This window comes from Nostocoides sp. F2B08, assembly GCF_009184895.1.
Taxonomy (GTDB): domain Bacteria; phylum Actinomycetota; class Actinomycetes; order Actinomycetales; family Dermatophilaceae; genus F2B08.
The window spans coordinates 1-230,686 of record NZ_WESE01000003.1 but is presented as its reverse complement, the minus strand read 5'-3'; the positions used below and the strand labels follow the sequence as shown (position 1 = coordinate 230,686).

205 protein-coding genes, 2 tRNA genes and 5 pseudogenes (1 of these 212 cut by a window edge) are annotated in these 230,686 nt (G+C 69.4%); 134 read left to right on the top strand and 78 right to left on the bottom strand.

The annotated features are described in order from the left end of the window. The 9 genes in view from GA707_RS08485 to GA707_RS08445 are tightly spaced (at most 50 nt apart) and all read left to right on the top strand, a layout consistent with a single transcriptional unit that may run on beyond the window. Positions 1–737 carry the 3' portion of an NAD kinase gene (locus tag GA707_RS08485; protein ID WP_226963641.1) on the top strand. It extends 187 nt beyond the left edge of the window, so the window shows 737 of its 924 coding nt (coding positions 188–924); the start codon falls outside the window, past its left edge; it ends in the stop codon at positions 735–737. Next, positions 727–2,415 carry a DNA repair protein RecN gene (gene recN, locus GA707_RS08480; RefSeq protein ID WP_152177996.1) on the top strand — a complete coding sequence of 563 codons (1,689 nt, stop codon included), beginning with the start codon at positions 727–729 and terminating at the stop codon, positions 2,413–2,415. Before GA707_RS08485 ends, recN begins: the two co-directional genes overlap by 11 nt. A 50-nt stretch (positions 2,416–2,465) precedes the next feature. Beyond that, positions 2,466–3,662 carry a putative cytokinetic ring protein SteA gene (gene steA / locus GA707_RS08475; RefSeq protein ID WP_370460020.1) on the top strand — a complete coding sequence of 399 codons (1,197 nt, stop codon included), beginning with the start codon at positions 2,466–2,468 and terminating at the stop codon, positions 3,660–3,662. Beyond that, a complete protein-coding gene (locus GA707_RS08470; protein WP_193315243.1) occupies positions 3,659–4,681 on the top strand; it encodes a copper transporter in 1,023 nt (340 codons plus the stop codon). The genes steA and GA707_RS08470 overlap by 4 nt, the downstream gene beginning before the upstream one ends. Beyond that, positions 4,678–5,487 (top strand): hypothetical protein, encoded by an 810-nt coding sequence (locus tag GA707_RS08465; RefSeq protein ID WP_152177994.1) that lies wholly within the window; start codon positions 4,678–4,680, stop codon positions 5,485–5,487. Before GA707_RS08470 ends, GA707_RS08465 begins: the two co-directional genes overlap by 4 nt. Continuing rightward, positions 5,484–6,971: a murein biosynthesis integral membrane protein MurJ gene (gene murJ, locus GA707_RS08460; RefSeq protein ID WP_152177993.1), complete on the top strand. Its 1,488-nt coding sequence runs from the start codon at positions 5,484–5,486 to the stop codon at positions 6,969–6,971. The genes GA707_RS08465 and murJ overlap by 4 nt, the downstream gene beginning before the upstream one ends. Positions 6,972–6,979: 8 nt before the next feature. Then, positions 6,980–8,098, top strand: coding sequence for a glycosyltransferase family 4 protein (locus tag GA707_RS08455; protein WP_152177992.1), 1,119 nt, complete (start codon positions 6,980–6,982; stop codon positions 8,096–8,098). 11 nt (positions 8,099–8,109) lie between these two features. Beyond that, entirely contained in the window at positions 8,110–9,807 is a 1,698-nt protein-coding gene (locus tag GA707_RS08450) for a CTP synthase (RefSeq protein ID WP_152177991.1), read from the top strand. Between the two features lie 10 nt (positions 9,808–9,817). Then, entirely contained in the window at positions 9,818–10,426 is a 609-nt protein-coding gene (locus GA707_RS08445; protein ID WP_152177990.1) for an NUDIX hydrolase, read from the top strand. 86 nt (positions 10,427–10,512) lie between these two features. Here the strand turns inward: GA707_RS08445 and GA707_RS08440 are convergent, their stop codons facing one another. Next, positions 10,513–12,063 (bottom strand): hypothetical protein, encoded by a 1,551-nt coding sequence (locus GA707_RS08440; RefSeq protein ID WP_152177989.1) that lies wholly within the window; start codon positions 12,061–12,063, stop codon positions 10,513–10,515. Positions 12,064–12,206: 143 nt separating this feature from the next. Between GA707_RS08440 and aspS the strand changes: the two genes are divergently transcribed. Continuing rightward, positions 12,207–14,051: an aspartate--tRNA ligase gene (aspS, locus tag GA707_RS08435; protein WP_152177988.1), complete on the top strand. Its 1,845-nt coding sequence runs from the start codon at positions 12,207–12,209 to the stop codon at positions 14,049–14,051. Further along, positions 14,048–14,548, top strand: a pseudogene (locus GA707_RS21200) (glycosyltransferase family 2 protein); the annotation flags it as partial. The gene aspS and the pseudogene GA707_RS21200, both read left to right, overlap by 4 nt. Positions 14,549–14,939: 391 nt before the next feature. Here the strand turns inward: GA707_RS21200 and GA707_RS21195 are convergent. Beyond that, a complete protein-coding gene (locus GA707_RS21195; RefSeq protein ID WP_152177986.1) occupies positions 14,940–15,785 on the bottom strand; it encodes a GNAT family N-acetyltransferase in 846 nt (281 codons plus the stop codon). Positions 15,786–15,871: 86 nt separating this feature from the next. On the opposite strand from GA707_RS21195, the gene GA707_RS08420 reads away from it, so the two are divergent. The 10 genes from GA707_RS08420 (at position 15,872) to aroB (ending at position 27,084) form a co-directional block, all read left to right on the top strand. Then, positions 15,872–16,639 (top strand): type 1 glutamine amidotransferase, encoded by a 768-nt coding sequence (locus tag GA707_RS08420; RefSeq protein WP_152177985.1) that lies wholly within the window; start codon positions 15,872–15,874, stop codon positions 16,637–16,639. Between the two features lie 88 nt (positions 16,640–16,727). Beyond that, positions 16,728–18,017 carry a replication-associated recombination protein A gene (locus GA707_RS08415; protein WP_152178255.1) on the top strand — a complete coding sequence of 430 codons (1,290 nt, stop codon included), beginning with the start codon at positions 16,728–16,730 and terminating at the stop codon, positions 18,015–18,017. Positions 18,018–18,144: 127 nt separating this feature from the next. Next, a complete protein-coding gene (gene alaS / locus GA707_RS08410) occupies positions 18,145–20,844 on the top strand; it encodes an alanine--tRNA ligase (protein WP_152177984.1) in 2,700 nt (899 codons plus the stop codon). A gap of 31 nt (positions 20,845–20,875) precedes the next feature. Beyond that, positions 20,876–21,346, top strand: a complete 471-nt coding sequence (gene ruvX / locus GA707_RS08405; protein WP_152178254.1) for a Holliday junction resolvase RuvX — start codon at positions 20,876–20,878, stop codon at positions 21,344–21,346. Next, positions 21,343–22,590: an endolytic transglycosylase MltG gene (mltG, locus tag GA707_RS08400; RefSeq protein ID WP_152177983.1), complete on the top strand. Its 1,248-nt coding sequence runs from the start codon at positions 21,343–21,345 to the stop codon at positions 22,588–22,590. Before ruvX ends, mltG begins: the two co-directional genes overlap by 4 nt. After that, the gene (locus tag GA707_RS08395; RefSeq protein WP_193315267.1) at positions 22,583–23,398 is read left to right on the top strand and encodes a shikimate dehydrogenase; all 816 of its coding nucleotides are present in this window, start codon (positions 22,583–22,585) and stop codon (positions 23,396–23,398) included. The genes mltG and GA707_RS08395 overlap by 8 nt, the downstream gene beginning before the upstream one ends. After that, on the top strand, positions 23,395–24,075 hold the full coding sequence (locus GA707_RS08390; RefSeq protein ID WP_152177981.1) for an A24 family peptidase: 681 nt from the start codon (positions 23,395–23,397) through the stop codon (positions 24,073–24,075). The genes GA707_RS08395 and GA707_RS08390 overlap by 4 nt, the downstream gene beginning before the upstream one ends. A 149-nt stretch (positions 24,076–24,224) precedes the next feature. Beyond that, a complete protein-coding gene (gene aroC / locus GA707_RS08385; protein ID WP_152177980.1) occupies positions 24,225–25,460 on the top strand; it encodes a chorismate synthase in 1,236 nt (411 codons plus the stop codon). Next, complete coding sequence (locus GA707_RS08380; protein ID WP_152177979.1) at positions 25,457–25,993, top strand: shikimate kinase; 537 nt, start codon at positions 25,457–25,459, stop codon at positions 25,991–25,993. The genes aroC and GA707_RS08380 overlap by 4 nt, the downstream gene beginning before the upstream one ends. Beyond that, positions 25,990–27,084, top strand: a complete 1,095-nt coding sequence (aroB, locus tag GA707_RS08375; protein WP_152177978.1) for a 3-dehydroquinate synthase — start codon at positions 25,990–25,992, stop codon at positions 27,082–27,084. The genes GA707_RS08380 and aroB overlap by 4 nt, the downstream gene beginning before the upstream one ends. 32 nt (positions 27,085–27,116) lie before the next feature. Here the strand turns inward: aroB and GA707_RS08370 are convergent, their stop codons facing one another. Next, positions 27,117–28,862: a phospholipase D family protein gene (locus GA707_RS08370; RefSeq protein WP_152177977.1), complete on the bottom strand. Its 1,746-nt coding sequence runs from the start codon at positions 28,860–28,862 to the stop codon at positions 27,117–27,119. A gap of 174 nt (positions 28,863–29,036) precedes the next feature. On the opposite strand from GA707_RS08370, the gene efp reads away from it, so the two are divergent. The 3 genes from efp to GA707_RS08355 are packed head-to-tail and all read left to right on the top strand — an operon-like array spanning position 29,037 to position 31,145. After that, positions 29,037–29,597 carry an elongation factor P gene (gene efp, locus GA707_RS08365; RefSeq protein WP_152177976.1) on the top strand — a complete coding sequence of 187 codons (561 nt, stop codon included), beginning with the start codon at positions 29,037–29,039 and terminating at the stop codon, positions 29,595–29,597. Further along, entirely contained in the window at positions 29,597–30,010 is a 414-nt protein-coding gene (gene nusB / locus GA707_RS08360) for a transcription antitermination factor NusB (RefSeq protein ID WP_152177975.1), read from the top strand. Before efp ends, nusB begins: the two co-directional genes overlap by 1 nt. Positions 30,011–30,020: 10 nt before the next feature. Further along, a complete protein-coding gene (locus GA707_RS08355; protein ID WP_152177974.1) occupies positions 30,021–31,145 on the top strand; it encodes a GNAT family N-acetyltransferase in 1,125 nt (374 codons plus the stop codon). Positions 31,146–31,172: 27 nt separating this feature from the next. Here the strand turns inward: GA707_RS08355 and GA707_RS08350 are convergent, their stop codons facing one another. Continuing rightward, complete coding sequence (locus tag GA707_RS08350; protein WP_152177973.1) at positions 31,173–31,433, bottom strand: hypothetical protein; 261 nt, start codon at positions 31,431–31,433, stop codon at positions 31,173–31,175. Positions 31,434–31,855: 422 nt separating this feature from the next. Here GA707_RS08350 and pyrR point away from each other — a divergent pair, with 422 nt between their 5' ends. The 20 genes from pyrR (at position 31,856) to GA707_RS08250 (ending at position 53,234) form a co-directional block, all read left to right on the top strand. Further along, positions 31,856–32,458, top strand: a complete 603-nt coding sequence (pyrR, locus tag GA707_RS08345) for a bifunctional pyr operon transcriptional regulator/uracil phosphoribosyltransferase PyrR (protein ID WP_152177972.1) — start codon at positions 31,856–31,858, stop codon at positions 32,456–32,458. A gap of 1 nt (position 32,459) precedes the next feature. Continuing rightward, on the top strand, positions 32,460–33,443 hold the full coding sequence (locus GA707_RS08340; RefSeq protein ID WP_152177971.1) for an aspartate carbamoyltransferase catalytic subunit: 984 nt from the start codon (positions 32,460–32,462) through the stop codon (positions 33,441–33,443). Next, positions 33,440–34,762 carry a dihydroorotase gene (locus GA707_RS08335; RefSeq protein WP_152177970.1) on the top strand — a complete coding sequence of 441 codons (1,323 nt, stop codon included), beginning with the start codon at positions 33,440–33,442 and terminating at the stop codon, positions 34,760–34,762. Before GA707_RS08340 ends, GA707_RS08335 begins: the two co-directional genes overlap by 4 nt. Beyond that, positions 34,759–35,937, top strand: coding sequence for a glutamine-hydrolyzing carbamoyl-phosphate synthase small subunit (gene carA / locus GA707_RS08330; RefSeq protein ID WP_152177969.1), 1,179 nt, complete (start codon positions 34,759–34,761; stop codon positions 35,935–35,937). Before GA707_RS08335 ends, carA begins: the two co-directional genes overlap by 4 nt. Beyond that, entirely contained in the window at positions 35,937–39,293 is a 3,357-nt protein-coding gene (gene carB / locus GA707_RS08325; protein WP_152177968.1) for a carbamoyl-phosphate synthase large subunit, read from the top strand. Before carA ends, carB begins: the two co-directional genes overlap by 1 nt. Beyond that, positions 39,290–40,177 carry a dihydroorotate dehydrogenase electron transfer subunit gene (locus GA707_RS08320; protein WP_152177967.1) on the top strand — a complete coding sequence of 296 codons (888 nt, stop codon included), beginning with the start codon at positions 39,290–39,292 and terminating at the stop codon, positions 40,175–40,177. The genes carB and GA707_RS08320 overlap by 4 nt, the downstream gene beginning before the upstream one ends. Further along, on the top strand, positions 40,177–41,169 hold the full coding sequence (locus GA707_RS08315; RefSeq protein WP_152177966.1) for a dihydroorotate dehydrogenase: 993 nt from the start codon (positions 40,177–40,179) through the stop codon (positions 41,167–41,169). The genes GA707_RS08320 and GA707_RS08315 overlap by 1 nt, the downstream gene beginning before the upstream one ends. A 74-nt stretch (positions 41,170–41,243) precedes the next feature. Further along, positions 41,244–42,119 carry an orotidine-5'-phosphate decarboxylase gene (pyrF, locus tag GA707_RS08310; RefSeq protein WP_226963639.1) on the top strand — a complete coding sequence of 292 codons (876 nt, stop codon included), beginning with the start codon at positions 41,244–41,246 and terminating at the stop codon, positions 42,117–42,119. A gap of 99 nt (positions 42,120–42,218) precedes the next feature. Beyond that, the gene (gene mihF / locus GA707_RS08305; RefSeq protein WP_152177965.1) at positions 42,219–42,536 is read left to right on the top strand and encodes an integration host factor, actinobacterial type; all 318 of its coding nucleotides are present in this window, start codon (positions 42,219–42,221) and stop codon (positions 42,534–42,536) included. Between the two features lie 73 nt (positions 42,537–42,609). Next, the gene (gene gmk / locus GA707_RS08300; RefSeq protein WP_152177964.1) at positions 42,610–43,176 is read left to right on the top strand and encodes a guanylate kinase; all 567 of its coding nucleotides are present in this window, start codon (positions 42,610–42,612) and stop codon (positions 43,174–43,176) included. A gap of 66 nt (positions 43,177–43,242) precedes the next feature. Further along, the gene (gene rpoZ / locus GA707_RS08295) at positions 43,243–43,500 is read left to right on the top strand and encodes a DNA-directed RNA polymerase subunit omega (RefSeq protein WP_304650372.1); all 258 of its coding nucleotides are present in this window, start codon (positions 43,243–43,245) and stop codon (positions 43,498–43,500) included. A gap of 40 nt (positions 43,501–43,540) precedes the next feature. Then, positions 43,541–44,797: a bifunctional phosphopantothenoylcysteine decarboxylase/phosphopantothenate--cysteine ligase CoaBC gene (gene coaBC, locus GA707_RS08290; RefSeq protein WP_152177963.1), complete on the top strand. Its 1,257-nt coding sequence runs from the start codon at positions 43,541–43,543 to the stop codon at positions 44,795–44,797. Positions 44,798–44,888: 91 nt separating this feature from the next. Continuing rightward, positions 44,889–46,115 carry a methionine adenosyltransferase gene (gene metK / locus GA707_RS08285; protein ID WP_152177962.1) on the top strand — a complete coding sequence of 409 codons (1,227 nt, stop codon included), beginning with the start codon at positions 44,889–44,891 and terminating at the stop codon, positions 46,113–46,115. Between the two features lie 9 nt (positions 46,116–46,124). Continuing rightward, the gene (locus GA707_RS08280) at positions 46,125–48,089 is read left to right on the top strand and encodes a primosome assembly protein PriA (RefSeq protein ID WP_152177961.1); all 1,965 of its coding nucleotides are present in this window, start codon (positions 46,125–46,127) and stop codon (positions 48,087–48,089) included. Between the two features lie 46 nt (positions 48,090–48,135). Continuing rightward, positions 48,136–48,681 carry a peptide deformylase gene (gene def / locus GA707_RS08275; RefSeq protein WP_152177960.1) on the top strand — a complete coding sequence of 182 codons (546 nt, stop codon included), beginning with the start codon at positions 48,136–48,138 and terminating at the stop codon, positions 48,679–48,681. Positions 48,682–48,686: 5 nt separating this feature from the next. Then, the gene (gene fmt, locus GA707_RS08270) at positions 48,687–49,613 is read left to right on the top strand and encodes a methionyl-tRNA formyltransferase (protein ID WP_152177959.1); all 927 of its coding nucleotides are present in this window, start codon (positions 48,687–48,689) and stop codon (positions 49,611–49,613) included. Continuing rightward, complete coding sequence (locus GA707_RS08265) at positions 49,610–51,190, top strand: RsmB/NOP family class I SAM-dependent RNA methyltransferase (RefSeq protein WP_152177958.1); 1,581 nt, start codon at positions 49,610–49,612, stop codon at positions 51,188–51,190. Before fmt ends, GA707_RS08265 begins: the two co-directional genes overlap by 4 nt. 57 nt (positions 51,191–51,247) lie before the next feature. Next, positions 51,248–51,898, top strand: a complete 651-nt coding sequence (locus GA707_RS08260) for a peroxiredoxin (protein ID WP_226963638.1) — start codon at positions 51,248–51,250, stop codon at positions 51,896–51,898. 9 nt (positions 51,899–51,907) lie between these two features. Then, entirely contained in the window at positions 51,908–52,564 is a 657-nt protein-coding gene (gene rpe, locus GA707_RS08255) for a ribulose-phosphate 3-epimerase (RefSeq protein ID WP_152177957.1), read from the top strand. Positions 52,565–52,586: 22 nt separating this feature from the next. After that, the gene (locus GA707_RS08250; RefSeq protein WP_193315242.1) at positions 52,587–53,234 is read left to right on the top strand and encodes a pentapeptide repeat-containing protein; all 648 of its coding nucleotides are present in this window, start codon (positions 52,587–52,589) and stop codon (positions 53,232–53,234) included. Here GA707_RS08250 and GA707_RS08245 read toward each other — a convergent pair. Beyond that, entirely contained in the window at positions 53,211–53,954 is a 744-nt protein-coding gene (locus tag GA707_RS08245; RefSeq protein ID WP_152177955.1) for a phosphatidylcholine/phosphatidylserine synthase, read from the bottom strand. The two genes, GA707_RS08250 and GA707_RS08245, sit on opposite strands and share 24 nt — an antisense overlap. 69 nt (positions 53,955–54,023) lie before the next feature. Between GA707_RS08245 and GA707_RS08240 the strand changes: the two genes are divergently transcribed. Genes GA707_RS08240 through GA707_RS08230 form a run of 3 tightly spaced genes read left to right on the top strand, consistent with a single transcriptional unit; the run spans position 54,024 to position 55,605 of the window. After that, entirely contained in the window at positions 54,024–54,287 is a 264-nt protein-coding gene (locus tag GA707_RS08240) for a phosphoribosyl-ATP diphosphatase (protein WP_152177954.1), read from the top strand. Positions 54,288–54,301: 14 nt separating this feature from the next. After that, positions 54,302–55,147: an ATP phosphoribosyltransferase gene (gene hisG / locus GA707_RS08235; protein ID WP_152177953.1), complete on the top strand. Its 846-nt coding sequence runs from the start codon at positions 54,302–54,304 to the stop codon at positions 55,145–55,147. Positions 55,148–55,149: 2 nt separating this feature from the next. Continuing rightward, the gene (locus tag GA707_RS08230; protein ID WP_152177952.1) at positions 55,150–55,605 is read left to right on the top strand and encodes a PH domain-containing protein; all 456 of its coding nucleotides are present in this window, start codon (positions 55,150–55,152) and stop codon (positions 55,603–55,605) included. Here the strand turns inward: GA707_RS08230 and GA707_RS08225 are convergent. Continuing rightward, positions 55,589–56,158 (bottom strand): (d)CMP kinase, encoded by a 570-nt coding sequence (locus GA707_RS08225; protein ID WP_152177951.1) that lies wholly within the window; start codon positions 56,156–56,158, stop codon positions 55,589–55,591. The genes GA707_RS08230 and GA707_RS08225 overlap by 17 nt on opposite strands. Positions 56,159–56,194: 36 nt before the next feature. Here GA707_RS08225 and hisF point away from each other — a divergent pair, with 36 nt between their 5' ends. The 15 genes from hisF to GA707_RS08155 all read left to right on the top strand — a co-directional run bounded on the left by hisF (position 56,195) and on the right by GA707_RS08155 (position 73,458). Beyond that, positions 56,195–56,986 carry an imidazole glycerol phosphate synthase subunit HisF gene (gene hisF / locus GA707_RS08220; RefSeq protein ID WP_152177950.1) on the top strand — a complete coding sequence of 264 codons (792 nt, stop codon included), beginning with the start codon at positions 56,195–56,197 and terminating at the stop codon, positions 56,984–56,986. 65 nt (positions 56,987–57,051) lie between these two features. Continuing rightward, on the top strand, positions 57,052–57,414 hold the full coding sequence (gene hisI / locus GA707_RS08215) for a phosphoribosyl-AMP cyclohydrolase (protein ID WP_152177949.1): 363 nt from the start codon (positions 57,052–57,054) through the stop codon (positions 57,412–57,414). Next, complete coding sequence (locus GA707_RS08210; protein WP_226963636.1) at positions 57,411–59,015, top strand: anthranilate synthase component I; 1,605 nt, start codon at positions 57,411–57,413, stop codon at positions 59,013–59,015. Before hisI ends, GA707_RS08210 begins: the two co-directional genes overlap by 4 nt. Beyond that, complete coding sequence (locus tag GA707_RS08205; RefSeq protein ID WP_152177947.1) at positions 59,012–59,605, top strand: Trp biosynthesis-associated membrane protein; 594 nt, start codon at positions 59,012–59,014, stop codon at positions 59,603–59,605. The genes GA707_RS08210 and GA707_RS08205 overlap by 4 nt, the downstream gene beginning before the upstream one ends. Before the next feature lie 26 nt (positions 59,606–59,631). Continuing rightward, on the top strand, positions 59,632–60,423 hold the full coding sequence (gene trpC / locus GA707_RS08200; RefSeq protein WP_152177946.1) for an indole-3-glycerol phosphate synthase TrpC: 792 nt from the start codon (positions 59,632–59,634) through the stop codon (positions 60,421–60,423). Between the two features lie 62 nt (positions 60,424–60,485). Then, complete coding sequence (trpB, locus tag GA707_RS08195) at positions 60,486–61,742, top strand: tryptophan synthase subunit beta (protein ID WP_152178250.1); 1,257 nt, start codon at positions 60,486–60,488, stop codon at positions 61,740–61,742. Then, a complete protein-coding gene (trpA, locus tag GA707_RS08190; protein ID WP_152177945.1) occupies positions 61,739–62,578 on the top strand; it encodes a tryptophan synthase subunit alpha in 840 nt (279 codons plus the stop codon). The genes trpB and trpA overlap by 4 nt, the downstream gene beginning before the upstream one ends. After that, positions 62,575–63,084, top strand: coding sequence for a MauE/DoxX family redox-associated membrane protein (locus GA707_RS08185; protein WP_152177944.1), 510 nt, complete (start codon positions 62,575–62,577; stop codon positions 63,082–63,084). The genes trpA and GA707_RS08185 overlap by 4 nt, the downstream gene beginning before the upstream one ends. A gap of 95 nt (positions 63,085–63,179) precedes the next feature. Then, positions 63,180–63,962, top strand: coding sequence for a thioredoxin domain-containing protein (locus GA707_RS20805; RefSeq protein ID WP_193315241.1), 783 nt, complete (start codon positions 63,180–63,182; stop codon positions 63,960–63,962). After that, positions 63,963–64,820 carry a prolipoprotein diacylglyceryl transferase gene (gene lgt / locus GA707_RS20800; RefSeq protein ID WP_193315240.1) on the top strand — a complete coding sequence of 286 codons (858 nt, stop codon included), beginning with the start codon at positions 63,963–63,965 and terminating at the stop codon, positions 64,818–64,820. A 184-nt stretch (positions 64,821–65,004) separates the two neighbouring features. Further along, a complete protein-coding gene (gltB, locus tag GA707_RS08175; protein ID WP_152177943.1) occupies positions 65,005–69,567 on the top strand; it encodes a glutamate synthase large subunit in 4,563 nt (1,520 codons plus the stop codon). Continuing rightward, positions 69,560–71,017, top strand: a complete 1,458-nt coding sequence (locus tag GA707_RS08170) for a glutamate synthase subunit beta (protein WP_152177942.1) — start codon at positions 69,560–69,562, stop codon at positions 71,015–71,017. The genes gltB and GA707_RS08170 overlap by 8 nt, the downstream gene beginning before the upstream one ends. A 145-nt stretch (positions 71,018–71,162) precedes the next feature. After that, positions 71,163–72,605, top strand: a complete 1,443-nt coding sequence (gene pyk / locus GA707_RS08165; protein ID WP_152177941.1) for a pyruvate kinase — start codon at positions 71,163–71,165, stop codon at positions 72,603–72,605. Between the two features lie 64 nt (positions 72,606–72,669). Further along, positions 72,670–72,755: transfer RNA gene (locus GA707_RS08160), tRNA-Leu, on the top strand. 40 nt (positions 72,756–72,795) lie between these two features. Next, on the top strand, positions 72,796–73,458 hold the full coding sequence (locus tag GA707_RS08155; protein WP_152177940.1) for an ANTAR domain-containing response regulator: 663 nt from the start codon (positions 72,796–72,798) through the stop codon (positions 73,456–73,458). Positions 73,459–73,535: 77 nt separating this feature from the next. Here GA707_RS08155 and GA707_RS08150 read toward each other — a convergent pair whose 3' ends face one another. Then, positions 73,536–74,393 carry a DUF554 domain-containing protein gene (locus tag GA707_RS08150; RefSeq protein WP_226963635.1) on the bottom strand — a complete coding sequence of 286 codons (858 nt, stop codon included), beginning with the start codon at positions 74,391–74,393 and terminating at the stop codon, positions 73,536–73,538. Between the two features lie 160 nt (positions 74,394–74,553). On the opposite strand from GA707_RS08150, the gene GA707_RS08145 reads away from it, so the two are divergent. After that, the gene (locus GA707_RS08145) at positions 74,554–75,144 is read left to right on the top strand and encodes a GNAT family N-acetyltransferase (RefSeq protein WP_152177938.1); all 591 of its coding nucleotides are present in this window, start codon (positions 74,554–74,556) and stop codon (positions 75,142–75,144) included. A gap of 70 nt (positions 75,145–75,214) precedes the next feature. Here the strand turns inward: GA707_RS08145 and GA707_RS08140 are convergent, their stop codons facing one another. Beyond that, the gene (locus tag GA707_RS08140) at positions 75,215–75,640 is read right to left on the bottom strand and encodes a hotdog fold thioesterase (protein ID WP_152177937.1); all 426 of its coding nucleotides are present in this window, start codon (positions 75,638–75,640) and stop codon (positions 75,215–75,217) included. A 59-nt stretch (positions 75,641–75,699) separates the two neighbouring features. Here GA707_RS08140 and polA point away from each other — a divergent pair, with 59 nt between their 5' ends. From polA to GA707_RS08125, 3 genes are read left to right on the top strand one after another with little or no spacing between them, the layout of a single operon-like run. Beyond that, entirely contained in the window at positions 75,700–78,375 is a 2,676-nt protein-coding gene (gene polA / locus GA707_RS08135; RefSeq protein ID WP_152177936.1) for a DNA polymerase I, read from the top strand. Continuing rightward, positions 78,359–80,005 (top strand): hypothetical protein, encoded by a 1,647-nt coding sequence (locus tag GA707_RS08130; RefSeq protein ID WP_152177935.1) that lies wholly within the window; start codon positions 78,359–78,361, stop codon positions 80,003–80,005. Before polA ends, GA707_RS08130 begins: the two co-directional genes overlap by 17 nt. Positions 80,006–80,055: 50 nt before the next feature. Beyond that, entirely contained in the window at positions 80,056–80,256 is a 201-nt protein-coding gene (locus GA707_RS08125; RefSeq protein ID WP_152177934.1) for a hypothetical protein, read from the top strand. Here GA707_RS08125 and GA707_RS08120 read toward each other — a convergent pair. Further along, positions 80,240–81,352 (bottom strand): glycosyltransferase family 4 protein, encoded by a 1,113-nt coding sequence (locus tag GA707_RS08120; RefSeq protein WP_152177933.1) that lies wholly within the window; start codon positions 81,350–81,352, stop codon positions 80,240–80,242. The genes GA707_RS08125 and GA707_RS08120 overlap by 17 nt on opposite strands. 49 nt (positions 81,353–81,401) lie before the next feature. On the opposite strand from GA707_RS08120, the gene GA707_RS08115 reads away from it, so the two are divergent. Together GA707_RS08115 and GA707_RS21190 are read left to right on the top strand one after the other, a co-directional pair. Continuing rightward, positions 81,402–82,178, top strand: coding sequence for a bifunctional 2-polyprenyl-6-hydroxyphenol methylase/3-demethylubiquinol 3-O-methyltransferase UbiG (locus GA707_RS08115; protein ID WP_152177932.1), 777 nt, complete (start codon positions 81,402–81,404; stop codon positions 82,176–82,178). After that, a pseudogene (locus GA707_RS21190) lies at positions 82,171–84,162 on the top strand (alpha-(1->3)-arabinofuranosyltransferase family protein); the annotation flags it as partial. The gene GA707_RS08115 and the pseudogene GA707_RS21190, both read left to right, overlap by 8 nt. Positions 84,163–86,259: 2,097 nt before the next feature. On the opposite strand, the gene GA707_RS21185 reads toward GA707_RS21190, so the two are convergent. Next, positions 86,260–87,420, bottom strand: coding sequence for an acyltransferase (locus tag GA707_RS21185; protein WP_152177930.1), 1,161 nt, complete (start codon positions 87,418–87,420; stop codon positions 86,260–86,262). A gap of 62 nt (positions 87,421–87,482) precedes the next feature. Beyond that, positions 87,483–89,300: a hypothetical protein gene (locus GA707_RS08100; protein WP_152177929.1), complete on the bottom strand. Its 1,818-nt coding sequence runs from the start codon at positions 89,298–89,300 to the stop codon at positions 87,483–87,485. Positions 89,301–89,424: 124 nt separating this feature from the next. On the opposite strand from GA707_RS08100, the gene GA707_RS08095 reads away from it, so the two are divergent. After that, positions 89,425–90,585 carry a DUF3068 domain-containing protein gene (locus GA707_RS08095; RefSeq protein WP_152177928.1) on the top strand — a complete coding sequence of 387 codons (1,161 nt, stop codon included), beginning with the start codon at positions 89,425–89,427 and terminating at the stop codon, positions 90,583–90,585. 19 nt (positions 90,586–90,604) lie between these two features. Here the strand turns inward: GA707_RS08095 and GA707_RS08090 are convergent, their stop codons facing one another. Beyond that, positions 90,605–91,399 (bottom strand): class I SAM-dependent methyltransferase, encoded by a 795-nt coding sequence (locus GA707_RS08090; RefSeq protein WP_152177927.1) that lies wholly within the window; start codon positions 91,397–91,399, stop codon positions 90,605–90,607. 225 nt (positions 91,400–91,624) lie between these two features. Between GA707_RS08090 and rpsA the strand changes: the two genes are divergently transcribed. The 3 genes from rpsA to uvrB all read left to right on the top strand — a co-directional run bounded on the left by rpsA (position 91,625) and on the right by uvrB (position 96,597). Then, positions 91,625–93,145: a 30S ribosomal protein S1 gene (rpsA, locus tag GA707_RS08085; RefSeq protein ID WP_152177926.1), complete on the top strand. Its 1,521-nt coding sequence runs from the start codon at positions 91,625–91,627 to the stop codon at positions 93,143–93,145. An 83-nt stretch (positions 93,146–93,228) separates the two neighbouring features. Then, positions 93,229–94,416, top strand: coding sequence for a dephospho-CoA kinase (gene coaE, locus GA707_RS08080; RefSeq protein WP_152177925.1), 1,188 nt, complete (start codon positions 93,229–93,231; stop codon positions 94,414–94,416). Between the two features lie 72 nt (positions 94,417–94,488). Next, a complete protein-coding gene (uvrB, locus tag GA707_RS08075; protein ID WP_152177924.1) occupies positions 94,489–96,597 on the top strand; it encodes an excinuclease ABC subunit UvrB in 2,109 nt (702 codons plus the stop codon). 34 nt (positions 96,598–96,631) lie between these two features. Here uvrB and GA707_RS08070 read toward each other — a convergent pair whose 3' ends face one another. After that, the gene (locus GA707_RS08070; RefSeq protein ID WP_226963633.1) at positions 96,632–99,292 is read right to left on the bottom strand and encodes a phosphoenolpyruvate carboxylase; all 2,661 of its coding nucleotides are present in this window, start codon (positions 99,290–99,292) and stop codon (positions 96,632–96,634) included. A gap of 117 nt (positions 99,293–99,409) precedes the next feature. On the opposite strand from GA707_RS08070, the gene GA707_RS08065 reads away from it, so the two are divergent. Further along, positions 99,410–100,429: a TerC/Alx family metal homeostasis membrane protein gene (locus GA707_RS08065; RefSeq protein WP_226963686.1), complete on the top strand. Its 1,020-nt coding sequence runs from the start codon at positions 99,410–99,412 to the stop codon at positions 100,427–100,429. A gap of 1 nt (position 100,430) precedes the next feature. Here the strand turns inward: GA707_RS08065 and GA707_RS08060 are convergent, their stop codons facing one another. Both GA707_RS08060 and GA707_RS08055 read right to left on the bottom strand, forming a co-directional pair. Then, on the bottom strand, positions 100,431–101,312 hold the full coding sequence (locus GA707_RS08060) for a DMT family transporter (RefSeq protein WP_226963631.1): 882 nt from the start codon (positions 101,310–101,312) through the stop codon (positions 100,431–100,433). After that, on the bottom strand, positions 101,306–101,968 hold the full coding sequence (locus GA707_RS08055) for an MBL fold metallo-hydrolase (RefSeq protein WP_152177922.1): 663 nt from the start codon (positions 101,966–101,968) through the stop codon (positions 101,306–101,308). The genes GA707_RS08060 and GA707_RS08055 overlap by 7 nt, the downstream gene beginning before the upstream one ends. An 86-nt stretch (positions 101,969–102,054) precedes the next feature. Here GA707_RS08055 and uvrA point away from each other — a divergent pair, with 86 nt between their 5' ends. The 5 genes from uvrA to GA707_RS08030 all read left to right on the top strand — a co-directional run bounded on the left by uvrA (position 102,055) and on the right by GA707_RS08030 (position 109,519). Continuing rightward, a complete protein-coding gene (gene uvrA / locus GA707_RS08050; RefSeq protein ID WP_152177921.1) occupies positions 102,055–105,045 on the top strand; it encodes an excinuclease ABC subunit UvrA in 2,991 nt (996 codons plus the stop codon). 231 nt (positions 105,046–105,276) lie between these two features. Then, entirely contained in the window at positions 105,277–106,554 is a 1,278-nt protein-coding gene (locus tag GA707_RS08045) for a branched-chain amino acid ABC transporter permease (RefSeq protein ID WP_152177920.1), read from the top strand. Positions 106,555–106,774: 220 nt separating this feature from the next. Then, complete coding sequence (locus GA707_RS08040; protein ID WP_152178247.1) at positions 106,775–107,764, top strand: branched-chain amino acid ABC transporter permease; 990 nt, start codon at positions 106,775–106,777, stop codon at positions 107,762–107,764. Next, the gene (locus GA707_RS08035; protein WP_152177919.1) at positions 107,757–108,737 is read left to right on the top strand and encodes an ABC transporter ATP-binding protein; all 981 of its coding nucleotides are present in this window, start codon (positions 107,757–107,759) and stop codon (positions 108,735–108,737) included. The genes GA707_RS08040 and GA707_RS08035 overlap by 8 nt, the downstream gene beginning before the upstream one ends. Further along, a complete protein-coding gene (locus GA707_RS08030; RefSeq protein WP_152177918.1) occupies positions 108,734–109,519 on the top strand; it encodes an ABC transporter ATP-binding protein in 786 nt (261 codons plus the stop codon). The genes GA707_RS08035 and GA707_RS08030 overlap by 4 nt, the downstream gene beginning before the upstream one ends. Before the next feature lie 273 nt (positions 109,520–109,792). Here GA707_RS08030 and GA707_RS08025 read toward each other — a convergent pair whose 3' ends face one another. Beyond that, the gene (locus GA707_RS08025; protein WP_152177917.1) at positions 109,793–111,157 is read right to left on the bottom strand and encodes an ABC transporter substrate-binding protein; all 1,365 of its coding nucleotides are present in this window, start codon (positions 111,155–111,157) and stop codon (positions 109,793–109,795) included. Positions 111,158–111,470: 313 nt separating this feature from the next. Here GA707_RS08025 and GA707_RS08020 point away from each other — a divergent pair, with 313 nt between their 5' ends. The 10 genes from GA707_RS08020 (at position 111,471) to GA707_RS07975 (ending at position 120,761) form a co-directional block, all read left to right on the top strand. After that, the gene (locus GA707_RS08020; RefSeq protein WP_226963629.1) at positions 111,471–111,773 is read left to right on the top strand and encodes a Rieske (2Fe-2S) protein; all 303 of its coding nucleotides are present in this window, start codon (positions 111,471–111,473) and stop codon (positions 111,771–111,773) included. An 87-nt stretch (positions 111,774–111,860) separates the two neighbouring features. Next, complete coding sequence (gene uvrC, locus GA707_RS08015; protein ID WP_152177915.1) at positions 111,861–113,864, top strand: excinuclease ABC subunit UvrC; 2,004 nt, start codon at positions 111,861–111,863, stop codon at positions 113,862–113,864. A gap of 80 nt (positions 113,865–113,944) precedes the next feature. Continuing rightward, positions 113,945–114,862, top strand: a complete 918-nt coding sequence (rapZ, locus tag GA707_RS08010; protein ID WP_226963685.1) for an RNase adapter RapZ — start codon at positions 113,945–113,947, stop codon at positions 114,860–114,862. Positions 114,863–114,893: 31 nt separating this feature from the next. Further along, positions 114,894–115,832: a uridine diphosphate-N-acetylglucosamine-binding protein YvcK gene (gene yvcK, locus GA707_RS08005; RefSeq protein WP_152177913.1), complete on the top strand. Its 939-nt coding sequence runs from the start codon at positions 114,894–114,896 to the stop codon at positions 115,830–115,832. 31 nt (positions 115,833–115,863) lie between these two features. Continuing rightward, complete coding sequence (whiA, locus tag GA707_RS08000) at positions 115,864–116,844, top strand: DNA-binding protein WhiA (protein ID WP_152177912.1); 981 nt, start codon at positions 115,864–115,866, stop codon at positions 116,842–116,844. Between the two features lie 97 nt (positions 116,845–116,941). Further along, positions 116,942–117,946, top strand: coding sequence for a type I glyceraldehyde-3-phosphate dehydrogenase (gene gap / locus GA707_RS07995; RefSeq protein WP_152177911.1), 1,005 nt, complete (start codon positions 116,942–116,944; stop codon positions 117,944–117,946). Positions 117,947–117,960: 14 nt separating this feature from the next. Further along, positions 117,961–119,181 carry a phosphoglycerate kinase gene (gene pgk, locus GA707_RS21180; RefSeq protein ID WP_152177910.1) on the top strand — a complete coding sequence of 407 codons (1,221 nt, stop codon included), beginning with the start codon at positions 117,961–117,963 and terminating at the stop codon, positions 119,179–119,181. Positions 119,182–119,217: 36 nt separating this feature from the next. Beyond that, positions 119,218–120,015, top strand: coding sequence for a triose-phosphate isomerase (gene tpiA / locus GA707_RS21175; RefSeq protein WP_152177909.1), 798 nt, complete (start codon positions 119,218–119,220; stop codon positions 120,013–120,015). 89 nt (positions 120,016–120,104) lie between these two features. Beyond that, a complete protein-coding gene (secG, locus tag GA707_RS07980; RefSeq protein WP_152177908.1) occupies positions 120,105–120,350 on the top strand; it encodes a preprotein translocase subunit SecG in 246 nt (81 codons plus the stop codon). Positions 120,351–120,410: 60 nt separating this feature from the next. Then, positions 120,411–120,761, top strand: a complete 351-nt coding sequence (locus GA707_RS07975; protein ID WP_152177907.1) for an RNA polymerase-binding protein RbpA — start codon at positions 120,411–120,413, stop codon at positions 120,759–120,761. Between the two features lie 62 nt (positions 120,762–120,823). Here GA707_RS07975 and GA707_RS07970 read toward each other — a convergent pair whose 3' ends face one another. From GA707_RS07970 to tkt, 4 genes are read right to left on the bottom strand one after another with little or no spacing between them, the layout of a single operon-like run. Continuing rightward, entirely contained in the window at positions 120,824–121,279 is a 456-nt protein-coding gene (locus tag GA707_RS07970; protein WP_152177906.1) for a DUF3806 domain-containing protein, read from the bottom strand. Positions 121,280–121,291: 12 nt separating this feature from the next. Next, entirely contained in the window at positions 121,292–122,941 is a 1,650-nt protein-coding gene (locus tag GA707_RS07965; RefSeq protein ID WP_152177905.1) for a glucose-6-phosphate isomerase, read from the bottom strand. Beyond that, a complete protein-coding gene (gene tal, locus GA707_RS07960; protein ID WP_226963627.1) occupies positions 122,938–124,170 on the bottom strand; it encodes a transaldolase in 1,233 nt (410 codons plus the stop codon). Before tal ends, GA707_RS07965 begins: the two co-directional genes overlap by 4 nt. A gap of 8 nt (positions 124,171–124,178) precedes the next feature. Next, positions 124,179–126,419 carry a transketolase gene (gene tkt / locus GA707_RS07955; RefSeq protein ID WP_152177904.1) on the bottom strand — a complete coding sequence of 747 codons (2,241 nt, stop codon included), beginning with the start codon at positions 126,417–126,419 and terminating at the stop codon, positions 124,179–124,181. Between the two features lie 85 nt (positions 126,420–126,504). On the opposite strand from tkt, the gene GA707_RS07950 reads away from it, so the two are divergent. Further along, positions 126,505–127,479, top strand: a complete 975-nt coding sequence (locus GA707_RS07950; RefSeq protein WP_152177903.1) for a heme o synthase — start codon at positions 126,505–126,507, stop codon at positions 127,477–127,479. Positions 127,480–127,567: 88 nt separating this feature from the next. Here the strand turns inward: GA707_RS07950 and GA707_RS07945 are convergent, their stop codons facing one another. From GA707_RS07945 to GA707_RS07935, 3 genes are read right to left on the bottom strand one after another with little or no spacing between them, the layout of a single operon-like run. Next, positions 127,568–128,536, bottom strand: a complete 969-nt coding sequence (locus tag GA707_RS07945; RefSeq protein WP_152177902.1) for a heme A synthase — start codon at positions 128,534–128,536, stop codon at positions 127,568–127,570. 24 nt (positions 128,537–128,560) lie between these two features. Continuing rightward, a complete protein-coding gene (locus tag GA707_RS07940) occupies positions 128,561–129,301 on the bottom strand; it encodes an ABC transporter permease (RefSeq protein WP_152177901.1) in 741 nt (246 codons plus the stop codon). Continuing rightward, entirely contained in the window at positions 129,298–130,083 is a 786-nt protein-coding gene (locus GA707_RS07935; protein ID WP_152177900.1) for an ABC transporter ATP-binding protein, read from the bottom strand. The genes GA707_RS07940 and GA707_RS07935 overlap by 4 nt, the downstream gene beginning before the upstream one ends. Before the next feature lie 96 nt (positions 130,084–130,179). Between GA707_RS07935 and GA707_RS07930 the strand changes: the two genes are divergently transcribed. From GA707_RS07930 to GA707_RS07880, 11 genes are all read left to right on the top strand, one after another. Beyond that, a complete protein-coding gene (locus GA707_RS07930; RefSeq protein ID WP_152177899.1) occupies positions 130,180–130,821 on the top strand; it encodes a phosphatidylserine decarboxylase in 642 nt (213 codons plus the stop codon). Then, positions 130,821–131,936 carry a phosphatidylcholine/phosphatidylserine synthase gene (locus tag GA707_RS07925; protein ID WP_152177898.1) on the top strand — a complete coding sequence of 372 codons (1,116 nt, stop codon included), beginning with the start codon at positions 130,821–130,823 and terminating at the stop codon, positions 131,934–131,936. The genes GA707_RS07930 and GA707_RS07925 overlap by 1 nt, the downstream gene beginning before the upstream one ends. Positions 131,937–131,984: 48 nt before the next feature. Beyond that, complete coding sequence (locus tag GA707_RS07920; protein ID WP_370460019.1) at positions 131,985–132,782, top strand: helix-turn-helix transcriptional regulator; 798 nt, start codon at positions 131,985–131,987, stop codon at positions 132,780–132,782. Beyond that, positions 132,779–134,200 carry a Fe-S cluster assembly protein SufB gene (gene sufB / locus GA707_RS07915; protein ID WP_152177897.1) on the top strand — a complete coding sequence of 474 codons (1,422 nt, stop codon included), beginning with the start codon at positions 132,779–132,781 and terminating at the stop codon, positions 134,198–134,200. The genes GA707_RS07920 and sufB overlap by 4 nt, the downstream gene beginning before the upstream one ends. Continuing rightward, positions 134,201–135,415: a Fe-S cluster assembly protein SufD gene (gene sufD, locus GA707_RS07910; RefSeq protein ID WP_152177896.1), complete on the top strand. Its 1,215-nt coding sequence runs from the start codon at positions 134,201–134,203 to the stop codon at positions 135,413–135,415. It begins immediately after the preceding gene. Next, complete coding sequence (locus GA707_RS07905) at positions 135,412–135,741, top strand: non-heme iron oxygenase ferredoxin subunit (RefSeq protein WP_152177895.1); 330 nt, start codon at positions 135,412–135,414, stop codon at positions 135,739–135,741. Before sufD ends, GA707_RS07905 begins: the two co-directional genes overlap by 4 nt. A gap of 6 nt (positions 135,742–135,747) precedes the next feature. Then, on the top strand, positions 135,748–136,524 hold the full coding sequence (gene sufC, locus GA707_RS07900) for a Fe-S cluster assembly ATPase SufC (RefSeq protein WP_152177894.1): 777 nt from the start codon (positions 135,748–135,750) through the stop codon (positions 136,522–136,524). A 94-nt stretch (positions 136,525–136,618) separates the two neighbouring features. Continuing rightward, positions 136,619–137,938 carry an aminotransferase class V-fold PLP-dependent enzyme gene (locus tag GA707_RS07895; protein ID WP_226963626.1) on the top strand — a complete coding sequence of 440 codons (1,320 nt, stop codon included), beginning with the start codon at positions 136,619–136,621 and terminating at the stop codon, positions 137,936–137,938. Further along, positions 137,938–138,417 (top strand): Fe-S cluster assembly sulfur transfer protein SufU, encoded by a 480-nt coding sequence (gene sufU, locus GA707_RS07890; protein ID WP_152177893.1) that lies wholly within the window; start codon positions 137,938–137,940, stop codon positions 138,415–138,417. Before GA707_RS07895 ends, sufU begins: the two co-directional genes overlap by 1 nt. Next, on the top strand, positions 138,414–138,740 hold the full coding sequence (locus GA707_RS07885; protein WP_152177892.1) for a metal-sulfur cluster assembly factor: 327 nt from the start codon (positions 138,414–138,416) through the stop codon (positions 138,738–138,740). Before sufU ends, GA707_RS07885 begins: the two co-directional genes overlap by 4 nt. A gap of 21 nt (positions 138,741–138,761) precedes the next feature. After that, positions 138,762–139,337: an acVLRF1 family peptidyl-tRNA hydrolase gene (locus GA707_RS07880; RefSeq protein ID WP_152177891.1), complete on the top strand. Its 576-nt coding sequence runs from the start codon at positions 138,762–138,764 to the stop codon at positions 139,335–139,337. Between the two features lie 18 nt (positions 139,338–139,355). Here GA707_RS07880 and GA707_RS07875 read toward each other — a convergent pair whose 3' ends face one another. Next, the gene (locus GA707_RS07875) at positions 139,356–140,270 is read right to left on the bottom strand and encodes a neutral zinc metallopeptidase (RefSeq protein WP_152177890.1); all 915 of its coding nucleotides are present in this window, start codon (positions 140,268–140,270) and stop codon (positions 139,356–139,358) included. A 140-nt stretch (positions 140,271–140,410) separates the two neighbouring features. On the opposite strand from GA707_RS07875, the gene GA707_RS07870 reads away from it, so the two are divergent. Together GA707_RS07870 and GA707_RS07865 are read left to right on the top strand one after the other, a co-directional pair. Then, positions 140,411–142,009 carry an ABC-F family ATP-binding cassette domain-containing protein gene (locus GA707_RS07870; protein ID WP_152177889.1) on the top strand — a complete coding sequence of 533 codons (1,599 nt, stop codon included), beginning with the start codon at positions 140,411–140,413 and terminating at the stop codon, positions 142,007–142,009. 27 nt (positions 142,010–142,036) lie between these two features. After that, entirely contained in the window at positions 142,037–143,896 is a 1,860-nt protein-coding gene (locus GA707_RS07865; RefSeq protein WP_152177888.1) for an ABC transporter ATP-binding protein, read from the top strand. Positions 143,897–144,004: 108 nt separating this feature from the next. On the opposite strand, the gene GA707_RS07860 is transcribed toward GA707_RS07865, so the two are convergent. Further along, the gene (locus GA707_RS07860) at positions 144,005–144,811 is read right to left on the bottom strand and encodes an SURF1 family protein (protein ID WP_226963625.1); all 807 of its coding nucleotides are present in this window, start codon (positions 144,809–144,811) and stop codon (positions 144,005–144,007) included. A gap of 58 nt (positions 144,812–144,869) precedes the next feature. Between GA707_RS07860 and moaA the strand changes: the two genes are divergently transcribed. Next, positions 144,870–145,880 carry a GTP 3',8-cyclase MoaA gene (gene moaA, locus GA707_RS07855; protein ID WP_152177887.1) on the top strand — a complete coding sequence of 337 codons (1,011 nt, stop codon included), beginning with the start codon at positions 144,870–144,872 and terminating at the stop codon, positions 145,878–145,880. Positions 145,881–145,889: 9 nt separating this feature from the next. On the opposite strand, the gene GA707_RS07850 is transcribed toward moaA, so the two are convergent. Next, positions 145,890–146,144: a DUF3099 domain-containing protein gene (locus GA707_RS07850; protein ID WP_226963624.1), complete on the bottom strand. Its 255-nt coding sequence runs from the start codon at positions 146,142–146,144 to the stop codon at positions 145,890–145,892. 146 nt (positions 146,145–146,290) lie between these two features. On the opposite strand from GA707_RS07850, the gene GA707_RS07845 reads away from it, so the two are divergent. From GA707_RS07845 to GA707_RS07835, 3 genes are read left to right on the top strand one after another with little or no spacing between them, the layout of a single operon-like run. Next, positions 146,291–147,019 (top strand): beta-ketoacyl-ACP reductase, encoded by a 729-nt coding sequence (locus GA707_RS07845; RefSeq protein ID WP_152177886.1) that lies wholly within the window; start codon positions 146,291–146,293, stop codon positions 147,017–147,019. Positions 147,020–147,044: 25 nt separating this feature from the next. Continuing rightward, positions 147,045–147,830, top strand: a complete 786-nt coding sequence (fabI, locus tag GA707_RS07840) for an enoyl-ACP reductase FabI (RefSeq protein ID WP_152177885.1) — start codon at positions 147,045–147,047, stop codon at positions 147,828–147,830. Between the two features lie 5 nt (positions 147,831–147,835). Beyond that, positions 147,836–150,076 carry a tetratricopeptide repeat protein gene (locus GA707_RS07835; protein ID WP_226963623.1) on the top strand — a complete coding sequence of 747 codons (2,241 nt, stop codon included), beginning with the start codon at positions 147,836–147,838 and terminating at the stop codon, positions 150,074–150,076. A 40-nt stretch (positions 150,077–150,116) separates the two neighbouring features. On the opposite strand, the gene cphA is transcribed toward GA707_RS07835, so the two are convergent. The 4 genes from cphA to glgC form a co-directional block, all read right to left on the bottom strand. Continuing rightward, positions 150,117–152,927, bottom strand: coding sequence for a cyanophycin synthetase (gene cphA / locus GA707_RS07830; protein ID WP_226963622.1), 2,811 nt, complete (start codon positions 152,925–152,927; stop codon positions 150,117–150,119). A 59-nt stretch (positions 152,928–152,986) separates the two neighbouring features. Next, positions 152,987–153,832 (bottom strand): cyanophycinase, encoded by an 846-nt coding sequence (locus tag GA707_RS07825; RefSeq protein WP_152177884.1) that lies wholly within the window; start codon positions 153,830–153,832, stop codon positions 152,987–152,989. Next, the gene (gene serB, locus GA707_RS07820) at positions 153,829–155,082 is read right to left on the bottom strand and encodes a phosphoserine phosphatase SerB (protein WP_152177883.1); all 1,254 of its coding nucleotides are present in this window, start codon (positions 155,080–155,082) and stop codon (positions 153,829–153,831) included. The genes GA707_RS07825 and serB overlap by 4 nt, the downstream gene beginning before the upstream one ends. Positions 155,083–155,178: 96 nt before the next feature. Then, complete coding sequence (glgC, locus tag GA707_RS07815) at positions 155,179–156,429, bottom strand: glucose-1-phosphate adenylyltransferase (RefSeq protein WP_152177882.1); 1,251 nt, start codon at positions 156,427–156,429, stop codon at positions 155,179–155,181. A 66-nt stretch (positions 156,430–156,495) separates the two neighbouring features. Between glgC and glgA the strand changes: the two genes are divergently transcribed. Then, a complete protein-coding gene (glgA, locus tag GA707_RS07810) occupies positions 156,496–157,701 on the top strand; it encodes a glycogen synthase (RefSeq protein ID WP_152177881.1) in 1,206 nt (401 codons plus the stop codon). Here the strand turns inward: glgA and GA707_RS07805 are convergent. Further along, on the bottom strand, positions 157,665–158,414 hold the full coding sequence (locus tag GA707_RS07805) for a hypothetical protein (RefSeq protein ID WP_152177880.1): 750 nt from the start codon (positions 158,412–158,414) through the stop codon (positions 157,665–157,667). The two genes, glgA and GA707_RS07805, sit on opposite strands and share 37 nt — an antisense overlap. Before the next feature lie 53 nt (positions 158,415–158,467). On the opposite strand from GA707_RS07805, the gene GA707_RS07800 reads away from it, so the two are divergent. The 6 genes from GA707_RS07800 (at position 158,468) to GA707_RS07775 (ending at position 163,607) form a co-directional block, all read left to right on the top strand. Next, positions 158,468–159,250 (top strand): ABC transporter ATP-binding protein, encoded by a 783-nt coding sequence (locus GA707_RS07800; RefSeq protein WP_152177879.1) that lies wholly within the window; start codon positions 158,468–158,470, stop codon positions 159,248–159,250. A 171-nt stretch (positions 159,251–159,421) separates the two neighbouring features. Continuing rightward, positions 159,422–159,880 (top strand): NfeD family protein, encoded by a 459-nt coding sequence (locus GA707_RS07795; RefSeq protein WP_152177878.1) that lies wholly within the window; start codon positions 159,422–159,424, stop codon positions 159,878–159,880. Positions 159,881–159,978: 98 nt separating this feature from the next. Next, entirely contained in the window at positions 159,979–161,166 is a 1,188-nt protein-coding gene (locus GA707_RS07790; protein ID WP_152177877.1) for an SPFH domain-containing protein, read from the top strand. A gap of 65 nt (positions 161,167–161,231) precedes the next feature. Then, complete coding sequence (locus GA707_RS07785) at positions 161,232–162,002, top strand: sulfite exporter TauE/SafE family protein (RefSeq protein ID WP_152177876.1); 771 nt, start codon at positions 161,232–161,234, stop codon at positions 162,000–162,002. Between the two features lie 6 nt (positions 162,003–162,008). Continuing rightward, a complete protein-coding gene (locus GA707_RS07780; protein WP_152177875.1) occupies positions 162,009–162,749 on the top strand; it encodes a sulfite exporter TauE/SafE family protein in 741 nt (246 codons plus the stop codon). A gap of 21 nt (positions 162,750–162,770) precedes the next feature. Further along, positions 162,771–163,607 (top strand): RNA methyltransferase, encoded by an 837-nt coding sequence (locus tag GA707_RS07775; protein ID WP_152177874.1) that lies wholly within the window; start codon positions 162,771–162,773, stop codon positions 163,605–163,607. Between the two features lie 19 nt (positions 163,608–163,626). On the opposite strand, the gene GA707_RS07770 is transcribed toward GA707_RS07775, so the two are convergent. Together GA707_RS07770 and GA707_RS07765 are read right to left on the bottom strand one after the other, a co-directional pair. Continuing rightward, a complete protein-coding gene (locus tag GA707_RS07770; RefSeq protein WP_193315238.1) occupies positions 163,627–164,007 on the bottom strand; it encodes a DUF3037 domain-containing protein in 381 nt (126 codons plus the stop codon). Next, positions 164,004–164,780, bottom strand: coding sequence for a HipA family kinase (locus GA707_RS07765; RefSeq protein ID WP_152177872.1), 777 nt, complete (start codon positions 164,778–164,780; stop codon positions 164,004–164,006). The genes GA707_RS07770 and GA707_RS07765 overlap by 4 nt, the downstream gene beginning before the upstream one ends. A 178-nt stretch (positions 164,781–164,958) precedes the next feature. On the opposite strand from GA707_RS07765, the gene GA707_RS07760 reads away from it, so the two are divergent. Beyond that, positions 164,959–165,046, top strand: a tRNA-Leu gene (locus tag GA707_RS07760). A gap of 134 nt (positions 165,047–165,180) precedes the next feature. After that, positions 165,181–166,446, top strand: a complete 1,266-nt coding sequence (locus GA707_RS07755) for a site-specific integrase (RefSeq protein ID WP_152177871.1) — start codon at positions 165,181–165,183, stop codon at positions 166,444–166,446. 11 nt (positions 166,447–166,457) lie between these two features. On the opposite strand, the gene GA707_RS21765 is transcribed toward GA707_RS07755, so the two are convergent. From GA707_RS21765 to GA707_RS07680, 15 genes are all read right to left on the bottom strand, one after another. Further along, positions 166,458–166,724 carry a helix-turn-helix domain-containing protein gene (locus GA707_RS21765; protein ID WP_152177870.1) on the bottom strand — a complete coding sequence of 89 codons (267 nt, stop codon included), beginning with the start codon at positions 166,722–166,724 and terminating at the stop codon, positions 166,458–166,460. A gap of 49 nt (positions 166,725–166,773) precedes the next feature. Next, entirely contained in the window at positions 166,774–168,087 is a 1,314-nt protein-coding gene (locus tag GA707_RS07745; protein ID WP_152177869.1) for a hypothetical protein, read from the bottom strand. After that, positions 168,087–168,392, bottom strand: a complete 306-nt coding sequence (locus GA707_RS07740; protein ID WP_152177868.1) for a hypothetical protein — start codon at positions 168,390–168,392, stop codon at positions 168,087–168,089. The genes GA707_RS07745 and GA707_RS07740 overlap by 1 nt, the downstream gene beginning before the upstream one ends. A gap of 131 nt (positions 168,393–168,523) precedes the next feature. Further along, positions 168,524–169,087: a hypothetical protein gene (locus tag GA707_RS07735; protein ID WP_152177867.1), complete on the bottom strand. Its 564-nt coding sequence runs from the start codon at positions 169,085–169,087 to the stop codon at positions 168,524–168,526. Between the two features lie 12 nt (positions 169,088–169,099). Further along, a complete protein-coding gene (locus GA707_RS07730; RefSeq protein WP_152177866.1) occupies positions 169,100–169,531 on the bottom strand; it encodes a single-stranded DNA-binding protein in 432 nt (143 codons plus the stop codon). 67 nt (positions 169,532–169,598) lie between these two features. Beyond that, on the bottom strand, positions 169,599–171,362 hold the full coding sequence (locus GA707_RS07725) for a type IV secretory system conjugative DNA transfer family protein (protein WP_152177865.1): 1,764 nt from the start codon (positions 171,360–171,362) through the stop codon (positions 169,599–169,601). After that, positions 171,359–171,883 carry a hypothetical protein gene (locus GA707_RS07720; RefSeq protein WP_152177864.1) on the bottom strand — a complete coding sequence of 175 codons (525 nt, stop codon included), beginning with the start codon at positions 171,881–171,883 and terminating at the stop codon, positions 171,359–171,361. The genes GA707_RS07725 and GA707_RS07720 overlap by 4 nt, the downstream gene beginning before the upstream one ends. Then, positions 171,880–172,950 (bottom strand): ArdC-like ssDNA-binding domain-containing protein, encoded by a 1,071-nt coding sequence (locus tag GA707_RS07715; RefSeq protein WP_152177863.1) that lies wholly within the window; start codon positions 172,948–172,950, stop codon positions 171,880–171,882. Before GA707_RS07715 ends, GA707_RS07720 begins: the two co-directional genes overlap by 4 nt. Next, positions 172,947–174,476 carry an ATP-binding protein gene (locus GA707_RS07710; protein ID WP_152177862.1) on the bottom strand — a complete coding sequence of 510 codons (1,530 nt, stop codon included), beginning with the start codon at positions 174,474–174,476 and terminating at the stop codon, positions 172,947–172,949. The genes GA707_RS07715 and GA707_RS07710 overlap by 4 nt, the downstream gene beginning before the upstream one ends. Continuing rightward, complete coding sequence (locus GA707_RS07705; RefSeq protein ID WP_152177861.1) at positions 174,473–174,907, bottom strand: hypothetical protein; 435 nt, start codon at positions 174,905–174,907, stop codon at positions 174,473–174,475. The genes GA707_RS07710 and GA707_RS07705 overlap by 4 nt, the downstream gene beginning before the upstream one ends. Positions 174,908–175,018: 111 nt before the next feature. Further along, on the bottom strand, positions 175,019–176,482 hold the full coding sequence (locus tag GA707_RS07700; protein ID WP_152177860.1) for an SCO6880 family protein: 1,464 nt from the start codon (positions 176,480–176,482) through the stop codon (positions 175,019–175,021). Next, entirely contained in the window at positions 176,479–177,783 is a 1,305-nt protein-coding gene (locus GA707_RS07695) for a conjugal transfer protein TrbL (RefSeq protein ID WP_152177859.1), read from the bottom strand. The genes GA707_RS07700 and GA707_RS07695 overlap by 4 nt, the downstream gene beginning before the upstream one ends. 30 nt (positions 177,784–177,813) lie before the next feature. Then, the gene (locus GA707_RS07690) at positions 177,814–178,125 is read right to left on the bottom strand and encodes a DUF6112 family protein (RefSeq protein ID WP_226963683.1); all 312 of its coding nucleotides are present in this window, start codon (positions 178,123–178,125) and stop codon (positions 177,814–177,816) included. Between the two features lie 125 nt (positions 178,126–178,250). Continuing rightward, entirely contained in the window at positions 178,251–178,538 is a 288-nt protein-coding gene (locus GA707_RS07685; protein WP_226963621.1) for a DUF6112 family protein, read from the bottom strand. Positions 178,539–178,729: 191 nt separating this feature from the next. Continuing rightward, positions 178,730–179,347 (bottom strand): isoprenylcysteine carboxylmethyltransferase family protein, encoded by a 618-nt coding sequence (locus tag GA707_RS07680; protein WP_226963619.1) that lies wholly within the window; start codon positions 179,345–179,347, stop codon positions 178,730–178,732. Positions 179,348–179,428: 81 nt separating this feature from the next. Between GA707_RS07680 and GA707_RS07675 the strand changes: the two genes are divergently transcribed. Genes GA707_RS07675 through GA707_RS07660 form a run of 4 tightly spaced genes read left to right on the top strand, consistent with a single transcriptional unit; the run spans position 179,429 to position 183,108 of the window. Beyond that, a complete protein-coding gene (locus GA707_RS07675; protein ID WP_152177857.1) occupies positions 179,429–179,818 on the top strand; it encodes a helix-turn-helix transcriptional regulator in 390 nt (129 codons plus the stop codon). Beyond that, positions 179,815–181,836, top strand: a complete 2,022-nt coding sequence (locus GA707_RS07670) for a cation-translocating P-type ATPase (RefSeq protein ID WP_152177856.1) — start codon at positions 179,815–179,817, stop codon at positions 181,834–181,836. The genes GA707_RS07675 and GA707_RS07670 overlap by 4 nt, the downstream gene beginning before the upstream one ends. Positions 181,837–181,844: 8 nt before the next feature. Further along, the gene (locus GA707_RS07665; RefSeq protein WP_226963615.1) at positions 181,845–182,483 is read left to right on the top strand and encodes a thioredoxin domain-containing protein; all 639 of its coding nucleotides are present in this window, start codon (positions 181,845–181,847) and stop codon (positions 182,481–182,483) included. Further along, positions 182,464–183,108 (top strand): vitamin K epoxide reductase family protein, encoded by a 645-nt coding sequence (locus tag GA707_RS07660; protein WP_152177855.1) that lies wholly within the window; start codon positions 182,464–182,466, stop codon positions 183,106–183,108. Before GA707_RS07665 ends, GA707_RS07660 begins: the two co-directional genes overlap by 20 nt. Positions 183,109–183,123: 15 nt before the next feature. Here GA707_RS07660 and GA707_RS07655 read toward each other — a convergent pair whose 3' ends face one another. From GA707_RS07655 to GA707_RS07615, 9 genes are all read right to left on the bottom strand, one after another. Next, positions 183,124–184,239 (bottom strand): hypothetical protein, encoded by a 1,116-nt coding sequence (locus GA707_RS07655; RefSeq protein WP_226963613.1) that lies wholly within the window; start codon positions 184,237–184,239, stop codon positions 183,124–183,126. 555 nt (positions 184,240–184,794) lie between these two features. Continuing rightward, complete coding sequence (locus GA707_RS07650) at positions 184,795–185,139, bottom strand: helix-turn-helix transcriptional regulator (protein WP_152177853.1); 345 nt, start codon at positions 185,137–185,139, stop codon at positions 184,795–184,797. Beyond that, positions 185,136–186,131, bottom strand: a complete 996-nt coding sequence (locus GA707_RS07645) for a tyrosine-type recombinase/integrase (RefSeq protein ID WP_226963682.1) — start codon at positions 186,129–186,131, stop codon at positions 185,136–185,138. The genes GA707_RS07650 and GA707_RS07645 overlap by 4 nt, the downstream gene beginning before the upstream one ends. Before the next feature lie 303 nt (positions 186,132–186,434). Next, positions 186,435–187,520, bottom strand: a complete 1,086-nt coding sequence (locus GA707_RS07640) for a M23 family metallopeptidase (protein ID WP_152177851.1) — start codon at positions 187,518–187,520, stop codon at positions 186,435–186,437. Between the two features lie 6 nt (positions 187,521–187,526). Next, the gene (locus tag GA707_RS07635; protein ID WP_152177850.1) at positions 187,527–188,207 is read right to left on the bottom strand and encodes a hypothetical protein; all 681 of its coding nucleotides are present in this window, start codon (positions 188,205–188,207) and stop codon (positions 187,527–187,529) included. Further along, positions 188,207–189,244 (bottom strand): ParB N-terminal domain-containing protein, encoded by a 1,038-nt coding sequence (locus tag GA707_RS07630; protein WP_193315237.1) that lies wholly within the window; start codon positions 189,242–189,244, stop codon positions 188,207–188,209. Before GA707_RS07630 ends, GA707_RS07635 begins: the two co-directional genes overlap by 1 nt. Continuing rightward, on the bottom strand, positions 189,241–190,074 hold the full coding sequence (locus GA707_RS07625) for a hypothetical protein (RefSeq protein ID WP_152177848.1): 834 nt from the start codon (positions 190,072–190,074) through the stop codon (positions 189,241–189,243). Before GA707_RS07625 ends, GA707_RS07630 begins: the two co-directional genes overlap by 4 nt. Next, entirely contained in the window at positions 190,071–190,445 is a 375-nt protein-coding gene (locus tag GA707_RS07620) for a hypothetical protein (protein WP_152177847.1), read from the bottom strand. The genes GA707_RS07625 and GA707_RS07620 overlap by 4 nt, the downstream gene beginning before the upstream one ends. Beyond that, positions 190,442–191,359: a bifunctional DNA primase/polymerase gene (locus GA707_RS07615; protein ID WP_152177846.1), complete on the bottom strand. Its 918-nt coding sequence runs from the start codon at positions 191,357–191,359 to the stop codon at positions 190,442–190,444. Before GA707_RS07615 ends, GA707_RS07620 begins: the two co-directional genes overlap by 4 nt. Positions 191,360–191,855: 496 nt before the next feature. Between GA707_RS07615 and GA707_RS07610 the strand changes: the two genes are divergently transcribed. The 4 genes from GA707_RS07610 (at position 191,856) to GA707_RS07595 (ending at position 195,994) form a co-directional block, all read left to right on the top strand. Beyond that, complete coding sequence (locus tag GA707_RS07610; protein WP_152177845.1) at positions 191,856–192,587, top strand: ZIP family metal transporter; 732 nt, start codon at positions 191,856–191,858, stop codon at positions 192,585–192,587. 97 nt (positions 192,588–192,684) lie between these two features. Further along, positions 192,685–193,110 carry a helix-turn-helix transcriptional regulator gene (locus GA707_RS07605; protein WP_152177844.1) on the top strand — a complete coding sequence of 142 codons (426 nt, stop codon included), beginning with the start codon at positions 192,685–192,687 and terminating at the stop codon, positions 193,108–193,110. Continuing rightward, positions 193,107–195,083: a heavy metal translocating P-type ATPase gene (locus tag GA707_RS07600; protein ID WP_370460018.1), complete on the top strand. Its 1,977-nt coding sequence runs from the start codon at positions 193,107–193,109 to the stop codon at positions 195,081–195,083. Before GA707_RS07605 ends, GA707_RS07600 begins: the two co-directional genes overlap by 4 nt. After that, on the top strand, positions 195,080–195,994 hold the full coding sequence (locus tag GA707_RS07595) for a cation diffusion facilitator family transporter (protein WP_152177843.1): 915 nt from the start codon (positions 195,080–195,082) through the stop codon (positions 195,992–195,994). Before GA707_RS07600 ends, GA707_RS07595 begins: the two co-directional genes overlap by 4 nt. A 141-nt stretch (positions 195,995–196,135) precedes the next feature. Here GA707_RS07595 and GA707_RS07590 read toward each other — a convergent pair whose 3' ends face one another. Further along, positions 196,136–196,945, bottom strand: coding sequence for a M23 family metallopeptidase (locus GA707_RS07590; RefSeq protein WP_152177842.1), 810 nt, complete (start codon positions 196,943–196,945; stop codon positions 196,136–196,138). Between the two features lie 274 nt (positions 196,946–197,219). Between GA707_RS07590 and GA707_RS07585 the strand changes: the two genes are divergently transcribed. Then, positions 197,220–197,888: a thioredoxin domain-containing protein gene (locus tag GA707_RS07585; RefSeq protein WP_193315236.1), complete on the top strand. Its 669-nt coding sequence runs from the start codon at positions 197,220–197,222 to the stop codon at positions 197,886–197,888. Beyond that, positions 197,869–198,483, top strand: coding sequence for a vitamin K epoxide reductase family protein (locus GA707_RS07580; protein WP_152177841.1), 615 nt, complete (start codon positions 197,869–197,871; stop codon positions 198,481–198,483). The genes GA707_RS07585 and GA707_RS07580 overlap by 20 nt, the downstream gene beginning before the upstream one ends. A 1,095-nt stretch (positions 198,484–199,578) precedes the next feature. Here GA707_RS07580 and GA707_RS07575 read toward each other — a convergent pair. Beyond that, positions 199,579–200,360 (bottom strand): annotated as a pseudogene (locus tag GA707_RS07575) (FAD-dependent oxidoreductase). 150 nt (positions 200,361–200,510) lie between these two features. Between GA707_RS07575 and GA707_RS07570 the strand changes: the two are divergent. Beyond that, positions 200,511–200,711, top strand: a pseudogene (locus GA707_RS07570) (MerR family transcriptional regulator); the annotation flags it as partial. A 144-nt stretch (positions 200,712–200,855) separates the two neighbouring features. Here GA707_RS07570 and GA707_RS07565 read toward each other — a convergent pair. The 4 genes from GA707_RS07565 to GA707_RS07550 all read right to left on the bottom strand — a co-directional run bounded on the left by GA707_RS07565 (position 200,856) and on the right by GA707_RS07550 (position 204,088). Beyond that, positions 200,856–202,073, bottom strand: a complete 1,218-nt coding sequence (locus GA707_RS07565) for an IS110 family transposase (RefSeq protein WP_193315235.1) — start codon at positions 202,071–202,073, stop codon at positions 200,856–200,858. A 342-nt stretch (positions 202,074–202,415) separates the two neighbouring features. Then, positions 202,416–202,811 carry a signal peptidase I gene (gene lepB, locus GA707_RS07560; protein ID WP_152177838.1) on the bottom strand — a complete coding sequence of 132 codons (396 nt, stop codon included), beginning with the start codon at positions 202,809–202,811 and terminating at the stop codon, positions 202,416–202,418. After that, positions 202,811–203,368: a DUF6448 family protein gene (locus GA707_RS07555; RefSeq protein ID WP_152177837.1), complete on the bottom strand. Its 558-nt coding sequence runs from the start codon at positions 203,366–203,368 to the stop codon at positions 202,811–202,813. The genes lepB and GA707_RS07555 overlap by 1 nt, the downstream gene beginning before the upstream one ends. A gap of 66 nt (positions 203,369–203,434) precedes the next feature. Continuing rightward, positions 203,435–204,088, bottom strand: a complete 654-nt coding sequence (locus tag GA707_RS07550; protein WP_193315233.1) for a Crp/Fnr family transcriptional regulator — start codon at positions 204,086–204,088, stop codon at positions 203,435–203,437. A gap of 1,096 nt (positions 204,089–205,184) precedes the next feature. Between GA707_RS07550 and GA707_RS07545 the strand changes: the two genes are divergently transcribed. Continuing rightward, positions 205,185–207,146 (top strand): hypothetical protein, encoded by a 1,962-nt coding sequence (locus GA707_RS07545; RefSeq protein ID WP_193315232.1) that lies wholly within the window; start codon positions 205,185–205,187, stop codon positions 207,144–207,146. 309 nt (positions 207,147–207,455) lie between these two features. Here the strand turns inward: GA707_RS07545 and GA707_RS07540 are convergent, their stop codons facing one another. From GA707_RS07540 to GA707_RS07525, 4 genes are all read right to left on the bottom strand, one after another. After that, positions 207,456–208,205 carry an ABC transporter permease gene (locus GA707_RS07540; protein WP_152177835.1) on the bottom strand — a complete coding sequence of 250 codons (750 nt, stop codon included), beginning with the start codon at positions 208,203–208,205 and terminating at the stop codon, positions 207,456–207,458. Then, on the bottom strand, positions 208,202–209,122 hold the full coding sequence (locus GA707_RS07535) for an ABC transporter ATP-binding protein (protein ID WP_193315231.1): 921 nt from the start codon (positions 209,120–209,122) through the stop codon (positions 208,202–208,204). The genes GA707_RS07540 and GA707_RS07535 overlap by 4 nt, the downstream gene beginning before the upstream one ends. 201 nt (positions 209,123–209,323) lie before the next feature. After that, positions 209,324–209,986 (bottom strand): organomercurial lyase, encoded by a 663-nt coding sequence (merB, locus tag GA707_RS07530; RefSeq protein ID WP_226963611.1) that lies wholly within the window; start codon positions 209,984–209,986, stop codon positions 209,324–209,326. Positions 209,987–210,793: 807 nt separating this feature from the next. Further along, the gene (locus GA707_RS07525; RefSeq protein ID WP_152177833.1) at positions 210,794–211,387 is read right to left on the bottom strand and encodes a GNAT family N-acetyltransferase; all 594 of its coding nucleotides are present in this window, start codon (positions 211,385–211,387) and stop codon (positions 210,794–210,796) included. A gap of 359 nt (positions 211,388–211,746) precedes the next feature. Here GA707_RS07525 and GA707_RS07520 point away from each other — a divergent pair, with 359 nt between their 5' ends. Next, a complete protein-coding gene (locus GA707_RS07520; protein WP_152177832.1) occupies positions 211,747–212,523 on the top strand; it encodes an SIMPL domain-containing protein in 777 nt (258 codons plus the stop codon). A 213-nt stretch (positions 212,524–212,736) separates the two neighbouring features. Here GA707_RS07520 and GA707_RS07515 read toward each other — a convergent pair whose 3' ends face one another. Together GA707_RS07515 and GA707_RS07510 are read right to left on the bottom strand one after the other, a co-directional pair. Next, the gene (locus GA707_RS07515; RefSeq protein ID WP_152177831.1) at positions 212,737–213,471 is read right to left on the bottom strand and encodes a hypothetical protein; all 735 of its coding nucleotides are present in this window, start codon (positions 213,469–213,471) and stop codon (positions 212,737–212,739) included. A gap of 9 nt (positions 213,472–213,480) precedes the next feature. Next, positions 213,481–216,129: a hypothetical protein gene (locus GA707_RS07510; RefSeq protein WP_226963610.1), complete on the bottom strand. Its 2,649-nt coding sequence runs from the start codon at positions 216,127–216,129 to the stop codon at positions 213,481–213,483. Positions 216,130–217,215: 1,086 nt separating this feature from the next. On the opposite strand from GA707_RS07510, the pseudogene GA707_RS07505 reads away from it, so the two are divergent. Next, positions 217,216–218,480: pseudogene (locus GA707_RS07505) on the top strand (IS256 family transposase). A 223-nt stretch (positions 218,481–218,703) separates the two neighbouring features. On the opposite strand, the gene GA707_RS20790 reads toward GA707_RS07505, so the two are convergent. The 4 genes from GA707_RS20790 to GA707_RS07475 form a co-directional block, all read right to left on the bottom strand. Further along, entirely contained in the window at positions 218,704–220,449 is a 1,746-nt protein-coding gene (locus GA707_RS20790) for a tyrosinase family protein (RefSeq protein ID WP_193315230.1), read from the bottom strand. Between the two features lies 1 nt (position 220,450). Continuing rightward, positions 220,451–220,753 (bottom strand): hypothetical protein, encoded by a 303-nt coding sequence (locus GA707_RS07485; RefSeq protein ID WP_152177829.1) that lies wholly within the window; start codon positions 220,751–220,753, stop codon positions 220,451–220,453. Positions 220,754–221,182: 429 nt separating this feature from the next. Beyond that, positions 221,183–222,298 (bottom strand): SagB family peptide dehydrogenase, encoded by a 1,116-nt coding sequence (locus GA707_RS07480; RefSeq protein ID WP_193315229.1) that lies wholly within the window; start codon positions 222,296–222,298, stop codon positions 221,183–221,185. Continuing rightward, a complete protein-coding gene (locus GA707_RS07475) occupies positions 222,295–222,540 on the bottom strand; it encodes a hypothetical protein (protein WP_152177827.1) in 246 nt (81 codons plus the stop codon). The genes GA707_RS07480 and GA707_RS07475 overlap by 4 nt, the downstream gene beginning before the upstream one ends. 259 nt (positions 222,541–222,799) lie before the next feature. Here GA707_RS07475 and GA707_RS07470 point away from each other — a divergent pair, with 259 nt between their 5' ends. The 3 genes from GA707_RS07470 to GA707_RS07460 all read left to right on the top strand — a co-directional run bounded on the left by GA707_RS07470 (position 222,800) and on the right by GA707_RS07460 (position 224,685). Then, positions 222,800–223,276 (top strand): hypothetical protein, encoded by a 477-nt coding sequence (locus tag GA707_RS07470; protein WP_152177826.1) that lies wholly within the window; start codon positions 222,800–222,802, stop codon positions 223,274–223,276. After that, positions 223,273–223,800: a hypothetical protein gene (locus GA707_RS07465; RefSeq protein ID WP_152177825.1), complete on the top strand. Its 528-nt coding sequence runs from the start codon at positions 223,273–223,275 to the stop codon at positions 223,798–223,800. The genes GA707_RS07470 and GA707_RS07465 overlap by 4 nt, the downstream gene beginning before the upstream one ends. Before the next feature lie 273 nt (positions 223,801–224,073). After that, positions 224,074–224,685 (top strand): D-Ala-D-Ala carboxypeptidase family metallohydrolase, encoded by a 612-nt coding sequence (locus GA707_RS07460; RefSeq protein WP_152176984.1) that lies wholly within the window; start codon positions 224,074–224,076, stop codon positions 224,683–224,685. 61 nt (positions 224,686–224,746) lie between these two features. Here GA707_RS07460 and GA707_RS07455 read toward each other — a convergent pair whose 3' ends face one another. Both GA707_RS07455 and GA707_RS07450 read right to left on the bottom strand, forming a co-directional pair. Then, the gene (locus tag GA707_RS07455) at positions 224,747–225,154 is read right to left on the bottom strand and encodes a GntR family transcriptional regulator (protein WP_152177824.1); all 408 of its coding nucleotides are present in this window, start codon (positions 225,152–225,154) and stop codon (positions 224,747–224,749) included. Then, positions 225,151–226,032: a hypothetical protein gene (locus GA707_RS07450; RefSeq protein WP_152177823.1), complete on the bottom strand. Its 882-nt coding sequence runs from the start codon at positions 226,030–226,032 to the stop codon at positions 225,151–225,153. Before GA707_RS07450 ends, GA707_RS07455 begins: the two co-directional genes overlap by 4 nt. 63 nt (positions 226,033–226,095) lie before the next feature. Here GA707_RS07450 and GA707_RS07445 point away from each other — a divergent pair, with 63 nt between their 5' ends. Then, a complete protein-coding gene (locus tag GA707_RS07445) occupies positions 226,096–226,659 on the top strand; it encodes a hypothetical protein (protein ID WP_152177822.1) in 564 nt (187 codons plus the stop codon). Between the two features lie 142 nt (positions 226,660–226,801). Here GA707_RS07445 and GA707_RS07440 read toward each other — a convergent pair whose 3' ends face one another. The 3 genes from GA707_RS07440 to GA707_RS07430 all read right to left on the bottom strand — a co-directional run bounded on the left by GA707_RS07440 (position 226,802) and on the right by GA707_RS07430 (position 229,849). After that, on the bottom strand, positions 226,802–228,457 hold the full coding sequence (locus tag GA707_RS07440; RefSeq protein ID WP_152177821.1) for an ATP-dependent endonuclease: 1,656 nt from the start codon (positions 228,455–228,457) through the stop codon (positions 226,802–226,804). A 417-nt stretch (positions 228,458–228,874) separates the two neighbouring features. Further along, positions 228,875–229,315 carry a hypothetical protein gene (locus tag GA707_RS07435; RefSeq protein ID WP_152177820.1) on the bottom strand — a complete coding sequence of 147 codons (441 nt, stop codon included), beginning with the start codon at positions 229,313–229,315 and terminating at the stop codon, positions 228,875–228,877. A gap of 135 nt (positions 229,316–229,450) precedes the next feature. Next, a complete protein-coding gene (locus GA707_RS07430) occupies positions 229,451–229,849 on the bottom strand; it encodes a hypothetical protein (protein ID WP_226963609.1) in 399 nt (132 codons plus the stop codon). Between the two features lie 166 nt (positions 229,850–230,015). Between GA707_RS07430 and GA707_RS07425 the strand changes: the two genes are divergently transcribed. Further along, positions 230,016–230,513 (top strand): cupin domain-containing protein, encoded by a 498-nt coding sequence (locus GA707_RS07425; protein ID WP_152177819.1) that lies wholly within the window; start codon positions 230,016–230,018, stop codon positions 230,511–230,513. Positions 230,514–230,686: the final 173 nt, after the last annotated feature.

The following is a 230,686-nucleotide window of genomic DNA, read 5'->3' as shown; positions in this document are numbered from 1 at the left end:
CCGCACCGGCCTCAGGATGTGAGGTCGTCTGCGTTCTCGGGGGCGACGGCACGATCCTGTGGGCGGCCGAGCTGGCCTGGGGCAGCGGGGTGCCACTCCTCGGAGTCAATCTCGGTCACGTGGGCTTCCTGGCGGAGGCCGAACGCGAGGAGCTCGACGCGACCGTGGATCGCATCGCCGCGCGGGACTACGCCGTCGAGGAGCGCTTGGCTCTTGAGGTGGTCGGAATGCTCGACGGTGAGGTGTTCTACCGCGGCTGGGCCCTCAACGAGGTGAGCATCGAGAAGGCCGCCCGCGAGCGAATGCTCGAACTCACGGTCGAGGTGGACGGACGCCCCCTGTCCACCTGGGGCTGCGACGGGGTCATCGTCGCCACGCCGACCGGCTCGACAGCATATGCCTTCTCTGCGGGGGGTCCTGTGGTCTGGCCGGATGTCGAGGCCCTTCTCCTGGTGCCACTGAGCGCGCACGCTCTCTTCTCGAGACCGCTCGTCGTCGGCCCGGCCTCCGTTCTCGCCGTCGAGATCATTCCCGACACGAAGGGATGCGGTGTCGTGTGGGCCGATGGCCGTCGGAGCATCGACCTCCCGCCCGGGGCGCGCTTCGAAGTCCGGCGGTCTCCGGACCGGATCCGCTTCGCGCGGCTGTCCTCGGCTCCGTTCACCGACCGGCTGGTGGCCAAGTTCGACCTCTCCGTGCACGGCTGGCGCGGCCGAGGACGCTCCAGTGCTCAGTGAGCTCCGAATCTCCGGGCTGGGAGTGATCGACGAGGTCACCCTTCCCCTCCATCCGGGGTTGAACGTCGTCACGGGCGAGACCGGCGCGGGCAAGACCATGGTCGTCAGCGGGCTGCTCCTGCTCTTCGGCGCCCGTGGCGACAGCGGCCTCGTGCGCTCCGGCGCCGGTCAGGCGGTCATCGAGGGTCTCGTCGCAGTCGACGAGGCCCACCCCGCTGCGCGCCGGGTGCAGGAGGCGGGGGGCCGAGTGGAGGACGGGATCGTGCTGGCCAGGACCGTGTCCGGAGAAGGCCGGTCGAGGGCCTACGTCGGAGGTCGGGCCGCTCCCGTCGGGGTGCTGGCCGATGTCGGTGAGAGCCTCTTGGCCGTCCACGGGCAGGCCGACCAGTGGCGCCTCCGAGAGCCCGACCAGCACCGTGCGGTCCTGGACCGATTCGGAGGTGCCGACCTGCACGAACGGCTGACCGCATACCGGCTGGTCTGGGATCGGCTCGTCGAGGTGCGTCGCACGCTCGACCGAATGCGCGCTCAGGCCCGCGACCGGGTCGTCGAACTCGAGGGCCTGCAGGCCGGGCTCGAACACATCGAACGGGTCGCGCCGCTCCCGGGGGAGGATGCCGCCCTCCGCCAGGAGGACGAACGACTGAGTCACGCCGAGGAGCTGCGCGGGTCCTCGGCCCAGGCGCGCACGGCGCTCGCGGGCGACGAGGACGGCACGGACGCGACGTCGGTGCTGAGCCTCCTCGCCCGCGCCCGGGCCGAGCTCGAGACCGTCGCCCGAACCGACCCCGCAGCAGAGGATCTGCACCTCCGAGCGGTCGAGCTCGTGCACCTGGCCGTGGAGCTGAGCGCGGATGTCAGCCGCTACGCCGCGGATGTCGATCTCGACCCGGCCCGACTGATGGCTGTCCAGGAGCGGCGGGCCGAGCTCGCCACCCTGACCCGTCGTTACGGGCCGAGCCTCGACGACGTGTTCGCGTGGGCGGAGGAGGCGGCCACCCGTCACGCTGAGCTGAGCGGTGCCGACGACCGGATCGGTGAGCTCGAGCGTGAGCTGGAGGACCTCTCCGGCCGGCACGTCACCGTCGCGAAGGAGGTGAGCGAGATCCGCAGTCGGGCGGCGGCCGAGCTGGGCGAGCGGGTGACCCAGGAGCTGGGCCGGCTCGCGATGGGTGCGGCGACGGTCACCGTCGAGGTGACCCCGGCCGATCCCGGCCCGCATGGAGCAGACGCCGTGTCGATCATGCTCGCGGCCAACCCTGGCGAACCCGGGCGCCCCATCACCCGGGCAGCCTCCGGCGGTGAGCTCTCGCGGGTGATGCTCGCGCTGGAGGTGGCCCTCGGAGCCGGGGACTCCGGACCCGAGGTTCCCGTCTTCGTCTTCGACGAGGTCGACGCCGGCGTGGGTGGCGCGGCCGCACGCGACGTCGGTGCCCGCCTGGCGAGCCTCGCTGATAATGCCCAGGTGATCGTCGTCACCCACCTGGCGCAGGTCGCCGCCTTCGCCGACCACCACCTGGTGGTCGCCAAGTCCACCGACGGAGAGGTGACTGCGAGCGACGTGTCGGTCGTCACCGGACCCGCACGCGAGGACGAGATCGCCCGGCTCCTGGCCGGAACGGTGAGCGACACCGCCCGAGAACACGCCCGAGAGCTCCTCGCCGACGCGAGGTCGTGAGTCCCCGTGGGACCATGGACCGATCACCCGACCTCGTCGAAAGGGGACCGATGGCATTGCGCATGCCCCGCTCGGTCCGGCTGCGTGGTGCCTCGGAGACGGGGACCACGGTCGTTCGCGTCGACCGACGCACGAAGAACCTGACCAAGCGCCTCCAGCCGGGCGAGATCGCCGTCATCGACCACGAGGACATCGACCGCGTGTCCGCCGACGCCCTGGTCTCCTGCAAGCCCGCCGTCGTCGTCAACGCGAGCCGGTCCATCTCCGGCCGATACCCGAACCAGGGCCCCGAGCTGATCCTCGGGGCCGGCATCCCGATCATCGATGCCGTCGGCCCCGATGTCATGACGGCCGTTCGGGAAGGCGACCGCCTGCGAGTGGCCGACGGTGCTCTGCTCGACGGGAACCGCGAGGTCGCCCGGGGCACGGTCCTCGAGCTCGACCAGGTCCGGGCCGAGATGGTCGAGGCGCGCTCGGCGATGTCGGAGCAGATCGAGCACTTCGCCACCAACACGATGGACTACCTGCGCAAGGAGCGGGATCTGCTCATCGACGGTGTGGGCGTTCCGGAGGTCACGACCGACATCGACGGCCGACACGCGCTCATCGTGGTCCGGGGACACCACTACCGGGAGGACCTGGCGATCCTGCGCTCCTATATCCGCGAGTACCGCCCCGTCCTGATCGGTGTCGACGGGGGAGCCGATGCCATCATCGAGGCCGGGCTCGTTCCCGACCTGGTGGTCGGCGACATGGACTCGGTGTCGGATCGAACGCTCAGGTGCGGCGCCGAGATCATCGTGCACGCCTACCGCGACGGGCGGGCGCCCGGCGCCGAACGGGTTCGCTCGCTCGGCGTAGAGCCCGTCATCTTCTCCGCGGTCGGCACGAGTGAGGACATCGCGATGCTGCTCGCCGACGACAAGGGCGCCGACCTCATCGTCGCCGTGGGGACACACGCCACTCTCGAGGAGTTCCTGGACAAGGGACGGTCGGGGATGTCGAGCACCTTCCTGACCCGACTGCGGGTCGGGAGCAAGTTGGTCGATGCCAAGGGCGTGAGCCGCCTGTACCGCCCGCGGATCCGGACCAGGTCCCTCGCGGTCGTCTTCTTCTTCGGTTTCCTCGCCCTCCTCGCCGCCCTCTACGCGACACCGGCCGGCCAGGCGATGCTGCAGGTCGTGGGCGCCCGCATGGATGCCTTCTGGGACGGGCTGCGCGCGTTCGTGCTAGGAGTGTTCTCGTGATCGACTTCCGCTACCACCTCGTGTCCATCGCGTCGGTCTTCCTCGCGCTCGCCGTCGGTATCGTCCTCGGTGCCGGACCTCTCCGGGGCACGATCGGCGACACTCTCGCGAGCGAGGTGACCCGTCTGCGCGAGGAGACGAACGCCCTCCGGGCGGACCTCAGCCTCGCCCAGTCGCAGGTCGACGCCCGTGACGAGGCGATCGCCGAGCTCCGGCCTCGGAGCGTCTCGGGCGTTCTCGCCGGATCGACGGTCGGACTCCTCGTGCTTCCGGACGCTGCTGACGGCTCGGTCGACACCGCAGGGGCCGTCCTCGCCGAGGCGGGCGGAACCGTTCTCGGACCGATCACCGTGACCGAGGCGTGGACCTCCGCGGAGCCGCCCGATGTCACCGCGCGCACCGAGGCGGCGGCTCTGCTGCGTGAGCTGCTCGCAGGCGAGCTGCCCGTGGGACTCGACCCGGAGCGCGTCATCGACCTGTCGTTGGCCAGGGCTCTCGCCGGCGCTCCCGACACCGGGGAGGAGGCTCAGCCGACGACCCCCGTGGACGGCGGTGCAGTGACCGACCCTGGCGATCCGCAGACCGAGACGGTCGAGGATTCCACCGATGAGGAAATTCTCGCGATCCTCGCGGAGTACGGCCTCCTCGAGGTTGCGGAGGACGCCGACCCCGGGTCCGCGGAGGCTGTCGTGGTCGTCGCACCGGCCGGCGCGGCAAGCGATGCATCCGTCGTCATCGGCTGGGTGGATCTGATCGGAGCCCTCGATGACGCCGCCGCCGCAGTAGTGGCCGGCGATGTGACCGCTGACTCTGCCATCGACACCGACCTCATCGCCGCGATCCGTGACTCCGGTGAGCTCGCCGACAGGATCTCGACGATCGACAACCTCGCCACACCCTCCGGTTCCACCGCGGTGCCCTTCGCCGCGACCGAGCAGCTGGGCGGGGAGTCGGGCCACTACGGCGAGGCCGACACGGCCTCCGGGCTCCTTCCCCCGATCGAGACCCCCACGCCGTGAGCGGGCTGCTCAGCGCTCTCGTCGCCGGGGCGGTGACGCGCGGTGTATTCGTCGTGGGTCGTGAGCGGGCCCGGATCCTCGGGCTCGAGTGGCAGCGCACCAACCACGCGGGCAGAACCGTCACCCTGTGGGAGGGAGCGGCCTTCGCCACCGGGGCGGCGGCGGGGAGCCTGGTCGGAGGATCGCCCTCCGGGGTCCTTGCGGCAGTAGGAGGCGGCGCGTTCGGGGCGCTCGACGACCATCGGGGCGACTCGGACAGCAAAGGCCTCCGCGGCCACCTGGGCGCCCTCCGTCGCGGGCGGGTCACGACGGGGGCAGTCAAGATCGTCGGTATCGGCGCCACGGGGGTGGCGTCGGTCGTCCTGCTGGATCGCGGTCGCGAAGGACGCGACCGGCTGCAGGGGGTGGCCTCAACCCTGCTCGGGGGTGCGGTGGTGGCGGCCTCGGCCAACCTCGTCAATCTGCTCGATCTTCGCCCTGGACGTGCGCTCAAGGCCACCATCATCGTTGCCGGACCCCTGGCCTTCGGCGCCGGCTCGGCCCCCGCCGGGATTGCCGCAGGAGCGGCGTCCGCCGTCATCGCACCCGACCTCCGTGGCGAGGCGATGCTCGGGGACACGGGGGCCAACGCCGCCGGAGCCCTGGTCGGGCTCGCCCTCGTCGGGAAGCTCGGACCGCGAGGCCGGAGCCTGGCGCTCCTGGGCCTCACAGCACTGACGCTGGCCTCCGAGAGAGTCAGCTTCACCTCCGTCATCGAGTCCACCCCGGTCCTTCGTGAACTCGACCGCTGGGGTCGCCGGACATGAGGCGCGGGGCCGTCGGCGGGATCGCCGGCGCGGCCGGGCTCATTGCGATCCTGACTCTGCTCGCCCGGATCGCCGGGTTCGGCCGGACCCTGGTCTTCGCCGACAGCGTGCGTGCCTCCGGGGTCGGTGACATCTACAACGCGGTCAACGCCGTCCCCAACGTCGTCCACGAGGTGGCGATCGGCGGTGCGCTGGCGGCGCTCACGGTACCGCTGGTCGCCGGGCACCTCGGCAGAGGCGACCGACAGGAGGCCCACCGGGTCGCCTCCACCCTGCTGACCTGGGCACTGGTCGTCCTCGTGCCGCTAGCCGTGCTGGTCTGGCTCCTCGCCGAACCCATCACCGCCGCGCTCGTGGGATCCACGGTGGAGGGGGGAGTCGGGACCGGTGCCGCGATGCTGCGGATCTTCGCGCTGCAGATCCCGCTCTACGGAATCGGCATCGTGCTCTCCGGAGTCCTCCATGCGCACCGACGTTTCGTCGCCGTCGCCGTGGCGCCGTTGTTGTCGAGCGTGGTCGTCATCGCGACCTACGCGGCGTACGGGTCACTCGCCCAGGGAGAGACGACCGACGTCCCCGACGCCGCGGTCTCCCTCCTGGCCTGGGGTACGACGGCGGGGGTGGCTGCCCTTGCCCTTCCCCTGACCGTGCCCGCCTGGCGGGCCGGTTGGCGGTACAGGCCGTCCTTGCGCTTCACGGGATCCGACGCGCGCCGCTCCCGACGGCTGGCTGGGGCCGGCCTGATCGCGCTCGCCGCCCAGCAGGCCGCGACCGTGGGGATCGTCCGGCTGGCCGTCTCCCGAGGGGGTGGGGACGGCGCGCTCTCGGTCTACACGTGGATCCAGGCGGTCGTCATGCTTCCCTACGCCGTCCTCATCGTCCCGCTCGCGACCGCCGCCTTCCCCGCACTCGCGGTCCGGGCCGGTGGAGGGGACGAGACGGAATCCTCAGGCGTGCCGGGGTCAACGGAAGCGAACGGCCCGGGAGAGGCCGAGACACTGCTGGCCCGGGCGCTGCACGTCGCCGTCATCCTCGGTGTCGTGGGGGCCGTTGGGCTCGTTCTGGTCTCGCCCCTCGTCGGCGCGGTCTTCGCGGCCCTCGACGCCCGGCGCGGCGACGGCACGGTCAGCGGTGCCGCGGTTCCGGCCATGGCCGCCGGCCTGCGCGCCTTCGCGGTCGGTCTCGTCGGCTTCGGAGTGCAGGCACTGCTGACCCGCGCGCTGTACGTCCGGGGCCGCCCGGTGACGGCCGGCCTCGCGGTCGCGTTCGGATGGTTCCTCGCCGTCCTCATCCCCGCGGTGGCCCTCGAACCCGACGCCGGTGCGGCGAACACCGTCGTCGCGCTCGGGGTGGGCTGGTCGATCGGGATGACCTTCTCCGGAACGATCCTCGTCGCCCTCGCGGTGCGGCATTGGGGCTCGGGAATCCTCCGAGGATGGCGGGACACGGCCGGATACCTTCGACGACGGGTCACGGGCCGATGAGAGTCCTCATGCTCATCGCGAAGAGCACCGGCGGCATCGGGACCCATGTCGCCGACCTCACCGCAGCCCTCCGCCGACAGCACCACGACGTCCTGGTCGCAACCGACCGACTGACGGCATCGACGTTCGGCTGGTCCGAGGCGCACGTCGTATGGCCGGAGAGCCGTATCGAGACGGCATCGGCGGTGCGAGCCCTGCGGCGGCTCGCCGACGGTATCGACGTCCTGCACGCCCACGGTCATCAGGCAGGTGCGCTCGGCGCGCTGGCCGTCCGCTCGTTGCCGCGCGGGCGACGGCCCGCTCTCGTGGTCAGTCTCCACAACGCGGTCCTCGGCGGCACCGGTCGGCGAGTCGTCGGCGCTCTTTCGGCACAGCCCTTCACCCGCACCGCGCAACTGGTCACCGGTGCGAGCACCGACCTCGTCGAACAGGCGCTGCGGTGGGGGGCATCCTGGGCCGAGCTGGCCGAGGTGCCGTCGCCCCGAGTGCCCGGTCTGATCGCCACCCCGCCGGCGGACCGCAGGCAGCGGCGCCGCGACGCAGCGACGTTGCTCGCGGCCGTCGGTGTGCACACGGAAGGCGACAGCGACCTTGTTCTCACCATCGCGCGCATCGCACCGCAGAAGGACCTCGGCACCCTGGTGGCGGCAGCGGCAGCTGACGCCGCCGGCGACCCCAACCCGCCGCGCATCTGGGTGGTAGCCGGAGGTGGGGAGTCCCTCCTGGCCGACCGGTTGCGCGAGCAGGCGGAGCGGACCGGTGCGCCGCTGCAGCTGGTGGGCGCCCAGGGGGATCCGGCTCCCTGGCTGCGATCCGCGGCGGTGTTCGTGCTGACGAGTCACTGGGAGGCGCGGGCCCTCGTCGTCCAGGAGGCGCTGGCGGCCGGCGTTCCCGTCGTCGCGCGGAACACCGGAGGTCTGCGGGACCTCGTCGACGGAGTGGGTCGGCTCATCGACGGCTCGGACCCGCAGCAGTGGGCCGATGCCGTCCAGGCCCTCCTCTCCGACGACCTCGCGTGGTCGAGGGCCGTCGCTGCCGGACGCGAGCGCGCGCGCGAGTGGGACGATGGTGACCGGGCGGCGACTCGGTGGGTCGCCAGATACGTCCGGGCACGGGCGATGACGTAGAGTACAAGCCCGTGGTTGCCTCGACGAAACACATCTTCGTGACCGGAGGCGTCGCCTCCTCTCTCGGCAAAGGCCTGACGGCGTCCTCGCTCGGCAACCTGCTCCGCGCACGCGGCGTGAGCGTGACGATGCAGAAGCTGGACCCCTATCTCAACGTGGATCCGGGGACGATGAACCCGTTCCAGCACGGCGAGGTGTTCGTCACCGAGGACGGTGCGGAGACCGATCTGGACATCGGACACTACGAGCGGTTCCTCGACGTCAACCTGTCCCGCAACTCCAACGTCACGACCGGTCAGGTCTACAGCACCGTCATCGCCAAGGAACGGCGCGGGGAGTACCTCGGGGACACCGTCCAGGTCATCCCGCACATCACCAACGAGATCAAGGAGCGGATGCGGGCCGCGGCGGCCGGCAGCCCCGGCGTCCGTGACGAGGACGCTCCCGACGTGATCATCACCGAGATCGGCGGCACGGTCGGCGACATCGAGTCCCTCCCGTTCCTCGAGGCAGCGCGTCAGGTCCGTCACGACCTCGGCCGGGACGACTGCGTGTTCATCCACGTCTCACTCGTGCCCTATCTGGCGCCGAGCGGTGAGTTGAAGACCAAGCCGACCCAGCACTCGGTGGCCGCCCTGCGCCAGGTCGGGATCCAACCCGACGCCCTCGTCCTGCGGGCCGACCGCGACATCCCCGAGGCCATCAAGAACAAGATCTCGCTCATGTGCGACGTCGAGCCGGAGGCGGTCGCGGCGGCGGTCGATGCGCCGAGCATCTACGACATCCCCAAGGTCCTGCATACGGAGGGGCTCGACGTCTATGTGATCCGACGGCTCAACATGCGCTTCCGCGATGTCGCCTGGACGGCCTGGGACGACCTGCTCGAACGGGTCCACCACCCCGAGCACGAGGTCGAGGTGGCTCTGGTCGGCAAGTACATCGACCTGCCGGACGCCTATCTGTCGGTCACCGAGGCGTTGCGCGCGGGCGGGTTCCACCACAACGCCAGGGTGCACGTCCGCTGGGTGGAGAGCGACCGGTGCGCGAGTGAGTCCGGCGCCCGCGACGCGCTCGGCGGGGTGGACGCGGTCCTGGTCCCGGGGGGTTTCGGGGTGCGGGGCATCGAGGGCAAGGTGGGCGCACTGCGATGGTCCAGGGAGCGGGAGGTACCCACCCTGGGGATCTGCCTGGGCCTGCAGTGCATGGTCATCGAGTACGCCCGGACCGTCTGTGGGATCAGCGACGCGAGCTCCAGCGAGTTCGACCCGGACACGTCCGCGCCGGTGGTGGCGACGATGGAGGAGCAGAAGGCCTTCGTCGACGGGGACGGGGACCTCGGTGGCACGATGCGACTCGGCGCTCAGCCGGCAACGCTCGTCGAGGGGTCGGTGACCGCCCGCGCCTACGGGGCGACGCACGTGACCGAGAGGCACCGGCACCGGTACGAGGTTAACAACGCCTACCTCGATCGGCTCGAGTCCGACGGACTGGTCGTCAGCGGCACGCACCCGGACCTCGGGCTCGTCGAGTTCGTCGAGCTGCCGGCCGACGTCCACCCCTACTACGTCGGTACCCAGGCCCACCCGGAGTTCATGTCGCGACCGCACCGGGCGCACCCGCTCTTCGCAGGACTCATCGGGGCGGCCATCGAGCAGCAGCGGGCGGCCCGCCTCATCGAGGTCGAGCGGCCGCTGCACGTCGACGGCTGAGGCTCGTGCGGTGGACCTGAGCGACCGAACCGCCGTCCGTCCGGTGCGCTCCCGTGACGTGGTCTTCGAGGGGCGCGTCTGGAACGTTGTGCGCGACGTGGTCGACCTCGGCGCCGCCGGGGAGGTGACGCGTGACTACATCGAGCATCCCGGCGCCGTGGCGGTGATCGCCCTCGACGAGGCCGACCGGATCGTGCTGGTGCACCAGTACCGCCATCCGGCGGGTGTCGTCGAGTGGGAGATCCCCGCGGGGCTGCGCGACGTCGACGGCGAGGACCCGGTCGCGACGGCCGCCCGGGAGCTCGCCGAGGAGGCGTTCGTCTCTGCCGACGAGTGGTACCGGCTGGCGGAGGTCGTGACCACGCCGGGAAGCTCCTCGGAGACGATCACGGTGTTCCTCGCGCGAGGGCTGCGCGAGATCCCTCCGGAGGAGCGGCACGTGCGCGACGGCGAAGAGCTCGACATGCCCATCGCGTGGTTCCCGCTGCAGACCGTGCGCGATGCCATCCTGACCGGACGGCTCCGCAACGCGACACTGACGATCGCGGTCCTCGCAGCGTGCGCGGCGAGGGACGCAGGATGGCGCACCCTCGACCCTGTCAGGGGCGCTCGCGCCTGATGGTGCGTCACGTCCACGCGGATCGACCGACAGCATCGGGATCCGGGCCGATGGTGCACGTCTGATCGGGTCCTGGCGTGGTCAGGTCACTGGTACGAGATGAACCACGGGACCGGCTCGACCTGCGCGACCGTCTGCTCCGGCGTCAGCATCGGCGCGTCCTCGTCGTAGAAGTTCTTCCAGCCCAACCACATGTTCTCGGGGAGGTCCTGCTTCAGAACCCGCCAGGTGTCCTGCTTAGCCGGCTGAGATCCCTGTCCGTCGGCGTGCAGGACGATCGCAAGCTCAGGGTGGTCCGTGCGGACCTGATCGCGATCGGGGATCATCGAGACCCTGAACTGGTGCAGGGTGAGGACCTTCTGGGGGAGGTCGTGCGTGCGGACGAGCTCGGCGAGGTAGTCACTGACTTGGTTGATCTCCGCGGCCTCGACCGAGCCGATCCGCACGAGGTGACGCTCGTTCGGGCCGAGGCGCCACTCCGGGTCCAGTGCCAGGCCGACATGGGGTTCGATGAGCAGCTCCTCGTACTCCCGCGCCTGCGTCAGGAAGTCGGATCGTCCCGGTTGCAGGTCGAGGACCACGTAGACCCCGGCTTCCTTGGCCGCGTCCACCCAGGCACGGAAGATCTCGGGCGGCCACACCTTCGAGTAGTTGCCGTCGTCGCCCGCGCCCGCGGTCGCGACACTCGCGATGATCTCGAAGGCTGGGACCACGGTCTCCTCGACCAGGGGCTGGTAGCGGTCGACATAGGTCCCTACGCGCACGATGCTCGCCTCGACGTCCTGTTCTCCCAGTAGACCGAGGACGGGCGCTCCAGGGTGGCCGTACAGAGCCACCATCCGGCGGTGCGGGAAGACTGTCACGCCGCCTCCGGGCAGCTCAGCGGCACGTTGGGCCATCGCGCCCATGACGAGGAGTGCCTCGGCGGCGGACTGCTCCGACGCGGCGGTCGCGAGCGGCAGGGCCGGCTCGCTGCGCAGGGCCTCGAAGACGTCGGACTCCTCCCTGGGGTCGGTCACCTCGGAGTGGACGACCGCGCCGAGAGCGGCCGCCGAGGCGGCGGCCGCGTCCATCGACGAGGACGCGCCGACGATGAGGGCGAGCGGAGGTCCGTCCGCAGGCTCGCCCACGGGGACCCCGTCGGGCGGTACGGCCGGTCCGGCGGCGGGGAGCACGATGACGCGGTCGGGCTCGAGACCGGTCTGGGCAGCGAGCTGCGACGCCGCGTCCGGTGCCTCGCCCACGACGACGAGGTACTCCACGCGAAGGCGCTCGAGCTCGTCCAGGGTCTGCGACGGCAGTGGTGTCGCAGCCTCCCCGACGAGGACGGGCCACTGACCGGCCGACGCCAGCTCGGCGGCGGTGCCCAGCGCAGCCGCCTCATCCCCGGTGAGCACGGCGACCCGGGAGCTCTGGAGCAGCAGCCCGGACAGGGCCGCGGCCGCGGCGGCGGCATCGCCGCTCAGACTGCTCGAATCGGTTGGAGTTCGGCGGACCAAGGTCGGCGGTTCGGGGGACGGTTCGGCCTCCGCGCCCCCGAGGTCGGGTAGCGCGAGGTCGTCGGAACAGCCGGTGACCGCGACCAACGCGGTCGCCGCAGCCCCACCGAGGAGCGTTCGTCGAGTCAGTGCGGGCACGCCGACAAGCCTACGTGCGGGCGAGGTCTCTGCACGCATTCGCAGTTCGGCGCGTCAGCCGGCGGTCCGTAGGATGTGATCGATCATCGTCCGTCGTCCGTGGCCACCCACGGATGGACTCACTCGTCTCCGAAGGATCTCCCGTGCTCCGCACCCATCAGTCCGGCACCCTGCGCGCAGCCGACGCCGGCCAGACCGTCACCCTCACCGGCTGGGTCGCGCGGCGCCGCGACCATGGAGGGGTGGCCTTCATCGACGTGCGCGACGCCTCGGGCGTCGTCCAGGTCGTCGCGCGCGACGAGGTCCTGACCGGTGCGGCACACGACCTCCGGAGCGAGTTCTGCGTGCGGGTGGACGGCGAGGTGTCCCTACGGGACCGGCAGAACGTCAACCCCGACCTCCCGACCGGCGAGGTCGAGGTCGTCGCCCGAGAGATCTCGGTGCTCAACCCCTCCGCCTCGCTTCCGTTCCAGATCGACGAGCGGGTCGCCGTGGGTGAGGAGGCGCGGCTCCGGCACCGATACCTCGACCTGCGTCGGCCCGGGGCACACAGCGCCGGGCACGGGCTCCGGTTGCGCTCGCGCGTGAACGCCGCGGCCCGCAAGGTCCTCGGGGAGCGGGACTTCGTCGAGATCGAGACGCCCACCCTGACCCGGTCGACCCCGGAGGGCGCTCGCGACTTCCTCGTGCCGGCCCGCCTGGCCCCGGGCAAGTGGTACGCGCTGCCCCAGTCGCCGCAGTTGTTCAAGCAACTCCTCATGGTCGCCGGTATGGAGCGGTACTACCAGATCGCCAGGTGCTACCGAGACGAGGACTTCCGGGCCGACCGCCAGCCGGAGTTCACCCAGCTGGACATCGAGATGAGCTTCGTCGAGGAGGACGACGTCATCGAGCTCGGTGAGGCGGTCGTGGCTGAGATCTGGTCGCTCATCGGCGTCGAGCTCGACACCCCGTTCCCCCGGATGACCTATGGGGAGGCGATGCGGCGGTTCGGCACCGACAAGCCCGATCTCCGTTTCGGGCAGGAGCTCGTCGAGTGCACCGAGTACTTCTCGGAGACTCCCTTCCGGGTCTTCCAGGCCGAGTATGTCGGAGCCGTCGTGATGCCGGGCGGTGCCAGCCAGCCGCGCAAACAGCTCGACGCGTGGCAGGACTGGGCCAAGCAGCGTGGCGCCCGCGGGCTTGCCTACGTCCTGGTCACGCAGGCGGCGGACGGGTCGGTCGAGCTGTCCGGGCCGGTCGCCAAGAACCTCAGCGAGTCGGAGCGGGCGGGTCTGGCCGAGCACGTCGGAGCCAAGCCTGGCGACTGCGTGTTCTTCGCAGCCGGACCGACCAAGTCCTCACGCGCCCTCCTCGGCGCAGCCCGGCTCGAGATCGCCCGCCGGTGCGGCCTCATCGACGAGGGGGAGTGGCGCTTCGTCTGGGTCAACGACGCGCCCCTGTTCGAGCCAGCCTCGGAGGCGACCGCCGCCGGTGACGTCGCCGTGGGGGACGGCGCCTGGACAGCGGTCCACCATGCGTTCACATCGCCGAAGCGGGAGTTCGAGGACACCTTCGACCAGCGCCCGGGCGAGGCCCTCGCCTATGCGTACGACCTCGTGTGCAACGGGCACGAGATCGGCGGAGGATCGATCCGTATCCACCGACGCGACGTCCAGGAGCGGGTCTTCACCGTCATGGGACTGACCCCCGAGCAGGCCCAGGAGAAGTTCGGGTTCCTGCTCGAGGCCTTCCAGTACGGCGCGCCCCCGCACGGGGGCATCGCCTTCGGGTGGGACCGGATCGTCATGCTGCTCGGCGGCTACGACAGCATTCGCGACGTCATCGCCTTCCCCAAGTCCGGTGGCGGGTACGACCCGCTGACCGACGCCCCCGCGCCGATCACCCCCGAGCAGCGCGCCGACGCCGGGGTCGACGCGGTCCCCGAGCTCGACCGTGTCCCCAGCGGGTCCGAATCGGTCGAACCCATGGTCCCCGAGATCCGATGAGCGGTTCGCGTCCACTGATCTCGTACGTCTTCCCGATCTACGACGAGGAGGGCAACATCGACCTGCTGCACGACCAGGTCGATGCGGCGATCGCGACTCTGGACGTCGACGTCGAGTTTGTCTTCGTCAACGACGGCAGCCGCGACGGCTCGCTGGATCGGCTCATCGGACTGTCCGAGCGCGACAGCCGCGTGGTCGTGGTCGACCTCGCCCGCAACTTCGGTCACCAGATGGCCGTGACCGCGGGAATCGACCATGCGCATGGTGATGCGATCATCATCATGGACTCCGACCTGCAGGACCCTCCGGCAGTCAGCCTCGAGCTCATCCACGAGTGGCAGGCCGGCTGGGACGTGGTCTACGCCCAGCGCCGGAGTCGTCGGGACGGGGCGTTCAAACGCGTGACGGCCGATGTCTTCTATCGCATCCTCGGGGCGATGTCGTCGGTCGAGATCCCGCGCAACACAGGCGACTTCAGGCTCATCGACCGGGCGGTCGCCGATCAGCTGCGGCGGTACGGCGAGCACTCCCGCTTCCTTCGCGGCATGATCGCCGAGATCGGCTTCAAGCAGAAGGCGGTCCTCTTCGACCGGGAGGCGAGACACTCGGGCAGCAGCGGTTACCCGCTCCGCCGGATGGTCAAGTTCGCGGTCGACGGCATCACGAGCTTCTCGGCGAAGCCGCTTCAGCTGATCTCCCGTGCCGGTCTGGTCGTCTCGGGGCTCGCCCTGCTCGGGCTGATGTACGCGGTCGGCATCAAGATCTTCTTCCCGGAGCGGGTCGTGGAAGGCTGGACCTTCATCGTCGCGTCCGTGTTCCTCGTCGGCGGCCTGCAGCTCCTCCTCATGGGCATCATCGGAACCTACGTCGGTCGCATCTACGACGAGGTCAAGGGGCGGCCGCTGTACGGCGTCCAGGAGGTCTACCGATCGGGCGGGCCCGGTCTGGGCCGTTCGTCCCGTCAGCGCCGTGGGCGAACCACCGGGAGGACCACTGCGCCCCCGTCCGATATCCCAGACGGTGATACAACAGCCGAGCGGTGAGGTTGTCGGCGAACATCCCGAGCGTGCAGGCGCCGCAGGTGGAGACCGCCCGTCGGGTCAGGTATGCGGTGATCGCCGCCCCGTAGCCCTCGCCGCGCCGGGCCGGATCGACCGCGATACCCGTCAGAACGGGAATGCCGGATGTCGCCAGGTCCCAGGAGCCGCAGGCGACCAGGGCGCGATCATCCCGGAGGGTCACCCACAGCTGGTCCGGGCGGGCGAAGGGCTCTCCGTGCGTGCGCGGGTTGGCGCGGCGCAGGAACTCCACGAGTTCGGCGGCCGCAGCATCGTCGACGATCTCGATGTCGCTTTCGTGGGGCAACGTCGGCAGCGTGGTCGTCGTCCACATCCAGTCCCACTCGCCGCCCCCGGCCCAGTCGTGGACGTCTGCGACGTGCTCGAACGCCGCGCGGGGAACGGAGACGTGGGTCAGGCCGCGGAGTCGGACGAGGTCGCCGATCTCCTCGCTGAGCAGCAGCCGGCGCACCGCAGTGGCCGCCCCGATGACTGCCAAGCCCGGGTGGCCGCGGTCCGAGCGTCGCTGGACGGCCACGGCGCCCCCCTCGGCCAGCGCGCCCAGCGCGTACGCCGGCGGAGTGAATCCAGGGCCGATGTCGTAGGTGAGCACCGGGTGGTCGACCGACAGTAGCGCGTCGAGGTCCTCCAAGGCCCTGAGGGAGGCATCGGTCATGGGCACATGGTGTCAGGTGGTCGCGGCGGGCATGATGCCGGTGTGGCCCAGGCGTCCGTTCCCCGGCCGCCCGTTACCCTGCTGCGGTGACAGGCCGGGCGCGAAGGCAGGGAGTACCGACCGTGCTGGTCGTCGAGCACGAGTCGGATGTGGACGCCGCGCTCATCGGGGAGCGGCTGGAAGCGGCCGGGCTGCGCGTCGACACCGTCGGACCGGACCGGAGCCGCGAGGTGCCGAGGTCACCGGCCGGCGTCGACGGCCTGGTGATTCTCGGCGGGAGCATGGATCCCGACGACGACGCCGGTGCTCCGTGGCTCCCGGCCGTGCGCGAGCTGCTCCGCACGGCGATTCTCGGCCAGGTGCCGACACTCGCTGTGTGTCTCGGTGCCCAGCTGCTCGGGATGGCGGTCGGGGGACGGGTGCGCCGCATACCTGACGGCCCGGAGATCGGACTGGTCGGGATCCGACCCACCGATGGGGACATCCATCGCGGCAGCCTGCTGCGCGGCCTCGACCCGGACGCCCAAGCGCTCGCCTGGCACTGGTGGGAGGTGACCGACCTCCCCGAGCTCTATGACGGGCGGCCGGTCGAGGTCCTCGCGCGATCAGACCGGTGTCCCGTCCAGGCCTTCGCGGTCGGTGAGGCGGTATGGGGTCTGCAGTTCCACATTGAGGCACGTACACGGACGGCTCGGACGTGGGCGCACTCGGATCCCGCTCGCCTTCATGCGATCTCGCTCGACCCGGACCGACTCGTCAGCGCTGTCGCCCGGGCCGAGCCGACCCTCGTCCGGACCTGGTCGGACGTCATCGACGCGTGGATCGCCGTCGTCCGTCGGGCCACGACGAACTAGGGTGGCGGGCGTGTCCCCGACCCCCGACCTCTTCGGCTCCGCGGAGCCCGCCGAGGGCGATATCGTGCGCGCTCCGCTCGCCGTGCGCATGCGACCGCGCAGTCTCGAGGAGGTCCGAGGGCAGGACCGGGTCCTGGCCGCGGGAAGCCCCCTGCGGCGACTCATCGACGGAGGAACGGGTGCGGCCGGGCCGCTCTCCGCCATTCTCTGGGGGCCGCCGGGGACGGGCAAGACCACCCTGGCCCACCTCGTGGCCACTGCCGCAGACCGCGACTTCGTCGAGCTGTCCGCCGTCACCGCGGGTGTCAAGGACGTCCGCGCCGTCATGGATCAGGCCCTGCGCACTCTCGACCTGTACGGCCGGCACACCGTGCTGTTCCTCGACGAGATCCACCGATTCACCAAGGCCCAGCAGGACGCCCTGCTGCCGGGTGTCGAGAACCGGCACGTGATCCTCGTCGCGGCCACGACGGAGAACCCGAGCTTCTCGATCATCGCGCCCCTGCTGTCGCGGTCCGTTCTCGTCACGCTCACCTCACTCGACGACGAGGACGTCACGGCTGTGCTCGAGTCGGCGGTCGACGACCCGCGTGGCCTGGCCGGCGCATACCTCCTGGAACCGGAGGCTCGTGACCATCTGCTGCGCGTGAGCGGAGGTGACGCCCGTCGGGCGCTCACGGCCCTCGAGGCCGCGGCCGGCGTGGCGAGCGACGACACACCCGTCGGCGGTGACGATCGGCCCCTCGCGATCACCCTGGCGCACACCGAGCGAGCCGTGGCCACCGCGGCCGTCCGGTACGACCGGACCGGTGACCAGCACTACGACGTGGCGTCGGCCCTGATCAAGTCGATGCGTGGCTCCGACGTCGATGCCGCGCTGCACTACCTGGCGCGGATGCTCGAGGCGGGGGAGGACCCACGCTTCGTCGCCCGCCGGGTTGTCATCGCCGCCAGCGAGGATGTCGGCATGGCGGATCCGACCGCCCTGCAGACCGCTGTCGCGGCGATGCACGCGGTGGCCCAGATCGGCATGCCGGAGGCGAGGATCATCCTCGCCCAGGCGGTGGTCCACAACGCGCTCGCGCCCAAGTCGAACGCCGCGTACCTCGCGATCAACGAGGCGATCGCTGACGTCCGCGGCGGCCGTGGTGGGGCCGTTCCGGCGCACCTGCGCGGGTCGGGGTACGCGGGTGCGGCCCGATTGGGGCACGGGATGGACTACGTCTACGCGCACGACGAACCCGAGGGCGTGGCCCGACAGGTCTACCTGCCCGACGACCTGGCCGGACGTACCGACTACTACCGGCCGACCGATCGCGGCTTCGAGGCCCGTCTCCAGGAGCGCTGGCGGTGGCTCCGCGAGCGGCTCGGGCGGTAAGCGGCGCAGGGTTATGGCTTAGGGCCGCTACCGCCGACCGCGATACCCTGCTTGCCTGTCATCCCGAGCCGGCCGGCCCATCCGTTCGTCGCCGGCGCTCCCGAGTCGCAAGGAACGTGATCCACCCATGGAAACCGCAGAGATCCGTCGGCGCTGGCTGCGCTTCTTCGAGAAGAACGGTCACGCCGTGGTGCCCTCTGCGCCACTGATCCACGACGACCCGAACCTCCTCTTCGTCAACGCCGGCATGGTCCCCTTCAAGCCCTACTTCCTCGGTCAGGAGTCGGCGCCCTGGGACAGGGCCACCAGCGTCCAGAAGTGCGTACGCACCCAGGACATCGAGGAGGTCGGCAAGACCTCCCGACACGGCACGTTCTTCCAGATGAACGGCAACTTCTCCTTCGGCGACTACTTCAAGGAAGGTGCCATCCGACTCGCCTGGGACCTGGTGACCTCCGGCGAGGAGTCGGGCGGGTTCGGGCTCGACGGCGACCGACTCTGGGCGACCGTCTACGAGGACGACGACGAGGCCATCGAGCTCTGGATCGAGACGACCGACATCCCCTCCGAGCGGATCGTCCGTCGCGGCAAGGAGGACAACTACTGGCACATGGGCGTCCCGGGCCCCGGGGGACCCTGCAGCGAGATCTACTACGACCGCGGCCGTGAGTACGGACCGGACGGCGGACCGGAGGTCGACGAGGACAGGTTCCTCGAGTTCTGGAACCTCGTCTTCATGCAGCACGAGCTGTCCGCGGTGCGGTCCAAGGCCGACTTCGACATCGCCGGTGACCTCCCGAAGAAGAACATCGACACCGGCATGGGACTCGAACGGATGGCCAGCCTGCTCCAGGGTGTCGACAACATGTACGAGATCGACGAGGTCTACCCAGTGCTCGCCCGGGCAGCGGAGATGACACGCCGCGAGTACGGCGCCCGGTCGGGTCATGCGGCGTCGGAGTCGCATCCGGACGACGTGCGCCTGCGGGTGGTCGCCGATCACGTGCGCTCTTCGCTCATGCTCATCGGTGACGGCGTCACTCCGGGCAACGAGGGCCGCGGATACGTGCTCCGCCGCATGCTCCGCCGATCTGTGCGCGCGATGCGTCTGCTCGGGTACCAGGACGCCTGTCTGCCCGAGCTTCTCCCGATCTCCGTCGAGCGGATGCGCAACAGCTACCCCGAGCTCGAGCGTGACTTCGAGCGGATCAGCACCATCGCCTACGCGGAGGAGGAGGCGTTCAGGCGCACCCTGGCATCGGGCACGACCCTCCTCGAGAGTGCCGTCGTCGAGACGAGGCGGACGGGCTCGGCCACGCTCTCGGGGGAGCGGGCGTTCCAGCTTCACGACACCTACGGGTTCCCGATCGACCTCACCCTCGAGATGGCCGCCGAGCAGGGACTGTCGGTGGATCGCGAGGGTTTCACGCGCCTGATGCAGGAGCAGCGCGACCGTGCCAAGGCCGACGCCCAGTCCAAGAAGGTCGGTCACGGGGGCACCGGGGCCTATCGCCAACTCGCCGACGCGCTCGGTCGGGAGGTGGAGTTCACCGGCTACGACGAGGTCACGAGTGAGGCCAGGGTTGCCGGGCTGATCCGCGACGGCGAGCCGGTCGTCGCGGCCCGGGCCGGTGAGGACGTCGAGGTCGTCCTGGACCGAACCCCGTTCTACGCCGAGGGTGGCGGACAACTCGCGGACGGGGGAGTCCTGCAGCTCGCGAGTGGGGCGGTCGTGCGGATCCACGACGTACAGAAGCCCATCTCCGGACTCATCGTGCACCGGGCGACCGTGGTGGCGGGGGAGGTCCACACCGACGAGAGCGCGCACGCCGAGGTCGACATCGAGCGTCGGCGCTCCATCTCACGCGCACACACGGCGACGCACATGGTCCACAAGGCGATTCGCGAAGCACTCGGTGACACGGCCACCCAGGCCGGTTCCGAGAACGCCCCGGGACGGTTCCGGTTCGACTTCACGGCGACCTCCGCCGTCCCCGCCTCCGTGTTGCGCGACGTCGAACAGCGGGTCAACGCCCTGCTGCTCGAGGACCTCGCCGTCTCGGCCGACGTCATGTCACAGGTCGAGGCGCTCGAGATCGGCGCCATGGCGCTGTTCGGCGAGAAGTACGGCGACGCCGTGCGGGTCATCTCGGTGGGTGACTGGGCCAAGGAGCTGTGCGGCGGCACGCACGCCGAGCGGACGACCCAGCTGGGTCTGGTCACCCTTCTAGGGGAGTCCTCGATCGGATCGGGGGTCCGCCGGGTCGAGGCGCTGGTCGGTGCGGACGCCTACTCGTTCCTGGCCCGTGAGCACGCGATCGTCGGTCAGGTCACCGAGATGCTCAAGGCGCGACCAGAGGAGCTCCCCGAGCGGATCGGCACGATGCTCGGCCGGCTCAAGGATGCCGAGCGTGACCTCGAACGCCTGCGCCGGGAGCAGGTCCTCGCCGCCGCCGGGCGGCTGACCGACTCGGTGCGCGACGTCGGGGCGGTCCGTTTCCTCGGACACGACGCCGGACGTGAAGCCGGTGGCGACGACGTGCGAGCGATGGTTCTCGACGCCCGGGGTCGGCTCGGAACGGACCGTCCCGTCGTCGTCGCGGTCACCGGGACCAAGGGAGGTCGACCCGTCATCGTCGTCGCCACGAACGAACCGGCTCGCGCGCGCGGCATCAGGGCCGGTGACCTGGTGCGGATCGCGGCACCGCACCTCGGTGGTGGTGGCGGCGGCAAGGACGACCTCGCACAAGGCGGCGGAAGCGACCCGGGCGCGGTGGGTCAGGCCCTGTCGGCGATCGAGTGGCGCGTCGGTGAGCTCGGGGACTGACCCGGGACTCGCGCTCGAGGTCGGTGTCCGAATGGGCATCGACGTCGGGTCGGTCCGCGTCGGCATCGCCTTGAGCGACCCTGGGGGAGTGCTCGCCCACCCGGTGACGACGGTGCCCCCAGAGGACATGGAGGCTGTGACGGCCCTGATGGCCGAGCACGCCGTTCGCACCGTCTACGTCGGCTTGCCTCGCACACTCCGTGGGGACGAGGGGCCCGCTGCGGGCATGGCACGCGGTTATGCTCGTGATCTCGCCTCACGTGTGGCACCGGTCCCCGTCCGGCTGGTCGACGAACGACTGACCACGGTCAGTGCGCACCGACAGCTCGGAGCCGGTGGTATGCGGGAGCGCGGGCGGCGCTCCGTCGTCGATCAGGCCGCCGCGGTGCTGATCCTGCAGGGGGCGTTGGACCTCGAGAGCAGTTCTGGCCGCCCCGCCGGAGAGCTCGTCAGCACCGGGCGCAAGCCCCGACATGCCCGCCGGCGGAAGGAGCACGGGTGAAGCCCCATCTGGAGGACTCCATCTTCGGAGGCGACGACCACCATGGCGCCCACCCGTCGGACGGGCACGACCACCACCATGAGCAGGACACAGCCCCCCGGTCCCGGTCCGAGGCCCGCCGTCAGCGCGAGCACGGTGGACACCGCCGTCACCACGAGAGCAGTCGGGCCTCGCGTCTCATCGTGCCCCTCGTCGCACTCGCCCTGCTCGCCGGCCTCGCCTACGGCGCGTTCCGCATCATCACGCCGATGGTCGACGGCGCCTTGTCGAGTCCCGTCGAGGACTACGCGGGTCCCGGTTCGGGCGAGGTGACGGTGACCGTGAACCCCGGGGACAGCGGATCGGCGATCGCGCGCGCGCTGGTCGACGCCGGCGTCATCGCCTCGACAGACTCCTTCGTGCGCGCGAGCAGCGCCGACCCCGAGGCCGCCGCGGCGGTGCAGCCAGGGGAGTACACCCTCGTGCGCGAGATGAGCGCCGCCGACGCCCTCGCCGCCCTCAACGACCCGGCGAACCGCTACCTCGGAGAGCCGGTGACGATCCGAGAGGGCCTGTGGAAGTCCGAGGTCTTCGCTGCGCTGTCCGAGGCGACCGGAGTCCCCATCGAGGACTACGAGACCGCGGCGGAGGACGCCGAGGCGATCGGTCTGCCCGACCAGGCCGGGGGAGATGTCGAGGGATGGTTGTTCCCGGCGACCTACACCTTGCGGACAGACGACCCCGCCGAAGTCCACCTCAAGACGCTCGTCGACGAGATGAAGGAGCAGCTCACCGACGCGGGAGTCGCGGAGGAGGACTGGCAGCGAACCCTGAACGTGGCGTCGATCGTCGAGGGTGAGGCCCGTGCGGACGTGGATCTGGGCAAGGTCGCCCAGGTTGTCGAGAATCGGCTCGCGGACCCGACCGGCCCAACGGTCGGCCGCCTCGAGATGGACTCCACGGTCAACTACGCCCTCCAGAAGCGCGGCAACCTCACCCGCACCGAGTTCGAGGAGGCGAAGTCGCATCCGTACGACACGTACGTGATCCAGGGCCTGCCCCCGGGACCGATCGGAAACCCCGGACGAGCAGCGATCGATGCGGCGGCCAACCCGACCGAGGGACCGTGGTTCTTCTTCGTCACCGTCAACCTCGACACCGGTGAGACGCTGTTCGCGGAGACCTTCGAGGAGCACCAGGCCAACGACCGGCTCCGGGTGCAGTGGTGCGAGGACAACCCGGGCAAGTGCACCGGTGGTGGCTGACCGGACGACACGCCGGGCAGCGGTCCTCGGATCGCCGATCTCGCACTCCCTCTCGCCCGCTCTGCACGAGGCGGCCTACCGGAGCCTGGGGCTGTCCGGATGGTCGTACACAGCCATTGAGATGGCCGAGCCGGGACTGGCCGGATTCGTGGAGGGTCTGGACGCGTCCTGGCGCGGGCTCAGTCTGACGATGCCGCTCAAGGAGGTGGCGTTCGACGTCGCGGCCGAGTCATCCCAGCTCGCCCGAGACGCACGGTCGATCAACACCCTCGTGCGCCGGCCGGATGGAGCCTGGGTGGGTCACAACACCGACGTGCACGGGATCGTCGCCGCGCTTCGAAGCGTGGACCACGGTGGCGCCGCCCGCGTCATCGGCGCCGGAGCGACCGCCCGATCGGCAGTCCTCGCGCTCAGGTCGATGGGCGTGGCTCGCGTCGAGGTCGCGGCCCGCCGGCCCGATGCCGCGCGCACTCTCGCGGATCTCGCCCAGCACCTCGGCCTGCGAGCCCGGCCCGTTCCGCTCACCGAGTGGGCCAGCAGTCCTCCGCCGCTCATCGTGTCCACCGTGCCGGCTGGCGCGGGCCCCCCGCTCGCCCGGTCGGCGACCGCGATGCGGGGGATCACCCTCTTCGACGTCGTCTATGCCCCGTGGCCGAGCCCGCTCGCGGCCGCCGTCGAGACTGCGGGCGGTCGGGTCGTGTCGGGACTGGAGATGCTGCTCCATCAGGCGGCACGGCAGGTCGAGATCTTCACCGGTGGGTCTCCCGATGTCGATGCGATGCGGGCCGCCGTCGGGTCCGCGCCATGACCCCCGCCCTCGCGGTGCTCGCGCTGTCCGGAGCGGCTCTGGGATGGCGGACGCGCGATGAGCTCCTCGACTACGGATACCGCATCCCGGACGACCGACCGCGCGCGGGAGCGTGGCACGCCTGGGTCTCGTGGTGGGCGGTCCTCGCCCTCGCCGTGTTCTGGCCGCTCGTCGCAGCGAGCCTCGTCCCACGCATCGGTTGGTCCGCGGTCCCCGCATACCTGCTGCTCGCCTGGCTGTCCGTCGTCCTCGTGTGGATCGACAGCGACGTGCACCGGCTGCCGAACGGCCTGACCTATCCGGCTTATCCGACGGTGTTCGGCCTCCTGCTCCTCGCCTCGCTCATCGAGGGCGACCGTCGATGGATCGGCGCTCTGCTGGGAATGGTGGCACTCGTGCTTCTCTTCGGCCTGCTGTGGTTGGTGAGCCGTGGCCAGGTGGGCCTGGGCGACGTGAAATGGTCCGGCGTGATCGGCTTGAGCCTCGGCTACCTCGGCAGCGACGCCCTGGTGGTCGGCACGATGGCGACCTTCCTGTTCGGCGGGGTCATCGCGCTCTTCATGCTGTCCTTCCGCGGAGCGAGCGGGTCAACGCCGCTCGCCTACGGACCGGCCATGTGCGCGGGTGCCTTCCTCGCCATCGTGTCGGGACTGGACGTCGTCGACCTCGTGGGTTGACCTTCCCGCGCGCGGGCCCCCTGATGCCCACGCCGGCACGACCCATGCATGCGGCCGGATGACCGGACACCACTGAACGGGCCACGGCGCGACGCCCTCCCACCGAACACCCAGGACGGCCGGCCCCGGACGCGTGACAAGATGCCTGCATGCTGCGTTGGTTGACCGCCGGAGAGTCGCACGGTCCCGCTCTGGTGGCCACGATCGACGGCCTGCCGGCGGGGGTGGAGGTGACCAGGAGCGATCTGCAAGCCGCGCTGGCGCGGCGGCGGCTGGGCTATGGGCGGGGAGCCCGGATGAGCTTCGAGAAGGACGAGGTGTCCTTCCTCGGAGGCGTCAGGCACGGCGTGACCCTCGGGTCCCCCGTCGCCATCCACATCGCCAACACCGAATGGCCGAAGTGGGACGTGGTCATGAGCCCCGAGCCCGTCACCGATATGGCCCTCGCGGGAAGTGACGACATAGGCGCGGAGAAGGAGCTCGCGCGGAACAAGCCGCTGACCCGCCCACGCCCCGGTCACGCCGACCTCGTCGGCATGCAGAAGTACGGCTTCACCGACGCCAGGCCCATCCTCGAGCGTGCCTCCGCCCGCGAGACCGCCGCTCGGGTGGCTCTGGGCGAGGTCGCGGCCAGGTTCCTGCGTCAGGCGTACGGGATCGGCCTGGTGTCCCACACCATCTCGATCGGCGCGGCGGGGGTGGGGGAGGACTACCCGGTCCCGGCCCCGGGGGACGTCGACGCGCTCGACGCCGACCCGGTCCGCTCGCTCGACTCTGCGGCCAGCGCCGCCATGGTGGCCGAGGTCGACGCCGCCCGCAAGGCCGGTGACACCCTCGGCGGCGTGGTCGAGGTCGTGGCCGTCGGCCTTCCGCCGGGTCTCGGATCCCACGTCCACTGGGACCGCAGGCTCGACGCGCGTCTGGCGGCCGCTCTCATGGGGATCCAGGCCATCAAGGGTGTCGAGGTCGGCGACGGTTTCGCCACCGCCCGGCGTCGCGGGTCCCAGGCGCACGACGAGATCGCGCACGACGCCGAGGGCGTGATCCGGCGTGCCTCGTCCCGCGCCGGTGGGACCGAAGGAGGGATGTCCACCGGTGAGGTCCTGCGGGTCCGCGCGGCCATGAAGCCGATCAGCACCGTTCCTCGTGCCCTTCGCACGGTCGACATCAGGACGGGAGACGCGGCGACGGCGATCCACCAGCGCTCGGACGTGTGCGCGGTGCCCGCGGCAGGCGTGGTCGCCGAGGCCATGGTCGCACTGGTGCTCGCGGAGGCCTGCCTGGAGAAGTTCGGGGGCGACAGTGTCGTCGAGACGGCGCGCAACCACAGCGCCTATCTCGCGGCGATCCCCGACGCGATGCGCACGGGTCTGTGGACGCGATGACGTCGTACACCGCCACGTCCGGGCCGGTCGCGATCCTCATCGGTCCGATGGGCGTGGGCAAGAGCACCGTGGGCCGGCTGCTCGCGGACCTGCTCGAGGTGCCGTTCCTCGACGTCGACGACGTCATCGTCGAGCGCGAACAACGCCCGATCGCGGACATCTTCGTCGATGACGGCGAGCCGTACTTCCGCGAGGTCGAGCGGGTCATGACACTGCGGCTCCTCGACGATCATCCCGGTGTGCTTGCCCTCGGCGGCGGTGCGCCCATGCAGGACGACATCGCGGCGAGCCTGGCCGGCCGACCGGTGGTGTTCCTGGACGTCGGCATCGCCGACGCCGCTCGGCGGATCGGCTTCGACACCTCGCGACCCCTGCTGGCGGTGAACCCGCGTGCGACGTGGGTCGCCATGATGAACGCCCGCCGGGAGACCTACGAGCGGCTCGGTCGGTGGCGGGTGGACACGGCGGGACGAGAGGCCACCGAGGTTGCGCGGGAGGTCGCCGCCCTCATTGCCTCGGCGGTCGAGCGGTGACGGCGGCGACGAGGATCACCGTCGGTGAGGACTACGACGTCCTCGTCGGACGGGACCTGCTCGCCCAGGTCGGCGGACTGGTTCCGCCACGGGCGGAGCGGGCTCTCGTCGTCCACCCGCAGACGCTCGGCACATACGCGGACCTCGCGCAGTCCGCGCTGCAGGATGCCGGCCTCGAGGTGCACCGCGCGCAGGTCCCCGACGCGGAGTCTGCCAAGACGATCGCCACGGCGGTCGACCTCTGGGACCGGTTGGGTGCGGCGGCCTTCACGCGGACCGACGTGCTCGTGGCCGTGGGAGGAGGCACCGTCACCGATCTCGTCGGTTTCGTCGCGGCCACCTGGTTGCGCGGCGTGGCCGTCGTCCAGATCCCCACCACCGTCCTCGCGATGGTGGATGCGGCGGTGGGCGGCAAGACCGGCATCAACACGCAGGCCGGCAAGAACCTCGTCGGCTCCTTCCACCCTCCGCACGCCGTGGTGTGCGATCTCTCGACCCTCGAGACCCTTCCCCCGGACGACGTCCGTGCCGGGCTGGCCGAGGTCGTCAAGGGCGGGTTCATCGCCGATCCCCGGATCCTCGAGCTCATCGAGAGCGACCCGCGTGCCTGTCAGGACGTGCGCGGACCGGTCCTGCGCGAGCTCATCGAGCGCAAGATCCGGGTCAAGGCGCGCATCGTCTCCGAGGATCTCACCGAGGCCTGGCTGCGCGAGACGTTGAACTACGGGCACACCCTCGGGCACGCCATCGAACAGGCCGAGGGCTACCGGCTCCGGCACGGGGAGGCGATCAGCGTGGGGATGGTCTTCGCGGCTGAGCTCGCCAGGGCCGGCGGACTGATCGACGCCGAGCTCGTCGCCCGGCACCGGACCGTCCTCGACTCGATCGGCCTGCCCACGGCCGACCTCTGGGGCTCGGGCGTCGAGAGCCGGTTCGCCGGACTCCTCGAGGCCATGCGACGGGACAAGAAGTCACGCGGCGCGCTGCTGCGCTTCGTCGTGCTCGACGGACTCGCCTCGGTGACCCGGCTCGAAGGCCCCTCGGAGGACCTGCTGCGCACCGCATACCGACAGGTGTCGACCCGCCCGTGAACAAGCGAACCGAGCGGGTCGGCCCAGGGCGATCAGCCTCGAGGAGCTGCTTCCGGCTCACTGAGCTCTGGCAGCTCCTCCTCGCGCAGGACCGTTCCGTCCGGGTCGATCACGTCGTACAACCGGTCCGCCCACAGACGCTCCCAGGCGGCCAGATCCGGCGGATCGAGTCGGACGACCTGGCCCGGTGGGCGACGTCCGAGACCCTGCGCCCGCTGCTGCCGCGCCGCGGCCGAGCGGGCCGCCCGTCGCCGCGCTGAGGACCGGGTCCGGAACCGGCGTCGCCCGGACCGGGACCGGGTGAGCCGCCGCAGCACCCTGGAGCGCTCGTCGTCCCCGCCGGCATACCAGCCCTCCAGGCGTTCGGCCGCCGAGCGCAGCGCCTCGAAGAGCTCGTCCGGGTCCTCGGGCACCTCGTCCTCGGGTACGCCGAGGTGCTCGGCGCAGAGCGTGCGACGCAGCCGCAGAGGGAACGCGTCCGTCGGCGACGGGTCTTCCTCGTCCAGCTCGTCCACCCTGTCGTCCATGATGGCGCAGGCGATCTCCGTGTCGCTGGTCCAGGAACGGCGGTTGAAGTTGTCCGAACCCACACTGGCCCAGCGGTCGTCGATGATGCAGATCTTGGAGTGGACATAGATGGGCAGTCCCGACCGGTTGACCAGCCCGAGGACGAGCACCCGGTCACCGCCCGCATCGAGGATCGGCTCCAGCGCCCGGAGCCGGGCGGCGAACTGCGAGGTCCGCGCAACCGTGCCGTCGATGTCGGGAAGCACCGGCAGAACGATCACGAGGCGTAGCCCGGGACGATCCCGCAGCACCGTGGCGAAGTGCTCGCCGACATCGTCCCCCCAGAGGTACTGGTCCTCGACGTACACCAGACGCCGGGCCCGGGACATCGCCTTCGCGTTGCCCCGCACGATGCTCGTCTCGCCGTCCGGCGCGAAGTCGTAACCGCGCGGGAGGATCGCAGGGTAGGTCCGCACGACCTGCACCGCGTCGTGAGCGTCGGAGACCGGGGACGGGGGAGCCCACTGCGGGCCGAGCGGCCGGGGGTCCTGGTCCTCGGCCTGCAGCCAGGACGTCAGTCGGCGGCCGGGGTTGAGCGTGAGCGGCGTGCCGTCCTCCCAGCGTTCCCGGAACGTCGTCTCGACATCGTGGACGGCGGGCCCGCGGATGGCCACTTGGACATCGTGCCAGGCCGGGCGCGGGCCGTACTCCTCGGCGACGTCGAGAGCCTGGACGTCCCCCGTGTGCTCGATCGTGTCGCGCCGACTGTGACACAGGTCGATGCCGCCGACGTACGCCACATCACGGTCCGGAGCGTTCTCATGGCGGATGATGACGAATTTCTGGTGATGCGCACCCGCCGTGCGGACGCGCATGTCCCGCAGACACTGCCCGCCGGCCGCCTCGATCGCCCTGCCGAGGGCGAAGGCCTGCTCGGCGTGCATGCCGACCTTGCGCCAGTGCGACCGCCAGAGCAGTCCGCGCACGTCGGCTCCTCGCCCGAGCGCCCCGGTCAGGACGTCGACGAGAGTATCGCCGGCGTCGTTGAGGCGCTGGTCGGCGTCGCCCCTCCAGTCGACGAAGTAGATGCGGTCACCCGGCCCGGTGCTGCCGATCCGCTCGGCGAGCTCGGCGAAGTACGGGGCGCCATGGACGATCGGGCGTACCTCGTTTCCGGTGGTCCAGGCGGTGCGGCCCTCTCGGATCGCGTCGAGGACGGTGTGGGGGTTCTCGCGCTCGGCATGGCTGAGGTACCAGTCGGCAAGGCCCATGACCCCATCATGTCTGATCCGCACTACTCCCGGGACACTCAGGGAGCGTGATGCGATCGTCCGGGGGACGGCGGACCGGCCGGTAGAATCGGGCGGTTCCCGCTCCACGTCACACGGAGCCCGCGCGCCGACGGGCGCGCCCGACCGACTCAACGAGAAAGCGACCCACGACCTGTGGCAACCACGAACGACCTGAAGAACGGCATGGTTCTCAACATCGACGGCCAGCTCTGGACCGTCGTCGAGTTCCAGCACGTCAAGCCGGGCAAGGGCCCGGCCTTCGTGCGAACGAAGCTCAAGAACGTCCTCTCCGGCAAGACCGTCGACAAGACCTTCAACGCCGGCGTGAAGGTCGAGACCTCCAACGTCGACAAGAGGACCATGCAGTACCTCTACAACGACGGCTCCAACTACGTGTTCATGGACCCCGACACCTACGAGCAGGTCGAGGTCGCGCCAGAGGTCGTCGGCGACGCAGCGAGCTACATGCTCGAGAACCAGGACGTCCTCGTCGCGCGGCACGAGGGGACCCCGCTCTTCGTCGAACTGCCGGCCTCGGTCATCCTCGAGGTCACCTACACCGAGCCGGGTCTGCAGGGTGACCGGTCGACGGGTGGCACCAAGCCGGCGACCCTCGAGACCGGCGCCTCGATCCAGGTGCCGCTCTTCCTCGAGGCCGGCACCCGCGTCAAGGTCGACACCCGCGACGGCTCCTACCTGGGGCGCGTCAGCTAGTGGCCGCTCGGAGCAAGGCCCGCAAACGCGCGCTCGACCTGCTTTTCGAGGCCGAGCAGCGCAAGGTCAACGCTCTCGAGCTCCTTCGGGAGCGGCTCGCGTCGCCGGTCACCGAGGCTCCCCTCAACGAGTACACCGTCACGCTCGTCGAGGGCGTAGTGGACCACTGGCGGGACATCGACGAGGCCATCTCGACCTACGCCCACGGCTGGACTCTGGACCGGATGCCGGCCGTCGATCGCGCTATCCTCCGTCTGGGCGCCTACGAGGTGCTCTACGCCTCGGACGTTCCAGAGCCGGTCGCCATCAGCGAGGCGGTCGCCCTCGCCACCGAGCTCTCGACGGACGACTCGCCGAAGTTCGTCAACGGTGTCCTGGGCCGGCTGCTCGAGGTCAAGCCGACTCTGCTGTGACGGGGTGCGAATGACCGCCGAGGCCGCGGTGCCGCGCCTGTCCCTGACGAGTGTCCGGTATACGGTGGCCGAGGACCTCGACCGCCTCGCGGACATCGAGGCCGACGCCGACCGCCTGCTGGTCGACCACCTGCTGGCCGACCAGCGGGGAGCCCGTGGATGGCCGGAGCCGACCACGGGCCGGGAGCGGGCCGGGCGAGGAGTTGTCCTCGCCGCGGGACAGCCGGCCGTCGGTTTCGCCCACGTCCTCGACCCCGGCCCCCGGGAGGGGACGTCGTGGCACCTCGACCAGATCGCGGTGCGCCCGAGCATGGGGCGGCGCGGAATCGGCCGGATGCTGCTGCGAGCGGCCATGGGCGTGGCTCTGGACGGGGGCGCGACCGAGCTGACCCTGACGACCTATGCCGATGTGTCGTGGAACGGCCCCTGGTACGTGCGCGAGGGGTTCGCCGTCGTGGACGAGACCGATCCCGGACGGGAGAGCCTGCGCCATCACCGCGACCGCGAGCAGGCCCTGGGCCTCGACGTCCTCGGGGCGCGGGTCGCGATGGCCCGACCGCTGAAGGACGACCCGACCCCACGGTCGGCGGTCAGCGTCATCCCCCTGCGATCGCGAGCGGGTGTTCTCGAGGTGTTCGTCCAGCACCGCGCTCTCACGATGGACTTCGCCCCCGGCGCGGTGGTCTTCCCGGGCGGGCGCGTCGACCCGCAGGACGAGGAGGTGGCGCGAGGACGCGGCACGGACGTCCTCACGGAGTGCGCCGTGCGTGAGGTCGCCGAAGAGGCCGGCGCCGCGATCGATCCGGACGAGCTGATCCCCTGGGACCGGTGGATCACGCCGTTGGGCTATCCCACGAGGTTCGACGTCGCCTTCTTCGTGCTACCGGTCCGGGACGGGGCAGAGTTCGAGCACCTCACAGGGGAGGCAACGCACTCGGAGTGGGTCTCGGTGACGGATCTCGTGAAGTCCGCCGAGGTGGGTCGGCTGACGCTCGTCCCACCGACGCGGACCATCGTCGACGAGCTCGCGGCCCTCCGTACCCTGGAGGCTGTCCGGCGATTTCGGCCACCCGTCGTGCCCGTGCGACACGACCTCACGGACCTGCGGCCGCGCGCGAACGCGTCCTCCGGCTGACGGACGCGTCCCCCGCGTCGGACCGGTTCAGCGCGCCGAAGCGAAGACGACCTCCGGCCACGGAGATCGGGCGAGCCACGACCGGTGTCCGGCCACATCGGCGTCGGTCGGGGGGAAGAGCTCGGTGAAGACCGTCAGTGGCGGAGCGGGTTCCTCGCGGCCCGACACCGAGCCGACGGCCGGGTCGACCGTGGAGCCATGAGCGGGATCGGGTGGCGCCGCTGTCGTGGTCGCGGGCGAGATCATCCGAAACCTCCGTGTCTGGAAGCCGAGCGGTGACCCGGCCATGTGTATGACAGTATGTTTGCCGAGGCATGCTGATCAGTTATGCATCTCACCAGCCGGACAGTCGAGGTCCATACGCCGCGCCCTTGACATGCCCGAGCCTGACGCCCGCGTCTCCGGTGTGCCAACCGCGCGACACGCCACGCCCCTGGCATACCCGAGCCTGACGCCCGCGTCTCCGGTGTGCCAACCGCGCGGCATACCACGCCCCTGGCATGCCCGGACCCTCACGCCCACGTCTCCGGTGTGCCAACCGCGCGGGGCGCGTTCACACCACTGTGATCTGCGGGGCCGTAGAGCGCCATGACGGGTTGTCTCGGTGCGCGGGGCGCATCGCCGGTCCGGCGAACGACGGGCTAGAGTATGCCTCGCCAGACGTCCTTTAACGACCTGTCCCGTGAGGCAGGGAAGGAGGTCCCGCGTCCATGACGCGTACCGATCGAGAAGTACCCCAGGGCCACCCCGTCGACCCCGAGAGCCGGATCGTCCTCGGTCCCGACGACATCGCACGGGCCCTTCGGCGAATCGCCCACGAGATCCTCGAGAGCAACAAGGGGGCCGAGGATCTCGTCCTCCTCGGCATACCGAGCAGGGGGGTGACCCTGGCCCAGCGTCTCGCGGTCCTGATCGAGGAGGTCGAGGGGACGGCGGTCCCCGTCGGCTCGCTCGATATCACTCTGCACCGGGACGACCTACGCAGCCAGCCCACCCGCACCCCGATGCGGACGGAGATCCCGGGCTGCGGGGTGGACGGCATGGTGGTGGTGCTCGTGGACGACGTGCTCTACTCCGGTCGGACGGTGCGGGCCGCGCTCGATGCGCTGTCCGACCTGGGGCGACCGAAGGCGGTCCGTCTCGCAGTGCTCGTCGACCGCGGTCACCGGGAGCTGCCCATCCGCGCCGACCACGTCGGCAAGAACCTGCCGACCTCACACGCCGAGAAGGTCCAGGTGCGGCTGAGGGCGCATGACGGCATCGAGGACACCGTCCGGATCGCGGCCGGTCCATCTCACGTGGGGGGCCGCTGAGATGCCCCGCCACCTCCTCTCAGCGGCCGACCTGGATCGCGACGAGGTCATCGAGATCCTCGAGACGGCGGCATCGATGCACGACATCCAGCGGCGCGACGTCAAGAAGCTGCCCGCGCTGCGCGGACGCACGGTCATCAACCTCTTCTTCGAGGACTCGACCCGGACCCGGTCCAGCTTCGAGATCGCCGGCAAGTGGATGTCCGCGGACACCATCAACATCACAGCCAAGGGAAGTTCGGCGTCCAAGGGGGAGTCGCTCCGGGACACCGTCCTCACCATCACGGCGATGGCGGTCGACGCGCTCGTCATCCGCCACTCGGCGAGCGGCGCCTGTCGGCAGGTGGCCGGCTGGGTCGACGCCAGTGTCATCAACGCCGGCGACGGAACGCACGAGCACCCCACCCAGGCCCTGCTCGACGCCTACACGATGACGCGGCGACTCGGCGACCTCGCCGGCCGCCGTGTCGTCATCGTCGGTGACCTCACCCACAGCCGGGTCTTCCGCTCCAACGTGTTGCTGTTGGGCACGCTCGGCGCGGACGTCACCGTCGTGGCCCCTCCGACCCTGATGCCGAGTGGTGCCGCCGAGTGGTCGCGACGCGACGGGTTCGTCCTGTCCCACGACCTCGACGAGGCGCTCTTCGTCGGGCCGGCGGCGGACGTGGTCATGATGCTCCGCGTGCAGCGTGAACGGATGAGCGGAGGCTTCTTCCCGACCGCGCGGGAGTACTCCGTGGGATACGGCCTCTCGCGCGAGCGTGTGGAGCGCCTCCGACGGCGCAATGAGGACGTCCTCGTCATGCACCCCGGACCGATGAACCGCGGCCTCGAGATCAGTGCCGACGCCGCTGACGGGCTGGGCTCGGTCATCCTCGACCAGGTCTCGGCCGGTGTCGCGGTTCGGATGGCGGTCCTCTACCACCTCCTCTCCGGAGACCACTCGGTCCGGGACCAGGACAGCGGAAGGGAGGGGACGACATGAGTGACCTTCTCATCGCCGGCGCCCGGATCCTCGGGGCCACGAGTGCCGACATCCTCGTTCGCGACGGGGTGGTGGCTCAGGTCTCGACCACTGGGCCGATCGATCGACCGGGGTCGACCGAGGTCATCGACGCCGACGGGCTCGCCGTCCTTCCCGGGTTCGTCGACCTCCACACCCACCTGCGGGAACCGGGCCGCGAGGACACCGAGACGGTCGCGACCGGATCGGCGGCCGCGGCCGCCGGCGGGTTCACCGCCGTCCTCGCGATGGCCAACACCGATCCCGTGACGGACACCGCCGAGGCGGCCGTGCACATCCTCGACCTGGGCCGCGCGGCCGGGCTCGTCGACGTTCAACCGGTCGGTGCCGTCACCAAGCGCCTGGCCGGTGACGAACTCGCGGAACTCGGTCTGATGGCCCGCAGCCGAGCCCGGGTCACGGTCTTCTCCGACGACGGCCGCTGCGTCGCCGACGCCCGAATCATGCGGCGCGCGCTCGAGTACATCAGGGCCTTCGGCGGCGTCGTGTCCCAGCACAGCCAGGATCCACGGCTGGCCGACGGCACAGCGTGCTGTCACGAGGGCGAGGTCTCCGGACGACTCGGACTGCCCGGGTGGCCCGCAGTGGCCGAGTCGACCGTCATCGCTCGCGACGCGATGCTCGCCCGGCACACCGGATCCCGGGTGCACGTGGCGCACGTCTCGACCGCCGAGGGCGTGGACGTGCTGCGGTGGGCCAAGGCCCAGGGCGTCGCGATCACCGCGGAGGTGACCCCGCACCACCTGGCTCTCGATGTCGACCTGGTCCGCGACTACGACCCGGTCCACAAGGTCAACCCGCCGCTTCGGCCGCAGGGGGACGTCGAGGCGCTCCGGGAGGCCCTCGCCGACGGCACCATCGATGCCGTCGCGACCGACCACGCGCCGCACGCCCGCCACGACAAGGAGCACGCATTCGTCGACGCGGCCTTCGGCATGCTCGGACTCGAGACGGCGTTCTCGGTCGTCCACGACGTCATGGTGCGGTCCGGCCGGATGGGCCTGAGCGACCTGGTCGAACGCATGTCCGTCGCTCCGGCTCGCATCGCCCGGCTCGACACTCACGGTCGCCCCGTGGCAGTCGGCGAGCCTGCGAACCTCGTGCTCGTCGATCCGGATGCGTCGGTCACGGTGGACCGCGATGCCTCCCACTCGCTGTCGCGCAACAACCCCTGGCATGGCCGTACCTTCACAGGAGCGGTGCACGCGACCATCCTGCGCGGACGAGTCACCGCGCTCGGCGGCCGGGCTCACGCCGGCGAACAGGAGGACCGGTCATGACCGCTCTGCTCGTGCTCGAGGACGGCCGCACGTTCCCCGGGGAGCCGTTCGGCGCAACCGGCCGCACTGTGGGTGAAGCGGTCTTCGCCACCGGGATGACGGGGTACCAGGAGACCCTGACCGACCCGAGCTACCACCGGCAGGTCGTCGTCATGACGGCACCGCACATCGGCAACACCGGCTGGAACGACGAGGACGACGAGTCGGCTCGGATCTGGGTCGCGGGACTGGTCGTCCGCGATCCGGCCGTCCGACCCTCGAACTGGCGGTCCCGGCGCAGCTTCGAGGAGGAACTGAACGCGCAGCGGATCGTGGGAATCAGCGGAGTCGACACCCGCGCCCTGACCCGGCACCTGCGCGAGCGGGGGGCCATGCGGGTCGGCATCTACTCGGGTGCGGTTGCCGAGCAGCCGCTCGCCGATCTCCTCGAGGACGTCCGGTCCGCCCCCCGGATGGCCGGCTCGGCGCTCGCGGCCGAGGTGTCGACACATGTCGCGTACACCGTCCCCGCAGTGGGAACCAGGCGCCTGACCGTCGCCGCCGTCGACCTCGGGATCAAGTCGATGACGCCGACGAGTCTGGCCGAGCGGGGCATCGACGTCCACGTGCTGCCGGCCACGGCCTCGATCGAGGACGTGCTGGCCGTCGAGCCCGACGGTGTGTTCTTCTCGAACGGTCCTGGGGATCCGGGCACCGCCGACCACGAGCGGGACCTGCTTCGCGAGGTGCTGCGTCGGGGTATCCCGTACTTCGGCATCTGCTTCGGCAACCAGATCCTCGGACGGGCGCTGGGCTTCGGCACCTACAAGCTCAAGTACGGTCATCGGGGCATCAACCAGCCGGTCCTCGACCGGAGCACCGGCAAGGTCGAGGTGACAGCCCACAACCACGGGTTCGCCGTCGACGCGCCGTTGGACGCCGAGACGACCACCGAGTTCGGATCCGTGCGGGTGAGTCACGTCTGCCTCAACGACGACGTCGTCGAGGGCCTCGAGGTGCTCGGTCCGGACGGAAGGGTTCGGGCGTTCTCGGTCCAGTACCACCCGGAGGCCGCGGCGGGTCCGCACGACGCGGCCTACCTCTTCGACCGGTTCGTCGATCTGATGCTGGAGCAGTCCACGGCGAAGGACCGGGTGCCCGAGGGATCGTCCACGTCCACCGAGAGGAGCGCCTGATGCCCAGACGCGACGACATCCGCAGTGTTCTCGTCATCGGCTCCGGGCCGATCGTCATCGGCCAGGCCTGCGAGTTCGACTACTCGGGGACACAGGCCTGCCGGGTCCTGCGCGAGGAGGGCATCCGGGTCATCCTGGTCAACTCGAACCCGGCGACGATCATGACGGATCCGGAGTTCGCCGATGCGACCTACATCGAGCCGATCACACCCGAGGTCGTCGAGGCCATCATCGCCGCCGAGCGTCCCGACGCGGTGCTCGCCACCCTCGGTGGGCAGACGGCGCTCAACTGCGCGATCGCACTGCACGAACGCGGGGTCCTGGAGAAGTACGACTGCCCGCTCATCGGTGCCAACGTCGAGGCGATCGAGCTCGGCGAGAACCGCGAGAAGTTCAAGGGCGTCGTCGAGCGCTGCGGGGCAGAGTCCGCCAGGAGCATCATCTGCCACTCCATGGACGAGGTGCTCGCCGCCGCCGAGGACCTGGGGTATCCCGTCGTCGTGCGTCCCTCGTTCACGATGGGCGGTCTCGGCAGCGGCTTCGCCCACAATGAGGCCGACCTGCGCAGGATCGCCGGTGCGGGCCTGCAGTACTCGCCAGTCACGGAGGTGCTGCTCGAGGAGTCGATCATGGGGTGGAAGGAGTACGAGCTCGAACTCATGCGCGACCACGCCGACAACGTCGTCGTCGTGTGCTCGATCGAGAACCTCGACCCGATGGGGGTGCACACGGGTGACTCGATCACTGTCGCGCCCGCACTGACGCTCACCGACCGGGAGTACCAACGACTGCGGGACATCGGCATCGCCGTGATCCGCGAGGTGGGTGTGGACACCGGTGGCTGCAACATCCAGTTCGCGGTCAACCCGCAGGACGGGCGGATCATCGTCATCGAGATGAACCCGAGAGTGTCGCGGTCGTCGGCGCTCGCGTCCAAGGCGACCGGCTTCCCCATCGCGAAGATCGCGGCCCGGATGGCGATCGGATACACCCTCGACGAGGTGCCCAACGACATCACGGAGGAGACCCCGGCGAGTTTCGAGCCGACCCTGGACTATGTCGTCGTCAAGGTTCCCCGGTTCGCCTTCGAGAAGTTCCCGCACGCCGACACGACCCTCACGACCACGATGAAGAGCGTCGGCGAGGCGATGGCGATCGGGCGCAACTTCACCGAGGCCCTCCAGAAGGCGTTGCGTTCGATCGATCGGGCAGGCAGCTCGTTCCACTGGCACGGTGCGCCCGCCTCCGACGCCCAGCTCGACGCGGTCCTGGAGACGGCCAAGCGGCCCACGGACGGCCGCATCGTCGCCGTCCAGCAGGCGCTGCGAGCCGGGCTGACCGTCGAACAGGTTCACGAGGCCACGGGCATCGACCCGTGGTTCCTCGACCAGATCGAGGTGATCAACACGATCGCCGAGCAGCTCGCGGCCGAGGCCGCCGCCGGCCAGGGTCGACTGTCCCCGGCCCTGCTGCGCCATGCCAAGCGACACGGGTTCAGCGACGCCCAGATCGGGTCGATCACCGGTATGCGGGAGCCCGTCGTGCGCGGCGTTCGCCACGCCCTTGGTGTCCGCCCCGTGTACAAGACCGTGGACACGTGCGCCGCTGAGTTCGCCGCGCGGACGCCCTACTACTACTCGTCCTACGACGAGGAGAACGAGGTGGAGGCACGCACGACGCCCGCCGTGATAATCCTCGGTAGCGGACCGAACCGGATCGGGCAGGGGGTCGAGTTCGACTACTCCTGCGTGCATGCGAGCTTCGCTCTGCGTGACGCGGGCTACGAGACGGTCATGGTCAACTGCAACCCGGAGACCGTCTCGACCGACTACGACACGAGCAGCCGCCTGTACTTCGAGCCGCTCACCCTCGAGGACGTCCTCGAGGTGGTCCACGCGGAGCGCCAGGCCGGTCCCGTGGCCGGCGTGGTCGTCCAGCTCGGCGGTCAGACGCCCCTCGGAATGGCACAGGCGCTCAAGGACGAGGGCGTGCCGATCGTCGGCACCTCGCCTGAAGCGATCCATCTGGCCGAGGATCGGGGAGCCTTCGGCCGCGTGCTGGCGCACGCCGGTCTGCCGGCGCCGCGGCACGGCACGGCATTCAGTGCCGAGGACGCGCTCGAGGTCGCCTCCGAGATCGGCTACCCGGTCCTCGTCCGGCCGTCGTACGTCCTCGGCGGACGGGGGATGGAGATCGTGTACGACGACGAGACGCTCGTGGACTACGTGACGAGGGCGACCGTCGCATCCCCTGAGCACCCGATCCTGGTCGACCGTTTCCTGGACGATGCGGTCGAGATCGACGTCGACGCCATCTACGACGGCACCGACCTCTACCTCGGCGGGATCATGGAGCACATCGAGGAGGCGGGCATCCACTCCGGAGACTCCGCGTGCACCCTCCCGCCGGTGACCCTGGGCGCCGAGGAGCTGGCCAGGGTCCGGGAGTCGACGCGTCGGCTGGCCGAGGGCATCGGAGTGCGTGGCCTGATGAACATCCAGTTCGCGCTCGCGCAGGACGTGCTCTACGTGCTCGAGGCCAATCCGCGGGCATCCCGGACGGTTCCGTTCGTCGCGAAGGCCACCGGCGTCCCGATCGCGAAGGCGGCCGCCCGGGTGATGTTGGGGGCGAGCATCGAGCGGCTCCGGGCCGAGGGTCTGCTGCCACCGCACACCGACGGCGGGGAGCTGCCGGTCGAGGCGCCGATCTCGGTCAAGGAGGCGGTGCTGCCCTTCAAGCGGTTCAGGACGGTCGACGGGATGGCCGTGGACAGCCTGCTGGGTCCGGAGATGCGCTCGACCGGGGAGGTCATGGGGATCGCATCCGACTTCGGGCTGGCCTTCGCCAAGAGTCAGCTGGCAGCCTATGGCGGCCTGCCCCTACGGGGGGCGGTGTTCGTGTCGGTCGCCAACCGGGACAAGCGCAGCATCATCTTCCCCGTCAAGCGACTCGCGGACCTCGGCTTCACCGTGTACACGACGACCGGCACCGCGAACGTGCTCCGACGCAACGGCATCGAGACGACGGTCGTGCGCAAGCACGCCGAGCGCCGAGAGGGCGAGCGGAGCATCGTCGACCTCATCACGGCCGGCGAGATCGACATGGTGGTCAACACCCCCACCGGTCCGACGGCCCGCGCCGACGGCTACGCGATCCGTGCCGCCGCCACGTCGTACGACATTCCGATCATCACCACCGTCCAGGAGCTCGCCGCCGCGGTGCACGGCATCGAGGCCCTCCTGACCGGTGAGGTCCACGTCAAGGCGCTGCAGGCCCACGCGGCGGATATCGACCTCTGGTCGGTGGGACGCGCCGACGCCGTCTCGGCCGACGTCACCGAGGGGGTTGCCGGATGAGAGCGGCTGTCTCCTCCGACGTCGTCTCCGTGACCGCCGAGCTCGTCGCCACCCGGCGCGCGGGGGAGTACCAGCACCTGACCTTCGTCGCTCCGGGCGTTGCCGAACGCGCACGGCCGGGCCACTTCGTGGCCCTGTCCGTCGGTGGCCCGACCACCGCCCACCTGCTGCGCCGGTGCTTCTCGATCCACCGGGTCACTCCGAGCGGCACCTACGGCGGGACGGTGGACGTCGTCGTGTCCGCGGTCGGTCCGGGCACCCGGTGGATCACCGAGCTCCGCCCCCACGACACCACAGGAGTCATCGGCCCGCTGGGTCGCCCCTTCCCCCTACCCACCGAGGGCGTGGCATGCGTCCTCGTCGGCGGCGGCTACGGGTCGGCGCCGCTGTTCTGGCTGGCGGAGATGCTGCGCGAACGGGGCTGTCGGGTCGAGATGATCCTCGGGGCCGCGACCGAGTCACGGCTGTTCGGCGTGGTCGAGGCGCGACGGACGGCGGACGCGGTGACGATCTGCACCGACGACGGCACTGCCGGCCGGAAGGGCTGGGTCTCGGAGGCGTTGCCCGACATGATCGACGCCTGTGGAGCCAGGGTCGTCTACGCGTGCGGGCCGATGGGCATGCTGAGCGCGGTCAGCTCGATCGCCGCTGCGCACGGGGCCGTGGCCCAGGTCGCGGTCGAGGAGGCCATGGCCTGCGGAGTGGGTGTGTGTATGACATGCGTGCTGCCCGTGCGCGACAAGCACGGCACCACCCGGATGGTCCGCAGCTGCGTCGACGGTCCCGTCTTCCGCGGTGACCGGGTCCGGTGGGACGCCTTCGCGGACGGCCTGTGCACCGTTCCCGACGACGCCCACGGCGCGACCGGGATGAGGGCCCACTGATGTCGACCGCGACCGACACCTCCCGTCCGGCGGCCGACGTGGAACTGCGGGTCGACCTCGGGGCCGCGCCCGGCCGCCTGACGCTCGACAACCCCGTGATGACCGCGTCCGGATGCGCCGCGAACGGGCCGGAGCTGCATCGGTTCTTCGACGTCCGCGAGCTCGGGGCATTCGTGACCAAGACCGTGATGCGGGAGCCGCGTTCGGGGCGGGGGACGCCGCGGATGGCGGAGACGCCCAGCGGCATGCTCAACTCCATCGGACTGCAGGGGCCGGGTATCGCCGCCTTCGTCGACACCGACCTCGCCTGGTTGGCCGCGCACGGCGCGCGCGTGTTGGTCTCGATTGCGGGGGGCACCGGCACCGAGTTCGCCGAGGTCGCGGCAACCCTTGCCGCCAGCGAGCACGTCGACAGCGTGATCGGCGTCGAGGTCAACATCTCCTGTCCCAACGTGGCCAACCGCGGCCAGGTCTTCGCCTGCGACCCCGGAGCCTCGGCCCGGGTCATGACCCTGGTCCGCGAGGCACTCCCACGTGACACGCCGATCATCGCGAAGCTCAGTCCCGACGTGACCGACATCGTCGACATCGCGTCCGCCTGTCTGAAGGCCGGTGCGTCCGGTCTGACGATGATCAACACGACGCTCGGCATGGTGGTCGACCTCGACCGCATGCGGCCCCAGGTCGCCGGTGTGACCGGGGGACTGTCCGGGCCTGCGGTGCGTCCGATCGCGGTGCGGGCCGTCTGGCAGGTGGCCTCGGCCATGCGCGAGGGCCGGTTGCCCCCGGCGCCGATCATCGGGGTCGGGGGGATCCGCACCGGTCGGGACGCCCTCGAGCTCATCGCCGTGGGTGCGACCGCCGTCCAGGTCGGAACCGCCACCTTCAACGACCCGATGGCTCCGGTGCGTGTCCGGGACGAGCTCGCCGAGGAGCTCGCGCGGAGAGGGTATGCGTCGGTCCGCAATGCGGTCGGCGCGGCGCTGACGTGAGCGACGGGGCGGGAGAGACCTTGGCGGTGGAACGCCGGCCGAGAGAGGTCGAACGGGACGGAAAGGGAGTCGTCGTGAGTGACCGGAAGAGGACCGACATCGACCCGCGCCCCACCTTCGGGGACCGACTCCGGGAGGCGATGAACGCATACGGACCGCTGTGCGCGGGCATCGACCCGCACCGCTCGCTGCTCGACGCGTGGGGACTGGAACGGGATCTCGCGGGACTGGAGCGTTTCGCGATGACGTGTGTCGAAGCCTTCGGCGGGCACGTGGCGGCCGTCAAGCCACAGTCCGCCTTCTTCGAGCTGTTCGGTTCACGGGGCGTCTCGCTGCTCGAACGCGTCGTCGACGAACTGCGTGCCCGGGGTTCGATCGTCGTCCTCGACGTCAAGCGTGGCGACATCGGCTCGACCATGGACGCGTACGCGGAGGCCTTCCTCGGCGCGGATGCCGTGGCGCCGCCCGATGCCATCACCGTCAGTCCGTACCTCGGCTACGAGTCCCTCCGCCCCGCGATCGACCTGGCCGCCCGGCACGGGCGGGGGGTTTTCGTGCTGTGTCTGACGTCGAACCCCGAGGGAGCCGCCGTCCAGCACGCTGTTCGCAGCGGCCGGTCCGTCGCCGCGTCCATGGCCGAGGGGGCCGCCCGCGACAACGCCGGAGCGGTCGAGCGGGGAGGGCTGGGTCATGTCGGGCTCGTCGTCGGGGCGACCGTCGGTGCGGCGGTCCGTGATCTCGGGATCGACCTGGCAGCGGCGGGCGGCCCGATCCTCGCTCCGGGCGTCGGTGCCCAGGGGGCGGGGTCGGACGACCTGAGGACCGTCTTCGGCTCCGCGCTGCCTCAGGTCCTCGTGGCCAGCAGCCGGTCGATCCTGCGTCAGGGACCCCAGGTGTCCGCATTGCGAGACGCGGCACGCGGAGAGGCGCAAAGGTTCAACACACGCTGACCTGTACGCCCGGTAGCGTGGTTCAGGACGAGGCGTCCAGACCTGTGGCACCGCGTTTTCGCACCTCAACCGCCCCACCAGCGCAAGGAGTGTCAAGAAGTGGCCCTTCCGCCCCTCACCCCAGAACAGCGGTCCGCTGCACTGCAGCGTGCCACCGAGGCCCGCCGCGAGCGTGCCGCCGTCAAGACCCGACTGAAGACCTCCGGCGAGTCGATCGAGGAGGTCATCGCCGCCGGCCAGCAGAACGACGCGATCGGCAAGATGCGGGTCAGTGCCCTCCTCGAGTCGATGCCCGGCATCGGCCGGGTCCGCGCCCGCCAGATCATGGACGAGGTCGGCATCGCTCACTCGCGTCGCGTGCGCGGCCTCGGAGCGAACCAGACGGCGGCTCTCGTCAAGCGCTTCGCCGCCGAGTAGACCCCCGCAGGCGCAACCTCGCCTCGCCGTCGGTGCCAGGCCCTCGTGCGGTCGGGCGCGGTAGGTTCGGTCCGTGACCTCTCGTCCACGGCCCGTGGTCCTCGCCGGCCCCACAGCCGTAGGCAAGGGCACGCTCTCCCAGTACATCCGGGAGCACTTCCCCGATGTGTGGCTGTCCGTGTCGGCGACGACGCGAGCGCCCCGTCCCGGCGAGGTGCACGGCGAGCACTACTTCTTCGTCTCTCCGGAGGAGTTCGACGCGATGGTCGCCGCGGGAGACATGCTCGAGTGGGCCGTCGTCCACGGCCGGAACCGGTACGGCACCCCTCGGCATGCCGTCGAGGCGGCCTTGGCGGGCGGCCGTGTGCCGCTGCTCGAGATCGACCTCCAGGGAGCCCGCCAGCTCCGGGCGTCGATGCCCGGGGCACTTTTCGTCTTCCTCGCGCCGCCGAGCTGGGACGAGCTCGTGCGACGCCTCGTCGGGCGCGGCACCGAGGGTGAGGCGGAGCGAGCGGCGCGGCTCCGAACGGCGGAGGTCGAGATGGCGGCCTCCGGCGAGTTCGACGTCGTCATCGTCAACGACGACGTTCGGCGGGCGGCCGAGGAACTCGTATCATTGATGAGATCCCAGGTCTCCTAGCCGGGCCGCGGTCCACCGCGTCCTGAGCCGACCACTCCCGTAGTCCCCAACCGAGGAGCACTCATCGTGCCTGCACCCGTCACCGCGATCGGCATCACCAACCCGCCCATCGACGAACTGCTCACCAAGGCCGACAGCAAGTATGCGCTGGTCATCTACGCCGCGAAGCGAGCCCGTCAGATCAACGCCTACTACTCCCAGCTCCAGGAGGGCCTGCTCGAGTACGTGGGGCCGCTCGTCGAGGCCCAGCAGCACGAGAAGCCGCTGTCGATCGCGCTGCGGGAGATCAACGAGGACCTGCTGACCGCCACGCCGGAGGGCTGACCGGACGATCACGGCGGTCAGGGAAGAAGGGCACACCGACGTGCGCGTGGTCCTCGGGGTCTCGGGAGGTATCGCCGCCTACAAGGCCGCGCTGCTGCTACGCCTGCTCTCCGAGGCCGGCCATGAGGTCACGGTCGTCCCGACCGCCGCCGCACTCCGCTTCGTCGGTGAGCCCACCTGGGCGGCGTTGTCCGGCCGTCCCGTCGCGACGGATGTGTGGACCGACGTCCACGAGGTTCCGCACGTCCGTCTCGGGCAGAGCGCCGACCTCGTCGTCGTGGCCCCCGCAACGGCGGACCTGCTCGCCCGGGCCGCCGCCGGGATGGCCGACGACCTTCTGACCAACACGCTGTTGACGGCCCGCTGTCCGGTGGTCATGGCCCCGGCCATGCACACCGAGATGTGGGAGCATCCGGCGACTCAGGCGAACGTCGAGACCCTGACCCAGCGCGGCGTCCATGTCGTGCCGCCGGCCGCCGGGCGCCTCACCGGTGCCGACAGCGGTCCGGGCAGGCTGCCCGAACCGGAGCACCTCTTCGAGGTGTGCCAGCGGGAACTGGCCCGCGCCGACCGAGTCACGAGGACCAGCGGCGCACGCCAGGACCTCGTCGGGACGAGGGTCCTCGTCACCGCCGGCGGCACCCGTGAACCGCTCGACCCGGTCCGGTTCCTCGGCAACCGGTCCTCCGGCAAGCAGGGCGTCGCTCTCGCCGCGGCCGCGCGTCGTCGGGGGGCCATCGTCACCCTCGTTCTGGCTCACGCGGAGGTGCCACCTCCGCCGGATGTCGAGGTGGTCCGCGCGGGGTCGGCCCTCGAGCTGGCCGCCGCGACCCGGGCGGCCCTCCCGTCCCACGACGTGGTCGTCATGGCCGCCGCCGTCGCGGACTTCCGCCCGGACGCGTACGTCGAGACGAAGATCAAGAAGTCGTACGACACGGAAGACGAGGAGCCGGGACCGACGATCCGCCTCGTCCGCAATCCTGACATCCTGGCCGGCCTCGTCGCCGAGCGGGGCGAAGCGACCGATCCGCTGATCGTGGGGTTCGCGGCCGAGACCGGGGACGAGGACGGAACCGTTCTCGAGCACGGCCGGACCAAGCTCGAGCGCAAGGGCTGCGACCTGCTCGTCGTCAACGAGGTCGGGATCGACAAGGCATTCGGTCAGGACGAGAACTCCGTTGTCATCCTGCGCCGCGGTGTCGAGAACCCGGTCGCCGAGGTCGGGCCGGCCGGCAAGGCGGCGATCGCCGACGCCGTGCTCGACGCCATCCTGGACGCTCGCCGTCGGCGCGGCTGAGCGCGTCTAGAATGCTGCGGACCATTGCCCCGACCGTCCCTGCGTCACGCCATCCCCGCCGCTTCATCCCCCGACCCTGAGGAGCCCATCCGTGGCCGGCCGCCTGTTCACGTCCGAATCCGTGACCGAGGGTCACCCCGACAAGATCTGCGACCAGATCTCCGACGCGATCCTCGACGCCATGCTCGACCAGGATCCCCACGCGCGCGTCGCCGTCGAGACCATGGTCACGACCGGCCTGGTGCACGTCGCCGGTGAGGTGACCACGGAGGCGTATGTCGAGATCCCCAAGCTCGTGCGGGACACGATCGTCAGGATCGGCTACGACAGCTCGACGAAGGGGTTCGACGGCGCGACCTGCGGCGTCTCGATCTCGATCGGCAGCCAGAGCCCCGATATCGCGCAGGGGGTGGACACCGCATACGAGAACCGCATCGGAGGCGTCGACCCGCTCGACAAGCAAGGCGCGGGCGACCAGGGCCTGATGTTCGGCTACGCGTGCGAGGACACCCCCGAGCTCATGCCGCTGCCGATCTTCCTCGCCCATCGGCTGGCCGAGCGTCTGACGGCGGTCCGCAAGGGCGGGACGGTCCCGTACCTGCGTCCGGACGGGAAGACGCAGGTGACCATCGAGTACGACGGGGACCGGGCGGTCCGACTCGACACGGTTGTGCTGTCCACGCAGCACGCCTCGGACGTCTCGCTCGAGGACCTCCTCGTGCCCGACATCGTCGAGCACGTCATCGAGCCGGTCCTGCACGACCTTCTCCGCACCGGCACCGACCTCGACGTCGACGGGTACCGGACCCTGATCAATCCCACGGGCCGCTTCGAGATCGGCGGCCCCATGGGGGACGCCGGGCTGACCGGTCGCAAGATCATCGTCGACACCTACGGGGGCATGGCCCGCCACGGTGGCGGCGCGTTCTCCGGCAAGGACCCGAGCAAGGTCGACCGGTCGGCCGCATACGCGATGCGTTGGGTGGCCAAGAACATCGTGGCCGCCGGGCTCGCGACGCGCTGCGAGGTACAGGTCGCCTACGCCATCGGCAAGGCCCATCCGGTCGGCCTCTACGTCGAGACCTTCGGCACCGAGTCCGTGCCGGTCGACCGCATCCAGGGCGCCATCACCGAGGTCTTCGACCTGCGGCCGGCGGCCCTGGTCGAGAGCCTGGACCTGCTCCGACCGATGTACCGGCCGACCGCTGCCTACGGTCATTTCGGTCGCACCATGGCGGCCGACATCCCCAACGCCTTCACGTGGGAGCGGACCGACCGGGTCGAAGCCCTGCAGAGGGCTGTCGGCACCTCGCCCTAGGGTCGGACCATGAGCGTCGCCGCGGTCCTCGTCGACACCGGCCTGGCGCACCTCGACCGCCCCTTCGAGTACGCCGTCCCGCAGGACCTCCTCGCCCTGGTCGCACCGGGGGCCCGGGTCAAGGTGCGCTTCGCCGGTCGCGACCTGGACGGCTTCGTCACCGCCCTGCGCGACGAGCCGGAACACCCCGGCAGACTGCAGCCGATCCGACGTCTGGTGTCGCCGGAGCGAGTCCTCACCCCCGACGTCCTCGCCGCGGCCGAGCGCGTCGCGCTCGACCACGCCGGGGTGGTCGGTGATGTGCTGCGGCTCGCCGTGCCGCCGCGCCACGCTCGGGCCGAGCGCGCACTCCCGGCGAGCGGTGAACCTCCTCCGCCGCCCCCGATGGTCGACCGGCCGACGGCGTGGGCGCGCTACCCGGCCGGAGCGGCGCTGCTCCGTCGGCTGGCCGCGCGCGAGGCCCCTGCCGCGGTGTGGGGCGCGGCGCCGACCACCGAGCCGGCTGTCGACTGGCCGGCGGCCATGGCAGAGGCCGCCGCGGCGACCCTGGCCGGCGGCCGCGGGAGCATCCTGCTGGTCCCGGACCACCGCGACGTGGGACGCGTCGACGCCGCTGTCTCCGCCAGCATGGGGGCGGGTCGTCATGTCGTCCTGACCGCGGACCAGGGTCCGCAGGCCCGCTACGCCGCGTTCCTCAAGGTCCTTCGTGGTCACGTCGGCGTCGTGATCGGGACCCGGGCGGCTGCGTGGGCCCCGGTGCGCGAGCTCGGGCTGATCGCGTGGTGGGACGACGGTGACGACCTGTGGCAGGAGCCGCGAGCGCCCTACCCGCACGTGCGGGACGTGGTCTCGGTCCGGGCCGAGATCGAAGGGGCCGCCCTCGTGACGGGCGGGTTCGCCCGGTCCGTCGCGCTCCAGGCGTGGGTCGACGCGGGGAAGGCCAAGGAGATCCTGCTGCCCCGTGCGCAGGTGCGCGGCTCAGTGCCGAGAGTCGTCATCGCGGGCGAGGACTACGAGCGCGAGGCGGATCCGGTGCTGGCCCGAGCGCGCATCCCGTCCAGTGCGTGGCGGACGGCCCGGAGGGCGCTGGAGTCCGGACCCGTCCTGATCCAGGTGCCTCGCCGTGGCTACGCTCCGTCTCTGGCCTGCACCCACTGCCGCCGCAGAGCCCGATGCCGTCGGTGCGGAGGGGCTCTGGGGATGACCCAGCGCGACACGACCCTCGTGTGCCGCCTGTGTCACACCCGGGACGGCGAGTACCGCTGTCCGCAGTGCAACGGCCGCACGGTCCGCGCGCTGGTCGTCGGCACTCGACGCACCGCTGAGGAGCTGGCGCGCGCCTTTCCGGGGGTGCCGGTCCACACCTCCGGCGCGGGAGCCGTGCTAGGTGAGGTCTCGCCCGGCCCCTCGATCGTCATCTCCACACCGGGGGCCGAGCCGCTCGCCGAGGGCGGATACGCGGCCGCGATCCTCCTGGACGCCTGGGCGCTGCTCGACCGTCCCAGCATCGACGCCTCGGTCGAGGCGTTCCGACGGTGGGCGGCGGCCGCCGCACTCGTGCAGGGACCGGCGACGGGCGGCACGGTCGTCCTGTGCGGTGTACCTGCACACGCGGACGTGCCGGCGGTCGAGGCCCTCAGCCGCTGGGACGCTCCGTGGCTCGCCGCTCGCGAGCTCCGGGACCGGCGCGAGCTGCACCTGCCGCCCAGCACCGTGATGGCCCTCGTCACCGGTGGCCGACGGGCCGTCGAGGCCGTCGCCGTCGGTGACCTCCCCGAAGCGGTCACCGTGCTCGGACCGGAGCCCGCCGCCACAGTGGTGACAGGTGGTGACTGGCGCCTGATCCTGCGCACCCCCGAGGCTGGAGCCGAGGCCCTGGCCCGGCATCTGCAGGCCGTGCGACGGACCGACGCCGCGAAGAAGACCGAGGATCCGGTCAGCATCCGGATGCGCGTTCCCGATCCGACGGTGTGACCACGGTGCGCGTTCCGCGAGCGCGACCCGCGCATACAATCCAGGCGTGAGCATCGCCCCAATCCGGCTCTTCGGCGACCCGGTCCTGCGCACCCGCGCCGACGAGGTGACAGTCTTCGACAAGGAGCTGCGAACCCTCGTCGCCGACCTGACCGAGACCATGCTCGACGCGCCGGGAGCGGGCCTGGCCGCGCCCCAGATCGGGGTGGGTCTGCGGGTGTTCACCTGGCACGTGAACGGGACCCTCGGCCACCTCGTCAACCCGGTCCTGGACGTGACGGACGAGGAGCAGGACGGCGAGGAGGGCTGTCTGTCCTTCCCGGGTCTGCGCTGCGAGGTCACCCGACCCTACGGAGTCGTGGCCAGCGGCCAGGACATGCACGGTGAGCCGGTCCGTATCGTCGGCACCGAGCTGCTCGCCCGGGCGATCCAGCACGAGACCGACCATCTGGACGGCATCCTCTTCATCGACCGGCTGGACCCGCACCAGCGGCGCGAGGCCATGCGCATCGTGCGAGAGTCGCAGTGGTTCGGCACGCCGGCGCCGGTCGTGCGGGCCAGTCCGCACCCCACCTTCGGCCGCGCGCTCTGAGTCCCGTGCGCGTCGTCTTCGCCGGCACCCCGGAGGTCGCCATCCCGTCACTGCGGGTCATCGTGGGCTCCGGGCACCGGCTGCTCGCCGTGGTCACCCGCCCGGACGCGCGGGCAGGACGGGGAAGGGCCGTGCAGCCGTCGCCGGTGCGGACCGCCGCGAGTGATCTCGGGGTTCCCGTCCTCACGCCGGACCATCCGCGGGATACGACCTTCCAGCAGACCCTGCGCGAGCTGCGGCCCGATGTCTGTGCGGTCGTGGCCTACGGAGCGCTGCTGCCGCCCGCGGTGCTGGAGATCCCGGCACTGGGATGGATCAACCTGCATTTCTCGCTCCTCCCCGCGTGGCGCGGGGCAGCGCCCGTCCAGCACGCCATCCTTGCCGGCGACGAGCTGACCGGAGCGACGACATTCCGCATCGAGGCCGGTCTCGACACCGGACCGGTGCTCGGCCGGATGACCGAACGGATCGGTCCGCGGGACACCGCCGGCGAGCTCCTCGACCGGCTCGCCACTGCAGGGGCCCCACTGCTCCTCGCAACGCTCGACGCTCTCGCGGACGGATCCGCGGTGCCGGTCGACCAGCCCGCCGAGGGGGTTTCGCATGCGCCGAAGCTCGGGACCGAGGACGCGATGGTCCGGTGGGGCGACCCGGCCTTCGCTGTCGACAGGCGGGTGCGGGCGTGCACCCCGGCGCCCGGCGCCTGGACGACCTTCCGGGAGAGTCGGCTGGGAGTGGGACCCGTCGAGCCCGTCACCGACGCGGACTCCCTCGGGCCCGGCGAGATCCGCGCCCAGAAGCGTGAGATCCTCGTGGGCACCGCCTCCGGAGCCGTCCGGCTCGGGACGGTCCGCCCGGTGGGCAGACGCGAGATGCCCGCCGCGGACTGGGCCCGCGGGGTCCGCATCGAGGCCGGAGAGCGGCTCGGATGAGCGACCGGCGCAACCGCCGCGGAGACGGACACGGTGAACGATCCGCCGAGCGGGCGGAACGGTCGGCGGACCGAGACGAGAGCCGCCCACGGCGGTCCGGGTCGGGCCGAAGCCACTCGACACAGGCACCCCGGGACCGCAGGCGCACTGGAGATCCGGCCCGGCACACCGCATACCGCGTCATGCGGGCCGTCTCCGACGGGGCGTACACGAACCTCGAGCTCACGCAGGCGCTTCGGCGCGCCGGCCTCGACACGCGTGACGCGGCCTTCGTCACCGAACTGGTGAGTGGTGCGACCCGGTGGCGCGGGCGGTACGACGCAATCATCGCCGTGGCCGCGGACCGGGATACCTCGGCCCTCGACCCCGCGGTGCTCGACACACTGCGGCTCGGGGCGCACCAGCTCCTCGCGATGCGGGTGCCGCAGCACGCCGCAGTTGGCGAGACCGTCGGGTTGGCCCGTGCGGTGAACGGGATCGGTCCCTCCAAGCTCGTCAACGCGGTCCTGCGTCGCATCAGCGAACGGTCACTCGACGAGTGGCTCGCCCGAACCGTGCCCGACGAGCCCCCCACGGCCCGACTCGCAGCGCTGCACTCACACCCCGAGTGGGTGGTCAAGGCCTTACGGCAGGCGCTTCTCGCACACGGTTCAGCGACGCCGGACACCGTCGACGACGAGCTCGACGCCCTGCTCGCGGTCGACAACGTCGCTCCGCCGGTCCACCTCGTGGCGCGGCCCGGCCTCGGCGCGGAGGAGGAGTTGCGCGCCGCCGGGGCCCGAGAACACCCGCTCGGGCCCACGGCGTGGATCCTCGACGGAGGCGACCCCGGTCGGATCGCGGCCGTCAGGGACGGTCGGGCGGCCGTCCAGGATGCCGGCTCCCAGTTGCTGGCGATCGCGCTGGCCACGGTTCCCCTGACCGGCACCGCCGCTGCCGGCCACGAACGCTGGCTCGATCTGTGTGCCGGCCCCGGAGGCAAGGCGGGACTCCTGGCCGCCCTCGCCCTGTCAGCCGACGCCGATCTCGTCGCCGGCGAGGTGAACCCCCGCCGGGCCGAGCTCGTCCGCTCGACCCTGTCGGCTCTCGAACCCCTGTTCTCGGCCGCGGGGCGGAGCGTCCAGGTCCGGGTCGCCGACGGACGGGAGACCGGAGCCGGCGAGCCGGAGCGCTACACGCGAGTGCTCGTGGACGCGCCGTGCACCGGCCTCGGCGCCCTCCGGCGCCGCCCCGAGGCCCGCTGGCGCCGGCAGCCGACCGACCTCGCGACACTCGGCCCACTCCAGCGCGACCTGCTCCACAGCGCGCTGGACGCGACGGTGCCCGGGGGAGTGGTCGCCTATGCCACGTGCAGCCCGCACCCGGCCGAGACCTCGCTCGTCGTCTCCGACGTCCTGCGGCGACGTGGGGACGCCGAGCGGATCGACGCCCGGGAGTACCTACTCGACCGCGACGGCCACCCGATCGGGGGGGTCGGCCCCGGCCCGGCGGTCCAGCTCTGGCCCCACCGGCACGGCACCGATGCGATGTTCCTGACCCTGATCCGCAGGTCAGCGGCTGTGTCATCATCGACGTGAGGCCGTCGCGGCGAGGACGGCCGTGCAGGCACGGACACGCGCGGATGGGATGGGTCGGTGAGCGAGGCAGAACCGGTTCAGGCCGATGTCGGTGGCCCTACCAATACTCCCGACCGCCACGCGCTGGTCGCGGACGACCGAGCCGTCGATCACCTCGTCGGACGGGCGATGCCGATCGCACGGCTTCGCGCGACCGACGGCTCGGTCGTCGACCTCAGCGACCTGCCGATGGGCCGCACCGTCGTCTTCGTCTATCCGCGCACCGCGCGACCGGGGCGGCCGATGCCACCGGGTTGGGACGAGGTGGTCGGGGCTCGGGGGTGCACAGCCGAGCTGTGCGGCATCCGCGACTTCTCGACCCGGCTCCGCGACAGCGGTGCCGCCGGAATCTACGGGCTGTCCGCCCAGGACGCCGCCTACCAGAGCGAGGCGGCCGCTCGCCTCGACCTCGACTACCCGCTTCTCGCCGACCCCACCCGGCAGGTGGGCCGAGCCCTCGGTCTGCCGACCTTAACGGTCTCGGGGACCACCGCGTACCGGCGGCTCACTCTCGTGGCGCAGGACGGCGTCATCGAGTACGTCTTCCACCCGGTGCCCGCGCCGGAGTCTCACGCCGAAGAGGTGGCACGCTGGCTCACCGCCCGACGTCGCGGAGGGCGATCGGGTCGCGGCCGGTCGCGACCCGCACCGGACGGACCCACCGCATAGGGTGATGTGGTGCAGATCTCGCCGTCGATCCTCTCAGCCGACTTCGCCAACCTCGAGTCCGAGTTGCGAGCGATCGGCAACGCGGACTGGGCTCACGTCGACGTCATGGACAACCACTTCGTCCCGAACCTGACCATCGGCCTGCCCGTGGTGGAGGCGCTGGTCGAGGTCAGCCCGATCCCCCTGGACTGTCATCTCATGATCGAGGACCCGGACCGCTGGGCGCCGCCGTACGCCGAGGCCGGAGCCGGGTCCGTCACCTTCCACATCGAGGCGGCCGCCGACCCCGTCCGGGTGAGTCGCGCGATCCGGGCCGCAGGAGCGCGCGCGGCGTTCGCGCTCAAGCCCGGGACGCAGTTCGCCCCGTACGAGGACCTGCTCGACGAGGTCGACATGGTCCTCGTCATGACGGTGGAGCCCGGGTTCGGTGGGCAGTCGTTCATGGTCGACCAGATGCCGAAGGTGCGCCAGATCCGGGAGGCGGTCCGTCGTCACGGCGGGGAGATCTGGGTCCAGGTGGACGGTGGGGTGTCGGCGGAGACCATCGAGCAGTGCGCGGAGGCCGGCGCCGACGTCTTCGTCGCCGGTTCGGCCGTCTTCGGCGCCGAGTCCGCGGCGGGTGCGGTGGACGAGCTGCGGGCGCGTGTCGCCGAGCACGGTGGCTGAACGGGCCGTCCCCCTCGCCTCCGTGATAGGGACCTCCTACATCGGCGGCCGGGTGCTGTCGGGAGCGGTGGAGCCCGGGACCGAGCTGCGCGACCTCGACTTCGAGGACTGTCGGATCGAGGGCGCCACCCTCGAGCTGAGCGTATGGCGGCGGTGCGCTCTGGACTCATGCACGCTCGTCGGCGTCAACCTCTCCAGGGCCTCGCTCATCGATGTGCGGCTGGCCGACTGCACCATGCGCGACTCCAAGGCCCAGGCGGTCCGCTGGTCGGGCGTGCGCGCGGGGGGACTCGCCCCGCGCTCTGTCACGTTCGAGGCCTGCCGACTCGACTACGGGTCGTTCGCGGAGACCGATGTCCGAGGGATGCGCTTCGTCCGGTGCTCACTCGTCGAGGCCGACTTCGGCGGTGCCGACGCGCGGGCCGTCGAGTTCGTCGACTGCGACCTCTCCGGTGCCCGGTTCACCGGGGCCGACCTGCGTGGAGCCCTCGTCGTCGGTGCCACCGGACTGGGTCTCGACGTCCGGGAGGCCCGGACGGCCGGGCTGCGCGTCGATCCCGGCGGGGCGCTCGCACTGGTCGACGCCCTCGGCGTGCAGGTCGTCGACGGGCCGGGCGTGGGGGACCGGTCGGTGGAGGGGGACGGGTCAGTCGGCGAGCGCGACCGGTGACGCCGGTCGCCGGCGGCGTCGGCGCGTCAGGTGCAGGCTGAGAGCCACGTAGTAGACCGGGTAGACCGCCGACAGGGCGACCAACCAGGGACTCGGCGAGGGCAGGCCGAGCAGGATCACCGCGTACGCGGCCAGCCAGCCGGCGGTCAGCGTCATCGTCGGGCGCCAGGCGTGCTCCGTCCGCGACGGGTAGACATAGCCGACCGGCACGAACACGAGGACGGTCAGGACGAGGAGAACCATCGTCGTGACGGCCGGTGCGAAGCCCAGGACGACGACGTAGAAGGCCGCGATGTTCCAGTAGCTGGGGAAACCGGTGAACAGGTGGTCCTCGGTCTTGGCGTCGGTCCGGCAGAACTGGTAGCAGGAGGCGAGCAGCGGTACGGCCGCCACCGCGCCACCGAGCCATCCGGACGGGAGGTAGCCCGCGCTCCACAGCAGGACCATGGGCGCGAAGGCGTACGTGAGGAAGTCGACGATGTTGTCCAGCAGCGCTCCGTCGAAGCCGGGCAGCACCTCGGCGACCCGGAACCGGCGTGCGAGAAAGCCGTCGGTGCCGTCGATGACCATGGCGAGGAGGAACAGCCAGAGGACGGCCACGACCTCGCCCTGGTAGGAGAGATGGACCATGGCCAGCGCCAGGACCGCACCGAGCGCGGTGTAGGCGTGGACGGCGACCGCCGCCGCACGGGCGGGGCTGTTCTCCTCGACCCTGGCCATGCGTTTGACCCTAGTAGGCGGCGGTGGACGGTTGGGTCTTGCCCGCTCGCGCACCCGTACCCTTGTGACGTGAAGTCGTTCGACCAGTTGTTCGCCGAGCTCGCCGACAAGGCGGCCACCCGACCCGAGGGGTCGGGCACGGTCGCCGCTCTCGACGCCGGCGTTCACACGATCGGGAAGAAGATCGTCGAGGAGGCCGCCGAGGTGTGGATGGCCGCCGAGCACGAGGGTCGCGAACGCACGGCCGAGGAGATCAGCCAGCTGCTCTACCACCTCCAGGTCCTCATGCTCGCGAGCGGGATCGAGCTCGACGACGTCTACGCCCACCTCTGACCCAGGAACCCCCAATGCTGAGAATCGCCGTCCCCAACAAGGGGTCCCTCTCCGATGCCGCCGGCGAGATGCTGCGCGAGGCCGGATACCGGACCCGTCGCGACAGCAAGGAGCTCGTCGTCAGCGACGAGTCGTCCGGTGTCGAGCTGTTCTACCTGCGGCCCCGTGACATCGCGGTGTACGTCGGCTCGGGCACCGTCGACTGCGGGATCACCGGCCGCGACCTGCTCCTCGACGCCGGATCGTCGGCAGTCGAGGTCATGACGCTCGGTTTCGGGACCTCGACGTTCCGCTACGCCGCCCGACCCGGGGTGGTGTCCTCGGTCGCCGACATCGCGGGGCGCCGCGTCGCGACCTCCTACCCCGGACTCGTCGAGAAGCACCTCGCCGACCTCGGCATCGGCGCCGAGGTCGTCCGTCTGGACGGCGCCGTCGAGACGGCGGTCACGCTCGGGGTGGCCGACGTCATCGCGGACGTGGTCGAGACGGGTGCGACCCTGCGCAGCCAGGGCCTGGCGGTGTTCGGTGACCCGATCCTGCGCAGCGAGGCGGTCCTGATCAAGGACGTGACCTCGGAGCAGCAGGCTGGCGTGGAGATCCTCCGCCGTCGACTGCTCGGCGTCACCACCGCACGGTCCTACGTCATGCTCGACTACGACTGCCCCATCGCGATCATCGACGAAGCCTGCGAGGTGACCCCGGGCCTGGAGTCGCCGACGGTCTCCCCCCTTCACGACAAGGGCTGGGTGGCCGTTCGGGCGATGGTGCCCCGCACCGACACGAACGCGATCATGGACCGCCTCTACGACCTGGGCGCGCGCGCGATCCTCGTCACCGAGATCAGCGCCTGCCGGATCTGACGATGACGACCACATCGCCAGAGGCGCTCTACGCACCGTTCCGCCCGCGGCGGGGGCGGGCCGTCGCGATGACGATGGCGATCCTGTCGGTGCTGATCTTCACCGGGTTCGCGGTGCTCGCGCCGACGCCGGAGGAGGGCGGCAGCTTCGCCGCGGGAGACCGGGTGATGATGATCCTGCTGGGACTCCTCATCGCCGGGTTCCTCTGGCGGTACGTCGGGATCAAGGCGGTCCCGGACGAGCGGGGGATCGACATCCGCAACCTCATCCTGTCGCGGCGGGTCGAGTGGGCCGAGGTCGAGGCGGTCCGCTTCCACGGCGGAGCCGCGTGGCCGGTCCTCGTCCTGCGCGACGACGAGGAGGTGGCCGTGATGGCGGTCCAGAAAGCGGACGGCGGCACGGCTCGAAACGATGCCACGCGACTGGCCAACCTCGTTGCGCTCAGCCGGTCCGAATGACCAGGTCGGCCTTCGCGCGGGTGCCGTCCGCCGCATACAGTCGATCCTCCTGAGCCGCCCAGCGCTCCCAGTGCGGACGGTAGGTCTCGCCGTCGCGAGCCAGGCCTCGTCGCAGGCGCTCGCGCCGAGGGGCCTCCATCCAGACCCGCAGCGCCGCGTACTCGCCCGCGGGACCGACGCTGCTCCCGCAGCCCTCGACGACGAGAACGGGTGCAGGGGCCAGGTGCTCGCGGCCGTTCCACCGGTCGCGGTGCCAGTCCCAGACCCGGTATGCGGCACTCACCTCCTCCGCGAGCGGCGCCAGGATCTCGGAGACGAGGATGGGCACCGAGGCGGCCAGGCCGTCCCATCCGGGGTAGAGACGGTCCATGTGGACCACCGGAGCCTGCAGCGCCGCAGCGACCGCCCGTGCGAGCGTGGTCTTGCCGGAGCCGCTGCGCCCGTCGACGGCGACGACACGGACCGCGCCGCACCGCGGCCGCGTCTTCGCGACCCGGTCGAGGACCTGCGTGACGGCCGCCGGGTCGGCCGGTTCCGACGGCTGGTCCCACATGGGGGCCGAGTGTAGGCGGGATGCTCTAATGGCGACATGACGACCGCGCAGGACAGCACGGTGACCGACCACGGGGTCGCCGTCCGGGTGATCCCGTGCCTCGACGTCGATGGCGGCCGGGTCGTCAAAGGAGTCAACTTCGTCGACCTGCGTGACGCCGGAGATCCGGTGGCCCTCGCGGAAGCGTACGGCGCCGCCGGCGCCGACGAGCTGACCTTCCTCGACGTCACCGCCAGCAGCGGCGACCGGGAGACGATGTTCGACGTCGTCCGGCGGACCGCCGAAGAGGTCTTCATCCCGCTCACCGTCGGGGGAGGGGTCCGCACGGTCGACGACGTCGACCGCCTGCTGCGCTGTGGCGCGGACAAGGTCGGGGTCAACACCGCCGCCATCGCACGCCCGGAGCTCATCGAGGAGGTCGCGGCCCGCTTCGGCTCCCAGGTGCTCGTCCTGTCCGCCGACGTGCGCCGCCGCACCGAAGGGATCGGTTTCGAGGTCACCACCCACGGTGGCCGACGAGGCACCGGGATCGACGCGGTCGAGTGGTGCGCGCGCGCCCAGGAGCTCGGCGCGGGGGAGATCCTCCTCAACTCGATGGACGCCGACGGCACCAAGACCGGGTTCGACCTGGAGCTCATCTCCGCCGTCCGCGCGACCGTCTCGATCCCCCTCATCGCCTCCGGAGGAGCAGGCGCCGCCGAGCATTTCCCTCCGGCGGTGGCCGCCGGGGCCGACGCGGTGCTCGCGGCGAGCGTCTTCCACTTCGGCGTACTCACCGTGGCCCAGGTCAAGTCCGCCCTCGCCGAGGCGGGAGTCGCCGTCCGCTGACGGACGGGCCTCCGCAGGCCTCGGCAGAGGGTGCCGGGCGAGAGCACCTGCCTCACGATGGGACAATGGATCGCGTGACCCGATCCGAGCAGGCACCCGTCGAGGAGCTCATCGCCAGGCTGTCCCGCAACGACCGAGGACTCGTCGCCGCGGTCGTCCAGGACCACGACACCCGTGAGGTCCTCATGCTCGGCTGGATGGACGACGAGGCGATCCGGCGCACGGTCGAGCAAGGGCGGGTCACCTACTGGTCCCGGTCGCGTCAGGAGTACTGGCGCAAGGGCGACACCTCCGGCCACACCCAGCAGCTCCGCTCGCTGTCCCTCGACTGCGACGGGGACGCGCTGCTGCTCACAGTCGACCAGGTCGGTGCCGCATGCCACACCGGCTCCCGGACCTGCTTCACCCCGATGGTGACCGGCCGGTGAGGCAGAGCCCCCACCCGGAGCTGCAGGTCGGCACGACCTGGCCCGACCTGCCCACCTTCGAGCTGCTCGCCGAGGACCGGAGGGTCGTCCCCGTCGTGCGTCGCCTCATGGCCGATGCGGAGACCCCCGTGGGGATCTACCGCAAGCTCGCCGGGTCGCGCCCGGGCACCTTCCTCCTCGAGTCCGCCGAGCACGGCGGAGTCTGGTCCCGGTACTCGATCATCGGAGCGGCGTCGGCTGCCACGCTCACCTCCCGGGCCGGGGAGGCCTGCTGGATCGGGGAGCCGCCGGCGGGAGTGCCCACGTCGGGCCTCGCGACCGAGGCCCTCGCAGGGACGGTCGACGCGCTCGCCACCGACCCGCTCCCGGGACTGCCCCCACTCACCGGTGGAATGGTGGGGCTCGTCGGCTACGACGCGGTACGGCGGTGGGAGCGCCTGCCCGAGACGGCCACCGACGACCTCGGCCTGCCCGAGATCGCCATGATGCTCGCCACGGACATCGCCGTCTTCGACCACAGTGACGGGACCGTGCTGCTCGTGGCGAATGCCGTCAACTACGACGACACGTCCGAGCGGGTGCAGGAGGCCTGGGGCGACGCCGTGACGCGGCTGGACCGGATGACCGCGGAGCTGGCCGAGCCCGCTCCGTCGACGGTCGCGACGATCGACCCGACGGCCGTCGCCGATGCGCTGACAGCTGTGACGTCATCCGTCGGGGAGGAGGCCTACGTCGAGATGGTCGAGTCGGCCAAGGAGGACATCCGTGCCGGGGAGGTCTTCCAGGTCGTCCTGTCCCAGCGGTTCAGCCTTCCGTGCACAGCGGCGCCCCTCGATGTCTACCGGGCGCTGCGGGCCGGCAACCCCAGTCCGTACATGTACCTGTTCCGGATCCCCACCGTCGCCGGAGATGTCGTCGACGTGGTCGGCTCCTCGCCCGAGGCTCTCGTCAAGGTGTCGGGACGCACCGCGATCACCCACCCGATCGCCGGCTCCCGCCCTCGGGGCAAGGACCCGGAGGAGGACGTCCGGCTGGAGGAGGAGCTGCTGGCCGACCCCAAGGAACGCTCCGAGCACGTCATGCTCGTCGACCTCGGGCGCAACGACCTGGGGCGGGTCTGCGATCCCGGCACGGTCGAGGTGGTCGAGTTCATGACCGTTCGGCGGTACAGCCACGTCATGCACATCGAGTCGACGGTCACCGGGCGGCTGCGCCCGGGTGCGCGGGCCTACGACGTGCTGCGGGCGACCTTCCCCGCCGGCACTCTGTCGGGTGCGCCGAAGCCACGGGCGATGGAGCTCATCGAGCACTACGAGGGCTCTCGCAGGGGCGTCTACGGGGGAGTGGTGGGCTACATCGACTTCCACGGCGACCTCGACATGGCGATCGCGATCCGGACCGCGGTGCTGCGGGACGGAACGGCGTTCGTCCAGGCCGGCGCCGGGATCGTCGCGGACTCGGATCCTCTCAGCGAGCACCGGGAGTGCCTCGCCAAGGCGGCCGCCGCCCTTCGTGCGGTCGCGACCGCCGTGAGCCTGCGGCCCGTCGGTGACCCCGACCGGGACCTACGGCCGACCGAGGGCGAGGACACGGCGCGATGAGCATGCTGTCGGGCCGTCCGGCCGCCATCGGCGTCGGGGCGATCAGCGCCCTGGGAGCGGCCGTCGCCGCACGTCAGCCCTGGGTGCGCGGAACGGTCGACGACGCCATGATCGGGGGAAGTCTGCAGGAGGTGACCGGACAGGAGGCCGTCACCGGGTTCGTCGCGCTGGGACTGGTCGTCCTGGCGGGCGCCGTCGCCGCTGCTGCGACCCGGCGGATCGGACGGCGAGTCGCCTCCGTGGTCCTCCTCGTCACCGGTGCCGCGATGGCCGCCCTCGTCGTCGGCGTCCTGCTCGACCCCGACACCGTTCTCGGAACGTCGGCGGCGGCCGTGACGGGCCGCACCGGCACCCTCGAGGCGACCGCTGAGGCGACGGTCTGGGCCTACCTCGCCCTCGTCCCGGCCCTGGGAGCGGTGCTCACCGGCGTGCTGGCCTGGCGGGGTGTCACGCGATGGCCGCTTCCGTCGGCGGCCTACGACCGCCCGGACGCGGACCGACCCGGCCGTCGGGGCGAGCGCGTCGCGACGGACTGGGATCGTCTCTCCGGTGGCGAGGACCCGACGACGACGGACCGCGGAACGCCGTGACGGGGCACGCGGTTAACCTGTCGGACATGCCCACCGTGCTCGACGACATCATCGCCGGCGTTCGCGAGGACCTGGCCGAGCGCGTGGAGCGGACCCCGCTCGACCACATTGCAGAGCTGGCGCTGCACGTGCCGCCGCCGCGCGAGGCGAGCAGTGCCCTGCGAGGTCCGACGCTGGCGGTGATCGCCGAGGTCAAACGGCGCAGTCCGAGCAAGGGAGACCTGGCGCCGATCCCTCGACCGGCCACCCTCGCGGCCCAGTACGAACGCAGCGGAGCGGGCGCGATCAGCGTCCTCACCGAACGACGGAGGTTCGGGGGCAGCCTGGCCGACCTCGATGCGGTGCGGGCCGAGGTGTCGACGCCGCTCCTGCGCAAGGACTTCGTGGTCACGGACTACCAGGTTCACGAGGCACGGGCGCATGGTGCCGATCTCGTGCTCCTCATCGTCGCTGCTCTTCGGGACGATGAGCTGGGGCGGCTCCACGCCCTGGTCCGCTCCCTCGGGATGACGGCGCTGGTCGAGGTGCACGACGAGGACGAGACCCGGCGGGCCGTCGATCTGGGTGCGGACGTCATCGGCGTCAATGCCCGGAACCTGAAGACGCTCGAGGTCGATCCCGCCGTGTTCGAGCGCCTGGTCCCCCTCATCCCGGCCGATCGGATCCGCGTCGCGGAGTCGGGCATCTCGGGGGCTCAGGACGCCGCGCGCTACGCCGAAGCGGGTGCCGATGCCGTGCTGGTCGGCGAGGCGCTCGTCCGAGCCGCCGACCCGTCCGGGCTCATGGCCGAGCTCACCGGGATCGAGGTGACCCGGTGACATCCGAGGAGAGGCAGGAGCCGGTGCAGGGGCAGGAGCAGGGGCGCGAGAAGCCACAGGATCTGCGACCGCATGACGTCGCTCGACCTGGCCGGTTCGGCGACTTCGGCGGGCGCTATGTCCCCGAGGCGCTGATCCCTGCGCTGGAGGAGCTCGACGAGGCCAGGCAGAAGGCGGCCGTCGACCCGGCCTTCACCGAGGAGCTGGCGCGGCTGCACCGGACCTACACCGGGCGCCCCAGCATCCTCACCGAGGTGCCGCGGTTCGCCGAGCACTGCGGCGGGGTGCGGGTCCTGCTCAAACGCGAGGACCTCAACCACACCGGCTCGCACAAGATCAACAACGTGCTCGCGCAGGCGCTGCTGACCGTGCGGATGGGCAAGCGCCGGGTGATCGCCGAGACAGGCGCGGGCCAGCACGGCGTGGCCACGGCGACCGCCGCGGCGCTCCTCGGACTCGACTGCACGGTGTACATGGGGAAGGTCGACACCGAGCGGCAGGCGCTGAACGTCGCGCGGATGCGGATGCTCGGTGCCGAGGTGGTGGCGGTCGAGCACGGCAGCGCGACCCTCAAGGACGCGATCAACGAGGCCCTGCGGGACTGGGTGACGAACGTCGAGACGACGCACTACCTCATCGGGACGGTCACGGGTCCGCATCCCTTCCCGGAGATGGTGCGGGACTTCCACAAGATCATCGGGGAGGAGGCCCGTGAGCAGGTGGCCGAGCTCACCGGTGGCCTGCCGGACGCGGTCATCGCGTGCGTCGGGGGCGGCTCCAACGCCATGGGCATCTTCCACGCCTTCATCCCGGACCGTCAGGTGCGGCTCATCGGGGTCGAGGCCGGGGGGGAGGGCATCGAGTCGGGACGCCACGCCGCCCGGTTCGCCAGTGCCTCTCCGGGCGTGCTGCATGGAGCGATGAGCTACCTCATGCAGGACGACGACGGGCAGACCGTCGAGTCGCACTCGATCTCGGCGGGGCTGGACTATCCCAGCGTCGGACCGGAGCACGCCTACCTCCGGGACAGCGGTCGCGCCGAGTACCGCTACGCGACCGACGACCAGGTGATGGTGGCCTTCGACCTGCTGTGCAAGACCGAGGGCATCATCCCGGCGATCGAGTCGGCCCACGCGCTCGCCGGCGCCATGGAGGTCGGCCGCGAGATCGCCGCCGAGTGCGGCCCGACGGCCGCGAGCGAGACGGTGCTCCTGATCAACCTCTCAGGTCGGGGTGACAAGGACATGCACACCGCCGCGGAGTACTTCGGACTCCTGCCAGGAGAGGACGAGGGCCGGGGCACAGGGGTGCGGGCGTGAGCGTGCGCGAGGTCCTGGACCGCTGCGCGGCGCAGGGTCGCCCGGCCCTGATCGCCTACCTGCCCGTCGGCTACCCGACGGTGGAGGGCTCGATCGCCGCCATGAGGGCCGTCGTCGAGTCCGGGGCCGACATCGTCGAGGTCGGCGTGCCGTACAGCGACCCGGTCATGGACGGCGCCGTCATCCAGGAGGCCGCGGAGACGGCCCTGGCCCGCGGCGTGCGGGTGGATGACGCGTTCGCCGCGGTGTCCGCGGTGCGCGAGTCGGGCGGGACGCCGGTCGTCATGAGCTACTACAACATCGTGCTGCACCGCGGAGTGGCCCGTTTCGCGGCGGATCTCTCGGCCGCGGGAGGAGCGGGACTCATCACGCCGGACCTCATCCCGGATGAGGCGGGCGACTGGATCGAGGCGAGCGACGCATACCATCTGGATCGCATCTTCCTCGTCGCCCCGAGCTCGACCCCCGAGCGGCTGGCCGCTGTGACCTCCGCATGCCGGGGCTTCGTCTACGCTGCCTCGACCATGGGGGTCACGGGCGTGCGCTCCGAGGTAGGTGACGCGGCGGCCGACCTCGTCGAGCGCGTGCGGGCCGTCACCGACCTGCCCGTATGCGTGGGTCTCGGAGTCTCGACGGGAGACCAGGCAGCAGCGGTCGGAGCATTCGCCGACGGGGTCATCGTCGGATCGGCCCTCGTGCGGGCGCTCAAGGCCGACCTCGACCCAGCCGGCGGGAACACGGGGGAACTCGACCCCGACCTTCGCACGTTGCGGTCGACGACCGCAGAACTCGCCGACGGCGTCCGGCGAGCCCGCACGACGACAGGCAGCCGATGACCGAGACCCTGACCCCCTCGACCGAGACGCCGACCCTCGGACGGACCCGGATCCTCGACCTCGTCGGTCTCGTGGCTCGACTCGTGCTCGGCGGCGTCCTGCTCTACGCGGGAGCCACGAAGGTCCTCACGCCGGTGGGTTCCGCGCGGGCGGTCCAGGCCTACCAGATCTTCCCGTTCGAGGTGGCGCAGTACATCGGCTACGCCCTCCCGATCGTCGAGATCATCCTCGGGGTGCTGCTCATCCTCGGTCTGTTCACCCGGACCGCCGCGATCCTCGGGACGGTGCTCATGGTGCTGTTCATCGTAGGGATCGCCTCGGCGTGGGCGCGGGGACTGACGATCGACTGCGGCTGCTTCGGGGGCGGCGGAGAGGTGGCACCCGGCGAGACGCAGTACCCGCGGCGGATCGCCGAGGACGTGGCCTTTGCACTCTGCGGCCTCTGGCTCATCGTTCGGCCCCGGAGCCTGCTCAGTCTCGACCGTCATCTCCTCCGACGTCCCTAGGCCAGCTCCTGGGACCGGCACGCCCCGAACAGAGACATCCCGTAGAGACGACCACCGCATACCCTGCTCACAGACCATCCACGAAGGAGCACCGCATGGGCAAGCAGCCCAAGACCACCAGCACGACCGACCGGCAGGCCAAGATCGACGCTGCTGCCAAGGCCACGAAGCAGGGCCCGAACAAGATCCTCATCGGCACCGTCGTCGCGCTCATCGCGATCATCGCCGTCGTCGCAGGCGTCATCATCGCCGACCAGTCCACCCGCTCGAGCGAGGCATCGGGCGGTGACGCGGTCCCGGCGGCGGCCGGGGAGATGGGGGCCGGCTTCGTCGCCAACCCGGACGTGACGCTGCAGCCGGGGGCCCCCACCCTCGACATCTACGAGGACTTCCGCTGTCCGGCCTGCCACCAGGCCTACGCCGTGTTCCACCCCACGGTCACCGACCTCGCCGACGAGGGCAGCGTCCGCCTCGTCTACCACTTCAAGACCGTCATCGACGGCAACTCCGGAGGCGACGCATCACTGAAGGCCGCCAGCTCCGCGATGTGCGCCGCCGACGCGGGACGCTTCACCGAGTACCACGAGGTGATCCTCGACGGCATCGTCCAGAACGGCGGCACGCAGCCGAACTGGGGCCCGGACTTCTTCAGCGCGAGCGCCGAGCAGGCAGGCATCACGGGGGCCGAGCTCGAGGCGTTCGACCAGTGCGTCGCCGAAGGCCGCTATGACGGGTACATCCGCAGCACCGAGGAGCAGTCCGCCCGAGACGGCGTCAACGGCACGCCGACCTACAAGCTCAACGGCGAGACCGTCGACTTCTCCACGGTCAACACCCCAGAGCTGTTCGTCCAGGCCGTCGAGAACGCCACCGAATAAGTGCTGCTGGCCATCCCGAGTCCCACGGTCTCGGCCTTCCAGGTCGGCCCGCTGACGATCCACGCCTATGCGCTATGCATCCTCACCGGCATCTTCGTCGCGATCTGGCTGACCCAGCGACGGCTCGAGGCGCGCGGCGGCGAGCCGGGGCAGGTCCTCGACATCGCGACCTACGCGGTGCCGGCAGGGATCATCGGCGGACGGATCTACCACGTCATCTCGTCCCCTCAGCCGTACTTTGGTGAGGGGGGGAACCCCGTCGACGCGCTGAAGATCTGGGAGGGCGGCCTCGGCATCTGGGGCGCCATCGCATTCGGCGCGCTCGGAGCGTGGTACGGCACACGGCGCGTCGGCATCCCGTTCCTCACCTTCGCGGACGCGGCGGCCCCTGGTGTCGCTCTCGCGCAGGCCATCGGTCGCTTCGGAAACTGGTTCAACAACGAACTGTACGGTGGGCCGACCGACCTGCCCTGGGGTCTGACGATCCACGAGTGGGACCAGTCGGCGGGCCGCGCCGTCCGGGATGCGTCCGGAGAGCCCGTGGTGCTCGGGACCTTCCATCCGGTGTTCCTGTACGAGGCGATCTGGCTCGTTCTCCTCGCCGCCGCGCTGATGCTCGCGGAGCGTCGGTTCACCCTGGCCCGTGGCCAGGTGCTCGGTCTCTACGTCGCCGGGTACCCCGTCGGGCGGATCGTGCTCGAGCTGATGCGCACCGATGATGCCACCATCATCCTCGGACAGCGCATCAACGTCTGGACCTCGCTCGTGGTCTTCCTCGTCGGAATCACGATCGTCGTCTGGGCGGGCCGCACCCAACCCCGTGATGTCTCGCAAAGTGAGACAGCCCCTCTCGGATGACGGGACGAATCGACTCTCGACTAGCATCCTTGGACACGTGGCCGCCGTCGCCCACGTGGTCGCGTCGCTCCCGGTGAACGAGCGGGACCGTCGACTTCGCGCGAGTCGGCAGGGGTCCCGGACCTGGGTGCGACGCCCCTGCCATGTCCCGTGGAACCCACAGAACGGACGGTGATGACCCGCCATGTCCCTGGCTCACTTCTCAGCGCAGCCGGCCTCGACCGGCCTGTATCGGCGCGACCAGGAGCACGACGCCTGCGGCGTGGCGATGGTCGCCACGATGCGTGGTCGTGCCGGCCACGACATCGTCGTCCACGCGCTGACAGCGCTGCGCAACCTCGACCACCGCGGGGCCACCGGCGCGGACCCGCGGGTCGGGGACGGAGCGGGGATCCTCACCCAGATGCCCGATGAGTTCTTCCGGCCGGTCATGGAGGAGCTCGGTGTCCAGCTACCGCCGGCGGGTCTCTACGTGGCCGGCATGGCCTACCTCCCGACGGGCGAGGCCGAGCGTGAGGAGGCTCAGCGGCGGATCGCCTCGATCGCCTACGACGAGGGTCTGCAGGTGCTCGGCTGGCGCGACGTACCCCACGTCGCCGAGCTGGTCGGTCAGGCAGCGGCGGACTGCATGCCGCACTTCGCGTTGCTCTTCGCGGCACCGGCTCAGGGAGGTCCCGCCACCGACTTCACGGGCGTCGCGCTGGACCGGGTCGCCTTCGCCGTGCGCAAGCGAGCCGAGCGGGAGGTCGAGGTGTACTTCCCCTCCCTGTCGTGCCGCACGATCGTCTACAAGGGGATGCTCACGACGGGGCAGCTCGAGCCGTTCTTCCCGGACCTGTCCGACGAGCGGTTCACCACCGAACTCGCGCTGGTCCACTCGCGCTTCTCGACCAACACCTTCCCGAGCTGGCCGCTGGCGCACCCGTACCGCCTGATCGCTCACAACGGCGAGATCAACACGGTCCGGGGCAACCGCAACTGGATGCGCGCCCGGGAGTCCCAGCTGCACTCCGACCTCATCCCCGGAGACCTCGAGCGCATCTTCCCCGTCTGCACCCCGGAAGCCTCCGACAGCGCCTCCTTCGACGAGGTCCTGGAACTGCTCCACCTCGGGGGCCGGCCGCTTCCGCATGCCGTGCTCATGATGATCCCCGAGGCGTGGGAGAACCATGAGTCGATGGACCCGTCGCGTCGGGCGTTCTACGAGTTCCACTCCCACCTCATGGAGCCGTGGGACGGCCCCGCGTGCGTCACCTTCACGGACGGGACGCTCATCGGGGCGGTCCTCGACCGCAACGGACTGCGTCCGGGGCGCTACTGGGTCACCGACGACGGCCTCGTCGTCCTCGCCTCGGAGTCGGGCGTCCTCGACATCGCCCCGGAGAACGTCGTGCGCAAGGGCCGGCTGCAGCCCGGCCGCATGTTCCTCGTCGACACCGCCGCAGGGCGGATCATCGACGACGAGGAGATCAAGTCCGAGCTCGCGGCCGAGCACCCCTACGAGGAGTGGGTCGCGGCCGGCCAGGTGTCCGTCGAGGAGCTCCCTGAGCGCGAGCACATCATCCACACCGCATCCTCGGTCGTGCGCCGCCAGCAGACGTTCGGATACACAGAGGAAGAGCTGCGGATCATCCTCGCGCCGATGGCGCGCAACGGCGCCGAAGCGCTGGGTTCGATGGGTACCGACAGTCCCATCGCCATTCTCTCCAGCAAGCCGAGGCTCCTCTTCGACTACTTCACGCAGCTCTTCGCGCAGGTCACCAACCCGCCGCTGGACGCCATCCGGGAGGAGCTCGTCACCTCCCTCGCCACGGTCGTCGGCCCGGACGCGGACCTGTTGACCGCCAGCCCGGCGCACGCGCGCAAGCTCGTCCTTCCGTTCCCCGTGATCGACAACGACGATCTCGCCCGGATCAGGTACGTCAACGACGACGGGGACATGCCCGGATTCACGGCGCACGTCGTCCGCGGTCTCTACCGCGTGGCCGGCGGCGCCGCCGAGCTCGAATCACGTCTGGAGGAGATCTTCGCGGAGGTCTCGGCCGCGATCGATGCGGGCGCTCGGATCATCATCCTGTCCGACCGGGACAGCGACCGCGACCACGCTCCGATTCCCTCCCTCCTGCTGACCTCCGCCGTCCACCACCATCTGATCAGGGAGAAGACCCGGACCCAGGTGGGCCTCGTCGTCGAGGCCGGGGACGTGCGGGAGGTGCACCACGTCGCCCTCCTCATCGGGTACGGCGCGGCGGCGGTCAATCCCTATCTCGCGATGGAGTCCGTCGAGAACCTCGTGCGCAGTGGTGGCCTGGCAGGGGTGAGCGCCGACCACGCGGTGCGGAACCTCATCAAGGCACTCGGCAAGGGTGTGCTCAAGGTGATGTCGAAGATGGGCATCTCGACGGTCGCGTCGTACTGCGGAGCCCAGGTCTTCGAGGCGCTCGGACTGTCCCAGGAGCTGGTCGACCGGTACTTCACCGGGACCGTCTCGCAGCTCGGCGGGGTCGGTCTCGACGTGCTCGCGGCCGAGGTGGCCGCCCGCCACGCCACCGCATACCCGCCGGACGGCGTGCATCCGGCCCACCGTCGGCTCGAGGTCGGCGGCGAGTACCAATGGCGCCGTGAGGGTGAGCCCCATCTGTTCGACCCCGAGACGGTCTTCCGGCTCCAGCACTCGACGCGTTCGCGACGGTACGACATCTTCAAGCAGTACACCTCGCGCGTCGACGACCAGGCCGAGCGTCTGATGACGCTACGGGGGCTGTTCGCGTTCCACGAGGGGCAGCGTCCGCCCGTACCCCTCGACGAGGTCGAGCCGGTCAGCGAGATCGTCAAGCGGTTCAACACCGGAGCGATGAGCTACGGGTCGATCAGCAAGGAGTCCCACGAGACCCTCGCGATCGCCATGAACCGCCTCGGCGGCAGGTCCAACACCGGTGAGGGTGGCGAGGACGAGGACCGCCTGATGGATCCCACCCGCCGGTCCCGGATCAAGCAGGTGGCCTCCGGCCGCTTCGGGGTGACCTCGCTCTACCTGACCATGAGCGACGACATCCAGATCAAGATGGCCCAGGGTGCCAAGCCGGGTGAGGGCGGTCAGCTGCCCGGCCAGAAGGTGTACCCCTGGGTGGCCAAGACGCGGCACAGCACGCCCGGTGTCGGTCTGATCAGCCCGCCGCCGCACCACGACATCTACTCGATCGAGGACCTCGCTCAGCTGATCCACGACCTCAAGAACGCCAACCCGGAGGCGCGCATCCACGTCAAGCTCGTCGCCGAGATCGGCGTCGGCACGGTCGCCGCCGGTGTGAGCAAGGCGCATGCCGACGTCGTGCTGATCTCCGGCCACGACGGCGGAACGGGCGCCTCACCCCTGACCTCGCTCAAGCACGCCGGCGGCCCCTGGGAGCTGGGCCTCGCCGAGACCCAGCAGACGCTCGTGCTCAACGGCCTCCGCGACCGGATCGTCGTGCAGGTGGACGGCCAGATCAAGACGGGCCGGGATGTCGTGGTCGCGGCCCTGCTCGGCGCGGAGGAGTTCGGCTTCGCCACGGCACCCCTCGTGGTGTCCGGCTGCATCCTCATGCGGGTCTGCCACCTCGACACGTGCCCGGTCGGCATCGCGACCCAGAACCCAGAGCTGCGGGCCCGGTTCACCGGCAAGCCCGAGTTCGTCGAGACCTTCTTCGAGTACATCGCCGAGGAGGTCCGCGAGTACCTCGCCGAGCTCGGCTTCCGATCCATCGAGGAGGCCATCGGCCAGGTGTCGGCCCTCGATGTCTCCCGCGCCGTCCACCACTGGAAGGCCAACGGTCTCGACCTGTCGCCGATCCTCGCCGAGGTGCAGAGCCCCGACGGCTCGCAGCGGCGGTGGACGACCACGCAGGATCACGGGCTCGCGGCCGCGCTCGACCACGAGCTCATCGCGATCGCCCGGCCGGCGCTGGCGGACGGCACCCCGGTCACCGGTCAGGTTCGAGTGCGCAACGTCAACCGCACGGTCGGCACCATGCTCGGCCACGAGGTGACCAAGGCCCATCCCCACGGTCTCCCCGACAACACCATCGACCTCACCCTGGTCGGCTCCGGGGGGCAGTCCTTCGGCGCGTTCATCCCCGGCGGGATCACTCTGCGGCTCGAGGGCGACGCGAACGACTATCTCGGCAAGGGCCTGTCGGGTGGCCGGGTCACGGTGCGCCCCGACGACAACGCACCCTTCACCGCGCAGGACAACGTCATCGCGGGGAACGTCATCGGATACGGCGCGACCTCTGGCGAGATCTTCCTGCGGGGCAAGGCCGGCGAGCGATTCTGTGTCCGGAACTCCGGCGCCACGGCCGTCGTCGAGGGCGTCGGGGACCACGGGTGCGAGTACATGACCGGAGGGATGGCCCTCGTCCTCGGCCCCACGGGCCGCAACTTCGCGGCCGGTATGTCCGGCGGGATCGCCTACGTGCTCGACCTGGTCCCGGAGAACGTCAACCCCGAGCTGGTTGACCTGAGCCCGCTACGCGACGCGGACGAGCCGGTCGTCAAGGGGCTGCTGGAAGATCACGTCCGGTGGACGGGCTCATCGGTCGCACAGGCTCTGCTCGACGACTGGCAGTCGTCGGTGGGGCGCTTCACGCTTGTCCTTCCCCGCGACTACCAGCGGGTGCTCGACGTGCGGGCCGAGGCTCGACAGGAAGGCCTCGACGTCGACGGCGCCGAGGTCTGGAACCGCATCATGGAGGTGTCCCGTGGCTGACCCGCACGGCTTCTTGAAGACTCGCGAGAGAGAGCTGCCCGCGCGGCGCCCGGTTCCCGTGCGCATCAAGGACTGGAAAGAGGTCTACGAAGAGCAGGACCTCGCCCAGCTGCGCCGTCAGGCGGGCCGCTGCATGGACTGCGGCATCCCGTTCTGTCACTCCGGGTGCCCGCTCGGCAATCTCATTCCCGAGTGGAACGACCTGGCGTGGAAGGGTGACTGGGGCGAGGCGATCGAGCGGCTGCACGCGACGAACAACTTCCCCGAGTTCACCGGACGGCTGTGCCCCGCGCCGTGCGAGACGGCCTGTGTCCTCGGCATCAACCAGCCGCCTGTGACCATCAAGCAGATCGAGGTCACGACGATCGAGCAGGCGTTCGGGTTCGGCGCGGTCAAGCCGCAGCCTCCCGAGCGGCTCTCGGGCAAGACCGTCGCCGTCGTCGGATCCGGTCCGGCCGGGTTGGCGGTGGCCCAGCAGCTGACCCGCGCGGGGCACACCGTTGCGGTGTACGAGCGGGCCGACAAGCCCGGTGGCCTCCTGCGCTACGGGATCCCCGAGTTCAAGATGGAGAAGTCGGTACTCGACCGGCGGCTCAGCCAGATGGAGGCGGAGGGAACCCGGTTCCGCACCGGTGTCTCCGTGGGCCGCGACGTGTCCGGGGAGCAGCTCCGCAAGCGCTACAACGCTGTCGTCCTCACGACCGGGTCCACCCTTCCCCGGGACCTGCCCGTCCCGGGACGGGAGCTGTCCGGAGTCGTCCAGGCGATGGACTTCCTGCCGCAGGCCAACCGGGCCTCGCTCGGCGAGACCGTCGAGGACCAGATCGTCGCCACCGGCAAGGACGTCGTCGTCATCGGCGGCGGGGACACCGGCGCGGACTGCATCGGCACCGCCCACCGGCAGGGAGCGCGTTCGGTCACGAGCCTGGAGATCATGCCCCGACCCGGTGAGGAGCGCGCCGCGACGCAGCCGTGGCCCACCTACCCGATGCTCTACCGCATCGCCTCCGCCCATGAGGAGGGCGGCGAGCGGGTGTATGCGGTCAGCACCACCGAGATCGTCGGCGACGACGGTGCGGTCCGGGCGCTGCGGCTGAGCGAGGTGGAGCTGCAGGACGGGCGGTTCGTCCCCGTTCCCGGCTCCGAGCGTGAGATCCCGGCCCAGCTCGTGCTCCTCGCGATGGGTTTCGTCGGTCCGGAACGCGAGGGAGTCGTCGAGCAGCTCGGAGTCGAGCTGGACGAGCGGGGGAACATCCGTCGCGACGCGTCGTACATGTCCACGGTCCCCGGTGTGTTCGTGGCCGGTGACGCCGGACGGGGCCAGTCGCTCATCGTCTGGGCGATCGCCGAGGGGAGGGCTGCTGCCCACGGGGTCGACGCTTACCTCTCCGGCAAGCCCTCCTCCCTCCCGAGGCCGATCGACCCGACCGACCGACCGCTGTCAGCCTGAGCGCGCCGCGATCGGCAGCGCCGCGGATCCGCCGCTGCGCTCGACCCGCGACCTGTTCCCGCGTCATCGCGCACGCGCGGTAACGTTTTCTCAGCACGTGACACGTCTGTGACGTGTGCCACACCACCGACACTAGGCTGAGAGCATGCGCCGCGCGAAGATCGTCTGCACCCTCGGACCCGCGACCTCGACGGAGGAGTCGATCCTCGCGCTTGTCGAGGCGGGCATGGACGTCGCCCGCCTCAACCTGTCCCACGGCAGCCATGCCGACCACGAGGCCAACTACGCGCATGTCCGCTCTGCGAGTGACACCGTCGGCCGCGCGGTCGGGATCCTGGCGGACCTGCAGGGTCCGAAGATCCGCACCGGGCGGTTCGCCGACGGGCCGGTGACGCTCGAGGCGGGGGAGACGTTCACCATCACGACGCGGGACATCTCGGGCTCGAGCGCCGAGGTCGGCACGACCTATGACGGTCTTCCCGGCGACGTGCGGCCGGGGGACCGGCTCCTCGTCGACGACGGCAAGCTCAGCTTCGTGGCCACCGAGGTGACCGAGACCGACGTCGTGTGCGAGGTCGTCGAGGGAGGAGAGCTGTCGAACAACAAGGGCATCAACCTCCCGGGTGTGGCCGTGAGCGTCCCGGCCCTCTCCGAGAAGGACAAGGAGGACCTGCGGTTCGCTCTGCGGATGCACGTCGACTTCGTCGCGCTGTCCTTCGTCCGCTCGGCCCGCGACATGGACGACGTGCGCGCGATCATGGACGAGGTGGGCATCACGGTGCCGGTCATCGCGAAGATCGAGAAACCGCAGGCGGTCGACAACCTCGAGGAGATCATCGAGGCGTTCGACGGGCTCATGGTCGCGCGCGGCGACCTCGGCGTCGAGCTCCCGCTCGAACAGGTGCCGCTGGTCCAGAAGAAGGCCGTAGAGCAGTGTCGTCGGCACGGCAAGCCGGTCATCGTTGCCACGCAGGTCCTGGAGTCGATGGTGACCAACTCCAGGCCCACCCGCGCGGAGGCATCCGACGCCGCCAACGCGGTGCTCGACGGTGCCGACGCCATCATGCTCTCTGGGGAGACCTCGGTCGGCTCGTATCCGACGGAGACGGTCCGGACGATGGCCGAGATCATCACCCACACCGAGGAGCAGGGCCTGGATCGCATCGCGCCACTGCGGACCCCGCCGGTGTCGATCGGGGGAGCGATCGCGGCGGCAGGCGCCTCGATCGCCAGCCTGATCGGGGTTCGCTACATCTGCACCTTCACCCAGACGGGGGAGTCGGCCCGTCGGATGGCCCAGTTCCGGCACCCGATCCCGATCCTCGCGTTTACGCCGCTGCAGGCCACCCGGTCCCAGCTGGCCCTCACGTGGGGAGTCGAGACCTTCCTCACGCCGACGCCGCGGCACACCGACGACTACGCCAAGACGATCGACCGCCTCCTTCTCGCCGACGGTCGGATCGCCGAGGGTGAGCGTGTCGTCATCGTCGCCGGCTCGCCCCCCGGCATCCCCGGATCCACCAACGCCCTGCGGGTGCACCGGGCAGGTGACGCGGCCAAGGGAGCCGCGCCCGCATACGTCTCCTAGCCCTCGTGCGCGGCGAGTGTCGTGATCCCGGCCGTTATAGTGAGACCGGCGCCGCCGGTGCCGCGCCGAGATGGTGGAATGGCAGACACGGAGCACTCAAAATGCTCTGCCTGGACAGGCGTGCGGGTTCAAGTCCCGCTCTCGGCACCAGCGCTCGACCGGAGCGAATTGTGAAGACGAGAGGCACACGATGACGGACGCGTCGCAGCCCACCGCCCAGGACGTCCCCGATGCCATCGCTGACGCAGCGGTTGCGCAGGAGCCCGGCGGCACCGACGGGGTGCTGCGCATCCTCGTGGCCGAGGACGAGGCGATCATCCGCCTGGACCTGGCCGAGATGCTCGCCGAGGCCGGTCACGAGGTGGTCGGCCAGGCCAACAACGGCGAGAAGGCCGTCGAGATGGCACTCGCGCTGCGTCCCGACCTCGTCATCATGGACGTCAAGATGCCCGTGATGGACGGGATCACCGCGGCCGAGGCGATCGGCAAGGAGCGGATCTGCCCCGTCGTCATGCTGACCGCTTTCAGTCAGAAGGAGCTCGTCGAGCGGGCCCGGGACGCCGGGGTCATGGCGTACATCGTCAAGCCGTTCACTCCCAAGGACGTCATCCCGGCGATCGACATCGCCCGGTCCAGGTGGTCCGAGATCGAGGCCCTCGAGGCGGAGATCGCCGACCTCGGCGACCGACTGGAGACCCGCAAGGCGGTGGACCGCGCCAAGGGGATCCTCATGGCGCGGCTCAAGATCTCCGAGGCCGACGCGTTCCGCTGGATCCAGAAGACCGCGATGGACCGCCGGATGGGGATGCGCGAGGTCGCCGACGCTGTCATCTCCGGCATGGGCAAGGACTGAGCCCGCTCGGGTTGACCGACCCGGGATAGCCGCCTCTGCTCTGTGTGGCGTGGGGTCTGCCGACCGCGGGGCCATCCTCAGCGCAGCGCGACGACCACCGTCGTCAGGAGCGGCGCCACCAGGAGAGCCGGCAGCATGTCCGCGACAGGGATGTCCCGCACCCGGAGCAACCGCAGCCCGATGCCGGCCAGCATGACGCCACCCGTGGCGGTCAGCGCCGCGATGTGTGCTTCGGGGAGGAACTCGCCCAGCACGACGCCCAGAACGGTGAGCAGCCCCTGGACGACGGCGACCGACACTGCCGAGAAGAGCACGCCGATGCCGAACGTGGAGGCGAACGCCATCGCGGCGAACCCGTCGAGCACCGACTTGAGCACGAGCTGGTCGATTCCGCGACCGAGGCCGTCGTTGATCGAGCCGAGGATGGTCAGTGGGCCGACGCAGAAGAGCAGCGTGGCACTGAGCCAGCCTTCGATGAACCGTTCGCGGGCCGGCAGCCGGGTCGGCGAGTGCGCTGCCTCGGCGTCGTCGACCTCGGCGATGCTTCGGTCGAGAGTGCTCGCGTGCGGGAGCGACCGGTGGGTGGCCCGCCGGTCGCGCGGCTCCGCTCTCCGGAAGCGGTCGTGGACCAGGGTCGCGAGCGAACCCAGACGCGCCTCGATGCGCAGCAGCGACCCGGCGATGCCGCCGAGCAGCAACGAGCCCAGGACGATGAGGACCGGGGCGCCCGAGCCCGTCGCCGCCCGGAAGGCGCTGTCGGTCACCGCGGCGGCGGACAGGCCGGCCATGGTGATGGTGACCAGCCCGAGGACGTCGGTCACGACTCCCTTCGTCCGTTCGGGGAACCGCTGACCGATCGCCATGCCCGCGAGGGCGCCGATGATGACGGCGATGACGTTGATGACCGTGCCGAGGCCCGGGAAGTCGACAGACACGAGGACCAAGCGTATGCGCCGGTCACCTCGGCCGTCACCGCTGGCGATGTTCGGGGGTGGGGCTCCCCAAGAGCGTCCCGGTCGCATAGGCTAGCCAGCGTTGTCCGGGTGCCTGGCGGGGAGGCCCACGTCGTGATCGCCGTCAGGAGGAAGTGCTCGCATGAACCGCCAGTCGATCTCGGTGCAGCCGGTGACCACGGCCGAGGAGCGTGCGCTTCTGACCGGACTCTGGCTCGCGGCGAGTGTCGAGTCGGGGATCAGCCCCGAGGTGGCGTCCCGGCGGGCCAGCCACGGCGCGGTGGAGGTAGCCCTCCAGCGTCCTGACGTGCACGGCTTCCTCGCCTATCTCGACGGTGCACCCGCCGGATTCCTCGTGGCCACCGAGTCGGTGATGCGCTTCGGTGAGGGGGACGAGCTCGTCGTCGAGCAGATCTACGTCGACCGGGCGGCACGGCGACACGGGGTGGCGAGAGCCCTGCTGCACACAGCCACCGGACTCGCCGAGCGCCTCGGGTTCGACCGCATCGCGAGTGCCGTGCCGGCCAGTGCGCGGGACGCCAACCGCTTCTTCGCCCGGCTCGGCTTCGGCCCGGCGGTCACCCGTCGCGTCGCGAGCGTCAGCGCCGTGCGGCGCAGGGTCGCGCCGAGCGACCTCGTGTCGTCCCGGGCCCGGCTCCTGCACATGCGTCGGTCGATGCGGGCCCGCGGGCAGGGTGGCGGGCACGAGGTGGCGGCGGACCCGATCCGCTGAGGAGGGCGCTGCAGGGGGAGGCGCGCACCGCATACCGCCGTCGACGGGAGCGCCGGGAGGGGGTGTCCGGTCAGCTCCCGGGCACCCGGTCGCGAAGCATGCACGTGAGGCGGCTCGTGCACACCCGGCGACCGTCCTCCGTGGACACGACGATCTCGAGGCTGGCAGCCGAACGCCCTGCGACCAACGGCGTCGCCACACCGACGACCCAGCCGTCCCGGACGGCCCGGTGGTGGGTGGCGTTGAGGTCCACGCCGACCGCGACGCGGTCCGGGCCGGCGTGCAGCGCGGCGCAGATCGACCCGATCGTCTCCGCGAGAACCGCCGACGCGCCGCCGTGGAGCAAGCCGTAGGGCTGCGTGTTGCCGGCGACGGGCATCCTCGCCACGACCCGCTCCGGGGTGACCTCGACCAGTTCGATTCCCATCCGCTCGACGAGCGTTCCGCGAGAGGACTCGGTCATCTCGGTCAAGAGGTCGTCGGCGTCGATGGTCATCGGGGTCCTCTCCTGTGCAGATGCCTGCGCTGTCGGTGTTCTCGCCTAGGCTGCCATGCGTGGCCAGGCTTCTCCTCCTCGACGGGCACTCTCTCGCATACCGGGCGTTCTACGCGCTGCCGGTGGAGAACTTCTCGACGTCCACCGGGCAGCACACCAACGCGGTCTACGGGTTCACGTCCATGCTGATCAACGTGCTCCGCGACGAGGACCCGACCCATGTGGCGGTGGCCTTCGACGTGTCCCGCCAGACATTCCGCTCCGAGGAGTACACCGAATACAAGGCCGGCCGTTCGGCGACACCGAGTGAGTTCCAAGGGCAGCTGCCGCTGCTCCGCGAGGTTCTCGATGCACTGTCCATCCGGCACGTCGAGGCGCCGGGCTTCGAGGCGGACGACATCCTCGCGACCCTGACACACCAGGCCGTCGCCGACGGGCTCGAGGTGGTGCTCTGCACCGGTGACCGGGATGCGTTCCAGCTCGTGAGCGAGTCGGTGTCGATGCTCTACCCCGTCCGAGGCGTCTCCGAGGTCTGGCGGATGGACCCCGCTGCGGTCGAGGAGAAGTACCTCGTTCCGCCGAACCGCTACAGCGACCTGGCCGCCCTCGTCGGCGAGTCCTCCGACAACCTGCCGGGTGTGCCGGGCGTCGGACCCAAGACCGCGGCGAAGTGGATCGGCCAGTACGGCGACCTGGAGGGCATCGTCGCCCATGCCGACGAGATCAAGGGCAAGGTGGGTGAGAGCCTCCGAGCCCATCTCGACTCGGTGCTGCGCAACCGCCGGCTGAACCAGCTGATCAGCGACGTGCCACTCGAGATCGGGATCGCCGACCTCGAGCGTCGGCCGTGGCAGCGGGAGGAGGTCCACCGAGTCTTCGACAGTCTCGAGTTCCGAGTCCTCCGTGATCGGCTGTTCGCGACCTTCGACTCACCCAGTGAGGAGGTCGAGGGTGGCTTCGACCTCGACGGGGCCGTGCTCCTACCCGAGGACGTCGTCGGTTGGGTCGGACACCATGGTGGTCCCGACCCGGTGGGGGTCCACGTCGTCGGGCACTGGACCAAGGGTGAGGGAGATGCGACGGCGGTCGCTGTCGCGACCGCGGACGGCTCAGCGGCCTTCATCGACCTGCTGACCCTCGATCCCGCCGGCGAGTCCGCCGTGGGGGACTGGATCGAGGACCCGGCACGCCCGAAGGTGCTGCACGACGCGAAGGTGCCGATCCACGCGCTCGCGTCCCGCGGCTGGGCGCTGCGCGGGGTCGTCAGCGATACCGCGCTTGCCGCGTATCTCGTCCGGCCCGACCAGCGCTCCTACGATCTCGCCGACCTCGCCGTCCGGCATCTCGGCCGTGAGCTGTCGAGCGAGGCGACCGACTCGGGTCAGGGTCTGCTGAGCTTCGACGACGAGGCGGCCGCGGATGCCGCCGCGGACGATGCCATGGTGCGGGCCCGAGCGGTCCTGGAGCTCTCGGGGGCCCTCGACACCCGCCTGGGCGAGATCGGGGCCGACCGGCTGCTCCGCGAGATCGAGCTGCCCCTCGTCGACATCCTGGTCGAGATGGAGGACACCGGCATCGCCGTCGACCGGGCGGGTCTGGAGTCGCTGGAGGCGGACTTCGACGCGAAGATGCGGGCGGCGCAGGACGACGCCTACGCCGCCATCGACGGTGAGCAGATCAACCTCGGGAGTCCGAAGCAGCTCCAGACGGTCCTGTTCGAGCGTCTTCAGATGCCGAAGACGAAACGCACCAAGACCGGGTACACCACGGACGCCGAGGCGCTCGCGGACCTGTATGCCAAGACGGAGCACCCCTTCCTCGAGGCACTGCTCCGGCACCGCGACACCTCGCGCCTCCGGGTGACCGTCGAGGGTCTGCTCAAGTCGATCGCCTCCGATGGGCGGATCCACACGACCTACCTCCAGACGATCGCAGCGACCGGGCGGCTGTCCTCGACCGACCCGAACCTCCAGAACGTGCCGATCCGGACCGAGGAGGGCCGCCGCATCCGGGAGGCGTTCGTCGTCGGTGCGGGCTACGAGACGCTGATGTCCGCCGACTACAGCCAGATCGAGATGCGGATCATGGCGCACCTGTCGGGGGACGAAGGCCTCATCGCCGCCTTCACCTCGGGGGAGGATCTGCATCGCTTCGTGGGCAGCCGGGTCTTCGGGGTGGAGCCCGAGGACGTGACGCTCGAGATGCGCGCCAAGATCAAGGCGATGTCCTACGGCCTGGCCTACGGCCTGTCCGCATATGGCCTGAGCCGTCAGCTCACGATCTCCACCGACGAGGCCAGAGGTCTGATGGACGAGTACTTCGAGCGCTTCGGCGGGGTGCGGGACTACCTGCGCGACGTCGTGGCCGGAGCGCGCCAGTCCGGGTACACCGAAACAATGCTCGGCCGTCGGCGCTATCTTCCCGACCTCACCAGCGACAACCGGCAGCGGCGGGAGATGGCCGAGCGCATGGCCCTCAACGCCCCGATCCAGGGCTCGGCGGCCGACATCATCAAGGTCGCCATGATCCGGGTCCGTGAGGCGCTGAGGGAGTCGGGAGCCGGCTCGCGGCTGCTGCTCCAGGTGCATGACGAGCTCGTCCTCGAGGTGGCACCGGGGGAACGTACGGACGTCGAGGTCCTGGTCCGGCGCGAGATGGGTGCCGCCGTGGACCTGCTGGTCCCCCTCGACGTCAATGTCGGCGTGGGCGACACCTGGCATGCCGCCGCCCACTAGCGGGCGTCATCGTCGCTCCGGCGCCCCCGAGCTGTTGTGTCTGGGGTTGGCCCTCCTCGTCGCCGGCGCGCTTCTCGGAGCCTCCGTGCGACCCGGTTACGCACTGTTCCTCGATCACGTCACCGTGCCGTCCCCGACGGCGCCCGACTGGCACCATCTGCGCACCCCTGCGGGACTGCGCGCCTGGCCGCTCGACGGGGTCCTATGGGCGTGGAGCCTGCTGCTGCCCACATGGCTCCTGCAGCATCTGTTCCTGCTCGGGTCACTCGTCGGGGCTGGAGTGGGGGCGGGTCTCGTCCTGCGCCATCGCGGTCCGATCGCGATGGGCACCGCAACGGTCGTGTCGATGGCCAACCCGTACGTCATCGAGCGTCTGCTCCTCGGGCAGCCCGTCCTTCTCATCGCCTACGCCACCCTGCCGTGGCTGGTGATCACCTCCCGGCAGGCGTCGGTGAGACGGCGTGTGACGCTGTCGTCCCTGGCGGTCCTCGTCGCAGCGTTGACCCCATGGGGGGCCGTACTCGCCGGCACTGCGGCGGTCCTCGTGGCGATGCTTCGCCGCAGGAGACCCGCTGAGGTCGCGCTCCAGGCGGCTGTCTCCGTCATCTTGTGTTTGCCCTGGCTGGTGCCGGCGCTGGCGGGCGGGGGTAGCGGCGCGGATCCGTCCGGCGCACGTGCCTTCCGGCTGGCGGACGACACCGGCCTCGGCGCCTTCGCGTCGGCTCTCGTCGGTGGCGGCGTGTGGTCTGCGGCCGCGACCCTCGGTGCGCGCTCCGGCGCCATCGGGGTGGTCGGTCTCGTCGTGGTCCTCGCGCTCGGCACACTGGGCCTCGTCGAACTCGCGCGGACCCGCCACCCAGCCGCCCCGGCTCTGTCGGTGACCGCCGTCGGGATTCCGGTGATCACGGCACTGCTCAGCGGTCCACTCCTCGCGCCGTGGACGGCGCTGCAGGAGGTCCCCGGTGTTGCTCTCTTCCGAGACCTGCATCGAATGCTGGCGCCGTCGGTCGTCGCCACGGTGTTCCTCGTCGCGATCGGGACCGGCACGTTGGTGCAGCGGGTCTCCGATGGACGCCGAGCGCTCGAGGTGCCGCTCGCCGTCATCCTTCCCACAGCCGTCGCTGTGGTCCTCGTCCCGGGCGCTCCGGAACGGTTACGGGCGGCCTACGATCCGCAGCCCTTCTCACCGGAGTGGGAGGCGGTGGTCGCGGCCATGGACAGTGGGCGGGTGCTGACCTTGCCCTGGCAGCCCCTCCGGCGGGTGACGTGGATGCCGCAGACCTTCCTCGACCCCACGGCGAGAGCCCTACCGGGTCGGGTGCTCTCGGACGGAACGTTGACCATCGAACGCGACGGTGACCTGATCCTGGTGGCGGACTCCGTCGACCTCCGAGAGAACGACATCCAGGAGAGCGCCATCGAGGCGGCGGACGACACGCTGCGAGAATGGCTGTCTCGCGGCGGTGGCGATCCCATACCATCTGAGCTACTGAGCGGTAGCGGCATCGAGCATGTCGTCGTCTGGAGGGGAAGCCCGGGAGTCGTTCCGGATTTACCATCCACCTGGGCGGAGACATTCTCGGGTGCGGATTTCGTGGTGTGGTCCGAGCCGTCCGCTGCGAGCCGCTAGACTGAACCGAGTGCCATCGCCCCTGCAGATGGCTCGTGAGGAGAGTATTCATGGCCTCTGGTGCCTACACCCAGGACGACCGCAGCCGTCCCGTTGTCGCGGTCGTCCTCAGCGCCATCCTCGGGCTCCTGGCCGCGACCGGCGCTGCGGCGGCGATCGTGTCCGCCAACTCGCCCAGTGACGGCGACGCCGTGCAGAACGGTCCGGCGGAGATCCTCGACCCCGCCGTCGTCCTCAACTACGGCGGCTGACGCTCACCTCGTCGAGCAGACTCTCCCAGGCGTCGACGCAGGCCTCCCATGTGTAGCGCGCGCTGTGTGTGCGCGCCTCTTCCGCCATTCTGGCTCGCCTCGACCCATCCTCGATGAGCGCCCGCGCGGCGGCTGTCATCGCGTCCAGTGAGTCGACGAGAATGCCGGTCCGTCCGTCGGCGATCGACTCGGAGAGTCCGCCGGCTCCGTGGTAGGCCACTGTCGGAACGCCGTGACTGGCGGCCTCGACGACGGACAGGCCCCAGCCCTCCTTGACACTCGGTGCGAGCGACAGCCACGCTCGATCCAGCTCTTCGGCCTTGGTCTGCTCGTCCACGAATCCCAGCAGGTCCACCCGGTCGGCGACCCCCCGCGCGTCCGCGTGCGCGGCAATGCGGTCATGCCACCATCCCTCGCCCATGATGCGGAGGCGTGCCTGTGGATGGGTCGAGGAGAGAGCGGCGATCACGTCGACCGCGTGCTCGACACGTTTGTGCGGCACGAGTCGACCGAGGACGACCAGGGTCGGGTCCTCGGCACGGTCACGCCCCGTCAGGCGTGGCGGGTTGGTGCCGTTGTGGATCACGCGGATCCTCTCGAGGTCCACTCCGAGCTGCCCAAGCTCCTCCTTCGTGCGCTCGCTCACTGCCACGTAGGTGCGCCGCCGGTTCACCTGCGTCGCGACGCGGGACTCGACGAACCAGCCGACATGGGCTTGGACGGGACCGAAGACGACCGGCCACTGCTCGCGGTGCACGTGATGGACCAGCACGACCCCCGGGGTCCTGATCTGCAGGGGACTGAAGAACGGGATGCCGTTCTGGGTGTCGACGACGACGTCGTAGGCTCCCTCCTCGGCCGCATCCCTCCTGAGCTGCGCCACCGCCGCTGCGTAGACCGACAGTCGGGACCCGCGGCGCCGGATGCGATACCCATCGCGTTGCTCGTCCGCAGGTGCGCGACCGTGGTCGGCGCAATATAGGGTGACGGCGTGTCCGCGCGCGGCAAGGCCGGCGCAGACGGTCTGAGCGTAGAGTTCGGCTCCCCCACCCTCGGGGTGGGTGGAGTCACGCCAGTTCAGGAATGCAACGCGCACTGATGGGACCTCGCTTGATGTCCCGAGGATGTTACCCGAGAGTAGTCACATGAGCCTGGCCGGATCGCCCGTCCGACCGCATGCCGCCACCCTGAGCAGGTCGGTCCGGCTGTTCCAGGCATTCCTGCACGAGCAGGACGACCCGGACCGCTTCTACGGGGCGCTCGCGTCCGACACCGTCTCCCAGCTCAGCCAGTGGACCACGTTGTCCGGCAGCAGAGTCCTTGATGTCGGGGGAGGTCCGGGGTACTTCGCCGACGCGTTCGAGGCCGCCGGGGCACGGTATGCGGGGGTAGAGCCGGATGCGGGGGAGATGACCGCCCGGGGTGACGCTGCGGGCGACAGCCTCCGTGCCTCGGGGCTTGAGCTGCCGATCGTCGCCGGAGGCTTCGATGTGACCCTGTCGAGCAACGTTCTGGAACACGTGCCGGAGCCCGAGCGTATGGCGGACGAGATGGTGCGCGTCACGCGACCCGGAGGACTCGTGTACCTCTCCTGGACACCGTGGCTCTCACCATGGGGTGGGCACGAGACCGCCCCATGGCACTACCTCGGAGGCCGGCGGGCGGCGGACCGCTATGCCCGTCGCCACGGCCGTCGTCCGAAGAACGACTACGGTCGCTCGCTGTACCCGTGCTCGGTCGGCCGCATGCTCCGGTGGGCCCGAGAAGCGGGTCGGCAAGGTCGCGTGCTCGACGTCGCCACCATTCCTCGGTACCACCCGCGCTGGGCGCACCGCGTCATGTCGGTCCCGGGGCTGAGGGAGATCGCCTCGTGGAACGCGGTCATCGTCCTGAGCGTGGCGCGGGAGCCCGCCGGTGACTGAGACCGACTCCGCCGTCCAGAGCTGGACGCGGCGGGTCCGGCTCGTCGCAGTCTCAGCGGTCCTCGTGGCGCTGGCCTTCGTCCAACATCCCGGGTGGACGGCACCGGACACCAAGCTCGATCTCACCGCCAACCCATCCGGCCTGCTCGGGAGGGCTCTGGTGCTGTGGGATCCGACTGCGGCGGCCGGGCAGCTCCAGAACCAGGCCTATGGCTACCTCTTCCCCATGGGTCCGTTCTTCTGGGTGCACGACGCCCTCGGGGTACCGGGCTGGGTCACCCAGCGCCTCTGGTGGGCGACTATTCTGCTGGTCGGATTCCACGGCACCCGCGTGCTCCTCGAACGGCTCGAGATCGGCACCGAGGCGTCCAGACTCGTCGCGGCCGCCGCATACGCCCTCGCTCCCCGCATGCTCATGGGACTGGGAGCCGTGAGCTCCGAGATCTGGCCGATGGCCGTGGCTCCGTGGGTGCTCGTGCCGCTGGTCCGCTTCGCCCCAGGCTCGGAGCGTCGCGCCGCCATGCTTTCGGGACTCGCGGTTCTCCTCGTCGGCGCGGTCAATGCGACGGCCACGATCGCCGTCCTCATCCCGGGCGGACTGTGGATCCTCACCCGGGCGCGGCCGGTGCGGACGAGGCTCTTGGGCTGGTGGGCTGCGGCGGTCACCCTGGCCACTCTGTGGTGGGTCGTTCCTCTCCTGCTGCTCGGCCGGTACAGCCCGCCCTTCCTGGACTGGATCGAGAGCGCCGCGGTCACCACCGCACCGGCCAGCCTTCCCGAAACGCTCCGCGGGACGACGCAGTGGATCGCGGGGATCACCGGTTCCCGGGGGCCGCTATGGATAGCCGGCTTCGAGATCCTGACGTCACGGGTGACGGTTGCGATGGGACTCCTCGTCGCGGTCGTCGGCCTGCTCGGCCTGTGGACGGTTCCACGACGGTGGGGGGTCTTCGCCCGAGTACTCCTCGTGGTCGGCCTGCTCCTGGTCACGATGGGGCGCGTCGGGGACGTGACCGGTGTTGGGGCGGCGCAGGTAGCGACGCTGCTGGACGGTCCTCTTGCTCCGTTCCGCAACGCCCACAAGTTCGAGCCGCTCGTTCGTCTGGCCGTGGTGATGGGCCTCGCGCACGCGCTCCCGCGGCTGCACCGATGGGCTGTCTCCGTGCGGGCGCCCTGGCCCAGGTTGGGGTATGCGGTGGTCGTCCTCGCCATCGTGGCGCAGGCCGCGTTTCCAGCCTTGACCGGCGTGAGCCAGCGGGGACGCTATCTGCAGCTCCCGGACTACTGGAGCCAGGCGGCCGCGTGGCTCGACGATCACCCCGATGAGGGACGCACGCTCGTGCTCCCCGGATCGAACATGGCGACGAGCATCTGGGGGGATCCACGCGACGAGCCGCTGCAGGCGCTCGTCGACAGCCCGTGGATCGTCCGAGACGTCGTCCCGCTCGGGTCGGCGAGCGCGATCCGGATCCTCAACGACATCGAGGCCCGGGTCGCGACCGGGTACGGCGGCGAGGAGCTGGCCAGATCCCTGTCACGGCTCGGCGTCAGCCGGGTTCTCCTCCGCGCCGACCTGGTCCCCGGAGGCGTCCGCCCGTTGGTGGCCCGCCGGGCACTGGAGACCGCAGGCGCCGAGCCGGTGCAGGCCTTCGGCCCGCCGGTGGGCGGGTCGTTCGACCCCGGAATCGCCGCCGACGGTGGCATGGGCCGACCGCTGCGTGCCGTAGAGGTCTTCGAGCTCGCCGACGACACGCGGATCGCTCCGAACAGCGTCGTTCCGCTGAGCGCCGCGGTGGAGATGTCGGGAGGGCCAGAGGGACTCAGCTCACCCGTGCCCGCTGATGTGCCGGTCGTGTTCGCCGCCGACGTCGCGAGTGTCGATGCCGTGGGACCAGCACGAGGCGTGATCACGGACACCCTGCCGCGACGGGAGGCCACCTTCTCCGCGGTCCGGGACAACTATGGTGGCCTGCTGACCGCGGAGGAGCCGCACCTAGCCCCCCGGAGGGTCCACGACTGGGTGCCTTCTTGGGTCGCGTCGGACGAACTGACTGCGTCGCAGACCACCAAAGTCTGGGTCGGGGGGGTCGAGGCCGAGGCTTCGTCGGCCCTGACGAACCCGGAGTTCGGTCAGTCGCGAGACCTGGCGACCGACGCCGCCCGGGCCTTCGACCGTAGTGGTGACACGTGGTGGCAGTCCGCCGGCTACGAGCCCGTGGGCGAGTGGGTGCAGGCGGACTGGCCGTCGGCGGTCACCCTTCCGGAAACGGTGCGGGTCGTCATCGATGCCGCCGTCGGTGCGGACATCGCGGCTGTCGTGACCCGGACGGATCAGGGGGAGGTGCGCACGCCGGTGAGCCCGCCCGATTTCGACCCGGCGGTCGAGCGAGATCGGTACGCGTTCGACGTGGCTGTTGCGCCCGGACCGAGCACGATGTTCCGGCTCACGGTCGCGGACGTACGGGATGGTCGACCCACGGTGCGAGTCCTCGATATCGGTGCGGACGCGATACCCCGGGCCGAACCGTGGTCGGCCATGCCTGCGGTCAGCGCTCCGGTCGACATGGTCGCCATGGAGACGCCACTCGATCGGCGGCCCGCGTGCGTCGCCATGGCCTCAGGCGTGCTCGCCTGCAACCCGGCCACGAGCCGTGACGGCGAACAGTCAGGCGATCTGCGACGCGTGTTCACACTGTCGAAGGACAGCGAGTTCACCCTGTCAGGTTCGGTGTACCCGCGCTCCTCATCGGCCGCCGAGGAGTTGCTCAAACGACTGGACGGGATCGAGGCGGAGGCCTCCAGCCAGTGGCTGGAGGGACCTTCCGTGAGCCCGCAACTCGTCCTGGACGGTGATCCGGGAACGTACTGGGCAAGTGACCCTGACGACGATCGCCCGGTCCTCCACGTGACGTGGGACGAGCCTCGTCTGGTCACGGGAATCAGGCTCGAGGTGGACAGCGACGCCGCCGGTCGGCGACCGACGAGAGTCGAGGTATCCCTTGACGACGGACCGGGGCGGACTCTGCCAGTGCCGGAAAGCGGCTTCATCGACCTCGGGACCCGGCGGGTCTCGTCGGTCTCCGTGACGGTGATTCGCACCACCAGTCAGGTGACCGACGGCGGTGCCGACATGCCGGTCGTCATCGGCGAGCTGACCGTCAGCGGAGAGCCGTGGACGACCACGGGACTGGGGGCGAGCGAGCCGGTGATCATGCCGTGCGGCTTCGGTCCGATCGTCCAGGTCGCCGGGCAGACCTACCCCACAGAGGTCCGCGGAACCCGGGGCCGGCTCATCGCCGGCGAACCGCTGGACCTCGTCGGCTGTGAGACCGCCTCGGTGGCGGCCGGCGAAGTCCGAGCGCGGTTGATCGCCTCGGCCGAGTTCCTGCCCCGCTCTCTCACGTTGACCACGCGTCCCTTGCTCGCGACGCCGGGAACCGCCCTCGAGGTGGACCGATGGACCTCGACGCACCGAGTCCTCAGCCTGAGCGAGACGACGGAGGCGGACTCACTGCTCGTGGTCCGAGAGAACGCGAACCCGGGCTGGGTGGCCTCGGCTGGGGGTGTCGAGCTCGAGCCGGTGACAGCTGATGGATGGGCTCAGGGATGGGTCATCCCGGAGGGGACGACCGGCTCGGTCGAGCTCCGCTTCGCCCCGCAGGCGGCGTTCCGGCTCGCGTTGGTCATCGGGCTCGTCTGCGCTGTGACGCTCGTTGCGCTCAGCCTCCGTCCTCAGCGCACGACCGAGACAGGGTCGACCGCTGTGCCGTCGCCGCTCAACCCGTCATCGTGGGTCGGTCTGGTCGGAGTCGTCGTGGCGGCTGCGCTCGTCTCAGGCCCCGGGGGTGTCGTCGTGACCGTGGTCGCCGCGCTCCTCGTGAGATCGGTGAGCCACCGCGCCGTCGTTCGAGTCGGTGGTGTCATCGGTGCCGGTCTGATCGCTTGGGCGACGATGTCTCCCTGGCCGGCCCCGATGGCGACGAACCGCGACGGAGTCGCGCAGTTGCTCGCCATGGGTTTCGTCGCCCTGGTCGTCCTCGGTCCGTGGGCACCGGACCCCGAGCCCGCGAAGGGCAAGACGTCACGTCCGCCGGCGCGCCGCGTCGAGGATGGGACGCTCGATGACGTGCCAGCTGGCCGCCGCGATGACGGTCGTGATGATGGTCGTGGCGACGACGGTGACCCAGAAGTGCCCGTCGAACAGCTCGTAGCCGAGCGTGGACCGAACCCAGAACATGACGGGCATGTGCCAGAGAAAGAAGCCGTAGCTGATCTTGCCCAAATAGCCCAGAGGGCGGGACCGGAGCAGGGCCGTGAGCACGGTCCGGGCTCCGACGGCTGACGGGTAGATGAGGAGGGCGGCGACAGCCGCGGCTCCAAGATGCCGCACGGTCATCTGCCAGGAGGTGGACGGGCTGAGGGTGTAGGGTCCGGCGATCGAGGTCGTCAGAATCCAGAAGACCGCGGCCGCCAGGACGAGAAACGCGTTGCCTGAATGCCTGATGGTCTCGACGAGGGTGGGCCACCGGTGCTGGTTGGCCATGAGGACCGCCAAGAGCATCCCGAGAGCGAACCAGTCCAACATGGCGGGGAAGGTGCGCAACCACGCGTATCCGGCAGGGAGCAGACCGAGGTAGCCCGCCACGCGGAACGACCAGGCGGCGAGGATGAGTCCGCCGATGGCGAGCACATGTGCTGCCGGCCCCCGGTCACCCACCGATCGGCGGATGCCGAGCGCGATGAGTGGCAGGCACAGGTAGAAGCCGATCTCGGTCGAGAGGCTCCACAGTTGCGTCAGGCCAGGGAGATCCCACTCGAACCGAAGGGCCTGTAGTTGGAGCAGGTTGGCGGCCCACACGTCGGCACCGGCGGTCCGCGTCGCCGGGACCAGGACGAGTGCTCCGACGAGGACGGCGAGCCACGCGGGGACGATTCGTGCCACCCGTCGGATCACGAACCGACGCGTCGCCGGCGCCGGGTTGTCGGTGGCGATCGCATTGGCGTGGGGCCGGTACAGGAGGAAGCCGCTGAGGACGAAGAAGACCGTGACGCCGAGGTCCATGCGGGACAGGAAGCCCGGGAGGAGATCGCGACCGGTCGCTCCGGACAGGAAGCCTGCGTGGGTGAGCAGAACGGCGAAGGCGGCGAGGCCGCGCCACGCTTCCAGTTCTTGCAGATGCGGCAGCATCGGGGTGGACGGCAGCATCGGGGTGGACGGCAGCATCGGGGTGGACGGCAGCATCGGCGTGGACGATCCCGCCCGATGGCTCCGACGCCGCTCCAAGCGACTCGTCCTGGTCTCGCTCACAGGGTCGCTCGGGCGAGGACAGACGTCACGGAGGTGATGCACATCCCCGTCGTGTTGCGGTCGAGGGCTGTGACCACGACCCCGGTGACGGTTGTGTTGACGGGAATCGTCGCGAGGATTCGGGTCGGGCCGCGGTGGAGGAGCGGGGGGTCGAAGAAGCTTGCCGGAGTCTCCGTTCCCTCGCTATCGATCACCGCCACACCCACCCGCGTAGTGTCGCCGACGAGGAGACCGATCTCAAGGAGTTGATGCCGTCGTGGCGGTATCGGGTCGACCAGTTGCACGAGTCCTGCGCGCTTGTCGGAGGGGATGTTCAGGACGCACAGCTCCGAGGACGACAGTGCCTCCAGACCCATCAACCGGGCGTCGACCAGGTGTCCGTCGTAGCCGACAGCCCGTGCCGGATCACGCATGACGACGGTTTCCGCCCGCGGGGACATGAGGCGCACCAGGGGTTGGGTGCTGAAGTCCGGCTGCACCCACCACGGAACAAGGGCCTCGGGCACCGGTCCGGGCACGATCGTCCCGGTGGTGTCCGGCAGCTCGGCGCGGAGGGACTCGAGGTAGACGTCAGAGTCGTTGGTGTGCCACCGGTCCACGAAGCGCGACCACGAGGCGACCGTGCCGCTGACGACAATGACGGCTACGACTCCCATGACGATGGCCCGTGCGAGTCGAGGCCCCCGGCGCGCGAAGACAGGATGAGCCAAGGCCACGGAGAGGAGAGCGGCAACCGCGACCGCACCGATGATCGCGGCATCCGTGTGCAGCCTCAGGTCGTCGACGACCGAGACCTCATCGACTCGGGCCACCCGCCCGACATAGATCAACGCGTAGAGCGGCACGACGAACGAGGCTGCGGCGGCGACCACCCGGCCGGCGCGACGTGCATCGTGCAGAAGGGCGAACACGAGCAGCACGACGAGCACGAGCCCGGCGATCCCGATCAGGAAGTCAGAGGTGTCGGCGTACCCGTAGCTGCCGTCTCCGTACCAGGTCCAGGGTCCGCCGAGGTACGCCGGGACGGTGTTGCCGAGGAGTGAGTAGCCCGTCGACGTGATGAAGCCCGTGACCGAGGGTTGGGTCCCGTCCCCCCGGTCGAAGTCGCCGGACAGATAGGCGACGAGGAAGCCGACGTTGACCAGACCCAGGCCGACGACTGCCGTGATCGCCCGACGGGAGGACGGCCTGGTGTCAGCCGGACGGAGGAAGACAAGGATGCCCAGGAGGAAGATCGGTGCGACCAGGGCACGCTCCGAGAACCCGAGGGCGACCACGTGCAGGACGCACGTCGCGGCGAGTACCCATCGTGAGCCGCCGCGGACGTAGCGGACTGCCAGGGTAAGGACGACCAGCGTCATCGTGATCGACGCCAACCCGGTGAGGGACTGCCGGAACCATGCCAGGGTCGGCACGATCGTGGCCGTGAAGAGGCCGAGGTACACGCCCACCAGTGCGGCCGCGGGATGCCCGATCAGCGACCGGCACGCGATCCAGAGGAAGACGCCGAGAGTGCCTGCGATGACGAGGGTCAGCACGACGGCCGGCCAGTGCTCGAGGGGAGCGTACGTCGCCTGCAACCAGTCCACGGTCCGGGCCGAGTAGGCGAGATGGGTCTGGTTGCTCTCGACGATGAAGGGCCACATCGACCGGTCTGCCGCGTAGGCCTGAGCCCGGATGTCGTCGATGTAGAGCCCACCGCCTCCGACGAGCCACAGGACCGCGCCCAGGAACACCAGGATCATCACGGCGGCGCCCAGATCCCAGGCATCCCGGCGCCCGATCCAGGGGATCGCTCGACGGATACGCTGCACGGGTCCAGGACGCCTGTGGGTCCGTTCAGACACTCGTGTTCCTCGTTTTCCGGAGTCGACCGCGGTCCAGGCTACCCGCTGGTACGCTGTGCGCGACTCACCGTCGACCGAAAGGTGGCCGCGCATGCGCCGCGTGCTGGGATTCGTCGCCATCGCACTGGGTGCGCTGCTCATCGGCCTCGGCCTCCTGGCCCGCCCTTTCATGTATGACCGACTGGCGATCGTCCCCCTCGACCAGGAGACGACGTCGGTGTCCGTCGGTCAGAACATGAGCGTTCTCTACCCGCACGAGAGCGAGGACGGCGCGGTCATCGACAAGCTCACCGGCGTGACGGTGCAGAACACCCGCGAGGTGAACGGTATCCCCGGCATCGCCCAGGAGTACGGCGTCGAGGACACTCAGGCGTTCTGGCAGAGCTCGAGCGTCTCTCGCGCCCAGGTCGATGGCGAATGGGTCGACCTCAGCTACAGCGACTCGGGTGTCTCGATCGACCGTCGAACCGGCGAGGCGACGAACTGCTGCGGTGACTACCGCTCAACGGGCGACCTGGACAACCCGGACGCGGTCGAGGACGCCACGCACGAGGGACTGGTGTTCAAGTTCCCCTTCAACGTCCAGAAGGAGACCTACCAGTGGTGGGACGCCGACCTCGGTCGCGCCTTCCCCATCGAGTTCCAGGACGAGGAGGACGTCTTCGGCACGACGACGTACCGCTTCCAGCAGGTGATCCCCGACGAGGTCGTCGCAACCCGTGAGGTGCCGGCGTCCCTGTTCGAGGAGGGTCTCGAGGGCAATGTCGCCGCCGACCTCCACTACGCGAACACCCGCACCCTCTGGGTCGAGCCGAACACCGGCGTCGTCATCAAGGGTGAGGAAGAGGTCGACAAGACGCTCCAGACGGACGGTCAGCAGCCGGTGGGCTTCACCGTCGGCACGATCGGGTTCGACGACGAGACCATCCAGGCCAACGCCGACGAATGGGGAGCCAAGGGCAACCTGCTCGGCCTGCTCCGCGGGCCCCTCACCTGGTACCTCGTCATCCCCGGCCTCCTGCTGGTCGGCCTCGGCGCGTTCCTCGCCTTCATGGGTCGTTCGGCGTCGGGCGACAGTGAGTACGCCGACGAGGCGACCCATGAGGAGCCGGTCGCGGCCCAGCCCGACTTCGAGGAGCCGGTCGAGCCGACCTACGAGGAGCGGTACCCGGACCGGACGGACCAGTTCTTCGAGGAGGCCACGGCACCCGAGGCGGAGTCCCGGACCACCCGCCGCGAGCTGAGCGAGTAGTCGCAGCGTCGTCCGCCGGTCACGACCGGCGCGCCACCAGGACCAGCGTCCCGGGGATCAGACGCCCGCGGGAGGGCGACCAGCCACCCCACGTGCTCGTTGTCGCGTCCTTCCAGGGCAGCTCGCGGACGGCCTCGATGACGAGACCGGCGGAGACCGCCTCGGCGACGCGGTGTTCGAGTGTTCGGTGGTGCTCGACGTAGACCGGGCGGTCGTCGTCGTCGAGCTCGAGATAGGGTCGCTCGTCGAAGTACGACTGCCGCACGGTGAGGCCCGCCTCCCCGGGGTCGTCCGGAAAAGCCCAGCGCCACGGATGGGACGTCGAGTAGACGACCCGTCCACCGGGCACGGTGACGCGGGCCATCTCCCGCATGAGCCTCGCCGTGTCCGCGACGAAGGGCACCGCGCCGTATGCGGTGAAGACCCGGTCGAAGACCGCATCCGGGAAGGGGAGCCGGGTCGCGTCGCACTGGGCGAGCGGGAGCGCTCGCCCGAGCGATCGGTCGATCCGGCGGGCGGTACCGAGCATGCCGGCGGACAGGTCGGTGGCCACGACCCGGCAGCCGATCTCCCCCGCCAGCCAGCGGGAGCACTGCGCCCCGCCGGCACCTACCTCGAGAACGGTATGCGTCGGTCGCGCCTCGAGGATGTCCAACTCAGCCTCGGTCCACCCCTCCGGTCCCCACACGAAGCGGTCGTCGCCGAGAAAGGGGCCGTGCTCGTTGTAGTAGGAGGATGCCTCCGAGTCCCACCACCGACGGTTGGCCGAGGCCGTCGCATCGCCCGAGGTGGGCCGCCGCGCCACGCCGCTCACCGCATACCTCCTCGTCGTCGCCGGCCGATGGCCATTCCTCCACCGTCGCGGCCCGGCCCACACCTTTTGACCGTGCGTGACAGCGTCGATACGATGTCAGAGCACGTTTGTGTGCGTTGCTTCATGCCCATTCACCTTCCGGGATGAGCTACGAGCGGGCACCGGACCACGTGCACCAGACCCAGTCCATCTCGAGATACTCATTCCCTACGGAGTTCCTACTACATGAGCACCAGCACGGTCGAGAAGACCGCAACCCAGGTGGCCGTCAACGACATCGGATCGCACGACGACCTCCTGGCCGCCATCGAGGCAACCATGAAGGACTTCAACGATGGCGACATCGTCGAAGGCCGGATCGTGAAGGTCGACCGGGACGAGGTCCTGCTCGACATCGGCTACAAGACCGAGGGTGTCATCCCCTCGCGCGAGCTCTCGATCAAGCACGACGTCGACCCCTCCGAGGTGGTGTCCGTCGGTGACGAGGTCGAGGCACTGGTGCTCCAGAAGGAGGACAAGGAAGGCCGGCTGATCCTGTCCAAGAAGCGTGCGCAGTACGAGCGCGCCTGGGGCACGATCGAGAAGGTCAAGGAGGAGGACGGCGTCGTCACCGGCACCGTCATCGAGGTCGTCAAGGGCGGCCTCATCCTCGACATCGGCCTGCGCGGCTTCCTTCCCGCCTCCCTCGTCGAGATGCGGCGCGTCCGCGACCTCCAGCCCTACGTCGGCAAGGAGATCGAGGCAAAGATCATCGAGCTCGACAAGAACCGCAACAACGTCGTCCTCTCCCGCCGCGCGTGGCTGGAGCAGACCCAGTCCGAGGTCCGCACCACCTTCCTGCGCGAGCTGCAGAAGGGCCAGGTCCGCTCCGGCGTCGTCAGCAGCATCGTCAACTTCGGTGCGTTCGTGGACCTCGGCGGTGTCGACGGCCTCGTCCACGTCTCCGAGCTGTCCTGGAAGCACATCGACCACCCGTCCGAGGTCGTCGAGGTCGGCACCGAGGTCACGGTCGAGGTCCTGGACGTCGACATGGACCGCGAGCGGGTCTCGCTCTCGCTCAAGGCGACGCAGGAGGACCCGTGGCAGCACTTCGCCCGGACCCACGCGATCGGCCAGGTCGTGCCGGGCAAGGTCACCAAGCTCGTCCCCTTCGGCTCGTTCGTCCGGGTGGAGGAGGGCATCGAGGGACTGGTGCACATCTCGGAGCTGGCCGAGCGTCACGTCGAGCTGCCTGAGCAGGTCGTCACCGTCGGTGCGGAGATCTTCGTCAAGGTCATCGACATCGACCTCGACCGTCGTCGCATCTCGCTCTCGCTGAAGCAGGCCAACGACGGCAGCGTCTCGGTCGGCGAGTTCGACCCGACGCTCTACGGCATGGCCGCCGAGTACGACGAGCAGGGCAACTACAAGTACCCCGAGGGCTTCGACCCCGAGACCAACGAGTGGCTCGAGGGCTACGAGACCCAGCGCGAGAAGTGGGAGCGCGAGTACGCCGAGGCCCACGCCCGCTGGGAGTCCCACAAGGCCCAGGTGGAGCAGGCCGCCAAGGACGACGCCGACGCCAGTTCGTCGACCAGCGCCTCGACGTCCTACTCGTCCGACTCCGGTAGCGGCTCCAGCAGCAGCAGCAGCAGCAGCAGCAGCAGCAGCGGTGAGACCCAGTCCTCCGCGGCGCCGGTGGGTGGCGGAACGCTGGCCTCCGACGAGGCGCTCGCTGCGCTTCGCGAGAAGCTCACCGGGAACTGACGTTCACGAGCATCCCGATCTCGGGGCCGGCTCCCATTGGGGGCCGGCCCCGCGTTCGTCTTCGGGCCGGGTACGGTTGGGCCATGCTCAGGGTCGGTCTCACCGGTGGCATCGGATCCGGGAAGTCGACCGTGGCGAAGCGGTTCCAGGCCCTCGGTGCGACGGTCGTCGATGCCGACCTGATCGCCCGCGAGGTCGTCGAGCCGGGCACCCGCGCTCTGCGGGACATCGTCGGCCGCTTCGGCGTCGAGGTCCTGCAGGCCGACGGAACGCTGGACCGTGAAGGCCTGGGCCGGATCGTGTTCGAGGACCGTCGTGCCCTCGCCGATCTCGAGGCCATCACCCACCCGGCGATCTGGGAGGTCACGGCCACGCGCATGGCGAGCGCCAGACGCAACGGGGTGGTCGTCCACGACATGCCGATCCTCGTCGAGAAGCGTCTCACGGCCGACTACCACCTCGTCGTCGTGGTCGACACCCCCGAGGACGAGCGCGTTCGGCGGCTCGTCGACGACCGCGGCATGGATGAGCAGGACGCCCGCAACCGGATCGCGGCACAGGCGAGCGACGCGGAGCGGTATGCGGCCGCCGACGTCGTGCTCGACAACAGCGGGTCCCGGGAGCGCTTGGACGATCTGGCATACGAGCTGTGGGAGGGGCGGATCCTGCCGTTCGACGCCAACCTCCGGTTGGGAGTCGTCTCCCGGAGGCCGGACCGTCTCGCCCTGAGCGAATCCCGGGATCAGTGGGCTCACGACGCGGAGCGGCTTATCGGGCGCATCCGCCGCGCGCTGGGGGAGCGCGCGCTCAGCGTGGACCACGTCGGCTCGACCGCGGTTCCCGGGCTGGTCGCCAAGGACGTCATCGACCTCCAGATCGGTGTCCGGGACCTGCGCGAGGCGGATCGTCCGGCGTTCATCGACGCCATGACGGCTGCGGGCTTTCCCCGATCCCCGGGTCACTGGTGGGACAGCGGCGCGGACGGCAAGGAGTGGCCGAAGCGCGTCCACGGCAATGCCGATCCTGCGCGCGTCGCCCACATCCACGTCCGCGAGCACGGCAGCGACGGGTGGGTCTGGGCGTTGCGGTTCCGGGACTGGATGCGCGCGGATGCGACAGCGCGCGAGTCCTACGAACGGTTCAAGCGCGAGCTGTCCGGCCGGCTGACCCGCACCGCCGACTATGCGTCGGCCAAGGAGCCCTGGTTCGCCCTCGCACACGCCGATGCGCTGTCGTGGTCCTCCCGGACCGGATGGCGACCGCCGGACTGAGCTGCCAGGGTCCGAGGGGAGCGCCCCGGTCGAGAGGTATGCGCTGTCGGTACCACCGCATACCGTGGTGCTATGCGTCCCGTCACCGATCTGAAGCGCCGCGTCGCCCCGTTCGAGGTCGTCTCCGACTTCGAGCCCGCCGGCGACCAACCCACGGCGATCGCCGAGCTCGCCCGCCGCATCACCGCGGGGGAGCAGGACGTCGTGCTGCTGGGTGCGACGGGCACCGGCAAGTCGGCCACCACGGCCTGGCTGGTCGAGCAGGTGCAGCGACCCACGCTCGTCATGGCGCCGAACAAGACCCTCGCCGCGCAGCTGGCCAACGAGTTCAGGGAGCTCCTCCCGAACAACGCCGTCGAGTACTTCGTCAGCTACTACGACTACTACCAACCCGAGGCGTACGTCCCCCAGACGGACACCTACATCGAGAAGGACTCGTCGATCAACGACGAGGTGGAGCGGTTGCGTCACTCGGCGACGAACTCCCTGCTGACTCGGCGAGATGTCGTCGTCGTGGCCTCCGTGTCGTGCATCTACGGCCTCGGGACTCCGCAGGAGTACGTCGACCGGATGGTCTCGCTCCGGGTGGGGGAGGAGCGTGACCGCGACGAGCTCCTCCGGCAGTTCATCACGATGCAGTACACCCGCAACGACCTCGCGTTCACCCGGGGCACCTTCCGGGTGCGCGGCGACACGGTCGAGATCATCCCCGTGTACGAGGAGCTCGCCATCAGGATCGAGTTCTTCGGCGACGAGATCGAGCGGCTGTACACCCTGCATCCGGTGACCGGCGAGGTCATCCGCGAGGAGGACGAGATGTACGTCTTCCCGGCGACCCACTACGTGGCCGGCCCCGAGCGGATGGAGCGCGCGATCCGGGGGATCGAGATCGAGCTCGCCGACCAGCTCGCGACGTTCGAGAGACAGGGCAAGCTGCTCGAGGCCCAGCGGCTGCGGATGCGCACCACGTACGACATCGAGATGATGCGCCAGATCGGTTCGTGCGCCGGCATCGAGAACTACTCGATGCACATCGACGGACGGTCGCCCGGCTCGGCGCCGAACTGCCTGCTCGACTACTTCCCGGAGGACTTCCTGCTCGTCATCGACGAGTCGCACGTCACTGTTCCGCAGATCGGTGCCATGTACGAGGGGGACATGAGCCGCAAGCGAACTCTCGTCGAGCACGGCTTCCGGCTGCCGAGCGCGATGGACAACCGCCCGTTGAAGTGGGAGGAGTTCCTCGAGCGGATCGGGCAGACGGTCTACCTGTCGGCCACACCGGGTCCGTACGAGCTCGCGAAGTCCGATGGTGTCGTCGAGCAGATCATCCGCCCGACGGGGCTGGTCGATCCGGAGATCGTGCTCAAACCGACCAAGGGTCAGATCGACGACCTCCTGCACGAGATCCGGGTCCGCGCCGACCGGGACGAGCGGGTGCTGGTGACCACGCTCACCAAGAAGATGGCCGAGGACCTGACGGACTATCTCCTCGACAAGGGCGTTCGGGTGCGCTACCTCCACTCCGACATCGACACCTTGCGTCGAGTCGAGCTCCTCCGCGAGCTACGGCTGGGTGAGTTCGACGTGCTCGTGGGCATCAACCTGCTCCGAGAAGGTCTGGATCTCCCCGAGGTCTCGCTGGTCAGCATCCTCGACGCCGACAAGGAAGGTTTCCTCCGCTCGAGCCGCTCACTCATCCAGACGATCGGCCGAGCAGCACGCAACGTCTCGGGTCAGGTGCACATGTACGCCGACAACCTGACCCCGAGCATGCACGAGGCCATCGAGGAGACGGCCAGACGACGCGAGAAGCAGGTCGCCTACAACCTCGAGAACGGTGTCGACCCCCAGCCGCTGCGCAAGAAGATCGCCGACATCACCGACATGCTGCAGCGCGAGGACGCGGACACCGAGACGCTGCTCGGATCGGGCAGGGCCAGATCCCGGGGTAAGGCCGACGGCGGTGGCCGGTCGCGGGCCGCCGTCGTCGCTGACGCCGAGGTCGCCGGTCGTCGAACCGAGAGTCTTCCGGCGTCAGAGCTGGCCGGGCTCATCCAGGAGCTGACGGCCCAGATGCACCAAGCCGCCGCAGACCTGCACTTCGAGCTCGCCGCGCGTCTGCGGGACGAGATCTCCGACCTGAAGAAGGAGCTGCGGCAGATGTCGGCCGCGACGTGATCGGACGAACCGGATGCAGCCCGGTCGATCCGGGTCAGCCGGTGTTCTGCAGTCCTGCAGCGAGCCCGTTGACGGTGAGCAGGAGCGGCTCGCGCCAGGGCGACTGCTCCTCCCCGTCTGCACCGGCCGACCGCACCTCGCGCAGGCAGCGGAGCTGGAGCACGCTCAGGACGTCCACGAAGGGCCTCCGCAGAGCGACCGCTGTCCGCAGATGGGGCTTGCGGTCGAGCATGTCCTCCTGACCGAGGAGGTCGAGGAGGAGGGTGCGGGTGAGCTCGAGCTCGGATAGCAGCCGCTCGGCGATCGCGGGGCGACCTCCGAGCTCGAGGAACCGTGCCGCCAGACGCGCGTCGGTCTTGGCGAGTGACATCTCCGCTACGTCGATCAAGGCCGAGAACACCGGCCACTCGCGATACGCCCGACGGGCTTCGTCGAGGTCTCCGAGCGCCGCCAGCCCGGTGCCCAGGCCGAACCAGCCGGGCAGGTTCACCCGCGTCATGGACCACGCGAACACCCACGGGATGGCCCGCAGGTCATCAAGGCTGCGACCGTGCTCCACACCGGAGCGGCGGGCCGGCCGGGAACCCAGCCGCAGGTCGGCCAGGAGGTCGAGAGGGCTGCACTCCGCGAAGAAGTCTGCGAACTCCTCGGTCTCGACCAGCGAGCGGAACGCGGAGCGACTCGCCTCGTCGAGGCGCTCGGCCATCTGTGCATAGCGCTGTCGCGCGTCCTCGCGGGCGGACGCGTGCGTGGACGCGTCCGTGAGCAGGACGGCCGACGCGACTCGCTCCAGGTGTTGCTGCGCGATGCGGACATCCGAGTACCGGGCGAAGATCACCTCGCCCTGCTCGGTCACTTTGAACCGACCATCGACCGAGCCGGTGGGCTGAGCCGCGATCGCCCGCCCGAGCGGACCACCACCGCGCCCGAGCGAGCCGCCGCGGCCGTGGAAGAGGGTGAGGGTCAGGCGGTTGCGGTCGGCCCAGTCCACCAACGCGGACTGTGCCGCGTGGAGTCCGAGCGTCGCGGACGTGGGACCGACGTCCTTGGCCGAGTCCGAGTACCCGAGCATCACCTCCACGGCACGGTCCCGCTCGTCCACCCATCGACGGGTCGACTCCAGGGAGAGCCAGTCCTCGAGGGTCTGCGCAGCGGCCGCGAGGTCGGCGCCGGTCTCGAACAGGGGCACGACGTCCAGCTCCAGCGGTCGAGAACCCACTGCGAGGCTGGCCAGGGCTCGGACACCGACGAGGTGCGCCGCGCTCTGGCTGAAGGACACGATGTACCGCCCGCAGCTACGCCGCCCCCACCGCTGCTGGAGCCAGGCCATCACTCGCAGGGTGTCCAGCACCTCGCGCGTCGTGGCGGAGGGCGTGCTGTCGAGTTCCGGCCACCCCTCGGTGGCGAGCCGGTCGAGCAGCGCGGCATCGTCGGCAGCGGCTTCGGGGTCGTCCACCAACTGCGGGAGACCGGCGAGCAGTTCGACGAGGGCGGCGCGATGGACCTGGCTGTGCTGACGCACCTCGAGCTCGGCGAGGTGGAAGCCGAACGTCTCGAGCATCCACACCGCGTCCTGCAGTGAGCCGTAGGCGGCCCGCGGGTCTCCGGCGGCGACGAGGGACTCCTGCACCAGGCGAAGGTCTGTCAGACACTCCTCGGGCCCGTCGTATGCGAGGCCCACCTGTTCGATGCGTGTCGCCTCGAGTCTGGCAGCGATGATGAGGAGCTTCTGACGGTGCGGTTCGCGCGGAGAGTCCTTCGTGATCTCACCGACGAGCCGAGGATACGCCGCGGCGTCGTTGGCCAGGGCGTCCCGCAACGCCGTGCTCGGGGGAGTCGATACCTCGTCGACGGTGAGCGTGCGCGCCACGTGGTCGACGGCCTCCGTGAGGATGCGCAACGCCTCGCCAGCGTGCTGGGCGACGGTCTCACGGGTCACCTCGGCGGTGACGAAGGGGTTGCCATCCCGGTCGCCGCCCACCCAGGAACCGAACCGGACGATGGACGGGAAGTCGGCCGGTCCGGTGACGGGGTCGATCCCCAGTGCTCCCGTGATCCGACGCTGTAGCCGCGGCACCGCGTCCTTGAGCGTCTGACGGAAGACTGTGACGATGGTCTTGACCTCGTCAGCGGGGGTCGGACGGGTCATCCGCAGAGTGGACGTGCGCTGGAGGATGTCGATGTCCTCCAGCATGTGGCGACGTGCCTCGGCCTGTTCCGCGGGTCCCGACCACGGATGGTCGTAGGCCTCGAGGTGGAGCGCGATGCGCCGCAAGGCCGACGACACGGCGCGTCGGCGTGCCTCCGTCGGGTGTGCGGTCAGGACCGGGTGGATCCGCATGGCGGCCAGTCGGTCGGCAGCCCCGGGTCCGTACGCGGCGATCGCGGGGGTGAGGTCGCCGGTGTCCTCCCCGCCGGCGAACTCGCCGTCCTCGCGCTGGAGGGATCGTGCCCGGAGTCGCTCCTCGGCCAGGTTCGTCAGGTGGAGGTGGACGGTGACGACCCTGGCGAGCAGGGCGATGTCGGCCGGCTCGAGGTCGGCGACCAGCCGGAAGGCTCCGGCGAGATCCCCATCCGCGCACAACCTCTCCAGGCTGCGACTGAGGTCGAGCAGGTCGGAGCGTCCTGAGTCCATCAGCACCTGGCGATGCAGCTCGGACAGGAGGGCGAGGTCGCGCATCATCCGCTCGGGCACACGGCCAGCCTAGAGGGGTGCGGCCTCCGGACGACGCCGCGACCGCGCCGTAGACTTCCCCGCGTGATCACTGCCCTGGGAGCGGCTACCGCTCCCCCCGGCACCGAGTCGCTCGAGGTGTCGGGGGCCGTCTGGGGGGTCACCCTCGGGCTCGCCGCCGCGGTCCTGCTCTTCGACGTCGTGTGGATCGCGCGCCGCCCGCACCGGCCGTCGACCCGGGAGCTGATCGTCGCCCTGGGCGCCTACGTGGGTGCGGCCGTGCTGTTCGGGATCGGTCTGTGGTGGGTCGCCGGCGGCCAGCTGGCGACCGAGTTCTACGCGGGCTGGCTGACCGAATACTCCCTGTCCATCGACAACCTCTTCATCTTCCTGCTGATCATGGCCAGGTTCGGCGTTCCAGAGCACCTGCAGCAGTTCGCCCTCATGGTCGGCATCATCATCGCCATCGTGCTGCGAGGAGTCTTCATCTGGTTGGGCGCGACCGCCATCGACGCCTTCAGCTGGGTCTTCTACCTGTTCGGCATATTCCTCATCTACACCGCCGTCCGTTTGGCGTTGGACGGGCATGACGACGACGAGGAGTACAGGGAGAACCGCTTCATGCGGCTCATGGAGCGCCGGTTCAACTCGACCCCGGAGTACCACGGGACCCGAGTGCTCGTCCGGATCGACGGCCGGCGTCTGGTCACTCCGATGTTCTTCGTGATCCTCGCGCTGGGAACCACCGACCTGCTCTTCGCCCTGGACTCCATCCCGGCGATCTACGGCCTGACCCGAGAGCCGTACATCGTCCTGGTCGCGAACATCTTCGCGCTCATGGGACTGCGTCAGCTGTACTTCCTCATCGGTGGGCTGCTGCAGCGGCTCGTCTACCTCGGCCTGGGGCTCGCCGTTCTGCTCCTCTTCATCGGGGTCAAGCTCATCCTGCACGCCCTGCACGAGAACGAGCTGCCGTTCATCAACGGCGGTCGCCCTGTCGACGTGCCTCAGGTGCCTGTCATCGTGAGTCTTGCCGCGATCGTGGCCATTCTCGGTGTCACCACGGTCGCCAGTCTCCTGCGCACCCGACGGGACAGGAGCCGTGCGGCTGCGACCGAAGGTGGCGGGTCGGCAGAAGGCGAGACCGCGGAGCAGTGAGCTACGTGGCGGTGGCCTCGGCCGGCTCCTTACGTGCGCCGAAGCCCAGCACGACGGCCGACGCGACGACGACCAGGGTCATGCCGATGAGCTGAGTCACGCTGAGAACCTGGCCGAGGATCACCAGGCCTGCGAAGGCCGCCACGGCGGGCTCGAGGCTGAGCATGATCCCGAACACCTGGGCCGTCATCCGGCGCAGGGCGAGGAGCTCGAGTGAGTACGGCACGACGGAGGACATGAGTGCGATCCCGAGTCCCTTCGCGAGCACCTCGGGCGTCCACGACCCGATGCTGTGGATCCCCAGGGGCAGGGTGATGGACGTGGCGACGATCATGGCGATGGCCAGGCCCTCGAGTCGGTCGAACAAGGCACCCGTCCGGCCGGAGAGGATGATGTACGCGGCCCAGCAGACACCTGCGACAGCCGCCAGAGCCAGCCCGCGCCAGGGCAGCTCGTCCGGCGGGAGGGTCAGGGCCTCACTGATCAGGAGGATGCCGACGCCGGCGAGCAGCACAGACAGGGCGTCGGCGATGCGACGGGAGAGCGCCGCCGCCAGGGTCAAGGGCCCGATGAACTCCACGGTGACGGCGACCCCGATGGGCAGGTAGGCGAGCGAGGCGTAAAACGTGTAGTTCATCAGCCCGAGGGCCACGCCGAACGCCGTGACGGTCGCCCACGCTCTCCGGTCGTGCCCACGAACTCGCGGCCGTACCAATGAGACGAGGATGACCGTTGCGAAGAGGAGCCGCAGAACGACCGACCCTCCTGCCCCGATCTGCGGTACAAGGGTGGCAGCCAGAGCGCCGCCGAACTGAACGGAGACGATGGCCGCGAGGACCAGGACGGGTGCGGGGAGGGTGCGGCCCCGCAGCCCGGCTACCACCCGCGCTCGCGCCACTCGTCGAGGTGCGGTCGTTCCGCGCCGAGGGTGGTGTCGTCGCCGTGGCCCGGGTAGATCCACGTGTCGTCACCGAACCGGTCGAAGACCCTGGACGTGACGTCGGCGAACAGTGACGTGAACGACTGCCCCTCGTTCCTGGTGTTGCCCACCCCACCGGGGAAGAGGCTGTCCCCGGTGAAGATGTGGGCCGAGCCCGTGGAGTCCCGGTAGGCGAGAGCGACGGAGCCGGGCGTATGACCACGGAGGTGGATGACCTCCAGATCAACGGCCCCGACCGAGATCCGGTCCCCGTCGACGAGCCTGACGTCGGGTGGGACGGGCAGTCCGTCGGCGTCGTCGGCACCGGCATAGCTGCGGGCTCCGGTGGCGTCGATCACCGCCTCGAGCGCCCGCACGTGGTCCCAGTGCCGATGGGTCGTCACGACATGGTCGAGCCGTCCGCTGCCCTCGTCGATGAGGCGCCGGATCCGGGGGAGGTCGTCGGCCGCATCGATGAGGAGCTGATGGTCCGACTCGGCGCAGGTGAGGAGGTAGACGTTGTTCTGCATCTGCGAGACGGCCGTCTTGCGGATGACGAGGCCCTCGAGCCGTCGCACGTCGGAGGGGCCTCCCGAGGTCACCCGGCCGGTGTAGTCCATCCACGGACGGTACCGCAGTGCTCCATCCCCGGTGTCGGGCCCCAGCGGGTCCGGCGACGGGTGCGCTGTCGGGGCACACGCATACGATGGCCGACGTGAGTTCCCCCGCCGTCCGCCCTGCTCATCGCCATGCACACGACACGTTGGTCGTGCGTGGCGCCCGAGAGCACAACCTCAAGAACCTGTCCGTGGAGCTTCCGCGCGACAGTCTCATCGTGTTCACCGGCCTGTCCGGCTCCGGCAAGTCGTCGTTGGCCTTCGACACGATCTTCGCCGAGGGCCAGCGGCGCTACGTCGAGTCGCTCTCCGCCTACGCCCGGCAGTTCCTCGGCCAGATGGACAAACCCGACGTCGACTTCATCGAGGGGCTTTCCCCGGCTGTGTCGATCGACCAGAAGTCGACCAACCGCAACCCACGCTCGACCGTGGGCACCATCACCGAGGTCTACGACTACCTCCGGCTGCTGTTCGCCCGCGCCGGACGGCCGCACTGCCCCACGTGCGGCGAGCCCATCACGCGGCAGAGCCCGCAGCAGATCGTCGACCGACTCATCGAGCTCCCGGAGAGGACGCGGTTCCAGATCCTGGCTCCGGTCGTGCGTTCGCGCAAGGGCGAGTACGTCGACCTCTTCGTGGAGCTGCAGAGTCAGGGCTTCGCCCGGGCCATGGTCGACGGCGAGCTCGTGAGCCTGTCCGATCCTCCGAAGCTCGAGAAGCAGATCAAGCACTCCATCGACGTCGTCGTCGACCGGCTCGTCGCCAAGGGAGGCGATGCGGCCGCCAAGCGGAGGTTGACCGACTCGGTCGAGACGGCCCTGCGACTGGCCGGCGGCGTCCTCGTGGTGGACTTCGTCGACGTGAGCGCCGAGGACGAGGCCCGCGGGGTCCTGCGGCAACGCCGGTTCTCGGAGCGGATGGCGTGCCCCAACGACCACCCGCTGACCATGGACGAGGTGGAGCCCCGATCTTTCTCCTTCAACAGCCCGTTCGGCGCCTGCCCCGCCTGCACCGGGATCGGCACCGAGCTCGAGGTGGACCCGACCCTCATCGTGCCCGACGAGGAGCTCTCCCTGGCCGGGGGAGCGGTGGCGCCGTGGGCGTCCGGAAGTGGCGTGAGCGAGTACTTCGACCGGGTGCTTCGAGCCCTCGCCGACGAGATGTCGTTCTCGGTGGACGCGCCGTGGCGATCGCTGCCCAAGCGGGCCCGCGACGCGGTTCTGCACGGGCGCAACCACAAGGTGCACGTCCGTTACCGCAACCGCTTCGGACGAGAGCGCTCGTACTCGACCGGTTTCGAGGGCGCGGTTCCCTTCGTCAAGCGACGGCACGCCGAGACCGACTCGGACTGGAGTCGCGAGCGTTTCGAGGGGTACATGCGGGAGATTCCCTGTCCCACGTGCAACGGTGCGCGCCTCAAGCCCGAGAGTCTGTCGGTGCTCATCGGGGGCAGGTCGATCTCCGAGGTCGCCGACCTCGCCATCGCCGACTGCGCCACCTTCTTGAAGTCGGTGGACTACACCCCCCGTGAGCGGCAGATCGCGGAGCGGGTGATCAAGGAGATCGACAGCCGCCTCGGCTTCCTCCTCGACGTCGGCCTCGACTACCTCTCGCTGTCCAGGCCCGCCGGCACCCTCAGCGGCGGCGAGGCCCAGCGGATCAGGCTCGCCACCCAGATCGGGTCGGGTCTGGTCGGGGTCCTGTACGTCCTCGACGAGCCGAGCATCGGCCTGCACCAGCGCGACAACCACCGTCTCATCGAGACGCTCACCCGGCTGCGCGACCTGGGCAACACTCTCATCGTCGTCGAACACGACGAGGACACGATCGCCACGGCGGACTGGGTCGTCGACATCGGGCCCGGAGCGGGCGAGCACGGCGGCACCGTCGTGCACAGCGGGGACGTGGCCGGGCTCCTCGAGCACGACTCCTCACTGACCGGCATGTACCTCTCGGGTCGACGCGCTATCCCGACTCCCACCGTGCGCCGAGCGATCGACCCGGAGCGACAGGTCACCGTCGTCGGCGCCACCGAGCACAACCTCCGGGGGATCGACGTCGACTTCCCCCTGGGCTGTCTTGTCGCGGTGACCGGGGTGTCCGGTTCGGGCAAGTCGACCCTCGTCAACGACATCCTTTACAACGTCCTCGCGAACAAGCTCAACGGCGCCCGGCAGGTGCCTGGTCGACACACCAGGGTCACCGGTCTGCAGCACCTGGACAAGGTCGTGCACGTCGACCAGAGCCCGATCGGGCGCACCCCGCGATCCAACCCCGCCACCTACACAGGCGTCTTCGACCACATCCGTAAGCTCTTCGCCCAGACGAGCGAGGCGAAGATCCGCGGCTACCAACCTGGCCGCTTCTCGTTCAACGTCAAGGGTGGACGGTGCGACGCGTGCTCGGGAGACGGCACGATCAAGATCGAGATGAACTTCCTCCCCGACGTCTACGTGCCGTGCGAGGTGTGCCACGGCTCTCGCTACAACCGCGAGACCCTCGAGGTCCACTTCAAGGGGCGCACGATCGCCGATGTCCTGGACATGCCGATCGAGGAGGCAGCCGACTTCTTCGCCGCTGTGCCCGCGATCGCCCGGCACATGAAGACGCTGAACGACGTCGGGCTCGGCTACGTCCGCCTCGGACAGCCTGCACCGACGCTCAGCGGAGGCGAGGCGCAACGTGTCAAGCTCGCCTCCGAGCTGCAGAAGCGATCGACCGGTCGGACGGTCTATGTGCTCGACGAGCCGACGACAGGACTGCACTTCGAGGACATCCGTAAGCTGCTTCTTGTCCTGCAAGGGCTCGTGGACAAGGGCAACACCGTGATCGTCATCGAGCACAACCTCGACGTGATCAAGAACGCCGACTGGGTTCTCGACCTCGGTCCCGAAGGTGGCAGCGGTGGAGGGGCTCTGATCGCGAGCGGCACGCCCGAGGACCTCGCGATCGTGTCGGAGTCGCACACGGGTCGCTTCCTTGCCCCCATCCTGTCGAAGACCGCACGTCAGAGCCCTCGACCGTCCCGTAAGACGCCCCGACGAACCACCTCGTCGAGGTCTCGACAACGTATCGGTTGAAGATGACCCCCGTTGATCCCTGTTCGTCGCGCGATCCGTTCTCTAGAATCACGGTGCTCGGTCGCACAGCCGCGACGGGCCGGAGGCCCTCGGCCTCGAGCTGGAGAGGCGCCCGCCCGGGGTCGCTCCGTGAGCAGTGACCGCCCGGTGCTGGACCCCCCTGTGCCAGCCCGACCAACGGAAGGACTCCCGTTGCAGCCACCCGTCAGTGCCCATGGGCTCACAGCCCGAGTGCGCACGCTTCTCGGTCTGTTGGCCCTCGCGCTCCTCGTCCCCCTCGCTGCCGTCGCCGGAGCGGCTCCGGCCGCCGCCGAGACCCTCGGTTGCCAGCCGTCCCCGGAGACGGGGTGCCTGTTGGGGACCCTGCGCGCGGGGGAGACCCTTGCAGAGGTGGAGATCTCGGTGGCTGGTCCTGGCGGCGAGCAGACCGCCACCTCCGGTCCGGACGGCCGATGGAGCATCGAGGTCACCGAGGAGGGTGAGTACACCGCGACGATCGTCGAGGACACCCTTCCCGAGGGAGTCACCGTCGAGGGTCCGGTCACCGTGAACGCCAGCCTCGGTCAGAACAACACCGTCCTGTTCCGCCTGACGGGTGAGTCGGACGGCAGCGCGGTCGGAGGACGCAGTGCGTTGATCATCCAGAGCGCTGTCAGTGGGCTCCGGCTGGGGTTGCTCCTCGCGCTGGCTGCCGTCGGCCTGTCGCTGATCTACGGAACCACCGGGCTGTCGAGCTTCTCCCATGCCGAGCAGGTCACGCTCGGTGGGATCGTGGCCTTCATCATGGTCAACTGGTGGGGCCTTCCGTTCCTAGCGGCTGCGGTCCTCACGGTCCTCTTCTGCGGTTTCACCGGGTACTTCCAGCACGCGATCCTGTGGAAACCGCTGCGCCGCAAGGGACTCGGTCTGGTCCAGCTCATGATCGTGACCATCGGACTGTCGCTGGCGATGCAGTACATGTTCCAGGTGCTGGTTGGGGCCGGAACCGTGCGGATCATCCGCGAGGCGCCGACTCCGATCAGCTGGGGGCCTGTCCGGCTGACCGACCAGTCCCTGTGGGCCATGGGCATCGCAATCGTCGTCCTCACCGTGGTCGGTTTCGCGCTGCTGCGCACGCGGCTCGGCCGTGCGACCCGGGCGGTGTCGGACAACCCCGCTCTGGCGGAGGCCTCTGGGATCGATGTCGACAAGGTGGTGCGGCTGGTGTGGATCTCGGCGACCGCCCTCGCCGGCCTCGCGGGCATCATGCTCGCCCTGGTCCTGAACGGCGTGAAGTGGGACTCCGGTATGCAGATCCTCCTGCTCCTCTTCGCCGCGGTCACCCTGGGTGGCCTCGGCACGGCCTTCGGCGCCCTCGCCGGTGCCATCATCATCGGTCTCGTCGTCGAACTCACCCCCGCCTTCGGACTGCCCGGAGACCTCAAGTACGCCACGGCCCTTCTGATCCTCATCCTGCTCCTCATGGTCCGACCCCAGGGCCTGCTCGGCAAGGCAGGACGGATCGGGTGATGACGATGACCAACAGCAACGACACCCGCCAGCCGACCACGAGGTGGACCCGATGACGAACGTGACCGAGAACGCCACCGAGCCCGACTTCCAGGACGACGGGCTCGAGGCGGACCACACCGAGATCGCAGAGGAGCGCGCCCGCCGTCAAAGGCGCGCGCTGATCGCGACGGCCGCCGTCGTGATCGGGTTCGCCGTCATGTGGATCGTGGCGACGACGATGAGTGGAACCATCCCGTCGATCTTCGCCTCCGTGCTGCGCAGCGCGATCGAACCGCAGACGGCTGCCGTCGCGATCGCCGTCATCGGGCTGAACATCCACTTCGGCTTCACCGGGCTGCTCAACATCGGCCAGGCCGGCTTCATGCTGCTCGGCGCCTACGGCTTCGCGATCGCCATCACCAGGGACGTCCCGCTCCTGTTCGCCGTGCTGATCGGACTGGCTGCAGCGTCCGCGTTCGCGTTGCTGCTGGGTCTCCCGACCCTGAAGCTACGCGGCGACTACCTGGCCATCGTGACCATCTCGGCCGCCGAGATCATCCGCTACGTCGGTCGACTCTCGCAGCTGACCCCGGTGACGGGCGGCTCTCAGGGCCTCCCCGGTAGCCAGTATCGGGACCCGTTCGTCAACCTGTCGTTCTTCGGGGACGGGACGACGACCATCGGTCCGTTCAGCTACCAGAACACCGGTGTGAACGGGTGGTGGATCCGCTTCGTGGCATGGTTGCTCGTCGGCATCTGCTGCGTCCTGGTGTACTTCCTCGTGCGCAGCCCGTGGGGCCGCCTACTCCGGGGCATTCGGGAGGACGAGGAGGCGATGCGCAGCCTCGGCAAGAACGTCTTCGCCGTGAAGATGCAGGCTCTGGTCATCGGAGGTGCGCTCGGAGCGCTCGGCGGGATCATGTACGTCCTCCCGAGCTCTGTTCAGGCGGACTCCATGGGGCGCACCCTGACGTTCTTCATCTGGACCGCCCTGCTCCTAGGCGGCGCAGCCACCATCTTCGGGCCCGTCCTGGGCACCATCCTCTTCTTCTCGGTGCGCATCCTCATCAGGGGGATCACCGGGGCCGTCGTGCCGCCGGAGATCCTCAACACCCAACAGTCCGACCAGTTCTCCTGGGTCGTCGTCGGTGTGATCCTGATGCTCCTCGTGATCTTCCGCCCACAGGGCATTCTCGGCAACAAGAGGGAGCTGCAGTTCAATGCCTGAATCCATCACCCGCTCGCCCAACGCGGTGGACAACCCTTATGCCGACCCTGCGGCTCGACGAGCCCTGACCGACGGAATCGCGGCCGAGCCTGGTGTCGCCAAGCCGGATCCGATCCTGGTAGTGGACAACATCGTCCGGAAGTTCGGTGGCATGACGGCGGTCGATGTCGACCACCTCGAGGTGCAGAAGGGCATCATCACCGCCCTGATCGGTCCCAACGGTGCCGGCAAGACCACCTTCTTCAACCTCATCACTGGTTTCGACCGACCGACGTCGGCCCCGACGCGTTTCAAGCGGCCGGAGAATGCGGCAACCTGGTCGTTCGAGGGGAGCGAGCTCGGCAGCACCTCGGCGTCCAACGTCGCCAGGGCCGGCATGGTGCGCACCTTTCAGCTCACGAAGTCGCTGAACCGGATGACGGTCATGGAGAACATGATGCTGGGCGCACGTGAGCAGTCCGGGGAGAACCTCCTGACCTGCTGGCTGCGGCCGACGTGGGCAAAGGAGGAGAGGGAGGCCGAGGCCAAGGCCAAGGAGCTGCTGGCGCGGTTCAAGCTCCTTCGCAAGAAGGACGACTATGCCGGCAGTCTCTCCGGAGGGCAGCGCAAGCTGCTCGAGATGGCTCGGGCCCTGATGACCGACCCGACGATGATCATGCTCGACGAGCCGATGGCCGGTGTGAACCCGGCGCTGACGCAGTCGCTCCTCGGCCACATCCAGTCCCTTCGCGACGAGGGCACGACGGTGCTGTTCGTCGAGCACGACATGCACATGGTGCGCCACATCTCGGACTGGGTCGTCGTCATGGCTGAGGGCCGCGTCATCGCCGAGGGGCGCGCCGAGGTGGTCATGTCCGACCCGGCCGTGATCGACGCCTACCTCGGAGCGCATCACGACACGGACCTCGGGGATGAGACCCTGCAGGAGGACACAGTGGCGCCGCAGCCCACGAGCGAGGAGAACCCCACATGACCGACGTAACCCCCGAAGCGCACCCGGAGCGGCGCGGTGACGCCGTCATCGAGGCCACGGACGTCGTCGCAGGGTATCTGCCCGGCGTCAACATCCTGAACGGCTGCAGCCTCGTGGCCTACCCCGGCGAGATGGTGGGCATCATTGGACCCAACGGGGCGGGCAAATCGACCCTGCTCAAGGCGATCTTCGGGCTCGTCAAGGTGCACTCCGGGACGGTCACCCTCGAGGGCAAGGACATCACCAACTTCCGGACCAACCGGCTGGTCGAGATGGGAGTGGGCTTCGTTCCCCAGAACGACAACGTGTTCCCGAGCCTGACCGTCGAGGAGAACCTGCGCATGGGGCTGTTCCTGCGGCCCAAGGCAATCGGAGAACGACTTGCGGCGATGTGGGACCTCTTCCCGGTCCTGCACCAGCGGCAGAACCAGCGCGCGGGTGCCATGTCCGGTGGTGAGCGACAGTCGTTGGCCATGGCGAGGGCGCTGATGATGGAGCCGTCCGTGCTGTTGCTCGACGAGCCGTCGGCAGGGCTGTCGCCAGTCCGTCAGGACGAGACGTTCCTACGGACCAAGGAGATCAACAAGACCGGCGTCTGCGTCGTCATGGTCGAGCAGAACGCCCGACGGTGCCTGCAGATCGTCGACCGCGGCTATGTCCTCGACCAGGGGCGGGACGCCTACACGGGGTCGGGCAAAGAGCTGTCCAAGGACCCCAAGGTCATCGAGTTGTACCTCGGCACGCTGGCCGAGGACGTCAAGGCATCACGCGAGGCCGGCTGACCGTCCTCGCGACGTCGACCGGGTTGAAGCCGGGCGCCCTGAAAGGGTGTCCGGCTTCACCCGTTGGAGGCTGTCCCACGCCGTGGGCATGTTCTCACGCCGTGGACCGCCGGGACTCCTGTCAGCATCGAGGACCATGGGCCGCAGACCGGCACCGACTGGGGGCCCTCGGTCGCCACAGGCAGTCCTGAGTCTCCACGCAGGACAACCCACCGCGGACACACCAAGGGCCCCGGACCTGTCGGTCCGGGGCCCCTGACGTATCGGTCGAGATCAGCCCTTGCTGCCCTCGACGGTGGAGATGAGCGAGATGTTGTTCTCGGCGTCGTACTGGTAGATCCCGACGAACGCCGATGACGGGTCGTTCTCGTCGTCGAACGGACCGATGCCCGAAGGACCGCGGTAGAAGATCTCGTCACCCGCGTCGAGCGCGGCGACGCACTCCTCGTAGGTGCTGCACTCGGTGCCACCGTTGGCACCGGAGACAGCGGCGAGGTTCTCCTGGATGGTCACGGAGTCGGTCGCGCCGCCCTTGACGGCAGCCAGAGCGGCCAGGACAACGGCGTCGTAGGACTCCGCACCGTAGGAGAAGTCGTTGAGCGGCTCTCCCTGCGCGGACTCATACCAACCGCTGAGGCGGTCCTTGAAGCCCGACTCCGGGTCGTTGCCCGGGATCGTGCCCTTGGCGCCCTCGAGGGTTCCGGCGGGGAAGTCCTCGCCGTAGCTCGAGGTGTTGCCGTCGGTGAGGTAGACCTTCGACATGTCGAACCCGGCGTTCTGGAGCTCGGGCACGATGGACCGCGTCTCGTCGAACGCGAGGACGACGATGGCGTCGGGGTTGGTCGCCAGAGCGCCACTGACCTCGGCAGAGAAGCTGGTCTGTGCCGGCGGGAACTCCTGGCCCGCGCCATTGGCGCCGTAGGTGACCTCGCCACCGGCGTCCTCGATGGTCTGCTGGACGACGTCACGCAGACCGGTGCCGTACGCGTCGTTGAACACGATGAAAGCCACGCGCTGGAAGCCGTCCTGCAGGATGAGGTTGCCGAGCGCGTCTCCCTGGATGCCGTCCGGTGGCGCGGTCCGGAAGTAGAAGTCGCTGTATCCGGAGAGCGCGACGGCCGTGTTGGCGGGGGAGATCTGGACGATCGATGCGTCGGTGATCGCGTCGACGATGTTCAGCGTCACAGAGGAGGACGCCGCGCCGACGACGAGGGAGACCTCGCCCTGGATCGCCTGCTGGGCCGAGTTGTTGGCCACGGAGGCGTCGGTCGCGTCACCGGAGTCGAGGATCAGGTGACATGCATCGGCGCCGCCGACACCGCCTGCCGCGTTGATGTCGGAGACGGCGAGGCCGACACCGGCGACCTCCGGTGGGCCGAGGAAGGCGAGGTTTCCGGTGAGCGGGAGGATGCCGCCGACCTTGAAGGTGTCCGCACTGGTCGAGTCCGAAGCGCACTCGTCGTTGGTGAAGTCCTCACCGGCGCCGGCCTCATCGGTCGTCTCCTCCGATGTCGCGGTGTCGGTGCCCGTCGCGGTGTCCTCGGGCTCGTCGGACGAGCCGCAGGCCGCCAGGGTGAGGCTCAATGCTGCGGCGCCCGCGAGCGTTTTGAGCCACAGGGCTGAGTTGGGTCGGATCACGTCGTAGACCTTTCTATGGGTTGGGTGACACGACACCTATCCGGGTGGGTTAGGCAATGGTTAACCTAGGCGTGGACCAACGGCGGGTGAGGGATGCTCGTCCGGTTGTTAGCGAACCGTTACGGGTGTGCGTGCCCTTCTGCTGGAGAGGTGACGGGCTGTGGAGTGTTGTGGACGGCGGCAGGTTCTGGCCGCTTCGGGTGTTGTTGCATCAGCGGTCTTCGTTTCCGGGTGTGGATCGTCTGAAGACACCGCGACGGAGGAGTCCGGCGACCCAGAGGACGGGACCGCCACGCCCGGCGACGACGCCGGGGTGTCCTCGTCCGAGAGCGACCCCATCGCCTCGGTCGCCGATGTGCCGGTCGGGGGCGGACTCGTCGTCCAGGCCGAGCAGGTGGTCATCACGCAGCCGTCCGAAGGTGAGTTCAAGGCCTTCTCCGCGGTCTGTCCGCACCAGGGCTGCCTCGTCACAGATGTCCGCGACGGTGAGATCGTCTGCCCGTGCCACGGCAGCAGGTTCACCGTCGATACCGGTGACGTCGTCGGGGGCCCCGCTCCCCGAGGTCTCGAGGAGCGGCAGGTGACGGTCACCGGCGACGCGATCGCGGTCGCCTGAGCCCGTCCTCGAGGACGGCCGTGGCGATGCGGGTGCGCCGAGGCGCCGACGTGTCACACCGTCGGTGCGACCTCATAGGCTTGTCGAATGGCCGATCCGTCCACCTACCGACCTGCGCCCGGGAGCATCCCGCGCGACCCGGGGGTGTACCGGTTCAGGGACGAGCACGGGCGAGTGGTCTACGTCGGCAAGGCGCGCTCGCTGCGTTCGAGGCTCAGCTCCTACTTCCAGGATCCGGCCGGCCTGCACCCGCGGACCGTGGCGATGCTCAGAGCGGCAGCGTCGGTGGAGTGGACGGTCGTGTCCACCGAAGTGGAGGCGCTTCAGCTCGAGTACTCCTGGATCAAGGAGTTCGACCCACGGTTCAACGTCAAGTACCGGGACGACAAGTCCTATCCCTACCTCGCCATCACCATGGGTGAGGAGGTTCCTCGTGCTCAGGTCATGCGCGGCACGAAGCGCCGTGGCACACGCTACTTCGGCCCCTACGCCCATGCCTGGGCGATCAGGGAGACGCTCGACCTCCTCCTTCGGGTCTTTCCCGTCCGAACCTGTTCCGCGGGTGTCTACCGCCGAGCGGCGGCATCGGGTCGACCCTGCCTGCTGGGTTACATCGACAAGTGCTCCGCACCGTGCATCGGCAGGGTGACCCCTGACGAGCACCGCCACATCGCTGAGGAGCTGTGCGACTTCCTGGCCGGTGGCGCCCGCCGTCACGTGAGTCGGCTGGAGCGGGAGATGGCGGGAGCCGCGCGCGAGCTCGACTTCGAACGCGCCGCACGGCTTCGTGACGACATCGCCGCGATGTCCAAAGCGCTGGAGCGCTCCGCAGTGGTCCTTCCCGACGGGACGGATGCGGACGTGATCGGCATCGCCGACGACGAGCTCGAGGCCGCGTTCCATGTCTTCATGGTGCGCGACGGGCGGGTTCGCGGTCAGCGCGGCTGGGTCGCGGAGAAGCAGGCCGAGAGCCTCGAGGAAGTCGTCGCGCACCTGCTGACCGAGATGTACGGCAGCGCGGACGCAGAGGAGATTCCCAGCGAGATCCTGGTCCCTGTGCTTCCAGAGGGCGTGGACCAGATCGGCGAGTGGCTCCGCGTTCGTCGTGGGCGCAGGGTCGCTGTCAAGGTCCCGAGCCGCGGTGACAAGCGCACTCTGCTGGCCACGGTCACGCGCAACGCGGAGCAGTCGCTGGCCCGGCACAAGGTCGCACGCGCGGGCGACCTCACTTCGAGGACTCGGGCGTTGCACGAGTTGCAGGAGGCTCTCGGACTCGAGGAGGCCCCGCTGCGGATCGAGTGCTTCGACATCAGTCATGTGCAAGGCACCAACGCGGTCGGTTCGATGGTGGTGTTCGAGGATGGTCTCGCGCGCAAGAACGCCTACCGTCAGTTCGTCATCCGCGGCGACGCCGGGGTGGCGGAGGACGGTCGCGTCGACGACACGGCAGCGATGAGAGAAGTGCTGACCAGGCGCTTCCGGCGCTACCTCGAGGAGTCGGCCACCTCGGTGGCCGGCGCTCCGCGCGACGAGGACGGCCGGCCGGCGCGATTTGCCTACCCGCCCAACCTCGTCGTCGTCGACGGGGGGCCCGCTCAGGTCGCGGCCGCGGTGACGGCGCTCGACGACCTCGGTGTCGAGGACGTGGCTGTCGTGGGTCTGGCCAAACGCCTGGAGGAGGTGTGGCTCCCCGACGAGGAGTTTCCCGTCATCCTTCCCCGCGCGAGCGACGGCCTGTATCTGCTGCAACGTGTCCGCGACGAGGCGCACCGTTTCGCGGTCACGTTCCACCGCAAACGTCGGAGCACCTCGATGACACGCTCCGCGCTCGACGACATTCCCGGGCTCGGTCCGACCCGGCAGAAGCGCCTCCTGGCCCACTTCGGATCGCTCAAGCGGATCCGAGCGGCGACGGTGGACGACATCGTCGCCGTGCCCGGCATCGGGCCGGCCGTCGCGGCCCAGATCGCCAGGGCCCTGGAGGCCACCCCGGCGGCGCCGGGGGTTGATGCGGTGACCGGCGAGATCAGGGAGGATGATGAGCATCCGCGCGTAGGCGGTCCGCACCCCGGCGAGAGGACGGCGAGATGACCGATCAGGTCGAGCCGGGCTCCGCCCGGCATCGGAGCGACCGGACCGAGCGCGCACGAGTGCCCGCAGGCGTTCCGACCATGCTCCAGCAGGCGGAGCTGCTCATCATCACGGGGATGAGCGGTGCGGGCCGGAGCACGGTGGCCAACGTCCTCGAGGACGAGGGCTGGTTCGTCATCGACAACCTTCCGCCGCAACTCCTCGATGGCATCGCTGACCTGCTCCTGGACGAGGTGAACCGCTGGAGCGACCGTCCGGAGGATGCGTCGGCACGCACGTCGTCAGCGGCCGCTCCCATCCGGGCCGCCGCCGTGGTGGACGTCCGAACGAAGGGCTTCTTCGGCAACCTCACCCACTCGCTGGATGCGTTGGCGACGCGGGGACTACGTCCGAGCCTGGTGTTCCTCGACGCCACGGACGAGACGCTGGTTCGCCGCTTCGAGAGCGTGCGACGTCCTCATCCACTGCAGGGGGAGGGGCGACTGCTCGACGGAATCCAGACCGAGCGCCGTCTGCTGACGGACATCCGCTCGCGGGCGGATCTGGTCATCGACACCTCGGGCCTCAACGTCCATCAGCTGTCACGCAAGGTCTTGCCGGCCTTTTCCCGGGACCGGCGTCCGGGCACGCGGCTCGCGGTGATGTCCTTCGGCTTCAAGTACGGGATTCCACTGGACGCGGACTTCGTCTTCGACCTCCGGTTCCTGCCCAACCCGTTCTGGATCCCGGAGCTGCGTGCGTCGAGCGGCAAGGACGAGGCCGTGGCCGACTTCGTGCTCTCGCAGGAGGGAGCGGTCGAGTTCGTGGAGCAGGTCGTCGTTCTGCTCAGGACGGTCATGTCGGGTTATCGCCGCGAGAACCGCCGGTATGCGACGGTGGCCGTCGGGTGCACCGGTGGCAAGCACAGGTCGGTCGCCATCGCCGAGCGCCTGGGTTCGATGCTCTCGTCCTCGGACATTCAGACGTTCGTCGTCCACCGTGACCTGGGACAGGAATGAGCGTGACCCCTTCCATGCCCGCGGCCGGCCGATGAGGAGCGCTGGACCACCCACCGTCGCAGCCTTGGGCGGCGGCCACGGCTTGGCAGCGACCCTGTCGGCCCTTCGACTGCTCACCGATGACGTGACCGCGATCGTCACCGTCGCCGACAACGGGGGGTCCAGCGGTCGACTCCGCAGCGAGTTCGGTGTGCTGCCACCGGGAGATCTCCGGATGGCGCTCGCCGCACTGTGCGATGACACGGAGTGGGGGCATGCGTGGCGGGACGTCATGCAGCACCGCTTCGAGGGGACCGGCTCGCTGGCCGGTCACGCGTTGGGCAACCTCCTGATCGTGGCGCTGTGGGAGATCTATGACGACCCCGTCGCCGGTCTCGAGCTCGTAGGGCGCCTGCTCGGTGCGCGGGGCCGCGTCCTGCCCATGGCGTCCGTGCCGCTCGACATCGAGGCGGACGTCCGTGAGGGGGAGCGGCTGCGGCGAGTGGTCGGGCAGGCGCAGGTGGCCACGTCCCCAGGGCGGGTGGAGTCCGTGCGGATCACCCCGGAGAACCCTCCTGCCTATCCCGAGTCGGTCGCGGCCATCCGAGCGGCGGACTGGGTGGTTCTGGGCCCTGGCTCATGGTTCACGTCAGTGATGCCGCATCTCCTCGTTCCCGACCTCAGGGACGCACTCCGAGCCACGCGGGCTCGACGCGTTCTCGTTCTCAACCTGGACCTGCCGGCGGGGGAGACCGAGGGTCGTTCTGCGCACGAGCTCATCCTCTCCTTCGCCGAGTACGCAGGCGATGTCCGTCTCGATGCGGTTGTCGTTGACCCGACCGTCGCCGCGGACCGAGACACACTGCGCATCGTGGCGCAGTCCGTCGGCGCCGAGCTTGTCGTCGCCACGGTGAGTTCACGATCGAACCCCGGCCAGCACGATCCGCTGCGGCTCGCGGCGGCCCTTCAGGACCTGTTCTCCGGTCGGTAGGCGCTCCGGACGTCATGGCAGGATTGCCCCCATGGCGATGACAGCGAAGGTGAAGGACGAGCTGAGCCGCCTCGAAGTCACCAAACCCTGCTGTCGCAAAGCGGAGGTGGCTGCGACACTTCGTTTCGCCGGTGGTCTCCACATCATCGGGGGTCGGATCGTCATCGAGGCCGAGCTCGACACGGCGCAGGCAGCACGACGGCTGCGGCGCGACATCGCCGAGCTCTACGGACACCGCGCCGAGGTCCTCGTCCTCTCGCCGAGCGGCTTGCGCAAGAGCAGCAGATATGTCTTGCGCGTGGTTCACGACGGTGAGGCCCTGGCTCGGCAGACGGGGCTGATCGACCAGCGTGGCCGGCCGGTGCGTGGGCTGCCGCCCAAGGTGGTCTCGGGATCCGCCTGCGATGCGGAAGCCGCCTGGCGTGGTGCTTTCCTCGCGCACGGTTCGCTCACGGAGCCTGGTCGCTCGTCGTCGCTCGAAGTGACCTGCCCTGGACCCGAGGCGGCCCTGGCGCTGGTCGGCGCCGCCCGACGCCTCCAGATCCAGGTCAAGGCTCGGGAGGTCCGGGGGGTGGATCGGGTGGTGATCCGCGACGGCGAGGCGATCGCCGCGATGCTCACCCGGCTCGGCGCTCACCAGGCGGTGCTGGACTGGGAGGAGCGGAGGATGCGCCGCGAGGTGCGAGCCACCGCGAATCGGCTGGCCAACTTCGACGACGCGAATCTGCGCAGGTCTGCGCGCGCCGCGGTGGCGGCCGGTGCCCGGGTCCAGCGCGCCCTGGAGATCCTCGGCGACCAGGTGCCCGAGCACCTTCGCGAGGCGGGTGACCTGCGGCTCGCGCACAAGCAGGCGTCCCTCGAGGAGCTCGGTCAGTTGGCCGACCCGCCGATGACGAAAGACGCTGTGGCAGGACGCATTCGACGCCTTCTGGCGCTGGCCGACAAGGTCGCCGAGGAACAGGGTCTACCCGGCACGGATGCCAATCTCACGCCGGACATGCTCGAGCCCTGAACCCGGTTCTCACGCGTGCTCCGCACCCACTAGGGTGGGAGGCGGACCAGGCCGCCGGTCCCGGCGGCACCCCCCACGCGAGAGGCAGTGACCACCCGTGACCATCAAGGTTGGTATCAACGGCTTCGGCCGGATCGGCCGCAACTTCTTCCGCGCCGTTCAGGCGTCCGGCGCAGACATCACCATCGTCGCCGCGAACGACCTCATGGACAACGCATCCATCGCCCACCTCCTGAAGTACGACTCGGTCCTCGGCGTCCTTCCCGACGAGGTGTCGGCCACGGATGACTCGATCACCGTCGGTGGCACGACCATCAAGGTGTTCGCCGAGAAGGACCCGGCGCAGATCCCCTGGGGCGAGCTGGGCGCCGACATCGTCGTGGAGTCGACCGGAATCTTCACCGACGCGACGAAGGCCAAGGCCCACATCGACGGCGGTGCCAAGAAGGTCGTCATCTCGGCGCCGGCGAAGAACGAGGACGCCACCTTCGTGATGGGGGTCAACCACGAGGACTACGACCCTGCCAACCACCACATCGTGTCCAACGCGTCGTGCACGACGAACTGCCTGGCGCCGATGGCCAAGGCACTGCACGACGAGCTCGGGATCGTCCAGGGTCTGATGACGACGGTGCACGCTTACACCCAGGACCAGAACCTGCTCGACGGCCCGCACAAGGACCTGCGCCGAGCGCGGGCGGCGGCGCTCTCGATCATCCCGACCAGCACCGGCGCCGCCAAGGCGATCGGGCTCGTCATGCCCGATCTCAAGGGCAAGCTCGACGGATATGCCCTGCGTGTGCCCACTCCGACCGGCTCGGCCACCGACCTCACCTTCGAGGCGGGGCGCGAGACCTCGGTCGACGAGGTCAACGCCATCGTCAAGAAGGCCGCCGAGGGTCCGCTCAAGGGCTTCCTCAAGTACACCGAGGACCCCATCGTCTCCGCGGACATCGTGACCGATCCCGCGTCATGCATCTTCGACTCCGGGTTGACCAAGGTCATCGGCAACCAGGTCAAGGTGGTCGGGTGGTACGACAACGAGTGGGGGTACTCGAACCGCCTCATCGACCTCATCGTCCACATGGGTAAGAGCCTCTGAGAGGACTTCGCGGAATGAGCTCCATCGCCACGCTCGGTGACCTGCGCGGGAAGCGCGTCCTGGTCCGGTCCGATCTCAATGTGCCGCTCGACTACTCCGCCGGAGGCACACCCGAGATCACGGACGACGGTCGTGTCCGGGCGTCGGTCCCGACCATCAAGGAGCTCGTCGGGATGGGCGCGCGCGTCATCGTGTGCGCCCATCTCGGGCGCCCCAAGGGGGCGCCTGAGGACAGGTACTCTCTGGCGCCGGTCGTCCCACGGCTCGCAGAGCTGCTCGGTCAGGATGTGGCCTTCGCGACCGACACCGTCGGGGAGAGTGCCCAGCAGGCGGTCGCGGCCCTCCAGGACGGCGAGGTGTTGCTGCTGGAGAACCTCCGGTTCAACCCGGGTGAGACGGCAAAGACGGAGGACGACCGGGCCGCGTTCGCCGAGGCACTGGCCGGGCTCGCCGACGCGTACGTGTCTGACGGCTTCGGGGTCGTGCACCGCGCCCAGGCCTCCGTGTACGACGTGGCCCGCCGACTCCCATCGGCGATGGGCGGCTTGGTGCGGACCGAGGTCGAGGTGTTGCGTCGGCTTACCGAGGACCCTGAGCGTCCCTACGCGGTGGTCCTCGGGGGCGCGAAGGTCGCGGACAAGCTGGCAGTCATCGACAACCTGCTCGGCAAGGCCGACCGTCTCCTCATCGGCGGCGGGATGGTGTTCACGTTCCTGGCCGCGCAGGGCCATGAGGTGGGCAAGAGCCTGCTGGATACCGACAGTCTCGACGCCTGCCGAGGGTACCTGCGACGGGCGGAGGAGAGCGGCGTCGAGATCCTCCTCCCCACCGACGTCGTCTGCGGGCGCGAGTTCGACGCCGACACCGAGATCGTCACCGTTCCCGCTGACCGCATACCCGCCGACATGATCGGGCTGGACATCGGCCCCGAATCTGCACGGGCCTACGCGAACCGTCTGACCGACGCGCGGACGATCTTCTGGAACGGGCCGATGGGTGCCTTCGAGATGCCCCCGTTCGCCGCTGGGACTCGGGCCGTGGCTGAGGCCTTGGTGACAGCCACGGAGGCCGGCGCGCTCACCGTGGTCGGAGGTGGTGACTCCGCCGCCGCCGTGCGGCAGCTGGGTTTCGCGGACGACCAGTTCGGTCATATCTCGACCGGAGGCGGCGCGTCCCTGGAGTACCTCGAAGGCAAGGAACTGCCCGGAATCGCCGTCCTCGAGAACCGCGACTGACCATCCGCTCGCCCACCTGACGAGGAGTTTCATCGCATGACCGCACGGACGCCACTGATGGCCGGCAACTGGAAGATGAACCTCGATCATCTCCAAGCCACCCACCTGGTCCAGAAGCTCGCGTGGACCCTCCAGGACGCCCGACACGACTACACGTCCGTCGAGGTCGCAGTCCTGCCTCCGTTCACCGACATCCGCAGCGTCCAGACGCTGGTCGACGGAGACAAGCTCGAGATCAGGCATGGCGCCCAAGACCTCTCGGCGCATGACTCGGGTGCATACACCGGTGAGATCAGCGGAGCCTTCCTGGCGAAGCTGGGCTGTACCTACGTCGTCGTCGGTCACAGTGAACGGCGTGAGTACCACGACGAGACCGATGGCGTCGTGGCGGCGAAGATCCGCGCGGCATACCGCCACGGGCTCACCCCGATCTTCTGTTGCGGAGAGGGTCTCGAGGTGCGCCAGGCCGGCGGCCACGTCGACCACGTGCTGGCGCAGATCGAGGCCGGTCTCGACGGACTTCCGCAGGAGCAGGCCAGAAGTATCGTCATCGCCTACGAGCCGATCTGGGCCATCGGCACCGGCGAGGTGGCCACGCCGGCCGACGCTCAGGAAGTGTGCTCCGCCATCCGCAGCAAGCTCGCGGACCTATACTCCGGTGACACCGCGGACGGGATCCGGATCCTGTACGGCGGATCGGTGAAGTCGGGCAACGTCGCCAGCATCATGGCCGGAGAGGACGTCGACGGTGCACTGGTCGGGGGAGCGTCCACCGATCCCGAGGAGTTCGCGGCGATCGTCCGCTTCAAGGATCACGTGACCGGGACCGGCTGACCCGTCGGGGTACACTGCAGTCTGCTCGTCTGTCGTGCACCGTCGCGACGACCCGCTTCATTCGCCTCGACTCACTCAAGGGACTCACGTTGGAAGCCGTACGCATCGGCCTGCTTGTGCTGCTCGTGCTCACCGGACTCATCCAGGTGCTGCTCATCCTCCTGCACAAGGGCAAGGGTGGTGGGCTCTCGGACATGTTCGGCGGGGGCGTCTCGACCTCGCTCGGCGGTTCGTCGGTCGCTGAGCGCAACCTGACCCGGTTCACCGTGGCCGTGGCCCTGATCTGGACGACCTGCATCGTGAGTCTCGGGCTCCTGGACCGCTTCTCGCGGTAGGCTCTGCCGGGATCCGACTTCAGTCGATCTTGCTTCGTCGTCGAAGAGAGGTACGCGAGTATGGCTGGTGGCAACGCGATCCGCGGAAGCAGGGTCGGAGCCGGACCGATGGGCGAGGCCGAGCGAGGTGAGTCGGCCCCTCGGGTTCACATCACCTACCACTGTGCGAACGGCCATCAGACGACGCCGAGCTTCGCGGAGGAGCCGGGCCTCGTGATCCCCGAGACGTGGGACTGCCCGCGGTGCGGCTTTCCGGCCGGTCAGGACGCCGAGAACCCTCCCGCGCCGCCCCGGGTCGAGCCCTACAAGACGCATTTGGCCTACGTCAAGGAGCGCCGTTCCGACGCCGAGGGTGAGGTCATCCTCGATGAGGCCCTGAGCTCGCTCCGCGAGCGTGGCCTGATCCAGTAGCTCCGTCCGTCGACTCACGGGGCGGCACGCGTGCCACCCTATGGCCATCCTCCGGCGCTGGGTCAGCGGCGGCTGGTGTCCGCCAGGTGCGCGACTGCGCGCGGCAACCAGCCCTTCTCTCGACGCATCCACCGTGCGCTGAGCAGGCTCTCGGGCACGACGTGCAGACCGCGTCGCAGGCCTTCCAGACCCAGGTCCCGGCCGAATGAGTCGGTGACGATCGCCCAGCGGAGGTCCGCGTGCCTGCTCAGATGCTCGCCGACGCCCACGGCGAGATCCGGGAGTGCGCCGGCGTCGCCGCGATCGAGGGCTGCGTCGAATGCGGCCCCGAGGGAGTCGACGTCGTCGACGTCCACCCCTGCAGCGGCGAGCCGTGCCAACGCGTCATCGATCCGGGCTTGTTCCGCCGGTCCGATACCGCTCGCCGTGATCTCCTCGGCCGGAGTCTCGTCACCGGTGGTCTCGGACCTCTCGGGGGCCGTAGGCGGTTCGGGTCGAGGACGGCGGAACAGGCCCATCACCGTCTCCCGTCAGCGACCGTGACCGGACAGAGCCCGCAGGACTGCCCCGCGACCACCCGCTCCACGCAGATGGAGACGGAGTACCGGACGGGCGTGCTCGCCGAGAACTGCGGCGTCCCCACCGGCCTGGGCGGCGATGAACTCCCCGAAGGTGAAGTCCCGGCCAGGAACATCGAGGTCCTGCTCGGGTGTGTCGGTGATCTGGATGTAGACACCCTGCGCGGGCCCGCCCTTGTGGTACTGGCCGGTCGAATGGAGGAACCGAGGCCCCCACCCGAAGGTCACCGGGCGGTTCACCGTCCGGCTCAAACGGGGAGCGATGGACGGGAGGCGCTCGAGGTCGGGGTCCTCGCCGGTGCGGTCCAGGTAGGCCATCACCGCCACGTAGCCGTTGCGCGGGTCGAGCTGCTCGAGTAGGGCGGCGATGGCGTCGGGGAGGTTGGTGGCCGAACCGATCCACTCGTCTCCTGCACCATCCTCCGGAAGAACTCGGATCTCGACGTCTCCGTCGGTGAACAGTGGCGGGCCGCCGGTCGACGCACCTCCCTCGAGCAAGCGGCGCGCCGCCTGCTTGGCCGACTCGACATCGGGTTGGTCGAAGGGATTGATGCCGAGCAGGCGCCCGGCGACCGCGGTGGCGGCTTCCCAGAGGAGGAGCTGAGCGCCGAGGCTGCCGGCGACGGCGGCCGCGGAGGTCGTGGTCAGGGCGGCCTCCTCGATGTCGCCGACGAGCTCGACCGTCGTGATGTCGTCAGCGTCGAGCAGATCTCCCGACGTCCCGTTATCGGCGATGACGACGATCGGGAGGACACCGCGGCCATCCTTGCCCGTCGACTCGGCGATGAGCTGTTCGGCCCAGTCGCCGAAACCGACGATGGGCGTGCCGTTGTCGACCAGCATGATCTTGTCGCGCAGTGGTGTGGTCGCCGCCAGAACCGCGCCGAGTCGAAGAGCCGGATTGTCGTCCGAGTCGCTGGCGAGGACGTCCGACACGGCCTCGGCGTCATCGAGAAGGCGGCCGACGTCGACACCCGCGAGCCCGGCCGGGACGAGCCCGAACGCCGTCAGCGCGGAATAGCGCCCACCGACCTGCGGGTCGGCGGTGACGACGCGGTATCCCGCTGAGCGGGACTCCTCCTCTAGTGGGCTGCCGGGATCGGTGACCACGACCATGCGTGTCGTGGGGTCGATGCCGGCGGCCTCGAAGGCGGCGATGAACGCCCGGCGCTGGCTGTCCGTCTCCACCGTGCCGCCGGACTTGCTCGACACGACGACAACGGTACGACTCAGTTCCTGCAAGGCCGAGCGGACCGAGTCCGGGTGCGACGAGTCGACGATGACGATCTCGCGGCCCTCGGTCGCACAGATGACCTCGGGTGCCAGTGACGACCCGCCCATTCCGCACAGGACGACTCGGTCGACGGCGTCCGACATCAGGTCTGCACGCAGCGCTGCGATCTCCCCGACGAGAGGCCTCGAGGTGCGGGGCAGCGTGGTCCAGGCGAGCCGGACCGACGCTTCGGCCTCCGCCGCCGGGCCCCAGAGTGTGTGGTCGCCGGCGAAGAGGCGACTGGCGACCCGGTCCTCGACCAGTCGGGGGACTGCGTCCGCGACGGCGGCCGTCGCCGCTCCCGACGTGGCGACCGCGACGGCGCTCACGACGAGGCCTTCTCGAGCTCGACCGCGACGCCGTCGAGGAGGGCGTTCCAGGACGCCTCGAACTTCTCGACCCCCTCGCGCTCGAGCAACTCGGTGACCTCCGTATAGCCGATCCCGAGCTGTTCGAGGTCGTCCAGGACTTTGCCCGCCGCCGAGGAGGTGCCGGTGACGGTGTCGCCGGAGATCTCGGCATGATCGATCACCGCGTCGAGGGTCTTCTCGGGCATCGTGTTGACCGTGCCGGGAGCCACGAGCTCGGTGACATACATGGTGTCCGGGTAGGCGGGATCCTTCACGCCCGTCGAGGCCCACAGCGGCCGCTGCGGCCGGGCTCCGTCGTCGGCCAGGTTCTGCCATCTGGGGGTTGAGAAGACCTCCTCGTAGGCGTGATAGGCCAGGCGGGCGTTGGCGATCCCGGCTCGCCCGCGCAGTGCCGTCGCGGCGTCTGTGCCGATCGCGTCGAGCCTTCGGTCGACCTCGGTGTCGACCCGGCTCACGAAGAACGAGGCGACGGAGTGGATGGTGTGCAGGTCGACGCCGGCTTCGCGGGCCTGTTCCAGGCCGGTGAGGAACGCGTTCATGACCGCGCGGTAGCGGTCGATGCCGAAGATGAGGGTCACATTGACCGAGATGCCTGCGGCAATGGTCTGTGAGATGGCGGGCAGACCCTCCACGGTCGCCGGGATCTTGACCAGCAGGTTCGGCCGGTCGACCGCGTCGGACAGCGCCTGCGCCGCCTCCACGGTGGCACCCGTGTCGTGCGCCAGTCGGGGATCGACCTCGATCGAGACACGACCGTCGACGCCGTCAGTGGCCTCGTACAGCGGCATGAAGATGTCGCAGGCTGCCCTGACGTCATCGGTCGTCAGGATGAACACGGCCTCGTCGACAGTGGACCCCGCTTCGGCGAGCTGTTCGATCTGGGCTGTGTACGCGTCCCCCTCTGCGAGCGCCGACTGGAAGATGGAGGGGTTCGTCGTCACGCCGACGACTCCCTTCGCCTCGATGAGCTCCTGGAGGTTGCCGGACTCGATCCGTTCGCGGGACAGGTCATCGAGCCAGATGGAGACCCCCGCGGACGCGAGGCTCTCCAGGGGGCCGGAGCCACCCTGCTCGGCCGGGCGGCTGGACTGGTCGGTCGGTTCTCGGTCCGCCGCCGTCCCGTGGGTCGTCGCCTGGTCCCGCATCTGTTCGGTCATCGCCTCGTCCGTTGTGGTGTGTTTCGTCATGCCGCTCGTCAGCTCCCCTCCGAGACCGCCGCCTTCTGGGCGGTCGTCGCGCGTGGTGTGGTGTCGGTCCGCGCCGTGGACTTCTCGCCCCCGGCGGGGGGAGCATCCCGGTGGGCACGCTTCAGCGACGCCCGGGCGGCCTTGACGACGGCATCCGCCGTGAACCCGAACTCGCGGAAGAGCGTGGCCGCGTCCGCGGAGGCTCCGTAGTGGTCGATCGCAACGACCTCGCCGGCGTCTCCGACGAAGTCCCGCCAGCCCAGCGGCGCGGCGGCCTCCACGGAGACGCGCGCCCGCACCTCGGGCGGCAGGACCGAGCGGCGGTATGCGGCGCTCTGGGCCTCGAACCACTCCCGGCACGGCATGGAGACGACCCGGGTACTCACTCCTCTGCGTTCCAGAGTCGTGCGGGCCTCGAGAGCGATCGCGACCTCGGAACCGGTAGCGATGATGATGACCTCCGGTTGCGTCCCGCTTCCGTCCGCGAGGACGTAGGCGCCCTTGGCTGCGTTGCGCGCCGGCCCAAGCTCGCTGCGGTCGAGAGTCGGAACGGCCTGCCGGCTCAGGGCGAGACCGGTCGGTTCGCCCCGACGGAGGATCTCGCCCCACACGACGGAGGTCTCGTTGGCGTCAGACGGTCTGACGACGTTGAGGCCGGGAATGGCTCGAAGCGCCGGAAGGTGCTCGATGGGCTGGTGCGTAGGCCCATCCTCCCCGAGTCCGATGCTGTCGTGGGTCCAGACGAACGTCACGGGCAGCTGCTGGATACAGGCGAGGCGGACGGCGGGTCGCATGTAGTCGCTGAAGACGAGGAACGTGCCGCCGTAGGGCCGGGTCAGTCCTTCGAGGGCGATTCCGTTGAGGATCATCCCCATCGCATGCTCGCGGATCCCGAAGTGCAGCGTTCGGCCGTACCAGCCGCCGGCGAACTCCTCCGTCTGCTTGCGGGGTGGGACGAAGGACGGCTCGCCGGCCATCGTGGTGTTGTTGGATCCGGCAAGGTCGGCGGAGCCGCCCCACAGCTCGGGCATGACCGGCGCCAGAGCGCCGAGGACCTTTCCCGATGCCGCCCGGGTCGCCAGGCCCTTGGCGTCGGCCTCGAACGTCGGTAGGGCGTTCGTGAGCCCCTCCGGGAGCCGGCCGTCGACGAGCCGGTCGAGCAGGTCCGCTCGCTCCGGCTGCGCCTTGCGCCATGCGCGATAGGTCTTGTCCCAGTCCTTGCGCCCGGCCTTGGCGCGTTTGCGCAGTGCCCGCGTGTGGGCGACCACGGAGCGGTCCACCTCGAAGGTGCGCTTCGGGTCGAATCCAAGCAGCTCCTTGAGGGCGGCGACCTCGTCCTCGCCCAACGCCGAGCCGTGGGCCTCGCCGGTGTCCTGCTTCGTCGGCGACGGCCAGGCGATGATCGTCCGCAGGATCACCAGGGTGGGTCGCTTCGACCTGCGACTCTTCGTGAGGGCCGCGTTGAGGGCGTCGACGTCCTCAACGTAGTCGTCACCGTGCCCGTCGCCACGCCAGTCGATGGTGACCACGTTCCACCCATAGGCTTCGTACCGCGCGCCTACATCCTCCGAGAACGCGATATCGGTGTCGTCCTCGATCGAGATGAAGTTCTGGTCATACACGACGGTGAGGTTGCCGAGCTCCTGGTGTCCGGCGAGTGACGAGGCCTCGGAGGCGACGCCCTCCATGATGTCGCCGTCGGAGGCGATGACCCACACGTGGTGGTCGAAGGGGCTTTCACCCGCAGGCGCGTCGGGGTCGAGGAGGCCGCGCTGGCGCCGTTGGGCCATCGCCATCCCCACGGCTGAGGCGAGCCCGGATCCCAGAGGACCGGTGGTGATCTCCACACCCGGCGTGTGGTGAACCTCGGGGTGACCTGGCGTGCGACTGTCCCAGGTGCGAAGCGCCTTGATGTCCTCGAGCTCGAGGCCGAAGCCGCCGAGGTACAACTGGATGTACTGGGTCAGGCTCGAGTGCCCGCACGAGAGCACGAAGCGGTCCCGGCCGAGCCAGGTGAGATCCGCGGGGTCGTGGCGCATGACGTTCTGGTAGAGCAGGTAGGCGAGTGGAGCGAGGCTGATCGCCGTTCCCGGATGTCCGTTACCGACCCGCTGCACGGCGTCCGCCGCCAGAACCCGCACGGTGTCGACGGCCCGGATGTCGAGGTCGGTCCACCCGACCTTGCGGGCCTTGGGTCTCGGAAGGCTCGAAGACCTGCGTGCAGTCGCCGTTCGGGTGGTCGCCGTCATGAAGACACGTCTCTCTCGCTCGGGGATTCGCTCTCGCCAGCCTAGTGGTCGTGAGCCGACAGTGGCGCCCCGATAGACTGCCGGGGTGACTGCCCTCGACGACACGGCCGGCGCCACCGCTGCGACCCGTTCCGAGGTCGGGACGGGCGCGACGCGGGGGCGGTCGATCCGCTCGACCGTCGGCCCTTATGTGGCCCTGACCAAGCCTCGGATCATCGAGCTGCTGCTCGTCACGACGGTTCCGGTCATGTTCCTCGCGCAGCGTGGGATCCCAGACCTGTGGTTGGTCGTCGCGACGCTCATCGGTGGGTCGATGTCCGCCGGGGCAGCGAACACGTTCAACTGCGTCTACGACCGAGACATCGATGCCCTCATGCATCGCACCAGCAACCGTCCGCTCGTGACCGGTGCGGTCTCCGAGCGCGGAGCACTGGTGTTCGGTGCCGTTCTCGCGGTGGTGTCCACCGTCTGGTTCGCCGTCCTCGTCAACCTCGTGTCGGCGCTGCTGAGCCTGCTCGCCATCGTCTTGTACGCCGTGGGGTACACCGTCATCCTCAAGCGCCGCACGTCGCAGAACATCGTGTGGGGGGGTATTGCGGGCTGCATGCCCACCCTGATCGGATGGTCGGCCGTCACGGGTGGCCTGGACTGGCCGGCCATCATCCTCTTCCTCGTCATCTTCTGGTGGACGCCGCCGCACTACTGGCCGCTGTCGATGACGTTCAAGGATGACTACGTCACGGCTGACGTGCCGATGTTGCCCGTCGAGAAGAGCGCGGTCCACGTGGGACGTCAGATCGTCGTGTACTCGTGGGTGATGGTGGCCACCTCCCTCACCCTCATCCCCGTCGCGCCGATGGGATGGGTGTATGCGGTCGTCGCGGTCCTCGCGGGCGGGCTGTTCATCGTCGAGGCCCATCGACTGCTGCGCGTCGCGGCTCGCGGGGGCTCTGAGGCAGAGCTCCGTCCGATGCGCCTCTTTCATTACTCGATCACCTACGTGACCCTGCTGTTCCTCGCCGTCGCGATCGATCCCCTTCTGTACGCTCCCCTCGCGTAACCTGCGGGTCCGACCTCACACCCGCCCCGCAGGCAGAGTCTCGCTGGGTGACGATCGACACGGCCACGCCGGGCCGCCGCGCGTGAGACTAAGTAGCGTCGACGTACGCGGCGGAGGCGACGGGCACCTGGTGTGTACCGCCTGCGGTGCGCACGGCGACAACGGCCCGGGTGAGGGCGACCACCAGGAGCCCTGCGCCGAGCATGTGCGCGAGGACGAGGACCTCGGGCAGTCCGGTGAAGTACTGGACGTATCCGACCACACCCTGGGCCATCGTCACGATGAACACATCGCGCCACGCCGTCGCTGCACGGGCGGTTCGTGCGGTGAGCCGGACGGCGATCCAGGTGCCGACCACGAGTCCGACGAAGAGCATCACCGTGTCCGCGTGCAACCAGCTCACGACACGCGGGTCGAAGCCGTACCGCGCAGGCGTCTCGGCGTCGCCCGAATGCGGACCCGAACCGGTCACGACAGTGCCGAGCGTGAGCACCACGACGCCGACTGCGACGGTCACCCAGGCCAGGCCGGCGACCAGTCGGGGCACCACGAGGCCGCGTGGCAGGCTCGGCTCGTCCCGTGCGAACCAGAGATATGACGCGGCGGCGATCAGAACGCAGGACACCATGAAGTGGATCGACACCGTGATCGGGTGGAGACCCGCGAGAACGGTGATGCCGCCGATCACCGCCTGGAGCACGACTCCGACGAGAACCGCGGCCGCTGCAACGGTGAGGTGCCGGCGCCGCAGGTAGCGCCATGCGGCGAACAGGCTGGCGATGGCGATGGCCGCGAGGACGAAGGTGAGGAGACGGTTGCCGAACTCGACGTACTTGTGCCACCCCTCGGCCTGCTCGACGGTCGGGGTGAATGACCCGGGAGCGCACTCGGGCCACGTGGGGCACCCGAGCCCGCTTCCGGTCACTCGTACCAGGCCGCCGGTGACGACGATCCCCACCTGGGCGACGATATTGGCGATCAGGACCGGGGCCACCCACCGCGGAACCGAGCGCACACGCTGGTCTGATGCGGAGGAGGGGGTCGCGAGGCTCGTCACGTCTTCAGAGTCTAGGTGTGTGTGTCAGTCGCTCCACCGGAAGGTCCGACGAGCCAGGCCGCCGGCCACTGCGGCCCAGCCGAGCAGGGCTACCCAGCCGGTGAGTGGCGCCGTCCCCTCCAGCGCCGCTGTGCGAGCGGACTCTCCCAGTAGCCCGGGGGGAAGCCATCGCGCGACGGACTCGGCCGCAGCCGGGAGGGTGTCGACAGGCAGGAGGAGACCTAGACCGAGGAACAGGATCCACAGCAGGTTCGCGAGGGCGAGGACGGCCTCGGCCCGGAGGACACCGGCGAGCAGGAGGGCGATGGAGACGAAGCAGGCCGCCCCGATGAGGACCGTCACAACCAGCAGAACGAGAGCGACCGCACCGGGACGCCAGCCCAGTCCTGCTGCAACCACGCCCAGGAGGACGGTCTGGAGGACGAGGACGGTCATGACCGCGAGGGCCTTGCCGGCCAGTAGCCCGCCCCGCCCGAGCGGGGAGACCCCGAACAGTCGGAGCACGCCGTACCGGCGGTCGAACGCTGTCGCGATCGCCTGGCCCGTGAACGCAGTGGAGACCACGGCGAGGGCGAGAACTCCAGGAGTCACGACCGCGATGCGGGGCTCGCCGAGCTCCGGGTACGAGGACAGCGCCAGGACCACAAGCGCCATCGCCGGGAGTAGAAGCGATACCAGGAGCTGCTCGCCGTTGCGGAGGAGCGTCGTGGACTCGAACCGCGCCGATGCGAGGATGCGGGTCATGGCAGGTGCCGGCCGGGTCATGACCTCCCCCGTTCGTGCCTGTTCCCCCGTGCGGCTCGCCCCTGGGAGGAGGTTCCCCGCTCGCCACCTCGCGACCGGGTGAGTCGGAAGAACAGATCCTTCAGCGTCTCGCCCTCGGTGAGAGTGGCGAGGTCCCCGGACGCGACGACGACACCGGCATCCATGACGACGACGTCATCCGCGATGCGCTCGGCCTCCTCGAACGAGTGGGTCGTCACGACGACACACGCCCCGGCTCCCGCGATGCCCTCGACGACGTCCCAGACGTCCATTCGGGCGTGTGGGTCGAGCCCTGCGGTCGGCTCGTCGAGGAAGGCGACATCGGGATGCCCGACGAGGGCCACGGCGAGTGCGACACGTTGCCTCTCGCCGCCGGACAGCCGTCGGACGGAGGTCGCACGTGGGGGGACGCCGAGCCGTGCCAACAGATCGTCGGGATTCTGAGGCGATGCGTACAACGAAGCCATGTGTCGGACCACGGACGGTGCTGAGCGGGTGTTCGGCAGCCCGCCGTCCTGAAGCATCACACCGACTCGAGCACGGTGCTCGGGGCCCGCCCGCCATGGGTCCGCGCCCAGGACGCTGACCGTGCCGGAATCGGGGCGTTGCAGGCCTTCGAGGCATTCGAGCGTCGTCGTCTTGCCGGCGCCGTTCGATCCCAGGACCGCCGTCACACGACCGGCCTGCGCGGTCCAGGACGCCCCGCGGACCGCTTCCACCGCGCGGAAGGACTTGCGGAGGCTCTCGACGACAACGGTCGGGCTCGGAGTGGGGGCGGACATCGCAAGTCATCCTAGGCTGGTCACACACATCCGCCGATGCGCGCCCCTGGCGCCGAGATCAGGAGAGTCCGGTTGGCCCCGCGAGAACATCCCGTCATGGATCCGGCCGGCCTTCCGGCTGTCGCCGTCGCCGCCGTCCCGGCACTCGTCGCCGCGGTCGCGCGTCGACCACGTCTGGCGATGGCACTGACCGCCGCGCCGCTGGCCGTCGCCGCCTTCTTCCGAGACCCCGACCGACGGGTCGACAGCTGGCCCGCAGACCCCCACGAGATCCTCGCGCCGGCCGACGGTCGGGTCATGCACGCCGGAGCGCCACAGCCCGGGGTCGCGCCGGACGGCGACTGGCTCCAGGTCGCCATCTTCCTGTCGGCCTTCGACGTCCACATCAACCGAAGTCCGGCCTCGGGTGTCGTGCAAGACGTGACCTATCACCCGGGTCGCTGGCTGGCGGCCTTCTCGGCGGCAAGCGCCGTCGAGAACGAGCGCAGTGAGATCCACCTGACCAGCGTGGTGGAGGGGGTGGCCCGGCCCGTGGTGTACCGCCAGGTCGTCGGCCTCCTGGCGCGACGGATCGTGACCCGGGTGCGACCCGGGCAGACCGTACTGGCGGGGGAGCGGATCGGCCTGATGAAGTTCGGGTCGAGGATGGACGTCTTCGTCCCGACCGACTGCACGCTCGAGGTCTCCCGCGGAGACCGCGTAGTCGCCGGTGAGACCGTCATCGCACGGTGGAGCTGATGACGGATCAGGCGGCCCAGCCCGAGGCCCCGGGGCCGCCACCGGCGCCCGGTCGTCGGCGCATTCGACGACCGAAGGCCGGCCGACGGCGCCGGTTCGGCCGATGGCGGCTGATCTCGCCGACCGGGGCCGAGGTGGTGTCGCTGCGTCAGCTGAGCCGCCGCGACCGACTCCGCGTCACCGCGCCGAGTATCTTCACGACGGCCAACATGGGGTGCGGTTTCGCGTCCGTCCTCCTCGCATTCCGGGAGCGGTTCGGCTGGGCCGCAGGGATCCTCGTCCTCGCCGTCGTCCTCGACATGGCCGACGGTTTCGTCGCTCGGAAGGTCGGAGCGACGACACCCTTCGGAGTTCAGCTCGACTCGATGGCGGACCTGATCTCATTCGGTATGGCACCGGCCGTTCTCGTGCACACCTGGGCCTTGGACGCCTGGCCGGTCGCCGCCTGGGCCGGTGCTTTCCTGTGGTTGGCGTGTGCCGCGTTCCGACTCGCCCGGTTCAACGTGACCGTGGACCCGATGGCCGACAAGCGGTACTTCGTCGGGCTTCCGAGCCCCGGTGCCGCCGCCGTCGTGATCGCGACGATCCTCGCGCTGGACGATCCGGACGTCGGACCGCGCGTCGGCGAGGTGGCCCTCCTTCCTGTCGTCGTCTCGATCGTTCCCGCCCTGCTGATGGCCGGATCCGTACGGTTCAGGTCGTTCCGCAACCTCCTCACCCCGACGACACCCAGGTCGCGGCTCACGACGGCCGTCGTCGCGACGGTCGTTCTCGTCGGCCTTGTCGTCTCACCCGCCACCACTCTGCTCGTCCTGGCATATGCCTACGTGCTCAGTGCGCCGCTCGGTGTGCTGACGGCTCCCGTGCGCGAGCGGTTCCTGGGACCGGAGTCGGTGGCACCACCGCGCTACCGGATGCGCTCGGTGTTCCTCCCAGAGGCCGATGACGACTCGGATGATGACGACTCGGACGACGGTGACGACTCGGACGACGGTGACGTTCCAGAGAGCGACGACGGCTCCGCCGAGAGTGACCACGATGACGAGAACCATGCCGATCGTGACCGTCGCCACGGTCGCAGTTCGGCCGGCCGGCCGGCCCCGCCGCGCGGGTGAGGGTCACCTTCCTTTGTGCCCGGTTGCGCAATTACCTAACATAGATGTGTGATTTATGCCGAGAACGCAGCCGGAGCGCGTGGCTCCCAGTCGGTGCCCGCCGACCGCAGCACGCGTGCCCGTGTGCTTCGGCGTATCAGCGAGGCCGGTCCGCTCACGGCTACCGCGCTCTGCTCAGATCTGGGATTGACGGACACCGCCATCCGCCGTCATCTCGACGGACTCCATGCTGATGGGCTCATCGAGGCCCGCGAGATCCGTCCCGCTGGGCGACGGCGGCGCGGGCGCCCGGCTCGGGGATGGGTGATCAGCTCGGACGGCCACTCGGCGCTGTCGTCCGGCTACGACGATCTCGCGACGGAGGCGCTGCACTTCCTCGCTTCGGCGGTCGGCCCTGACGCCGTGGCGACGTTCGCCGAGCAGCGGGTCTCCGAGGTCGAGCGGCGATACGCGGCCGAGCTCGCCGGAGTCGGTGACGACCCGCACGAGCGGGCCGCCGCCCTCGCAGCGGCGCTGGCCCGCGACGGGTACGCGGCGAGCACCCGGCCCGTCGAAGGTGGTTCCGGAACAGCGGGACTCCAGCTCTGTCAGGGGCACTGTCCGGTTCAGCACGTGGCCACCGAGTTCCCGCAGTTCTGCGACGCAGAGACCGAGGCCTTCTCCCGGCTCCTCGGCGTGCACGTCCAGCGCCTCGCCACCCTGGCCCACGGCGACCACGTCTGCACGACCTTCGTGCCCGGCGTGACGGCCACCGCCGGGCCGTCCGGTCCCGGCCCTCAGACGGTCGATACGAACCCCACACGCATCACTCCCACCACCAACCCATCGGAAGGGTCGAGCTCATGACCGCATCCATCGAGGACCTCAACCCAGGCCTGAAGGACATCGGCCGCTACGAATACGGCTGGGCCGACAGTGACGTGGCCGGTGCCTCGGCGCGCCGCGGCCTGGACGATGAGGTCGTCCTCGACATCAGCCACCGCAAGTCGGAACCGCAGTGGATGACAGACCTGCGCCTGAAGTCGCTCCGGCTGTTCGACAAGAAGCCGATGCCCCACTGGGGTGCCGACCTCTCAGGCATCGACTTCCAGAACATCAAGTACTTCGTGAAGTCCACCGAGAAGCAGGCCACGACCTGGGACGAACTCCCCGAGGACATCAAGAACACGTACGACCGGCTGGGTATCCCGGAGGCCGAGAAGCAGCGCCTGATCGCGGGTGTGGCCGCCCAGTACGAGAGCGAGGTCGTCTATCACCAGATCCGTGAGGATCTCGAGGAGAAGGGCGTCATCTTCGTCGACACCGACACGGGGCTGCGTGAGCACGAGGAGCTCTTCCGGGAGCACTTCGCGACAGTGATCCCCGCGGGTGACAACAAGTTCGCCTCGCTCAACACGGCCGTGTGGTCCGGCGGGTCGTTCATCTACGTTCCCAAGGGAGTCCACGTCGACATCCCGCTCCAGGCCTACTTCCGGATCAACACCGAGAACATGGGTCAGTTCGAGCGGACGCTGATCATCGCCGACGAGGGTTCCTACGTGCACTATGTAGAGGGCTGCACGGCTCCCATCTACAAGACCGACAGCCTGCACAGCGCCGTCGTCGAGATCATCGTCAAGAAGGACGCCCGGGTTCGGTACACGACGATCCAGAACTGGTCGAACAACGTCTACAACCTCGTGACGAAGCGCGCGACCTGCGCCGAGGGCGCCACCATGGAGTGGATCGACGGCAACATCGGGTCCAAGGTCACGATGAAGTACCCCGCTGTCTTCCTCATGGGCGAGCACGCCAAGGGCGAGACCCTGTCCATCGCTTTCGCCGGGGAGGGACAGCACCAGGACGCGGGGTCGAAGATGGTGCACGCCGCTCCTCACACGAGCAGCACGATCGTCTCCAAGTCCGTCGCCCGGGGTGGCGGTCGGACCTCCTACCGGGGACTGGTGCAGGTCAACGAGGGAGCGCACGGCTCCAAGAGCAGCGTCGTGTGCGACGCGCTGCTCGTGGACACGATCAGCCGATCGGACACCTATCCCTATGTCGACATTCGCGACGACGACGTCCAGATGGGGCATGAGGCGACGGTCTCGAAGGTTTCCGAGGACCAGCTCTTCTACCTCATGTCCCGAGGGCTGTCCGAGGAGGAGGCCATGGCCATGATCGTCCGCGGCTTCGTCGAGCCGATCGCGAAGGAGCTGCCCATGGAGTACGCCCTCGAGCTCAACCGACTCATCGAGCTGCAAATGGAAGGAGCGGTGGGCTGAATGAGCCTGCTCACCCCGAGCCCGACCGAAAGCCGTGAGGCGCACACCCACAGCGGGCAGACCATGGTGCCCGACGTCTCCCGCGGGGAGCGACGCCGCTCGTTCGACGTCGGCGACTTCCCACCTCCCACGGGACGGGAGGAGGAATGGCGGTTCACCCCGCTGGACCTCCTCGGGGGTGTGCTGTCGGACGCGCCGACGGATGACTCCCGTGACGGCTCCGCCGCAGACTTCGATGTCGAGGCCCCGGACGGCGTCCTGCGTCCCAGCCTCCGCCCAGGCCAGGCCCCGCGGGGCACGGTTCTCGTGCCGGAGGACCGAGCGGCTGCGGTCGCGTCGGCGAACACCGGCGAGGCTCTGCACCTCGCCATCCCCGCCGAAGCCGTCCTCACAGATCCGGTCCGTGTCACTGTGACCGGTTCTGGCCGTGGTCGACGCTCCAACGCGCACTACGTCGTCGAGGCCGGTGCGCACAGCAAGGGCGTCGTCATCATCGACCACCAGGGCGGCTGCGACCACACCGGCAACCTCGAGGTCCTCGTCGGTGACGGCGCCGATCTGACCGTCGTGAGCCTGCAGCGGTGGGACGACGACGCCCTGCACCTCGCCCAGCACGAGGCCCTCGTCGGCCGTGACGCGACCTACCGGCACATCGCGGTGACGCTCGGCGGTCGCGTCGTCCGGATGAACTCGAACGTGCGCTATGCCGGTCCGGGTGGTGACGCGACGTTGCTAGGTGTCTACTTCGCCGACGCCGGACAGCACCTCGAGCACCGCTCCTTCGTCGACCACGAGGCGCCGCACTGCCGGTCCAACGTCGAGTACAAGGGCGCGTTGCAGGGCGACTCGGCCCGCACGGTATGGGTCGGCGACGTCCTCATCCGCGCGAGCGCCGAGGGGACCGACACCTACGAGCTGAACCGCAACCTCGTACTCACCGACGGCGCACGCGCCGACTCCGTGCCGAACCTCGAGATCGAGACCGGTGAGATCGCCGGCGCAGGGCACGCGGCAGCGACCGGGCGGTTCGACGACGAGCAGCTGTTCTACCTGATGGCCCGGGGCATCCCCGAGTCGGAGGCCCGACGGCTCGTCGTCAGGGGTTTCTTCGCGAGCATCATCAACCGCATCGGCGTGCCCGAGGTCGTCGACCAGCTCATGGCCGCGATCGACGCCGAGCTCGAGGCGAGCGCGAACGACCGGGTGAGCGCGTGATCGACCTCGACTTCATCCGGGTGTGCCGCCTGGACGAGCTACCCAGCGTGGGTGCGGCGCGCGCCAACCTCGACGGCCGAATCGTCTCGATCGTCCGGGCCGAGGACGGCTCCGTCCACTGCATCGACGATGAGTGCACCCACGGGCGGGTGTCACTGTCCGAAGGCGACGTCAGTGGGTGCACCGTCGAGTGCTGGCTGCACGGTTCCCGCTTCGACCTGCGCACTGGCCACCCCCTCAGCCCCCCGGCGACCGAGCCGGTCGTCGTCCATTCCGTCAAGATCGAGGGTGACGAGGTCTTCGTCGCCCTCGCCGAGGAGAACTGAGTTCCCATGACCGACACATCCGCACACACGCTCGAGATCCGGGGCCTGCACGTCACGGTCGAGACCGAGTCAGGCACCACGGAGATCCTCCGCGGCGTCGACCTGACGGTACGTAGCGGGGAGACCCACGCCATCATGGGCCCGAACGGCTCGGGCAAGTCGACGCTGGCCTACGCCATCGCCGGCCACCCGAAGTACACCGTCACCGAGGGCAGCATCCTGCTCGACGGCGAGGACGTCCTCGAGATGGCGGTCGACGAGCGCGCCCGCGCCGGACTCTTCCTCGCGATGCAGTATCCGGTGGAGATCGCGGGAGTGACCGTGTCCAACTTCCTGCGCACCGCCAAGACCGCCGTCGACGGCGAGGCGCCCAAGTTGCGCACCTGGGTCAAGGAGGTCAACACCGCGATGGCGGCGCTGCGGATGGACTCCGCCTTCGCCCAGCGCAACGTCAACGAGGGCTTCTCCGGCGGCGAGAAGAAGCGGCACGAGATCCTGCAGCTGGAGCTGCTCGGGCCGAGGATCGCGGTTCTCGACGAGACGGACTCCGGCCTCGATGTCGACGCCCTCAAGGTTGTCTCCGAGGGGGTCAACCGGGCCAAGGAGAACACCGATCTGGGGGTCCTCCTCATCACCCACTACACGAGGATCCTGCGCTACATCCAGCCCGACTTCGTCCACGTCTTCATCGACGGCCGGATCGTCGAGGAGGGCGGCCCCGAGCTGGCGGATCGACTCGAGGCCGAAGGCTATGACCGCTACCTGTCGACGGTCAGCTCCTGACCCTCCATCAGCCGGACGTCGACCGCCTCGTCGTCCAGACCGACCACTGCCCGCTCGTTGCACCGGGTAGACACCACTGACCGTGAGGACCCGCGTGACCGCACCAGTGACCGCCGAGGCGTTCTCCTCGGCGGAGGTGGCCCGCATCCGGGCCGACGTCCCGATTCTCGCCCGTACCGTGCGCGAGGACCGGCCGTTGGTCTATCTCGACTCCGGCGCGACGAGCCAGAAGCCCGGGAGTGTGCTGGACGCCGAACGCGAGTGGTACGAGCGCTTCAACGCCGCGCCCCACCGCGGCGCGCACGCTCTCTCCGAGGAGGGCACCGAGGCCTACGAGTCGGCACGGCTCCGGATCGCGGCGTTCGTGGGCGCCGCTCATGACGAGATCGTGTTCACGAAGAACGCCACCGAGGCCCTCAACCTCGTGGCCTACGCGTTCTCGAACGCGGCGACCGGTGGTGGCGGCGGGTCGGGCGAGCGCTTCCGGATCGGTCCCGGGGACGAGATCGTCGTCACCGAGATGGAGCACCACGCCAACCTCATCCCGTGGCAGGAGCTTGCGCGCCGAACCGGCGCCACCCTGCGTTGGATCGGGGTGCGGGACGACGGTCGTCTCGAGCTCGACGGGATCGAGAACGTCGTGACCGAGCGCACGAAGGTCGTTTCGTTCACCCACCAGTCCAATGTCCTGGGCACCATCACGCCCGTGCGCCGGATCGCGGAGCTGGCGCGCGAGGCCGGCGCGGTGAGCGTCCTGGACGCGTGCCAGTCCGTGCCGCACATGCCCGTCACCGTCACCGAGCTCGGGGTGGACCTTCTCGCGTTCTCCGGTCACAAGATGCTCGGCCCCATGGGCGTCGGAGCGCTCTGGGGACGCGCGGAGGTGCTCGACGAGATGCCGGTCTTCCTCACCGGCGGGTCGATGATCGAGACCGTGACGATGGAGTCGGCCACGTACGCTCCGGTCCCCCAGAAGTTCGAGGCCGGCGTCCCCAATGCGGCCCAGGCGATCGGACTCGCCGCAGCGTGCGACTACCTCACCGACCTCGGCATGGCCCGCGTGGCCGCGCACGAGCACCTGCTCACCGCGCGCATACTCGAGGGCCTGGCGGAACGACCCTGGGTGCGGGTCGTCGGTCCTACGGACCTGACCGAGCGCGGGGGAGCGGTGGCCTTCGTCGTCGACGGGGTGCACGCGCACGACGTGGGGCAGGTCCTCGACCACGAGGGCGTGGCGGTGCGTGTCGGACACCATTGCGCGTGGCCCCTGCACCGGAGGATGGGCGTCACGGCGACCACGCGCGTCAGTGTGCACGCCTACAACACGGTGGAGGAGATCGACGTCTTCCTCGCCGCCCTGGACCTGGTGCCGGCCGTCTTCGGTGTGAGCACCACGGGCGCAGGAGCTCGGTGATGGACCTCTACCAGGAGCTCATCATCGAGCACAGCAAGCGACCTCACCGGGCGGGGCTGCGCCAGCCCTTCGAGGCTGAGGTGCACCATGTCAACCCCACCTGCGGTGACGAGGTGACCGTTCGCGTGCATGTCAGTGGTGCTGGCCCCGACGCTGTGCTCGAGGACGTCTCCTACGATGCGCTGGGCTGTTCCATCAGCGTGGCCAGCGCCTCGATCATGGCCCAGGAGATCACAGGGCACCCGTTGCGCGACGCGGCGACAACGTATGCCGCAGTTCGCTCGATGCTCACGAGCAAGGGCGTGGACCAGGGCGACGAGGAGGTCATCGGCGACGGTGTCGCCCTCTCCGGCGTCGCCAGGTACCCAGCCCGCGTCAAATGTGCGCTCCTCGGATGGATGGCCCTCGAGGATGCCCTCGCCCAGGCCGGCCACGCGCTGCGCGGGAGCGAGAACCGAACTCAGGAAGGAACGTCATGACGAACACCGCCATGCCCGCCAACGTCGCAGATGTCGAGGAGGCGCTCCGCGACGTCGTCGACCCCGAGCTCGGGATCAACGTCGTCGACCTCGGCCTCGTGTACGGCGTCACCGTCGACCCGCAGAACCACGCGGTCATCGACATGACCCTGACCTCGGCGGCCTGCCCGCTCACCGACGTCATCGAGGACCAGGTGACCTCTGTGCTCGAGGGCCTTGTCGCCGGCCATCGGATCAACTGGGTGTGGATGCCGCCGTGGGGGCCGGACAAGATCACCGAGGACGGCCGCGAGCAGCTGCGCGCGATCGGCTTCAACATCTAGGTCGGCGTTCGGGCACCGGCCATGGCCGAACGCCTCGTCGAGGTCGCACCCGACCGCATGGCCGGGTGGCTGGAGCGCTTCGAGCGCAACAACCCGGACGGTCCGCAGCGCATCCGGGCCACTCGAGAGCCGCTCCCGTCGCCCTTCGCCGTCCTGCTGATCCGTCGCGGCGGCTATGCCGTGGCCGTAGCCGACCGCGACACACTGAGCGCGCACAAAGTGGGCAGCCGCCACGTGCAGTCGCGCACCGCGGCGGGGGGGTGGAGCCAGCAGCGTTTCGCGCGCCGTCGGGACAACCAGGCCGATGCGCTCGTCGCCGCCGTCGCGGACCATCTTGCGCGCGTTCGCGAGGTCGCGGGCGGGCCGGTCCGGGGCCTCGCCGCGGGTGGGGACCGCTCGCTCATCGCCCAGGTGCTCGATGACCCCAGGCTGGGCGATCTTCGGGAGCTACCTACCCGGGAGTACCCTGCGGTTCCGGACCCACGCCGCGCAGTCCTGGACGAGATCGTGCGACGGGCCCGCGCATACGAGGTGTGCATCGACGACGGACCCGACGAGCCGTCCGACGAGTCTGACCTGACCCGCCAGAACCGCTGATACGGAGCCGCCGGAGGGTCAGTTGACGGACTGCACCGCGAAGGTGTCGCACTGGTTGAGGTCACCGGTCTGGTACCCCTGGAGGAACCATCGCTGACGCGCCTCGGACGAGCCGTGGGTCCAGTTCTCGGGAGTGACCCTACCCTGGGTGCGCTCCTGGATGTTGTCGTCGCCCACCGCGGCTGCAGCGGAGAGCGCGTCGCGGATCTGCTCGTCCGTGATCGGCTGGAGGAACGGCTCACCCGTGGCCGGGTCCGGCACCTGGCTGGCGTGGCCCACCCACACTCCGGCGAGGCAGTCGGCCATCAGCTCGATCCGCACGGCGCCCGACTCGGCTCCCTGCGGGTCCTGCTGGGCCCGACCGAGCAGGCCCAGCTGGTCCTGCAGGGCGTGACCGTACTCGTGGGCCACGACGTACATCTGCGCCAGCGGGCCGCCCTGCGCTCCGAACTGGTCCTCGAGGAGACGGAAGAAGTTGGCGTCGATGTAGATGCTCTGGTCCAGTGGGCAGTAGAACGGGCCGACCTGGTTCGACGCCGTTCCGCACGCCGACTGGGTCACCCCGTCGTAGAGCACGGTCTCCGTCATCCGCCACTCCCGGCCGTACCGGGGCAGCTCGCTCGACCAGAACGCCTGCACCGAGTTGACGGCCCCCACCATGCGGCACCAGATGTCCTCGTTCGCGTCGGCGCCCGTCTGACAGTTCGCCACCAGGCTGTTCGATGCGTCACCGGCCGTGTCCACCTGAGCCGGGCTGGAGGACCCGGAGTCCGTCGGCAGACTGTCGGGGTTGATGCCGAAGAACATGAGGATGAGCGTGAGGATCAGACCGCCGATGCCCCCGCCGATGGCCAGACCCCCCGGCCCCCGCCCGCCACCGCCCCCGGTTCGGACCTGGGAGGTGTCCAGCCGGACGTTCTCGTTGAAGGTCATATCGTGCCTTTCGACCACGCACGGCTCACTCAGCCGTGGCAGGGGAACCGTGCCAGCGCACTTAGACTAGGCCATCGACAGGCTCGTTCAAGGCCTCCACCCCCGCGATGCGGGGTCGTCCCACCAGATCGTCCGAACCAGTGATCACCGCCACCGACATCGAGCTGCGCGCCGGCTCGCGTCTGCTCCTGCAGCACGCGAGCTTCCGCATCGCACCCGGGGACCGGATCGGGCTCGTCGGTCGCAACGGGGCGGGCAAGACCACACTGACGAAGGTCCTCGCGGGCGTCGGACAGCCGGCGTCGGGAACGGTGACCGTGAGCGGCAGCGTGGGCTATCTCCCGCAGGACCCGCGGACCGGTGACCTCGCCGTCCTCGCCCGGGACCGGATCCTCAGCTCCCGAGGCATGGACCGGATCGTCGCGGACCGCGAGACGGCGGAGAAGCGCATGGCGAGCGCGGACGCGGAGACCATGGAGCGGGCCATGCGCCGGTATGCGCGGCTCGAGGCGGAGTTCGAATCGGCGGGTGGGTATGCGGCCGAGTCCGAGGCCGCCGCCATCGCCTCGGCCTTGGCACTGGACGCGCGCATCCTCGGCCAGCCACTGCATACTCTGTCGGGAGGACAGCGGCGCAGGGTCGAGCTGGCGCGGATCCTCTTCAGCGGAGCCGAGACGCTGCTGCTCGACGAGCCGACGAACCACCTCGACGCCGACTCCGTCGTGTGGCTACGGGACTACCTGAACGGGTACCGGGGGGGGCTGGTCGTGATCTCCCACGACGTCGACCTGCTCGGCACCGTCGTCAACCGGGTGTTCCACCTCGACGCGAACCGCGAGGAGCTGGACATCTACAACGTCGGGTGGAGCGCATACCTGGCGCAGCGCGAAACCGACGAGCGGCGTCGTCGGCGTGAACTCGCCAACGCCCAGAAGAAGGCGGCTGCGCTGATGGCGCAGGCCGACAAGATGCGGGCCAAGGCGACCAAGGCGGTCGCCGCCCAGAACATGGCGCGTCGTGCCGAGCGCATGCTCGCCGGCGTCGAGGGCGAGCGCGTCCAGGACAAGGTGGCCCGACTGCGTTTCCCGACCCCGGCGCCGTGCGGCCGCACGCCCCTGCGCGGCGAGGGCCTCTCTCGCTCCTACGGCTCGCTCGAGGTCTTCACCGATGTCGACCTGGCCATCGACAGAGGCTCGCGGGTCGTGGTCCTCGGCCTCAACGGTGCCGGGAAGACCACCCTGCTGCGTATCCTGGCAGGCGTGGACACGCCGGACACCGGCGCAGTCCAGCCGGGGCACGGGCTCCGGCTCGGCTACTACGCGCAGGAGCACGAGAACCTCGACACCGACCGCACCGTGCTGGAGAACATGAAGTCGGCGGCGCCGGACCTCGGGGAGACCGAGGTACGCAAGGTGCTGGGGTCCTTCCTGTTCTCCGGAGACGACGTCGACAAGCCGGCCGGCGTGCTGTCCGGTGGTGAGAAGACCCGGCTGTCGCTCGCGCTGCTCGTCGTGTCCGCCGCGAACGTGCTCCTCCTCGACGAGCCGACGAACAACCTGGACCCGGCCTCCCGCGAGGAGATCCTCGGTGCCCTGCGCACGTACGAGGGCGCGGTCGTCCTCGTGACCCACGACGAGGGCGCGGTAGAGGCTTTGGAGCCCGAGCGCGTATTGCTCCTTCCGGACGGGGTCGAGGACCTCTGGGGATCGGACTACCGCGACCTCGTGGCGCTGGCATGAGGCGGTCGTCGTGAGGCGGACCCGTCGATGAGCACCCACTCGGGGTGGCAGACGATGCGGACCCTCAGTCGCGACGGCTCGGTCCGTGACGTTCGGCTCGCGGAGGGCACCACCCGTCGGGTCCTGGGCTACGCCCGGCCGCAGTCGCGTCGGATCGCCGTCTTCCTCGTCCTCGTCGTGCTCAGCGCCGTGATGGTCGTCGCCACGCCACTGCTGCTGCAGCGGCTCATCGACGACGGCGTCATCGCGGGTGACAGCGACCTGGTCGTCCGGATCGCTCTCATCGTGGCCGGCCTGGCTGTCCTCGAGGCGATCCTGACGATGGTGCAGCGGTGGTTCTCGGCGCGCATCGGTGAAGGGCTCATCTATGAGCTCCGGACCGAGGTGTTCGGCCACGTCCTGCGCCAGCCGATCGCCTTCTTCACGCGAGCCCAGACCGGTGCGCTCGTGAGCCGGCTCAACAGCGACGTCATCGGAGCCCAGCAGGCCTTCACCACGGTCCTGTCCAGCGTCGTCAGCAACGCGGTCTCGCTCGTGCTCATCGTCGCGGCCATGCTCTCGCTCTCGTGGCAGCTGACGCTCGGGGCCCTTCTCCTCGTGCCGCTGTTCCTCGTGCCCGCCCGCATCATGGGGCGCCGCCTCGCCGGGCTCTCGCACGAGCAGATGCGCCTGAACGCCGATATGGGCTCGACGATGACCGAACGCTTCAACGTGGCCGGGGCCCTGCTCGTCAAGCTCTTCGGCCGCCCGGAGCGCGAGGAGCAGGCGTATGCGGTGCGCGCGGCCGGCGTTCGCGACGTCGGAGTGCGGATCGCGATGAACCGCTCGTTCTTCCTGGTCGCACTGACGCTGGTCGCATCGCTGGCGACCGCGATGGTCTACGGTTTCGGAGGCGTCATGGCAGTCGACGGCGAGCTGCAGGTCGGCACCCTCGTCGCCCTGACGGCGCTGCTCGCGCGCCTCTACGGGCCGCTCACCGCCATCTCCAACGTCCGCGTGGACATCATGACCGCCCTCGTGTCCTTCGAGAGGGTCTTCGAGGTGCTCGACCTGCGTCCGCTCGTGGCCGAGGCCCCCGAGGCCGTGGCGATCCCCGGCGGTCCGGTCCGGCTCGAGCTGGACTCGGTCTCCTTCCGTTATCCAGGGGCCGACGAGGTCTCACTCGCCTCACTCGAGTCGGTCGCCCACGGCGACCGTCGGGGTGGGGGACCGGTGCTCACCGATGTCTCGTTCACGGTCGAGCCCGGACAGACCGTGGCCCTCGTCGGTCCGTCGGGGGCGGGCAAGACGACGATCACGAGCCTCGTGGCGCGGCTGCACGACCCGACCACCGGCGAGGTCCGCATCAACGGGGTGCCGCTGACGCGGGCGACCGAGGACTCGCTCCGCTCGGTCGTCGGTATGGTGACCCAGGAGGCCCATCTCTTCCACGACACCATCCGGTCCAACCTTCTCTACGCCCGACCGGACGCCACCGAGGCCGAGATCTGGACCGTCCTGGAGCGGGCTCGCATCGTTGACCTCGTCCGGTCCCTGCCCGAAGCGCTCGACACCGTCGTCGGAGACCGCGGACACCGGCTCAGCGGCGGCGAGAAGCAGCGGATCGCCCTCGCACGGCTCTTGCTCAAGGCCCCCGGTCTCATCATCCTCGACGAGGCGACCGCGCATCTGGACAGCGAGTCGGAGGCTGCCGTGCAGCGGGCTCTCGAGGAGGCCCTCGCCGACCGGACGGCGCTCGTCATCGCCCACCGCCTGTCCACGGTCCGCTCCGCGGACCTGATCCTGGTGATCGACCAGGGCCGGATCGTCGAGCGCGGCACACACGCGGCCCTCCTGGGTCGCAGCGGACTGTACGCCGACCTCTACCGGACCCAGTTCGTCGACTGACCGCTCGCGGTCGGTCTCACCGCGGGCCTCGCGCCAGTCCCGGGAAGCTCCGTCGTCAGTGACCTCGGTCGCCGGTGGTGGTCCTGCATCGTCGATGGTCTTTGGCGGTCAGTAGTCGTCCTCGTCCCAGCGGCTCACCTTCGCGGGTCGCCGGACCGGCTCCGGTTCACCTGGTCCGAGCGGCTCCTGCTCCTCGCGCAACTCCCGCCGCACGCCGAGGATGACGAAGGCGTATCCGAGCGCCATCGTGAGCCACCACTGGATGGCGTAGGCCTGGTGCGGGCCGAGGCTGCGGTCGGGGGGCTCCAGCGGACGTAGCCCCGAGTCGACCTCCTGTCCCGCTGCGTCGGTCTCCAGCTGCATGCGGACGTATGCGCCGGGCAGGTCCTCGCCGACGACGCCCTCGAGATCGGGCCGGGCGATGCTGGCCACCTGCCCGGCGGGCAGGTCCCGGCCCAGGCTCCGTTCGTAGGGCCTGACCCAGCCGAGCACGGTCACCTCACCCTGAGGCGGGGCAGGCACCTCGGGCAGAACCGCCGCGCTCTCGGGTGAGTTGCGCACCCACCCGCGGTCGACGACGATGAGCCGGCCGCTGTCCTCCCGCAGCAGACCGAGGACCTCGTAGCCGTAGACACCCTCGTTCGGACGGTTCCGCACATAGATGTGGTCGTCCTCGTAGGTGCCGCGCAGCTCGACCCGCGCCCAGTCGGCCCCGGGGCGCACCCCGCCGTCGTCGACGACCTCGTCGAACGCGACCGGGTCGGCCCGGTAGTTGCGGTCCAACGTGGCGTTGCGCTCGGTCTTGGCCTCATAACGGCTCCACTGCCACTGTCCGAGGGCGAAGCAGGCGGCGGCGAAGACGGTCGCAAGGAGCAGGCCGCCGAGCCACTTCGGTCGGAAGAGCCTGGTCAGCACGCGCCGTTCTCCATCACGGTCAGGGTACGTCGGTGTGCCACCACGTAGGCTGGGGGGTATGACTTCCCCCACCCACGCGCTGCCGCTCGCCGACCAGCACGGCCGGGTGGCCCGCGACCTGCGGGTGTCGGTCACCGACCGGTGCAACCTGCGCTGTACCTACTGCATGCCCGCGGAGGGCCTGCCGTGGCTGCCCAAGCCCGACATGCTCACCGACGACGAGCTGATCAGGATCGTTCGGATCTTCGTGGGCCTCGGGGTCACGCAGATCCGGCTCACCGGCGGAGAGCCCCTGCTCCGTCGCAGCATCGTCGACCTGGTTGGACAGATGGCGGAGCTCAGGCCTCGGCCTCGGCTGGCGCTCACGAGCAACGGGGTGGGCCTGGACCGTCTCGCCGGGCCGCTCGCCCAGGCCGGTCTGGACCGGGTCAACATCAGCCTGGACACGGTCGACCGTGACGAGTTCCGCCTCCTTACGCGCAGGGACCGGCTGCACGACGTCGAGAAGGGGCTGGCGGCCGCGGCCGAGGCGGGTCTGACGCCGGTCAAGGTCAACGCTGTGGCGATGCGCGGGGTGAACGACCACTCGGTCGCCGACGTCCTCCAGTGGTGTCTCGACCGCGGCTACGAGCTGCGGTTCATCGAGCAGATGCCGCTCGACGCGCAGCACTCGTGGGACGCCGAGGCGATGGTGACCGCCGAGGAGATCCACACCCTCCTCTCCCGTCGGTTCACGCTCACGCCGCTCCCGGAGGAGGACCGCGGCAGCGCGCCCGCCGAGCGGTTCCTCGTCGACGGCGGGCCGGAGACGGTCGGGATCATCGCGAGCGTCACCCGACCGTTCTGCCGTGCCTGCGACCGCACCCGGCTGACGGCCGACGGGCAGGTGCGGAACTGCCTGTTCTCCCGTCGCGAGACGGACCTGCGCGAGCCGCTGCGGGCCGGAGCGAGCGATGACGAGCTCGCGGCACTCATCAACGGAGAGATGTGGGTCAAGGCGCCGGGCCACGGCATCGGGATGGCGGGATTCACCCAGCCTGACCGACCGATGTCCGCGATCGGCGGCTGAGCGGAGAGCTCACCCGCCCAGGTGACGGTTCGGCGCGACCGGGGGCCGCTGGGTCGAGACGTTGAGGGCGCGCGGCCGCACGGCGTTCGCGATGAGGACGGCGAAGTAGGGGAGGAAGACCGCGAGGGCGACCATCGTCCAGCGCAGCCATCCAGTGGCGATGACGGCACCGAAGAAGCACACCGTGCGCACGCCCATGGCGATGAGGTAGGCCCGCATCCGTGCCGACTGCTCCTGCTTCAGGGGCGCTCGCGCGGTGGTCACACTCTGCGGTGTGGGCGGGGGTTGGGCCACCTCGTCAGCGTACGCGTGTGCAGCCTCGGACCCGGCACCGTCACATCGGCACCACGGGTCGCGGCCGGCGCGAGAGGGGCACGTTACCCAGTGGTAGTCCACTAGCGTTGCCTGCCATGAGCACCGGCCCGACGGATCAGACGTACACCGCCCTCGTCACGGGCGGAAACCGGGGGATCGGCCTGGCGATCGCCCGACGAATGCGAGACGAGGGCCACCAGGTCGTCGTCGCGTCCCGCTCGGGCGAGGCCCCCGAGGGGTTGTCGGCGGTCACGTGCGACGTCGGCGACCCGACCTCCGTCGACGCTGCCTTCGCGGCCGCCGAGGAGCAGCTCGGCAGGACGATCGACGTCGTCGTGGCCAACGCCGGAATCACGCGTGACACGCTGCTGATGCGCATGACCGACGACGAGTTCTCGTCGGTCGTCGACACCAACCTGGCCGGCGCCTTCCGGGTCGCGCGGCGTGCTGTCAAGGGCATGATCCGCGCGCGGCGGGGCCGCATCATCCTCATCTCCAGCGTCGTCGGGCTGTACGGCTCCCCGGGCCAGGCCAACTACGCCGCGAGCAAGGCCGGGCTGGTCGGGTTGGCGAGATCGATCAGCCGCGAGCTCGGCGGTCGGGGCATCACGGCTAATGTCGTCGCCCCCGGCTTCATCGAGACGGACATGACCGCGGAGCTGCCGCCGGACCGACGAGACGCGTACCAGGAGGCCATCCCGGCCGGACGATTCGGCGCGGTCGAGGACGTCGCCGCCGCGGTGTGCTTCCTGGCCTCCGACGGCGCGGGATACATCACCGGCGCGGTGCTGCCGGTCGACGGCGGACTGGGCATGGGTCACTGAGGTCCGGGAAAGGACGGAACGCATCATGAGCAGCACCTCCACGACAACAAACCTGCTCGAGGGCAAGAAGCTCCTCGTCACCGGAGTCCTCATGGACTCGTCCATCGCGTTCCACGTCGCTCGACTCGCCCAGGAGCAGGGCGCCGAGGTCGTGCTGACATCGTTCGGGCGGACGATGCGGATCACCCAGACCATCGCCAAGCGGCTGCCCTCGACCCCACCGGTCGTCGAGCTCGACGTCACGAACGACGAGCACCTGGACACCCTTGCCGAACGACTCGGCGAGCACGTCCCGCACCTCGACGGTGTGCTGCACTCGATCGGGTACGCCCCGCCTGGCGCCTTCGAGTTCATGAGTGGAACGTGGGAGGACGTGGCGACCGCCCTGCACACCTCCGCGTACTCGCTCAAGGGCCTCGCGCAGGCGAGCCTTCCCCTGATGAGTCGGGGAGGCAGCCTCGTCGGCCTGACGTTCGACGCCTCGTTCGCCTGGCCGGTGTACGACTGGATGGGCGTCGCCAAGGCCGCCTTCGAGGCGACGAACCGCTACCTTGCCCGGGACCTGGGTCGTGGCCACGGGGTCCGCTGCAACCTCGTCGCGGCCGGACCCATCCGCACGACCGCCGCCAAGTCGATCCCAGGCTTCGAGGCGTTCGAGAACACCTGGGACCAGCGAGCGCCACTCGGCTGGGACGTCGACGACCCCGAGCCGGCGGCACTGGCCTGCGTCGCACTCCTCTCCGACCTGTTCCCCGCGACGACCGCCGAAATCGTCCACGTCGACGGTGGCGTGCACGCGATGGGCCAGTAGCACCCGTGCCCACACCACCCGTGGTCGCTGCGGCGCCGGCAAGCAGCGGGGACACCGGCGCGGTCGTCGCCCACGAGGTCAGGCTCCTCGAAGGTCCGAACCTGTACTTCCGCCGACCGGCGGTCAAGGTGGTGCTCGACGTCTCGGCGGTCCTGATGGCCGGCTCCGAGGAGCTGGCCGCGGCAACGGCGTCGACGGGCGTGAGAGGCCGCCCCGGACCCCCCGGGAGTCAGTCCAGGCAGCGGTTCGCCGCGAGGTTGGCCGAGCGACTGCTGCGACTCCTCGCCCGGGCCATGGGGACGACTCGGCTGGGCGTTCGAAGTCGTCCGGGGGAGGGGGTCGAGGAGGTGGTGGTCGCCTTCGTGTGGCGACGTCGCGGGCCCGCGCGGGTCGCCGCGGAGGCTCTGCCGCACCTCGTCTCCGCGGTTCTGCGGGGGGAGGACCCGACCGACCGGATCACTCGGGCCGCCGAGGTGGCCCTCGCCACCCCGATCGGGGACCCGCCCCTCCTGCGTACGCCGCGCATACCCGTCGTGTCCGTCACCGGAACCAACGGCAAGACGACGACGACCCGCATGCTGGCCAACATCGCCATGTCGGCGGGACGCCGCGCGGCGTGGAGCTCGACCGACGGCGTGTTCGTGCAGGGTGAGCTGGTCGAGAGTGGCGACTACTCCGGCCCCGCCGGGGCTCGGGCGGTCCTCGACGCCCCCGGCGTGCAGATCGGCATCCTCGAGACCGCCCGCGGTGGCCTCCTCCTCAAGGGTATGGGGGTCACGGCCAACGACGTCTCGATCGTCACGAACGTCGCCGAGGACCACCTCGGCCTGCACGGGATCCACACCGTCGACCAGCTGGCGGAGGTCAAGGCCATCATCACGCGGGTCACCTCGCCTCGAGGGTGGACCGTGCTCAACGGCGAGGACCCCCGCGTGTGGGCCATGCGGCACGGGAGTCCGGGCCGCGCCTGGGTTTTCGCGCTCGACGCGGAGACGCCCGCAGTGCGTGAATCCCTGGCCGACGGTGGCCGGGCGACGACGGTGATCGACGGCTGGGTCAGCGTGCTCTCACCCGGCCGCGCACCGCATCGGGTCGTCCGGCTGAGCGACCTTCCCGCGACGATGGCCGGCTTGGCGCGGCACAACGTCGCCAACGCCCTCGCCGCCATGACCGGAGCCCTCGCCATCGGCCTTCCCGAGGAGGCGGTCGTCGAGGGGATGCGCGGCTTCACTCCCGATGCCGATCTCAACCCAGGGCGGCTCAACACCTTCAGCGTTCCGACGGACGACGGAGGGACGGCCACGGTCATCGTCGATCTCGCGCACAACGAGGACGGGCTGACGGCACTCCTCGACGTCGCGGATGGGCTGAGGTCGCCCGGTGCGCGGGTCATGGTGTCCGCCGGCATGGTGGGCGACCGGACCGACGAGCAGATCGAGAGCGTCGGCGAGATCGCCGGTCGCCGGGCCGACCTCGTCGCGGTGGCACACAAGGAGAAGTACCTGCGCGGACGCACGACCGAGGAGATCGACGCGCTCCTGGCCACAGGACTGGGCCATGTCGGGGTGGTGCCGCTCGGTCCGTATCCGACCGAGGTCGAATCGGTCGAGGCTCTTGCCGAACGGGCCGCAGACGGAGACGTCATCGCCGTCATGTGCCACGCCCAGCGTTCCGAGATGTATGCGTGGGTCGCCGACCGCGGCGGCACGCCGGACGACGCGGACCGGATCCGCGCCAAGGTCCTGCGGGCCCGCGGGGAGCACGAGGCCGAGGACGAGATCGCGGCTCTCTGGGATCTGGAGGACGACGCCGAGCGGGTGCACCGCGCGGCGGCGCTCGCCGCCCGCTTCCCCGACGACCCGCGTCTGGTGTTCGAACACGCCTCGGCACTCGATGCCATAGGGCGCGAGGACGACGCGGTGCCGCTCTACCACCTCTCCCTGGCGGGCGGCCTCCGCGAGCCCTACCGGCACCGCTGTCAGGTCCAGCTCGCCTCGTCGCTGCGCGTTCTCGGCCGCCACACGGAGGCGGTCACGGTCGTGGACGAGGTGGCCGCCGCATACCCGGACAGCCTGGGCGTCGCGGCGGTGCGGGCGCTGGTCCACCATGACGCAGGGGACCCGACAGGTGCCCTGGCCGGTCTCCTCGGCACGGTCGCTGCGACGTCGGCCGACCCGGACGTCGCCCGGTACCGGACGGCGATCGCCGGCTATGCGGCCGCGCTCGCCGGGACCCGAACCGACTAGACGAGCGAGGTCCGTCGGGGCCCGGGATCGGACCCCGGACTCAGATCCCGGACTCCTCCGTCGGCTCGGGCATCGCTGCGGGGTCGAGGTCGGGATCGCCCACCGAGTCGCGGCCGGTATGAGCACCGGCCTGGGCGCTGCGGGTGGCGGTCTCGAGCTCGGCCATGACCTCGGCGTGTTGATCCACGCATAGCACGACGACGTCACCGGCATTGGCGCGGGCCAGGCACGAGCGAACGGCCGTGACCTCCTCGAGGACGACCTCCACCTGGCGGCAGCGGACCCCGCCCGCCTCCATCGCCGCCCGGGTACCCGCACTGACGATGTCGGCCACGTCGCCCCTGGGGCGGCCGCGCAGCTTGAGGTCCTCGCGGACGACGAGGACGTCGAAGTACCGCGCGGCCACCGCTCCCAGCTCACGGAGATCCTCGTCGCGACGGTCGCCGGCGGTCGAGATCATCCCGATGCGGGAGACCCGGCCGAGGTCGCTTTGGCCGTCCTTGGCCTCGGCGTAGCGGTCGACGAACTCGCCGAGCACCTTCATGCCGGCGGCGTTGTGGCAGTAGTCGACGATCACGTCGACGTTGTTGACGTTGATCTGGTTCATCCGACCGGGGGAGAGGTAGTACGACGTCGTGAACGTGCGCAGTCCCTGCCGGATCTCGTGCAGTCCGGCGCCGGCCGCGAAGGCGGCGCCCGCGGCGGCCATCGCGTTGGCGACGTTGAACATCGCCGCACCGTCGAAGGTCGCCGGCAGCAGGTGTGTCCACGCGAGCTGCATGGAGCGCTTGCCGTGCCGGATGACGATCATGTCGCCCTTGTCGGTGGGGTCGAGGACCACGGCACGGCCGCCACGGCGGCAGTGGTCGTCGATCATCTCCCGTACCTCGCCCCCGGGCGCCTCGAGGGAGAACCACACGACGGAGCCGGAGCAACGCCTGCGCATCCCGCGGACGAGGGGGTCGTCGGCGTTGAGCACGGCGAACCCGTCGCGGGGCACCGCTTCGACGACGACGGCCTTGACGTCCGCCAGTTGCTCCACCGTGTCGATACCGCGCATCCCGAGGTGGTCAGGGGCGACGTTGGTCACGACAGCCACGTCGTTGCGGTCGTAGCCCAGTCCCTCCCGCAGGATGCCGCCCCGGGCGACCTCCATGACGGCCATCTCGACCCTGGGGTTCTGCAGCACCATCCGGGCCGAACGCGGGCCGGATGCGTCGGCCTTGACGACGAGGCGCTCGTCGATGACGATCCCGTCCGTCGAGGTCATGCCGACCTTGACTCCGGTGCCCTTGAAGATGTGCGCGATCATCCGCGACGTCGTCGTCTTGCCGTTGGTGCCGGTCACCGCGATGATCGGGACCCGGCTGGGCGAACCCGGCGGGAACAACAGGTCGACAACGGGCTTGGCGATGTACTGCGGCTCGCCGATGGTCGGGTGGGTGTGCATCCGGAAACCCGGCGCGGCGTTGACCTCGCAGATGGCGCCGCCGACCTCGCGGACCGGCAGGGTGATGTCAGGACAGATGAAGTCGATGCCGGCGACGTCGAGCCCGATCATGCGGGCCGCCTCCTCGGCGATCTCGACGTTGTCGGGGTGCGCGTCGAAGGTCCGGTCGATCGAGATGCCGCCGGTGGACATGTTCCCGGTCAGAGCGAGCTTGACCATGGTGCCGTCGGGCACGACGTCGTCCATGCCGTAGCCCTGTTCACGGACGAGCCGCACGGCCGCGTCGTCCACCCTGATCCGGGTGAGGACCTTCTCGTGGCCGACGCCGCGTCGGGGGTCGGCGTTGGTGATGTCGACGAGCTCGGCGATGGTGTGCACACCGTCGCCGACGACGTGGGCGGGCACCCGCTCGGCGATGGCCTGCATGCGGCCGCCGACGATGAGGCAGCGGTAGTCCTTGCCGACGACGAACGACTCGACGATGACGTAGCCACGCCGGGACTCCTCCTGAGCCCGTGGGAAGGCGGCCCGCACCTCGTCCTCGCTCGCGAGGTCGAGCACCACCCCCCGGCCGTGGTTGCCGTCGAGCGGCTTGAGCACGACGGGGAACCCGACCCTGGTGGCCGCCTGGGCCGCTCCGTCGACGGTGCGGACGACCTCCTGCCTGGGCACGGGCAGACCCGCGGACGCGAGGAGCTTGCCGGTCAGGTCCTTGTCCCCGGCCAGGTCGACCGCCAGCGCACCGGTCCGGGACGTCATCGTCGCCCGGATGCGCTGGGCGTAGACCCCCTGGCCGAGCTGCACGAGGGACCCGGTGTTGAGCCGGATGAAGGGGATGTCGCGACTGACCGCCTCTTCGAGGATCGCACTCGTGGACGGTCCGAAAGCGGTGCGCTCGCTCATCCGCAGGAACTCGTCGAGCTCAGAGGCGAAGTCCAGGCCGCCGGGCTCGACGAGGTCGTTGACGAGTCGGACCGCGAGGCGACCCGCGGCGATCCCGACCCGCTCGTCACTGAAGCCGTAGATGACGTTGTAGCGGCCCGGGTGCCCCTTGACCTGTCGGGTCTTGCCCCGTCTGAGGTCGTGACCGGCCTCCTGCTGCAGCTGCAGCGCGATGTGCTCGGCAACGTGCCCGAGCCAGGTGCCCTCACGGAGCCGCTGCACGAACCCGCCCCGCACCCCCCTCGAGCACGTGTGCCGGTCGAGGCCGGGCAGCAGCTCGAGCAGCCGGTCGGTGAAGCCGGGCAGCGTGTCGGTGGGGTACTCCTCGAGGGAGCCGAGGTCCACGACGAGATGGACGGCGGGATCGTAGGACCAGATGTTGCCGCCGCGGTACACCCGCGTCTCGACGATGGTCAGGTCGGGTCGGGCGGGCTGGGTCGGGGTGGGGCGGTCGGTCACCGTCTCAACCTAGAGCCCGCGCCGCCACCGGCGCCACATCGCCGCCCCCGCCTCGCCGGTCATCCGCGGGAGCCGGCGGTGACGACGACGTCAGGGTGCTTCTCGACGAACCCGACGAGCGAGACGGTCGCGAGGTCGAAGGTGGCTCCGGCCGGCAGCGAGTGCACGACCGCTCCGGACACCAGCATGGGGGCCCCGCGCCGGGCGTCGGGGAAGTCCGTCACGGCGGCGCGGGCGTCGAGGACGTGGACCACGCCGGCGCCGAGGACGGTGAACCGTCCGCCGCTGACCTCGATCGCGGTGTTCTCGTCGATGCCGACTCCCAGCAGGTGCGGCGAGCTGGCGACGACGGACATCAGGCGGCCGTACCGGTTGCGCTGACCGAAGTGCTGGTCGATGATCACGCCGTCGATGAGGCCGAGCCCAGCGCTGAGCTGGCTGGTGCGCTGCCGGGGCGTCGTCCCCTCGTCACCCATGGAGATCATGAAGGTGCTCATGATCGATGCTCCCGCCGATGTCCCGCCGATGACGGTGCCCGACGCGTGGGCACGATGGATGGCCGCGCCGAGGGCGGTGCCCGGAAGGAACTGGCTGAGCCGCAGCTGGCTACCGCCGGTGAGGAAGATCCCGGTGGCCGCGTCGAGCGTGTGCACGCCCTCGAGGTCCTCGGCGTTCGCACGCGAAGCCGGGTTGACGACGTCGAGATGGGTCACGCCGAGCCGACCGAAGGCCTCTCGGTATGCGGCGGTCACCTCGTCCTGCATCGACGAGGCCGTCGGGATCAGGGCGATCCGGGCACGCCGCCCACCGGCGAGCCGCACGAAGCGCCGCAGGAGGACGGCGGTGCCGACGCGGTCCTCGGCACCCCCGATCACGAGCAGGGTCGGTTGCTGCCGTCGAGTCATGGCTGGTCTGTTTCTGGCTGGTCTGTTCCTCGATGGGCTGGGTGGCCCTCGGCCTGGTCGGTGGCGCGGTCCGCCTCCTCGACCTCCTCGCGGGAGATCCCGAGGAGGAACAGCACGGTGTCGAGGTAGGGGACGTTGACGGACGTGTGCGCCTGATCGCGGACCACGGGTTTGGCATTGAACGCAACCCCCAGCCCGGCCGCCTGGAGCATGTCGAGGTCGTTGGCGCCGTCGCCGATGGCGACGGTGCGGGAGAGTGGCAGTCTTTCGGCCGCGGCGAACTCACGGAGTGCGGCGGCCTTGCCCGCCCGGTCGACCACGGCGCCCACCACCCGCCCCGTCAGCGTCCCGTCGGAGACCTCGAGGTCGTTGGCGCGGACGTGACGGATGCCCAGGTCGGCGGCGATCGCCCGGACGATCGGCGTGAACCCTCCGCTCACGAGCGCCACCGTGAAGCCGAGCCGATGCAGGGTGCGCACAAGGGTCCGCGCTCCCGGGGTGAGTCGGACCTCCCGGGCGACCGCGTCGAGGACCGACACCGGCAGACCACGCAGGACCGCGACCCGGCGGTGCAGGCTCTCGGCGAAGTCCAGCTCGCCGCGCATCGCGGCCTCCGTCACCGCGTGGACCTCGGCCGCCCGACCCGCGTGGGCGGCGAGGAGCTCTATCACCTCGTCCTGGATCAGGGTGGAGTCGACGTCGAGGACGACGAGCCGGCGACCGCGACGGGCCAGGCCGGACGGGGAGACCGCGACGTCGACCCGCTCACGCGCCGAGATCCGGGCCAGGTCGCGGCGCAGAGCCGTGACGTCCGCTCCGGAGACATCGAACTCGATCGTCGTCACCGGATACCGGGACAGTCGCCGGATCCGGTCGATATTCGCGCCCGAACCGGCGACGGTCGCGGCGACCGCACTGACCGCAGCCGCCGTGAGCGGCTGCCCCAGGGCGACGACAGCGGCGCGTCCGGTGCGGTTGCGCCCGGGATCGCCGGTTCCGAGTGACGTCGTCACGGTCATCCCGAGGTCGTGCGCGATCCCGGCGACACGGGCGGCCACGTCGCCGGTGTGGTCACCGGCCGCGAGGAGCACCGCCAACGTGAGGTGGCCCCGCACCACGACCTGTTCGACGTCGAGGACGGCCACGTCCAGGCCGTCGAGCGCCGCGAACAGGCGACTCGTCACCCCCGGGCGGTCGGCGCCGCTCAAGGTCGCGAGCAGTGTCGCTGGTGGGTCGTGAGCGGCAGTCACCCGCCGAGCCTAACGAGTGCACGGTCGCCGTCGGAGCAGGGACCGAGTGCTGGGCCGGAGCGGATCCCACCATGCCGGACCGCCCGGGGGCCTCCGTCACGCGGGGAAGGTGTAGTCCTTGCCCAGCACGGTCAGCCCGCTCTCGGTGACCACCATGCCGCGGGCCTCGTCCTCGGCTCGGTCGTAGCCGATGCGGGTGCTCGGCGGGACCACGATGTTCTTGTCGATGATGGCGCGCCGGATCTGACAGTTGCGGCCGATCTCGACGGAGTCCATGATCACCGAGTCGTCGATCGTCGAGTAGCTGTGCACCCGCACCTTCGGCGAGACGACAGAACCCTGGACCCGGGCACCCGAGATGACGACCCCGGGGGAGATGGCCGAGTTGAGGGCCTCGCCGATCCGGCCCTGCGCGCCGTGGACGAACTTGGCCGGGGGGAAGGGGCCGTAGCTCGTGTAGATCGGCCACTCGTAGTTGTAGAGGTTGAACACCGGGTGGATGGAGATGAGGTCCATGTGGGCTTCGTAGTACGAGTCGATGGTGCCCACGTCGCGCCAGTAGTCGCGGTCCCGTTCGGCCGAGCCGGGGACGTCGTTGTTCTTGAAGTCGTAGACGTACGCCCCGTCCTCCTCGACGAACGCCGGGACGATGTCGCCGCCCATGTCGTGCTTGCTGCCTTCGCGGTGGTGGTCGCGCGTGACCGCGTCGGCGAGCACGTCGGCGTCGAAGACATAGTTGCCCATCGACGCGAGCACCTCGTCCGGGGAGTCGGGCAGACCCTTCGGATCGGTCGGCTTCTCGAGGAAGGCGCCGATCTTGAGGGGGTTGGAGTCATCGACCTCGATCACACCGAACTGGTCGGCGAGGGAGATCGGCTGGCGGATCGCCGCCACCGTGACCCCGGCGCCCGTCTCACGGTGCTGACGCACCATGTCCGAGAAGTCCATCCGATAGACGTGGTCAGCCCCGACCACCACGACGATGTCGGGGCGCTCGTCCTGGATCACGTTGAGGCTCTGGAAGACCGCGTCGGCACTCCCGAGGTACCAGTTCTTGTCGATCCTCTGCTGGGCCGGGATGGGCGCGACGTAGTTGCCGAGGAGGGTCGACATCCGCCAGGTCTTGGTCACGTGCCGGTCCAGCGAGTGCGACTTGTACTGGGTGAGCACGATGACCTTGAGATAGCCGCTGTTGGCCAGGTTGGACAGGGCGAAGTCGATGAGGCGGTAGATGCCGCCGAACGGCACGGCCGGCTTGGCCCTGTCCGCGGTCAGCGGCATCAGCCGCTTCCCCTCCCCTCCCGCTAGGACGATGGCCAGGACCTTCGGCTGACTCGCTCGGCTCATGTGACTCAACCTACTCAAGAACGGTGACCGGCGACACCTTGTCCGGTTGCCGTTAGCCTGACGTCCATGCGCATCGACGTGCTGACGAAGGAGTATCCGCCCGCGATCTACGGAGGAGCGGGGGTGCATGCCGCCGAGCTCGTCCGCGCATTGCGGGGTCTGGACGACCTCGAGGTCCTGGTCCGCTGCTTCGGTGAGGAGCGCGACGAGGAGGGGACCACCGCATACCCCGACCTCGCGGAGCTGGCCGACGCCAACGGTGCGCTGCGCACGATGGGAGTAGATCTGGCCATCGCCGACGACTGTGTCGGCGCCGACCTCGTCCACTCACACACGTGGTACGCGAACTTCGCCGGTCACCTCGCCTCCTTGCTCGGCGGGATGCCACATGTCGTGACCGCCCACAGCCTCGAGCCGCTGCGGCCGTGGAAGGCCGAACAGCTCGGGGGCGGCTACCGCGTGTCCTCCTGGGTGGAACGGACCGCCTACGAGTCTGCGGCCGGGGTGATCGCGGTGAGCGAGGGGATGCGCAAGGACATCCTGCGGTCCTACCCGGGCATCGACCCCGAACGAGTCCACGTCGTGCACAACGGGATCGACAGTGAGCTGTGGTCCCGACGTGAGGACCCCGAGGTCCTGCACCGCCACGGCGTCGACCCTGGTCGTCCGGCCGTCATCTTCGTCGGCCGGATCACCCGCCAGAAGGGGCTGCCCTACTTCCTCCGGGCGGCCCGCGCGCTTCCCCCGGAGGTGCAGCTCGTCCTATGCGCCGGGGCGCCCGACACGCCCGAGATCAAGGCCGAGGTCGAGGCCCTCATCGAGGAGCTTCGGCTGGAGCGCGACGGCGTCGTGTGGATCCCCGACATGCTGCCGCGAAACGAGGTCGTGGCCCTGCTGTCGGGCTCGACGGTGTTCGTGTGCCCGTCGGTGTACGAGCCGCTCGGCATCGTCAACCTCGAGGCGATGGCCTGCGAGGTCGCCGTCGTCGCCACCGCGACCGGTGGGATCCCGGAGGTCGTCGCGGACGGGGAGACCGGATGGCTCGTCCCGATCGAGCAGGTTCAGGACGGAACCGGCACCCCGGTGGACCCCGACCGCTACGTCGCCGACCTCGGCGCGGCTCTGGTCGAGGCCGTCTCGGATCGGGAGCGAGCGCTGGAGTTCGGTCGGGCCGGACGGCGGCGAGCCGTCGAGGAGTTCGGCTGGGACACGATCGCCGAACGCACCAGGGAGGTCTACGAGCGCGTCCTGCGGGACTGGGCCGCCAGGTAGCCGGCTCCGGCGCAGGCGGCGATCTGGAGGGCCTCGGTCGCGGCGGACCACAGCGCGAGGAGTGTCCGGCGCCGGTGTTCGGCCAGCGCCGCGCTCGCCGAGCCGTCAGCGTGCTCGAGTCCGGCCTCCGTCACCTCGAGGACCGAGCCGGCTCGCACCACGAGGCCACGAACACGGTCCGGCAGGTCGCCGGGGAGTGCCCACTCACGGTGGGTCGCGCCCGGTGACTGACGCTGCCACGCATCGACCCACCCGCCGTCCCCGAGGCCGTCGATCGCGTCATGGACGGCCAGCCGCAACCGACGGTCCGCTCCGGCGACATCGAGGCCCTCGAGCCGGTGGGGAGGCACCGGGTCGGCGTCGTAGGCCTCCCAGCGCACGGCCAGACCCGCGCCATCCCGGCCGAACGGGACAGGCGTCGGCACGAGCAGGCCCCCGACTCCGGCCACGAAGACGCACTCCCCGGCGGACATCGCGGCATCCGATGCCTCGGATGAACAGTGGGGCAGGAGCCCCGGAGTGCCCGGACGGGGAAGTGCGGCGTAGACCGCCGTTTCGCCCAGCTGGCGCCACAGACGCACGTGGTCCGCGAGGTGGAGGACGACGTCGACATCGGGCAACGCCTGCCGCAGGACGGACTCGGCGTCGGCGTGGCAGGACCAAGCGTGGCCCACCCACAGGGCCACGCGGACGCTCGCGGGAAGCTCCGGCACCGCACCATCGTAGGTACCCGACCGCGTCGTTCGCGTCGACTAGGGTTGACGACATGACCGACGTCCTCGCTCTCGCCGGGGTGAGCGTGGTGCGTGGCACGACGACACTGCTCGACGACGTGACGTGGGAGGTCGAGGAGGGGGAGCGCTGGGTGATCCTCGGACCGAACGGCGCGGGTAAGACGACCCTCCTGCAGATCGCGGCCGGCCGGATCCACCCCACGAGTGGCGTGGCCGGCGTCCTGGGTGAGGTGCTCGGCGCCGTCGACGTCTTCGAGCTCCGGCCTCGCATCGGCCTGGCGTCCGCGTCGCTGGCGGAGCGCATCCCCGGCTCCGAGATCGTCCACAACGTTGTCGTGACCGCGTCCTACGGCGTCGTCGGTCGCTGGCGCGAGCAGTACCACCACCTCGACCACGCGCGGGCGGCCGAGTTGCTCGAGGTCATGGGGATCGACCACCTCGCGGACCGCACGTTCGGAACGCTCTCCGAGGGCGAGCGAAAGCGGGTGCAGATCGCGCGAGCCCTCATGACAGACCCGGAGCTCATGCTCCTCGACGAGCCCGCCGCCGGGCTGGACCTCGGCGGCCGGGAGGATCTCGTCGGACGCCTGGGTGAGCTCGCAGCCGACCTGACCGCACCGGCGCTCGTGCTCGTCACACACCACGTCGAGGAGATCCCCCCGTCGTTCACCGACGCGCTCCTCTTGCGGGAGGGGCGCGTCGTCGCGGCCGGTCCGCTGGAGCTCACCCTGACCGACGAGAACCTCAGCGAAGCCTTCGGGCTGCCCTTGCGCGTTGAGAACCGTGGAGAGCGGTGGACCGCATGGGCGGTGTGACCGGTCTCCGGTCGGGGTGCGCGCCGGCCCTGAGCAGCCGGCCCCGGGGCGCACGACAGGCACCGCAACAGACACTGAGAGCACCTCGCACCGAACACATCCGACAGAGCACCTCGCGCCGAACACGACAGAGAGCAGCACCGGAACCACATCCGCGGAAGGGGCATGACGATGGAATGGCTCGCTGACAACTGGTGGGTCGTCTGGCTCGGGCTGGCGCTCGTCCTGATGGCGGTCGAGGCCGCGACCGTCGACTTCGTCTTCGTCATGCTCGCCGGCGGGGCCCTCGCTGGAGCCGCCGCCGCCGGGCTAGGCGCATCCCTACCTATCCAGGTGGTCACTGCCGTGGTGACGGCCTTCGCCCTCCTGTTCGTCGTTCGACCGGTCGTCAAACGACGCTTCATGGACTCCGAGACCGACCACGGCATCGGCTCGTCGGCCCTCATCGGCAGGGACGCCTGGGTGCTCGAGACCATCACCGAGACCGACGGCCGGGTCAAGCTCGCCGGCGAGGTGTGGTCGGCGCGCGGTCCCTCGGGTGCGGCCCTCCAGCCGGGGACCCAGGTCCGTGTCATCGAGATCCAGGGGGCCACGGTGCACGTCGCCCCCCTGGACCAGATCGGTCGCTGACCACCACCGCATACCGCGTCGACCACCCGCATCGACAGAACCGCAGGCCGTACACAACCGTAAGACTCGACCACCACCGCAAGGGGAGAGAACACCTCATGGAGACCCTCATTGTCCTGGGCATCCTGCTGATCTTCGCGATCGTCGTGCTCGTGCGCACCGTCCGGATCGTGCCGCAGCAGACCTCGCTCATCATCGAGCGGCTCGGCCGCTTCTCGCGCACCCTTGAAGGCGGTCTGCACTTCCTGATCCCCTTCGTCGACAAGGTGCGTGCCAACGTCGACCTCCGCGAGCAGGTTGTCTCGTTCCCGCCCCAGCCGGTGATCACGAGCGACAACCTCGTCGTCAACATCGACACCGTCATCTACTACACGGTCATCGACAGTCGCGCCGCGGTGTACGAGATCGCGAACTTCATCCAGGGAATCGAGCAGCTCACCGTGACGACCCTGCGCAATGTCATCGGCTCGCTCGACCTCGAGCAGACCCTGACCAGCCGTGACCAGATCAACGGCACCCTGCGGGGCGCGCTCGACGAGGCCACCGGCAGGTGGGGCATCCGCGTCAACCGGGTCGAGCTGAAGGCTATCGACCCGCCCCGGTCGGTGCAGGAGTCGATGGAGAAGCAGATGAAGGCCGAGCGTGACCGCCGCGCGGCGATCCTCAACGCCGAGGGCGTCAAGCAGTCCCAGATCCTGACCGCCGAAGGTGAGAAGCAGAGCTCCATCCTTCGTGCCGAGGGCTCGGCGCAGGCCCGGGTCCTCGAGGCTGAGGGTCAGTCCCGCGCCATCAAGCAGGTCTTCGACGCGATCCACCGCGGCAGGCCTACCCAGAAGCTGCTCGCCTACCAGTACCTCCAGGTGCTGCCACAGATCGCGCAGGGAGACAGCAACAAGATGTGGATCATCCCCAGCGAGCTCACCGATGCCCTGCGCGGTATCGGGGGCATGCTCGGCAAGGACAGCTCTGACGGCTCCGATGGTGCCGAGATGACCGACCAGGAGCTCGCCGCGCTCGGCGAGCCCGAGGCGAGTTCCTTCGAGCCGTTTGCCCTCCAGGACGCAAAGGTCGCGCTCGAGGAGGCGCGGGGCCAGGCGGCCCGCTCGACGAAGGAGGCCACGGAGCACGCCTCCCCGGTCAGCTCGACGCAGCCGCCCGCACGGCGGCCTGCGGACGCGGTTCCGCCGCCGCCGACCCACTCACCGTCCGAGGCCCCCGCGCTCGATTCTCCTACGGCTCCGGCCCCGCAGCCTCCGGCGGACTCGCCGCCGGAGCAGCGCGGCTGAACCCCCCCCGGCCACAACCGCGGGGCACTCTGGCCCTGCCCTCACCCGTCACTAGCATGTGACGGGTGAGTGCGCTCGAGGCCGTCGCGATCCTGCTCGCCGGCTTCGGAGCAGGGATGATCAACGCCGTCGTCGGCTCGGGAACCCTGATCACCTTTCCCACGCTGCTCTGGGCCGGGTATGCGCCGGTCACCGCCAACGTCTCCAACACCCTCGGCCTGGTCGCCGGGGGAGTGGCGGGCTCGTGGGGCTACCGCGGGGAGCTGGTCGGCGCCGGCCCGACGCTGCGCAGGCTGCTCCCGATGTCGGTGATCGGCGCCGCGGTGGGTGCCGTCCTCGTCATCGTGCTCCCGCCGGGTGTCTTCGAAGCCGCCGTCCCGGTGCTGATCGGGGTCGGCGCCTTCCTCGTCGTCGCCGGGCCGCGGCTGCAGGCAGCCATGGCGCGACATCGCCCGGCGGCCGACGGTCACGGGCAGACGCCGGGTGTCGCGCTCCTCGTGGGTGTCATGCTGGCGGGGATGTACGGCGGATACTTCGGAGCCGCCCAGGGGGTCATCCTCATCGGACTGCTGAGCCTGCTCACGACCGATCCCCTGCAGCGGATCAACGGGTACAAGAACATTCTGGCGACGGCCGCCAACGTGGTCGGGGCACTGACCTTCCTCGTCATCGCACCCGACCGGGTCGTGTGGGAGGTGGTCGGTCTCATCGCGCTCGGATCCGTCGCCGGGGGGATCGTGGGGGCGGCCGTGGGGCGGCGGATCCCCACCACCCCGCTGCGGATCGTCGTCCTCGTCATCTCCGTGATCGCCATCGTCGCCTTCGTCACCCGCTGAGGTGCCGTGCTCACCGACCCGGCATCCCACGACGTCGTCGTCGTCCTGGCCCTCGGCCTCGCTGTGGCGCTCGGCGCCGCGGTCCAGTCGGCCGTCGGCTTCGGTCTGGCCGTCGTCGCGGCTCCCTTCGTCGTCCTGGCCGATCCGGCTCTGATGCCCGGCAGCCTACTCGTCTGTGGCTTCGTGCTTCCGTTGTGGGAACTGATGCGCCACCAACGCGACGTCGACCGCCGAATCCTGGCCGGCGCATACGGTATGCGTCTGGCCCTGACCCCGGTCGGGGCGGCGCTCGTCGTGTGGAGCGGTCCGCGGGAGATCGCTCTCGTCGTGGGGGTGATGATCCTCCTCGTGGTGGGGGTCTCGATCACCCCGTTGTCGGTGCGCGCCACCGTTCCCAACGCGCTGGCCGCAGGTGCGGTGACCGGGGTGGCCGGGACGGCCGCCTCGATCGGAGGACCGTTCCTCGCGATGGTGCTGCAGCACGAGCGCCCGGAGCGGGTGCGCTCCACCCTCGCCGCGTTCTTCGTCCTGGGCTCGACGACCTCGCTGGTCGCCCTGGCCGTCGCCGGTGAGCTGACCGTCGGTCAGGTGGGCGCGGGCCTGCTCTGGGTGCCGTTCCTCGCGCTCGGTGTGTGGCTCGGGCGACCACTACGCCTCCTCGTATCGAGGGAGCGAATGCGACAGGCGGTGCTCACCTTCTGCACCATTGCCAGTGTGGTGGTCATCCTCCGTGCCGGGCTCGGATAGCCTGCCTGCTCGGAGGTGGCCATGCCGATCAGGATCACCAGGGTCGATGACCCGAGGCTCGTGGACTACGTGGGCCTGACGGACGTCGCCCTGCGACGTCGGTTCGAGCCCGAGCACGGTCTCTTCATCGCCGAGTCCGAGAAGGTGATCCGACGGGCGTTGGGGAGCGGCCACCGTCCCAGGTCGTACCTCATGGCGGAGCGATGGCTGACCGACCTCGCCGACCTCGTCAGAGCGGCCGAAGACTCCGGTGTACCCGTCTACACCGGGGACGCCCGCGTCCTCGAGGCCCTCACGGGGTTCCACCTGCACCGTGGGGCACTGGCCTCGATGGAGCGGCTGCCGCTCCCGGATCTCTCGTCGACGGTCGCGTCTGCCCGACGCGTCATCGTCCTCGAGGACATCGTCGACCACACCAACGTCGGCGCCGTCTTCCGCAGCGCGGCGGGGCTCGGGGTGGACGCGGTCCTCGTGACACCCCGGTGCGCGGACCCCTTGTACCGCCGAGCGGTCCGAGTCTCGATGGGCACCGTCTTCCAGGTCCCGTGGACACGCATCGACCCGTGGCCCGATTCCGTCGAGTCGCTGCGGCGGCTGGGCTTCGAGGTCGTCGCGCTCGCCCTCACCGAGGACTCGGTTCCGCTCGACGAGTATGCGGCCACAGCACCCGCGCGCATCGCTCTCGTCCTCGGGACCGAAGGTGACGGCCTGAGGAGGCGCACCGTGCACGCGGTCGATGGGGTGGTCCGGATCCCGATGGCGGGGGAGGTGGATTCGCTCAACGTCGCCGCAGCCGCGGCCGTGGCCGCCTGGGAGCTGCGCGTGCGCCCCGGGTCGCCGGAGTCAACCATCGGGTGACGCACCGACGACAGGGCGGTCAGCGGACGAGGCGGTCAAGGAGGTCCTCGAGGGTCTGCTCGGGATTCTCCGCGAGCCCTCCGTGCACCGGCCCCGGCTGGATGACGGTGCTCCGGGGGGCGGTGATCCAGCCGAACCGTCTGCCCGGGCTCTCCAGCGCGGGGCGTCCGCCGCCGGACTCGCCGCGGCACACCTCCTCCAGCATGGTCAGGGAGGCGCGGACGGCGGCGACGTCGATGTCCCCGTCCAGCGCCCGAAGACGGACCTCGTCCACCGACTGGACGCACCGCAGGAAGTCCGCCTGCTGGGAGTAGAGCACGACGCCGACGTTGACGAACTCCTCGCGCTCGATGCGCGGCACGCATCGCAGCACGACGTACTGGTACGGGTGAAGGGTCACGTCAGGCTCCTGACCCAAACGGGGGCGGCGTCACGTCGGGCGGTCAGGTGCCCGAGATACTCCTCCCGGACCGCAGCCGGGTCGACCAGGTCGGCGGTGGGCTCGAGCCACTCGTCCGGCACGAGATCGAGGATTCCGCCGAGGACGTCGTCGGTGAGGCGTGCGGCAAGGGCGGACCCGACGTCCTCGACCGGGGCCGCGACGTCGGCCAGGACGTGCGTCGTCGCGTCGAAGGGACGCGTCGCGAAGGCGGCCCGCTGAGGTGCCTTGCGGGCCCACGCATGGTGGAACCAGAGAGAAGCGCCGTGATCGATCGCGTGAGTGCGACCATGCCAGACGACGAGGTTGGGGTTGGCCCAGGTCCGGTCCACGTTGAGGGTGTATGCGTCGAGCCAGACGATCCGTGCCGCCAGGTCCGCGGCGGGCGGAGTCGATCCGTCGTACCCGAACGAGCCGGGGAGGAAGTCGCTGCCGAGGTTCGTCCCGACGCTGGCCCTGAGCAGATCCTGGACCTCTTCGTCGCGCTCGTACTTCGTCATCGCATCGTCCAGGAAGACGATCGCGAGCTCGGGGGTCGGAATGCCGAGAGTGCGAGCGATCTCGGTGGTCACGATCTCGGCCACGAGGACCTTCACACCCTGACCGGCCCCCCGGAACTTGACGACGTAGGTTCCACAGTCGTCCGCCTCCATGACCGCGGGAAGCGAGCCACCCTCGCGCAGCGGGGTGACGTAACGCAGTGCGCGCACACGCGGGAGCGTTGGGCCTGCCATGACGTGCAGCCTAATGAGTTCCACCCGTCTCCCCGCGGACGCCGCGGGTCACGTCCCTTGTCTCGGATGCGCCATGCCGACCGACCCGAGGCGGCGTCTCGGTAGATTCGGTGGAGTGTTCACGGGCGTGCTAATGTTTCGCACCGCAGCACCCCGCTCGGGAGGTTGCAGCATCCATGTCCGGGTGGCGGAATTGGCAGACGCGCTAGCTTGAGGTGCTAGTGCCCGAATAGGGCATGGGGGTTCAAGTCCCCCCTCGGACACCAGCCGAATGTGGCCCCTGACCAGCGGAAACGCGACAGGGGCCACATTGCTTTGCTAGCCAGGTGTGCACCAGGTGTGCACGGCGGGTCTCTGGCGGTGCACCGACGACACCTAATAGCGTCGAAGGAGCAGCGACATGGCCTGGATCGAAGAACGCAAGCGAGCCGACGGGGGCACCTCCGCGCACGTGCGATGGCGCCTGGGAGGAGTCCGGTCCGGCCAGGTTCAAATCGAGACGTTCAGCGCCGGCAGCGACGCCCAGAACCGGGCACGAGCCGCAGGCTTCAAGCAGATGGTCGACGCTGCCGGCCAGTACTGGCCCGAGGGGTGGGTGAAGGGTGAGGGCTTCGTTCGTCCCCGAGAGGACAACCGCTATGAAGCGACGCCGAGCTTCGCGGCGATCGGGGAGGAGTACGTCCGCCAGATCGTCGAGCTCTCCCCGGGGCAGCGCAAAAGGTACCTGTCCCAGATCTGGACCCTCGCCGAGGTGGAGGTGCGCGGCGAGCGGATCTTCGAGCGCGCCATCGACGCCATCACCGAACGTGACATCAAGGCGTGGTTGATCGATTGGGACCGGGCCCTGAAGACCAAGGCGAACTACCACGGGCTGCTCTTCGGTGTCTTCACCTACGCGGTCGAGGAGGGCTACCTGAGCACCAACCCGTGCGCGCGCACCGCCCCCAAGCGCTCCAGAGTCAGGCAGTCGCAGGCAGAGCTGCGGTTCCTGACCGAGGACGAGCTGAGCACCGCCGTCCGCCTCGCCGGCGAGAACGGGGACCTGTTGACCTTCGCGGTCGGGACCGGTCTTCGCTTCGGTGAGGTCACCGCGTTGTGGTGCAGCGACATCGACCTGACTCACGGCACGGTGCGGGTGAACAAGGCCTGGAAGCGCGACGGCGAGAACGGCGCCGGCGAGACACCGGGTTGGTTGAGGAAGCAGCTGGGGCCCAAGCACACGATGCGCCAGCACCACCTCGGGAACCCGAAGACGCCGAAGTCCCGACGAACGGTCAGCATCTCGCCTGCCCTCGTCGAGCTGTTGAAGCCCCACGTCCACCGCCGAGCCGCCGACGACTTCGTCTTCGCCTCGCCGACGGGCCTGCCGTTGCACAACAGCGACTTCTACGAGCGGGTCTGGATCCCACTGGGCCGGGCCATGCAGAAGGAAGGCATCGCATCCTTCCGATTCCACGACCTGCGCCACACCCACGTGGCCTGGCTCATCGCCGGCGGCGCACCCCTGCCGCACATCCAGGCCCGGCTGGGCCATGAGTCGATCACCACCACCATCGACACATACGGACACCTGCTGCCGGTCGGTGACGAGCTGATCTCGCAGATCATCGACACCGCCCTGCGCGGAGGCCGCATTCGGCCGGCTATGCACCTGCTGAAGAGCTGAGCAGGCGGTGCTCACAAGCGCGAGCGGGCGCTGGACGCCCGACGCGTCGGCAGGGCAGTCACGTTCGCCGACACCAGAACGGGCTGCTCACCGGCCGCGATCAGTTCCTCGAGATGCTCCGGCCGAAAACGCACGTGCTTACCGATCCGCGTGCACCGCACACGCCGCGTCCGGACCGCCTCCGCTACCCACCGCTGGGGCACATTGAGATAGGACGCGGCCTCAGCAATCGTGAATAGATGCTGCTCACCAGAAGCGCTCTCAGAGCGAACGGACATCAGCCTCTCCTCTCTACACGGGCGATAAACGGCCCTGGGCCCTGCACGGTCACAACGTCTGCGATGGTCGGGTGTCGCCCCGACGGTGGTGCAGAGCGGCCTGGAAGTCGATCCTGCTCTCCGCGGCACCTGGACGTGGGAGGTCTCGTCGGACCGGCTCCGGGCGCAGCTGGTTCCTGGCGAGATCGATGAGTGTGGCCTTCAGCGGGCCGGTCATCGGGATGAACCTCTTACGGATGACGTGTTCCAGGGTCCCGTCGCGATCCTGAAGTCCGAGGACGTTGGCCCGTTGGAGGTAGAGGCGCTTCGTGATGCCGTACCGCAGCGCGTCGGCGACGCGCTGGTCGATGCAGGCACTGATCCGTTCAAGCTGCCGTGCCTGGGTGGGGTCGTTGAGCGCGTCGTGGGGGAGCTTGCGCATCCTGGCCGCGGCGATGGAGCCCTGACCGGCGGCCAGGCCTCCGGTGCCGAGGTTGCCGCCGATGTCGCGGGTCTGCCGGACGAGGCTGCCGTAGACCTGGCCACGGTGCGCCCAGCGGGCGGCACGGTCCGGGTCACGGTCTGTGAGCCGTGTGGCTGCCTCGTGGGAGAGGCAGCGTTGGGAGTCGAGGATCACGCGCAGGCTGTGGGCGTTGGGGATGGTGCCCAGGTGGACCAGGAGGTTGTGCTGGGCCTGCACCACACCGGCGAGACCGGGCAGCCCTGGACCCTCGATGAGCTGGGCGGGGGCGTCCCAACCGTGGTGGTCGATGGAGTAGGAGGGGTCGCTGTAGCGGGAGTAGGTCGCGCAGGCCTGCGCCGCTCGTGCCAGCCGGGTCTTGTTCGTCAGGTGCTGCCAGCCGGGGACGCCGTCATAGCGGCGGTCCAGAGCGGTCAGGGCTTCGGTGACCTCGGCGATGTCGTGGACGAGGGTGAGGGCCTGTGCCTTGGACAGCCGCCCGTGCCCGGCCCCGGCGGTGAAGTCGTGCTCGCCGAGGGCGCAGGCGCGGGAGGCCTGCCGCCAGAGCTCGACCAGCCGGAAGGGCTGGGTGGTGGTCAGCTCGGTGAGTGTGGGCAGCCCCGCGTGATCGGCGGCGAGGGCGGCGTGGATGCGGTGGCGCAGGTCCTCGGCCGGCCCGCGGGTGCGTCGGGTCAGCTTCTGGTGGTCGATGTGCGGGTTCGCCGCATACAGGCCCTGGTGGCACCAGGTGAGCACGCTGTGGCGGTAGCGGGCGATCTGCTCGCCGATGAGCCGTCGTTCCTCAGCTGTGGTGGTCGCCGGCACGTGCCGAGGTCCGGCTCCGCCGATGCGGTGTTGGATGCGGTGGAAGGTGAGCAGCTCGCGCAGGCTCTCGCGCAGCACGTCGGTGTTCTGGCCGTACATCAGGGCTCGTCGGGCTCGTCGAGGTCCCTGGCGGTGGAGAGCAGGTCTAGGACCAGCTCGACGGTCAGGGGGTCCAGGCCGTGACCGGTCAGGTCCTCGATCGCGTCACGCGCGAGGTCGAACAGCTCGTCGCGGTCGCCCGACGGGACCGGGTGGATGGCCGGGATGTCCTCGCCGTGGAGGGCGTCGAGGCGGAGCAGGACACGCTCGTAGCCGCTGGAGGCCTCGATCGTGACGGCGCGGTCGGCCAGGGCGGCCAGGTGGGAGCGGGCCTGCCCGAGGGTGATCGCGTGGGCGAGGAGCATGGGGACCTCCGTGGTTGCCAGGGGTGTCTTCCACCGTGGGAGGGGCGGGTCGGTTCGGACGAGGTGAGTCGGTTCGGGTGTGGACAACCGCCCTAGATGAGCCGGCCACGAGGGTTGTCAGGGCGCCGGGGCTATGCCCGGGTGCGGCGTCGGGCGGCGATGTCCTCGGTGACGAACCGCACGAAGTCGGCGTGGCGGTCGAGGATCTCGACCTCACCGCTGGCCTCGGGTGGTGCCTCCCCGGGCCAGGTGGTCTGCCGGGTGGGGCGGTCACGGTCGAGGCGACAGCCGGCGCTGGAGACCCACTCGCGGAGTCGGTGACGGGCGTCGGCGAAGTCGCGTAGCCAGCCGATCGGTCCTGAGGGTGTGCCGTCGGGGTCGTAGGCGTTGAGCCAGTGGGTGTGCAGGGCTGAGAGCTCCCAGACCAGCTCGTCGTGGCGGTGCCACAGCGGGGGCACCACACTCGGCGGGAGCCCGAAGGTGCGGCGAAGCCACTGGACCCAGGCGTCCAGGTCGGCCCACTCCAGCAGAGCCTCCTCCGCGGTGAGCAGGTTCCAGTTGATCGGACGCAGGACCTGGCCGTCATTGACGTCGGCGACCCCGAACCCGTAACCGGGCCCGTCGAACCCGCCCTGCGCAAACTCGAGGTCTTCGATGTCCAGGCCTTCCTGGGCCGGCTCAACTCGTGTGCTCATTGCTGACGCCGATCAGTTGCCGACGGCGGGGGAAGGGTGGTTGGCCACCGCAGCCTCGCGGACACGCCGCTCTGGCGGCATGGCTTGGCCGCGGTCTACGACGTATCGGGTGCGTAGGCAGTCATGCCCGAGGCGGCGGGCGACGAACTGCTCCCGGAGTCGGCTGACACCGCCTTGGCTTTCCTGCTCGTACTCGTGGATGTAGCCAGAGGCCAGAATCTGGTCACCGGGCTTGAACCTGCTGTACGCCCGCTCGGCCGCCCGGTCGAAGAGGACCAGGTCGCAATAGACCGGCTCAACCTTGGTGAACGCACCGTCGGCCTCCTTGCGGTGCTGCTCGATACCAACCCGGCAGTAGAACCGGGCGTGGCCGCTCTCCCCGAACGACAGTTGCGGCTCGGTGGCGATGAACCCCTGCAAGCTCAACTGGGTGGGAATCGTCATGGCTGACTCCTGACCTCGCGCGGTGCCCGGGATGGCGACCGCTCTCACGAGTCAGGTGTTCCGGTGGTCACCGGCGACGCAGTGTGCCCTCGACCTGCGCGCGTTCGTGGTGCAGTTGCTCGGCGTCGTCGCGGTCGGTCCAGGGGCGAAGCGTGGTGACCAGTGGTGGGGCGCTGCGCAAGAGGACCAGGGCGGTTCCGAAGGGAAGGGTGCGGATCGCCTCGGGGGGCATGACGGACACGCGACGGATGGAACGCTGCAGGGACCGGTAGCCGTGCTCGCCGATGGAGATGGTGTCGGTGCGTTCGTCGCGTTCGCCGATGAGGGCGGCGAGATCTTGGAGGTCACGCGCTGATGAGGTGCCGCCGAGGATGACCTTGACGATGCTGGCGTCCCAGATGGCGCCGGCTGCGTGGTCGCCCCACTTGTCGCGCGCCTGGGAGAGGGATTGGAGCACCGGCATGGTGGTCACTCCGGTGCCTCCTCCTTCGGCCATGAGGACGGGCAGTGACGGAAGTGGGGAGAGGTTGCCGATCTCGTCGAGGGCCAGGAGCAGGGGCGGGTCGAGTCGCGCCCCGGGGGAGGCGGCGGCGAGGTGGCGGGCGGTCTCGACAAGGTCTTCGATGAATGCCGCCACGAGCGACCAGGACGCGCCGGCGCCTGCTCCGGTTGCCAGGAGGTAGAGGGTGCCGTTGTTGGTCAGGAAGCTGGTGGGGTCGAAGTGCTCGCCGGGTTTGGGCGAGACGGCGTCCAGGACGCGGGGGTCGGCCAGACAGGACAGCGCCAGGGAGACGCCCATCCAGATCGAGTCGCGGGTGCGGGGGTCGGCGTGGATCGTGGATTCGAGGGAGTCGGCCCAGCCGGGTGCCGCCCGGGGGTGGCTAGCCAGGATCGAGACCGCATCGGCTGCGGCGGAGGGGGAGAGGGTCCAGCTGAACAGCTCGCGCGGGGAGCGGTCGTCGAGGGCTGCTGCGTGGAGCAGTGCTTGGAGGGCGGTGCGGGTCTTGCCTTCCCAGAACCCGCCGGATTCGACTCCGCCGGTGGACAGGCCGGTGGCCGACGCCAGGCCGGTGGCGCGGATCATCGCGGTCAGCGGATCCTGGCAGCCGCGCACGGGTGACCAGCGAAGGCCGGCGGGCAGGCCTTCTGCGAGCTGTTGCGGGTCGAAGACCGCGACCGGGCCGTGTTTGCTGCGGGCGCTGAGAGTGGCGGCGATGTTGTCCGGACGGGTCGCGGTGGTGATGACGGCGCCGGGCGCGTCGAGGATGGCGTTGATGACCACGTGCAGGCCCTTGCCGGAACGTGGCGGGCCGAGCAGCAGGATCGAGTCCTCGACCGAGGCCCACACCTGCTGCCCGCAGGCTCTCCCGATGAGGTAGCCGATATCGGATGGTCGGGCCCTGTGCAGCGATGGGCGCAGGGTGCGTCCGCGTGAGAGCAGTGCCTTGCGCGATGCGGCAGTTCGCACGTCCCGTGCGGTGGCCACTCCGGCACGGCGGTGCGGGTCGCTGGTGCTGGTGTGCTTGATCGAGGCGATGCCTCGCCACGCCGACGTCGCTGCGGCGGCGGTGACGGCCACCATGACTGCCAGGACGAGCCAGTAGACCCATGGAGTGATCCCGTCGGCGCCGAGCGCGGCGCCTGGGTCGGCGGGGTGGGTGAGGACGCCCAGCCCTGAAGCCCACCCACCACGCGGGGTGGCGGCTCCGGCGAGCCACGCGGCGAGCGTGCCCGCGAGCCGCAGGAGAGCGGCGATGGCGCCCAGTGCAGCGATGAGGAGGAGGCCGAGGTTGACCAGGTGGTCATCGACTCCTTGCCCGCGTGGGTTCACTGCGCACTCTCGCTGAGCGCGAGTGCGACCACACCCGAGGCCCGTCCGAGCAGGACCACCTGCGGGTGGGCGTCGAGCAAAGCCGGGGGCAGCCGAAGGTGCGTGGTGCCGTCCTCATCGGCGATCTGGCGGGCGACGACCAGACAAACCTCGACGGGCTCACCTGCGGTGAAGCCCTCAGCGCAGATCCCAAACGCTGAGGCCAGAGCGGGCCGCGCGCCCAGAGCAGCATCGGGCACCGACTGCGTTCGTGGGGTGACGATGTCGGTGAAGGTCGAGCCGTCCGCCTCACGGACCTCGACCCGGACTGCCGTGCCGAGGTCGGCAGCGATGTCATCGAGCACCCGCTGGAGGTCATCGCGAATCAACACGCCGTCGGCGGAGTACGGCTCACGATCCAGGCTCACCGTCAGGTAGCCCCGCTCGTCGACGACGACGTCGACCAGCGGCAACACCACCGGTACCCGCGCCAGCTGCCGGTCCTCTCGCCGATACGGCGCGGCAGCGTTGAGCATGCTCATAGCCCGACCGTCTCAACCTGCCGCTGCGCAAGCGCCTGTCCCGGGACTGCGCCGGGCCCGGAGGCCAGGCCCTCGCGGCGGATCCCCTCGCGGTCGAGGCCCGGCGGGCTGCCGTCACCGCCCTGCACCGTATCGAGCTTGTCCAAGATCGTCACCGCGGCGCCGCGGACCCGCTCGGCGGTGGACTGCACGACCTGCACCGCTGTCCTGCCAGGGACGCTGGATGCCCACGATGCGACATACGGGATCGTGTAGTCATCGGTCGGCAAACCGTGAGCGGCACCCACCATCAGCGCGACCGACTCCGCTTCGACCTCGGCGATGCCACGGTGCATGGCAGCATCGGCGTTCCCAGGGCCGTGGAGCATGACATGGCCCAGCTCGTGAGCGAGCGTCTTGACCTGGGCTGCGTCATCGATGTCCATACGCACCGAGACCTCCCGCGTCAGGTAGTCGGTCAGGCCGTTGGCTCCGCCAATCGAGGCCGCGCTCGAGACCAGACGCAGCTCGAAGCCGCGAGCGGTGATCTGGTCCGCGAGCCCATCCCACAATCCTGCTGGTGCCTGCCCGCGCAGCAGCCGCGGGGCCGGCGGCTCGGGGATGGGTGAACCGTCGGTCTGCGAAACGTCCCAGACGTGGGCGGGCTTGACGCCGACCAGCTTCGAGCGCACCGCCTCCCCGCGCGCGGGCTTCTCGCCACTGGACAGGCGTCGCCACGAGGCCGGGTCGGGCGGGGTGGCGGAGGCGAACCGGGCGGTGACCGGGGCGAGGATCGCATACCCGCTCTGGCCCTTCATCACGGCCCGGCCCAGGGTGAGCCACTGGTGAAAGCCGGCCACATAGGTCGGCATCGGTTCTGGTACCCGGCCCTGCTCGAAGGCGGCCTGGTGCTGGACGCAGATCAGGATTGTGTTGTTGAACGAGCGTGAGCGGAACTGGGAGGCGAACTCCAGGGCCTGCTTCCAGTCATCGCCGGTGACCAACGCACCGACGGAGTCGGTCAGCTTCTGGTGCAGCGCTTCAAGCTTGGCCTCGCGCGCTGTCAGTTCTCTGGTCTTCACGTTCATCGGGGCTCTCCTGTCTGTGTGGTGGACAGGTGCTTCGCCGGTGCTGTGCTCATCCGGGCGGTGGTGTCGAAGAGGTCGAGCTCGGCGGGGTGTAGCTGATGCTGGACAACGAACGAGCGGTGTTTGATCCGCCAGAGCCCCTGCCCGGTGCCGAGCGTCGGTAGCAGCGCCTGCTCGGTGCCGGTGAGCCCGAGCGCGGTTGCGGTCGAGCCGAGCTGGTCGGACTCCTGCCGGTAGACCACTCGGGTTTCGGCGTTGGCGAGCAGCGAGGAGGCCAGGGCCCGCATGGCCGAGCCGGAGTCGCCGACGTTGTCCAGGTCGGAGAGCTTGTGGAAGATCAGCATGTTCGCGATCCCGTAGTGCCGGGCCAGGCGCCAATGGGCGTCCATGCGTCGCAGCAGCGCCGGGTGCGACATCAGCCGCCACGCCTCGTCGTAGACGACCCATCGTTGGCCACCGCTCGGGTCGAGCAGAGCGGACTCCATCCACGCCGAAGCGCACGTCATCAACACCGAGACCAGGGTGGCGTTCTGGCTCACCCGGGACAGGTCGAGGGAGAGCATCGGCAGAGCCGGGTCGAACCGCACCGTGGATGGACCATCGAACAGCCCGGCCAGGTCGCCCGCGACGAGCCGCCGCAGGGCGTGCCCGACCAGCCGGCCGTCCTCAGCCAGCCGGGCGTCGAGGTCGCTGCCCGGGTCGGGGGTGAGCAGCCGCTCGACCACCAGCGGCAGCACCGGCACCTTGCAGGAGCGCACGGCATCGCTCAAGGCGACGTCGATGGCGGTGTGCTCCAGCGGTGTGAGCGATCGGTCCAGGACTGTCTCGGCGAGGGCACCGAGCAGGTCGCGCCGCCGGGTCGCGACCTGTGCGGCCCATCCGGAGTCATCGATGTCGCGTGGGCGCTGACCCTCGTCGAGCGGGTTGAGCCGGTTGGCCATCCCAGGGCCGAGGGCGATGGCCTTCCCGCCGACAGCCTCCGCGACGGCGGTGTGCTCACCCTTGGGATCCCCAGGAACGTACACGCGGCGACCGAACGGGATCGAGCGCGTGTAGAGGCTCTTGGCCAGTGCCGACTTGCCCGATCCGACGATCCCGGCCAGGACGAGGTTGGGAGCGGTGATCAGTCCGCGCGTGTAGAGCACCCACGGGTCGTAGACGAACGAGGAACCGGAGTACAGGTCCTGGCCGACGAACACTCCATCGCTGCCCAGGCCGCCCTCGGCAAGGAACGGGTACGCCCCGGCCAAGGTCGCGGAGGTGTCCTGGTGACGCGGCAGCCGAAGCCGTCCCGGCGTGCGCAACGCGGCAGGCCCAGCCTCTCCGGCCTTCGGCAGGACAACCGTCGCGCGCCGCTCGGCCGCCAGCCCCTCCGACTTCGTCTTCGCTGCCGCCCGACGGGTGTGGCGGTCCTGGGCGAGCAGTGACCTCGCGGCGGCCTTGCGCGCCCGCCGGTCCTGGCGCCGCTCCCGGCCAGGGGAGAGCAGGACCGCGCTGTGCAGACGCTCCTGATCCTGGCCGGTCACAGCGACAACCCCTGTCCGGCCGAACGGGTAGGGGAGTCAGCAAAGGCCGGGAAGTCGCGGTGGACGTAGGTGACACCCGACTCCGCGCTGTGGGCATGGTCGATGGATTCGCCAACATGACGCAGGATCTCGGCCGCTCGGTGCAGATCCCAGGACACCGCATACCTCGCGGCACGACTGGCGTTGGTGTCGCCCGCGACCCATGCCGCCTCCTTCGCCGGCGCGTCGTGGAATGCCGCGAGCTGATGCAACGACTGGCTCAACGCCGCTACAGCCGGGCTCAGCGAGCCGAGCACCGAGTAGAGCTCACGCGGGTCGTCAAGGAAGCGAGTCGCGTGCGCGAGGGCGCGCAACGCTGTGTGTGCTTCGCCGGCGACACTGGCCGGGCTTTCCGATGTGGGCACGAAGGCCTCCTCGCGGTGGTGGGTCACGGAGTAGGTGTCTTGACGGTCCCGCTGGAGCGGCGCGGAGGCTCTTGGATTGCCGCGGGCGGGGCATCGGCGCGGAGGGCGTACGTTGTGTCGGGGACGAGCTGGTGCGCCCTAGAGGCTCCGGCATAGGGGGAGTGCCGCAGCGGCGAACGCCTGGGCCTGTTGTCCCCAGAGCCGGCGGGTTTCGCAGGAGGCTTGGATCGCGGACTGCTCGATGTCGGCGACTGCCCGTTCGAGCTCCTCGGGGGTCGGCGCGCTGACGGCGATCAAGCCGGTGGCGCGCAGCAGGCCGTGGCCGGCGGTGAGGTCGGCTTCCTGTTGGAGCACGTCTGCGTACTCGGCCGATTGTTGGGCGTCTTCGATCTGTCCGATGCGTTGGCGTTGGGTGGCGTCGGAGATGTACTCGGTCTTCTTCTTGCGGATGTTGCGGGCGGCCTGGTCGCTTCGCATCGGGGTGTACAGCAGGGTGAAGGTTCGTCGCACGCCTGAGGAGAGGAGCAGCGGGGCGAGGAATCCTGGATAGACCAAGGAGCGAGGCCACTCGCTGATCCACAGCACGCAGTGGTGGGCGGAGTCTGACCGCAGGCTCGACCAGCTCTCGAAGACCGCAACTGGTCCGGCGGTGGCCAGGTCTCGTCCCAGGTCGCCGTGCCGTTCCAGCGCACCTGCCACGATCGGGTCGTATGCGCAGCGCAGGATGAGTGCCAGGTCGCCCGGTTCGAGCCACCCCGACGGGGTGAGGTCGGCTGCTCGCAGCGCGGCCGTCAGGGTCGACATCTCGTGACGGAGGATGGCGGCGGCGCCTGCGTTGCCGCCTCCGGCGGCGCGGATCGCGCGGGCGGCGGCCTTCATGTCCAGGGAGATGGAGATGGTGCTGGCGTGCCGTTCTCCGGCGGGGCCGGCGCGGGTGATGAGTTCGCCGTAGGTCCTCGAGGTCCATGAGTCGTTCCGGGTGCCGTGCCGCGACCACCACTGGGCCAAGCCTTTGCCGGAGTCCGGCAGGGTCCGTTCCATGACCTGCACGCTGGCGATGCGCCCGGAGCGGCACGTCGTGGCCAGCACCCGCCCCCAGCTGGTGACCCGGCGTTGCTGCTCGATCGGGTCGAGCAGGATGAACGCTGGATGGGTGACGCCGGTGACCGCGGTCAGGGTGGCGGCGTGCGGGTCGTGGACCATCACGGCGCCGGACTCGGGATCGACCCACTGCCGCAGCCTGGCTGCGTCGCCGGGTAGCGCGAGGGTGCCGGCCGGGCGGGGCTTGACGATCCGGCGACGAAAGACGAGCTGTCCGCCGCTCGAACGCCACGTCCACGAGGTGGCCACCGGCAGCCACTGGATGGCTTTGCGGCCACCGACGCTGACGAAGGCGAGTGCGGCGCAGGCGAGCAGGATCGGGGCCACATAGATCAGTGAGCCGCCTCCGCCGGCGAACAGGGTGATGACGAGAATGACCGCTGCGATACCGGTCACGGCGAGCTGCGATGCGGACAGGCCGAGCAGCACGCCGCGTCGGGTGAGGCGAGAGAACTTCACCGGCGCCAGGTCGTGATCGTGGGCAGGAGCCTGGGTGGTCACCGCTCACCTCCCGAGCCATTAAGAGCTTGGGCGGGGATGGGGTCGGGGCCGTGAGCGGGCGCTGGCGCGGGCGCCACGGGCGGTCCTGTCGGGCCTTGGCTGGCAGAGTCGGCCTGCCCGGAGACGGCGCCAGCGAGAGCCGTTCCTGTTCTCGCTCCAGCGGCAGCCGTCTCCTTGACCGCCACGACGCCGGCGGCGGCTCCACCGGCAGCTGCACCGCCAGCGCCACCTGCCGAGGACGCCCCTGCCGCCGTCCCGCTTGAGGGACCTGAACCGCCAGCCGGTACCGCCGCTCCAGGTCCTCCTGGTGGGCTTCCCACAGGTCCGCCGCCGAGGATCTTGCTCGGTTGAGAGCTGGGTGCCCGGTTGGTCGGGATCGGGATGGGCCGGTTGAGGGCGGACTTGGCTTCCTGTTCGGCGGACATCGCGTGGTACATGTCGAAGCCCATGAAGCTGATGGCCTTGTAGGTCATGTACGGCGCGAACCCGGCCATCAGCATCAGCACCACTCCGGCGATGGGCTCGCTCACGGACTGCAGGTCGGCGTCGATCGGTGCTGAGACCTGGGCGGTTGCCAGCAGGAAGATCACCACGAGGACCACCTTGGAGAGGATCAGCGCGATCACGAATGAGGCCCACTTGGCGACCCAGCCGCGAGTGTGGTCCCAGCTGGCGCCGGCCAGCGCGATCGGGGCGAACACGATCGCCACGAGCAGCAGTGCCTTGCGGACCAGGAGGCTGATCCACACGATCGCCGCTGCGCCGATGGCCAGGCCTGAGATGAAGATGGTCAGGATCGCCCCCGCGCCTGGTGCGGCGATGTGGATACCGACGAGGCCGGCGCCCAGCTGGGCCATGCGCTGGCCCATCTGCGCCATGCTGGTGCCGGCGGCTGTGACGATGCCGATGCAGATCTGGTCGGTGATTTCCAGCGCGGTGGCCAGCAGGGTCAGGGCGATGAAGGAGCCAAGGATCGACTTGGCCAGCCCCAGCGCCGCGCGTGACAGGGCGGCCGGTTCGCGGCGGATCATGCCGCCGATGACTTGGAGCAGGAAGAAGCCGAGCATGACGAAGACGGCCACGCCGAAGAGGATGTTGTAGACGTCGGTGTAGTGGCTGCTGGTGACGTCGACCCTCGTCGTGGAGTCGAACACCGTCCAGACGGCCTCGAACATCCAGGCCGCGGTATGCCCCATGCCCTGGGCGAGCCAGTCGAAGGGCGCGGCGACGAGGGTGCCGGCCGCGTCACCTGCGGCGGCGCAGACGGCCGAGATTGCGGGCACATCGCAGACGTCGAGCATCGTCGTCCTCACTCTCGTGCTCGGCCGGACTCAGACCGACTGGCCGACGTTCCAGAAGAACTCGACCAGGGTGACCGAGGCGCCGGTGATGATCGCGGCACCGAGACCGACGAGCACACCGAGCTTCCCGCGTCCGGCCAGGTGCGGGTTCGAGGAGTTCGCCCCGAGCGCCCATACGATCGCCGAGATGATCAGCGCGAGCACGGCCAGGATGAGTCCGATGGTCATGGTCGCGCCGACCATCGACTGGAGCTGGGTGATGCCGGGCAGGCCGTCGGAGTTCGGGCCGATGTTGATGTCCCGCGGCAGTGGCAAGACCGTCGGAAGGGGAGAGAGGCTGATCACGGTTCCTCCTGGATGAGTTTGTGGTTCATGGCTCAGGTGTCCGCTCGGCGCCGCTCCGGAGAGGCTCGTGAGGGCGGCTTGGTGGGAGACGTTCGCGATGTCGAGGGCGAACTGCTCCTCCTTCACAACGTCGCACCGAGGTCGAGCAGCCAGTTCCCCCAGGCGAGTGCTCCTCCGGTGAGCCCGGCTCCGCCAAGTGCCACGAGGAGTCCGCTCTTGGCTTTGCTGCAGACGTGCCAGCTCCCGTGTGCCGAACCGACACCCCAGGTCACGGCACAGACCACCACCATCAGAACGGCGATGATCAGCCCGTAGGTCAGCAGCGCACCAACGATCGCCCCGAGGTCGCTGGCCGCATCGACCGCGCCGAAGTCAGGGCCGACGATCGGAAGATGATAAGCAGTGGTCACGCTCGGCAGGTGTGTGCTGGCGGCCGCCGACACCCAACGCACGTGGACCATCACAGCGTCACCGGCAGGGTCGGATGATCGAAGTGTCGGAATAGCCGGGGTTCCGGGCTTCGATGAAGCCTGATGAGTGATGTGAGCTTCATGGGATGCAGGTGCGTCGGCTACCCCTGCGTCCAGCAGCTCGTGGTGACTCAGCGTGTGTCGCGGGTGCCGATGCCGGGGATGAATCGTCCGACGGTGCTGGTGTAGCGGCGGTAGGCATCGCCGTGTGTCGCGAGCAGGTAGGGCTCTTCGACGGCGCGGACTTGGAGCTGGACGGCCACGAAGAGTGTGGCGAGAGCGGCCAGCGCGACCGGGTTCGGTGTGAGCATGCACAATCCGGTCGCAGTGGTGAGGAGGGCGGTGAAGAACGGGTTGCGCACGAGCGCGAACAGGCCGATTCGCACCAACTCAGTGCGCTCGCCAGCATCGACGCCGACCCGCCAGGTGACGCCCATCGCATGCTGGGCTGCGAGGGTCGCGACGGTGCCGAGGAGCACGAGTACGACACCGCCAACGTGCAGGGTCGCGGTGTTGAGCAGTGTGATCGCGGAAGCGAGGCCGGTGAGTTGGAGTGCGGGGGCTGCGAGCCCTGCGATGAGCGCTGCGGCGAACAGGATGCCGCCCCACCAGCGCGCCGACCCCACCGTGCCGGATAGTCCGCGGTACCCGGTCGAGCCAGTCCGTCGGCGCATGATCCACGCCCGCAGCCCGAAAGCGACTAGGAGATAGGCCAGATAGAGGAAGAGGGCAGCAACGGCGGGGCTCACCAGGCCTCCTTTCACCTGAGTTCTGCGGAACCGCGGTGCGACCACTCACGGATTGGTCACCATCTAGTGTATGGTCATTACATGCTGACTATAGCTTCTCGGGTGGATGTCATGAACCGGCTGGGCCGGGCGATGGCCGATGCGACCCGCTCGCGCATCCTCTTGTCGCTGTTGGCAGAGCCGGGGTATCCGGCGCAGCTCGCGCGTGATCTGGACCTGTCGCGGACGAACGTGTCGAACCATCTCGCGTGTCTGCGCGGCTGCGGGATCGTCGTGGCCGTGCCGGAGGGCCGCAGGACCCGGTACGAGATCGCGGACCCGCATCTGACGCGGGCGCTGGGCGCCCTGGTCGATGTGGTGCTCGCCGTCGACGACGGCGTGCCCTGCGTCGACGCGGACTGCGATGTGCCGATGTGCTGCGGCCCCGGAGCGCAGACCTCCGCCGACGCCGAGGCGGAGTCGGCGCGTTGAGCCGGGAGTGCTGCGGCCCCGAAGAACCACAGGTGCCCGAGCCGGTCGATGCCTGCTGCGGCCCGACCGAGCCCGCCGACCATGACGGGGAGCATGAGGAAGTGCCACCGTGGTGGCGCGACCGCGCCCTCGCGCTCCCGGTGGCCTCGGGTCTGTTGTGGGTGACCGGGCTGATCCTGGAGTGGACGGGCCTGGAGGCGCCCGCCTTGGTCGTGTTCGCGCTCGGGCTGGCCGCGGGTGCGTGGACGTTCGTGCCCGGCACGATCACGCGCCTGTTCACCGCCAAGGGCCGGGGGCGGCTCGGGGTCGGCCTGTTGATGACGATCGCCGCGATCGGGGCAGTGCTGCTGGGGCATCTCGGTGAGGCAGCGGCGCTGGCGTTCTTGTTCTCGATCGCCGAGACCCTGGAAGACCGGGCGATGGACCGCGCCCAGCAGGGCCTGCGTGCCCTGCTCTCCCTGATCCCCGAGACCGCCCGCGTCTCCCGCCTTACCGAAGAACAGGTCATCCCGGCCGCCGACGTGCGCGAGCTCGACATCCTCATCGTCGGTGCCGGGGAACGAGTCGCCACCGACGGGATCGTGACCGATGGCCGGTCATGGGTGGATACCTCCGCGATCACCGGGGAGTCGATCCCCGTCGAGGTCGGCCCCGGTGATGCGGTGCTGGCCGGGTCGGTCAATGGATCGGGCACCCTGCGCCTGGAAGCGACAGCGGATGGGCGGGACAACTCGCTGACCAAGATCGTGCATCTGGTGGAGCAGGCCCATGCGAACAAGGGCGAACGCGCCCGCCTCGCCGATCGGATCGCCCGCCCCCTCGTGCCGCTGGTGCTGATCGCTGCCGCGCTGATCGTCGTGTTCGGGTTCCTCGTCGGCGAACCGGGCCTGTGGATCGAACGCGCCCTGGTGGTGCTGGTGGCGGCCTCGCCGTGTGCGTTGGCGATCGCGGTGCCGGTCACGGTGATTTCCGCGATCGGGTCGGCCTCGAAGTTCGGGGTGGTCATCAAGTCCGGTGCCGCGTTCGAGCAGCTCGGCACCATCCGCCGGGTCGCGTTCGACAAGACCGGTACCCTCACCCGCAACCAGCCCAAAGTCGTCACCACCCATACCACCGGAGAAGAGACTGAGACGGAAGTCCTCGGACTCGCCGCGGCATTGGAGGCTGCGAGCAGTCACCCGCTGGCCGAGGCCATCACCGCTGCCGCCCCGAACCGGGCAACGGCGGTGGAAGTGCAGGAGCATCCAGGCCACGGGCTCACCGGCGTGGTCGAGGGGCGCAGGTTGCGGGTGGGCAGCCCGCGCTGGATCGACCCGCAAGCTCTCGCCGCGCAAGCCGACGAGCTGGCAGGTGAGGGTATGAGCGTGATCGTGGTCGAGACCGATGGCCGGGTGGTCGGGGTGATCGGTATCCGTGACGAGCTGCGCCCCGAAGCGAGCGAGGCGATCGCCGCCCTGCATGCGCAGGGGGTGTCGACGGTGATGCTCACCGGCGACAACTCCCGCACCGCCGAGGCGATCGCCGCGCAAGCGGGCATCGAGGAGGTCCACGCCGAGCAGTTGCCGGCGGACAAGGCCGAGCACATTCTCCGCTCGTCCGAGCGGGTGCCGACGGCGATGATCGGCGATGGCATCAACGACGCCCCGGCCCTGGCTTCGGCCACGGTGGGGATCGCGATGGGCGTGACCGGCTCCGCCGCAGCGGTGGAGTCCGCCGATGTCGCGTTCACCGGCACCGACCTGCGGCTGATCCCCGACGCCCTGGCTCACGCGAGGCGGGGCCGGGCGATCATGACCGGGAACATCGCCCTGGCTCTGGCGATCATCGTGGTGCTGTTCCCGCTGGCCCTGTTCGGGGTTCTCGGCCTGGCCGCGGTCGTCCTGGTCCACGAGATCGCCGAGGTCATCGTGATCGGCAACGGCATCCGCGCCGCCAGAGCGAAGCGCCACCCCCTCCCACCCCTCACGGGCGACGCCGTGGCGTCCTCGAATAATTCTCTGAAAGCAGGCAGCCGTTGAGCCGCAGCATGAAACTCTCCCTCGCGATGATCGGTGTGGCAGCGCTCGTCCTCGTCGGATTCCTCGTCTTCACCGGCGGCGGAGACGACCCGGAACCAGAAGCCACCCCGACCGGGGGCAGCAATGCTGAGTTGCTTGTGCGCGATGACAGCCCACGCCTGTCCGAGGGTGGTGAGGCGGTGTTCGTGGAGTTCCTGGACTTCGAGTGCGAGGCGTGCCTGGCCCTCTACCCGGTGATCGAGGACCTGCGCGAGGAGTACGGCGATCGGGTGACGTTCGTGGTGCGGCACATGCCCCTGCACGGCAACTCGGTCAATGCTGCTCTCGCTGCGGAGGCCGCCGCCGAGCAGGGCGAGTTCGAGGCGATGTACCACCGCCTGTTCGAGACCGCCGAACAGTGGGGCCACCAGGAGGCCTCGCAGCGGGAGACGTTCTTCGGCTACGCCGAAGACCTCGGCCTGGACATGGACCGCTTCGAATCCGCCTACGACGACCCCGCCACGCTGGAGCGGATCGAGCAGAGCCAGCAGGACGGGCAGGCCCTCGGCGTGCAAGGCACCCCGACGTTCTTCCTCGACGGTGAACTCCTCCAACCGCAGAGCATCACCGATCTGGAGGACGCATTCGATGCCGCCCTCCAAGACTGACACCCATGCCACCGAGAACGACGCCGAAGGGGTCGACACGGCCACACCTGGAGCACGCCCGGAACGTGGCCTCGGTGCGCTGCTCCTGGCCGGTGGTCTCATCGGGCTGGTCGCGGCGGTGGTGCTGCTGGTTGAGAAGATGGAGCTGCTGGCAAACCCCGACTACATCCCCTCCTGCAACGTCAACCCGGTGCTCTCCTGCGGGTCGGTGATGACCACCCCGCAGGCCGAAGCGTTCGGCATCCCCAACCCGATTCTCGGCATCGCAGGTTTCGCCGCCGTCGCCGCGATCGGCGCGAGCCTGCTCGCCGGTGCCCGGTTCGCGTCCTGGTTCTGGATCATCGTGCAGGCCGGAGTGACGTTCGCGGTCGTGTTCGTGCACTGGCTGATCTACCAGAGCCTCTACGTCATCGGCGCCCTCTGCCCCTATTGCATGATCGTGTGGGCCGTGACGATCCCGATCTTCTGGTACATCACCACGACCAACCTCCACAAGCTCAATGCAGGGGGGAGGGCGACTGCGGTGCTCACCGAGTACCGTGGCGCGATCCTCACTGGCTGGTTCCTCGTGATCCTCGGGCTGATCGCCGCACGTTTCTGGGATTACTGGATCACTCTGGTCTGAGCCTCGACGAGGGGTTCAGCGCCATGCTGCGTAACGGTTCCATGATGCTCCGGCGAGGCCGGCCCAGCGGGTCGCGGTGCCGATGCTGACGCCGACGAGGGAGGCGAACACGGCGGGCGGCGTGGTGGAAGCCAGGTGCAGCAGGGCGGTGTTCCGGCTGGCTCGGGAGGTCACCCCGAGGTGGTGCATCCGGCGCAGGAGCGAGGCAGGGTGCAGGTGCGTGCCGGCGCTCTTGCCGATGAACAGCCACCGGGAATCGGCCAGTCTGCTCGCCGCTCCGAACGGTTTGGCGACCGGGAGCGCGGTCACGAGCTTGTCCAACGGCGGGATGAGCAGCAGGGGCTCTGCGCCGAGGCGGAGGTAGGTCTCGCCCGCGCGAGTCTGAATGTCATCGACGGTCAGTCGAACGATCTTCGCGACCGGCTGGGCGTAGAGCAAGATCAGACAGGCTGCGGCGCGGTCTTCGACGCTGGCGCTGTCGGGCTCGTGCAGGAGCGCGCGAACCAGGGCGAGCTGGTCTTCGGCGTCGACATCGTGGGCCGGGTCCTTCGCCGGAACCGGATCAGGGAGCCAAACCTGCCGGAGGTAGCCGCCTCGTTTGAGCCAGCGGACGAACGCGAGACGGCGACTGCGATCGGTGGTGATCCAGGCGTCGAGGTGGGCTTGCGGGCAGTCATCGAGGTCGTGACCGGCGGAGACCAGATGGTCGAGGAATGCGCGGGCGATGTCGATGTCTCCGCGGCAGCGTGCCGCCGCGTTCGGTGCGATCCGACCGTGCCGGTCAGCCTTGGCACGGCCGACGACGTGCCAGCGGGCGTAGCGGGCGAGCACGCCGCGCATTTCGGGATCGATCACCTGTGCGACGACCTCGGTGGCGTAGCGGTGGAGCCGGGCGGCGTTCTCATCACGAGGCGGCAGGGCGCCGGCGGCGACGAGCAACGCACGCAGATAGGTCACCGAGAACACCTGCGGCCGTGCATCGAGTGCGTCGTGGCTGAGGTCGACCTCGCTCTGTGCGATCGAGGTCAGCAGGCGCAGGGATGCCAGATTGTGCCAGTTGTTCAGTAGAGATCGGGGTCGTTCGAGCTCGGTCAGGGCGTCGCGGACGGGTTGCAGCTCGGGCCGGATCATCCCGTCGGGGCCGGTGAGAGCGGCATCGACCTGCTGGGCGGCCTGGCAAGCGAAACAGCGCGGTCGACCGTGATTCGTGGTGCGTCGCCCAAGAGCGTGCTGCCCGCAGAGAGAGCAGTCAATCACCGGCGCTTGGTAGCAGGTCGGGCAGACGTCCGGGCTGCTCGCGGTGGCTTTCAGGGCGACTCGTTTGAGCCTGCCGCAGACGCCGCAGACCCGGCGCGGGTTCCGGTAACAGCGACCGCAGAGGTTCGATGCTCCCGGTCTCTTGCCGCCAGCTCTCGTTGCCAGCGGGCCGATGGTGTCGCACTCGTCGCACACGTCCTCAGAGCGACGGTCGCGGGCATAGCAGCTCACGCAGACCGCGCCGCCGTCGTCGATGCGGGCGTTGACACTGCGCTGGCGTCCGCATCCGGTGCAGGTCTCGGTCGGTGACCGGCGGGCGCGGCAGGCCCGGCATTCACCCCGATCCAGCGTGTGGTTCCAGCGCAGAGTTCTCAGTCGGCCGCAGCGAAAGCAGACGCCTTGGACGATCGTGTTCGCCACTGGCTCCGGTCATTCGTCCGCAGGGCTGATGACCGCTCGGGTCGGGCGGTTCTTGCTCCCGCTCGCTGGCGGCTTGACCGAGCCCGCGGTGCCAGTCTTGCGGCCCCGCCGTGACGCCGACTCGACGTAGGGCTCGATGAGGTCGCCGGGCGTGCAGCCGAAGATGTCGCAGAGCGCGGACAGGAACTGCATGTTCAGCCGCTCGGGTTGACCGACCACGATCCGGTAGACCTGGGTGGAGGTCATCACCACGCCCCGGTCTGCCAGCAGCGGCACCAGATCGGTCGTGGACTGCATGCCGTGCTCGTTCATTACCTTGCGCAGGTGCCAGTGATAGGCGACGGTCTTCGTCATCGTGATCCTCCCTCGATCTCGGCCGGTGGGGTGAACGCCGCGTCCAAGGCGCGGCGCAGGGTGCGGTTGCGGTAGTCGCCCGAGACTCCGGTGTAGAGGGCGGTGGTCGAGCCCCAGCGGTGCCCGACCTGCTGCTGGACGAACAGCGGGTCGTAGCCGTCCTCGATCAGATGCGTCACATACGAGTGCCGCAGGCAGTGCGGATGCAACAGCGGGTCTAGGCCGAGGTCGTCGCGCCAGTCGGCGAACCGATCGTCAATGTGCCCGAGCTGGATGCGACCTTGCCGTTCGGTCGGCCACAGGATCGTCATATCGGCAATCTCGAACCGGGGCCGAACCTCGGTCACGTACTCCTCGATCACCGGGCGAGTCCACCCGAACACGGCCAGCACCGCTCGACGTCTGGGCTGCGACCCTTTCATGACCTTGCCCCAGCGCACGTTGCAGACCCCGAACCGGCCGAACTCCCAGCCCTGCGGGTTGCGGGTGAAGTCCGGCAGGTCGAGCATCGCGGCCTCGCGCCGTCGCAGCCCGAACGCATAGATCATCTTGAACAGCGTCGCGTCTCGGAACAGCGTCAGCCAGCCCTTGCGACCGGACGAGCGTGCCCGATCCACCAGGTCGTCGGCATAGTCGAAGAACATCTGCAACTCATCACGCGAGAGCGGCCGCACGCCCGGCCGCGCCTCGTGGTCGCTGGTATGGATGACCGTGTTCCACTCGTGGCAGACCTGCACCGGATGCGTGTCGAACAGATCGACGCAGCGATCCACCCAGCCGTAGCGGTGATCGATCAAGTAGTCGCAGAACAGCGCCACCGCGTTCTGATACGCCCGCACCGTCGAGACCGACAGCGGCCGAGGCCCGGAGACCAGCGAGGTCGTCCATTCCTCCACGTCAGCCGGCGACCACTCCCACGGCGGGGCGTTGCAGAAGTCCGCGAACCGGCGAACCTGCGAAGCCCTCGTCTTGATCGTCCGCTCGGCGAGCATCCGCGAGGTCTGCTGCGCCGACCAGCCCGCCACCATCTCATCGAAGAACTGCTCCGCCGGCCGCAGCAACGACACGTTGCCAGACGACAAGACCCCTCCGCCGGGCACCTGACCGTCTGAGGACTCCATGCCACGACCTTACATTAAATGTAAGAATCATGCATCAGATGTAAGATCAACAACGAAACCCCTGGTCAGGAGGCGGTGTCGCTGCTAGGTTGGAGATGGCCCCGGTTCCGCGGAACGGCGGGATTCCGGCTTACATCTAAGGTACGAATCGTACATTAGATGTAACTTCTGAGGTTATGCCGTGAGCGTGACGTGCAGGTGGTCGTAGTGTCCGCCGGTCACATCGCCGGGGTCGTGCATCCCTCCACCGCCGTACGGGCGCCAGCCTTCGTCACTCCGAGCAGCCGACCAGATTCGGCCCTGCCAGATCAGGTACTGCACCCCGAGCGTCTGGGCGTTGTCCTTCAACCAGGTCGTGACTGTCCAGCCGGCCTCGAGTGCGGGGCCGGACGCGGCCGTGCCGATCGAGTTGCCGAAGGTGCCATCACAGGCACGTCCGAGCGGGTGCTCGGACTTCTGGCCCGGACGCGGCGACCAGCACGACCAGCGCGAGTCAGGGAAGTTGGTCTGGAGCTGGGCGAGCACGTTCGCGGTGCGCTCGGTGATCCGGCCGGTGCTGGTCGGGTCATCGACGAGGCGATCGGGGTTCTGGCCGCTGTAGGACATCGCGTCCGCGGCAACCTGGCCGCACCCGGCAGCGGCGGCTCCGGGGTCGGCCCCTGCGGCCACAGCCTCGACCGCGCCGTGCGAGGCGAGCCACGGCTCGGGATCCACCCGGGCAGCCTGCGCTCCGCCCGGGCGGACCTCGAAGTGCAGGTGCGGTCCGGTCGCGTAGCCGTCGGCGCCGACATCGCCGATGTGCTGCCCGGCGACGACGACGTCACCCGTGGTGACATGCATTCCGCGTGCGAGCATGTGCCCGTAGCCGGTGGCCACCGGGCTCCCTGCGACGGTGTGCTCGATCAGGATCAGGTGCCCGTACCCGGAGGCGGGGCCAGCGAAGGCGATACGCCCGTCGGCCGCCGCGAGGATTGGGGTGTCGGCCGGGGCGGCGAGGTCAAGCCCGCCGTGCAGCCGGTAGACGCCGGTGACGGGGTGGGTGCGCATCCCGTATCCGCTGGTCCGCACCCAGGACCCGGCCGGGAGCGGGACAACCACCCGAGCGGTTTCCGGCACGGTCGCCTCGGTCCTGGGGATCGTCGAGGTGCCGGGCAGGCACTGTGCCTGCGCCGCGGGGCTGAGGAGCGCGCCGACGGCCAGCAGCAGGCTGGCTGGCGCGAAGAGCAGCGTCGCCACTGCCAGGATCGCGGTCTTGGCCATGACCGTTCAGTCCAGGGGAGTGTCGAGCATCGAGAGGCGAAGGAGGTGGCAGTGCGGGTAGGAGGGGCCGCAGACGATGAAGACGGTGAACGCGACAGCGTGTTCGGAGGCAACCGGTTCGCCGTCCCACGTCCCGGCGCGGTGCCTTGTGCCGTGGATCGTGCGGGCCGTGGTGCCCGGGAGGAGCTGGTCTCCTGCCTGCGCCTGAGCCTCGGCCCACGTGCTCGGGGTGGTCACGGAGCTGGTGGTCAGCCACTGCCGGGTCCGGTGCTGAGCCAGGTCAGCCCAGGCGTCCGGTGTCGGGAGGTAGCTGGAGAGGTCGAGGACCAGGCCGGGGGTCGACTCTCCGGTCGGGTCGGCGACCTCGACGAGCCGCTCGAGGTGGTCGGTTCGCGTGACCAGCGTCGTGGTGTCCCAGACGAAGATCGCCTCCGCGACCCTTTGGGCGAACGCGTCGGGATCGGAGGTCATGGCCAGGGCCGGCAGGTCCGCGAGCACGGGCTGGGTCTCGGTCGCCGGCGGCATGACCAGCTCGCTGCCAACCTCGTATGGTGCGGTGCTCGACGACGAGCTCCGGTGCCCCAGGACGGTGTATGCCAGGGCGGCGCTCAGCAGCAGCGTCACCATGATGCCGGCGAGGATGAGGCGTCGGCGGAGCAGGTCGGTGGGCGTGGAGGGGTAGGGCATCAGCACGAGCTCTCTGCACGGGATTGGGTGGCCGGTCGGCTGTCAGGTGTGCGTGGTGTGCTTCGCGCGAGGTCGACGGCGTCGGCGAAGGCCTCCGTCTCCTCGAGGACGCGCAGGAACAGGGCCCAGTCCTCGGTCTTGATCTCGCGGGCGATCTGCTCGGGGTCGTACTTCTGGGACCAGCCGGCCAGCTCGATCCACTTCAGCGTGAAGGAGCGTGTCGACCGTTTGCTGTTCGCGGCAGCGGCCTCACGCTTGGCCCGGTTCTCCTTGATTCGCCGGGCCTTGTCGGCTTTGGCCTTCTTGAGGGCCTTCTCGGCGAGGTCCCCGACGTCGTTGTCGTCGGCGGGTGTGGCACTGGCGGCGACGCGCTGGGCCGCCGTGACGCGCTGGTAGCCCGGGTCGACTGGTGCGCCGCCTCGGATCGCGTCGAGCTCGGTCTCGGCGAGGTCACGCAAGGCGGGGGAGAGGCCGGGGTCGGCGGCGATGCGTTCCATCGCCAGGATCTGCTCCAGTCGGGCGTAGGCGGCCTTGCCGGTGACCATCTCCGCGGCGCGACGACGAGCCTCGCCCTGCCCGCCGCTCTGCGGTCCCGCTGATTCAGCGTGACCGGGCTGACCTGCGGTTTTGTCGCTTTTCGCTCCGAACTGCGTCGCCTTCTTACGGCGGTCCGCGTCCTCGTCGATGAGCGTCCGCAGTTCCTCATAGAGCCTGGCTGCCTCCAGCGGCGACAGCGGCTTGTGGGTCGTGTTCTCGTCCCGCTCAGCCAGCAGCCGGGTCAGCTCGTCGCTGAGCCCGGACCTGACCCACACCCGCACGGTGCGCCACTGCAGAGCCTTGGCGGCCTCCAGTCGTCGGAAGCCGCAGATGAGGTGGCCATCGGGAGAGATGGTGATCGGCTGGAGCAGCCCGACCCGCTTCAGTGAGTCCACCAAGGAGGTGAGGTCGCCCGGGTCACGCCGATGCCGCTGGCCGACGACGATGGAGTCCACCTGACGATCCAGCTCGATATGGCCACGATCGGACACCAGGCTCACCCGCTCACCGTCATCGCGGGCGCGGCGCCCTGGACTGCGTCGGCCAGGGCTTGGTCGGAGAACAGGTCTTCGAGGCACTCACCGGTGACCAACCGCCCAAGAATCCCCAGTGCGGCGCCAGTGTCCTCGCGGTCGCGACGCTGGTTGCCCAGGACGGCACGCAACACCACCAACCAGGCATCGTGGCCGATGTCGAGGAGGGCGGGCCCGGTCCCGTCTCGGCGCAGCGAGACGTAGGCGCTGGCCCTGTCCCGGCAGCGCATCAAGCGCGCCGCGATGTACTCCACGGCGAGGCGAGCGGCGGCCTCCTGCCAGCCCAGCTCGATGAAGAACTCCACCGCCACGTCCAGGGCGACGAGTGCGCTGGTCGGCTCACCGTCCGGGTTGTCCTGTGGCGGTGCCTCGACGTGCTCAAGGTCGTCCCAGCGGTGAAACGCCGGGTGGTAGTCCGCGATCTCGACCTCGCGGTCGCTGAACCGCTGCGGATCGTGGAAGTCGCTGCCGGCGCTCTTGCGGGCCTGACCTGTTGAGCAGAGCAGTCCAGCGGCCCGCGACTCGTAGATCAGGGTGAGCTCCACCGCGCGCGTGATCACCGCCCACGGGTCATCAGCCAGGCGGGTCGAGCGCATCCGCATCACGTCGAAGGCCGCGACCGCTGCCTCGCCCGGTTCCAGCCCGTGCTTGCGGGCCAGCCCGGCGTACTTGTCCATCGCGAACCGCATCAGGTGGGTGGCGCGCGGGTCCGTGCGCCAGCCGCCGCCGGGGGAGTAGGTCAGGTCGTAGAGCAGAATCCGCAGCTCTTCGCTGTTGGCGAATACAGGTGTGTTCATAACCCGAGTCCTTCCTGGCCGCTGATGGTGGGGGATGTCGTGCCGGGTCGTGCGATCGAGGTCCGGGTGATGCGACGTGAGGCGTGCCTGACTGCCGCCCCCGGAAGGCGCCGGGCGCGACGAGCCAGCTCCGCCTCGACGTCGATCCCGCGCCGCAGGGACTTGGCCGCGAGCATCGTGCTCAACTCGGTGGGACGGACCCAGACCAGACCCGGCAGCCCACGCTCGGGCTCCGGCATGCTCTGGCCCTTCGGCACGGACGGGTCACCATGCACAGCCAGTTCCTCGGGCGGCCGCGGGTTCTCGCGGGCCGGTGCCGCCGGGGAGATCGAGCGGTCACGGCGGCGCTCATAGGGCTCTGGCGTGTTCATAGTCGCACCGCCTCAACCGGCGACGTCGGGACCGGGCTACACGCTGGCTCCCTCTTGGTCGCGATCCGGTGGGCCGAGCGGATCGTGGCCATCGCCTCACGCTCGGGCAGGCCGGCGGCGCAGGCCGCCGGGCCCAGCAGCGAGGTGGTGCTGCTCAGGTCATGGCCTTCCTCAACCAGCCGACACGCGGCCCAGAAGAGGCCGCCGTTGCGGCCACCCTCCGGGCGAGAGGCCACCCACGCGGCCAGCTTCTCCGGACGGGCACCCATCCTCGGCATGTCTGCGGGTGCGTGCATCGGACGGGGCGGGTCGAGGAAGGCGCGCAACCCGTCAGCGTCCATGCGATAGAGCTGGGGGTGCTCCGCCACCGCGACAAGTTGGTAGTCGCGTGGGCGTCCGTCCGCGCCGCTCACCCGGGACGGGGGGACGATGATGTAGCCGCCATCGCCACGAAAGTCGATGTGCTTGCCCGGCAGCTGCCACGAACGCGACTCCCGACCGCCAGTACGCAGGAAGTAGGCGTGCAAGCCACCCGACGGTGTGCGCACCAGGCAAGCCCAGCCCTCGATGAACCCAGCCTGCCGGGCCTTGTTGAACGAGGCGAACCCAGAGCCGCCCTCGTGAACGTCGACATCGACCACGTCGATGCCACCCAGGACGCCGGTCGGGACGCCGATGTTCGCGTCAGGGTGCCGGCCCCACCACGCTGTGACGACGCCACGGTCGATGCTGGCGTCCTGGAAGCCGTGGACCGTCAGCGGACGCTTGCCGCCTGGGACGCAGGGAAAGACAGGCACACCCGCGCACGCCAGGTGCGCTGCTGCCGTCGTGAGATCAGGTGCATTGACGAGGTCGCGCAGGAGCCGCGGCCCCCACCGGAGACTGGCAGATCGCTGATCGTGCAACTGGTTCATGCAGCCCAGGATGCTCAGCCAGCGCACCAAAAAACGCCCCTCCCACGTTCGCCCCTCCCAGGACGGGCGCAGGACGGGCGCACATGTTCAGGTCGTGTTTCTGCAGGTCACGGGCATACTCAGCGGCGCCCCTCCGAAAATTCCACAAGTTTCGCCGAAGGGGTCGTTCTTCCCGCGTTCAGGACGCCACGCCCGCCCTCGAGAACGCCCCGACGCCCACACTCCTCACGTCCAACGGCCCCCCGCAGGCCTCGAGAAGGCGCGACCTACCGCCCACAAGGACGCGGGTTCCGCAGCATGTGGCAGCTCGAGGATGGGATCGTCGAGCCCGCAGTCGTGATCGGTTGCCGGGTGTCTGTCAGGATGGCGGGGGTCTGGTTCGTGACGGGTACGGTCGTTCCGTGCGCTGACGCGTAGCGGATCTCCACGGGTTGGCCGTGGGGTGCGGTGTCGGCCCAGTTCGGACTTCCTCGATGACCCTGAGAGGGGGCCCGGGTTGGAGGGGTTCGCGTTGGTGCTTGCGCTGGCGGCTCTTCCGGCTGCCGGCAACTTCGTGGGCGGGCTGGCTGCGGAGGTGTTTGATGTTCCCGAGCGGGTGCTGAGTCTGGCGTTGCACCTGGCGGCGGGCATCGTCTTGGCCGTGGTCGGTCTGGAGCTGATACCTGAGGCTCTCGAGGCTGACCCGCCGTGGGTGCCCATCGCCGCGTTCGTGGCCGGCGGTGCGGCCTTTATCGGTCTTGAGCGCACTATCGGGTATGTCCAGGCCCGCATGGGTGCGACCGAGGAGTCGAAGGGTCCCTTCGCGATCTTCTCGGGGGTCTCGATCGACCTGTTCAGTGACGGGGTGATGATCGGCACGGGGACCGTCATCAATCCGGCTCTGGGGTTACTCCTGGCACTTGGCCAGGTTCCCGCGGATGTTCCTGAGGGGTTCGCCGCAGTCGCCAGCCTGCGCCGGGCGAACATCCCGCGTCGGGTCCGGGTGGTGATGGCTCTCTCGTTTGCCATCCCTATCGCGCTCGGGGCGACCCTGGGCTATTTCGCGCTGCGCGAGGCTCCGGAGGTCCTTACTCTCTCGGTCCTGGCCGTCACCGGCGGGGTGTTGACCAGCGTCGTCGTCGAGGAGATGTTGTCCGAGGCTCACGCCGGAGAGACGAGTCGACTTGGGCCGATCGCACTGACGGTCGGGTTTGCGATCTTCGCGCTGATCACCGTCTACGTTGGCTGACGATCGACCGCGTCGGTCCTTGCCCGGGTCGGGTGCGTCCGCGGAGGTCAGGTGTACTGCGGATGAGGGGTCTGGGAAGGCCGTGTATCATCGCCGTATGACGATGATATCGGGAGAGTCGCTGATTGAGGTCGGCGTGGAGCGGGGTGGGCTGGAGGTGGCGGCGGCGTTGTTCCATGGGTTGTCGGATCCGTCGCGGTTGGCGATCCTGCAGCATCTGACTCTGGGGGAGCATCGGGTGCGTGATCTGACCGAGCATCTGGGGTTGGCGCAGTCGACGGTCAGCGCGCATCTGGGGTGTCTGCGGGACTGCGGCCTGGTGGTGTCGCGTCCGCAGGGGCGGGCGTCGATGTTCTCCCTGGCCGACACGCCGGAGCTGTTGGCGGTCCTGGATGCGGCGCAGCGGCTGTTGGCGAGGTCGGGACACGCGGTGGCGTTGTGCCCTAACTACGGGGTTGGGACCACCGGGAGCGTGGCTGCCGAGCAGCTGCGTCGGCACAGTGCCCGGCAGGAGCAGCCGTGACCGGCCAGGACGCCTCGGGTGGGGACCTGGTCGAGAGTGCGTGTGGGTGCGCGGGCCCGTCGGGGGAGGCTGAGGAGCCGGTGACGCGGGTGTGGCAGGTGCGCGAGGTCCAGCTGGGGCTGGCCTCCGGGGTGTTGCTGCTTGGCGCGTTCCTGGCGGGTCTGGCCGGCTCGGAGAGGCTGGAGCTGGTGCTGGCCGTCGCGGCGCTGCTGGTCGGGGGGTCCACGTTCGTGCCCGGTGCGTTGCGCCGGCTGGGTCGCGGCAAGGTTGGGGTCGGTCTGCTGATGACGATCGGCGCGGTCGGGGCGACGGTGTTGGGGCAGGTTGAGGAGGCGGCCGCGCTGGCGTTCCTGTTCTCCTTGAGTGAAGGTCTGGAGGAGTACTCGCTGGCCCGGACCCGGCATGGGCTGCGGGCCCTGCTGGACCTGGTCCCGCAGGAGGCCAGCGTGCGGCGGGCCGGCCGCGAGCTGGTGGTGCACCCCTCACAGCTGCTGGTGGGGGACGTGATGGTGGTTCGGCCCGGAGAGCGGCTGGCCACCGACGGCACGGTCCGCGTCGGTACCAGTGCGGTGGACACCTCGGCCATCACGGGCGAGTCGATGCCGGTCGAGGTCGGGCCCGGAGTGGAGGTCTTCGCCGGGTCGATCAACGGCACCGGCGCCCTGGAGGTCGAGGTCTCCTCGACGGCCGAGGACAACTCGTTGGCCCGGATTGTGCATGTCGTGGAGGCCGAGCAGTCCCGCCGCGGATCCACGCAGCGGCTGGCCGACCGGATCGCCGGGCCTCTGGTGCCCGGCATCCTGGTCGTTGCCGGGTTGACCGCGCTGGTCGGTGCTCTGGCCGGGGACCCGTCGGTGTGGGTGGAGCGTGCCCTGGTGATGGTCGTGGCGGCCTCGCCGTGCGCACTGGCGATCTCGGTGCCGGTCACTGCGGTCGCCTCCATCGGGGCGGCCAGCCGGCGCGGGATCCTGGTCAAGGGTGGCGCGGCGATGGAGACCCTGGGCAAGGTCGCTGTGATCGCGGTGGACAAGACCGGCACCCTGACCCGCAACCAGCCGGCCGTCATCGAGGTCGCCACCGCCGCGGGGTACACCCGTGAGCAGGTGCTGGCGTGGGCGGGCGCGCTGGAGGCCCGCAGCGAGCACCCGCTCGCCCGTGCCGTGCACGCCGCGGCCGGGCAGGTGCCGCCGGCGAAGGATGTCCAGGCGGTGGTCGGCGCCGGCCTGAGCGGCACCGTGGACGGAGCCGACGTCCGGCTGGGCCGGCCGGGCTGGGTCGAGCCCGGCGTCCTGGCCACTCGGGTGGCCCGGATGCAGCAGGCGGGCGCGACCGCCGTGGTCGTCCAGGTCGACGGCGAGCCCGTCGGAGCGCTCGCCGTCCGTGACGAGCTGCGAGGCGAGGCGGCCCAGGTCATTGCCGCATTCCATGCCCGCGGCTACACCGTGGCGATGCTGACCGGCGACAACCAGCTGGCCGCCGGCGCGCTGGCGGGTGAGGCGGGCATCGAGCAGGTGTATGCCGACCTGCGCCCCCAAGACAAGTCGGCGATGGTGACCCGCCTGCGCGCCGCCGGGACCACCGTGATGGTCGGCGACGGAGTCAACGACGCACCGGCGCTGGTCACCGCCGACATCGGAGTCGCGATGGGCGCGATGGGCACCGACGTGGCCATCGAGACCGCCGACGTCGCGCTGATGGGCGATGACCTGCGGCTCCTGCCGCTCGCGTTCGACCACGCCCGCCGCACCCGGGTCATCATGCTGCAGAACGTGGTCGTGTCGCTGGCGCTCATCGCGGTGCTGATCCCGCTGGCCCTGCTCGGGGTCCTCGGCCTGGCGGCCGTGGTCCTGATCCACGAGGTCGCCGAAGTCCTCGTGATCGCCAACGGCGTTCGCGCCGGGCGTCTGGTGCACCTGCCGACGCTCGAGGCCACCACCGAAGACCGGACCCAGCCGCAGGGAGCCGTCGCATGAGCGCCGGCCATGACCACGCACCGCCCACGACCCACCGGGGCCGCCTGGCGGTGGCGTTCGGGATCACGGCGACCATCCTGATCGCCGAGGTCGTCGGCGCCTTGTGGACCGGCAGCCTGGCGCTGCTGGTCGACGCCGGGCACATGCTCACCGACGCGGCCGGGCTGCTGATGGCGCTGGTCGCCGCATCGCTGGCGCTGCGCCCGGCCACCCCGCAACGCACCTGGGGGTTCCGCCGGGCCGAGGTCCTGGCCGCCGGCGCCCAGGCCACCGTCCTGCTCGGCGTCGGCATCTACGCCTTCGTCGAGGGCATCCAACGCCTCTACGACCCGCACGAGGTCAGCTCGCGAGGGCTGCTGGTGTTCGGCATCGTCGGCCTGGTCGGCAACATCGTGGCGCTGCTTGTGCTGAGCTCCGGGCGCACGGCCAACCTCAACATGCGGGCCGCGTTCCTCGAGGTCGTCAACGACGCGCTGGGCTCGGTGGCCGTCATCGTCAGTGCCGTCGTCATCGCCGCCACCGGCTGGACCCGCATCGACGCCATCGCCGGCATGCTCATCGCCACGTTGATCGTGCCCCGAGCCGTCATCGTGCTGCGCGAGTCCGGCCACATCCTGCTCGAATCCACCCCCAAGGGCTTGGACCTGGACGACGTGCGGGCCCACCTGCTGGCCGTGGAACACGTCCGCGAGGTCCATGACCTGCACGCCTCGACCATCGCCACCGGCCTGCCCGTCCTGACCGCCCACGTCGTCCTGGACGACGAATGCTTCATCGACGGGCACGCCGCCGAAATGCTCGCCCACCTCCAGGGCTGCCTCGCCGCCCACTTCGAGGTCAGCGTCGAACACTCCACCTTCCAGCTCGAACCGCCCGGCCACGCCGAGCGCGAGCACGCCGCCCACGCTTGAGACACGCCCGGGCTCTCTCGCAGCCCACCGTGGCAGTTCCCAACCGCAGTGCCTGGACAGGTGGTTCGCGATGCGGCACGCGACCGGCTCGATCCGAAGCAGCCGAAGCAGCCGAACCGGGGGAACCAGGCCGCCCTTGGCCTACAGGCCGATGCCCTTGGAACCTAGCCAGGCGACCGGGTCCACCGGCTCGCTGTTCTCACCACGGGTGCGGATCTCGAAGTGCACGTGCGGACCGTAGGAGCGGCCGGTGTTCCCGGTGCCGCCGATCTTCTCGCCCGGGGCCACGCGCTGACCGACGCTGACCGACATGTAGTCCATGTGGCAGTACCGGCTGACCGACCCGTCCCACTGCTCGATCCACACGTTGTTCCCGCACGAGCCGGTGTCGGCTGCCTTGATCACCGTGCCGGAGGAGACCGCATACAGCGGGGTTCCGATCGGGGCGGCGAGGTCGGCGCCGGCGTGCAGCCGGCCCCACCGGCCACCGAAACCGGAGGTGTACTTGTACTTGCCGATCGGGGCGACCCACCGCTGGGCGGCCTGACGCGCCTCCTCCTCAGCCTTCTTCTTGGCCTCGGCGGCCTTCTTCTCGGCCAGCGCCTGACGCTCCTTCTCCCGGGCGACCCGCTCGGCCTCCTGCTGACGGCCCTGCAAGAGGGCCTCCTGGTCGGTGGTCGCCGAGCGACGCTCAGCAAGGGCAGCGGTGTCATCACGACTCTCGCTCACCTGGCTCTTGGCCAGTGCGAGGTCGACCGGCGAGGTCTGCAGCGCCACCGGCGCCGAACCCGCCACCGAGGCCCCCGTGGTCGCCAGCACCAGGGCCGCCGCGGCGGCCGACGGCAGGACGAACTGCGGGCTGAGCGCGCGCGGCAGGCTACGGCTGTAGACGCGCTGTGCTCGGTGACGCCCGGGCGCAGCATGGCGCCCGGCATAGGAGCGTGAACTCAAAACGAAGGGGTCCTCACGGGCAGGGGCCAACACAAGACAGTAGGTGACGTCACACAGCCGGCAGGAGGCGCAGCCGTCATGGCGTCGTCAGCGCCGCGCAACACGCGGCCTGCCTCCACGGTAGCGTAACCGTTTCGTTATCCAAATTCCGGCCGTCTCGGTGGCCGCCGCGGGCACTCAGGGTTCGCCCAGACTATCGCCGTACCATGCACCGATGCCCGCTTCGGCGGTGCCAGGAACCCCCTTGTCAGTCGAGTCCTTGTGAGGCACATCCATGCTGCGCCGCAACGTCCTGCTCTCCGGAGCCCTGATCGCGCTCTTCGTCCTGGCGGTGGTGGTCGCCGTCGTGGTGGCCCGCCCCTCCGCCGGCGACCAGAGCGAGGCGACAACGCCGACTCCCCCCGGCGCCGCCGCCCAGGTGGTGCGCGACGACAGTCACGTCCTCGACGACGCCGGCGAGGGGGCCCCGGTCCTGGTGGAGTTCCTGGACTTCGAGTGCGAGGCGTGCCGGGCGGCGTACCCGCTGGTGGAGCAGATCCGCCAGGAGCACGCCGGGGAGCTGACCTTCGTGGTGCGGTACTTCCCCATCCCCAGCCACGCCAACGCCATGAACGCCGCCGTCGCGGTGGAGGCCGCCGCCCAGCAGGGCAGGTTCGAGGATATGTACGCCCTGATGTACCAGACCCAAGCCGAGTGGGGTGAGCAGCAGGACTCCCAAGCCGCCCTGTTCCGGCAGTTCGCGCAGGACCTCGGCCTGGATATGGACGCCTACGACAGCGCGGTGGCCGACCCGGCCACCCAAGCGCGGGTGGAGCAGGACCAGCAGGACGGGATCTCCCTGGGCGTGCAGGGCACTCCCACCTTCTTCCTGGACGGCGAGCTGATGCAGCCGGAGTCGGCCGAGGACTTCCAGGCCCAGATCGATGCCGCCGTCAACGGCTAACGAACCGGCGGTGACCGCCCGCCCCCCGACCAGCGAACCAGCACCCCGCGCCGTTGGATGGATCCTGGCGGCATGCGGCACGGTCGGCCTGGTCGCCGCGTTCACCCTCCTGGTGGAGAAGATCCGCCTGGTGGCCGACCCTGCCTACAACCCCAGCTGCAGCATCAGCCCACTGCTCAGCTGCGGCTCGGTGATGAGCACCCCCCAGGCTGAGATCTTCGGGTTCCCCAACCCGATCCTCGGGGTCGCCGCCTTCGCCGCGTTGACCACCGCCGGAGTCACCATCGCAAGCGGGGCGCGGCTGCCGGGCTGGTACTGGATGACCCTGACCGCCGCAACGGCCCTGGGCACGATCTTCGTGCACTGGCTCATCGTGCAGAGCGTGTACCGCATCGGCGCGCTCTGCCCCTACTGCATGGTCGTCTGGGTCGTCACCATCACCGCCTTCGTTGCCGTGCTGACCCGCTGGTCCCGCACCGGTGCACTCCCAGCGTGGATAGCAGACCACGCGGTCACCATCACCATCGCCTGGCTCCTCGCAGTCACAACACTGATCACCGTGCAGTTCTGGGACTACTGGATCACGCTGATATGACGCCCTGCCCCGCACAACACCGAGCGGGTGTGGACGACCTTGAACGTGAAGTCGGTCAGCCGTTGCGGACCGGGCCATGGCCGTGCCACTGCCATCGACCATGTCACCGCCAGCCCGTCAGCAGGCGACCGGAAACCCGAAGGTGCTCTACACGGAGATCCTGAAGTCCAGATCGATGACCGACTCCGAGTTGATCACGGCCACGGAACCCAACTGAACTTGTCCGACCGGCGACACATCTTCGGCAGTCGACCGGCCACCTTATGCCCGTCGTGGCTGGACATCGCCAAATGGATCTTGGCGTTGGGCCATGATGGGCGAAGGGAAGTCGAGGGTGCTCGTAATCCCAGAATGTCCTGGCGCCGAAGCAGCGACGGCATTGGTCCAAGCCGCGCTGGACGACATCGGACTGCCCAGGGCGACCTTCGCGGTCAGGCTCATCGACACCGATGAGGCGGCGCGAGCACACCGGTTCGCGGCACTCCCGTCCTCGACGGCACCGAAGCGTTCGACACAGGTGATGACCACGGCTCAATGGCGTGCCGGATGTACGTGACGCCCGATGGCCCGAGGAACCTGCCCGCTCAACGGGACCGTCGCGAAGCCCTCAGACAGCGAGATGAAGCCGGCTGACCATCCGCCGACGGGCGAGGACGTCGCAGCCCAGCGAAGGGTGCCCACATTCCCGACCGCCCGGTCCCCGTTCGAGCAGTAGCGTCTGATCTGTTGGCGGACGCCCCCGGGGCGGGGCTGCGCCGACTTCCCCACTCGAGCGAGGTGAGTCCACTGCTGCGTGACACGTCGGGGAAGACCGGCGAGGTCGAGATCAGCTCCGTCGTGGACGCTGACGCTGGTCGCGTCTGGGGGGACGCGCTTGACTTCACTGGGATCAACGGGGAGTTGATGCCCCTTCTGAGGATGACCTCACCCCGCAGGTGGCGCGGGCGCACCCCCGACCACGTCCAGCCCGGACGGCGGCTCTTCAGATCATGGCTTCTGTTGTTCGGTGTGATCCCAGTTGACTACGACGACATCTGCATCGTCGAGATCGGCCCCGGCTACCGGTTCCTGGAGCGGTCCCAGATGATGAGCGCCTCAACCTGGGAGCACGAACGCATCGTCATTGACGAACTCCCGGGCACATGCCGCATTACTGACCGGGTGCAGCCGTTCTGCGCGGACCGCAGCACCCGAGGCGGCCCGTACGACGACCTCGCCTCCGTCGACCGAGACGGCGACGACGTGCTCCTCGAGGACACCGATGCCGTCCTCGGCAAAGACCGCACGCAGGGGTTCGGCCAGCTCCGGCTCGGCCCGGCGGGCCACGCGCCCGACCAGGGACACCCTCGCACCGAGACGGGCCAAGAGCTGTGCCTGCTCGAGCCCGACGTAGCCGCCACCGATCACCACCAGGGACCTCGGCACCTGCTCGAGTTCCATGGCCGTCGTCGACGTCAACCAGTCCACGCTGTCCAGACCCGCCAGCTCGGGCACCGCCGGCGCGGCCCCGGTGGCACCACGTACGCCTGGGCGCGCAGCGGCTTGCCGTCGACCGCGAGCGTGTCGCGATCGAGGAACCTGGCGTGCCCAGGCACGACCTCGAACCCATGGGCGGCGGCGACGTCGGCGTACTTCGCACTGCGCATGCGCTCGACCAGCTCGTCCTTCTGGTGAACCAGCGCTCGTAGGTCCACGCCACCTGCGGACGTGGGAGCGCCGTCGAAGGGATTGGTCAGGGCGGAGTGTCGGGCGCCGGCGGCCGCCAGGAGCGTCTTGGACGGCACGCAGCCGATGTTCACGCAGGTCCCACCGAGAACGCCGCGCTCGATCAGGACCACGGTGTGCCCAGCCTGCCGAGCGGTGATCGCAGCCGCCATCGCCGCACCACCGGAGCCGACCACCGCCAGGTCCACGTCATAGCCCGCGCTCATGCCACATCCTTCGTCGTCGGTCCCGGTCCAGGTGCCAGCCTGGATCTTCTAGCGCACTGGAAGGTCAAGACCGGCAGGGTGGCGGGAGGATAAGACGTGCGCATCGGAGAGCTGGCCCAGGCGAGCGGCACCACGACCAAGACGCTGCGCTACTACGAACAGGCAGGGCTCCTCCCGGCGCCCGAGCGCACCACCACCGGCTACCGCGACTACGACCCCGCGACCCTCCAGCGACTGAACTTCATCCGCCGTGGTCAGGCCGCCGGCCTGACCACGGCCCAGATCCGAGAGGTGCTGCACCCACCCTGACCACAAGCTCGTGTGGCCGTCAATCCAGGACAGGCTCCCGCGCGGAGCCAGAGAAAGCAGCGCCCATTTCGTCAGTGGGTCCGCTGCAACGGCGAGCAAAGCGAGGTGGCCCACTCCGGCACCCCTCTGTTGTCAAGAGGCGGTTTGGAGCGTTCTGCCGGGTGAGGTCTTCCTGGTCGGCGAGGTCGGGGGTAGCGTCGTGTGCGCGGGTCCGGGAAGTGGCTGATCCGAAGTGCCGGTGTGCGGGTGCAAGCCGGCCGCGCTGGATTTGTGTGACGCCCCGCTGTGCCCTCCCGGGCCCGCCTCGCCGATCTCGGCACTGACAATGCCGGCGGCTCGGGCGTCGGCGACGAGCTGGCGATAGAGAGCGTCGGAGATGCGGCGCTTGAGGCAGCGCATCGCCTCGCGTCGGGTCTTGCCGGCGGCAATCTTGCGCAGGTAGTAGGCCCGCCCCTCGGTGTTGTGACGGATCTGAGTGGCCGCGGCGATGTGGGTCATGTGGTTCATTCGCCGGTTCCCGGCGCGGGAGAGCCGATGCCGGACAATCTCGCCGGAGGAGGCCTCGATCGGTGCGGTGCCGGTCCAGGACGCGAACCGGTTCCGGTCGGCGAAGCGGGCCACGTCACCGACGTCGGCGAGAACCCGGGCGGCCACGACCGGCCCGACCCCGGGCAGCTCCATCAACGTCGAGCCGCGGGCCAGGACCATGGCCTTGAGCTCCTTCTTCAGCTCCTTGATCTTCTTCTCCACCACGACCAGCTCGGCCAACAACTCCGCGGCTAGGCGGCGGCGGGTCTTGCCGACCACGTCCCGCGGTCGCACTGAGGCCAGCATGGCCTTGGCCTGACCTGCGGTGATCTCCTTCTTCGCCGTCCCGGGGATCAGCTCGGCCAGCAGCCGGTGCAGCCGGTTGACGGTCTGTACCCGGGTGCGGGAGAGCTCATCTCGTCGGTCGGTCAGCATCCGCAGCGCCTCGAGCTCGGCGTCGTAGGAGAGCACCCGAAGACCCGTCGTGCGGACGGCGACCACGGCGACCGAGTGCGCGTCGTGGGCGTCGGTCTTGCGGTTGTGGCCGGTGTCGAACAACCGTGCCCGTGCGGACAGCTTCGCCGGCACGTCGAGCACGTGCTCACCATCGGCGAGCAGCCGCTGCGCCAGCGGGCGTCCGGCGCCGTTGCTGCCCTCGACCGCCCAGGTCCGCTCGGGCCAGGCCGCCACGCGCTTGCGCATCGCGCGATACCCGGCGTTGTCAGTGCCGAACCGGCCGGTCGCCAACACCGTCTCGTTCGTGTCGACGACCTCGATCGTGGCCGACAGCTTGTGGGGATCGACCTCGATTAACACCTTCATGAGCTGACCGCCTTCGTCTCGCATCCGATGGAACGGCGAGGCGGGCATTGCTACTTAGAGCAGGGCAGACCCCTCTGGAGCCACACCTTCGCCACGATGCCCGACGGGGCCGCAACCCGGAGTAGAGCCACACCGATCCATCTGGTGGGCAGCCGGCTGAAGAGCAACCCGCCGGGCACCTAGACCGAGTCTGGCCGGACACCGGTCCTACCCACAAGCATCAAGTAGCCGGCTGTCGGCGCGCAGATGGGCGTCTGGGCCTGCCGGATAGCCGGCTGCCGGTTCATTCTGGCTCTTGGTTCGGGCGTTGCGGTCGCGGTTCCCACGGGGGGACTTGGGGGTTCAATGCCGCAGCAGCCGTCCGCGTATGGCGGCTCGGGGAGTGTAGGGGTGGCTCCAGGAGCGGCTGTCGCTGGAGAGGTCGCGGTTGTCGCCGAGGACGAGGAAGTGTCCGGGCGGCACGTCGTACTCGCCACGGAAGACAGAGGGGCTCGCGTAGGGCTCCGGCAGGGGCCGGCCGTCGATGCTCACCTGGCCCGCGTCGAAGGTGACCTTCTCACCGGGTAGCCCGACGACCCGTTTGACGAGGTGTTGGTTCGGTTCGACCGGGGAGTCCAGGACGACCAGGTCGCCCCGGCCGACTGCGTGAGCCGGCCGCAGCGATCTGGTGAGCACGAGTTGACCGTCGGTCAGGGTGGGTGCCATCGAGTGCGACCGCACCCGGGTGAGCCACCACATCAGTGCACGTGGGCATGCTGGTGGTCGTGCTCCTGGTCGTGGCCTTCGGCGAACTTGAAGAACGAGACGTACGCCGCCACGTACTCCCGGGCGGCAGCCAGGTTGTCGACGTCGAAGCCTTTCAGCGCCACCGCCTGGTCGAACCTGCGCTCCAGCTCGTCCCACCGGTCGTCATCCACGAGCCCGCGCAGCGGGTCGATGCGGCCTAGCGAGAGCGCCTCTTCGGCGGCGACGACCTGAGGGGGCACGTGCGCACCGGCGGGTTTGATGCCTTCGAACCCGGCTCCCTCGCCGGCGCGGTGGACCCGGATCAGGACGTCGAGGAAGTAGCGGTCGGCCAGGTCGCGCGCCTGCGGCGACAGATCTCGTACGGCGACGGCGCGGGTGAACGCCTCCCGCACCTCCTCCTCTGCGTCCTGGTGGACCCACTTCAGAGCGATGTTGACGTTGCCGCTCTCCAGCGCGCGGCGGCCGTCGCCGACCGCAGGACCGTCCTCGGTGTCGCAGTGGGCGGACGCGGTGCGCACGAACAAGCGGAGCACCTTGGCGATGTTCATGGTTCCTCCTTGTGTGGTGGTATCTCGAAGGTAGGACCAAACCAGCCGCGCCCGCCTTGACCTGCGTCAAGCACCGCGAGCCCGCAGCTCGAGTCCGACTGGATCCCAAATGTCGATGTCCATGCCGCGCACCTGGATCAGGCCCTCGTGCTCGAAGGCCTTCAGTCGCCGGCTGACGGTCTCGGGCGAGGTTCCCAGGAAGGTCGCAATGTCCTTCTTGGCCATCGGCAGGTGCGCTGTCGCTGCCCGGTCAACACCCCACGTGGTCGGACAGTCCAGGAGATAGGCCGCCAGCCGCGCACCCACGTCGGCGAGAGTCCTGGCGGTGAGCATCCGCTCCGCGGAGTGCAGCCGCACGGCCAGCGACCGCAGCAGAGCCACGCCGACGGCCGGGAACTCTCGCACGATCCTGTCCAGCGCGCTCGGCTCGAAGACGCAGATCCGCGCTCCCTCCAGGGCCACCACGTCGTTCTCCGGCCGCTCACCGGTCAGGAGCCACGTCTCCCCACCCACCTCACCCGGGCCGAGGACCTGCACGGTCGTGCTCTTGCCGTCGGCGGTCGTGCGAGAGAGCTTCACCATCCCCGCATGCACCACGAACAGCGGCGCTTCCCGCGCGCCAGCGCGCACGAAGGTCTCGCCGGGCCCCACGGTGACCGGACGGGCGAGGGTCGCCACTTCCGCCTGCTGCTCCCGCGTCAGCCCCGCGAAAAGTGGCACCAACGACACGCACGGCTCACCCGCCAACACCCGACCAAGGGCCATAATCCAGTATCCCGTGTAGCCGGTCGGGACAGAGCCCGGCAGCCACATCGGCTCTGAACTCCTACGTCCGCCACTGCAGAGCCGCTCCATCATGCTCGAGCCTCTGGAGGGATTCAGCCATACCCGTGCCCGACAACACTGCAGGGACCGGCCCCACAGCGGTCGTACCCTGCCCGCTCACCCTAGGCCTCGATCAGGCGCTTCTCCTGCAAGCCGTTCGCACCCGGCAAACCGCGTCCCCTGGGTGAGTCACACCGCCGGCTATCGCCCGGTGTCGTACGTGTCCTGAGGAGGGCTTTGAGTTCGCGGTCTGGGCTCACGTGGCTTCGGTAGAGCGGACCGCATGGGGCGGTGGATAGTTGTATGGGTCGGCCCAGCAGGTCCAGTTCGGTCTGCTCCTGCCGGTGGGGGTCCGCCAGGGAGGAGAACTCGTTCATTGATCCGATGACGCTGCGGCTTGCGGTCGCTGCCACGCGGTAGTCGCTCGTCTCGATGCGCAATTTTGTGATGGTGGCCTCGTCCACCTGGTGGCGGCGCAAAACCTCAGCCAGCTGATTCGGGAATCGGGTCAGCAGGGACGATGTCGGTGCCAGGGGCATCAGGACCGGCAAGAGGGCAGAGTTGGCCTGACAGGATCTGCGGTGGTTTTCGAGCAGGGATGCTTGCGCTCTTATCCCCACTGCACGCGTGCAAATCGCTACGGTGTGCGTGTCGCTGGCGCGACGTCGGCCTCACCTTGGAAGGCATTATGCACTCTCTGCGTCGTTCCTCATCTCGCCTTGTCATGGGCGCCCTGGCCACGCTGACGAGTAGCGCTTTCGTGCTCTCCGGCAGCATCGGGTCCACCATCGCCAGTGCCGCCCCGGGAGGGCCTGTCGTTGTTCAGGCGATGACGCCGACGTCAGTCGCACCGCCCGGCCGCGGCCCCGAGGGACCTCTTGGGCAGCGAGCGGATCTGGGGCCGTGTGACCCGATCGACGACGGCGCGTGCCTGCTTCCGTTTCCGAACGACCGGTTCACGGCGCCCGCCGACACCCCGACTGGCCTGCGGGTGGATCTGCCCCTGGAGGGCATGCCGGTCAACGCCGGCGGCGTGCCGGTCAACCCGAGCGAGTGGAACCGCAATGACGGGTTCTCCCCTGGCGCGATGGCCATCGCCGACGTCCCGGGCCTTGACCTGCAGGCGACCTTCGGGCTGCCGGCCGGCGTTCAGGTGCTCGATCGACCAGCGCTGTCCCTGGCGCCTGATGCTCCGATCGTGCTGCTCGACCTCGACACCGGGGCGCGGGTGCCCTACCTCGCCGAGCTCGACCACCACCCGGGGGCCGTCGCTGCCGGCCGGCAGCTGCTGCTGATCCGTCCGCTCGAGGTTCTGCACGGGGGCCACCGCTACGCTGTGGCGCTGCGCGACCTGAAGGACACCGCCGGCCGCACGATACAGGCCGAGCCGGTCTTTGCCTGGTATCGCGGTGATCGTGCGGGCGGGCTCCCAGCTGGCGTCGAGCCGGCACGTACCGCCGAGTTCAACCGCCTGTTCCGCGACCTGCGTAAGGCGGGCGTCGGCCAGCGCGACCTCTACCTCGCCTGGTCATTCACGGTCGCCAGCGATGAGAACGTCACCGGTCGGGCCGTGCACCTGCGCGACCAGGCCTTCGCGTCCCTCGGGGACACCGATCTGGCCGACGGCCAGGTGGACGGCTCGGCACCGACCTTCACGGTCGGGCAGGTGGTGGATGCCCCGAACGCGACCACGCAGCGGCGTGTGAGCGGGACCGTGCTGGTGCCGAACTTCCTGCACGCCCCGGCGCTGCCATCGGCCGGCCCGGATGGCGGCGTGCCGCTCGAGGCACTGCTGTTCTCCACCAACGCGCGGTTCGACTACGGGATCGCCGAGCCCGAACCGATGGCGCTGCCGCAACGCAACCAGACAGCCCCCTGGCTGAGCGTGCCCTACGTGTGCAACCTGCCAGCGGCGGCCACCGCGAACGACCCGGCAGACCCCATGCTCTACGGCCACGGCCTGCTCGGCACCCGCACGCAGGCCAACGGTTTCTCCACCGAGTTGCTCCGGGCACGCAACATCGCTCCGTGCGGCGTGGACTTCGCCGGCATGTCGCAGTACGACACGCCCAACGTCGCCCTTATCCTGCAGGACCTCTCGCGGTTCGGGCTGATGCCGGACCGAATCCAGCAGGGCTTCCTCAACTTCCAGTTCGTCGGTCGAGCACTCTCGCACCCCGACGGGCTCGCCTCGCACACGGCGTTCCAGGACGCCTCTGGGGCCCCACTGATCGACGTCGACACGCTCAGCTACACCGGCATCAGCCAGGGTGGGATCCTCGGTGGCCCGGTCGTCGCGCTGTCGCCGGACGTGACCAGAGGCGTGCTCGGCGTCCCGGGCATCAACTACTCGACCTTGCTCAACCGCTCGGTCGACTGGGAAGGTGCCGCCGTCGGCGGTCTCTACAACCGCTCTTACCCCGACGTCGTCGACCGCCAGCTCGGCTACGTCCTGATGCAGATGCTGTGGGACCGCGGCGAGGGCAGCGGCTACGCACTGCGCACGACGACCAACCCCCTGCCCAACAGCCCACCGAACGAGGTCCTGCTCCACGTCGCCTTCGGTGACTACCAGGTGGCGAATGTGGCCGCCGAGGTGCAGGCACGCGCGTACGGGGCGCGGCTGCTGCAGACCTCGCTCGCCGAAGGTCGCCACTGGTCGAACGATCCCGCCTTCGGCCTGTCAGTGTTCGACCGCGCTGCTGACGGTTCGATCGCCCCGCACGCCGGCTCCGCGATCGTGTACTTCGACTCCGGCAACGACACCCCTCCGAGCGTGAACCTCCCGCCGGGTGACGCAGGCGGCGACCCGCACAGCGACCCCCGTCGTGACGAACGGGGCGCCGACCAGCGAGCCACCTTCCTGCGTGACGGGGTCGTGGTCGACACCTTCGACGGCGAGCCCTACTGGACCCAGACCTGCCGAGGTCCCCTCAACCCCAACTGCCCCTGAAACAGGCCACAACCGCGGCGGGCCGTCCCCTTCGGAGGGCCCGCCCGCAGTCACCGGGCTCGAAAGGGGTCACCCACCTTCGCCCAAGCGCCGTCGTATTCAACTGAGCCGTATGTGCCATGGACCACCCAGTCAACGAATGTCCTCCCCGTGAACCACGGCTCAACAGGACGCTGTGCAGCGGGATGGGACTTTGCTGGCGCCTCAATGCAAGGTGAGTCCCTCCGCCGGATATCGCTCGTGTGCGGGCATGCGTCACAGCCATGCGCCAGACTCGCAGGTTCGGTCGCTCAGCGCTTTGCGTCGATGTCAGGTCCGTCCGTCACGGCGTAGCTGCCAGGCCGTCAGCGCGACGCTGACGGCAAGGAGGGTCACGATGAACAGCAGTGCCGTCTCGTCCCAGCCGGTTCCTGTCCATGGTCCGCGGAGGAGCTCTGCGGCGTGGGTGACGGGCACGAGCTCGGAGGTCCGTGCGAGGGCGTCTGGGAGGACCTCTGTGGGTGGGCCGGCGCCGCCGAGCATGAGGAAGAGGAAGAACAGCAGCACTCCCAGGCCTTGGGCGGCGCGGGCGGTGGGAAGGAGGAACCCGAGCAGTGCGCCGAGTGCGGCGAAGGCGACGGCGGTGAGCAGGAATCCCGCGATCACGCCGCCCCAGTCCTGCGGCAGCGCCGCGTCGTAGACGGCCACGGACATGATGGTAAGCAGGACCGCGCCGACGGTCGCGATGAGCACGGTGACGGCCATGTGCGCACCGACCAGGGTTGCGGGGCGCACGGCCGAGGCGCGGAAGCGGCGCAGCACTCCCTGCTCGCGGTAGCCGGCCAAGTGCACCGGCAGCGCCAGGACGCCGGCGGTGGCCGCGGCCAGGGCCACGTAGGCCGAGGTGTAGAAGTCGATCGGCGGCAGCCCTTCCCACACGCTCGGGTCCGGCTGGCTGCCGAAGACGCCGTTGAGAACGTAGAGCATCACCAGCGGCAAGACCAGGACGAACAGGACGGTCAAGGGTTCTCGGACGAACAGTTTCAGCTCGACCCAGGTCATCGCCCGCAGCGCTCTCACGACGTACCGTCCGGGTTGGGGTCGCCGGTCAGGGACAGGTAGGCGTCCTCAAGGGTGGGGGTGTGCGCGGCCAGGTCCGCCGGTTCGATCCCACGCTCCACGAGTGCGTGCGCGACCCTGGCCAGCAGCGGGCCGCCGCCTCGGACGGTTGTCTGGTCACCGTCGCGCTCGATGTGGCGAACGTCGGCCAAGGCGGACAGGTAGGACAGGTCCACGTCCGGTGGTGCGGTGAACCGCACGACGGTCTCGCTCTGGTGGGCGGCGATGAGCTCAGCGGCGGTGCCCTTGGCCAGGACACTGCCCCTGGAGAGCACCGCGAGGCGGTCGCAGAGCCGTTGCGCCTCGTCCATGAAGTGGGTGACCAGGACCACGGTGGCGCCTCGGTCTCGGACGGCCGAGACCAGATCCCACGCCACCCGGCGGGCGGCGGGGTCTAAGCCGGTGGTCATCTCGTCCAGCACCACCAGCCGCGGGTTAGATACCAACGCAAGGGCGACGAAGAGCCGCTGGCGCTGCCCGCCGGACAGGTTCGCGAACGCGGTATCGCGCTGATCGGCCAGTCCCCACTCCTGGAGCAGCTGACGCCACGGCGGCCCGCCAGGGCTGATTGTCGCAAACAGCTCGAGTGCCTCCCCAACCCGGAGCCGGTCCGGCAGGGCCGAGTCCTGTAGCTGACTGCCGACCAGCCGGCGCAGCTTCATCGCCTCGCTTGCCGGGTCCAGCCTCAACACCCTCAGCCGGCCGGCGTCGGCCCGGCGCAGCCCCTGCAGGCACTCCACCGTTGTGGTCTTGCCCGAGCCGTTGGGACCCAGCAAACCGAAGATCTCGCCGGCTTCGACCTCGAACGAGACATCCGCCACCGCCACGGTCCGGCCGTACTGCTTGCGCAGCCCGCTGACCTCGACCACAGCAGCCATACCCGCCAGCCTGGACCGAGATGCCCACCATGTCTACAACCCAACCGCCACGCGGTGTCGCTGCAGCCCCAGACGAACGAGTTGTCCCACTCCGCCGGGAGCTGGGCGTGACGCGCAGACTTTGATGAGTCCTTTTCGGTGTTGTCGTCGGTGGTGCGGCCGGTCGGGGCGGCGTGGTCGAGCGAGGGCGGACAAGGTCAGTCAGTCTGGGAGTCCCCAGAACGGTCCGGAGAGTCCGACGCTGCGCAGGTAGTCGGCGGCGGCGCTCGGGTCACGCCGGACGTAGCCGCGTTCGAGCCGTCCGGCGTACCACCCGGACGCCAGCCGCCACAGCGTAGGCAGGTCCATCACGTACCCGCGCCGGTTGCTCGTCCGCTCCAGCCAGGCGGTCACGCACTGCTCGGAGCAGTAGATGCGCTGGTTGCCGCAGGTGTAGACCACGTCGTCCCACATGCGACTAGCCGGCACCAGGAAGTGCGCCACCTGCTCCCCGGGCGGCGGCTCCCGGGTGTCGACACTCCAGGCGTGGGCTCGCTGGCAGGCGGGACAGGTCGTGGCCACCAGCACCGGGCTCTGCTCGGGCAGCAGGTGCGCGAGCGCGAACGAGTCCCACGCGCAGCCGCCCCACCACAACGTGTCGTGGCCCATCACCGAAAAGCCCAACGGGACCGCCGTGAACGGGTGAGCCATGACGATCTCACCGCCCGCGCCCAGCGCCAGGTGCCGTTGACCGGACAGTTCCCGCAGGCCCGCCCGGACCTCATCCTCCATCGCCGCCATGTCGGCGGTGAGGGCGGCCACGGTGGGGAGCTGTCCGTGTCGGAACCGGTCATACACGGCGATGCGCAGGTCCTCGGAGTCCACCACCGCAGCGTAGGGCAACGCCCTCACCAGAGCAGCCGCACCGAGGGGCGTAGGCCGGCCGATCTCGGCCGCCGCAGGGAACGCTCGTCAGGCACTCACCCGACCTGCTGCACACACGCCGGCAGTCGACCGGACGGTCCTGGAGTCCGTCCCAGCGCGGGTCCTGGGGCAACCTGCTGCCTCTGACGGACACCGGCTTTCATCAAGGCTGCGTGACGCGGCACACAGGTCCCGCTGCGCCCGCTCGAACGGTCGCACGATAGGAGGAGAAGGACAGAGGGAGGCCCTCGATGATGACAAGGACAACGACGAAGGGCAGGCAGAGGGCCAACCGCGGCGGGTATGCGCCACGATCTCAGCGGCGCCAGCTGAAGGAGTCGATTGGCGTCAGCGCGCTCGTGGCATTCGCCAGTCTGGTCGGTGGCAGTCTCTTGGTGGCTACGGGTGCCGGCGAGAACGCCATGGTCAACTTCGTGCCGGCGATGTGGGTGGGCTGGCTGGGTCTCGCTATCGGGACAGGGGCTGCGCTCTTCACGATCGCGCTTGCCGTTGCATGGTTGTGGACTTGGCGGTAGGTCCGTTGGTGCCTCCAGTGCATCTCAATTGCGGACCGGACGCGCGCCGCAGACGCGATACCGCCCGAGGCGGGCCTGAGGTCTGATCGCCAAGACCGGCGTGCGCAAGTTCGCTTGCGAGCTGCGTCTCTTCGCCGGATGTTGGTCCGGTGAACAGGGTGATGGCGCTCATACCTGTCCACTGGAAGGACCGAAGCCAACCGTGGGGCTTGGACTCCGATCGCGAGGGTCGTCAGGACGGCGCACCGAGTTGATGTCGCACCACCCTGCGGCGCAGTGTGGGCGAGGCCTCGACCTCGTAGCCGGCATCGAGGAACACTTGGAGCAGCCCGACCGAGGCCTCGTCCCAGATGACAGGCTTGCCCGTCGGCGGCTCGGTCGGGTAACCCTCGAGGACGCGAGCGCCGACCTGTTTGCCGTACTCGACGGTGGCGGCGGCAAGCTCGTACATCAGCCCTTGTCGACGGAAGCCCTTTCGGACGACGAAGCAGGTGACCGACCAGACCCCCTCGACGTCCGGGTCTTTGCGCATCCACGACTTCTGACGGGCCCAGATCCTCGGGTAGTTCTCTCGCGGCTCGACCGCGACCCAGCCGGCCGGCTTGCCGTCCACGTAACCGACCAGTCCGGACGTGGGGCCGCTCGTGCCGCAGCCGGCCTGCTCGAGCAACGCGACATCGCGCTCCTCCTGAGTCGTGTCGCGCCAGATCCAGCCCGGGACCTTGAGCGCCTGGCAGCGGCACTTGCGGGCGCCGCCTGTTTCGAACACCGCCTCGATGTCCTCGCAGGTCGCGTTGTTAGCCGGTCGCCAAGTGAACTCGGGCACACCGCGAGACTAGCGGCGGCCCGCGCCCACAGCGAGACCGAGACAGCCGACCCCTAATCTCGTCGGTGCTTCACATCGCCGGATATCGACCGAGTCGCTCGAGGTTCGACTGGAGGACTCGCCCATGACATGCGGGCCAGTCCGCTCGAGAGGGTCGGCTTCTTGGCTCTGTGTCGGTGAGGAAGCATCTCGGCTGGGTCCGGCGGCTGCCTGCCATTGTCTGCGACGGCGAGCCCTGGGCCGTGGTCGTTACTGTCCGCCCTCACGTCGCGCGAGGGTCCAGTCGTCTGCTTGCGGCGCCTCCTGTCCCGGTCTCACCCGCACAGGAACCAACCCCTCCGGGACGGCGTCCTAGCCGCATGGATACCCGACTCACGCCTCGTCTACTTGGTGTCACCCTCGTTGCAGCGCTCGTCTTCGTCGCCGCCATCGTCGCGATCGCCGTCCTTGCCGCGCGCCCGGCGACCGCGACGGCAGCGCCTCCCGCTGCCGCCACCAGCACTGCGCCCATTCCGGGAGTGACCGTCTCAGGCAGGGCGCAGGTCGAGGGCGTTCCAGACACGCTGCGTCTGGACATGGGCGTCAACGTCGTCGAGGACGACGTGGAAACGGCACTCGCCAAGGCCAATGAGGCCACCGCGAAACTGCACAAGACGTTGCGTGACAACGGGGTCGCCGAACGAGACCTGGCCTCCACAGGGCTCTCGATCCAGCCCCAGCTCGACTGGAGGAGCAACTCCCCGACAGTCACCGGCTACCAGGTCAGTCAGACGGTGACGGCCCGACTCAGGGACACCGACCGGGCCGGTGCCGTCATCAACGCGGCAGCCAACTCCACCGGAAACACGACGATCATCAACAGCATCGCCTGGGACCTCGAGGACAACACCGCTCTCCTCGCCGACGCCAGGGACCGAGCGATCGCCGACGCCAGGACCAAGGCGGAGCAGTACGCCAGGGCCGCCGGCCGCAGCCTCGGAGCGGTGGTGAGTATCACCGAGTCGACGACGGCACCACCCCAGCCCTACGCCTACGGCGCCGCCGAGGCACAAGACAGTGCCGCGGGCGCCGTCCCGCTCGCCCCAGGAACCCAGGCCGTCGCCGTCGAGGTCCAGGTGGTCTACGCCTTCGACTGACCCTCCGACGTTGCGCCCTGGGCGGACAGAAACTCCCGGTGTGTCGGCGGTTGTCCGTACTGCGTAGATGAGGTTACGACCGTGTCGAAGCGGGTTAGTGACCTGCGTCGCTCCGCCGGCAGTTGGGCGGTCTCGACGTGCTGGCTGGCGAGCTGGATGTTGTTCGAGAAGTCGATGTGGTGGCAACGGATCCGACACGAGGCGGATGGCTTGTTACCCAGGAATGTCGAACCGGCCAAGCGTGATGAAGTGAACAGCTGCTTCGCTTCGCCCTCCGATGCCAGGACCCACGCCGATCAGGCCGTTTGAAACCGAGCGCAAATCCCTCAAGGTCTGCTTCCCTCCACCCCAAGAATCGAGGCTGAGAATAACTGCCGCAGGCTCGGCTGGTGGCATCGCGATGATTACCCCGAGTCGATCCGTGCGGGAGGCGTCGAAACCCGCTCCTGTCGAAGTAACGCGGTCCGAGAACCGCTGCTCGAGCGTGCCATAGAGCGATTGCGGGCCGTCGCTGGACAAGGTGCCCCAGGCGGTCGCGATGAGTGGCTCACCAGGACGTGGTTGCACCGTGGTCACGCTCATGGTGACTCCCCGGCGTGGTTTGTCCTCGCTTGCCCAGATGAGCAGCGGATTGAAGACGTCGCGAACGGGATCGCTCTGGCTGGTGGAGGACCCGGTCTGGATGGTCGCGATCAACCCAGCCAACCCGTTGAGGGACTCTGGCGTCAGCGTCCCGTGCCGCCGCGTGGTCTCAGCCAAGGCCTCAACGTACGTCTGTTGCTGCGGACTCTGCAGGACGTCTTGCGCGACGTCGTGGACGCCGTGGCTTGTGAAGCGCCAGAACGTGAGGGCACTGCGGATGGTCGCGGACTGGGCGGCAGAGTCCTGTCCGGCCAGCTCGCTGAGCAGGGCGTGGGTGTCGGGGTCGAGGTCCACCGTTGTGCTCATCTTTGGCTCCTATGCTTGAGGTCGGGATCGTGCGGGCTGCTGGATCGCGGGCGGCCGAATCTCCCAGGCGCCCGGGGCGATTTGGCGCCGCACGTACACGTCGGCGTCGGGGTTGCGCGTGTAAATCTCGACGAAGCCGTCAGCGTCTACCGACATCGCCAGCGGGCCTCCCGCCTGGCCGCCGAGTCGGGTGACGCGAGGCAGTCTGCCGGTGGCGAGACTGACAGCGATGACCGAGTTGTCGAGCATGGCTCGCCCCGCGAGCCAGGTGACACCATCGGCGTCGACCATGGCCAAGCCCGCCCCAGGCTTGAGGGCTGGAATGTCGGGCAGATGATGCCAGCTGCGAAAGCTCGGGTCCCGCGCATCAGGGGTGTCATCGTCGATCACGATCAGGGCGCCGTGCTCGGTGATTGCTGCGATCCGCGTAGCGGTCCTGTACGGGACCGTTGAGACGCATGCGATAGCGCCAACACCGGATGGAGGCTCGGGCAGTTCCGTCCATCTGGTGGCGGCAGGGTCGCGGAGCCGACACACCGCAGCTCGACCGTTCAGGACGCCGATCACGAGCATTCGTTCTGGGGCATCGGCAGCCTCAGGACGGCCGGTGAATGTGAGCGGCCCCCTCAAAGGCCCCGTTGTAACCCGCTGTCCGCTCAACAGCGAGGAGAAGTCGGGTTGAACAGCGGGCACAGTGTCACCCCATGCTCCATGGAGGCTGCCGACTCTCACCAGTGCCGGCTCTCCCGTGTCGTCTCGAGCGACGACCTCGACGTCGTCGTCAGTGCGCATGATGGCGGCAATCCCGACACGGTTGATGACGGGGTCCCGGCCGGCTTCCTTGATGTCCCACGCGGTGAATTGTGACGGCGGGTCCCCGGGGTGCCACGGCTCGCGTTCCCAGGTGCCGGCAAGGTGCCCGGGGCGGGCAATCGGACCTGAGCCCCCCGATCGCGTCACGATCTCAAGACGGCCGTCGGGGCGGAACAACGCGGCCGGCCGGGCACCGCTGTCGATGGGGCCTGGGATGGCCTGGCGCGTGAGGGTGCGTCCCCCGCGGCGGCGCACGACGGTGACCTGTGAATCCGCTGCACACACAACGGCTGTATAGCCTCCCTTTCCGATGGCGCTTACGGGGGCGGTGTCTGAGCGCGCTCCGATGGGCTGCCAGTTGTCAAGACCGGCCGGGTCGATGCCACCGGCGCCCAACCGGTGAACCAGTCCGCGTCGGCGAACGAAATCGGTCACGAAGGTGGGCGAGTCACCTTCAAGCGTCGCACGGTCCCGGGCCCACCGATCAAGGGCATCGGCGCCGTGCGTAGTGACGAGGGCCTGCCGGTCCAAGTCGTGGCGTTGACCCCAGTGGACCCGACCTCCACTGTGGATGGCCAGGTCTCGCAGCCGGTCGAGAGCCGCTTGGTTCCCATGCATCCCTCGCAGCATCGCTACTTCCACTGAACAGACCGTCGAGCCTGGCGGTGCGGGCGTCGTCGCGAGCGTGGCCCTCGATGGGGCAAAGAAGCGGACCGCCAGATAGGCAGCGATCGGCGTGCCAGCCCAGTGCAGTTCGTCGCAGATCGCGTAGATCTGCTCGATCCTGCCAGCCAAAGCCGTGTTTGCGGGGAAGAAGATCTCGATGGACACGCCGCGATACATCCGGTCCCGTGTGTAGTTGTGGAAGTCGTAGACGTGCTCGCGGTGACCCCTGACGAGCCACGGCTCCAGGGGATTGTCGTGCTGCCACGTCGGCTGGCCCAGATACAGCAGTGCGTTCATCGCAGCATCCGCGAACGCCAAGCCGATGGGGTCCGAACGCCGACCAAGGGCCTCAACGACGGCGTCACCGAGACGGTAGTGACGGCTGAGCCGGCCCAGAGCGACGTTAAGGTCGTTGAGGGCCGCGGCGAGACTGAGGATGGTGGCTCCTGCTACCACCGCCACGATCACTCCCGCGGGCGGCAGCGCGACCGTCAGGAGGAGACCGGTGTAACCGATCAGACCCTCGACGAGTGCGCCGAGCACGAGGCGAAGTCGGAGAACCGCCGGATGAGTCGGATCGTCAGCGCTGAACGCGTCCAACAAGTCCGAGAATGAGGCGTCCTCATTCCGGGTTGCGCCAACATCACGCGGACGCGCGCCTTCCAACCCTTGCCCGACGGTCGAGAAGAGCGCGGCGAAGTCCGACGTCGTCTCGGCCACTGTGGCGGCGTGGATCACCACGCACCGTCGGTCCTCGCCCCGTGCCGCGATGGGGGTGGTCACGAATCCGAGGTACCGGTCGTCGCGCTTGGCATCGGCGATCATCCGATTCAGCTCAGTCTTCAACTGGCTCCAGGGAACCGCACGCCGGTACTGAAAAGTCTGGAGGCCAGCGCGGGGCTCCAACTCCACGATGTAGGCATAGACGACTCCAAACGCGCCCAACCCGATCAGAGCTGACTCGAAGAGACCTTGGTCGACCCGAACGTCCACCTCCCCGGCTCCGAGGCCGTTCGCCGTTTCCACGACCCTGGCGAACCCCGCAGAGTCCGTAAGAGTGCTGGAGTCCTTCAACAGCAGCCGCACACGGCCCCCCGATCCAACCACCAGCATGCCGTCGACGAAGTCGCTGATGGGTGGCCGATTTACGTCCCCTCCATGCGTGCCGGTGTTGACCACCCCAGCCAGGCTTTGTCTACCTGCCCCGCCCAGGGTGGGCAGCCCTAGCGGAGCAGGCGGCGGAGGGGGTGGATTAGGAGACGGTTCGATCGTCGGCGGACAAGGGCTCCCGAGCACCGCGGAGTACAAGGCCGATACCCGGATGCCCGCTTCGACCACGACCCGATTCCCACGCACGTACCGCTGCAAGTCTGGCAGGAACTTGTTCAAGAATGTCGTATCGACAAGGACCCCAGGAGTGTAGGCGGGCGCCGAGAAAGCCCACGCTGCCCCCATAGAGTTGACTGGCAGCTCGCGCCTCTCTGCCTCTTTCACGGCATCGATCAAGGCTCGAAGGTCTCGCGGCCTGACTATGTCGGCCACAGGGGCGTCGTACTCACCCGAGAAACTCTCAAATGTCGGCATAGCCTCATCCCTTCACTCGTCAGCAACTCAGGGGAACCGCTTCACGGCGAACCCAAACGGAACCTCGCGGCTGTCCCCTCGTCTCCGTCGAAATGCTCTCCTTGGGCGGTCGCGATTTGGTCGCGGGACGGTAGCGATCCGCCGGCGCCAGCACCGCCCCCTCCACCGAGAGCCTGCACACATGCGTCCTACCGCCGGGAGCGGGGCTTGCGTCAGCCGTCGCTGGTCGCCCGCGGCGAAGTGAGCACGTGCGGAGTCCGTTGGTTCACTGTCTTCGTGACTGAGCCCACGAGGGTGAGGGTTGGCCCCCTGCTGGTGGGCAGCTGACGCCCGCTGGTGGCCTGCAGTGGATGAGGTTATCGACGAGGGCAGTAGTCCTGGATGCCCCAGCCGCTGCCCTGGGAGCCGGGCAAGGGTGCGAGTGCTGTCACGAACTCGCCTGGGTTGTTGGCATCGCTGAGGTCACCGCGCTGTACCGCTGGGCTCAGTCCGGCGCATCGGTTGTCATGATTCCTCGGGTCTGGGGCTTGCCGTCGCTTCCTGCCCGTGTGTCGTGTCGTGAGTTGAGTCCAGCAGAGTGGTGTACGAACAGTCGGTGAGTGTCGCTACCAAGTAGGTGACGGTCACCGGGTGATTCTTCGAGAGATCTTCCACAACCACCTCGAAGAAGGAGTCACACCGATGACCGCCACAGCCAGTATCGACCCTGCCCGGTTCCTGCACGAGGAGCTGGCTCAGGCCGGCCCAGCCCTGATCTGATGCGTGACCTGTTGACCTCGTTCGTCAACGCGCTGTTGAGCGCGCAGGCGGACGCGGTGTGCGGCGCGCAGTACGGCACCCGCTACGTGGAGCGGGTCAACCGCCGCAACGGGTACCGGCACCGTGACCTGGACACCAGTGTCGGCACGTTGGATGTCGCGATCCCGAAGCTGCGTGAGGGGTCGTTGTTCCCGGAGTGGCTGTTGGAGCGGCGTCGCCGCGCCGAGGCCGCTCTCACCAGCGTGGTCGCCACCAGCTACCTCCTCGGGGTCTCCACCCGCCGGATGGACAAGCTGGTGCGGTCGTTGGGGATCACGGGCCTGTCGAAGTCGCAGGTCTCGGCGATGGCCAAGGACCTCGATGCGCAGGTCGACGCGTTCCGGACCCGGCCGCTGGATGCGGGCCCGTACACGTTCGTCGCCGCGGACGCCCTGGTGATGAAGGTCCGCGAGAACGCCCGGGTGGTCAAGATCGCGGTCATGGTCGCCACCGGCGTCAACGCCGAGGGCTACCGGGAGATCCTGGGAATCCACACGGCTACCAGCGAGACTCACGCCGGCTGGCTGGCCTTCTTCCGCGACCTGGTCGCCCGCGGCCTGACCAGCGCGGGCCCGGTAGGGCTGGTCACCTCGGACGCGCACGACGGGCTGGTCGAGGCGATCGGCGCGACCCTGCCGGGGACGTCGTGGCAGCGGTGCCGCACGCACTTCGCCGCCAACCTCATGTCACAGACACCGAAGAGCTCCTGGCCGTGGGTCAAGGCGCTCCTGCACAGCGTGTACGACCAGCCCGACGCCGACGCGGTCCACGCCCAGTTCGACCGGATCATCGAGACCCTGGCCGACAAGCTGCCCACGGTCGCTGAGTACCTCGATGAGGCCCGCGCCGACATCCTCGCCTTCACCGCCTTCCCCAAAGGCTGCTGGCGACAGATCTGGTCCAACAACCCTCAGGAGCGGCTCAACCGCGAGATCCGCCGCCGCACCGACGTCGTCGGGATCTTCCCCAACAGGGACTCGATCATCCGCCTGGTCGGTGCCGTCCTGGCCGAGCAGCACGACGAGTGGATCGAGCAGCGCCGCTACCTCGGCCTCGAGCTCCTCAAACAATGCCGCGCCGCCCTCGAGGCCGACATCTCATCCGGGAAGGAGAACACCACCGTCATCGCCGGCGCCATCAGCGCCTAACACCCCCACGAGGAATCACCCTCGTACACCACACCCGTGGACTTGACCTGTCGTGTCAGCCCTCGGTCTCACCCCACTTGAAATCTGGTTCGATGATCGCCTCGAGTTCGATCGCGGGCGATCCCGCTGGCTGGCTGTCCCCACCAGGCCGACGCCACGCGTGCACCGGTGTGCCCGACCGGTGATTCTCACTGATCGGGCACACCGCGAGCTGCGGCTTCGGTCAGACGTTCGTGTTCGTCGCCCAGGCGGGGGTCCGGTTGCTCCGGTAGATGACGACATTCCCGTCGTCTTGGACGACCAGGTGCGCGCCCGGGTTACCGCTGGTGTTGGAGGCCCAGACGGGGACTCCGCCGGGGCGGTAGATGACGAGGTTGCCGTCGCTCTGCATGACCGCCGACCCCACCGGCGCGCCGGTCCGTGAGGCCCAGGTGGCCCCCCTGGGTCCGTACAGGACGAGGTTGCCGTCGGCCTGGTAGACGAAGGTGTAGCGCCCGTTGCTCGACCGGATCGACTGCCCGATCGAGAGCACCTCGCCCTGCTGCATGTCCGGACTGCTCGGCGCCGGACCGGCGACCACGTTGGTGCGTGTGGCCCAGGCGGGCGAGCCGTTGGCGCGGTAGATGACGACGTTGCCGTCATCTTGGACGACGAGCCGTGCACCGGCATTGCCGCTGGTGTTCGACGCCCACAGCGGCCGGCCCCCGGGCCGGTAGACGACGAGGTTGCCGTCGCCCTGCATGATCGCCGATCCGGCCGGCCTGCCGGCGGTATTCGACGCCCACATCGCGCCCGCCGGCCCGTACAGGACGAGGTTGCCGTCACCCTGGTAGACGAAGGTGTAGCGGCCGTCCCCCGACCGGACCGACTGACCCGGCAGTAGCACCTCGCCCGGCCGCATGTTAGGGCTGCTCGGCGTCGGTCCCGCCGGGACGTTGGTGTGGGACGCCCAGGCGGGCGTCCGGTTCGTCCGGTAGACGACGACGTTGCCGTCGTCCTGAACGATCAGATGCGCGCCCGGGTTGCCGTCGGTGCCGGTGGCCCAAACGGGCAGGCCCCCTGGGCCGTAGACGACGAGGTTGCCGTCGCCCTGCATGATCGTCGAGCCTACCGGCCTGCCAGCGGTACTCGATGCCCACATCGCGCCCGCGGGGCCGTACAGGACGAGGTTGCCGTCGCCCTGGTAGACCAGGGTGTAATGCCCGTTGGTTGAGCGGATCGACTGCCCGGCCGCCAGCACCTCCCCCGCGTGCATGTCAGGGCTGCTCGGCGCCGGACCGGTCACGAGCGGCTCGGTGTCGTAGGCGTAGCGCAGCCGGTGGTGGTCGAGCACCATCGCCGGGGTGCGGTCCGGCCACTCCATGAGCGGCTCGTTCAGGCCGGCTCCTCGGCCGCTCGAGACAAACGCCGCGCTGGGGTTAGCGCGCTGCCACCGGGCCCAGAGCAGGTCGATCCAGGCGTGGTGGAGGTAGAACACCGGGTCCCGCGGCGAAGTCTCCAACGCCATCTGGCCGCCCACCCAGCGGTGGGGCGGGTTGTGGACGAAGCGTTCCAGCTCATCCCAGTACGTCGCGTAACCGGTTCGCGATTGCGTGCCTTGCACGGTGGTCGGCGTTGGCAACGACGCCGTCGCCCCGAGAGATCGCTGCAGCCGCCACAGGCCGTCGAACTGGCCCATGAACGAGTGCCGCCACAACGAGGATGACGTGCTCCGCTCGACCGAGGAGTCCCAGTAGGGCAGCGAGACGCGAGGGTCGACAGCCTGCAGCTCACGCTCGAACCGGATCAGCATCTCCCGGTGCCACGGGAGGAAGTGCGAGCTGCGGTGGATGTTCATCCTGAAGTGATGCTCGTGCATCCGGGCGAACCGCTCGACCACACCGCGTGAGTGGACCACTTTATACGCGCCGACAAGCCGGTCACACTCCTGCACCGTCAGCGCCGTGACGTTCTTTCGCACCCAGGTCATCTCACGACTCCTCTCGGGACGGGTCGGTCGTGGGCAGCGCGCCGCGGGCCCGGTCCTGGACCAGCTGCTCGCCGAGCTCGCGCAGGTCGTCGGACCAGACGTAGGCGTTCTCGGGCAGGTAGTAGGTGCCGTCCGCCAGCCGCCCGTGCGGCACCGGCACGTCGTCCACGACAAGCTCGGGCTCGGCGCTCCTCCCGCCCTCCGGGGGCGTCCGAAGCACGACGCGGTCCTTGCCGTCGCGTGGTGTCTGGACGTCACGCGGGATCTTTCCTTCGCTGGGGGTCCTTCTTTCGTGCGGACTCATGGGCTTCTCCCTGCCTCTCGTCGGAACCACTGACGAGACAAAGGAGGTCCATCGCCTCCCTGGTGATACATCGCGTAAGCAGGGACGACGCCTCCCCTGTACGTATGGCATGTGCGATCGCGGTCACATTGGACGCAGGCGGGCCGCCGTACTCTAATTGGCCCAGGCAAACGAGCGACATCATGATCGTGTCGGCACCAGCGTTGTCGACGCTGGTCCTTGAGCAACTTCCGAATCGCCGTCCAGCTTGCCGCTCCGGCTGCTCGATACATAGGACCGACTAGACACGCTTCCTTGACATCATGCCGCCGACGAGCCTTCCCAACACTCCGAGATCAGGCAAGCAGGACCCTCAGCGATCCGAGATTGCGTCACAGCACCGGCAGCTGACCCTGTCGGGCGGCATCATCCCTGCCGGTGCTGGAAGGGCTACTGAGTCGTGTTGTTCGCGGCGTGGTGTCCGCAGGCGGCGGCGTAGAGGACGACCTGACTGGGGTCGGTGATGCCGAGTAGTTGTTCGGCGGCGCCTTCGTCGAGGGCGGCGGTGGTCCACGGCGCGAGGTCTAGTGCGGTGCAGGCGAGGTGGAAGGTTTGGGCGAGGTGGCCGGCATCGAGGAGCAGCACCCGGTAGGCGTGCGACTGCTGGTACTTCCAGCCGCTGCGAGTGGTGACGCCGGTCATGACGAAGACGGCGGCCGCCTGGGCGGCCCAGGGCTGCTGGGTGACGACCTCCACCACGGGGGGTATCAGGGCGCTGCGAGAGCTCGCTGCTCCGACGGGCGTGAGCGTGTGGCGACCCGAGCAGTAGTGGTACACCCCCGGTTCCAGCCCGTCGACGTTGAGCGCGACGAGATAGACCTCGACGGGGTGGCGGGCGCCTCCCGAAGGTGACGTCTTCAGGACGACCGGACCGACACCGGGATCCTCACGCCTCTGGGTGACTCCCCAGGTGGTGTGCAGGATCGTGGCGAGCAGGTCGAGTCTGAGTGGCCGGTCGTCGAAGTGGCGCTCGGTTCGCCGGCGGCGCAGGGTCGCACCGAGTTCGGCGGTCAGCTCGATCGGGGCCGGCAGCGGCAGATGTGGCGGCCCGAGGTCGGTGAACGGCGGCGGAGGCGGGGTGGTCGCGGCGTGCGCGAGGAGGTTGTCCCGTTCGGCGTCCAGGTCGTAGGTGAACTCGGTGCGGCGGGTGCGGTAATGGAACCACTGGGCCTCCGGCCCCCACACCCAGGACTCCTCGACCGCCGCGTCCCGTTGTTCTTCGGGTGTGCCGCAGCGCAGCAGCAGGCCCTGACGGATGAGCTCGTCGAGGAGCGGCTCGGCCGGTGGCCCGCCGAGCAGGGCTACGGCTTCGTGGGCGGGAACCGGGTCGGTGAGGGCGGCCAGGGCCGGGATCAGCTGGTGGTGCACGACAGCCTGGCGCCCGGTCAGGTAGTTCTCGAGAACGAGCCGACCGTCCTCGAAGCGTGCGACCAGTGCCCCCGCACGACGCACCGGCGCCTCGCGACCAGCGAGCGGTTCGCGGGCGCCGGTCGCGGGTTCTGTCACACGCAGCAGGTGTCGCCGCGGTACCGGTACCCGGCGACGGCCATCTCCGCCAGGGGCTTGCCGTGAACCATGAAGGTGATCTGGGCGGGCTTGCGCGGATCGCCCTTGTCCCACAGCGCCCGAAGCCCTTCGAGCTGGTCCTCGGTCAGCTCCACGGTCAGCGGCTGCTCGGCGGCCAGCTCCTTGACTCTCTTGGAGAGGTCAGCCGTCCGGTCGGTCTCACGAATGTCCTTGTCCCGCATTGTCCTGCCTCCTGCCGTGGGGTGGATCGTTCAGGTATACACCCGCGGCCGCGAACCCGCCACCGGAACGACCTGACCGCCCGGAGGCGCGTTCGTGCAGGTCAGGAAGGGCGGCAGCCGGTATCGGCCTATCGGCTGATGCCTGCGCTCACATCTGTTGCGGGGTCACAGCGGTGGGTCTACGTTGCGCTCACGGGCGGGCGGGAGTCTTCCGGTCCACAGGCGCGCCGGGGTCGCCCGTTCCAGGCAGGAGCGTGTGATGTCACCAGATCAGGACTCGCCGCAAGAAGACGAGATCAAACCCCTTGCGCCGTCTGCGGAGCAGCAGGCAGCTCATGGTCGGGCTATGGCCGAGGCGATGAAACAGGCGAAGGGTGAACGCGGCGCTCGCCTCGACAGAGAGCTCAAGGCGATGGACAAGCTCAACGCCAAGTACGGCAAACGGGCCGAGAAGGCGGCAGCCAAGCTGGGCCTAGACCAGAAGAAGATGCAGGCCGACCTGAAGGCTCTTGCCGACGCACCCGAGGACCAGATCGAGCAACGAATGCGCGAGTTCGCCGACAGGTACAGGCCACTGCAGGAAAAGGTCCTCAAGGAGTCAGGGATCGACCCAGGCACGCTCAGTGATGAAGCCCTTGGCACGGTCGAGCCCCCCGACAAGGCGAAGGTGCACGGGCGCCGCGGCAAGGGAGCCGGCGGCAACATCGGCTGGAGCACCGAGGAGGACCAGTCATGACGACGATCCTGCGCCCGCCGTATGCCCTGAACTACACCCAGGGCAGCGGCTATCTGCGAGCGGATCCGGGCGCCGGGCGCCTCGCCAACTCACAGACGATCCACTTCATCGGCTCATCTCAGTCCATCGCCCAGGTCGGATCCGGGTTCCAGGGCCCCTCGGGCACCCGCCGCATCAGGGTCGAGGCCACCGTCCGTGTCGACAGCTACTTCCTGTTCACTCCGGCACTGATCGGGTATGCCTCCGCTGAGACGATCATGAACCTGCGGGTCATGGACGGCTCGCGGGTCGTCGCGCACGACCGCCGCAGCCTCGGTCGGGCGATCGCTGCCGTGTTCTGGGTGACCGACCTTCGCGGCGGCCCGTTCACCCTCTACATGGCCGCCGAGTTCTGGGGAGGCGGTGGCCGTCAATACTCAGCCCACGTCGACGTCGAGACCTGGGTCGGAGCCGGCGGCATCGGAGCCGGAGCCATCGCATCCGGCTACGCCGTCGCGCAAGAGTTCCGGGTCCGCGTCCTCTAGTCACCCTCACCTGCAGGTGGACCTTCACCGCCAATGCGGCACGAACCGCAAAGTCGGTGGAGGTCCACCCAGGGCCACCCCGAACAACCACGACCCGTCAACCGCCCGACAGATCCGAAGGACCATCGACGATCCCAACCCACACAATGCCCCCCTTCCAGGATGGAAACTGCGCCGTCCGGCCGAGGTCGTCGCTACCGATCGATCGGTCAGAACTCCTCATGAAATCCGACCATCCACTGAAAGAAAGTGACCACATCAAAGGAAGCAAGAATGACAAACCAAGAACGCCTCCAGCGCGGACGTAAGATCCTCGCCCTGCTCGGATGGAAGCTCGCCACAGAACAGCACGCCATCCAGGCCACAGAGGACTTCCAGCGCATGTTCAACCTCGGCCCGGCTTTGGTCGTCGACGGGAAACTTGGGCCGAAGACATACGCCGCGTTGGTCATCTGCCGCGACCGCAAGGTCGCCGGCAAGAGCGACATCTCCGAACACTTCAGCGTCTGGGAGTTCAAGTGCAAATGCGGAGGCAAACATGAGAGCTGCCGGCGCATCTGGGTCGACCGTCAGATCGTCCAAGCGTGCGAGAAGATCAGAACCAAGATCGGGCCCTTCACCCCGCTCTCGACCTGCCGCTGCGACAAGCACAACGCCGCCGTCAAAGGCTACAAGCGCAGCCAGCACCGGCTCGGATTCGCCATCGACTTCGACGTCCCCCAGCTCACGGCCAAGCAGATGACGGCACTTCGCGTCGCCGACGCGATCGGTGTCGCCGCCAACGGCAAGGTCCGCCACATCGACCTGCGCGCATCCGGCTCTCCCGACAACCACCCCAAAGCATCCGGCGACAAGGCCAACCCCTACATCTACCACTACAGCTGAGCGCCCGCGTCTCTCCGCCGGGAGCTGACCGCGAAACGCGGCATCTGCCAGTTGGCAGTTTCTAGCTTTGCCTGCCGCCCTGCACTTCGCCATCAGAGGTGAGTGCCTCCCACTGCTCGCGGACGGCGGCCAGGGCGTCTTCTACGGTGACGTTGAGGCGGGCAGCGGCGGCGGCGTAGGTGCGGGCGGTGCCGGCGAGTGCGGCTTGGGGGTCGGTGTGGCGTTGACTTGGGATGTCGGCGACGACGGTGCCGTGACGGACTCTGGAGTGTACGAGACCGTCGGCTTCGAGTTCGCGGTAGACCCGGGCCACGGTTCCCGGGGCGAGGGCGAGGTCGGCGGCGAGCTGGCGGATCGGCGCGAGCCGGAACCCGGGTGGGAGGGCGCCGGTGAGGATCATGTCGGCGAGCTGGGAGCGGACCTGTTCGAACGCCGGGATCGCGCTGGTCGGGTCGACGTCCAGGATCACGGTGTGCTCGCTTCTTCCTCGACCTGCTCGAGCGGGTGCGGCGCGGAAGGTGCCGAGGCGAGTTCACGCCTCGCGCGAGCCGAGGGTGACCATGCGGCGACCCACCAGCCGGCCAGGATGAGTGCGGCCATGACGAGCAGGGTCCAGGCCGGGTCGGTGGAGGTGGGCACGCCTTTGGGGTGGCTGGCGTGGAGCGCGAGGCCGGCGATGGGTGGGTATGCGGCGGCGATCCCCGACCCGACGAGCACGGTCAGGCCGTGGCACCGTAGCGCGTCGTCGGCTTCGCGGACGGCGGCGTCGGCGAAGCCGCTCGGGCGGGCAACGATCGCGCGGGCGGTCAGGGTAAGCACGGCGGTGACGGCGAAGGCATAAGCCATCCACCCGCCCCAGCTCCAGGTCACCCCGGCGCGGACGGCGGCGACGATCCCGGTGAGCACGAGCACGACCACCACCAGGGCGGCTGCGATAAGGACCACCGGTGTGACGTAGCGCGAGAGACTGCGCGGCTGGAGTGTCGCTACCCGCCGAGTTCCGGGCTGATCCAGGCCACTGATCCGCCACTCCGCGATCACCGCTCCGACGAACCACCCGAGGAACCCGGTGAAGAAATGCAGGGTGAGCGAGCCGTACTGCAGTGACCACACGAGCCCGCCCAGGACGCCGAGCACGAGCCCGGCCCGCCGCCAGCGGTGCGTGATCAGCATCGCTGAGACGACATGGGCAGCGTTAGCGTCGACGATCTCCACGTGCTGGCGCCGGGCGAACCGGTCCATGGTGCGGCGCCTCAGTGGACTGCGCGCGACCACCCACCCAAGCAGAGCGAACAGTGTGAACACCAGCGCGAGGAGCACGAGAAGCACGAGGGGGAACTCGAACATGCCCTCACTATCTCGGCTGAGCCGAGGTGTGTCAATGTGTCGCGTTATTGGTACATTGTGTCTATGGACACCACTGTGTGGGAGCACGCGACCGCCTCCTCAGCGCAGACCGACCGGCGCGAGTCCCGCGTGGTGCTGCGCGCCGCGATCGTCGCGGGGATGGTGCTCGTCCTCATCATCGGCGCCAACCAGCTCGGCCTGACCCGCCCGGCAATCGCCTCCACCGGCACCACCGTCACCGCCGTTGATGCCGAACCTAGCAAGGCCAGCATCTACCTCGATGTCCGCAACCGCGGCATACTCACCGAGCGGCTCGACGCGATCGAGATCGACTACCCCGGACTGACCATCCGCGATGCCCGCTTCATCCCGCAGACCTTGGGCGCCTTCGACACCGGCCAGGTCGCCATCGACGTCACCATCGACTGCGCAGCACGCCTCCCCGGAGGTGAGCCCGCGTGGGCCCAGACCGCAACACAGACGCAGGAGCCCGCTATCCGACTGGCCACGACCCGGCCATGGGGCGCTGTCGGCGCACCCTGGGGCAGAGTCAGCGACACGCTCCCGGGGTGGGACATCGGGTGGTCCATCCTCAACGGCGCCTCGGGCGCCTGCGACCCCAGTTAACGACTCACCGAAGGTGGCCCCTTCCGCCGGGGTGTCGGCATGCCCTCAGAGCCTCTCCGCGCGCCATGCAACCCGTGCCTGGCGAGGCTACGACCGCGTGCATCCCGGCGGTGATGCTGAGACATCGCAACCCCTCAGCATCTCAGATCGGCTGCGCTGCGTTACGGATCTTCGCGACGAACTCCTGCGCCTCCGCTCCAGGTGTCTCGTGAAGCCTTTCTTCAAGCACTGCTGTCACCCATGCGGGGCCATGACCTGAAACCCCGGGAGCGAATCGCTCCAACTCGCCGATAGGGACGACGAGCAACTTGAGATCAGCGAGCTTCTCAAGGACGCGCTGGCAGGCTTGGTGGGCTCGTCCCTGCGGGACTGCGCCTATGCCCGCCCGCTTTGCCTTATCCCAGCCGTTCTCCGCCTTTATGCAGGAACGGAGACCATCCGCTTCCTGTGTCGTGACTGTGTCATTCGGAAGACTGTCAATGCGGCGGACGAGCTCATCTTTGAGAGCGACTTTTCTTAACGGTTTTACGTCAGACCGTAGCGCAGCGGTTACCTCGCGCAGGTCTGCTTCAATCTCCGAAAAGTCCCCACCAAGAGAGGCCACTATACGTCTCATGTCAGTTTCTTCCCTCAAGACATCGAAATCCGCCACTACGATGACGGGCACACTAACCGCCCGTAGAGCCGTAACAACCGACGGAATTCTTGCCTTGCCGCCACAGTGAGTGAAGAGTATTTGCGGATCCCGGACGTCAGCAGGCGCGCCCACAACGAGGGCATCCTCGCGAGACAGGTTGTCGAGGACGGAAGAATAGTACCGGCAGTCCGCGTCGCTTTCACACAAGACAACCGCATCGTGAAAGAGGCCGTCTAAGACGTTGGAGTACCTGAGCAGAGGGTCCGACCAGAGTTTCTTTACTGCAGCATCATCAAGGACCGCCGCATGATTGACATCCGCCTCTCTCGTGATTCTGACGATGGTGATCGAGGATCCATGTTCGAGTGCCCCCTGAACCACGTCGGCACTGTGCGTTGCGATGAATGCCTGCTGGTCGTGCGCCTGGCCCGCCAGGACACGGCCAAGACGACGGGCCTGAGGTGGATGTAGGAAAGCTTCTGGCTCGTCAATGAGCAAGATTTGGTGTTGGCCCGCGGCGATGTGGGCGACCAGACCCAGGTAGCTCCTTACCCCATCGCCCTGCTCCTCCAACTTGGGCAACCTCTTTAGGAGTCGAAGATACTCGTCCGAAGGCCTGCCCTCTTGGTGAGAGAACTCTGGGCGATCACCAACGCGAAGAGAGATGACCGAACCTGCATACCTGTCCACGGTGACGCCAACCCCGAAGGCTGCGCGGCTCTCACGGTCGATTTCTGCCTCTAGGGAGCTATCCAGGTAGGCCCTTTGTACGGGATGCGCAGGAATGCTCGTAGAAAAATCAAGACTCTGCTGCGAGTCCCCTGCTGAGAGGCGGGAGGTCCCGTCCGCGTGAAAAACAAAGAGCTGGGTGATCGCGTTCAATGTCGACTTGTTCCACTGACCCACAATGTCACTAACTTGGACTTCGCCCCAGCCCGGGACCTGGTATCTGAGGATTCCGTCCCTGAGCTGTTTGGGGAGGTTCTGATCAATCCATTGATCGATTGGTTCGTCAGCCTCTTTGCTGAACTTCAATGATGTTAAGGTCTTACCTTGATAGGCCGTGTCTTTGATATGACCCATCAGATCCTTGAGCGACTGGCTCTTGCCAGCATTGTTCGGGCCTACAAATAGTACGGTTCCCTCCGGAGGAACGGGCACCGAAGTGCCATCACTAAAGGGCAATTCGGTGACTTTTACTCGAACCACTCTCGTCTCCCCAATCCTCTAGTTTGTCGTCCACTACCCGCAAACCTACCTGATGCATGGCTCAGGATCAGGGCGGCACCCAGATTGTGACGATGGCCGATCGGCAAGGCCTCTCTCGGATAGCGGGGAGCTCGGTGTGCAGCTGCCGAGGGTCGCAGTTCCTCCCGCAGAATCAATGGCCAAGCTCGCCAAGACCGACAACAATGAGGCCGTTGCCCTCACCGAGGGTTGACCGGTAGGCGTCGAGATGTCCTCAAGGCTAATCACTCCCCGGGATTCCACGTGGCTGACTGGTGACAGTCGTTTGCGCCCCTGGCTGATTCGTCGCATCCAGGCGGCGCTGCACTTCGCCGGCTGCGGTCCCACCTCTCAATCATCGGGATTGAATGCAACGAGCACCAAGAAGGCGATGACGAGCATGTGTTCTTCGAGCTGGGTCTGTTCATCGGTTCGTAGGTATCGCGGCCGCGACCCCATTCGGTCGTAGTCGACCGTGAGGCCTCCGATCCGGCGGACCCGGCTGCCAGCCCTGTCGTAATCGATGCCGATTTGCCCAATCCGAACGAGGCGGCTGCCTAGGCGGTCGTACTCCATCCCCAGGTCACCGAAGCGCACCGGCCGACTACCGAGCTTGTCGTATTCGATCTGATCGGTTCCCACGCCGCGGAGCCGGTTGCCGACCATGTCATAGACGAGGGCGAACCCCCCAACGGACACGGGCCGGCTGCCTGCCCGGTCATAGGTGATCCCGAGGTGGCCTATGTGACGCAGACGGCTGCCGACTCTGTCGTAGCCCAGTTCGACCTGCACCTTTGCCACCCTAGCCCCGGGTCAGACGACCTGTCGGGCAGCGGCAGGTGACGCCGGCCGTTGCGTGCGACCTTTCGCCGGGAGATGCGTGGGGAAGCGACTGATCGATTGCGCGCCGCCAGGCGCTCTCCCGACTCATCCGGCACCTGCGCGTAGGCGGGTGAGCAACTCTTGGCCCAGCACCACCTCGTGCGGGAGTTCACTGAGCGTCTTGCCCTCGACGTCGACACCATGGCGTCGAAGGACCTCGGCCAGGGTGGCCCAATGAGTTGCTTGCATGTACTCCTGCGAGTAACCATCAAAAGGCTCGTCGGGACCGACCACCACTCGTGCGCTCTCCACGATCTCGCCCGCAGACAACGATGACCAGATATCCGGAGGACCGGTTTCGCTCCAGCCCCGGTCGTCAAGGAGGATCACTCGATCGCCGTTGGAGAGGACGGCCTCGTGACGAGCTGACACCGCCAGTCGCCGTGGGTCAGCGACCGAGTCGGCAACCTCGACGAACGTCACCAACAGCGTCACGTGCACCACACGCCCATGATCACATGACGTCTTCGACGCAGAAGGCCGCTGGGTTCGAACCTGCAATCGAGCTGCCGACAGTTGCGCAGTCGGATCGAGGGACTGGCTGGCCCACCTGTGGGCGACGGCGGGAATCTGTCCGCGTTGGCGTCGAGGACGCGCGATACGGTCAAGCATGGATCGTCAACCGTTCTCGGTGCAGCCAGGTGCTGGCAAACTCGTCGACCTGGGCGGGGTGGGTGTGCACTTCAAAGTTCGGGGTGGGCAAACCGGTGGCGCGTTCGCCGTCGTGGAGCATCCGGTCGCTCCGGCCACGATCGTCGAGCCGCACCTGCACGAACATGAGGACGAGCTCTCGTACGTGCTGGAAGGCGTTCTGTGGGCCCGCGTCGGTGACCAGGAAGTGGACTTGTCCGCGGGGTCCTATCTGTGGAAGCCGCGTGGTGTCCTGCATTCCTTCTGGAACCCTGGTCCCGACCCGGTCCGGATTCTGGAGACGATCTCGCCGGCCGGGTTCGAGAACTTCTTCGAAGAACTTGCCGACCTCATCTCGCAGCCAACACCGCCGGACGACGAGCGGGTGTACGAGCTCTGTGGCCAATACGGGCTCACCTTCGACCGAAGCTGGCTACCCGAACTTGAGTCGCGGTTCGGTCCGATGCAGATGGTGTAGTGCGTAGCTGCGATCAAAGACCTCGTCCGTCTCCCAGGTCGCTGCACACCGCCGGCTGCGGTCCCACCTCTCAATCATCGGGATTGAATGCAACGAGCACCAAGAAGGCGATGACGAGCATGTGTTCTTCGAGCTGGGTCTGTTCATCGGTTCGTAGGTATCGCGGCCGCGAC

Bases quoted from the DNA above. Each gene is read 5' to 3' on its own strand.
- steA (WP_370460020.1), top strand. From the start codon at position 2,466: ATGGCATTGCGCATGCCCCGCTCGGTCCGGCTGCGTGGTGCCTCGGAG.
- murJ (WP_152177993.1), top strand. From the start codon at position 5,484: ATGAGGCGCGGGGCCGTCGGCGGGATCGCCGGCGCGGCCGGGCTCATT.
- GA707_RS08455 (WP_152177992.1), top strand. From the start codon at position 6,980: ATGCTCATCGCGAAGAGCACCGGCGGCATCGGGACCCATGTCGCCGAC.
- GA707_RS21195 (WP_152177986.1), bottom strand. From the start codon at position 15,785: ATGACCGATGCCTCCCTCAGGGCCTTGGAGGACCTCGACGCGCTACTG.
- GA707_RS08415 (WP_152178255.1), top strand. From the start codon at position 16,728: ATGCGACCGCGCAGTCTCGAGGAGGTCCGAGGGCAGGACCGGGTCCTG.
- alaS (WP_152177984.1), top strand. From the start codon at position 18,145: ATGGAAACCGCAGAGATCCGTCGGCGCTGGCTGCGCTTCTTCGAGAAG.
- ruvX (WP_152178254.1), top strand. From the start codon at position 20,876: ATGGGCATCGACGTCGGGTCGGTCCGCGTCGGCATCGCCTTGAGCGAC.
- GA707_RS08390 (WP_152177981.1), top strand. From the start codon at position 23,395: ATGACCCCCGCCCTCGCGGTGCTCGCGCTGTCCGGAGCGGCTCTGGGA.
- aroC (WP_152177980.1), top strand. From the start codon at position 24,225: ATGCTGCGTTGGTTGACCGCCGGAGAGTCGCACGGTCCCGCTCTGGTG.
- GA707_RS08380 (WP_152177979.1), top strand. From the start codon at position 25,457: ATGACGTCGTACACCGCCACGTCCGGGCCGGTCGCGATCCTCATCGGT.
- GA707_RS08370 (WP_152177977.1), bottom strand. From the start codon at position 28,862: ATGGGCCTTGCCGACTGGTACCTCAGCCATGCCGAGCGCGAGAACCCC.
- GA707_RS08355 (WP_152177974.1), top strand. From the start codon at position 30,021: ATGACCGCCGAGGCCGCGGTGCCGCGCCTGTCCCTGACGAGTGTCCGG.
- GA707_RS08350 (WP_152177973.1), bottom strand. From the start codon at position 31,433: ATGGCCGGGTCACCGCTCGGCTTCCAGACACGGAGGTTTCGGATGATC.
- pyrR (WP_152177972.1), top strand. From the start codon at position 31,856: ATGACGCGTACCGATCGAGAAGTACCCCAGGGCCACCCCGTCGACCCC.
- GA707_RS08340 (WP_152177971.1), top strand. From the start codon at position 32,460: ATGCCCCGCCACCTCCTCTCAGCGGCCGACCTGGATCGCGACGAGGTC.
- GA707_RS08335 (WP_152177970.1), top strand. From the start codon at position 33,440: ATGAGTGACCTTCTCATCGCCGGCGCCCGGATCCTCGGGGCCACGAGT.
- carA (WP_152177969.1), top strand. From the start codon at position 34,759: ATGACCGCTCTGCTCGTGCTCGAGGACGGCCGCACGTTCCCCGGGGAG.
- carB (WP_152177968.1), top strand. From the start codon at position 35,937: ATGCCCAGACGCGACGACATCCGCAGTGTTCTCGTCATCGGCTCCGGG.
- GA707_RS08320 (WP_152177967.1), top strand. From the start codon at position 39,290: ATGAGAGCGGCTGTCTCCTCCGACGTCGTCTCCGTGACCGCCGAGCTC.
- GA707_RS08315 (WP_152177966.1), top strand. From the start codon at position 40,177: ATGTCGACCGCGACCGACACCTCCCGTCCGGCGGCCGACGTGGAACTG.
- GA707_RS08280 (WP_152177961.1), top strand. From the start codon at position 46,125: ATGAGCGTCGCCGCGGTCCTCGTCGACACCGGCCTGGCGCACCTCGAC.
- GA707_RS08265 (WP_152177958.1), top strand. From the start codon at position 49,610: ATGAGCGACCGGCGCAACCGCCGCGGAGACGGACACGGTGAACGATCC.
- GA707_RS08245 (WP_152177955.1), bottom strand. From the start codon at position 53,954: ATGGCCAGGGTCGAGGAGAACAGCCCCGCCCGTGCGGCGGCGGTCGCC.
- hisG (WP_152177953.1), top strand. From the start codon at position 54,302: ATGCTGAGAATCGCCGTCCCCAACAAGGGGTCCCTCTCCGATGCCGCC.
- GA707_RS08230 (WP_152177952.1), top strand. From the start codon at position 55,150: ATGACGACCACATCGCCAGAGGCGCTCTACGCACCGTTCCGCCCGCGG.
- GA707_RS08225 (WP_152177951.1), bottom strand. From the start codon at position 56,158: ATGTGGGACCAGCCGTCGGAACCGGCCGACCCGGCGGCCGTCACGCAG.
- hisF (WP_152177950.1), top strand. From the start codon at position 56,195: ATGACGACCGCGCAGGACAGCACGGTGACCGACCACGGGGTCGCCGTC.
- hisI (WP_152177949.1), top strand. From the start codon at position 57,052: ATGGATCGCGTGACCCGATCCGAGCAGGCACCCGTCGAGGAGCTCATC.
- GA707_RS08205 (WP_152177947.1), top strand. From the start codon at position 59,012: ATGAGCATGCTGTCGGGCCGTCCGGCCGCCATCGGCGTCGGGGCGATC.
- trpC (WP_152177946.1), top strand. From the start codon at position 59,632: ATGCCCACCGTGCTCGACGACATCATCGCCGGCGTTCGCGAGGACCTG.
- GA707_RS08185 (WP_152177944.1), top strand. From the start codon at position 62,575: ATGACCGAGACCCTGACCCCCTCGACCGAGACGCCGACCCTCGGACGG.
- GA707_RS20805 (WP_193315241.1), top strand. From the start codon at position 63,180: ATGGGCAAGCAGCCCAAGACCACCAGCACGACCGACCGGCAGGCCAAG.
- gltB (WP_152177943.1), top strand. From the start codon at position 65,005: ATGTCCCTGGCTCACTTCTCAGCGCAGCCGGCCTCGACCGGCCTGTAT.
- pyk (WP_152177941.1), top strand. From the start codon at position 71,163: ATGCGCCGCGCGAAGATCGTCTGCACCCTCGGACCCGCGACCTCGACG.
- GA707_RS08155 (WP_152177940.1), top strand. From the start codon at position 72,796: ATGACGGACGCGTCGCAGCCCACCGCCCAGGACGTCCCCGATGCCATC.
- GA707_RS08145 (WP_152177938.1), top strand. From the start codon at position 74,554: ATGAACCGCCAGTCGATCTCGGTGCAGCCGGTGACCACGGCCGAGGAG.
- GA707_RS08140 (WP_152177937.1), bottom strand. From the start codon at position 75,640: ATGACCATCGACGCCGACGACCTCTTGACCGAGATGACCGAGTCCTCT.
- GA707_RS08130 (WP_152177935.1), top strand. From the start codon at position 78,359: ATGCCGCCGCCCACTAGCGGGCGTCATCGTCGCTCCGGCGCCCCCGAG.
- GA707_RS08125 (WP_152177934.1), top strand. From the start codon at position 80,056: ATGGCCTCTGGTGCCTACACCCAGGACGACCGCAGCCGTCCCGTTGTC.
- GA707_RS08115 (WP_152177932.1), top strand. From the start codon at position 81,402: ATGAGCCTGGCCGGATCGCCCGTCCGACCGCATGCCGCCACCCTGAGC.
- GA707_RS21185 (WP_152177930.1), bottom strand. From the start codon at position 87,420: ATGCTGCCGTCCACCCCGATGCTGCCGTCCACCCCGATGCTGCCGTCC.
- GA707_RS08095 (WP_152177928.1), top strand. From the start codon at position 89,425: ATGCGCCGCGTGCTGGGATTCGTCGCCATCGCACTGGGTGCGCTGCTC.
- rpsA (WP_152177926.1), top strand. From the start codon at position 91,625: ATGAGCACCAGCACGGTCGAGAAGACCGCAACCCAGGTGGCCGTCAAC.
- coaE (WP_152177925.1), top strand. From the start codon at position 93,229: ATGCTCAGGGTCGGTCTCACCGGTGGCATCGGATCCGGGAAGTCGACC.
- uvrB (WP_152177924.1), top strand. From the start codon at position 94,489: ATGCGTCCCGTCACCGATCTGAAGCGCCGCGTCGCCCCGTTCGAGGTC.
- GA707_RS08055 (WP_152177922.1), bottom strand. From the start codon at position 101,968: ATGGACTACACCGGCCGGGTGACCTCGGGAGGCCCCTCCGACGTGCGA.
- uvrA (WP_152177921.1), top strand. From the start codon at position 102,055: ATGGCCGACGTGAGTTCCCCCGCCGTCCGCCCTGCTCATCGCCATGCA.
- GA707_RS08040 (WP_152178247.1), top strand. From the start codon at position 106,775: ATGAGTGGAACCATCCCGTCGATCTTCGCCTCCGTGCTGCGCAGCGCG.
- GA707_RS08035 (WP_152177919.1), top strand. From the start codon at position 107,757: ATGCCTGAATCCATCACCCGCTCGCCCAACGCGGTGGACAACCCTTAT.
- GA707_RS08030 (WP_152177918.1), top strand. From the start codon at position 108,734: ATGACCGACGTAACCCCCGAAGCGCACCCGGAGCGGCGCGGTGACGCC.
- uvrC (WP_152177915.1), top strand. From the start codon at position 111,861: ATGGCCGATCCGTCCACCTACCGACCTGCGCCCGGGAGCATCCCGCGC.
- rapZ (WP_226963685.1), top strand. From the start codon at position 113,945: ATGCTCCAGCAGGCGGAGCTGCTCATCATCACGGGGATGAGCGGTGCG.
- yvcK (WP_152177913.1), top strand. From the start codon at position 114,894: ATGAGGAGCGCTGGACCACCCACCGTCGCAGCCTTGGGCGGCGGCCAC.
- whiA (WP_152177912.1), top strand. From the start codon at position 115,864: ATGGCGATGACAGCGAAGGTGAAGGACGAGCTGAGCCGCCTCGAAGTC.
- pgk (WP_152177910.1), top strand. From the start codon at position 117,961: ATGAGCTCCATCGCCACGCTCGGTGACCTGCGCGGGAAGCGCGTCCTG.
- tpiA (WP_152177909.1), top strand. From the start codon at position 119,218: ATGACCGCACGGACGCCACTGATGGCCGGCAACTGGAAGATGAACCTC.
- GA707_RS07975 (WP_152177907.1), top strand. From the start codon at position 120,411: ATGGCTGGTGGCAACGCGATCCGCGGAAGCAGGGTCGGAGCCGGACCG.
- GA707_RS07970 (WP_152177906.1), bottom strand. From the start codon at position 121,279: ATGGGCCTGTTCCGCCGTCCTCGACCCGAACCGCCTACGGCCCCCGAG.
- tal (WP_226963627.1), bottom strand. From the start codon at position 124,170: ATGACGAAACACACCACAACGGACGAGGCGATGACCGAACAGATGCGG.
- tkt (WP_152177904.1), bottom strand. From the start codon at position 126,419: ATGACGGCGACCACCCGAACGGCGACTGCACGCAGGTCTTCGAGCCTT.
- GA707_RS07940 (WP_152177901.1), bottom strand. From the start codon at position 129,301: ATGACCCGGCCGGCACCTGCCATGACCCGCATCCTCGCATCGGCGCGG.
- GA707_RS07935 (WP_152177900.1), bottom strand. From the start codon at position 130,083: ATGTCCGCCCCCACTCCGAGCCCGACCGTTGTCGTCGAGAGCCTCCGC.
- GA707_RS07930 (WP_152177899.1), top strand. From the start codon at position 130,180: ATGGATCCGGCCGGCCTTCCGGCTGTCGCCGTCGCCGCCGTCCCGGCA.
- GA707_RS07925 (WP_152177898.1), top strand. From the start codon at position 130,821: ATGACGGATCAGGCGGCCCAGCCCGAGGCCCCGGGGCCGCCACCGGCG.
- sufB (WP_152177897.1), top strand. From the start codon at position 132,779: ATGACCGCATCCATCGAGGACCTCAACCCAGGCCTGAAGGACATCGGC.
- sufD (WP_152177896.1), top strand. From the start codon at position 134,201: ATGAGCCTGCTCACCCCGAGCCCGACCGAAAGCCGTGAGGCGCACACC.
- sufC (WP_152177894.1), top strand. From the start codon at position 135,748: ATGACCGACACATCCGCACACACGCTCGAGATCCGGGGCCTGCACGTC.
- sufU (WP_152177893.1), top strand. From the start codon at position 137,938: ATGGACCTCTACCAGGAGCTCATCATCGAGCACAGCAAGCGACCTCAC.
- GA707_RS07885 (WP_152177892.1), top strand. From the start codon at position 138,414: ATGACGAACACCGCCATGCCCGCCAACGTCGCAGATGTCGAGGAGGCG.
- GA707_RS07880 (WP_152177891.1), top strand. From the start codon at position 138,762: ATGGCCGAACGCCTCGTCGAGGTCGCACCCGACCGCATGGCCGGGTGG.
- GA707_RS07875 (WP_152177890.1), bottom strand. From the start codon at position 140,270: ATGACCTTCAACGAGAACGTCCGGCTGGACACCTCCCAGGTCCGAACC.
- GA707_RS07865 (WP_152177888.1), top strand. From the start codon at position 142,037: ATGAGCACCCACTCGGGGTGGCAGACGATGCGGACCCTCAGTCGCGAC.
- moaA (WP_152177887.1), top strand. From the start codon at position 144,870: ATGACTTCCCCCACCCACGCGCTGCCGCTCGCCGACCAGCACGGCCGG.
- GA707_RS07845 (WP_152177886.1), top strand. From the start codon at position 146,291: ATGAGCACCGGCCCGACGGATCAGACGTACACCGCCCTCGTCACGGGC.
- fabI (WP_152177885.1), top strand. From the start codon at position 147,045: ATGAGCAGCACCTCCACGACAACAAACCTGCTCGAGGGCAAGAAGCTC.
- GA707_RS07825 (WP_152177884.1), bottom strand. From the start codon at position 153,832: ATGACTCGACGGCAGCAACCGACCCTGCTCGTGATCGGGGGTGCCGAG.
- glgC (WP_152177882.1), bottom strand. From the start codon at position 156,429: ATGAGCCGAGCGAGTCAGCCGAAGGTCCTGGCCATCGTCCTAGCGGGA.
- glgA (WP_152177881.1), top strand. From the start codon at position 156,496: ATGCGCATCGACGTGCTGACGAAGGAGTATCCGCCCGCGATCTACGGA.
- GA707_RS07800 (WP_152177879.1), top strand. From the start codon at position 158,468: ATGACCGACGTCCTCGCTCTCGCCGGGGTGAGCGTGGTGCGTGGCACG.
- GA707_RS07795 (WP_152177878.1), top strand. From the start codon at position 159,422: ATGGAATGGCTCGCTGACAACTGGTGGGTCGTCTGGCTCGGGCTGGCG.
- GA707_RS07790 (WP_152177877.1), top strand. From the start codon at position 159,979: ATGGAGACCCTCATTGTCCTGGGCATCCTGCTGATCTTCGCGATCGTC.
- GA707_RS07775 (WP_152177874.1), top strand. From the start codon at position 162,771: ATGCCGATCAGGATCACCAGGGTCGATGACCCGAGGCTCGTGGACTAC.
- GA707_RS07765 (WP_152177872.1), bottom strand. From the start codon at position 164,780: ATGGCAGGCCCAACGCTCCCGCGTGTGCGCGCACTGCGTTACGTCACC.
- GA707_RS07755 (WP_152177871.1), top strand. From the start codon at position 165,181: ATGGCCTGGATCGAAGAACGCAAGCGAGCCGACGGGGGCACCTCCGCG.
- GA707_RS21765 (WP_152177870.1), bottom strand. From the start codon at position 166,724: ATGTCCGTTCGCTCTGAGAGCGCTTCTGGTGAGCAGCATCTATTCACG.
- GA707_RS07745 (WP_152177869.1), bottom strand. From the start codon at position 168,087: ATGTACGGCCAGAACACCGACGTGCTGCGCGAGAGCCTGCGCGAGCTG.
- GA707_RS07740 (WP_152177868.1), bottom strand. From the start codon at position 168,392: ATGCTCCTCGCCCACGCGATCACCCTCGGGCAGGCCCGCTCCCACCTG.
- GA707_RS07735 (WP_152177867.1), bottom strand. From the start codon at position 169,087: ATGAGCACACGAGTTGAGCCGGCCCAGGAAGGCCTGGACATCGAAGAC.
- GA707_RS07730 (WP_152177866.1), bottom strand. From the start codon at position 169,531: ATGACGATTCCCACCCAGTTGAGCTTGCAGGGGTTCATCGCCACCGAG.
- GA707_RS07720 (WP_152177864.1), bottom strand. From the start codon at position 171,883: ATGAGCATGCTCAACGCTGCCGCGCCGTATCGGCGAGAGGACCGGCAG.
- GA707_RS07715 (WP_152177863.1), bottom strand. From the start codon at position 172,950: ATGAACGTGAAGACCAGAGAACTGACAGCGCGCGAGGCCAAGCTTGAA.
- GA707_RS07695 (WP_152177859.1), bottom strand. From the start codon at position 177,783: ATGCTCGACGTCTGCGATGTGCCCGCAATCTCGGCCGTCTGCGCCGCC.
- GA707_RS07675 (WP_152177857.1), top strand. From the start codon at position 179,429: ATGCTGACTATAGCTTCTCGGGTGGATGTCATGAACCGGCTGGGCCGG.
- GA707_RS07665 (WP_226963615.1), top strand. From the start codon at position 181,845: ATGAAACTCTCCCTCGCGATGATCGGTGTGGCAGCGCTCGTCCTCGTC.
- GA707_RS07660 (WP_152177855.1), top strand. From the start codon at position 182,464: ATGCCGCCCTCCAAGACTGACACCCATGCCACCGAGAACGACGCCGAA.
- GA707_RS07655 (WP_226963613.1), bottom strand. From the start codon at position 184,239: ATGATCCGGCCCGAGCTGCAACCCGTCCGCGACGCCCTGACCGAGCTC.
- GA707_RS07650 (WP_152177853.1), bottom strand. From the start codon at position 185,139: ATGACGAAGACCGTCGCCTATCACTGGCACCTGCGCAAGGTAATGAAC.
- GA707_RS07645 (WP_226963682.1), bottom strand. From the start codon at position 186,131: ATGCTCGCCGAGCGGACGATCAAGACGAGGGCTTCGCAGGTTCGCCGG.
- GA707_RS07640 (WP_152177851.1), bottom strand. From the start codon at position 187,520: ATGGCCAAGACCGCGATCCTGGCAGTGGCGACGCTGCTCTTCGCGCCA.
- GA707_RS07635 (WP_152177850.1), bottom strand. From the start codon at position 188,207: ATGCCCTACCCCTCCACGCCCACCGACCTGCTCCGCCGACGCCTCATC.
- GA707_RS07625 (WP_152177848.1), bottom strand. From the start codon at position 190,074: ATGAACACACCTGTATTCGCCAACAGCGAAGAGCTGCGGATTCTGCTC.
- GA707_RS07620 (WP_152177847.1), bottom strand. From the start codon at position 190,445: ATGAACACGCCAGAGCCCTATGAGCGCCGCCGTGACCGCTCGATCTCC.
- GA707_RS07615 (WP_152177846.1), bottom strand. From the start codon at position 191,359: ATGAACCAGTTGCACGATCAGCGATCTGCCAGTCTCCGGTGGGGGCCG.
- GA707_RS07605 (WP_152177844.1), top strand. From the start codon at position 192,685: ATGACGATGATATCGGGAGAGTCGCTGATTGAGGTCGGCGTGGAGCGG.
- GA707_RS07595 (WP_152177843.1), top strand. From the start codon at position 195,080: ATGAGCGCCGGCCATGACCACGCACCGCCCACGACCCACCGGGGCCGC.
- GA707_RS07585 (WP_193315236.1), top strand. From the start codon at position 197,220: ATGCTGCGCCGCAACGTCCTGCTCTCCGGAGCCCTGATCGCGCTCTTC.
- GA707_RS07580 (WP_152177841.1), top strand. From the start codon at position 197,869: ATGCCGCCGTCAACGGCTAACGAACCGGCGGTGACCGCCCGCCCCCCG.
- GA707_RS07565 (WP_193315235.1), bottom strand. From the start codon at position 202,073: ATGAAGGTGTTAATCGAGGTCGATCCCCACAAGCTGTCGGCCACGATC.
- lepB (WP_152177838.1), bottom strand. From the start codon at position 202,811: ATGTGGTGGCTCACCCGGGTGCGGTCGCACTCGATGGCACCCACCCTG.
- GA707_RS07555 (WP_152177837.1), bottom strand. From the start codon at position 203,368: ATGAACATCGCCAAGGTGCTCCGCTTGTTCGTGCGCACCGCGTCCGCC.
- GA707_RS07535 (WP_193315231.1), bottom strand. From the start codon at position 209,122: ATGGCTGCTGTGGTCGAGGTCAGCGGGCTGCGCAAGCAGTACGGCCGG.
- GA707_RS07520 (WP_152177832.1), top strand. From the start codon at position 211,747: ATGGATACCCGACTCACGCCTCGTCTACTTGGTGTCACCCTCGTTGCA.
- GA707_RS07515 (WP_152177831.1), bottom strand. From the start codon at position 213,471: ATGAGCACAACGGTGGACCTCGACCCCGACACCCACGCCCTGCTCAGC.
- GA707_RS20790 (WP_193315230.1), bottom strand. From the start codon at position 220,449: ATGACCTGGGTGCGAAAGAACGTCACGGCGCTGACGGTGCAGGAGTGT.
- GA707_RS07485 (WP_152177829.1), bottom strand. From the start codon at position 220,753: ATGAGTCCGCACGAAAGAAGGACCCCCAGCGAAGGAAAGATCCCGCGT.
- GA707_RS07475 (WP_152177827.1), bottom strand. From the start codon at position 222,540: ATGCGGGACAAGGACATTCGTGAGACCGACCGGACGGCTGACCTCTCC.
- GA707_RS07470 (WP_152177826.1), top strand. From the start codon at position 222,800: ATGTCACCAGATCAGGACTCGCCGCAAGAAGACGAGATCAAACCCCTT.
- GA707_RS07465 (WP_152177825.1), top strand. From the start codon at position 223,273: ATGACGACGATCCTGCGCCCGCCGTATGCCCTGAACTACACCCAGGGC.
- GA707_RS07460 (WP_152176984.1), top strand. From the start codon at position 224,074: ATGACAAACCAAGAACGCCTCCAGCGCGGACGTAAGATCCTCGCCCTG.
- GA707_RS07450 (WP_152177823.1), bottom strand. From the start codon at position 226,032: ATGTTCGAGTTCCCCCTCGTGCTTCTCGTGCTCCTCGCGCTGGTGTTC.
- GA707_RS07445 (WP_152177822.1), top strand. From the start codon at position 226,096: ATGGACACCACTGTGTGGGAGCACGCGACCGCCTCCTCAGCGCAGACC.
- GA707_RS07425 (WP_152177819.1), top strand. From the start codon at position 230,016: ATGGATCGTCAACCGTTCTCGGTGCAGCCAGGTGCTGGCAAACTCGTC.